This is a genomic window from Agrobacterium sp. 6Ca8, from assembly GCF_055382765.1.
In genome coordinates this window covers 1-224,517 of record NZ_AP026433.1, presented here as the reverse complement: position 1 = coordinate 224,517, position 224,517 = coordinate 1, and the positions used below count along the sequence as shown (strand labels likewise).

The following is a 224,517-nucleotide window of genomic DNA, read 5'->3' as shown; positions in this document are numbered from 1 at the left end:
CAGTTTATGCTGCCCAGGCAGAATCCTGTCGCTTCGCTGGGCTTGACGTTTAGCCTCCCACTGAAGGGCCGTGCGAACGATGGTTGTGAGATCATTGAAACGCGGCGACCATCCGAGTTCCGACTGGATACGGCTCGAATCCGCAACCATCGTGGCAATGTCGCCGGCGCGGCGGGGACAGTGGATAACCGGGAAATCGTTTCCAGATTCCCGCTGCACGGCATGCAGCACGTCCAGTACCGAATAGCCGACGCCATAACCGCAATTGAGCGTTCGTGTGCCGCCACCAGCACGAAGATGCGCCATGGCGAGCATATGCGCGTCGATCAGATCGCTGACATGGATATAGTCGCGAACGCCGGTGCCGTCAGCGGTCGGATAATCGGTTCCGTAAACCTCCACCTTGTCGCGCCGGCCGGTTGCCGCTTCGCACGCTACCTTGATGAGGTTCGCCACACCCGTGGGGGACGGCCCGGCACGGCCCTTCGGGTCGGCGCCGGCAACATTGAAATAACGCAGCGCCACATAGTTGAAATCATGTGCCTGCACGACATCGCGCAACATGATTTCTGAGGCGAGTTTCGACAGGCCGTAGGGATTTTCCGGGCTGAGAACTGCCGTTTCCGGCACCGGGCCATCAAAGGGTTGGTTCCCATAGACCGCGGCAGTTGAAGAGAAGATGAAATTGCGGATACCATGACCGACTGCCGCCGCAACAAGGGCGCGGGTCGTGCCGGTATTGTTTTCGTAATATTCCAGCGGCTGGCTGATCGATTCAGGGACGCTGACGGAGCCAGCGAAGTGGAAAATGGTCTCGATCTGGTTGTGTTCGAAAATCTGGCCGAGCAAATCGCGATCGGCGACGTCGCCGAGATAGAAACGCGCCGCTGGCGCGACCGCCCAACGTGATCCCGTCGAAAGACGGTCGACAACAACGACGTCTTCACCGGCGTCGAGCAAAGCCCACACCATGTGGCTTCCTATATAACCGGCCCCACCGGTGACCAGAACAGCCATGACATTACTTCCCTGTTTGCTTTTGTTGCGTCCATCAAAGCCAATAATTCTTCATCATTGATTACTTGCACAGCAAATACCCCACCTATCCCTTGCCCCTATGAAAAGGTGGCTTACGATTGGTTAGCGCAATGAAGTGTGTTTTATTTATTAGATGAAAATGTTCTCATAAATGGAACACAAGGCGCTTAGCACAGAAAAGCCCGCACGTCGATTGGTACGCCGTGAGGTTGTAGTTTTAGCGGCTCGCCATGATTCTTTTGGCAGAAACTGTGCCTGCCGCGGCCAAATTCGGCGCGGCAGGGCGGGCTATCGCAGGATTGCGGTTATCTGCCGAGAATATAGGACGCAAGCCGATCGGCTGCGTCTTCGATCTGCTTTGGGTTGCGCAGGAAGCAGGCACGGAGAAACAGCTCTCCGCCTTGGCCGAAGGCGGTGCCCGGCGCGAGGCCGACGCCGGTCTTGTCAACGATATCCAGAGCCGTGGCGCGGCTGTCGGTCACGCCGTCCACCTTGAGGAAGGCATAAAGAGCGCCATCCGGCTTCAATGTTTCCACGCGGTTCGTCGCGATCAGCGCATCGCAGAGAATGTCGCGGGATGTCAGAGCGCGTTCGTAGTTCTCGCGGACGAAACCGTCACCATGGTCGAGAGCCGCGACTGCGCCGCGCTGCATGAACTGCGCCACGCCGGAGGTGGAATATTGAATAAGGTTCTCGATCACCTGGCCGATGACCGGCGGCGCCACAAGCCAGCCAACACGCCAGCCCGTCATGGACCAGTTCTTCGAAAAAGAATTGGCGAAGACGATTTTGTCATCCGGTTCCATCACGTCGAGGAACGACGGCGCACGAGTGCCAGTATAGTGATAAAGTGCGTAAATCTCATCCGCCACGATCCAGAGGTCGTGTTTGCGGGCGAGTGCCAGAACATCGCGAAGATTGTCTCGCGTTGCGGTCCAGCCGGTCGGGTTGGACGGCGTGTTGATAAAGAGCGCCTTCGTCTTACCGGTGATCGCACTTTCCAGCTTGCCGATATCGAGATCCCAGCGACCATCGTGGAAATCGATGCCGGCTGCGATCGCCTTTGCGCCCGCCACGCCGATGGCGGCAACAATATTGGGCCAGGTGGGCGTGAGATAGATCATCTCGTCGCCCGGCGAGGTCAGCGCCTGCACCGCAAGCGCAATCGCCTGCATGCCGGAACCTGTTACGTAAAAATGATCTGCGGATAGAGAGGCTGAAAAGTGACGCTCGTAGTAGCTGCTGAGCGCCTGGCGCAATTCGGGAATGCCGCGTTGCCAGGTATAGAAGGTCTCGCCATTGTTGAGTCCGTCGATGGCCGCCCTGTTGATGAAGTCCGGGCTCGGCAGATCGCCTTCGCCGACCCAAAGCGGCAGAAGATTGTCCCGTCCCCGGGCATAATTCACGACCTCGACAATGCCGCTCTCGGGAGCCGCCAGAGAGCGCGCACTCAGACTGTTCAAAATGGACATTAAAGACACTCCGTTTGGTGTCTTCTTATCGCATCGAACGGGCGATATGCATGATATTCCGTGCAACAGTCATGGATTTTCTTTATGGATGGATGCCCGGCGAGAGGGAGCTGACCCATGGTCAGCAATATCGCGCCGGGACAATCTAAGCTTCAACGCGTCTTCAGCAGATCGCGGATTTCGGTGAGAAGCTTGACGTCTTCCGGCGGCGGAGCCGGTTCGGACTTTTCCTCTATCTTTTTCCGGTCGACAGAAGCGCGAAGCTTGTTGACCCCTTTGACCATCAGGAAAATGATCCAGGCGAGAATGAGGAAGTTGATGAGGACCGTGAGAAAGTTACCATAAGCGAAGACAGCGCCCTGATCGCGCGCGGCGGCAAGCGAGCTGGCGGTGACGCTGGAACTGAGTGGCAGGAAGTAGTTCGAAAAATCGAACCCGCCGAAAATCGCACCGACGATCGGCATGATAAGGTCGTTGACGACGGAATCGACGATCTTGCTGAACGCCGCCCCGATAATAACACCCACGGCCAGATCCATGACATTGCCACGGGCAATGAAGGTTTTAAATTCGTTAAGCATCAGATGGTCCCTCTCCTGCTTCGCGAGCTGAAGCTATGTGACTGTCCCTACGGGTTCAACCATATAGATTCCCTGTCCCATTTGGAATTCGTCAAGATTGCATTTATTAGGCTTTTTGCACGGTAGTCTTGAACTTTATGATCAGACCGCGCTCATTCTCAACGGCCCGGAATTCGCCTATGCTCGTTTTCAGGGATTGTTGCATGGGGAGGATGCGTGCTTCCTGGGTGGATCATATTCGGTTCGGCCTTCGCTTATGTCCTGCTGCTGTTTGCGGTTGCAAGTTATGGGGACAGGAACAGCCGGAAAAGAAACGCTCCCAAAAAGGGGCGGCCGTTCGTCTATGCGCTTAGCCTGGCGATCTATTGCACCTCCTGGACCTATTTCGGCGGCGTCGGGCTTGCGGCGGACAAGGGGCTGGAATTCCTCGGCATCTATACCGGGCCGATCCTTGCCTTCACCATCGGCATGCCGATCATTCGCCGCATCGTGGAGCTTGCCAAAACCGAAAAGCTGACGTCGGTTGCCGATTTCATTGCCGCCCGCTACGGCAAGAACTCCACCGTGGCGATGATTGTCGCCATCATCGCGCTTGTCGGCGCCATTCCCTATATCGCGCTGCAATTGAAGGCCGTTTCCAGTTCGGTGGCGACGATGGTCGATCCCGGCGATTACGGCATTGGCAGCGGCAACCTCTATTTCCTCGATCTGCCGCTGCTCGTCACCATCGTCATGGCGGGCTTCGCCGTCATGTTCGGCACCCGGCATACCGACGCGACCGAACACCAGGACGGGCTTATTCTGGCAATTTCGATGGAATCGCTCGTCAAGCTCGTCGCCATGTGCACCGTCGGCTTTTACGTTCTGTTCGTCCTATTCGACGGCCCCTCGCATTTGTGGGAACTTGCGTCGGGCAATGAACGGGCCATGCGGGCCATATCCTATCACACGCCCATCAGCCGCTGGATCGTGATGACCCTGCTTTCCGGTTTCGCGATCATCCTGTTGCCGCGCCAGTTCCATGTCACCGTGGTTGAAAATCGCACGCCGGAAGAGCTGCGCATGGCGGGGTTCCTGCTGCCGCTTTATCTGATTGCGATCAACATCTTCGTGCTGCCGATAGCGCTTGCCGGAATTTTGACGCTCGGCGCCAATGGCAACGCCGATCTTTACGTCCTGCAATTGCCGCTTGCGCATCAGATGCCGGTCGTTTCGCTGATTACCTTCATTGGCGGATTTTCAGCGGCGACCGCCATGGTGATCGTTGCCTCGGTCGCGCTGTCGATCATGATTTCCAACGACATCGTCATGCCGATCTTTTTGCGGCAGAAGCTGTTGAACCGTTCGCCGCACCGGGACAACTTTGCCAAAACGCTTCTCAACATCCGCAGAACAGCGATCTTTGCGGTGATGCTTCTGGGCTACGGCTACTACCGTGCGGCCGATAGTGCCACCGGGCTTGCCTCCATCGGCCTCCTGGCATTTGCCGCCATCGCCCAGATGGCACCTGCCCTTTTCGGCGGGTTGTTCTGGCGGCGCGCCAATGCGCGCGGTGCGATTGCCGGTTTGAGTTCAGGCTTTTTTGTCTGGGCCTACCTGCTGTTTCTGCCAAGCTTCGGCGGGCCTGATAACTCAGAGGTCGCGGCCACCGTTCTCGGCTTCCTGTTTTCCGGCAGTACGGTCTTCAACGGTCCCGAGGCCGACCCTTTTGTGAACGCGGTCATCCTCAGCCTGCTCGTCAACAGCATGGCTTTCGTGCTTGGCTCGCTTTCACGCAACCCGCGACCCGTGGAGCGCATCCAGTCCGGCATCTTCGTGAAGCGCCATTCGAAATCACAATTCGCCACGCGCGGCTGGAAAACCCGCGTCAGCGTCGGCGATCTCAAAAGCGCGATTGCCCGTTATCTCGGTGAAGAGCGCATGCTGCGCTCACTGGCGACCTATGAAAAGACGGCGGGCAGGAAGCTCAATGACGACCAGCCCGCCGACATGGCGCTGATCCATTTCTCCGAACAATTGCTGGGCAGCGCCATCGGCTCCTCCTCAGCCCGCCTCGTGCTTTCGATCATTCTCCAGAAGGCGGAGGACACCAGCGCCGACACGGCCTGGCTGCTGGATCAGGCAAGCGAGGCGCTGCAATATAATCAGGACATGCTGCAAACGGCGCTGGCGCAGATGGACCAGGGCATCGCCGTTTTCGACAGCTCGCAGCAGCTGACGATCTGGAACCGGCGCTTCCGCACCCTTCTCGATCTACCTGAGCAATTCGGGCAGGTGGGGCTGCCGCTGACGGACATCGTTTCCATGCTGCAGGAGCGCGGCGACATGCCGCCGGGCGACACGGAACAGCTGATCACCAGTTTCCTGACCATGGACCTGCCTTTCTCGCTGGTGCTTGGCGGCGGCGAGCGCATCATCGAAGTGCGCTCCAACACCATGCCGGACAAGGGTATCGTCGCCACCTTCACCGATATCACGCAGAGAGTGGCGAGCGATCAGGCACTGAAACAGGCCAATGAAACGCTGGAACAGCGGGTGGCGGAACGAACCGTCGAGCTTACCCGCGTCAACCGCGAACTTGCGGAGGCAAGGGCATCCGCCGACGAGGCGAACATCGGCAAGACACGGTTTTTTGCTGCCGCCGGCCACGATATCCTCCAGCCGCTGAATGCCGCGCGGCTTTATTCCTCCTCGCTGGTCGAGCGGCTTGGCGCCTCGGGGGAAAGCGATCTCGTCCAGAACATCGATTCGGCGCTCGAGTCGGTAGAGACCATTCTCGGCGCGGTGCTCGATATTTCCCGCCTCGACACCGGTTCGATGAAAGCGCGCATGACATCGGTGCCGCTGAACGAGCTGCTGAAACGCATCGAAACCGATTTCGCGCCTATGGCGCAGGAAAAGAACCTCGATCTCGTGGTCATGCCCACCTCGCTCACCGTCCGCTCCGACCCCAACCTGTTGCGGCGGCTGATACAAAACCTCGTCTCCAACGCCATCAAATACACGCTGAGTGGCAAGGTTATCGTTGGCGCGCGCCGCCGGGGAGGCGATGTCGTCATTCAGGTGACGGATTCCGGCATCGGCATTCCCGCATCCAAATTCCGCACGGTTTTCAAGGAATTCGCCCGGCTGGATGAGGGTGCAAAAACGGCCTCCGGCCTCGGACTTGGCCTTTCCATTGTCGACCGGCTGTCGCGCATGCTGCACCATCCGGTACAGCTGATTTCCACACCCGGAAAAGGTACGACATTCCGTATCCACCTGCCGCGCGAGGCAGACCGCCTGACGCCAGCCAAGGCCGCTGGCGGGATCACCAATCCGGTGGCGAGCGACCAGCTTGCCGGCGTCAGGGTACTCTGCATCGATAACGAGCCGAAAATCCTCGAGGGCATGACGTTATTGCTGACGGGATGGGGCTGTGAGGTCTTACCCGCAGGTTCGGTGGCCACACTCGAAGAACCGTTCCTGACAATGTCAGCGGCGCCGGATATCATCATTGCCGATTATCATCTCGACGACGGCGACGGTATCAGCGCCATCCGCCTGATAAGGACATTCTACGGCAAAACGATCACTGCCCTGCTTGTGACGGCGGACCGCAGCCCGGAAGTGCGCAGCGATGCGGAAAAATACGGGATTTCCGTCCAGCATAAGCCGGTCAAACCGGCGGCGCTGCGGGCCTATATCAACCAGATATCCAGCACGGCCCGCGCGGCGGCAGAATAAAAAATCTCCCGGACCTTGCGATCCGGGAGCTCTTCGACTTTCAAAAATTCTACTGTCAGGCCGCGCGGCTCAGTCGATCCTGGCCGGCCGCCGAGCCCTGCTCCATCTGAAAACGCTGAACCAGATCGAGCAACGCTTCCACTTCGCCCGACAGCACCCTGCTGGCTGCGCTCGACTGTTGGGCAAGCGCCGCGTTCTGCTGGGTCATCTGGTCCATCTGGTTGACGGACCCGTTGACATTGTGGAGCGCGGAGGACTGATCCTGCGTCGCCGTCGCGATGGTTTCGACATGCTGGCTGACGGCGACGATCTGATGGCTGATGGCTGAAAGGACCGTGCCCGCTTCCTGCACCAACTTCGATCCGGAGCTCACCTCATGCGTTGACTGGTTGATGAGCTGCTTGATTTCACGTGCCGCGTCCGCGGAGCGTTGTGCAAGTTCACGCACTTCCTGCGCCACGACCGCAAAACCTTTGCCCGCCTCGCCCGCACGCGCAGCCTCGATGCCGGCATTGAGGGCGAGAAGGTTGGTCTGGAACGCGATGTCATCGATGACCTCGATGATCTGCTCGATCTTGCGCGAGGCGTCTTCGATACGGCCCATGGCGTCCACGGCATTGCTGACGACCGAACCGGAACTGTCGGCGCTCTGTTTGGTGATGCGGACGGCCTCGTTGGCTTCGCGCGCCCGCTCGGCCGACGATCTGACCGTTGCGGTGATTTCCTCGACAGCGGCTGCCGTCTCTTCCAGCGAGGCCGCCTGATTCTCCGTGCGCTTCGACAGGTCGACCGACGATTGCTCGATTTCAAAACCGCTATGCTGGATGACCAAGGTGCGCTCGCGGATTTGCCCCAGCGCATCGCGCAGGTTGAGAAGGGATTCGTTGAAGTCCGTGCGCAGACGATCCAGACGGCCGTTAAAGGGTGTCTCGATCGTGCGGCTCAGATCACCGCGCGAAAGCCTGCCGAGGCCGGACGCGATCTCGCTAACTGCGAATTCGATCTGGCCGTCCAGCTCCTGCTTCTCGGCATCGTTGCGGTGACGCTCCGATTCCGCCACGGACCGTTCCTCGGCGCTTTTGCCCTCGATCGCTAGTTTCTCAAGCGCATTCTCGCGGAATATCACGAGAGCGCGGGCGATGTTGCCAAATTCATTGGTATTGGTGGCATAGGGGATCGGCGTATCGAGATTGCCGTCCGAAAGGGACTTCACCGCATCGGTAAGCTTGCCTAGAGGCTGCAGGGTGCGCCGGATGACGAAATAGGCGAGCAATCCCACGCCGACCATGGCAACTGCGCCACAGATCAGCATCAGGTCGCGCAGGCCGAAAATCTGGGCTTCGTAGACGGCCATGGGAACGCCCACGAAAAGAATACCGACGGTCGCTCCGGACTTGTTGAGAACCGGCATGTATCCGGTCATGTAATTGGTGCCGAAAAGCGTGGCGGCGCCGAAATAACCCTCACCCTTGGAAACCTTTTCGAAAGCGGGATGGTCGGTGGCGAGCTTCGTGCCCGCTGCTCTCTCGCCCTTTTCGTTCTTCAGATTGGTGGTCATGCGAATATAATCGCCGGCCTTGGCTTCAAAAACCGTCGCGATGCCGCCATTACCGGCAGCCGTGCGGTCGACGAGATCATTGTCGCGCAGTGTCCCGATGCTGGCGCGGCCGATACTCTTAAGCTCTCCATCCACCATTTCGAGCGCTACACCGCCGACCTTCATCTCGTAAAGGATCGCCATGCCGCGCATCGCGCTGTGCGTGTCACGCAGCGCAGTGGTGATGATATTGTCCTTCAGGCGAATGTATGTCGAAAAACCAACTGCCGCGACGCTGAGCGCAATTAGGCCGATCGTCAGCACGACGACCTTACCCGCAACGGACTTAAAGAGCCGGTTGTGCATGAAACAGTTCCCCAAAACCAAACTTATAAAAGTTCTAGTTGGCAACTGTTAAAAAAACGCGAAGTACCAATAGCAGCTTTTAGAGTGGATTACACGAGCCGCGCCAGCGCCTGCCGGCTTACAGGGACGGGAAAGCCCGCCCCCTCAATCAATGGATATAGCCGAGCCGGATGGCCTTTGCGATCGCCTGGATACGGTTGACGGAATCGAGCTTGATCGTCGCTGAACCCAGATAGGCGTTGACGGTGTGTACCGAAAGCCCGAGCTTCACCGCGATTTCTTCGCTGATACGGCCATCACCCGCCAGTTGCAGACAGGCGATTTCCCTTTCGCTCAACGCTTCAGACGGTGCCACCTTGCGCTCATCCAGCGCCAGCATATCGACCATGATCTCGCAGCATTTGATGTGCTGTTCGATAACGACCTCGTTGTCGAGAACGAGGTTGCTGCCACAGAAAACGATGTAGCCGTTGCCGATCGTGCCGAGCCGCACCGGCAAAGCCAGTCCCGCATAGGGCAATGTATCGTTCTCGATCCGGCGCATCAAAGCCGGCACGTCAGGAAGATCGGCAAAACCGCCGGCATTCTTGTTACGCCAGATGACCGGCAGCAGCGATGTCTCGATATGATCCAAAAGAATATCGCCGACCGCGCGGATGAACTGCGCGCTCTGTTCGGCGGCATTCATGCCCCAGTTCTCCAGCTCGCAGGTCAGCTTCTTCTTGTTGGGGAAGCCGGAGGCGGCAGCCTTCGTCACCACGAAATTTCGTGCGCCGACCAGTTTCTGCATGGCGACCAGCTTCGGAAACAGATCCGACCGACTTGTCACAACAGGGCTGCGGTAAAACATACCGCTGCTTTGACTCGTACCCTCATTATCTTTCGTCTGTACCATGGGTCCCGACCATCTATACGAGGTTGTTGCGCACGGCGTAGGCGATTGCCTCCGAGCGGGTTTTCGTCGCGGTTTTCCGCATCACGCTTGTAATGTAATTATTGATCGTATTGCGCGAAATGCCAAGTATCATCGCAATTTCGTCGCTTGTCTTGCCTTCCGCGATCCAGAACAGGCACTCAAGCTCACGTTCTGTGAGGTCGATGTCCCGCACTGCCTTTGCTTCGCTGGCAATGCCGAAGCTGACACAATAGCCGGTCAGAAGCGCGATTTCGCGCAGACGGTCCGGCGAAGGAACCGAGTGTTCTGGAAACAGCAGCAGAAGCGAAAGACGAATGCGGCCCACACAGAAGGAAAGCGCCGAATATTGCCGGTCGATGCCGAAAGGGACAGAAACGTCGTCCGGAAGAACAAGCAATCGCGGCTGCAGAAGCGAAAGGCACTTTTCCATTTCGCTCGATCTGTTCTGGCTGTTGGCGAGTTCGGCACCAAGCCTGCGCACCAGATCGAAAGGCCAGTCGGATGTGATGATGAATTTCAGTCCGGTTTCTTCGAGAAGATCCTCCCGCGCCAGCAGATAATGCGAGGCGCCGGCGTAGGTTACGAGCAAATCCAGCGCGCCTGAAACGTTGCCGGCAGCGGCCGAGGCTGCGACGTTCTTGGCAAGCTGGTCGCGTGGCAAGGGCTTACCCATGCCCTCCATAGGCTTGGCAGACAGCCTGCGGATATCAACATCGACTTTCAATCGCCTACGCCCTCTTGCTCCCAATGGGGAGATTATACCTCGGGATGGAATCATTCCATTCGAGAAGCTTACCAAAATGGGATGGTGAGCCCCCGGAGACCGAATCACTTCATTTTATGGAACGGACTGGGATTTGCCATTACCTGACACCAGCCTTTCCACGTATTTCCTTGTTCGTCTATTCCTAAAAAACATACTGAAAAGCTGACCAATCCATAAACGGCATTCTCAGCCTATTCCCAGCAAACTGTATCGTTGCTGAATTTTTTGTAAACAGTGTCCCAAAGCGGGAATGCGACGGCGCGCGGCGCCAAGATACCAAAGAACCCGGAAATGCGCAAAAGGCCGGGATAACCCCGGCCTTTTTCAAAATCATGCAGCTTTTTCCACGGCCCATTTGCGAAGTATCTTGGCTGCGCGTTCTTCGCTGATTTCCACCATGCGGGAGAGCCTGCGCTCGGGTCCTTCGCGAACCCGGCGGTTGAAGGTGCCTTCGCTGTCGCCGCCCGCCAGAAGATCGTCGGTGCTGTCGAAGCCGAAATCCGCCCCAAACCCTTCCATGAGACCACCAGCACCCGCATCCATGCCGGGAGAGAAATCCGGCAGTTCGAGGCCTGCGGTCTCCTGGCTGATCTGGCCTGCTGCCGCGCCGTTGCCGGTGACCGTACGAACCAGAGGGCGTACACCGAGCCAGACGACGAGGAAAGCAACAGCGACGAAGGCGAGCGAGTTGATGATGCCTGCCGAATTGCGGCTGAGCACTTCCATGATGCCCGGCCCGCTTGCGGCTTCGTCGAGCAGCTGCGTTTCGAGGAAGTCCATCGCCGTCAGCGTTACGATATCGCCGCGATCGGAGGAAACCCCCGCAGCCGAGGTGACGATCTTCTGCATTTCGGCAAGATAGGCGTCGATCTTGGCCTGGTCGACGGGTTCGCCGACCATCTTGGCGATGCGACCCTTGTTGACGACCACGGCGACCGAAATCTTCTCGACGGTATAGCCATTCTTGACGGTGGCGACCGTTTTGGAATTGATTTCGTAGTTGGTCTGCTCTTCCTTCTTGGCAGACTGGTCGGAAGACTGCGGGCCGCCTGCGCCGCCCTGGGGCGCTGCCTGCGGTACGTTCTGTTCCACGGTCGCGGCCGTATCGGGCTGCGTTTCCTGGGACTTCTGGTCTTCCTTAACGGTGCGAACGGAGCGCTCGACGCGCGATTCCGGATCGTAGACGGTTTCCTGAATCTGCCGGCTGTCGGTGTTGAGCTGCGCCGTCACGCTGGAGCGGAAATTGTCCATGCCGAGGAAAGGCGCCAGCGCCTTGTCGATATTGGTGGTGATTTCCTGCTGAACGTTCTGCGCCAGCGTCAACGAGCGGTTCATGGCGGCGTTGGTGACGTCGTCACCGGAAGCGAGAAGCTGGCCGGTGGAATCGAGCAGCGTCACGTCATCGACCTCGAGGCCGGGAACGGCCGAGGCGACGAGATGACGGATGGAAGCGGACGCTTTGCGCCCGGCGGTGGCATTGGCTCGAATCATGACCGATGCGGTGGGCTTCTGCTCACCGCGGCGGAAATTACCGACATCCGGCATGACGATATGGACGCGTGCGGCCGCAATTCCGTCGATCTGCTGAATGGAGCGGCTGATCTCACCCTCAAGCGCGCGAACCCGGGTCACTTCCTGCATGAAGGAAGTCAAGCCGAGAGAACCGACATTGTCGAAAAGCTCATAACCGGCATTGGCACTGTCAGGCAGGCCGCGCTCGGCCAGAAGCAGCCTTGCCTTGCTGGTGAGGCCGACCGGAACCTGGAGGCTGGCGCCATCCGTTCCAACCTGAAAGTCCAGCCCCGCTTCGGCGAGTGCAATGCTGATCTTGTTGAGGTCGCTTTTTTCAAGTCCCACATAAAGGGTCTCGTAAGCGGGACGGTTCACGTAAAGTGCTGCTGCAAGGATAATGGCCATGGACAAAATGCCCACGCCGCCCAGCATCAACAACCGTGTCTGACCCAGCGCCGCGAAATTCTTCAAGACCTGAGGGATTTGATTTAACAGATTCATTCTGTTCCGCACCGTCATTCATAGAGTCCGAGACCTTTTGGCCCCGTAATGACAATAGGGTGCGAAGCTTGCGCGAGCGTTGCCTTTATCCGCAATCCGCCAAAGGAAGGGAACGGCCAGATGAATGCTGTCTAAAACAGATCGAAGTCTCCGGCGACCTTGTCCAGCGGCTGCGAATGGCCATGGCGGATGGCTGCGCCCAGCGCCTTTTGCATTTCTGCCAGCTTGACGAGGCTGAGCGCGGTCGAGACATCCACGATCCAATCACCGGGAATGGAGCCGGTGACGGTATCGATGAACTCGGCAAGGCCGCGGGTTTTCTGGACGGCAAGGTCGATGCCCTGCAAGAGCTTGACGCCATCGCTGGACAATTCGCCGCTTGTCGCTTCCAGCAGTTGCGGCTCGATGCGCTCGATCAGATAGGCGACATCGTGCAGTTCCGATACCACGCGCATCAGAACGTCGGGCAAGGCTTCTTCGAACGGAGTGGTGCCGGTGTTGTTTGCAATCTGCATTGGAAACTCCGTGACTAGAAAAATTCGATGTCGTTGGCGACGGGCTTGGGGGCCGGCACCGGACGCGTTTCCATGGCGACCGTCTTCTGGGTTTCCGCGCCGCTCAGCGGATGCTGTCGTGCACGGCCCGAAACCGGCCAGAACTCGATCTTGCGGCCATGATCCCCGCCCGTGGAGGAGCTGATGACCGGTATGCCTTCATCCTTCAGAAACTGCATGGCAAAGATGGCGTTCTGCTCACCGACATTGGAGAAGCTGGCAATCGTTTTTGCGCCGCCGAAAACTTTCGCCTCCAGCCGGTCGCGGCGTGCGCCCTTCTTCAGAAGACCGTTGATCAGCAGTTCCATAAGATGCACGCCATAACGCGTCGCATCCCCACCGGTCACGTTGCCCGTTCCCGGCAGCAGGAAGTGGTTCATTCCTCCAATGCCGGCAACGGGGTCTCTCAGACAGGCGGCCACGCACGAACCGAGTATCGTCGTCATGACCACGTCGGGATCGCTGACAACCTTGTACTCGCCCTGAATGATATGTACGCGCTTGGCCGCAGCTTCAATCATTTCAGCGATCCGAAAACCGCTTCGATGGCTGCGCGCATCTTGTCGATGGTGAAGGGCTTGGCCAGCACGTTGTTTGCGCCGAGCTGCGCTGCCTTCTGCACCAGCGCACGGTCGCCCTGTGCGGTGAGGATGATGAAGGCCGCCTTTTTGAGGGTCGGGTTGGCCCGCACGGCGTGCAGGAAACCGAGGCCGTCCATCTTGGGCATGTTGAAGTCGGAGATAACGAGATGATGGGGCTGCTGCTCCATGATCTTCAATCCCTGCTCGCCGTCGCCAGCGGCAGTGATCTGCTTGAAGCCGAGCTGTGTCAGCGCATCGCTGAGCAGCAGCCGGCTGGTCACCTGATCGTCGACGATCAGAACTTTGATCTTTTCTGCGAGAGACATTAGTCAGCACCTTCTTTGCGGGCAGTGGTTAGTTTCAGGATTTCTTCGCCGATTGAGGCCAGCGGCAATTGCAGTTCAACGGCGCCAAGTTCAAAGGCCACTCTGGGCATGCCGTAAACGACACATGTTTTTTCGTTCTGGCCGACGGTTCGCGCACCGGCATGCCGCATTTTCAGCAGCCCGGCCGCGCCATCGCGGCCCATGCCGGTGAGAATGACGCCGACGGCGTTGCGTCCGGCAAGCTCGGCGACCGAATCGAACAGCACATCAACTGAAGGGCGATGGCCGTTGACGGGATCGCGCTCGATAAGCCGGCAGCAGGGCGCGTTACGATTGGAAATCTGCAAATGGCGTTCACCGCCCGGCGCAAGGTAGATCTTGCCGGTCTGCAGGCGCGCCCCATCCGTCGCCTCTTCCACGACGGGTGCGCAGATGCGGTTCAGCCGTTCCGCGAAACTCTTGGTGAAAGTCGGCGGCATGTGCTGGGTGATGACCGTCGGCGGACAATTGGCCGGAAACTTCTGGAGCACGGCAATCAGTGCCTCGACACCGCCGGTGGAGGAGCCGATGGCGACGACTTTGCGGCCGGCACGATAATCGCTGACCGGGGTCGGCTGGGCTGCGACAACGAGTTCCGGGCGCGCCGCGCGGTAAGCTGCGTGTTGCGACCGTGCGGCGGCCTTGACCTTGTCGGCCAAGTCGCCGAAGGGGCGCGCATCGCCTGGAGCCGGCTTGCCGACACAGTCGAAAGCACCGATTTCAAGCGCGGCGAGCGAGGCATCCGCGCCGCGGTGCGTCAGGGACGAGACCATGATGACCGGCATCGGCCGCAGTCGCATGATCTTTTCGAGAAACTCGAGGCCGTTCATTTCCGGCATCTCGATGTCGAGCGTCACGACATCGGGATTGAGCTGCTTGATGGCGGCGCGCGCTTCCATGGCATTGCCGGCCTGCCCAACCACCTCGACCTCCGGATCGGCCTTGAGGACGGCGGAAATCAGGCCACGCATGGTAGGGGAATCATCGACGACGAGGACCCGTGCGAGTGCGCTCATGCCTTCCTCCCGGACGTGTGACCAATGTAGCGGTAGGTGGTGATGCCGGTATTGTCGAACAGGTTCTTGGCGTCGCCGGACACTCTTTCGGAATGGCCGATGTAAAGATGACCGCCTTCCGGCAGCAGGCCTGCAAAACGCGTCCAGATACGCATCTGGGTCGGCTCGTCGAAATAGATGACGACGTTGCGGCAGAAGATGACGTCGAAATTGCCCTTGAAGGGCCATTGTGTCATCAGGTTCAGTTCATTGAAGGTGATGAGGCGCTTGACCTTGTCATCGATGCGGAACTTGCGGCGACCGCCGACATCAACTTCCGTGAACCATTGCTTGCGCATCGCGGGAGACACGGTTTCGAGAGCGTTGTCATCGTAAACGCCTGCACGGGCCTGCGCCAGGATCTTCGGATCGATGTCCGTCGCCAGGATCTTGAAATCGTACTCCGCCGCATTGGGAAACATGGCGAGCACGGTGAGCGCAATCGAATAGGGCTCCTGCCCGTCGGAACAGGCGGCCGACCAGATGCGGACGCGTCCGCCGGTCTTTGCCCTTGCAATGAGGCCCGGCAGGACCTCGTCGCGCAGGTGTTCGAAATGGTGGTTCTCGCGGAAGAAGCGCGTGAAATTCGTCGTCAGGTGCGACAGCATTTCGCGGCGCGCAGCCGCTCCATCGGGCGATGACACCAGTGCGCAATATTCCCGAAACCCGGCCAGTCCGAGATTGCGGATATGCTTGGACAAGCGCGAATAGACCAGCGACGCCTTGGTGTCGTTGAGATAGATGCCCGCATCCGCGTAGATCATCGCAGCGATCTCCGACAAATCGCGTCTCGTCAGCGGATATTCGCCGCTGGCAAGAACGTCATCGGGAGACTGTCGCTGATCGCTGAGATTAAGTGCTGCCATTGGATATCCGCCTTCAACCCGTCGCCGCGAGTGACATTTCCTGTTTCAGTGGCTGCCCGCGCGAAGCGCTGACGATGGCGTCGACATCCAGAATGAGCGCAACGCGTCCGTCACCCAGAATGGTGGCGGCGGCAATGCCTGGAACATGGGTATAGTTGGCTTCCAAAGACTTGATGACGACCTGGCGCTGGCCCTGGATCGCATCGACCATCAGGGCGCGCTGGCCGCCGCCTTCCGATTCCACCAGAAGCGCCACGCCTTCCACAGGATCGGCCTGGGTCGGACGGAAGTTCAGAACGCGTCCCACGTCGACCAGCGGGCAGAAAGAGTTGCGGATGGAAATCAGCCGCTGGTTGGCGCCGAAGGAGTGAATGTTCTTCGCTTCCGGCTGCAGGGTTTCCACGATTGCCGTCAACGGAACGACAAGCGTCTGGCCGGCCACGGTTACCACCATGCCGTCGAGAACGGCAAGCGTCAGCGGCAGGCTCATGGTGAAGGTCGAGCCAAGACCGGGGCGCGAGGAGATGTTGATGCGGCCGCCGAGCGCCTGAATGGAACGCTTGACCACATCCATGCCGACGCCACGGCCGGAAATGTCGGAAATCTTGTCCGCGGTAGAGAAGCCCGGCGCGAAGATCAGATTGTCGATCTCCTCATCGGTGAGGTTCGCATCGGCGGCAATGAGATCATTGTCGATCGCCTTCTGGCGAACGCGCTCGCGGTTGATGCCCGCGCCGTCGTCCTGAAGCTCGATCAGGATGCGGCCCGACCGGTGCTTGGCGGAAAGCTTGATGGTGCCTTCCGGGTTCTTGCCAGCGGCTTCGCGTTTTTCCGGCGTTTCGATCCCGTGGTCCACCGCATTGCGGATCATGTGCGTCAGGGGTTCGGCCAGCTTGTCGATGACCGTCTTGTCGACTTCCGTGTTCTCGCCTTCGGTAACGAGGCGGATCTGCTTGCCGATCATGTCGGCAACTTCGCGAACGATACGCGACATGCGCTGGAAGACAGGCTTCACCGGCTGCGCACGGATCGCCATGACGCTGTCCTGGATTTCGCGCGTCAATTGCTGGAGTTCGTCGAGACCCATGTTGACGGCAGACGTGCCGCTCGCATCGTTTTCGATGACGCTCTGCGACAGCATCGCCTGATTGATGACAAGCTCGCCGACGAGGTTGATCAGGCGGTCAACACGGTCGAGATCGACACGGATGGTCTGGCCGGCGCTTGCATTGGCCGCGGCATTGGCATTCGCCTGCGCTGCGGCCGGCGCTGCCGCAGCCTCACGCTTTTCGATGGCGGCGTTGACGCTCTGGGCGATCTGCGTCGTTGCGACGGCAGCCTCGACGACTGCGGCAACGTAGGGCTCTTCGGCCCCGGCGGTCACAACGGCCGGTTCCCCTTCCGCATCGCCGTCGAGAGCCGACAGGTCGAACGGAACCGGGATCATCGGCAGCTCTTCCGCATCCGCGGCAGTTTCCGAAAGAATCGGGATGATTTCGAGATCGCAATCCCATTCGGCGAATTCGAAGACGCTGCGGATTCCCTCTTCACCCTTGTCGGTCGAGATCAAAACCGTCCAGGAGAAATAGGACGCTTCTGGATCGAGCTTGTCGAGCGAGGGCAGTTCCGACAGGTCGCAATTGACGCTCATCTCACCGATGCGCGAGAGATCGCGCAGGAGAAGGGCTGCTTCATTGCCTTTCGAATAAAGCGATGCGTGCGGCTTGAAGGTTATCTGGAAAGACGGCGTCTCCATCAACGGCGTCGTTTCATCGGCAAAGTCCGAGAAGGAGAACGGGATCGGCTCGAAACCGCTATCGTCTGTCGGCTTGGGCGCAACGGGTTCCGGCATCTTTGCGACAACCGGCGCTGCCACCGGCGCGGATGCGTGGACGGTTTCGCCGTTGGCCAGGGCTTCCAGTTCCTTGACGAGGCCACGGGTGCGGCTTTCGTCGACGCTGCCGCCGTCTCTCGCCGCATTGGTCAGGTCCGCCAGCACGTCGGCGGAACGCAGCATGACTTTCAGGACGTCCTGTGTCGGTTCCAGCTTGTTGGAGCGAACGCAGTCGAGGGTCGTTTCAAAAACGTGGGCGAAGGCCACGAGATCATCCAGACCGAAGGCACCCGCCCCGCCCTTGATGGAATGAACGGCACGGAAAACGGCGTTGACGGTTTCCGGATCACGGTCACCGTCATTCAATTTAAGAAGCCCCGATTCCAGTTCCGCGAGTTGTTCCTCGCATTCCTGGAAAAAGATTTCCTTGATTTCGTTCATATCCATCGTGAAATGTCCCGTATCAGGCAGTTACGCGTTCAATGGCATCGATGAGCTTCGCAGGATCGAACGGCTTGACGATCCAGCCGGTCGCACCGGCCTGACGGGCGCGGTTCTTCTTCTCTGCGTCGCTTTCGGTCGTCAGAACGAGGATCGGTATGGCCCGGTACTTCTCGTTGCGACGCACACCCTCGATGAAGCCGAAACCGTCAAGACGGGGCATGTTGATATCGGTCACGATGACGTCGGGGTTGCTCTGCTCCAGCACTTCGAGACCCTCAATGCCGTCTTCGGCCTGAATTGTCTCGAAACCGGCATTGTTGAGCGTGACCAGGAGCATGTTCCTGATCGTTCTGGAATCATCCACGGTAAGAACTTTTTTCTTCACTTCTTGATCTCCTTCAGGAGCAAATGATCGATTTCGACGCCTATCAGTTTCATGGTCTTGTCGAATGCATCGGACACTCTGGCAAAACCGAACGGCTTGCCGTCCTCTTCCCAGGACTTGGCACCGGCCATCAGGACCTGGGCGCAAAGCGCACCGATACGTTCCACCTCGGACGCATCCACCGACAAAGGTGCTCCTCTCAGCGTCATCAGCTTGCCGTGCAGCGCCGATGCCTCGTTGAGATCCAGCACCGGTGACAGTTTCAGCGTCGCCTCAGCTGCTTTTCTGGCTGCCATTACATGACTCCTTGGCGTCTGAATTGTTGGTAATCCTGGCCGTAATCCGTGCGGTTATCCGCACGGGCCACAAATGATGTGTCCTGCCGAGCCGTAGCGGCAACAGCTGCCGCCTGTCCCTGACGGGCAATGCGGAATTCGCGAATGGTGCGGCCGAGTTCCAGAATGACAGTGTGAAGCGTATCGGCCTCCGAGGAGCCATTGCCCATATCGGCAAGGTTCCGGTCAGCCTGTCTTTGCTGTTCACCGATGTCGGCAGCGACTGATTCCAATTCGCCGGCGTGCTCTGCCGCGTGCCGGGAGACCTCGGTGATCATGTCGTTGATGCCGGATACCTGCCGGACGACACCGCCGATTGCCTCCTGCGTGCGGTTGACCATGTGCACGCCGCCTTCGACCTGCTTTTTCGTGGAGCCAACGAGGCTTTTGATCTCTCTTGCAGCGTCTGCGGAACGCTGGGCCAATGCCCGGACCTCCTGCGCGACAACGGCAAAACCGCGTCCGCTGTCACCGGCGCGTGCTGCCTCGATGCCGGCGTTGAGGGCGAGAAGGTTCGTCTGGAAAGCGATCTCGTCAATCGTGCCGATGATCCGTCCGATCTGCTCGGCGGATTGCTCGATATCCGACATGGCGTTTATCGCCTCACCGATTGCCTTGCCGCTTTCAACCGCCGCCTCACGGGCATGGGAAACCGCCGTCTCCGCCGCCGAAATGCGGGCGCCGTTTTCGGCCACATCCCCGATCATCGTCTGGATCGCACGGGAGGTCTCGGCAAGGGCTGCGGCCTGCTGGCGGGAGCGCTCCGCCATGGAACGGCCAATGTCGGCAAACCGCGCGCTCAGCGCCTCGGCTTCACCGATGCTGTTTTGCGCCGATGTCAGTGACGCGCCAATCGTCTCGAGTGCCGCATTGAAAGTGGCAGCAACGTCGCGGTAGGCGTCGGGCACGTCGCCGCCGATGCGGGCCTGCAAATCGCCTGCGGCAAATGCCGTCAACGCTTCGCCCAGCAACCTTGCGGCTTCAGAGCGGTCATTGTCACGCTGTTCTGCCAGTTCCCGGCCATGGCGCAGGCGCAATTCATTGAAGCGCAACGATACGGCAATCTCGGTATCGACCATCACCAGACGGACGACGTTCTTGACGGCTTCCGCCAGTTCGCGGCTCTTTTTGCGGTTGCCGGGCAGGATGGAGCGCGGCGCGTGCTCAGTCACCAGACCGCCCAGAAGATGTTCCAGAACGACGGCATGGCTGGCGATCTGCCAGCGCGGATCGAGACCCATGCGACCGGCATTGTCGGAAAGCACTTTCACCCGCTCGGCATAAAGCCCATCGAAACGCGCATCGGTCAGCACGCTCCAGTGCGAGGATTGCAAATCGTGCAGGCGGTCGAGCTGGTTTTCGCTTTCGAAAGACGGCGAACAGTCCGGCATGGACTGGAAACGGTTCATCACATCGCGCAGGCCGGCCTTAACGTAAGGCTCCAGCATGCTGCGATAATTGCGCAGGAAATCGGATTGCGTCTCGTCGAGGCCGGCAAAGCGCAACCGCCCCGCCAGGCTTGCGCCTGCCGATCTCCGCGCTTGTTCTGATGGCAAGTCCTGCCCCAACCGACGACCCCAATAATATGACGGCCGGTAAAACCCGGCCAAATGGCAAGGTTCAGAACGCCAGCACCCTTAAGGGGGATTTTTGAACGAACATACCCATCGCGGACGATGCGGCATCGACGCTTGCCTGACCTTCTTGAACCAAGAAACGAAATACCGGATCGGGCCCGGTACGGCAGTGCGGCGTCATGCCTGGAAGGGGAGATAACCCCATTCCGCCGTGGAAATACCATCAATCTTTATGGTTAATTCCTTGCTTGAAAGTTAAGAAACATCAGCACCGGCGTCAAACGGTAAAATTTGTAAAAGCTTTTAGCCATTGTCGCCCCTACTTTGCCGCAAACGGGCAAAAACGAAAAGGAATCGGACGCGACGGGCGGTTTTTCCAGCCTGTGCGCTGGACAAGCGTGTCCGCCTTCCCCTAAAACAAATCAACGGGATATTCGCTCAGCGGTGATGCTTTAGAGAGACCTTTACGATCAAGGAGACGCCAACTTGTTACGGATGGAGAAATGCCGCTGTTCAAGGCGCCATCCGCAAGTGTTGATCGGTCTTGTGGTTGCGAGCCTGCTCGTCATCATCGGCTTTCAGGCGCCATCCGGCATCAAGGCAATCTCAAAGACCAGCCGTCTGGAACGATTGCAGACGGCTGACCTAAGCCACTCCCCCTCGCCTCGCGATAAGGACTGCACCACCGGCGACGATCACGGCTGCAAGGCTCACAACGGTGCTCCGGGGCTTCGCCCCGTCGGTTTTCCCTCGACCATCCTGCGGATCGTGGCTGACGCCAAACCGGCCGTCACGCCTGTTGCCATCGCGCCACAAACTTTCCGAGACTTTGCGAACGTGATTCCAAGAGCACCTCCGCATATTATCTCTTAGTCATTCCGGCGGTCCTCATCATTCGGTTCCTTGCGAACCTTGAGGGATCGGAGTCGTCGGAAACCCGCCGTAGGCTCCAATTCCAGAGAGAAAACCGCCGCCGCATATGACACTTGCAACCGTTCTACCATTTATTATCGCATTGCCGTTCGTCGGCGCTCTCATAACGGCCTTCATGCCGCGCGAAGGCGCGGCCGCAAGCGCGGCCTACGTAGCAAGCGCCGTAGCCCTCTTCGGCCTGGTCGGCAGCATCCTTCTTTATCCAAATGTCAGTGGCGGTGGCGTGCTGAAATACGATGTGGAATGGCTGCCGCAGCTGGGGCTTAATTTTACCCTGCGGCTGGATGGCTTCGCCTGGATTTTCGCGATCCTCATTACCGGCATCGGCCTGCTCGTGGTTCTCTACGCCCGATATTACATGTCGGCTCAGGACCCTATTCCACGGTTTTTCGCCTTTCTGCTCGCCTTCATGGGCTCGATGCTCGGCATAGTGCTGTCCGGCAACGTCATTTTGCTGTCGATCTTCTGGGAAATGACCAGCATCTTCTCGTTCCTGCTGATCGGCTACTGGCACCAGAATGCCGGCGCGCGCGATGGCGCCCGCATGGCGCTGACCGTGACCGGCATCGGCGGCTTCAGCCTGCTCGCCGGGCTTCTGATACTCGGCCACATGGCGGGAAGCTACGATCTGGACAAGATCATCGCGGCCGGTGCCGATATCCGCGCCCATTCCCTTTATCTGCCCGCACTTATTCTCATCCTTGGCGGCGCGCTGACGAAAAGCGCACAGTTTCCGTTTCATTTCTGGCTGCCCAATGCGATGGCGGCGCCCACGCCCGTTTCCGCCTATCTGCACTCGGCCACCATGGTGAAGGCCGGGGTTTTCCTGCTGGCGCGGTTCTGGCCGGTGCTGGCAGGCACGCCGGAATGGTTCTGGCTGGTGGGTGCTGCAGGCGTCATCACCCTGCTGCTCGGCGCCTATTTCGCCATGTTCCAGCAGGACCTGAAAGGCTTGCTCGCCTATTCCACCATCAGCCATCTGGGGCTCATCACCACGCTTTTGAGCCTGGGCAGCCCGCTTGCGGCGGTTGCAGCGATCTTCCACATGGTCAACCACGCCACCTTCAAGGCATCGCTGTTCATGGCAGCCGGCATCATCGACCATGAAACCGGCACGCGCGACATGCGGCGACTGAGCGGGCTTTACACCTATATGCCGGCAACCGCGACGCTCGCCATGGCGGCGAGCGCTGCAATGGCCGGCGTACCCCTGTTCAACGGCTTCCTCTCCAAGGAAATGTTCTTTGCCGAGGCCGTCGAAACCCACGCAGACTCGCTGCTGGACCGGGCTTTGCCATACGTCGCGACGTTGTCAGGCGCCTTCGCCGTCGCCTACTCGCTACGCTTCATCCACACGGTCTTCTTCGGCCCCAAGCCGGTTGACCTGCCGAACCCCAATCCGCATGAGCCGCCGCGCTGGATGCGTTTCCCGATCGAGTTCCTGGTTTTCGCCTGCCTGATCGTCGGCATCGTTCCGAGCCTGTCGATCGGCCCGTTCCTGCATTCGGCCGTGCTTTCCGTTCTCGGTCCGCAAACGCCCGTCTACAGCCTGTCGATCTGGCACGGTTTCAACCTTCCGCTCATCATGAGTATTGCGGCACTCGGCGGCGGCGTTGCCATCTATGCCCTGCTCGGCGGCTATTTCTCCCGCTGCGACGACGGCCCGCCGATCTTCCGGCATCTTCGGGGACAGCGCATCTTCGAGCGCATTCTCGTCACCGTGTCCTGGAAGTGGGCGCGGTGGCTGGAAAGCACGCTCGGCACCCGGCGCCTGCAGCCGCAGCTGAGGCTTCTGATCCTCGTGGCGATTCTTGCCGGTTTCTCGCCGCTTTTCCTCTCGGAATTTTCATTGTCGCTGCCGCGCGTGACGTCCTTCGATCCGATCTTTGCCATTCTGTGGCTGATCGGCATGATCGCCGCGCTGGGTGCCGCCTGGCAGGCGAAATATCATCGTCTCGCCGCACTCATCATGCTCGGCGTCTCCGGCCTTGTCACCTGCCTCACATTCGTCTGGCTTTCTGCACCCGATCTCGCGATCACCCAGTTGCTGGTCGAAATCGTCACCACCGTTCTGATCCTGCTCGGTCTCAGATGGCTGCCGAAACGCTTCGAGAAGGTGGACAGCAGCGATGAATTGCCGGCGCAGCTTCGCCGCGCCCGTGACTTCCTGCTGGCCGCAGCAAGCGGCATTGGCATGTCCGTCATCGCCTATGCGGTCATGACCCTGCCCGTGCCGAACGCCATCGCGACCTATTTCCTCGAGCGCGCTTATTCGGAAGGCGGCGGCACCAATGTCGTCAACGTCATCCTCGTCGATTTCCGCGGCTTCGACACGTTCGGCGAAATCGCGGTGCTGGCGATCGTGGCGCTGACGGTCTTTGCGCTGCTTCGCCGTTTCCGCCCTGCGCATGAAAGCATCGGGGTGCCGGAACAGCAGCAGATGCAAAACGCCTTCGATGCGGAGCGGCCCGACCGCAGCAAGGGCGATACGGTGCGCGACTATCTCTATGTACCGTCCATCGTCATGCAATGGATGTTCCCGGTTATCGTCACCTTTTCGATCTTCCTGTTCATACGCGGCCACGATCTGCCCGGCGGCGGCTTTGCGGCCGGCATCACCATGGCAATCGCGTTCCTGCTGCAATATCTCGCCGGCGGCGCGCGCTGGGCGGAGGATCGCATCCGCATCCTGCCGCTGCGCTGGATGGGCTTCGGCCTTCTGATGGCGGCGGCAACCGGCATGGGGTCCTGGTACTTCGGCTATCCGTTCCTGACCTCTTATTTCCAGTACACGGAGATACCCTATATCGGCAAAATGCCGACGGCATCCGCCTTGCTGTTCGACCTCGGCGTCTTCTCGCTGGTCGTCGGCTCCACCGTTCTTATTCTTATAGCATTGGCACACCAATCGTTGCGTAACTACCGCGTTCGCACGCCTGAAGCCGCAAAAGCGGAGGACGTGTAATGGAACTCATTCTTTCAATCGGCATCGGCATCATGACCGGCTCCGGCGTCTGGCTGATCCTGCGCCCACGCACTTATCAGGTCATCGTCGGGCTTTCGCTGCTGTCCTATGCCGTCAACCTGTTCATCTTCGGCGTCGGCGGCATCAAGACCAATGCGCCGCCGGTGCTGGTGAACGGCGTCGACAGTTCCACGCTTGCCGACCCCGTGCCGCAGGCGCTGGTGTTGACGGCAATCGTCATCGGCTTTGCGACGACTGCGCTGTTCCTCGTCGTGCTTTTGGCCGCCCGGGGGCTTACCGGCACCGACCATGTGGACGGGAGGGAATCGAAATGATGTCGTTCCCCTTCCACATCGTCATCGCGCCCATTCTGGTGCCGCTGATCACCGCAGCCCTCCTGTTGTTCTTCGACGAGCGCCAGCGCGTGGCGAAGGCCGCCATCAGCCTTGCCTCGACCGTGATATTGCTTGTTGTCGCCATCCTGCTGTTCCGCGAGGTGAACTCGACGGTCAATACCGAGATTGCGGCGGTGGTTTCGAGCGGGGTCTATCTGCTCGGCAACTGGCCGGCGCCCTTCGGCATCGTGCTCGTTGCCGATCGCCTCTCCGGGCTGATGGTGCTTTTGACGGCCTTGCTTGCCATTCCCTCGCTGATCTATTCGCTGGCGAAATGGCATAAGGCAGGCGCGCATTTCCATTCGCTGTTCCAGATGATGCTGATGGGCGTCAACGGTGCTTTCCTGACCGGTGACCTCTTCAACCTCTTCGTTTTCTTCGAGGTTATGCTCGCGGCATCCTATGGTTTGCTGTTGCATGGCTCCGGTCAGCAGCGCGTCAAGGCCGGGCTGCATTACATCGCCATCAACCTCGTCGCCGCATTGTTCTTCCTGATTGGCGTCAGCCTCATCTATGGCGTCACCGGCACGCTGAACATGGGTGACCTTGCCCACCGCATCGACGGCCTCAACCCGGACCAGCGCATGCTGCTTGAAACCGGCGCTGCGGTTCTCGGCATCGCGTTTCTGGTCAAGGCTGGCATGTGGCCGCTGAATTTCTGGCTGCCTTCCGCCTATGGCTCGGCTTCAGCACCTGTCGGCGGGCTGTTTGCTATCATGAGCAAGGTCGGCATCTACGTCATTGCCCGCCTGTCCTTCCTGCTTTTCGGGCAGACGGCCGGGGAATCGGCCGGTTTTGGCCATGATGCCCTGCTTGTCGGCGGCATCGCCACCATCATCTTCGGCGCCATCGGCGTACTCGCCTCGCAGGCGCTTGGGCGGCTGGCCGGGTTTTCGGTTCTGGTGTCCTCGGGAACGCTTCTCGCCGCCATGGGCACCGGCAATCCCACGGTTGCAGCCGGCGCGCTCTATTATCTCGTCAGTTCCACACTCACCATCAGCGCTTTCTTCATGCTGATCGAACTGGTGGAACGCGGGCAGGATGCCGGCGCGAACGTTCTTGCCGTAACCATGGAAGCCTATGGCGAGGGCGAAGAGGAGGAAGAGGAAGAAGAAGTCGGCGTGACCATGCCCGGCACCATGGCGGTGCTCGGGGCGTGTTTTGCAGCCTGCGGCATTCTCCTCGCCGGTCTGCCGCCGCTCTCGGGTTTCATCGCCAAATTCTCCATGCTTACCGCCATTCTCAACCCTTCAGGGCTGGGGGCCAATGACACCGTCTCCACCCTTTCCTGGTGGCTGGTCTTCCTGATTGTCTTTGCAGGTTTCGCCTCGCTGATCTCGATGACCCGCGCGGGCATCCGCACCTTCTGGGCCTCCCTCGAAGGCACAGTACCGCGTGTTCTCGTCATCGAAATAGCGCCCATCATGCTGCTGCTGGGACTGACACTCGCCATGACCGTGCAGGCGGGGCCGGTGATGCGCTACATGCAGGAGACGGCGCGTATTCTCGATCTGCCGGCCAGCTACATTCAGGGCGTCATTTCCGCCCCGAGAGCGGGAACCAATCCGGAGGGGCAGCCATGATAAGCCGTGTCCTGCCCTACCCACTGCTGACGCTGTCGCTGATCATCTTCTGGATGACGATCAACAGCTTTTCAGCCGGACATCTGCTGCTAGGCACCGGTGTGGCCCTCATCGCCTCCTGGGCTATGGCGTCGCTCCGGCCGGCAAAACCGCGCATCCGCAACTGGCACAAGCTCGTCAAGCTGATCGCGATTGTGCTTTACGACATCGTCCTGTCCAATATCTCCGTCGTGAAGATCATTCTGTTCCAGCGCGAGAGAGATCGCAAATCCGGTTTCCTCGCGGTGCCGCTCGATATTCGCGATCCGATGGGATTGGCCGTTCTGGCGACAATCCTCACCTCGACACCGGGAAGCGCCTGGCTCGAATATAATTCCAGCCAGGGCACGCTTCTGCTTCATGTTCTCGACGATGAGGATGAGGCGGCCTGGATAAGCCTCATCAAGAACCGATATGAAAAACTTTTGATGGAGATATTCGAATGAGTTCGATTATCCTTTTCTGGTCCTTTTCGCTCGCGCAGCTGATGCTCGCCATTGCCATGACGATTTCCGTTTACCGCATCGCCATCGGCCCACGTGCCCAGGACCGGGTGCTCGGCGTCGACACGCTCTATGTCAACGCCATGCTGCTTCTCTTGACCTTCGGCCTGCGCACCGGCAACGACATCTATTTCGAAGCCTCGCTGCTCATCGCGATCCTCGGCTTCGTCTCCACCGTTGCCCTTTCCAAATTCATGATGCGTGGCGAGGTGATTGAATGAACAATGCCGCAGAATTTCCGCTCTGGGCCGCCATTCTGGTGGCGTTCTTCGTCCTTCTGGGCGCCTCGCTGACGCTGATCGGCACCATCGGCTTTGCCAAGCTCAACAGCTTCTACGAGCGCCTGCACGCACCGACGCTCGGCACCAGCTGGGGCACCGGCGGCATCGTCATGGCCTCGATCATCTATTTCTCCGTCTCCGGCGACCGCTTCGCCTTCCACGAGATCTTCATCGGCATCTTCGTGACGGTGACGACGCCAGTATCGCTGATGCTGCTGGGGCGTGCCGCGCTTTATCGGGACCGGGCGGAGCAGAATACGGATAACAGAGAGCATCTGTAGCACCGCGGACTCAGACAAGTTTTGTGTGAATTACCTTCCTGAAGGTCAAGGAAACTTTCCTGCGACGGGCTGTCCTTAGGCCGTTGACAACATCCGATTTTCGCGACGGAGTTTCATGGGACCAATCGTAACGGCCGGCATCTTCAAGCAAGACGACGGAGCAAGGCTGAAGTACAACGCTTCTAATGTCCGGTCCGTGCAATTCGCGAAACACCATTTCACAGGTGGATAAAAGGCTTATCGATACTATCGTGTCGTCAAAGCACGGAACACAGTCGACATGCGCGCTGATGCCCTGTCCGGGGAGATATTCGTTTGCGATGACCTGATCGGGCAAACTCCTGCAGTATCCTGTTTCAACCAGACGTTCTGCAAAGATTTCCAGCCACGCCGGCAACTTGCCCAGATAGGCATCTGCCGTAATAGCGCGCGCTTTATAATCGTACCGGTAGCCAAAATGTTGCACGCGACGCTTCAGCTCCGTGTTCCATTCACCAGCATCAAGCATCGCCATAACGGATGCCTCCTCCCTGAAGAAAGGAAGTCATCAAAATAGATTACGCCACGCGGCAGATGAGAGGCGCTTATCCGATGATCCACTTGCGGGCAGCTTTCCGATTGTTGGACAAGTAGGCAGACGTAACGCATCGAGTTACATCGTCCGCGCTAAAAAACCGATGACAACGGAAGCAATCTAATCTTGCCAGCGCGGAGGAGGCAACACGCATTCAATTCAGGAAAAAATGAAATTAAGAATAATGGTGCCCGGAGGCGGATTTGAACCACCGACACGCGGATTTTCAAGCCGCGCCTGTCGAGCCGAAAACAGCACCTTATGCCGAAATTTTTGTCAAACCCGCTATCGAAAGTCAAGCACTTAGCGGGAACTTGTCAAACACTTTGGACACCGTCCAAGCCCGCGTAAGAGAGGCTGCGCTGTGGCTTAGCCTCAACCCAATGACGTTACATCCGGTCGTAACGATCCGTCGTCGTTTTGCCTTGACGGTCATGGAGGCGGCGGACGCCGCGAAGCTTGCTCGTTCCCTTTCCAAGCCGGGGGCAGGCGAATGACGAATTATCAGCCCTCCGCCGCGCTCCTTCGCACACGCATCGTTTGCCGCTCCCCTCGCGCCAACGATGATTACTTTGCAACAGGCGCGGGAACGAAGCCCGCGTCTAAGGTCTACGAGAAACAGGCATCGGCCCGCGCGGCTGACCGCGTGGTGCAGCAGGCGCGCCGCAAGCACGTGACCAGCGAAGAACGTTCCAAAGAAATACAGCGCCGCCGGAAATGGGCGAGCGGTGGCAACATGCCACCCGAAATCCGCGCCTGCTACTCTGAGGCCGAACGCGCCGCGCTCGCTGTCATTGCAGATCGTTGCCGCAAGAAAGGCTTCTGCGACCTTTGCCTTGACGAAATCGCCCGCGTGGCTGGTGTCGGTCGGACTTCGGTACAAAACGCCATCCGCAAGGCGCGCTCGAAGGGCTTGGAGCATATCTCGGTTCGCGAGCGTCCGCAGACCTTCGGCAAGAACCTTACGAACATCATCAAGATCATTTCGAAGTCGTGGGGCAGCTGGATCATCCGGGCGATAGGGTTCAAAGGTTTGAACACTTCAGTGAGTAAGGTAAAAACCTCTCTCTTCGAGACTGCCGAAAAGGAGAAAACGGCTTTTGAGAGGGGGTATGCGGCTTCCGCTCGAAATCCCTCAAATCGGCCTGACCAACGGCAAGCGCAGCCGGGCATGAACCGCACGGGCTGGTGGCGAGCTTCCACCGCATCGCATGGCTAGAGGCTGGACCGATGGCCGACCTCGATAAGAATACAATCACGAAACTGCGGAAGCTCTTGCCCATGCTGGCCAGTGACCATGCTGGCGAGGTTGTCGCGACCGTGGCCGCGATCATGCGAACGCTGGAAAGCGGTGGCGCTTGCCTGCACGATCTGGTGGCTCTGATCGACAAGCCGCCGCGCGTTGTCGAGAGGGTAGTTTATCGGGAGCGGGAACCAGGGCCGCAGGCAGGACCGGCCCGCTCGCCTGTCTCTGCGGCCTACATCATTGAGGCCGGGCGCAAGTTGCTTGATGCCGCTTTCCTTCATGACCGTGAACGCACTTTTGTGGGGAACATGGTGGGCCGCGCCGAACTACACGGCGATCACTTCACCATGACCGTCAAGCAACTCGTCTGGTTTCGTGAACTGGAAACCCGTCATCGCGAAATGGAGGCCGCTCATGTGTGACCACCTCCCCCATTTAGGGACCGTATCCCGGAATAAATCAACATACGGGACTGGGGTACTGCGCAGTTTCACTAGTTGCACTTCGCAAAAGCGGTACACGCATACACGCACGATACACGCACGCTTGCACGGGTCGAACCAATGACAAAACCTTGCAGTGATCCCGTTGTAACTTTGCGCCTGCTGGGGCAGGTGACGCGATGCTTGGCCTCTGGTCAGAAGCTCCCATACCACCTCGAAATATTCTTGCTTCAAGGCCTCACACCGGTTGTCGAGACTGCCGGCGAAGTTTCGCTTGATCAGGCGTTCGGCACCCGCCGCCATGGTGGCATCACTCCCGCAAACGCTCAAAAAAATTCCCAGCGTGATGCCATGTTGCGGCACCTTCGCGGCATCCATCCGGAGTGGTGCGATCTTGTCCCGACTATCGCCAGTCGGCGGATGCGCAAAGCCTTCGAGCTTTACGAGGCTGGCCGGTGGAAGCGCGAAAAGGCCGCCTTCGCAGCTCCCTCGGCAGAACCCTTCACGACCTTCTGGCGCATCCTGAATGCGGGAATGCGCATGCCGCAGGAAGCCCGCCTTCGGCAAATTCTCGACAGTGAAATTCGAGAGGGTGTTTGAATTTCATGCGGCCTCGCAGATTTTCCAAATCACCAACACAGGGACTGAAGAAAATGAAAATCGATCTTAGCCGGCTGGCTGTTCTCGGAACGATCAGCGCCCGCGAGAAAGCAGCGGTGGACAGGGCGCGTGGCGCACTGGACATGGAGCTTTCCGCAGCAAAAGAAGTCCGCCGCAAACTTGCGGCGGAACAGCGCCGCGATACCGAACGGGCAAGCGGCAGACGCCACATTGAAGAGCTGCGCGCCAAAGAAGACGAAATCAACCAGCGCATTGAGGATCACCACGCCTCAATTGAAGTGCTTCAGGAGCGCGCGACTGCGGCGCACCGCCTCCGAAAAGCCTGCGAAGCATGGGTCGCCGAAAATGGACAGAACGGCGGTGCGCGATGAGCATCTTTGACCTTCGCCGTACCGTGGAAAAGTCGCTTGCTGGCGGCAAAACACTGACGACGACGCTGGAAGAAATCCGAACGCGGATTGTCCTCTCGCGGCAGGCTATTGCGGAGCTTCAGCAAGCGCCTGTGTCGATGGACGAAGCACATCAGCGGTTGGATAACTGGATTGCATCTATTTCCGCCAGCTCGGCCGCTGTGAACTTTGCAGCTCGGTTCACGAGCCCATCACCCCGGCTTCCCGTCAGCGCAGTCCCTCCAGAACTCCTGTCTGCGGCGGTATGCGGCACGTTGCGCGACCTGATCGCCGGAAAAATTGCGGAGAGCTACGGTTCCGCGAAGGGCCTTTCGTCCACTGATCGCGCCCGCCAGATCGAGAAAGCCGAACGCGAGCTGCTTGAACTGGAACTCGCCGAAGAGGCGATTATTCGCAGCGCCGAAGGCAACGGGATCGATGTTTTGCGCCGTATCGATGCCGATCCCCGCGCCGTACTCTGCCACGGGGATTTTCTGAAATGAGCACCATCGTTGACAAAAACTCCATCCACCTCGCCGGGAGTGTTCTTGCCTCCGACGAACAGGCCTTTGAAGACGGCTTCAGTTCGGTTGACGTTTTCTACGCCCTCGCCGGTTTCGATGAAAAAGCTGCAATTACTGTCTTCATCAATTCACCTGGCGGCATCGCAACTGAAGGTGCGGCGATCTACGCCATGCTGAAATCTCGGCCGGGGCGCGTTGATGTCGTCATCGAGGGCATTGCCGCTTCCGCCGCCTCGCTTATCGCAATGGCCGGTAAAAAGGTAACGATGTCGGCCGGATCGGTGATGATGATCCACGATCCGGCAGGGTTCACCTTCGGGAATAGCAAGGATCATTCGAAGACAATCGACGCTCTTGAGGTGCTGGCGACAGCCTATGCTCGCGTTTACGCGGCTAAGTCGGGAAAAACTGCCGAAGCTTGCCGCGAAATCATGGTCGAAGAAACGTGGTTCACGCCGGATCAGGCTGTTGAGGCCGGTTTCGCAGACGCGACCAGCAGCAAAAACAGCCCAGTTGTTGCCGCCTTCAACTACCGCCAATTCCGCAACGCGCCAGAAAAGCTGGTGGCGCTTGCGGCTTCGCAGAACTGGGGTTCCAGCAACCCGGCCAAGGCGCAGAAGTCGCCAAAATCCAAGGAGAAAACTATGTCGAATAACGCGGCGAATGCCGTCAAGGATCGCCTGAAGGCGATCATGAAAGCTGACGAAGCTCAGGGCCGCGAGGCGCTCGCGGAGCACCTGGCTTTCGATACCGAAATGTCGGCCGAGGATGCTATCGCGCTGATGAATGTCGCGCCCCGTGGTTCTAGCGAAGAGCGCGAGCCGGAATACCAGCCGCCAAAGCGCATGATGAATGCGCAGGATTTGAACCGCGCGTATGGGCACGAAAATCGGCCCGGTGCGGGCAAGCTCGCCGCGAACATGAAGCGCCGCAACGGCATCAAGTAGCAGCCGCTTTGGCCCAATCCACGAGGAAAGAGAATGGAAAAATTAAGCTACAGAACGGCAGGCGATATCGTGAAGGACGAGGGTAAAAATCGCTTCTCGCGCGACACGGATACGCTTGCCCAGTCCGGCAAAGTGCTTTGCGGCACGGTTCTGGGCAAAGTTACCAGCACCGGCAAGTTCAAGCCGCTGGCCTTCACGAAGGCCGATAACTCACCGGTCGATGACGGCTCCGAGATCGCAGCTGCCATCATCCTGCATAACGCCGATGCATCCGCCAGCGATGTTGAAATTGTGAACCTCAAGCGCCGTGCGCAGGTGGTTGTGCAGAACCTCATCTGGCCGGCCGGGATCACTGCCCCTCAGCAAAAAACCGCCCTTGACCAACTTGCCGCCCTTGGCATCATCGCACGCATGGGAGTGTAATCCATTGCCTACCCCTCTTGATTATCTGAATGCGCCTGAATTCGCCGACGACCAGTTGACCGAAGCGATCAATATTCCGCCATACTTGACCGGCCGTCCGGCGCAGCTCGGCATCTTTACCGATACGCCGATCCACACCACCTACGTTCGGATCGGCGTTTCCGAGCAGGAACTGACGGTCATCCCCGCCCGCGAGCGTGGCGGGGAATCCAACCTTAATATTCGGGGTGATGCCAGAAGCGGCGTTTCCTTCGACATTCCACACTTCCCCCTCGATGACGCCATTCTGCCGGCCGATATCCAAAACCTCACCGTTTGGGGCGAGGGCGACGTCATCATGGCGAGCCTTGAAGATGTCTACAACGATCGTCTCGTCGCCCTTCGTGCCAAGCATGATTTCACGCACTCCCATTTGGACTGGGGAGCGCTGAACGGCATCGTTCTGGACGGAGACGGGCGAGAGCTTCTGAACGTGTATGACAAATTCGACCTGGTGGAACACAGCGTCGAGTATGATCTGGCTTCTTCAGCTACGAGGCTGGCGGGGCTGAACCGACAGGTTAAGGCCCATGTTCGGCGCGAATTGCGCGGTACGCCGGCCACCGGCCTCCGCGTTCTCGCTGGCGCTAAATTCTTCGATATGTACGTCGATCACAGCAACGTGCGTGAGGAACTCCGTGATTATAAGGGCAGCACCGCCAATCCGGGACGTGATGACATTCAGGATGTCTTTGAATACGCCGGTCTGACCCTCGAACGGATCGATGAACAGTACCAGGTGCGACAGTCTAACGGTACACTGGTAGCGCGTGATGCGGTTCCCGAAGACGAGGCCATTGTGGTTCCGCTCGGGACGCCGTTCTTCAAGCGCTACATCGCGCCGCCGGACACGATCAGCGGCGCAAACCGCGCCCCCGAAGCGGAAACCAAGGTATTCGTTTCGACGGACGAACTGCCTCACGGCAAGGGTCGAGAAATCCATACAGAGTCGAACGTCCTGCCGATCTGCATTCGCCCGCAGCTTCTTGTCCGCCTCCGGATGAAGGCAGCTTAACCAAATAAGCCGCTGATCTGGCGGCTTTTCCCCGCTTTTGATCCAACATAGAAAGATTTCTCGATGTCCAGCGCTGTAAGCGTTTCCCTCACCACGCCCGTCACCCATGGCGAAGACACAATTTCCGCCCTCACGTTTCGTGAGCCGACTGTTGGCGATCTGATCATCGGCGACCAGTTCCCCGGCCAGCTTGCCAAGATGACCGCCATCCTTGCCTCTATCTCTGACACGCCTTTGCCAGCGTTTAAGAAGATCGGCGCGAAGGACTTTTCCAAGATCGTCACCGCCACATCTGACCTGCTGGGAAACGGCAAAGGCAACACGACTGGCGAGTGATCGCCGTCTTTGTTGCCAGTTACACCAAAACACCGCTCGATATCATCGAGCGGTGGACACCTGAAAAGCTCCTAGCTTACTGCGCGACCGTGCGCGATCTCCGAGAACACCTGAAGGAATAAAGATGTCTGTCGTACAGAGCACCTTGCGCATTTCGCTGCTGGAAGATGTTGTCGCAAAATCCGCGCCGATCTTCCGCACGCTCGACCGCCTGCAGAACCAGCAAATGAAAGCTTTCGCTCCGATGCGTGGGCTGATCGGGCAGGCCGTGGCGCTGGGTGCCGGCTATCTGGGGGCAACCGAAGGCATATCGGCTACGGCCGGCGCTGCCATCGAATTCGAAACCGCCTTCGCTGACGTGAAGAAGGTTGTCGAGGCGACCGACGAACAGTTTGAAAACATGCGCCGTAGCATTCGGCGCATGTCTGGCGAAATCCCGCTGGCCGCAACAGACATTGCCGCCTTGTTCGCGGCGGCCGGCGAGTCTGGTGTTGCGACAGAGGATCTACAAAGTTTTGCCGAAATGGCCGCGCGTGTTGGTGTTGCCTTCGACATGACGGCGGCCGACGCCGGCGAAAGCCTCGCCAAGCTGAAAACCCAGCTCGGCTTGAATGTTGCCGAAACTGGTGAGATCGCCGACGCCATCAACCACCTGTCAAACAACATGGCCTCGAAAGCCAAGGATGTCACCGAATTCATGTTGCGCGTCGGCGCCATCGGTGAAATGAGCGGCTTTGTAAAAGAAGACGTTGCGGCTATGGGCAGCGCGATGATCGCGGCCGGCTCGGACGCCAGCACGGCCGGCACTGCAATGAAGAACGTTATCCGCGCGCTGGCGAGAGGCGACTTTGCAAAGAAGTCGCAGCGTGATGCGGCTAAAGCCCTCGGCCTGCATCTGCCCTCCATTGCCAAGGATATGCAGAAGGACGCCAAGGGCACTATGCGTAAGGTGCTGACGGCGATCTCCAAGGCTCCGAAACATCAACAGACTTCACTCCTGTCTGAATTTTTCGGTGATGAAGCCAGCGCCTTCATGCCGCTGGTGGGCAATATCAAGCTGTTGGATGATGCTCTCGCATCCGTCGCCGACCGCACGAAATATTCTGGATCGGCCTTTGCCGAGTACGTTCAGCGCGCCAACACCACCCGCAACGTTCTCGATCTGCTGGGGAATAAGATTTCGAACGTGTTCTCGGAAATGGGTGACGGCATGTTGCCGGCGATCCGTGAGGGTGCGGAAGGTATCGGATATGTGATCGATACACTCGGCAACCGCGTGACGATCCTTGACCGAATTGAGGCCAACATGAAAGGCTTCATGCAGGGGCTGGGATATGAAGGCGGCGTGCGCGAGCTTACCGAAGCGTTGGGCGATCTGCTTCTAGGAGAGGTTGATCCAAACGCGGCGGATCGGATCGGCGGCATCTTCATGCGAGCCAAAGAATGGGGAGAATCCATCCGCGAGCTGAATGACGCAGTGAAGGATAACCCGATTGCGAAGTTCCTTGCGGAAATGTCGGGGCATGGCTTCAAGCTCTTTTTGTACGCCTCCGGTATTGCGATGCTCGCCGGCACGGTTCGCAAGCTGGCGGGGGCATTGATGCTGCTTTCCGGCGCGAGCACCGCCCTTTCGATCCTGAAGACGATAGGCACTCTCAGCGAATTTCCGGGGTTGGGGGGCGACGGTGCTAAACCGGGAGGTGGCAAAGCTCCCAAAAGCGGGGGCGGCAATGTGCCTGAAGTTCTGCCTTGGTACAGTCAGGCTGGCCAATGGCTGAAGGGTTTCGGTTCACAGCTCGGCTTTGGCCTGTCCGTCCAGAGCTTGGGTGACACCCCCGGCGATACGTTTCAGGACCAGGTCAACAACCAGCAAAAGTACAAGGAAGGCTTGCAGAAGCTGTTCGGCCTCAACAAGGATGCTTCTGGTGTTTCTAATTGGGACAGCTTTTGGTTCGGCGATGCGGCCAAACCGGATTTCAGCTTTCGCGAACACGCCGGAGTATCCGGCGTGGGTGGATCGGGCGGTAATGCGCCGGCGACAGGTAGTGCCTCGGGTGAACCGTTTGTGGCTCGCATAGATGCGGGATCAATTGCAGAAATGGTCAAACCTCGTGGCACGCAAGATGTCAGGGTGACAAACCAACAGCCTGTCAGCGCACCGGTTTATGCAACATTCCACATAACGGGCGTTTCCGATCCGAAAGCTGCCGCAGACGAGGCACTGAGCAGGCTCGGCGATCTGGTACGTGACAGCAAAGAAAGCTCATTCTCGGATGATTGAGGACAGGTTGGGGGCTACCCAGCACAGTGTTTGACCGCTTAGCGAAGCGTGAGCACTGTCACCCCCTAGGCAACTACTAATCCGACCAGCGGATTTTCCTTCCTCTTAAGTGAGCGGTTTCGTTGGCCCAATCGAGTTGCGCTCGCATCGCTATCGCACCTATAATAGGCCTGAGGGTGTCGCGAAGTGGCTCCATCACTTCAAGGCACAGCTTGGGAGAGGGTATTCGGAGAATATAATTGGTCGGATAGCGAAAATCGTGATCACTATTCTTGTGCTGAAATTCTCTGGCAAAGTGCTCGAGATTTGGAATATTGGGCATTCCGATGTCTACACATCGCTTATGTAGTTTATCTAAGTTATGAGCGAGATTTTTGCTTCTAAGGTCACGCTTCGATACATTATTCGCAGCGAGATAGCTCTTCAAAAACAACTCAAGTGAATGCGTCAGCAAATAGTATGTGGGATACTTTAGTCGCTCGTCTTGATGGACGATTTTAAACGCTTCCAAATACTCTGAGCCACGATGAAAGAGTTGCTTAGCGAACAGGCCAAGTGGTTCAGGCATCTCGATTACATCATCGATCAAAAACACCCTCCTGCGGCATATAATCGTGTTGTACAAAATCCCGTGAGAATGGATAGACGATGACCTACCACGCTACTGGTGAAGGCTTAACATGAAATAGTCCCATGATTACAGTGACCGAACTGGTAGCAAACAATAGTCCAGCGATGGTGCCGCAGATCGCTGATGCGTAAAGAGTTCTATCGATCCAGTCACTTGGCTTCGGATAGGCGTCATGCCGATAAAGCATTTTCGGGTTCGCCATATCTTTGTAGTAAAGCTCAGCAAGCTGGAGGTTGACCCATGCGAAAAGGCCTGCCACCAAGGTTAGAAAAATCGCAGATAGATTTTGAGCTGCTGCGTAAATCAAAAAATCGCTCTTGGCTGCGGGAACTGATGTCCGCAATGCATTGAGTGCATATATAGCGCCTCCATGGACCGCCAAGAGTGATGCAAAAAGCCATTTAGCATACCCCGTGTGGCCGTTATGAGCCCATTCTTCTTGATTTAGGTAGTAGCGATATAGCTCTTCATTATGCGTTTTAAGGCGGTCACGATATTTAGTATCAGTCAGAGAATCGTAGAAGATTGGTTCACTGGTCTCGTTGCCTTCACCTCTCTCAACGTGTGTCATTCCACCAGCCTTCAGTCTCGAATGCATTGGACGGAGGGCTCGCAGCTGTGGCGAACCCGTTTTGATCATGGATAACGTTGGATCCAACTAGCGCAACGAAGAATGAGCGCAAGCGCATATGCATCACCGACATTATCAATGATTACGCGGCTTGGATCACCATTCGCAAATGAATAGTGTGGCGACTCGCCTTCTGATCTCAGAAGGTCGTCGATATAATGGACGGTGATATTGATGCCACCGTAAAAGCCTGGAAAAAATATCAACCTGACTGAACCTTTCACGAATTCTCTCTTTCAGCTTGGCTTTCAATAAGGTGCGCTTGTCGGCACTCAGTTCTGTTTTTTGGCGGCGTTACGTATGCTCTCATCTGACACGATATCAGCAGGACTAATCAGGCCATCCGCATCGCTTGAATTTTCCTCAATTTCTTGGTCCAATCGCCGCAATTCCTCCACGCGGCGTTTCATGAACATTGCCATCTCATGCCTTTGACGAAGCGTCTCAAATTCTGCTTGGCTCAATGCTTGGAGTTCCTCTGCGGTCTCAAGCAGGTGCTTGGGAACATCACTGCCGGCCGCTATGACCGACTTGACGAATTGAGAAAGTTGCACCGTTTTCGTGTAGTATAGCAGGAAGTCAGCATCTTCCTTTTCCTTCATCTGAGATACCAAATCCGTCAATTCGGCATTTTCACTCGCCAGCGCGAGCGTTTTCTCGACGGACTGTGCGTATTCTCCTGTGCCGTCGTATGCTGCCTGCAAAATTTGTGTGGCGCGCTCCTCCATGGAAAGGTCGTTCATGGATGCGTCAACCATTAGGGAATTCCAGAGGTCACCCGATAGCGCGAGCTTCACCCGCTCATCCCGATCTTCCTTGAACGAGCGTTTAAGGCGTTGAATTATCTCGGCGTTCATCGAGCGCCCGAGCAGCTCTGCGGCAGCCTTCAGTTCGTCGCGCATCCCCTCAGGGAAGCGAAGCATGAATTTGTCTTGGAGGGTTCTATTCTGATCTTCAGCCATGAAGTCCTAATGATATCATTTTCAGCTTGACGGCAATAGTGTCCTTAGGACATAAGTCGATATGTCCTAAGGACACTGTTTGCAAGGATTGAACCAATGAGCCGTGAGAACGATAAATTTATGCTTCGCATGCCCGACGGTATGCGGGACCGCGTAAAAGAGGAAGCAGAGCGAAACTATCGGTCAATGAACGCCGAAATCGTTTTCCAATTGAGCCGCGTGTACACGCAACCCGAAACGCAAAAAGCCGACGCTATGGCCTGAGAAACCGCGTCGGCTTTTTCCTAACCCCAAGGAAAGGTCAACATCAAATGCAAAAAAATCTTACAACAAAAAACGCCGGCTGCGCAAGCGCCGCCGGAAAAATCAGTGTGATCCTCGATAAAGTCGATGACTTTCAGTACGAGCTTCATAAACTGAATTGCCTCGCGACCGTCGCGGAAAACACTGTCAACGACATCCTTTTCGGGCAAAGAGACCCAAACGAAAAGCCGGGCTTCTACTACGTGGGCGATCAAAGCCGCAAAGTTGTAGGCTTCGCTACCAACGAAGTTCTCGCCCTCTCCAACAGCACGGAAGTCGCCGTGGACGAATTGCTGGACAGCCTGAAAGAAGTTCATGACATGCTCAAACGTCATGAGCCTGCACGTCAGCCGGAACCGGCTCTTAGTGCGCCGCTGGGTGACGTTATCGAGGCATGGAAGACCGCTTACGCCATTTGGGTGGCAACCCAGAATGATAGCAATCTCCCTACCGGAACCTCGGAAGCTGACGCCGAAGAAAAGGCCCTGTTGGCCCTCGCGTCCCATCCGTGCGTGACGCTGGCCGATGTCCGGCGCAAAGCTACCTTGTTTCTCGACAACGCCTATCTTCGTGACAGTGCGTCAGATTTCACGCTGGAACTGCTCGGGGCATTTTCCCTCGCGCGAATTCAATGACAATCGAGGTACATCACATGGCCGGTACAACATTGAATATTAGGGTAGCACCTCGTCGTATGCTCACGCTCACCGAAGCGGCAAACTATTGCGGCGTGAGCGCAAAGCGCTTCCCAATCGATTGCTGCATTACGCCTGTGGAGTTTCCATCAGGCGTGAAAGTCTATGACATGCGCGATCTTGATAGCTATCTCGACGGTCTGAAATGCGGCATGGAAACCAACGACGAAGCTGTTATCGGCAAGCTCGGAAAGCGCGCATGACGAAGATGCGCGAAAAGCGGGTGAACAAATACGCCGGTTGGAAAATCCAGCGAGACAAGAAGCCTCCGTTTCGTTGGCGCGCTTATCACCGTGCGACCGGCCACAAGATCGACTGCCAGAAATTCGAGGTCTATAGCCTCGCATTCGACATGGAAGTGCACCGCGTCAATAAGCTGTACGAAGTTAAGGCAGCGAAGCCGGGAACGCTCGGCATGCTCATCAAAAAGTATCGCGCCAGCCCGAAGTTTCAGAAGCGTGCGCCTCGCACCCAGTCGGATTACCAGAAGGTTTTTGATTGGCTCCAGCCTATTGGAGACCAGCCGCTTGACTGGTTCACGCGTGGCCGTGTTGCAAAAATTCGCGATCAGGCCGAACAGCAGCATAAGTTTCGCTTCGCAAATTACGTCCGTTCTGTCCTCTCCATCATTTTCAGTTGGGGTATGGAATATGAATATGTGAAGGAAAACCCAGTTGAGCATGTCAGTCTCGCGGAGCGTCCGAAAGACTTGCCCGATGCAAACCGCCCTTGGACGGACGCGGAGCGCGAAGCAGTCTTGGCGGCGCTGCCGCCCCAAATGCTTCTCCCTTTCAGTCTCATGATGTTTTACGGCCTCGATCCGCAGGATGCGTTGGCGCTGCCTAAAACGGCGATTTCGAGCGCAGGTATCGACACCCGGCGCAACAAGACCGGCCAGCCGATCTTTCTGCCCCTGTTCGCGCCAGTCAAAGAGGCGCTGGACGCTTCGCCGCTCCACAGCGCAATCACCCTTTGCGCCAGCAGCCGGGGCCAGCCGTGGACGTACAATGGTTTCAGCACGAATTGGGACAGGATCAAGAAGAAGCTCGAAGAGACTGGCGCTATTCAGCCTGGACTAACCCTCAAAGGCCTTCGGCATACAGTTGCGACGATCCTAGCCGAAATGGAGAAGGATAGTGCGACCATCGCCCTCGTCTTGGGCCATGCAACAGAGGCAATGGCGAAGCACTATTCCCGCCGCGCCGACAGGTCGAAACAGGCACAGAGCGCGGTAGCCGATTTCGAGGCGGAACTGAACAAACGAAAAACGAAGTCTGTCAAACTTTGAGAAAAAGTTTGTCAAACTGATACAGAACAGAAAGCGGCAGATGATGGAAAAAGACAGGCATACCAAGGGATTAGAATGGTGCCCGGAGGCGGATTTGAACCACCGACACGCGGATTTTCAATCCTAATGTCTGTCTCATAGCCCATTTTCAAGTTTGTTGACAGGTGTCGAACTTACGATGCCGCATCGCCTAAAAACACAGTAAAATCATGTCATTGCCAACAATTACGCGCCTCTTGCATGTTTCACCGAGCTGGAGCAGGCTAGGTGTCACCTGCCCTTGTCAACCAATTTGGAAGCGGTATAGGAGCGGTATAGATTTTAGTGACGGTATGGAGTGAGGTTTGGCGACTGAGAAGCTGGTGATCACGGACAAGGAGATCGGGCGCGCGAAGAAGATGGCGGAGGCTGGCGAGACACCTGACGGCAAGCCCTTCATTTTCACCGACGAGAAGTTCACAGGCCTGCGCTTGATGGTTCAGGCTAAGAAGGCGTCCTGGATCGTGCGCTGGGGCGACAACTCCGTGACGGTCGGATACGTCCACCCAGTAGGTGACCGCACGATCACCGCGCCGAAGACCGTCCGCGACCTGGCTGCTACGGTCATGAGTATCCTGAAGGATGATCCGGCGAAGGCGCGGCCATTCTTGGATGCGCATTGGTCCGGTCAGAGTAAGAGCGCCGCGCTTCAGGCCGTCCACAAGACGGCAGACACATGGACGCTTCGCGAGTGCGTCGAGCAGACCATTGCCGGAAAGACGGCATCCGATGCCAAGCACAAGATCGGCGCGAATACGGTCAAGGATTACCGAGGGACTTTCGGCCGTGACTTCTTCCAGAAGGTGCTCGACAAACCTGCCGTCCTCGTGACCCGCGGCGACATCGAGAGCGTTCGAGATCACGTCAAGAAGCATGTAGGTGCCTCTCCCGCGATCAAAGTCGTGACCTATACCCGGGCTGTTCTCGACTACTGCGCTCGCAATCATGCCGGGCAGTCTGGCCTCGATAAAGTCGATGCCTGGTGGCACTTCCTCAACGCGCCCTTCGAGATCAAGCCTCGCAATCGCCGCCCCGAAGTTGAATGCATTGTGGCTACGATGTTGCTTGCCGAGGAGTACCTGACGAAGCCGCTGCCCGGCCGAGCGCAAGGCGTGAACGGAACGAATCCGGGAACGCTAGCGGGTCTGTGGTGGCTAGTCCTCACTTGCCAGCGCGCGACTGCCGGAATGTCGCTTTTGGCCCATGATGTCGTCACCGATCCGGACAGCAACGAGTTTCTTCTCGCTGCGTGGGCGGAAGATGTTATGAAGGCAGGTCAGGCCCATGTGTTGCCGATACCAGCGCGCGCCTGGGAGATGATCAATTCTTTCCGCGAGAAGGGTCGGTACGCAGGATCGCAGGAATGGGCTTTCCCTTCTGAGCGAAAGAAGGATGCCCACGCGACCGCATCCGGTGTCTACCGCATCCTGTATCGTCTCGCTGGCCGTGATGCCCTCATCCAAGAAGCCAAGGCTGAGCGGAAGGGCAAGAAGGTGCCGGAACGCACTGAGCGCCGAGATCTTCTGAAAGAAGCTAGGATCGACTGGTGGTCTCTGCACGACCTACGCCGCAGCCTCACGAAAGTCCTGGATGAGAACGGGATCCCAGGTGGCGCGACGGTCATTCTCGCGCACGATATCCATGAAAAATCAGAGCTGGCGGTGACAGCATCAGAACGCGAGCGAGAGGATTTCCAGCGTCTGCGCACCGCTCGCATCACGAAGATGGCGTACGGCGGGGCTCAATACATCGCACTGAAGAAGGAAGCGATGCGCATCTGGACGGATGCGGTCTTGGACGAATACGAACGCCAGAAGACCGCAAAATCGGCAATCCTCGACGCAGCCGAGTAATTCCCGCCCTATTCCAGTGCCCGCCAAATCGAAATCGTCGGGCACTGGATGCCAGTTTCAATGTTTCCTAGGCATCTCGTCGGCATCGTCCTCATCGGCAGCCGCCAGCTCCCGCATCATATCGACCCCCGCTCCGTAATCATCAAGGAAATGTGCCATCGCTTCCTCGGCGCTGTCGAACAACGCCCCAACCGGATTCCCCGACCACTCCATGGCATCGACGACATACTCATGACGCTCGCACCGCACACGCGCACTCTCGCCGGCATCAATGAGCTTTCCTTCACGACCGCAGCACTCGCACGTCCCGAGAGATTTCGCGCGAGCATTCTCCCGGATCCGCATCATCGAGCGCCACGGATGCGGAAGCTTGCGGTCCGGTGGCAGGTGGTCGTCGAGCGGGATGTCACCGGAGACATACGTCGCCGAGATCTTCAACGCGCCGTCGACGGTCTCGGCTGCGGTGATCTCAACGCACCACTCTTCCGGTAGCGCCTGTGCCTCTTCTACGGCCTCGGCGAGGATGTGCTGCCATCCGTCGGCGACGGAAATTTTCGACATTGTCCACCTTTTGGTCGGTTATTTTCGACATCACGCGCTCATGCGCTTACCAAGCCTGACCCAGCCATTCGTCGTCATCGCCATCTGTTTCTCTCGATGCAGGTACAGCAGCCGCGTGGTCACCCAAACGCAGTCATGATCTGGATGATAAACGGTCCCGCCAAGCCGCCAGTACGCCGGTGACGAACCGCTCTGGAAAAGAAGCAGTGACCACGGATGCAACATCGGCGCCGACCTCTGCTCCTCTTCCGTTGGCTCCGTCTCTCGGCAAAGCTGGAATTCGAACGGCGGCAGGAGCGCGCCTCCCGGCGACGAGAGTTCGAGAAGACGACGACCCACATGGAAGAGTGTCCCCGTGTGTCGGACAAGCCACCAGCCGACGCGGCGGCAAGTCTCGTCATCGGGTTCCCAGAAGATCGGCAGCGCGCGTTCGATCTCTGGATCCAGGAGAATGGCTTCGCAGACCAAGGATTCGCGATCCATTCCTTCAATGCTGATGCGGCGCGGAACGCCAAGGCTCTCACGGCGGCGTCGAAAAGAGATTGCTGTCATCGCGACCATTCCGGTGCCTCCGCTTCGATCATTACGTCGTCTTCGACATCGTAGGTCAACCACAGCCCGCGCTCGTCGCGGAAGGCGGTTGGCTCCGCTTCACACGGTTCTGCTCGGTAACCGTCGCGAACAGCATGGTCCTCACAGACTGTTGTCAGATAGCCACGCCGGCTGCTCCAAACGCCTGGTCGCCCGCAGTATTCGCAGGTGTGGTAGCTACGAGCTTCTGCGCGGCGATGGGCATCCGTGACCACACGAACTGTCGAGAGCGGCTCGAAGTAGCTCGAATCGTAAAATGCGCAGGGAGCCAAGCTTCTCTTTCACCTGGTGGATCTCGTACACGACCCCTTCCGGCAGCTCGCGGTCTAGGACTTCGAAATAGCGATCGAGGATCCCGATCCAGCCTTCGTGGCACTCGATAAAAAATCCAGGGCGGATGAGATGCGCGTATTTCGTGCGCAGTTCGTCAAACGTTTTCATCGCCTCCACCCCTCCGGAGGCTCGCTCGGCACCATAGTGTCGGTCTCTTCGTTGTAGCGGTACCAATCGCCATTGACTTGCATGTGGCCGTAGAACGGCCCGGTCTTACGGGCACCCCAAGACCTCTGGTCTTCGCTGGCGTGCTCGTCGCAGAGCGTGCGCCTCCATGCAAAGCGATTAGGCGGCGGGCGGCGCAAGAAGCCAGGGGACCCGCAAACCTCGCACGTCATCGACGACTTGAACTCTGCCTTGCCCTTCGCCAAGCGCGCGGCGAGGACGGGAGTGTCGCACCAGACGCGCATGCAGCCCCATTTTTCTTTGATTTCGTAGACGCACAAGCTTGGATCGTGCGGGAGCGCCCCGACGACGAAATCGCGGACGAGGCCGAGCCAGCCGATACCGACGTCGACGTATTTCGCCGTATCGAAAACTCCCGGGAAGTCAGCGACGAGGTCGTCTTTTTTGATCCGTGGAAAATCATCACGCATCGCAGGACTCCTTTTCGCAGGCATCGCAGGTCACCACGTTGCGAGCGCCGCGGTCACGACCGTATCCAGATCCACACGACATGCATGTCGACAAGGACTGGGTGACATAACGCTGCACGAGACGGTCGAGGCGAACGCGGTTGTCAGGATCGAGTTCGCGGTCGGAGCAGCGCACGTGCAGCCAGCCTCGGTCGGAGGTCACTGAGGTGAGAGCGACGGCGGGGAACTCGCGCTGCAACACAAGGCGGAGGTCGTGAACGAGGTCAAACCAGCCGATCGGAATGCGGCTATCAGTCATTCAGGCGCTCCTGCTGCTGTTCGAGGATCTCGTTGATCGCCTTCTTCTCGGCGGCGGTGGCTCCATCCAGGAAGCGAGCGTCGATGACGACGAGGCCATCGGTACGCTCGACGATGCCGAAAACGCGGCAGGCATGGTGCAAGTCGGTCAGCTCGGCGAAGAGGTCGTCGACGATTGGCTGGAGGTCGGCGCGGAGCTGGAGGTGTTCGGCTGCGGGAACGACGGATCCGAAGCGCTCGACGAGGCGGCGGTACCAGGCGGGGTCAGGCATTGAGCATTCCTTTGGTGAGTTCGCGGAACGTGCGTGGCGTGAAGGCGACATCGGGCAAGTCCACTCCGACATCACGAGATCGCCCTTCGGCCGGCAGCCGACCATGTGCATGTCCATAGAAGTGCCACGCTCCCTTGCTGCGCCCCTGCCAGCACCGCTGCGCGTAGTGCGACAGAACGATATGCTGACCTTCGTCCTTGATGAACATCATGGCTTCGGGACGCGCAGCCCATTCGAGGCCGGCGATGGTGGAGTGCAGATCGCCGTCGCGGCGAACGTCGTGGTTGCCGTAGACGAGGTATTTGCGGCCGTTGAGACGGCTGAAGATCCAGCGGATGCGGTCGGGATTGTTCAAGCCGAGGGCGAAGTCGCCGAGATGGTAGACGACATCGGTGGGAGCGACGGCCGCGTTCCATCGCGTGATGATCGCTTCGTCGTGCTGCTCGATCGTCGAGAACGGACGTGGCTGCATCGAGAGGATGCAGCTATGGCTGAAGTGGGTGTCGGAGAGATAGAACTTGCGAACGAAGGACATGCTGGAATCCTGGAAGATGGCAAACGAAAGCGGCACCGCGCGCGGCGGCATCAGGCTATTCGGGCTATCTTCAGTCCAGTCATCGAGTGGTCCTCTTATCCGGGAATCCGTATAGCATGGACCCGGTAGGGTTGTGAGCCCCTGCCGGAAAGAAAGGCGCCAGCAGGGTTAAAGGAGTGCGATCGGCATCATGGATTTGTCCAGGATCACGCGGCGGAGAGTAGTTCAGCGACGGTGTCGTCGGGGTGAATACCTCGGCGGATGCCACGCGCCATGTGCTTGATGTAGTCGCGGCGCTTTGCGTGAGGAGTCCTGCGCCACAGCTCGATATCGAGAGATGGCGGCTTGCGGATCGGTGCGGGGCGGGCAGCCTCCGCCGCGTCGTCTTGGAATGGATTCGTCGGCAGATCCTTCAGACCGTCCGTGAACATGCCGACCGAGTATAGATCGAGATCGCCGCCCGTCAGGATCGACCGGGCAAGATCCATCATCTCGGGTCTTGCAAGGGCGGCCGCCAGTGACGTCATCATGACCGTCGGTTCGAGACGGATCGTGACGCCCGCATCGATCGGAGTCTTGCCGTGCTTCCTCGAGCGAACGAGGGCAACACCACCGTCCCTCCCCGGAACGAGAGAGAGCCATGTGTCGCACTCCTCGGCGAGCTAGCAATTCTCCAGGATGCGCATCGTGTCATCTTCCGCCGCATCGGCCTCAAGATTCGCAATGAAGGTTCTGTAGCGCATGTATTCGGTCATTCGCCTCACTCCCGTCCAGTCTTTAGTTTGCCGTTCCGTTTCGCGTCTCGTCTACCTTCTTCTTCGCGGATCTGATCAAGAACAGTCGTCTTCCTCGGCTGCCAGATTGCCCTCGGTTTCTCATCCAATTCCGCGCCGTGTCTGCAATCGTCGGAAATGGGATCTACCGTGCGTTCGTGGGTATTTGCCGCATCGACACACTCGTGATCGTTTCGGGTGCACTCCACAGGCTCCACTCCGCGTTTCTTCTGTTCCGGAGCGGTGGAGATGGAATGTGCCGTGTCTGCGGACGGCCTAGCCTTGGTCTTGATCCTGCTGAACCTGGTCGCTCTAATAACCGCCTTATCTTCCGCAGTGACGGGCTTACGATTCTGATTCTGAATCTTCTTACGATTCCGATTGGATTCTGAATCGGTGGAACCGTCTCGGCAGGAGGCAGGCAGGACGAAGGGGGAGGTAGACCCCTTATGTAGCGGAGTTAGACGACAATCGTTTGTTTTTACGATGGAATCTAGGATGCGAGACACTCCTTCGACATGCTTGTTGTAGTGACGCTCCATAGCATCGAGAACGGCGTCCCTTTGGCTACTCTGGACGATGTACGAGTCGTGAACAGAAAGAACTGTCATGCCCTTCTTGACGGTCAGCTCGTTTAGGATGTCCGTGCAGATGGAGCTGTCGATGCGCTGGAGGCGGATGCCAGCGTCGGAATGGAAAAAGCGTGCGATGGGCGCGTGCTTCTCGCGGATCGCTTCGATCATGTCGACAGCTTCGTGGTATCCACCCTCAACATGTTCCAACAGTGCATGCACTGCTTCTTCATAGCCCTCCGCGTTGATCAAAATGTTCACGCCGCGCTTGCACGCATCACGCTGATCTCGATAGCCGGGGATGTCATATGCGTCGGCCTCAAGGGGCAGCCCGGCTGCGTGATAGAGCATCCTCGGATGCAGCGTCGCGAAGTCCGCTTCGAAAACCTCCTCGCCATTGATGACGATCTGCTTGCGCGCGTCCTTGTCCATCGCTTGCCAGGCGGCTCCGTAGTAGCGGCCTCCCAGTGTCCAGATATCGTTGAACACTCGGTGGCAGGCGCGGGTCGACAGATCGACGCCGTATTCGTTTCCCTTTCTGGAAATGAAGAACGCCACATCGCCATCGCGACGGCCGCCGTGGAACGCGATGTCGGCCTCAGCGTAGTGCGCGTTGAGCTTCGTGAGCGTGGCGCGCATCCGGTGGATGCTTTCAGTCTCCTTGTATGGCACCAACCTTTTGTCCTCGCGACGGCGCAGGCGGATCGATTGCGCGAGTTCTTTGTCCATTTCCGGAAGGACGACTTTTGATGCGCTAACTGCGGGAAGGATGCGCGACTGAAGCGTCAGCCCGGTCGACGTCTTCCTCAGATGATCACCCGGCCGCGCCTTGATGTGGGCTTCAATCAACGGGCCGTCGGTCAGGCGCTCCATTGCGCTTACGACTGTGCTGTAGCCGAATGCATCGCCGTAATACATTTCCTGCCCGGGATACCACGACTCCGAACGACTGTAGGACATCCACTGCCCTGGCTTCGTTCGTGCGCTCGAGATGATGCCGGAGGCGATCGAGGCAATGGCTTGACGGTCCCGCTTGGTTCGACCGTCAGGGAGCGGAACCCCCGCTTCAACCATACGGTCGTAGTCGGCATGCATGTGCCATTGGAGGGCGCGGTCTCGTGTGAATTCTGCGTTGCTTGCGTTGCGCATTCTTGTTGTCCCCGGGTCGTCTGAAGTCATCGATCGGGGTCTCTTTGCGGACCCTCAGACTCGATGGTTTGAGACGGCCGAGCGCAGGGCAAGCAGTCGCCGGCGGTTGGGACGAGCAAGAAAGTTGACGCGGCAATCGCGCAATTTTCGGCGTCAACAAACTTTTATTTTCAATGCTTTGTGAGATGCACCGCCGACGCGAATCCTTGGTCTATTACTCACGTAGTGAGGACAGAAGACGTTCACGTAGTGAGGAAAGGAGGAGACGATGCCGAGACCGAGGAACCCCGCGAACGAGGCGCATAGGGCTGAGCAGGGGCGGTATCGCGATCGACTTAGGGCTGCACGCAAGCCGGAAGCGCCGCCAGTGGATTGGGCTGTAGCGGCGGCATTCGCTCTGGCGCTCGCTCGTCTCCGGGAGACAGGACAGTCTAATGCTGTCCTGGAGTCGGTTGTCGCCGATTCGAAGACTATCCTTCTCGGAGACGGCTATTCGCCGAACGAAGCTGTTCGGAAGCTCATGGCAAGGCTTCTATTTCGGGACGATCTGGAGTCGCTCAGGAAAATCACTTCGAAGCCGACCAAGGGTGGCTCCTCCCCCCATTACTCCAGCTTTAAGAAACGGATTCCTACAAATTCACATAGTGAGGACGGTGGCCCAGCATGAGACGGTTTTCGCCCCCACCGAAACCAGCACCTGATCCGCGCGGGCCGAAGGTCAAAGAAGCTTTGGCGGTGCTGGCTACCGTTGCCGCCGAAGACGCGGACTACGCTCAGGCACTGAATGGGTTCGGCTTCTCGCGGCCGGATTCCGCGAAGGGCCATGTGTTGGCGCAGCTCAGCGTCCGGGCCGTACTTCAAAATGAAGGCACGTGCGCTGAGGTACTCAAGTTGGCCGCCCGATATCGTCGGCAGGCATCACGTATCAGTCAAGGCAATTTGCTCTAAGTCGAAACAAATTGCGGTAATCCGATTCAGGATTTCTCGCCGGCGATTGCGGCCGACATCAATGGCATCGGAAGATATCGAATCGGAGGACAGCTATGATTGAATTGCACGACACACAAAGCCCTGCGGAACTGGCCGACAAAGCATGCTATGTTTACATGGGCACTGTCACGCAATGGGGATTGGCGCTCCGGGGATTTGCCATCCTCCGCCAAATCGAGATGTTGGATCATGCCGATGTACTTTTTGACATCGATGAAGCCCTTAGAGACTATAGTCCCGGAACTGCCATCAACACTGCTTACATCCGGTGCGCCCATGGTAGTGCCTTGCTGCACAACGGCCTGGTCCCTAGGCTTCTTGTCAATCTCGAAGAGCTCAGGATGATGGCGGAAAGCGACCGACTTGGTATCTTGATTGGGCAAGCACGCGCGCCCCGAGTATTCCGATCCCCCTGCCTCCACCGAGATGTGTTTCAAGCGATCATCGCGCTAACGGAACACTGTCGAGCTTGTGCGCTCTCGTCGAGCGATTTTCCGGATCCAGGAAGAGGTAACAGCGTTGCAGCTTCGAAATCAGGCCCCTGATGCGCTTCAAGACCCTGGGTGAGGCGAGATCCAAGGCAGACTGAAAGCGATCTACCGGGTCCGTCTCCAGGCAATTCTTGATTTGGGGCTGCCACATCGGGCCCGCTTGCGGCAAGGCAAGCTCGGCATCTTCTTCGGCAAGATCGGAGCGCAAAAAGGCTACTGGCAGCGTGCCGCGAAGCGTGACGGCGACTACAAGCTCAAGCTCCTGGCCCGCATGAGCGACAAAGCGACGTATAAATGGGATGAGGTGATCTCGGCGAGCGTCCGGAGTTCGGACCTGGCGAAGATCTACAGCGGCGAGATCACGCGCGCTCCGCAAGCTGAACGGCGACTGAACCATGCCGGAGGCGTTTACCTGAGCTCAACGGTCCCGCACTATTCATCTCACGGACATGTATGTGAAGGGATGATGCGTTGAGATTTGCCGAACTTTTTGCTGGCGCTGGTGGTCTGGGACGTGGCCTTGAGGCCGCCGGAATGAAGCACAGCGTATCATTCGAGATCGGCGATGCCGCGCATGACGTTCTCGTCAACACAGGAAAACAGGTTCACAAGACCGATCTCAACGACATTGCCAATACCGCTTTTTTGATAACTGGCCGTCCAGACCTCATCGTCGGAGGCCCGCCATGCCAAGATTTCTCGAAGGCCGGAAACCGGGAGGAAAAGACGAACGCTCGGCTGACACCGATCTACGCGATGACCATCGCAGTGCTGCGGCCGCAGTGGTTCGTTTTCGAAAACGTTGATCGCGCACCTTATTATCGTAGCTATCAGCAAGCGCGCTCGAATTGGAAGCGCGCCGGCTACGGCCTCACTGAAGTTTACATCGACTGCAGTCATTATGGTGTCCCACAGAAGCGGATCCGCTTTCTATGCATCGGCCGCCTCGGCGAGCGCGATGGCTTCCTTGAGTCGGCCATAAGAGCAGCCGCATCGCCGCGCCCAATGGTCGTCCGCGATATGCTCAACCCCCGTAGGCACCCCGAAGACAAGGAATTGCTGGAGACCGGCTACTTTTGGGCGCGCCCGTGGAGCGGAAAATCAGGCCAAGTCGGTGGCCGCGGCGTGAGATCGATTGATGAACCATGCCCTACGATAATCAGGACGACCCATGAAGCGCCTGGGCCGTCGTATGTCGCCCATCCCGAGGATGCGATCAAGGCGAAAGACGCTCATCAACTGTCGCTCGATCAGGTCGCAAGGGTCCAGGGGTTTCCCGTCGATTTCGACTTCCGGGGGAAAAAGGTCAAACGCTCACGGGACGGATGGACCGGTCGCGATGTTGCACAGATGATCGCCAACGCCGTGCCGAGTCCTACCGCGGCGATCATCGGCAAGGTCATCATCGCGCGAAATGATAGCGACGGCGACGATATCCCGGCGATGCGTGATGGTTTCGCAGAATTCCTCAAGAAGCCGAATCCTAAGACTGGAAGAAAGGGGCTGACATCGAAGGCGTCTATCGCCAACGTCATGAGCAGCGTAAATCGTGCCCGGAGGATGCTAGGCGGCCGAACATTTTCGTCGGCGGCCGAGGAGATCGCCGCGCTAGAACGCACAGTGCCATTCTCGTTCCTTCCCATCGAAGCTCGTCGCAAGGGCGCGAACGTCAAGGATTTCAAAAAAGGCACTCTCAGCGTCAAATCGAAATCAGACCTGCGCGCCGCACTCCGCCTCTATCGCGAGTTCGAGGACGGCCTTCCGCCTGGCAAATTCGCCGAACTCGCGGCTCGATTTGACGTTCGAGGCCTACGAGGAGTGACCCTGTTTCCTCGACAGCGGCCAAAAACGACCAAGAACAAGAAGGCTACTGCGTTGACAGGACGTCCTCTGCCGAAGATCAGCGGTCGCGAGCCGGATGATCTGGACCTCTCAACGCCGATGTTGCCAGACGATATTGATCGGTATTTCGAACACGATCGCGACCGTCCTGATCTGCATCCGGAAGACTACAACGACTCCTTCCACCGCTCCGACGATCATCGGGACTGACTTGCTTCACGCGCCGCCGGCACGCACGATTCTTCTGAGACATCGAGGAGGATTGTCATGCACGCAGCCGTCAACATCGAGCGCTTTCCCGAGTGGCACTCCCGCCCGCAGCGCGTCCAGCGCCCTGTCGTTGACTGGGTAGCCCTCGGATCTGAATACGACATCGGCCATATTGTCCGTCTCTGGCAGCGTGTCATGCGATTCCTCATCGACCAGCTCCCTGACGACGAATCCATCATGTGGCAGCTCGCTGACAAGCTGCAGGGCCGCCGCTCCGATATCGTCAATATCCGTGAGGCCATCGTTTCCATCGAGCGTGGCCACATGGCAGCGTTCCGTGAGCAGATCGATTGGCTTTGGGAATTCCTCGCTGATGAGCATGGAGATCATCGTTATCGCTGGTGCCGTGATGTCGGCGAGTGGCTTCGTATCGAGACCGAGCTGCCCCGATTACAGCGTTGGAGGACGCCAGGAGAGCGCTCGATATCATCGATGCGCTGATGGATGTAGCCGCCAACAATGTCGTTTTTCTGGGGGAGGACGCTTAATGGCTCCACGTAAGACGAAACCCCTGCAGCCGCCGTCAGTGAACCTGTCCTGAAGCGCCTTCCTGACGGCATCCTCTACATTCCAAATCCGATCATGGTCGCCGGACAGACACCTCGCACGCGTGACAAGATTGCACTGCGTGACGCCGTCAGGAAGGCGCTAAGCGAAGTCGAGGCGATTGTAATGGACTTCGTCACCGAGAAGAGATCGGAGCGCCTCTCTGATGCCGATATCGACGAGTTGTTCGTGGTTCAGCTGCCGATCCAGTTGCGATACCGGAATGATGGCGGCCGGATCCGGGTGTCCTATGGACCCGCTATCGTCGATCGTCAGGCGTAGCCTCGATCAGTCGAGGCGCTTGCACTCGTACTTCCACGGATCACTGATGACGGTATCAAAATCCGTAAGGCCGCCTGCTGTCGTATATGCCGACCGCACATTGGCAAAATCGACGTCGAGCATCATGACTGGAGATTCGAATGGATTGTCGGAATAGTCAGTTGCAAGTCCGACGACGCGAAGCGAATCCTTCGATCGCCAGACGATCTTCCAATCGGATCCCGTTGGAATAGGAAAATTTCCGGTCTTGTTCTCTTCCGGCTGCTTGAGGTCAATCCTCAAGCTGCCAACATCCAGGTCAGCCGTGATCGTGTAGACGAAGCGCTCCGCCTTGTAGCCGTCGGATCCGATCTGGTATCGCTCGCATTCCATGGCCTTCGTGGCGGCGAAGGAAGGAGTCGCGCAAACAAGAGCGCTCAAGGTGACGAGATATCTGCGCATGGATTTCCTGTATTTCACCCGACGGGCCGATCCTTGCTGATGCCGTACCTATTGCCGATGATGCCGCCGACGAGTGCCAGGATGACGGCCGCAGGTACGCCCGCAGCGCCTCCCATTGCTGCGATGCCCACGCCGCCCACGAGCAATCCGAGCACGGCACCAGCCGCAGCCCCGATCAACGACCACCGCGTCTCCGCGGGACGCGCCTTTGCGGCTGCGGCAACTTTGCGCGCGTTCGACTCCAATCTTTGCTTCATGTCCCCTCCGACCCTATCTCAGGGCATCGACAATATCCTTTTGCAACCTTTTCGCTAGCCATGACCGACACACTCGATCCGAAATCCCGCTCAGAACGCATGTCCCGGATCCGAAGCAAGGATTCGAAGCCGGAGCTTGAAGTTCGTCGGCTCGTCCACGGTATGGGGTTTCGGTACCGCCTTCATCGAAAAGATGTGCCTGGTAAGCCGGACATCGTTTTTGGTAGTCGAAAAAAAGTAATTTTTGTTCATGGTTGTTTCTGGCATCGCCACAACGATTCGGCCTGCAAGTTGTCTCGTTTACCGAAGTCGCGGCTTGACTTCTGGCTCCCGAAGCTTGAACGAAACGCCGTGCGTGATGCCGAAAACAGTGCCCGACTAGAGGCACTGGGGTGGGATGAAATGATCGTCTGGGAATGCCAGGTTACGAAAGCGAACCTGCCAGTCCTGAGCGAGAACATACGAAAGTTTCTTTGCGATGAAGTCGATTGAGCTTTTCGCTGGTGCAGGTGGACTTGGCTTGGGCTTGCATTCGGCCGGATTCCGGCCCGCCAGCGTTGTCGAGTGGGACAACTACTGCGTCGACACTCTCCGCGAGAACCAGCGGCTTGGAATGCGCGCTGTCAAGGGCTGGAAGGTGAAGCACGGTGACGTGCGTGACGTCGATTTCACCGCATTCAAGGACAAGATCGGTCTCGTATCCGGGGGGCCGCCATGCCAGCCGTTCTCCATGGGCGGCAAGCATGCAGCCTACGATGATGCACGAGACATGTTCCCACAGGCCATCCGCGCAGTGCGTCAGGCGCAGCCACAGGCTTTTATCTTTGAGAATGTCAAAGGGCTCACGCGCGCCAGCTTCCGGAATTATTTCGAATACATTCGTCTGCAGTTGTCCCACCCAGACATCATCAAGGGCAAAGACGAATCCTGGCAGGACCACCTGTCACGGCTTGAGCAGCACCACACTAGCGGCAGCCGTGAAGGACTCAACTACCGCGTCGTCACGCAGCTACTCAACGCCGCGAACTATGGCATCCCCCAGAAGCGCGAACGCGTCTTCTTCGTTGGCATTCGTGAGGATCTAGGCAAGGCCTTTCATTTCCCGCAAGAGACGCATTCCCGCGAATCCTTGATCTGGGATCAGGTCATGGGCGAATACTGGGATCGACATCGAGTGGCTAAAAAGGATCGGCCGGAGATCCTCGGTGCCGACCGCATCAGCAGGATGTCGATGCCAGACGAGCTGCCGTGGCGCACCGTCGCCGACGCTCTCGTAGGCCTCCCGGATCCTACCAAGAAAATTCCGTCTGACATCGTTGTATACAATCACCGCTTCCAGGCGGGCGCACGCTCGTATCCCGGTCACACCGGCAGCCCGCTGCACGAGCCTGCGAAGACACTCAAGGCTGGCGTTCATGGCGTGCCGGGTGGGGAGAACATGCTCCGTCGTCCTGATGGCAGCGTCCGCTATTTCACGGTTCGCGAGAGCGCGCGCCTGCAGACCTTCCCGGATGATTACGTGTTCCACGGGAGCTGGACCGAGACCATGCGACAGCTCGGGAACGCTGTTCCGGTGGAACTTGCGGCCGTGGTCGGACGCAGCGTCGCTCAGCAGATAGGCGTGTGATGGCGGACGGCTACGTCGAGTTCGAATTCGATCTCCCGTCAGCTCTGCTCGCCAGCCTGGTGAGCGAATTTGCCAAGATGGATTCGGCCTCGCTGACACACGAGCACACGATGCAGGTGCCGGACCAACAGGGCGTATATCAGCTCCTTGTCGGCGGACAAGTCGTCTACGTGGGCAAGACAGATGCCGACTCTGGTCTGCGCGGACGTCTGTCGAAGCATGCATGGACAATTCAGCATAGACAGAACTTGAAGCCCTCTGACGTCCAGTTCAAGGCAGCTCGCGTATTCGTCTTTACGGCCATGGACTTGGAAAAACTGCTGATCCGACACTACGCCCAAAACGCGGACGTTTGGTGGAACTTCAGTGGCTTCGGCAGCAATGACCCCGGCCGCAATCGAGACACGACAGAACTCAAGGCCACCGGATTCGACGCCGTCTATCCCATCGATCTCGATCACTGCGTCAACATCCAGTCCGATGGCGGAGTCTCGGCTGCGAAAGTTCTCGATGCCCTGCGTCGTGAGCTCCCATTCACGCTTCGTGCCGAAGGAGATGGCGGTCGTGGTCGCAAACCTCATCGGGATCTCGTGACGAGCATCGTGCCGCCGTTCACGGCGAAGCCCTCGACCACACGCGAGGTGCTGAACTCCGTCCTCGTAGCACTCCCGCCAGGCTGGCAAGCGACCGCGCTTCCAGGGCGCATAATCATGTACAGAGAGAACCGGGAATATAGCGCGGGGGTCGTTATTGGACGGAGCGTCAGGATCTGAACCATCCTACTGCGTTGCGATGTCCGACACGAGATCGATTTCATCGATCCAAGTCCTCCACAGGTAGTCGTTGGTCGCCGGATCTGTCCATTTCATCGTGTCTGATGGATGTCGGAAATGGGTGTCGCGATATCGAACCCTCGTCGCGGTGACCATCGCCAGGGTATCGCTGCAAATGTGAGCGCTGGCGTTACGATAAGTCTGTAGGTCCTTGATCGCCGTGGCACTGCCGAACGCAGTGAGCATGGTGGCCACGTTGGAAGGCGCGAGGCCCGACACTATCAGAACCAATTTGGTCACATCCCCCCAAGTGGGCTCCTGATGACGCCCTGCGACCGACCTGATTGTTCCCACGGACTGGGCTGATGCGAGACGCTTCGCTACGAATGCGATTTCTAACTCGGTTCTCGCTGAATAGGTGGGCGAGCTCACCAGGGTTCCGACGGTTGTGTTTGCCCCCTTTACGGCCCCAATTACAACCTCTCGGCAGAACTCGCCCCATGCCTGCCATAGGGAGGAAATTAGGCCCTCCTGAAGCGCGTACTTATCAATATTTTTGGTAACCGAAGGCGCGATCACGTGGCGCTCGAATGCCTTTTCGAGCGTGTTCAACCTCATGATGAGTTTGTTTCGGACCTGACTAAAAGAGGTTGGCATATTCCGGGTCCGGCACCTGTGCACCGATAGCTTTAAATATAGACATTGTTCGAGCGTAGCGGCGTGGTGCGCGGTTTACAGCAGCTTCGCATCCCCAGACATATCGGTGAAGAGGTCCGTCGATTTCCTTAGCCTCGTGCGCTTGAGCTAGAGCCAATAGGTTGTTCACTGCCTGTGCTCGGTTCGGAACGAACTGCGCCGGACGCTGCACGCCGTCTTCTTGCTCGATCTGCTCGATACCAAACTGTGCATGAATCAGCGCAGTCACCAAGGAATGGAGTGCGTATGGCTTCATCATATGGGTGTTTCGCAGATCGCCAAATTCGGCGATGATGAAGTCGAAAGTCGACCGAAGGATCGAGTAGTAATCGGGAGCGTTTTGAAACGTCTCGTCGTAGTTCTTATAGAGTTTCGTTAAGTCAGACGCACTCGTGCTAACAATGCCGCGCTCTATGGATAGGACGCATTCCGAGATCAATTCCGCGTCAGCCATCCTGACGATTTGCCGTTGCGTAAAGACGCCGAACTCAATAAAAAATTCATTTAGGGCGTCCGCCATGTCGTTCACGAACCACTTGAATTTGCCTTGGTACGATGAGTGTCTCTTTTCGGGTTCGTTGAGAGGCAATGTATAGGCGTTCATTCGCCGGAACATTTGTAAAATCTCAGCTCGCGTTGCGTTGCGGATAACGTCCACACTCACGGTGTAAGACGAAAACCGGAGCTGATCTTCGTCCGCCAGATCTTGAAATCGCATACCCGCGTATTTGGATTCGCCCTTGATCGCGAACTCATTGTTGAAAAAGCGGCGGATCGTCGTAATCCGCTGCTGTCCATCAACGATCTCTTTGCGCATGCGACGATCGCCCCGATTTATGTACTCATACATGTAGATCTTCGGGAATGGATATCCTTCAAGGATCGTGTCGATGAAGTAGCTGGCGGGACCATCGGGCCATAGACCGGTGCCCCGCTGATATTCGCGATTTACGGTCAATTCCTTGCGTTCGAGCATCTCGACGACTTCGATTACGCTATAGTTGCTTGTGGTGATCTGCATGCGGAGTTCTTTCTTGGAAGTTGCGGACACAATATCAGCAAAACCCCTGATGAAAAGTATCTGACCTCAATCCTGCCGGCGTTTGCGCCGTGCCGTCCCACCGCACGCCATTTTCTCAGGCACCAAGCGAGGGAGATTGAGATGCCGGTACTGGATATCAATGAAGACGAGAAGTCGATCTTAGTCACCGCGCTTACTCATGAGCGTGTGCGCCTCATGGCGGAATGGAAGAAGTCTGCGGATGATTACGACAGCTCGCCGTATTGGCGGACAGGGGATTGCGCTGAAATCGACGAAGATGCCGATGCTGTCACGGATCTCCGCAAGAAGATTGAGTCGGCCGAGAATGCGCCGAAGGCTGCTTGGCAGTCGACGCAAGTTGGGGAATCCCTCGTCGGCGCCCTGCGGCCGCGTTCGGCACCAATCACATCGTCGAGGATCTCGATGGCGGCAAAGACCAGATCGCGCCCGGCACCTGGACAACGATGCCCGAGGATTTCGAGGGCGACGGCTGGATGTTCGACGTCACGGATCCGGAAGACAAGATCGTCATCGCCTCCGCTGACACGCAGACTGATGGCAAGACGGTCGGGTTTTACAGATACTCGCTCACTCCACCCAAGAAGCGGCTTGATGTCGTTATCACCATCGGTAGCAAAACAGAGATGCTCAGCGGCAGTCGACTGAAATTGAGAAGTCATCAAGGAGCTTACGTCTGCAGCCGTCTCCTAACTCACAGAAACTTCCGTATCCGTCTCATCTGACCGCCGCCCGGGTCACCTGCTCGGCGGCGGTTTGCATTCCTTCAAGCTGCCAGCTACCGTCCGCAAGATTCGAGGAGGGCGCACGCAGTGGTTTCAATGACGCAGGAGGAAGTGGACGCGTTGTTCGCTCGCGCCAGCACCCTTATATCTGGATTGCCGTCCTATCGAGATCCAGAAACCTTTTACGATATCGCCGATACTAGATCTTCACGCGCGAAATCCGCATGGTCATCTGCAGCGGATATCCTGCTGAAGATCGCCGCTAACGCGCCGGACGAAAAGAAGTTCTATTTCAGATACTGGGCGGGAGACGCTTACATTGGCTTGGGCGAGCTTTAGACGGCTCTGCAGACGAAACCTCAGCCGCCACTCGGTAGCAGGAACTCAATGCAGACCGACACCATTCTCAGCCTTAAGCTCGCGTCTGGGCAGCGTGTGACGGGAACCGATATCGCTACGCTATTCGGCCCGAAGATCACCAAATTCGGCAAGGAACACATCGTCCCTGTCGCAGAATTCCTGGATGCAAAGGTGTCGCAACTGCAGGAGCACGATGGCCGCAACCTTCTTCAAGAATGGAGCCTCGATGCGCATCGCTATCCGCAAGGCATGCCGATATTCAGTGGGCATCCGAGCTATTTCCTCGTCAAACAGCCACCGCAATACCACTTCAGCCTCTCGCCGATAGCGGAGGCCATGTGCAAGGGACTGATGCGTGAGGCGGAGAACACATTCCGTGAGGAGCGCGATATTCCTCGCGTTGGTGAAGGCTGGGTCGCAGAGACGGCCCTGTTCTACGCTATCAAGGATTCATTCCCGGGCGAGACTGTCGTCCAGCATGGTCGGCCACAGTGGCTCGGAAGGCAGCATCTCGACATCTATCTCCCTGACCGCAGCATCGCCCTCGAATACCAAGGCGAGCAGCACGATAGGTCCATAGCCTTCTTCGGCGGCGAGGAAGCTTACATAAAGAATGTCGAACGAGACCGCACCAAGCTGGCGAAATGCAAGAAAAACGGCGTGCGCGTCATCTACGTCCGTGAAGGATATCTGCTCAGCGACCTACTGGCGGATATTGCGAGAGCGATCTAGGCACCGCTGTCGATGCGCCGGATTACGATGCCGGCCAGCACAATCGCGGCGGCGCCCATCATGTATGCAAAAGAAAACCCCGGATCTCTCCAGGGTTCTTCCGGCCGCAAGGGCGAACCAGGGTGGTGCGATCATTCGGGGAGCGGCCACAGTCCTTGACCTGCCAAGGTTTCAATAATGTCTTCTCTCCCCCAGCCTTTCAGAATCTCTTCCGTGGGCTTTGTCCTAGACATAGGAAGCACCCAAAGCGGCATCCATCGCTTAGCGTCCGCAGTTTTGTCGTCGGGATTCTTGTAGAGAGTCACAACGGCATCCCGGAGCAATCGGCATCGCCTCTGTTGCTCAACCGCATAATACGCAGCAGGCATCTTCGCATTTTCCAGGAAGAGGCGACTGTAATCAGGTCCCGATTGGGACAGATCTTCTACAGCTTGGTCATCGAGCCAGATCTGGAGTTGCATCCACTTTGCCCACATCGCTTCGCGTTTCTTCGACGCCTCCGCGAGCCAGGCATCTACCTGCTCGGATGTTCGTGGTTCGATCTTCTCTTCGTAAAGCTCCCGGATTTCGAACAACTCAGTTCGAGGCGGATCATAGTTCTCCTGGTTTGCGTGGAACGTCCACATGTCGTCCTGATCCTGAGGGATCAGGCTAACCTCGCAGACTGCGGTAAATGCAGCCAGATACTCTGAGAATGCTTGATTTCTTGACGTGATATTGACGGCCTCGATAGCCACTCCCGTCTGCTTCCACGAGAACCACGCTGAGACAGCCGCTCCACCTGATGCGACTACGTTTAGAAAAACCCCGCCTGCGACCAACCACGGCTGAAAACGAACCAATACCCCACGCTTTCCGGTGCGCTTTCGTCGTCGTACTATCGCCATTGATGTCCCCAGTCCCTAACCCTCGGGCAACCTATAGCGCCTTGAGATGCCGCTCAATCGCCTCTTTGCAATTTCCGCCGGCGTTTGCGTCAGGCGGATCGGGGGCGCACGATTGTCGTATCGAATGCGAGGGAGATGCGCGATGAGAGAGGTGGCTACGAAGACATCCTGAAGGAGCCGGATGCGACCGTGTTCGCCGCCATATCGCCCGAAGGCGAAGAAGGACATCTGCGGATCAAGATGCCAGACGCGGACTATTGGGACGACGAATACGCCACCTGGACCTTCAAGGTTTATGACTAGCAGGATCGCCGCGATCTGGCGGAATTGCTTAACCCGGCCAGGGGCCACATACATCCGGTCCAGGAAATTGCGGCATTCGCGGAGGCTGTCCTCAACGGCTTCACCAGCCGCAAGCGCGTGGCCGCTTCGTTTGGCGAGGACATCGAGGAAATCGACGCCGAGAACACCAGGGATCAGGACCGCGCGAAGATGCTCGGCCTGCAGTACAGCGCGTATCCTGCTCTCGAGGCCATGGACTTCGGCACGGTGCTCACGAACAGCCAGATCGACGATGCGCGATCACCCGGAGGGAATGTCGCCGGACAGACGGCTCCGGCCTTAGACAGCGCCTGATTGCGCCGCGCCAAACCAGTTTACGTTCCCCGAAATTATCAAGGAAATGTCCGTGATGTCATTTATATCACATTGATTATAAACGATTATTATTGAAGAATTTCGCGATTGACGGCAACATATCGTCCGGTACTCCTGGCTGCGTACCAACGTCGCAGAAAGGACTCGTACAGTGTACTTCGCAGACTTTCTCACCTTCGAGGGTGAGCGCTACTACGTCACCGCTGATCTCCGCACGGGCAAGACGCGCTTCGAGCGCGTCAGCAATGAGGCGTTTGAACGCTTCGTCCGCAACGTCCTGGCGATGCCGGACCCGCTTGAGGATACCTCTAACAAGGAGGTGTCCGCATGAGCATGAGCTTGGCAACCATGAACGCCATCGCCGAGGCGTTCGAAGAAGGCGTGCAGATCATGATCGTCGGCATTCAGGACATCATGACAGATCTCGTTAGCGAGTTGATGTCGAAACACCGCGAGGATGCTGAGCGCCTAGATCAGCCGACGATCTCGGCATATGCAGATATCGGCGATGACGGCGGTGTTGGAATTCGCATCTTCTTCGGAGAGCGAGTGTTGATTGAAGCAAATGCACTGCCGGGCGCGATGGGCTTCCGCTTTGATGCCGATTCTGAGTATGCAGATCTAGCAGGCGATGTCCGCGCTCTGATCCCCATCATGTCAGATCGCGACTATGTTGTGGGTCTGTTGCACCGTGCGCGCCCGCGTCTCCAAAACCAGGCCAAAACGGAGCGGGCAGCATGATCAGCGTCCCCGACTACAAGGAAATCTGCGCCGCCAGTGATGCCTTCCTCGACTATCTGGTCGAGCACTATCGTGATCGCATGAATGAACCGCTGCCATTCGACCGCCGCCCGCTTCTTGCGTTGGCTGCTTGCCAGGACAGCAGTGGTGACTGGTCGATCTGCCTCCCGCTTAATCTCGGCGATGACGCGGTCGTCGAGTCGGTCAGTCTCGCCGACGAAGGCGTCAAGACGCGCGGCGATCTCATCGCGTATATGCGTTCCGACACATGGAAGGAGTTCTTGCGTTGGATTGCTGGGGTCGACGTGCAAGGTAATCCGCTCCCCGAAATCGAAGAGTAGCTGAATAAAGCCCTCGGAAACGGGGGCTTCATTTTTCCATCTCGCTCGTCTCGAATCTTGCAGAAGCCCTGGACACCCCTGCTCTCAGAGTTATCTGAGACGACAGCGAAGGTCGGCAAACCTTCGACATCTCCGACAAACGACCAGCGCGCGCCACGTCCTAGTTCTGTAAGCAGGCTACGCGATCTTTCGACGTCGTCGTCACCACCTCATAACCGAGCACCCGGTCAGGCGCTTCTCGCCGGATCCCCGCCAGCGCCATCCGATCTCCGATGGTATGGGCAGCTGTTGCGCAAGCGGTGTTTTCCTCGCACATTGCCAAAGCTCGATTGGGCTTTCCGAAAAATGCCGCTATGACATTGATGGCAAGAATGCACCATGGGGAGACATGAGCTGCGCCGGAGGTGACGGCCATAATGGGGCCGATAGCCGACCGGCAGGTTTCGGCCGCCGACCCGACTAAGCAGGCATTAGCAAGACTGCGCGAACATTCACGAGTGGCATGCTGCTGGCAAAGGTTGACCAATGCGCGCCGCAGCATGCCGGGAAACAGTTCAAAAAGTGGCGTGGCGAAACGCGAGCGAGATTGGTCGCGCGATATTTGTGCGATTGGTCGCGCACCCACAAATTGGTGCGGACACGGACGGCCACCGTTCACTCAAATTTCCTGCATCTAATCAACTTTTCCTGGCTATGGTCAAGCGGCATCGGATTTCCAGATTTGATAGATGGCCTTGCGCCGCTCGAAGGCCTCCGGGCCGCCTTCCATAATGGAGATAACGCTCGCTTGGCAGGCCTTTTCATCAATGTTTCCGACCGATAAGACGATTTCATCGTCGGTTGCACTGCAAGTGACGATAGTCTCTGCGTCGCCCAAAACTGGAAAATTCGCATTATGGGTTGCGAAGATGAATTGCTGCTTCGGCTTGAGTCTGCGAAGGAGCTTCACCACCTCCTCGTACACGGTCTGGCTATCGAGATCGTCTTCTGGCTGGTCAATGAGCAAAAGATCATTCCCTTCTTGGCTCAGAAGGAAGAGCATCATGGCCGAGGCTCGCTGGCCGAGAGAATGTGAGGATAGCGCCTTGCCATGATACGTCACTGCGTACTTGTTCGGCACCTGATAGCCAGTAAGCTGATAAAGGTTCTCCATGAAGAGCTTTTTGAACTCTTCTGACTTTCCTTTCGCGTGAGCAGATGCTTTGTCGAGGTCTCTGAAAATTTCACCAAAATCGGTATAGGTATTGCCGAGCGCCTCATAGTACTCCTTGCGCAGGTTATTGCCACGAAGCAGCGTATCAATGTGACTCGTGAAGGCGCTGCGATCCCCTTTGAACTCGGCCTCCACCCTGAGCGAGCCTTGTGATGTATTAATGATCTTCAACGCTGCCGCGATGAGCTTATATTCTTCATGCCAAGCATCGTTTAGCGAGGTCAACGCCGTCACGACCGCATCGCGTTTAGATTTCTCCCTGCCCGTTCGCTTCGCAAGTTCCGTAATTAGCGCCTCAAGCTCTTGCTTACGCTGAGTGAGCTTGATGTAAGCATCCGGCTGGATTGACGTCACACCTTGCTCTTCGAGCGCCTTGACCAATTCGCGCTCCGTCTCGGCGAATTCCTCCTTCAATCCGTCCCTAACTCCTTCAAGCTCTTGGCGCAGCGCATCCAGATCGCCGGATTTGGATTTGATCGTGGCAGCCAGAGTTTTCGCCGAAGTAACGGTTACCTTGAGTTCCTGCACCTTTGCTTCATAGCGCGCGAAAAAATCGGCGTTGTGCTCGGAGAAATGGGGCTCGACCGACTTGAAATCGTCCTCGGCCTTGGTCGCGATATCATCAACGGCCTTTTGCCAAGCCTGAGTGGCCTCGTCGACGCCTTGGCAGTAGGTCAAGTCTCCGCTATAGGCCAGTTCCTTTTCGAGTTTGTCCTTGATGCCATGCTTGTCGAAATGCTCTAGGTTGAACTCTACGTCTTTGAGTTCATCCTCCAGCGTCTGCTTGTCCTCGGCATCGCTGCGGACTGATTTGAAGCTTTCTATCGCAGTTTTGAGCTCGCCTGACCGTTCCGCGATTTTTTGCCGGACTGACTTCAGGCTATCCCCCACAAGTTTTTCGATGAGGTCGTGTCCAAAGCCCTTTCCGGCGGCAGAAAGGTCTTTCTGTCCAAAATAGAGAGGCTTGGCGATGATCGTTTCTTTAATGGAGACGCCCGGCCGCAGCGTACCATCAACATACACATCGGGCGAATGCCCCCAGATACGGCTTACCTCAAAACGCCCGCCGTGCCGGTCAGTCGCCTCAACAACGACTTTGCCACCGCTTTTAAGGACATGCGGCAGCAGCCCATTCTTGTAGTCCTTATCCTGCGCCTTGTCTCCGAAGGGGATATCGAGTGCGTACCGCACGCTCTCAAGAATCGAGGATTTGCCGCTACCCTGGATGCCAATCAAGCAATTCAAATGCGGGGAGAAGGTGACGCGCCTGCCGTCCAAGAGCCCCCCTTCAAAGCGGATGGCGCTGACATGGGAATGAAGCACCGCCGGGACCTCTGGCGAGACGCGAAAGCCGTGATCGGCGAGGGCGAACTTGACGGCATCGAAGCCAAGATCGCCGAGCTTGAGATAGACCTTCTTTCCCTTGCCGATTTCTTCAATCGCTTTTGCATCCGAGCCTTCGACTTCGGCTGGGTAGTGATCGCCCCACCAGCCCTTAACCTTCGTACGACATACTGCATCAAGTTTGTCATGCGTTCGCACCTTCTGGAAACCAAGGGCGTATTTCTGAATGAGCGGCTCGGCGGCAAGCTCTTTCATCCGTCCGCCGCCGATCTCCTTCCACAGGCCGCTATTTGCCTCAACATGAGCAAAGATAATGAAGAAGTCGCGGTTATAGGATTCCAAATTCTTCAGCGTTGCAATGAGGTCATCGTTGCTCCGTCCGTTTTCCTGCTCGTAGTGCGCGGGAACTTTGCCAGAAAAGGTAACGCCCAAGAACTGATTGATATAATCTTGGCCATCGGCCAGCCAAGCGTCGGAAAATACAACGAGAGTGTGGACCCCGTTCGCGCCATCTTTGACTGATAGCTCCACGCCCGGCAGTACACCGATCTCTGCCTTGCGCGCCCGTTTCCGCAGCGCTTTGAATTCATTTGCGTCAAATTTGTTATGGTTTGTGATGACGGCGAGCCGAATTCCAGCCGCCTCCAACGCGTCGATGTAGGCTGCAATGAATCGATCGCCGTCACCATCGTAGCGATACTCTTTATCCGCCCTTGTGTGCAGATGGAAGTCTGCCCGCACCCATTGCGCGCCATGCTCGAATAGTTTTTGAATTGCGTCGCCCAAACTCTATATCCTTATACGAGACATCTCTCCCCGAGGACGAAGCCACTGTGGGTAGAGGCCAGAATCCGAGACCGTTCCGCTCTCGGCCGAGACTGAAAGATTCAGGGCGGATTCAACCTGTCGATATTTACACTTAGGGCGTGGTCAAAGGTACCGGAAATTGCTGTTCCAGTATCGCGGTAATCTCGGCGAAATATTCATTGAAAGCTATCCTCGTCGACCGTTGGCTCTTGGTCACTGCTGGATGGAGCGTGAAGCGAACATCGAAAAGGAACTCGTCCTCGCCGGTATTCAAGCCTGTCTCTGGTAGGAAGATGTAGACTCGGGAAGCTCGGAAGTGACGCATAACGTCATTGGGTAATTTCTCAAGGAGACTGAAAAACGCATTTACGTCCTCAACATCAAGAGTGAGGGTCGCCGTGAAAACGTTGTCGAACTGGAAATCGAGCTCGTCAGCGAGGTCGCTCCAATCGAACCGTCTTTCCAATTTCACAACGGATTCGCAGGAAGCGTTTATGCTCCGTACTACAGCTAAAAAGGGCACGCGTTTGAAAGCATCGGCCATCGCATTGAAGGCGGAATGCCGAAGATCAATTTCCTCTTTTTCGAAATATCTTGCCTCTTGAGCAGACTGCCAATACTCTTCCACTTCCGCTTCACGACGAGTTCCACTGATAAAGTTCGGTAGGTACCGGGTGTAATAGTCGTAGTGATCACTGTCGTAATGATCGCTGTGTGCGGAATACTTTACGAGCTTAATATCCCAGCTATACATTTGGCCATCCTCCAGGGCCCAGCCGTCATGCAACATATCTGCTAACATCGCCTTTGTGTAAGCAGCTTTTTCATCATGAGGGCGCATGTAGTCGACATACCAAACGTATTCGCCACTTTTATCATTATACCAAACTGACCGCGGCCTGATGAAGTGGTCTTTTGGAAAAGAAATCTTCTCAATTTCTTCGATTCGTCGGCTAATGCTGGGGAGGTGATAGTCCACGCTTGATCCAATTCGATTGGACAAATGGAACACATACCCCTTGTGATGTGCAACGAAATCATTGGGAGCCTCAGTGGCATAAATCTGCCACTCGCCACAGGACTTCGGCATGAAGCGTTGTGCGATCGCCCATAAACGCGGTGCCGACAACATACGCTGCAGCATAACACCGTCCCAATAGGTGGCCGTAACTGAATTCGCTGGATTGTTGGTCACACTCTCGAGTCGATTCACGACTGCAGACGACGGCTGCGTCGAGCAGACAAGGATGTAGCCCGTCGCGTGATGATGCGTACATGAGTCTACGATGTTGTCGAGCTCTGCGATTCCCACGCTGTCCCCGCTGTGAGCTTTGTGCTTGCATTGCACCAGCCAAGTTCTTGTCGACTTCACGAAGTGACTATCTATTGTTTCGGTGCATATCAAATCGCGCCCACCATCGGGCCCTTTACCACTCCACGCGACGTGAAGACCGTTACTGAACAGAAGTTCACGAACAAGTTGTTCAAACGCCTGCCCGTCTTGCGGTAGTTCCTTGAAGTCCACGATTTCCCTCCCCGACATGCATGTGCGCGACATGAATAGGCTCTTCTCTAATGAATCCACCCGTAATGGTTTTATGCAGTCCTCTAACGCAGATGAATAGTTAGATTTCCTTGAGCGAAAAATACTTTAATTGATCTCATGCCGCTTCTTGTCTGGCATGCGTATTTTTCTAGCGGCCTTCCGCTGCGTGGAGTACGGCTAGACGATGTCTGCTTCCGGGCATGCGCGATAATGGCCTCTATGGCCGACATGAGGGCGCATAGCGGAAATCATTTCCGCAGCGCGGCCGTATGGCCGACTGTCCTCTGATAGGACATCCTCCAGAAAAACGGTCATCAGTATCCTTGGTCTGCAGTGAACGCGCCACTGCATCACCATAACGCGAGTCCTTTGTTAAAACTGCCGGTGAGCGGGCGTCTCACCACCTTCTGATTGAAATTAAACTCGGCTTCTCGTATCTATGCGAGTGAGTCTCAATTGCCTTACACACTGGAACGCGCCGCATGTCTTTCAAACAAAAAACAGCCACTGCTCCAGCGCCCGCCACTCCCGTAGGACTGCTTCCGCTTCTGACCCGCCGTTCGATCCCCGATGCCCTTTCCCATCAGAAGGACATGCTGAACTCCTACGCAACGAAAGCTGAGATTGGTGATGTTGCGATGCAACTCCCCACTGGAAGCGGAAAGACCCTTGTCGGTTTGGTGATCGCTGAGTGGAGGCGACGCAAGCTCAACGAGCGCGTTGTCTATCTATGCCCGACCCGGCAGCTAGTCCACCAGACAGTCAAGCAGGCGGAAACAATGTACGGCATCGATGCCGTTGCGTTCGCAGGCCCGAAGAGAGAATACGCCGCTGCGAGCCGCGCCGATTACACGACCCGTACAAAGATCGCAGTGGCTACATATTCAGCACTCTTCAATTCCCATACATTCTTCGAGGATCCTGATACGATAATCCTCGACGATGCTCACTCCGCTGAGAACTACATTGCGAAAATGTGGTCTCTGGAAATTCGGCGAGACAACATCGACCTCGTGGCGCTGCATGCGGCGCTCTCAGGACTTTTCAAGGATCATATCACCGCACAATCGTATCGGAGATTGACCGGATCCTGGGAGGACCGACTGGACGCCACTTGGGTAGACAAACTTCCGACAGAAACAGTTTCTCATCTCAGCACTAGCCTAGTCGATGTGTTTGACGCGCACTTTGAGTCTAGCAATAATGAGGTGCGCTTTACGTGGCCACTCCTTCGAGATCATATTCACGCTTGCCACATTTACCTTGGCTCACATGAAATCCTCATTCGTCCGCTCATACCTCCGACATGGACCCATGACCCGTTTCACAATGCGAAACAGCGAATCTATATGTCCGCCACGCTTGGTAACGGTGGCGATCTTGAGCGCCTAACAGGACGGAGGAAGATCGAACGCATCGAAGCTCCGGAGGATTTCCGAAAGGCTGGAGTCGGGAGACGATTCTTCGTTTTCCCAGATCTTTCGCTCGAGGAGAACGAGAGCGAGGGCCTTCGAAAAGAGATGCAAATTACCGCAGGCCGGTCATTAGTGCTTACACCCAATAAGGCCGCCGCAGACAATGTCGCGAAGCAGCTACAGAACGTCCCAGGATTCCAGATTTTCAAGTCCGAAAGCCTAGAGGCTTCGAAAGCCGCTTTCGTAGGGTCGTCACAGGCCGCAGCGATCATGGCAGGCCGCTTCGACGGTGTCGATTTTCCCAACGACGAATGCCGCCTTCTCTGCCTAGACGGGCTTCCGAAAGCCACCAATGCCCAGGAACGATTCTTTATGAGCAAGATGGGCGCCAGCGCATTGCTCAACGATCGCATGCAGACTCGAATCCTGCAGGCAGCAGGGCGGTGCACGAGAGCTCTCCAGGATCGGTCGACTGTTTTCGTCACGGGCCGTGAACTCGTTGATTATCTGACCAACGAACGCAACTGGCGGCATTTCCATCCGGAACTACAGTCCGAGCTCTCTTTCGGCCTTTTGCAGTCGAAGGACGTGACCAGCGCGGACATGATGGCCAATTTCAAGAGTTTTCTTGCAAACGACACCAACTGGGACCAGGCGAACGGCGCGATCGTTTCCGACGCCGCGAACTATTCGATGGAACCTTATCCTGCGATGGCGGAGCTTGAGGCGGCGGTAACGCATGAAATTTCGTTTCAGATGGCACTATGGACCGGCGATTATGACGATGCTCTTGAACAAGCTCGTTCAGTTGTCGCAAAGCTCAATGCTGCGGCCCTGGGGGGATACCGAGCTCTGTGGCACTATCTGGCCGGATGCGCTGCGCAACGATTGTCAACGTTCCCGGGAGATCACTATGCGAAAACTGCTCGGGAGCAGTTTGTCGCCGCCAAGAAATCAGCGCCTAGTGTTCCCTGGCTTGCGTCTCTTGCAAAGGGCAGCACCGATCAAGGCCAAGCCCTTCAAGATGGACCGTCTACTGAAGTTTTGACCCAAGTCGAGCGTCTCGAAGCCTTTCTTCTGTCGATGGGGACCTCGAATGACAAAAAATTCGAAAAACGCGCGAAGGAAATCATCGAGGGCCTCTCGAGTTCTAATCTTTTCGAAGAAGCTCAGCGGCAGCTGGGCGAGATGCTCGGATTTGACGCGGGTAACGGCAACGGCGACGCTGATCCTGATCCTTGGTGGTTCGGGTCCCAGAAGGGGATCGTTTTTGAAGACCACGCGAACGGGCAGGCTACCACCGTGTTCGGCGCGACGAAGGCAAAGCAGGCTGCCGGCCATCCCGACTGGCTCTACGAATTCAAGGCCGAAGCCAAGGATTTGGCTCTTACTGCGATACTGGTAACGCCTTGCACGAAAGCAAATATAGGCGCCAAACCTGCGCTCCATAAGGTTCGGTATTGGGAGTTGGAAAATTTTCGTCAATGGGCTTTAGAAGCCATCAACACAATACGTTCCCTGAAATCAACGCTCCCGCAGGAGGGGGATCTATACTGGCGAAAGGACACTGCCGACCGGTTGACAAAGGATCGGCTTACCCTTGAATCTCTACTTTCCGGCTTGCCTGTCGCCTCTGAAGCAATGGAGATTGATGGATAGTATGCTGCTGGGAAATCAGCGTTTCCGAGGCGGCATAATGCGAAACGCGAAATTTGTGTGCAATTATTCAATCTCCGTCTCGGCCACATCTTCATAATCGATCCGAGCCTACGTTGTTTGCAGGGGAGACCGCCTCCAGATGAACATTGATGACTGTGAGCTTTTGTCGCCGGTGAGACGTCTGCTTTCATGCGCGCAAGAAGAGTACTTCTCAGACTGAAATGAAGGCGAGTGGCGGAGATCATTTACGTATCGCTACTGTTGATATTTGGGGCGCCTCAAGGGGCACGCTCACGCCACGGGCAGTTCTCCAGCTCCGCCCGAAGCAGACTCCTTTCGTCGCGTCTTGGAAACCTGATATCGTCGCCTCAGAGGCGAGGGACCAGACTTCATGATAATTGCTCATATCAATCTGGTAGTCAGAAACGCGGAGACGCTTGCGGCATTCTATGTGAACGTCATGGTATGCGTTGTCTTTCGCGAACTCAAGACGTTGTCCGGTGAATACGTCTCAAGAGGAACTGGCTTTCAAAATCCAAGATATGCCCAACCTGGTTGAAATTTCCGCAGTTAGAACGACTTTTTCTCGAAATTCATGAGCACAAAGTTACGCATCATCGTAACGAACCAAAGGTCAATGAACCCGGTTTCGGGCACCTTGCATTCCAGATGGAAGACGTCGGCCCTACTAAAAATCATCGAAGCTGGAAGGGCGCAGATCGGTCAAACCACAGATTTCGGCACGTCAGCGAACCCATATCTGACTGCATATGCGCGTGATCCAGAAGGTAATATTCTTGAGCTTGAACAAGCAATCAAATGACCGCTTCTGACGCATCCTGCCATCAATGTCGCAGCGGCATTTTTCGGAAAGCCCAATCGAGCTTGGCCAATATGCGAAGGAAACGCCGCTCACTCAAGGCCGATGCTGATCGACAGCGTATCGTTGCCCAGCTTGAAGTCGCTCATGCCGAGATCGCAGCTGCGCCTGCGCGGGATCTGGAGACCGTGAAGGAGATCCTGCAGGCACCTGATGACGAAGATGACCCGGTGTCCCCGTTGATTGAGAAGCTACGTGCGACACGTTTGGGAGGTCGGACATGAAGCTCTTGTGGCCAATCGGCTTGTGGATACCCTTCGCGACCCGCGATTCTGACGGGGTGTCAGTCTGCGCCGAAATAGATGGTGGTCGAGAAGGTAGTAGAGCGGAAGATCGAGATCCCAAACTCTCTGCTGATGTGTACGGCAGAGCCTGTCGCTGGATCTACCTGGATTCGTGAGCGCGATGTCGCTCAGTTCTCGTCAAGCGTTCGGCTGCAAACGAGGACTGTCGGACGAAGCTGGCGGCGGTCAGAAGGCTAACTAGGCACAGTAGCTTCTAGTTGTATTTCTCCGGTCGAGCGTCCTATTAATAGGAAATCATCCGACGGAGAGGGAGCCATGCCAGCAGAGATAAAAGCCTACGCGCGCCCGCGCCAGCTCTACCGATATCGCTCTCTTGGAGTAAACGACCCTAAGAAGTTTAAGCAGGAGCTGGACGCCATCGAGTCTGGTTACGTCTACTGTCCTTGCTACAGTGACATGAACGATCCGATGGAGGGGTCACACCGGGAATCTGCGCTGCTGAAGGAAAGCAAGTACTATGCGCTCCGGCGAAGCCGAGTCGAGGAAGCCCTTGCGACATTCGGCATCGCTTCTTTTTCTGAGACCCGCGAGCATGAGCTCATGTGGGCGCACTATGCTGGAAACTACTCCGGGATCTGTATCGAATACAGTGTATCTGCCCTGTTGGAGAACCTCCCAGACGACCATGAAATGGTTCGCATGACATACAACGAGCAGGCACCAATGCTCTACCGTGACAAGGAAACTGCTGAGAACAAGGCTAAGCTCATCTTGTCCTGTAAGTCGCTTCGGTGGTCAGGAGAGCGAGAATGGCGACTCATCCGACCCGAAATCGGAAAGGCGGAATATGGGTCAGCGAAAGCCGTTTCAGCGGTCTACTTAGGCTCAAGGATTCACGAAAAGCACGAGACTGCCATTCGCAAGGCCATGCTTCCGATGAGGATAAAGGTCGGCAAGATGAAGCTCGATACGTACGCACTCGCCTTCGAAATGCCAAAACGACTTGTCCTCAAGAAGAAAAAGTGAGGCCGGAATTATATTCCGGCCTCACTGGCCCCAGTGCTTCTTTCGAGCATCAGAACAGCTCCCGCTGCCCCGCATTCTCCCTAGCCTCGATCTCGTCAATTGATCTCTGCCGATGCCAACCCGGCTCATCCGGCTGCCGGCCGACTGAGGCTTCTGTGGCGAGGCGGTCGTGCTACCGGTCCCAGGAATGCCGCAGCCAGGCTGCAGGATGCGGCTTGCGCGCCTTCTTCGCCTTTTCGGCGATCTCGACAGCCTGCATAAGCCGCCAGCCCACGAATTCCATGACGGGAACCGACATCGAGTTGCCGATCGCGCGGTATCGCTCGATGTCGAGCGCCTTCCGACCTCCGACGTTAATATCTGTCACGTGATCCGGGAATCCCTGCGCGCGCTCGCATTCGAGCGGTGTCGGCCGCCGCACGGTGCCGTCGCTGAAGATCAGGACGAAATCTAGTTCATTGGCCTGACCCGCCGGGCGTGACATCCCGGCTCCGCTGGCGTTGAGCGTGCCAAGGACTGGCGGCGAGATCAGGTCTCCAGCGCCTTCCTGACGGCTGGCGGTATCAGCTTGTTGCGCTCGGCGGCGCGACGCAGGATTCCGGTTTTCGCGGTCTTGCTCAGCGAATACGCTTCCTGCGTCGACGGCCCCATCGAAGCTCGCAATGAGGAAGATTCTTTCCCGCCGTTGTGGGACTTCGAAAAATTGAGAGTCCAGTGTTCTCCAGCAGATTGAGACATCGGGATTTCCATCGTCGTCTCTGGAAAGCACATGACCAGCATTCGTCCAGCCGCCCCTTGGCGGGACCAGAGGATCTCCGTTCCTTCCGCCCGCGAGAACGCCCAAAAGACATCCGAATCCGTTTGTTTTGTCACTGAGGACTCCCTTCACATTTTCCCAGACTACGAACCGCAGTCCATTGATTTTGCGCATCCGCGCAGCCAGTTGCGCGAACGCGAGCGTCAGATTCCCGCGGTCGTCCCCGAGACCTTTGCGAAGCCCGGAGATTGAGAATGCTTGGCATGGTGACCCTCCCTCGAGCACATCGATTTGGCCGAGTGCACGAAGGTCCTCATCGGTGATCGCGGTGACGTCGCCGAAATTCACGACGGATCCGCCTGTGATGGACGCATATTTTTTCGGCTCAAAACCCTTGTGCTTCGGCAGGTACTTTGGAGCCGTCGCATCACAGCGTTCGGCAAGCACATGGCACTGGAAGGCTGCCGGTTCGCAGTAGCCCGCGAAATGGAAACCGAGCGGCTTCCAGGCGACCGAGGCCGCCGAGATGCCGGAGAATGTCGACAGCACTCGCATCAGAAATCCTCCAGATCAGCCATGGCTCTCTGAACCGCGCTTTCCCAAGTCTGAATATGGCCACCGCGCTCGAGATCCGCGACGGCAGCCTCAAGGCGTTCTACCTGGAATGTCGTCACCTGGTGCTGCCAGTGACGATACTCCGTGCCGAAATTCCACAGCGAATAGCGGTCGCAATCGGCAATTTCGCAGAGCAACGCGTTGCTGTCCTCCGCATCATCGAATGCGGTACTGATCTGCCATGCGCCCGTTCGCCAACGGCTCCGGAGAGCTGGGGCCGCGTCGAGCGTAGGCACGATAACACTGGGGAAGATGGCCCAAGTCACGCGAACGCTGCCGCCCAGCTTATCCGCGACCTCTCGTATGCGCAGCGGATGTGGGTGCCGATCACGCACCAGTCCGGTGTCGTCATGAGCGGTGTAGATCGGCGTCAGATGAGAGCGCTCCCCGCCGCCGACCTCGATGCGATACGGATGCGCTGCGGCGCGCCAGTATGCGTCGACGGCCAGATCGCGGATCCGGTCAAGAACGGCGGGCGGAATCCTGCGATGCGAGACCGTCGCGACGCCGCGCGAGTAGGCCTTCAGCGTGATCGGCGAGATGCCGAGAGCGGCGGCTGTCGCATCCCTGCCAATGCCGTACTGTGCGAGCATCGCTTCGGCTTCGCGGCATGCGTTACCGATCTCGTGGTCGGTGAGGTGGTAGAGCGCGCGCGGTCGCGTGACGAAGTCGTCTTCGGTTTCGATGTCAAGTTCCATTTAGGATTCTCCTTGTTTTGGTGTTCCCGGGCGCTGGCATCATCTGTCGTGATTTTGGCTACCGCGACCTCCGAGGAGGTTTCGGCTCCGGCCAAGGAGCCAGGGGAGCCGTAGCTCCCCGTTCATCAGGCGGCTTGGTTGAGATCTTCGATGGCGACGACCTGATAGTGATCTCTGACATCCATGTCGCCGAAGATTGGACGGAATTTCTCAAGAGCCTCTTCGAAGCTTTTGAAGCCCTGCTCGTTGATGTGAGCCAGCAGGGCTGCGTCGGCGTCGGCAGCGTTATAAACGCCGACTTCGCGCCCGATCGAAGTGATCGAGAAAGTCTTGAGTGCGGTCATTGTTTTGCTCCTCTGTGTCGGCGGCGGGATGCCGTGTGCCGATGACTAATGATGTGTCTAGCGGCGGACACAACGCAACAGCGAAAATCGAAAAAGTTATTGTCAACAATTGGTTAGGTTAACGACCGTCGATTTCATCGTGTTTCGTCCACGGATTTCTCCATGATATTTTTTCAACCGTTGTCGCTTTCAGCCGCCAGCGGAATCCTGGTCTCGGCAAGACAAGGAGGTCGAAATGAAAAAGAAGAAATCGGCGTGGGCATTGTTGAATCCACTAGAATGGATCCAGGCCGCGTTCGCCTTGCTGGCAGCGGTTTTCGTGCCGCTGCTCCGCTGGCTTGGGATGCTAACGCCGCCGTCGACGGACGGATTCGAGAACATCCGGAAAGAGGATGTCGAAGACGCAGCGAAGCTCGCTGTCGAGCAGGAAGCTGCCGTCGACACACTCGTTCGTGAGATGTCGCAAGCGGAAGTCGTCCGTGCATACGCCAAGGCCGACGCCGCCGGCCGCGCAGAGATGAACCTGCAGGCGCTTGACGATGCACAGCAGGACTGGCTCATGAGGCTGTCGGAGGACGACCTCGCAACGTTGGGGATGTCGACAACAGGCGCCTGCGCAAGGAGCTTGGAAGCGCGAGATGTCAGGCCATCGTACGCGAAGCAGAAGCCGGAAATGGAAACGGCCGAGATCTACCAGATCCCGACCGAAGACGACGTAGAAGAAGCGAAGCGCCAGCAGATCGCAGCGCTCTACAGGCAAGTTCAGCGCGAGCTTTGGCTAGCGCCCGGGGTTCCCAACTTGAACCCGAAGCACACCCCCGTCGCCACGCTCCACTGACCCTCGGCCAGCTCGCATCTTGAAGCCGCCCGGCGCTAGTGTTAGGCGGTTTTGCATTTCAAAGCGACGCATGGCTTCGAAAAGCTCCGGAAGCTCGTGCATGAGATCGCCGAACTGGCGAACAAGGCCTTCATCAGACATGTCGGCCACGATGCTCATGCTGCACCCCGCGCGCGGTCGATGAATGCCTGGCGCTGCTGGAGAGCGACCCGGAGACGGCGGACTTCGGCCTCAAGCGAAGCCACATGGCGGACGGCACGCATTGCCACTCGTCCGAGATCGTCGGCGCGGCCGCGTGCCTCCGCCAATTCACAAGCGTAGACATAAGCAGCACGACGTTCCGCTCGCTCCTCGGCTGCTTGCTTCCCCGCAGCGTGCGCGTCAGCCATAGATCCAACGATGCCGGCGGTGATAAGTCCGAGTTCGAGGGCGGCTGTTCCTGCCGGATTGCGAGAGGTGAAAATCGACATATGCAGCTCCTTGCTGATCGGAGGCCGACGCTACACGGACCCGGAATCCTTGGGAGCCCACAAAATTGGAATTCTACCGGCAGCGTTAAGGGAGTGCGATCGTCATCACAGAGTTTTCCATGATGTCACCGTCGCAGCTTCTTGGCTGTCAGCTTGTTGCCGCGTCTCTCATGACAGACGGTGCACAGCAAGTGTGGCTGGATGTCGGCAAGGCGTGCGGCTGCGCCGAGGACGCGACGGACATCCCGGCGCTCGATGTGACCGTAGCGACGGCAGCGCGGACACCAGCCCAGGAGCGCATACCATTCCGGGAGTTGGTCAAGCGTAGGGAAGAGGCCGTAGTCGGCAGAGCGTTTGCTAGCCTCGCTGACGGTATAGTCGCTGCCGAAATTGGCGGTCAGGTCGATGCTACGCCGATGCTTCACCGGCAACGCGCTCATACGAAGGCTTCCAGCCGCGCGCGATCCCCTTCGACATAAGACTGCTCGCGATCCAGAGCTGATCGCGCAGGAAATCGGCGTCGGCGAGCAGAGAGCGGATCGCGGCGAGTGCATCGCCATCGTGGGCGCTGAGTACGGACTCGGCGAGATAAACTTCCGGAGGCGACTGGGTGCCAGTTTCTTCTGCCGGGATATCGAGAGCGAGCTGTTGGGACATGAGGCCTCCTTGGGAATGACTTCCGATGTCAACGGAATTTGTTCCTATTTTGTTCTCATTGATCCGGGGGTCAAGCGGAGTCTTGATTCTGGCTCCGCCGGCGACAATCATGAGGGTGCAGTCGGCGTAGTTTAGCTGGACAAAACACGAGAGCTACTCTGGCATCTGCGAGCGGTGCTGGAATTCCCGAGAAGCCGGGTTCGAGTCCCGGGGTCGAGTGCAGACGCTATGCTGCGTAGCTCAGAGGCAGAGCACTCGCCAGAGCGGAAGGTCGCTGGTTCGAAACCAGCCGAGCATAGTTGAAGGCGGCATGGAGAGATCATGCCGCCTTTTCTGATTTATTCCTCTACCGGAGTGCCCAGGGATCGAGCATGGTTTCTCACGGTCGGAAAGGTCGCGTCTCGCAGTGCATCCAAGAGTTCAAACAGACCATGAAGGAAGTTCAGTTTTCGTTTGCCTATATCCGGGTATCGGAAGATGTACGGTGGCTCACCGTAGTCAGAGGAGAGAGATGCGAGTGCGTCGACATACTCCTCGTCAAGCACCAGTCCTTCCTGCTCTGATGCACTATACAGGTTCAGAAGGTTATGTCCGAGACCCTTGTTTTTCAGCTCTTTAGACGTTCGGCCTTTGGCCAGCAGAAACGCCTTCAGGTAAAGCTCGGCAGCATGACCAATCAGATTGCAAACCGGATCGTGTAGGATGCCCCACTGCTCAGCTTCATTAAACGCGACAATGGGGTCTCGAAACTTCCCGGCACACTCGATTGCGGCGAGGCGATAGTGATTTCCCGATCTGAAGAACAAGAAGCCCGAGTCGCGTTGCTGCTCGGGTTTTATCTTTACCGTCTTCCCAGGAAACGGTCTTTCAACAGTGGTCATTGCTTCCCCCTCTATACCCCAATGCCGACTTCCCCCTCGATCCTCGAATCTTGCAGGAACCCAAGGCAAGATCGCGTGGATGACCCCAGAAGTCGAGCACTGTCCGGAATCGGAAGTACCCGCTGCATGTCGGCGGTTGACGCTCCTGCCGCAGCGAGACTTCGAGAGGGCTACGGCAGCTCTCACCAGCTACGGGGGTGCGGATCCATCCGGAGTTTGACTTCTTTCAAAGGGCAGAATCGCTGTAGAGAATCCGGGCATTCGACAGGACGATGTGGAGTGTCCCTTCCTCCGCGCTCATATTCCGAACCAGCTAGGTCTGCTCGTCGACAGGCAGCACAAGGAAGCGGTAATGGTCATCAGCGCGCGTCGTATCGAAACCCTCATCGTAAGGAAGCCACTTCAGGCGCAGGCGCTTTTTCAGCAGATTCTCTTCTTCGTCGGTCATCTCGTCACCCCAGACTGAAATCTGAGGTCGGTAGTAGCTTGCCATGTCGCGGCGTCGATCTCGAATCTTGCAGGGTAGCGAGCGAGAACATCGGACGATTAGTTCTCGGGTATCGGCAAGTCAGCGACATTTGGTACCCCCGCCACGAACAAGAGATCTGCGACCGGGTGCAGACGAGGCCTCTGCATCGACCGAGTTCTCACAAACAGAAGGCTCCGGTATAGGAAACGGTATGGACTCAAGCGTCAAGTTTGTGGAAAAACACTGGGACCGCCACATGAAACCAAAAACGGTATGGAAACGGTATAAGTCGTCATAGGCACTTGAAGTTACGGCATCTTATCTACCGTACCGCACCATAACCGATCGAATTTATTATATAAAAATGGTGCCCGGAGGCGGATTTGAACCACCGACACGCGGATTTTCAATCCGCTGCTCTACCAACTGAGCTATCCGGGCACTTCAGGTCCTTGAAGAACCTCCGCTTTTGACGGGCGGGGCTGTTTGGTGCCCCGAAAGTGAGCGGGGTTATAACATCTTGTTCGGACATGGCAAGCGCCATAGCGAAGTTTTTTGACAGTTTTTTCACGGCGCCTGTGGATGGCTTGAATACGTGCGCTGTGAAGGCCTTATCGTGGCTGAAAACGCACTATCGGCAATCCGCCAGACCTGATCAACATCAGTCAGGTGGCGGGTTCAGGCGCGGCTGATCCGGGCGAGCGGCGGTTGGGCGGCTTGGGGCAATTATGCCCCTTCCCCGCGCCGTGCGGCAAGTCCAAGCGCAAAAGGCACCACAGCCACCAGAGCCGCCATGACGGGTGAGGACGCGAAGATGCGGCTGGCAAGCGAGGTAACGGCAACGGAGCGCACAACCATCATCAGGCGCGAATTCTCGTGGTCTTTCTCGTGCCTGATATCTGTGGGTTTGTGGCGGGTTGGATGGGACGCCGATTCCAGCTTTTTCACATCGCGGCGCAGCTTTTCCAACTGTTTGCGGAGTTCGTCCAGTTCCGCGCGTATCGACTGGTCCACCGTAGCGGAAGCACGCGCCTCTCGGACAGCGGGCTTTTCTGCCTCTTTCTCCGCAGCTTCTTCATCAAGTTCAGCCAAGTGGTCGTCAAGGTCCGATGGTTTGTCGAAACCATGGGATCGCAGCGATGTCTTCATTGCAGTCTCCTGAAGTGTCCTGAATTGCGGCACCGGGCGCGCATCGCCCGTTCACGCCTTCTCAACGCCCCAGCCGGGCAAAGGATGCACATAAAGCGACGGTATCGGCACGATAGGCCGATAAAAAAACAGGCCCCGAAGGGCCTGTTCATTTGTGTGTCTTGAAGGCTTATGCCGCTTTCGCGGTGCTGCCATAGGGATCGAAGCGACCGTAGAAGGTCTCTCCCTTGGCGGCCATGTCCTTCAAAAGCGGCGTCGGCTTGAAGCGTGGGCCATAGGTCTCGCTCAGCTTCTCGGCCAGCGCCACGAAGGTCTTCACGCCCATGCCGTCGATATAGGAGAGGGCGCCGCCGGTGTAGGGCGCAAAGCCGAAACCGAGGATGGAGCCGACATCGGCCTCACGCGGGTCGGTGACGATGCCTTCTTCCACGGTGCGGGCGGCTTCCAGCGCCACGGTGACCAGAAAGCGCTGTTTCAGCACTTCCATATCCACGTCCTCCGGCTTCTGCTGAGGATAGAGATCCTTCAGGCCGGGCCAGAGGGACTTCTTGGCGGGCTTTGGCGGGTAGTCGTAAAAGCCCTTGGCGTTCTTGCGGCCAAAACGGCCCTCGCCTTCCACCAGCTTCTTCACCAGTTCCATATGGCGCGGATCGACAGCCTTTTCACCGAGATCGGCGACGGTTGCTTTCAGGATCTTGTAGGAAAGATCGATTGCCACTTCGTCGTTCAGCGCCAGCGGGCCGACCGGCATGCCGGCGAATTTCGCGGCATTCTCGATCATGGCGGGCGGCACACCCTCGATCAGCATGTCGTAGCTTTCCGCCATGTAACGCAGCACGCAGCGATTGACGAAGAAGCCGCGCGTATCGTTGACGACAATCGGCGTCTTCCTGATCTTGGCCACATAATCCAGCGCGACGGCCAGCGCCTTATCGCCCGTTTCCTTGCCGAGGATGACTTCCGTCAGCATCATCTTCTCGACCGGCGAGAAGAAGTGGATGCCGATAAAATCCACCGGGCGCTTGGAGTTCTTCGCAAGCCCGGTGATCGGCAAGGTGGAGGTGTTGGAGGCGAAAATTGCGCCTTGCGGCAACACGGCTTCCACGGCCTCGATGACGGCCTTTTTCACGTCGCGGTCTTCGAAGACGGCCTCGATGACGAGATCGGCGTCGGAGAGCGCCGCGTAATCCGCTGTCGGGGTAACGAGGTCAAGCAAGGCCTTGCCTTCATCCTGCGTCAGCCTGCCCTTGCCGATGGCGGCCTTGACGCTTTCCTCGCAATGGCCCTTGCCCTTGTCGGCGGCTTCCTGATCGCGGTCCACCAGCGTGACGGGGATACCGGCTGCGGCAGTGACATAAGCAACGGCGGCGCCCATGAAGCCCGCGCCGACGACGCCGACCTTTCTGAACTCCGTCTTCGGCTGACCGGCCGGGCGGCGCGCGCCCTTGCCCAGTTCCTGCATGGAAACAAACAGCGAGCGGATCATGCCGAAGGCTTCCTTCGAACGAAGGATTTCGGTGAAATAACGCTGCTCCACCTTCAACGCCGTATCGAACGGCAATTGCAGACCCTCATAGACGCATTTCAGGATAGCAAGTGCGGCCGGATAGTTGCCGGCGCTTTCACGGCGCAGGATCGCCGGAGCGGCCGGCCAGAGCTGGGCAGCGGCCGGCGTCCAGATGCCGCCGCCGGGGGCCTTGAAGCCTTTTTCATCCCAAGGGGCAACCGGCTTCAGGCCGTCCTTGATCATTTGCTTGGCAGCGGAAATGAGCTGATCCGGATCCACCACCTGATGAACCAGCCCCATGGCCTTGGCGCGCGCACCGGTCAGCGACTGACCGGTGGTCATCATCTGCAAGGCAGATTGCGCATCGGTCAGGCGCGGCACGCGCTGGGTGCCGCCGGCACCAGGGAAAATGCCGACCTTGACTTCAGGAAGGGCTATCTTGAGGCTTTTGGCATTCGACGCGACGCGACCGTGGCAGGCAAGCGACAGCTCGAAAGCGCCGCCCATGCAGGTGCCGTTGATGGCTGAGACCCAGGGCTTACCGTTGGTCTCCAGCTTGCGGAACAAGCCGGTCATGCGGCCGACCAGTTCGAACAGCTTGGCGGCTGCCTGATCCGGGTCCTTCGCCTTCTCGTCATTGTAGAAGGAGAACATCGACTTGATCATCGAAAGATCGGCACCGCCTGAAAACGTGCTCTTGCCGGAGGTGAAGACAACACCCTTGACGCCAGCGTCGGCGACAGTTGCGTCAACGATGGCGTTAAGTTCGTCCATCACCTTGGAAGTGAAGACATTCATGGACTTTTCCGGCATGTCCCAGGTGACAAGGGCAATGCCGTCTGCGTCCGTCTCGATGGTGAAATTGGTATAAGTGCTCATTTTGGGATTCCTCTTCCCTGAATTTCCCTGAGGTTATGACAGGCCGATGGCGAGGCCGAGAGAACCGACCACGAGAACGAGAAACACAATCAAACCCCAACGTTCGGCTCGGAGGCGGCGGACATGTGCAGAAGAAACGGGGCTGACGAACGCCCTATGATCCTGCGCCATGTCCTTTTCCAGATTGTGCCTAGCCAGTTGCTGTTCGATCTCGTTCTTGGGTCGCTCGTAAACCTCGCGCCTCATGACCAGCCTCTCAAACCCGCTCGATAACCGTCGCCGTGCCCATGCCCGCGCCGATGCAGAGCGTGACGAGCGCGGTGTTCAGATCGCGCCGCTCCAACTCGTCAAGCACCGTGCCGAGGATCATCGCTCCTGTCGCACCCAGCGGATGGCCCATGGCGATTGCGCCGCCATTGACGTTCATCCTGTCGTGGCTGATGTCGAAAGCCTGCATGTAACGCAGCACGACGGCGGCGAAGGCCTCGTTGAGTTCGAAAAGATCGATATCGGCAAGCGACATCCCGGTCTTTTTCAGAAGCTTCTCGGTCACATCCACCGGGCCGGTCAGCATCAGCGCCGGATCGGAACCGATATTGGCGAAAGCCCTGATGCGGGCACGCGGCTTCACGCCCATCGCCTCGCCGCCCGCCTTGGAACCAACCAGAACGGCGGCCGCGCCATCGACGATACCGGACGAATTGCCCGCATGGTGCACGTAGTTGATACGCTCCACTTCCGGGTGCGCCATGATGCCAACGGCTTCGAAGCCGCCCATTTCACCCGGCATTTGGAAAGAGGGGTTGAGTGAGGCAAGCGCCTGCATGTCCGTACCGGGGCGCATATGTTCGTCGCGGTCGAGGATCGTCAGGCCGTTGCGGTCCTTCACGGGGATAACGGACTTACTGAAATAACCCTTTTCCCAGGCATGTGCGGCGCGCTTCTGGCTTTCGACAGCATAGGCGTCGACATCGTCCCTGGAGAAACCGTATTTCGTGGCGATGAGATCTGCCGACACGCCCTGCGGCATGAAGAAGGCGGGGAAGTTGACCGAAGGGTCCATGTACCAGGCGCCACCAGACATGCCCATGCCGACGCGCGACATGCTTTCCACGCCGCCGGCGATGACGATATCGTCGGAGCCTGCCTTGACCTTGCCGGCCGCGAAGTTGATGGCATCGAGACCTGAAGCGCAGAAGCGCGAGATCTGCATTCCCGGTGCCTTGTTGGAATAACCGGCCTCGAAGGCGGCGGCTTTCGGGATAACTGCACCGGCATCCATGACGGGATCGACACAGCCCATGATGATGTCATCGACAGCAGACGTATCGAGCCCGTTGCGGTCGCGGATGGCTTCCAGCGTCTTGGCGGCAAGGCGAACGGAGGGCACCTCATGCAGGCTGCCATCCTTCTTGCCGCGTCCGCGCGGGGTGCGGACATGGTCATAAATGTAAACGTCGGTCATTAACTCTCTCCCTCGGCGCGTGACACGCCCTGTCAGAATGCTTCCGCAGCCAGTTCCATAATGGTGTCCGCGCCGGTTTCGATGCGGGCCTTGCGTAGCGCCGTTTCCGGCATGATGCGCTCCATATAAAACTTCGCCGTGACAAGCTTGGTCTTGAGGAAATCCTCGTCCGAAGTGCTACCTGCCGCAAGGGCTTCGCTCGCCGCCTTCGCCATGCGGGCCTGCATGTAACCCAGCACCACGATACCGAAGAGGTGCATGTAATCGGTCGAACCGGCACCGGCATTGTCTGGCTTGGCCATGGCGTTCTGCATGAACCACATGGTTGCGGCCTGTAGATCGTTCAAGCCCTTCTTCAGGCCCTTTGTGTAAAGGCTGAGCTTTTCGTCGGCGCGGTTTTCCTCGCAGAAATCGCCGATTTCCTTGAACAGCGCCATGACGGCACGGCCGCCATTCATGCCGAGCTTGCGGCCGACCAGATCGAGCGCCTGAATGCCGTTCGCACCCTCATAGATCATGGTGATGCGGGCATCGCGGACATATTGGCTCATGCCATGTTCCTCGATATAGCCGTGACCGCCGAAGACCTGTTGCGCCATTACGGCATGGTCGAAGCCCTTGTCGGTCAGCACGCCTTTGAGGATCGGCGTGACGAGACCGAGCAGGTCATCTGCCGTCTGACGCTCTTTCTCATCGGTCGACCGGTGGGCGATATCGGATTGCAGCGCGGTCCACAGAAGGAAGGCGCGACCAGCCTCGTTATAGGCCTTGATAGTCATCAGCGTACGGCGGATATCCGGGTGCACGATGATCGGATCGGCCTTTTTATCGGGGAATTTTGCCCCGGAAAGTGAACGGCCCTGAATGCGCTCGCGGGCATATTCGACCGCATTCTGATAGGCGATCTCACCCACGGACAGGCCCTGAAGGCCGACGCCGAGGCGGGCTTCGTTCATCATCACGAACATGGCGGAGAGACCCTTGTTCTCCGCACCCAAGAGATACCCCGTCGCATCGTCATAGTTCATGACGCAGGTGGCGTTGCCGTGGATGCCCATCTTGTGTTCGATCGCGCCGCAGGTGACGCCGTTGCGCTCGCCGAGCGAACCGTCCTCCTTCACGAGGAATTTCGGCACGATGAACAGTGAAATACCCTTGGTGCCTTCCGGCGCGCCCTCGATGCGGGCAATCACCAGATGGACGATATTATCAGTCATGGAATGTTCGCCGGCCGAAATGAAGATCTTCTGGCCGGAAATCTTGTAGCTGCCGTCGCCCTGCGGAACTGCTTTTGTGCGCAGCAGGCCGAGATCGGTGCCGCAATGGGGTTCCGTCAGGTTCATGGTGCCGGACCATGTTCCCTCGACCATCTTCGGCAAATAGGTTTCTTTCTGCTCCTGCGTGCCATGGGCGAGGACGGCAGCGATGGCGCCCTGCGTCAGGCCGGGATACATCATCAGCGACAGGTTGGCGGACGACATGTATTCGCCAATCGCCGCATGCAGCGTATAGGGCAGGCCCTGCCCGCCGAATTCCGGCGGTACGGCGAGGCCGATCCAGCCGCCTTCACAATAGGCGTCGTAAGCCTCCTTGAAACCATCAGGAACGGAAACCGAACCATCATCTGCACGCTTGCAGCCCTGTTGATCGCCAGACAGGTTCAGCGGGAAAAGCCGCTCCTCGGCAAGTTTCGCCGCCTCGCCGGTAATAGCCTCGATCATGTCGGGGGTTGCATCCTCGAAGCCGGGCAGGTTGTTATACCGCTCGAGGCCAAGAACGTCGTTCAGAATAAAAAGCGTGTCTTTAACTGGGGCCTTGTAAACAGGCATTACCGATGTTCCTCCGCATCGTGAAAGCCGGAGCCGATCCGGCCGATATGGGATGACAATATTTGACGTGCGCGTAAACGTCAAATAAATTCCGGTCGAATGTCATTGCCCTTTTTCCGCGCAATGCTTGGCCAGCCCCACGCGAAAGCGTCACGCGCCGCAAAAGTTAAAAAATTCCAACCATAGTTAACCACTTCTTTACCACGTTTCGTGAATTCTCCGACACGAGGTAACTGCTTCGTCAATCGAAGCATTTTCCTTCATGGGGGCAAATACCGGCTCTAGAATTGCTGCATGTTGTGCGACGGCATTATCAGGCGGGTAGCCGTTGCAACAAACACCGGGCACGCCGGACGGAAGCGAAGCGAGCGAGAAGATGAACGGATTGCGATCGAAAAACCAAAGCCCGAGCGACAGGTCGTCTCTTGATGCTCTCAATCGCACCATTGAAGGCCTTGAAGCCCGCATCGAAGGGCTGATGAGCCAGAAATTTCCGCGCGACCCCCGCGCCACGACAGCTGAGCCGAAAAACGAGGCCCATGCCGCGCCGCGCGAGCCACGCGCCACCGTCACCCCGCCGCAACTCGACCCGGTCAACGAAATCCGCCAGCGCCAGCGCCTGCTTGAGGCAAGCTTCCAGCGCCCGCAGGAGCCCGTTGCGCGCCCGGAACGAACCATTACCAGACCGCTTGCGCCTGAATACCGGCCGAACGACGTGCAGAACGCGGCGGCCAACCCCGCACCGCGCGCGCGCTCCATCCCGCCCTATCAGGAGCAGCAGCGAAACGACGCGGCCTTGCAGGAGATCGCGCAGGCGCTCGTCAACCTGCGGCATGAGCTGAAGCACGATATTTCAGAAGGCGTGGCGCGCGAAGCGCAAGGGCTGCGAGCCGAAATCCGAAACATTCGCGCGATCGCGGAAGACCAGCAGTTCATCGGCGACCTGCGCGACGATATTGCAAGGCTTGCCGGCAGCATCGACCAGCTCGGCAATCTGGCCTCTCCCGATGCCTACGGGCTGCGCAATGAATTCGATGACCTGCGCCTCACCATCGACCAGCTTGCGCGTGAAGACAGCGTACATCGGATCGAAAGCCGCTGGAACACCGTGGAAGACACGTTGCGCGGTTTCGACACGGCCTCGCTGCAGGACGAAATCGTCTCGCTCGCCTATCGTCTCGACGACATCAAGACCCAGCTCGGCGGCATGAGCAACAATCCCGCCGTGCGCGTGCTTGAGGAAAAGCTGATCACCATCGCAAGCGCGGTGGAGCAGCTCGGCAAGCATATGCAGCCGAACGAGGCTGCCTTTACCGAACAGTTTTCCGGTCTGGACCAACGACTGGATGAAATCAGCCGCGCCATTGCCGCTACTGGCGCCCGCTCCAACAATGCACAGGCCACCGACCACGCACTGGCACAGCGGCTGGAAACCCGCCTGAACGGCCTTGCCGAACAGCTCGGTGATATCAATCGTATTGCCGCCGCAAAGCCGGATCCTGCTGTGGATCTCACCGCCCGTCTTGAAACGCTGGCCGCCAAGATCGACGAATTGAGCACGGCGCGCGACGCGGCACAGCTGCACGAGCGGCTGGACCAGCTTTCCCTGCTTCTGGAGCGTTCGCAGCGCCCCTCACAGCAGGCGGAACTGACATCGTTCCTCAGCGACATTTCCCGCAAGATCGACGCGCTGGATCACGGCACCATCAATGACGGCCTGGCGGAACGGCTCGACACGCTTTCTCGGCGCATCGAAGACCTTGACTATCGCTACAGCCAGCCGCAGCCCGTTGCTGGTTTCAACGAAGGCACTTTCTCGCGCCTGGAAGAACGGCTTGGCGATATCGCGGCGCGTCTGGACGAGACCGCCCATGCCGCACCCGCCGACAGCGGCGCTTTGCTCAGCCTAGAAAATCAGATCGCCCATCTCTCCTCGCTAATCAGCCAGCCGGGTCATCACCAGCCGGCGGGCATGTCGCCGGAACTCGATGCCCGCATGTCGGCGATCGAGGACTACATGGCGTCCAACGATGAGTATATCATCGAAGCGGCTCGACAGGCGGCCGAGGCTGTTCTGGACGCCTTTACGCGCAACAATGTCTCCTCCGGCGCAAACCTCGCCGATATGACGATGCTGACCGATCTTGCCACCGATCTTCGCAGCCTCGAGGCGCTGAGCCGCAACACGGAAGAACGCACGCACCGCACCTTCGAGGCGCTGCACGAAACGCTGGTGCAGATTGCCGGTCGACTGGACAGCCTTGATAATCGCGCTCCCGCTCCCGCCTATCGCGAAGAGGCAGCGCCACGCAACGTCGCGCAGCATATGATTACGCCCGCCCGCGAAGACGTGGCCATGCCGGCCGCCATCTTCCCGCAAGAGGGCTACATCACCGAAGAACAGCTTATTCTCGAAGACACGCGCGATGTCGGCGAAAACGGCGCGGATGCGATGGCAATCGTGCCGCCCGCCGCTGCAAAACCCGCAAAAGCAGAGAAAAAGAGCCTGCTTGCCGGCCTGACCAAGCGTTTCAAAACCGGCACGGCGAAGACCGCCAAATCGGCAGAAGAACCCGTATCGGCAACCACCACCCGCACGCAGGTGGAACCCGCCCCTTCGCTCGATCCGATCGACGTGCTGCCCGCGGGCCAGGAGAACGAACTTCTGGAGCCCGGCTCGGGCGCGCCTGACATCAAGAAAATACTGGAACGGGTGCGCGCCAGCCAGGTCGCTTCCAGCGGCAAGGCGGCGGACGCAGAAGGCCGCACGGATTTCATCGCCGCCGCCCGTCGCGCAGCGCAGGCTGCCGCCATGGAAACCTCCCCGGAGAAGCTTGAAACCGGCAAGAAAAATCGCAAGCCCGACGCTTCGGCGCTTTCACGTTATCGTCGCCCGCTGCTGCTCGGCATCGGCGCCATTCTTCTTGCGATGATGGCCATGCCGCTCGTCAAGACGATGATGGGCGGCGCGGAAGCCCCGGCACCGGTCATCGAAGAGAAGATGGGCGATGCCCCGGTCTCCGCACTTCCCGAGACCGGCGACAAGGCCGTGACCATTCCGTCCGAACTGGCTATCGATCCGCAGGAGGCGGCATCCGCCGACAGCATCGAAAACGCAGCACCATCGGAAAACACCATCGATCCGCGTACCATTGGCGGCGCGCCGCTTGCCAATGAACCGCCTGTTGCCGATGCGCCCGCTGTGGATGCGGCGACATCAGGCACTGTCGCACAGAGTGAGCCGCAGGCACCGGTGCAGGCCGCCACCACGGCTGCCGCCGCCCAGGGCGCGATCGCGGTTCCCGCCGGTATCGAGCCAGCATCGCTGGCGGAAGCCGCAGCGAAAGGCGACACACAGGCGCTGTACGAGATTGCAGCACGCTACACCGAAGGTCGCGGCCTTGCCGCCGATCGCACGGAAGCCGCCAAATGGTACAAGCTGGCTGCGGATCGCGGCCTTGCTCCCGCACAATATCGTCTCGCCAACCTTTACGAGAAGGCGAATGGCGTCGAGCGCAACCTTTCCGAAGCGAAGCGCTATTACACGCTGGCAGCAGAACAGGGCAATGCAGGCGCCATGCACAATCTCGCTGTCCTGCTCGCCTCCGATGCGGCCGGCCAGCCGGATTTCACCACCGCCGCGCAATGGTTCATCAAGGCTTCCGAACTCGGCGTCCGCGACAGCCAGTTCAACCTTGCCATTCTCTACGCGCGCGGAAGCGGCGTGAAGCAGGATATCGAGGAATCCTACAAGTGGTTCTCCATTGCAGCCAAGGATGGCGACACGGACGCTGCCCAGAAGCGTGACGAGGTTGCGGGAGCGATGAACCCGCAGCAACTTCAGAGCGCACGTGCGAAAGCCGACGCGTGGAAGGTCAAGCCGCTTTCGGAAGACGCCAACAGTGTCAACCCGCCCGAGGAATGGGCTGGCAAGGACGGCGTGAAGACTGCCTCCGTGGACATGGAAAAGGCGATCCGCAACATTCAGGCGATCCTGAACAAGAACGGTTTCGATGCCGGCCAGCCCGACGGCAAGCTTGGCAAGAACACGGTTACCGCCATCAAGGATTTCCAGAAATCCGTTGGCCAGACACCCGACGGGCGCATCACCAACGAGCTGGTGACAGCGCTGCTCGCCCGAAACAAATAACCGTTTCGCAACGGACGAGGCGGCCTCCCCGGCCGCTTCCCCGCAGTTTGGCGCCGGAATGTGGCGCTGCTCCCACGCCTGATCGCTATCTTTCCAAATTATCAACGTATTTACCGTTGAATGTTGACACGTCGGACCCTCGCGGGCATGACGGATGAAGGCTGGGCATGCCCGGTCTTTTCAGACAGAAAATGTAAATCGCGGCGCGGCCCCACACCCGGACAAGCCCTGCCGCCCGGAACCATTTGCCCGAGGTCCGAGCCGTGACTGTCTATCTGCCGATTGCAGAACTGTCGGTGAACATTTTCATCATTCTCGGCATGGGCGCGGCCGTCGGTTTTCTTTCCGGCATGTTCGGCGTGGGCGGCGGTTTTCTCATCACCCCCTTGTTGATTTTTTACAATATTCCGCCCGTAGTGGCTGTGGCGACGGGCGCAAACCAGGTGGTGGCCTCTTCCGTCTCCGGCTCGATCACGCATTTCCGGCGCGGAACGCTGGATGTGAAGCTTGGGAGCGTCCTGCTGGTCGGCGGTCTTGTAGGCGCTACGGTGGGCGTGTGGATATTCTCCTTCCTGCGCAGCATCGGCCAGCTCGATCTCATCGTTTCGCTGCTTTACGTCATCCTGCTCGGCACTGTCGGCACCTTGATGCTGAAGGAGAGCATTTCCGCCCTGCGCCGCGCTGCCCGTAATGAGACGGTGACGCTGCGCCGCCCCGGCCATCACAACTGGGTTCACCGCCTGCCGCTGAAAATGCGGTTCAAGAAGTCGAAGATATATCTCAGCATCATTCCCGTCGTCACGCTGGGTTTCGGTATCGGCATCCTTACCTCGATCATGGGTGTCGGCGGCGGCTTCATCATGGTGCCGGCCATGATTTATCTTCTGCGTATTCCGACCAACGTCGTTGTCGGGACCTCACTGTTCCAGATCATTTTCGTTACCGCCTATACGACCATCGTTCAGGCCGCGACGAACTATTCCGTCGATGTGGTGCTGGCCTTCATCCTAATGGTCGCGGGCGTCATCGGCGCGCAATATGGCGTGCGCGTCGGGCAGAAACTGCGCGGCGAACAGCTGCGCGCGCTTTTGGCGCTTCTGGTGCTTGCAGTCGCCCTTCGCCTTGCCGTGGCACTGGTTGTTCGCCCTGAGGACCTGTTTTCGGTCGCCGTCGGAGGGTTAGGTTATTGACCCACCGCCTGCTGCTTTGCGCCTTTCTGCTTATCGGTTCCTGCCTTGCCTTTACCGCTTCGGCACAGACACCACCGCTTGCCCTGCCTCCCGGCACACAGCAGAGGTCCTTGCAGGAAAATATCGAAATCGGCGCATCGACGACGGAGATTCCGATCACCTCCGATTTCCGCGGGGCGGATTTCACGCTTTTCGGCGCCCTTAACAACACCGACCAGTTGCTGCTCGCAATCGGCCAATATGATATCGTCGTCACCCTCGAAGGCCCCAGCGACTACATGACGGTGCGCAAGAAGGAGCGCGTGGCCGGTATCTGGATCAATACCAGCGCCATCACCTTCACGCCGCTGCCGGAATCCTATTCCATGGCCAGCACGCGCGATATCAGCGCCGTCGCTTCGCCTGGCACCTTGCGGGCCATGGGGCTTGGTGTCGAACATCTGTCGCTCAAAAGTGCGGTGTTTTCCGGCGTGCCCGACAATGTCTTCGATTTTCAGGAGGCCTATCGGCGCCTGCGGCTTTCAAGCGGCATCTATCGCAACGACACGACCGGCGTGCGGCTTGAACGCACCGGTCTGTTCTGGGCAACCTTGCGCCTGCCCGCCAACGTCCCGAACGGCGTGCATACGGCCCGTGCCTATCTCTTCAAGAGCGGAAATTTCATCGCCCAGCGCGAGCTGAAACTGCGCGTCGTCAAGACCGGCATGGAACAGGCAATCACCGATGCCGCGCATCAGACACCGCTTGCCTATGGCGCGCTGTGCGTTCTCCTCGCCGTCGTCACGGGCTGGAGTGCCAGTATTATTTTCCGCAAGGACTGAGTGTTTTTCATTCCCGTAAAAGAGCGCGTCTTTCGCCTTCGGCGTAAAAGATAGCGTTCGCTTCCTTCAATGGTTTGCGGTAAAATTCAAGACGTTACAACCACGTACGCAGCTTATGGCGGCAAGTGCGGTTGTGACCGGGATGAAAAGGAGAAATGTCATGTTCAAGCACATTCTCATTCCCACCGATGGCTCGCCGCTGGCGCAGATCGCAATCGACCAAGGGTTCGCTCTCGCCAGAGAGGCAGGCGCAAAGGTGACCGTCGTGACGGTGTCCGAACCCTTTCACGTGATTGCCAGCGATGTCGAGGACATTGCCGCCATTGCCGAAGAGGAATTCCACCGTTGCGAGGAGGCGGAGCATTTTCTGAGAGATACGCAGGCGCACGCCGCATCGATGGGGCTGGATTGCGAAGCCCTGCTGGCGCGGGCGGGACGGCCGGATGAGGCGATTGTCGAAATCGCCAACAGGACCGGCTGCGACCTCATCGCCATGGCTTCGCACCGGCGCAGAAGCTTCGTCGAGATGCTTGTCGGCAGCGTTACGGCCAAGGTGCTGAAAAACTCGAAGATACCGGTGCTGGTATACCGCCAATAGACGGGCGGAGCGATGCGCTCAGCCGAGCAGATTTGAAAACCGTACCGAATAGATGCGGTCCCGCCCCATCAGATGCGCGACGAGTGCAGCGTGGTCAAAGAGACCGCGCATGGCCTTGTGCCGCAAATCCAGTCCGCCGCTCATCACCCCGAAGGCCGGCATCAACAGGCGGGAACCATCGGTGGCGAAACAGGGACGCCGCACCGTTTTTTCGCGACGGCGAACAGTGGCGGAGGGATGCAGATGGCCTGCGATTTCACCCGCAGCATCTCCTACCTTAGGCTCGTGGCGGAAAACGAGATTGCCATAAAACATCTCATCTACCGAAGAACCCGGCAGATCGACCGTGCCATCCGGATCGTGGTTGCCGTTGATCCATATCCAGTCACGGCCACGGGCCATCTCGCGGATCAGTTCGCGCAGCATAAGCGGCAGATGCTCGGACCCGACCCGATCGTGGAAATTGTCGCCGAGGCTGACGACGATCTTCGGATCGTAACGGCTGACAAGGGAAGACAGGATTTTGAGGGTAGCGATCGTGTCGTAAGGCGGCAGCATGCGCCCGCGCCGGGCAAAGGCCGCACCTTTTTCCAGATGCAGGTCCGAGACAACCAGCAGCGACTGATCGGGCAGGTAAAGCCCACCCAACGGGTCACACCAGGCGGCGACGCCGTTGATGGCAGTTTCGCTGCCAAGGCATTCGAAGCCATTGGAAAACCTGTCGCTCAATGTCAGTCGGCTTAGCACTTTTGTGGTCGTTCCTTCATTCCAGTTTGATGCTTCAGGACATGGCTTCGGCGATAAGCTCGTCTGCGGCCTCGGCCAGCACCTGATCCATCGCCTCGCCCGCCACCGTCTCGCGGCCGATTTCCAGCATGACGGGAACGGCAAGCGGCGAGACGTGCTCCAGTGCACGATGGGTGGTGTGACCCTTGATTCGCTTCAGCATATCGCCAAGACGGCCAATGTCCAAAAGTCCCGCCGCCGCATCACGTCTGGTTGCCTCCAGCAGAATATGATCCGGCTCATGGCTGCGAAGAACGTCATAAATAAGATCGGCGGAGACCGTGACCTGACGGCCCGTCTTTTCCTTGCCGGGATGGCGGCGTTCGATGAGGCCGGAAATGACGGCACAGTTGCGGAAGGTCCGCTTCAGCATGAAGGATTCGTCCAGCCACGCCTCCAGATCGTCGCCCAGCATGTCCTCGTCGAGAAGTTCCGCCAACGACAGGCGGCGGGATTTCAGCCGCCTGCCAATATCCTCCATGGCCCAGATGGCGAGCGAATAATCGGTGGCAACGAAGCCCATGGGCTTTGCGCCTGCCCGTTCCAGCCGCCGTGTCAGAAGCATGCCGAGGGTCTGGTGAGCCAGCCGCCCTTCAAAAGGATACATGACCATGAAGAAGCGTTTGCGGAAGGGAAATGTCTCGACCAGCAGCTCGTCGCGCTTGGGAATGATCGATTTTTCCTTCTGGATTGCCAGCCAGTCGCGCACCTGATCCGGCAGCGACTGCCAGCGGGCGGGATCGGACAGCATGGAGCGCACCTGGTCCGCAAGGTAGGTGGAAAGCGGAAACTTGCCGCCGGCATAGGAGGGTATCTTCGGGTCCATCGAAAAGGCCTGCGACACCAGGCATTCATTCTCCCGGATGCCTTCGAAGCGCAGAACCTTGCCGGCAAACAGGAAGGTATCGCCCTGCACCAGCTGCTCGAGGAAATATTCCTCGACCTTGCCGAGCGACATGCCGCCGCGTCCGACCGAGCCCTTGGCATTGCGCTTGACCATGCGGACATTGAGTTCCGCAGCCTCGACGATGGTGCCGAGGTTGAGGCGATATTGCTGCGCGACCGCCGGATTGGAGACACGCCAGCGGCTGTCCTTCATCTGGCGGATGCGGGCGTAACGTTCATAGGTGCGCAGTGCGTATCCACCGGTAGCGGTAAAATCCACGACGCGGTCGAAGGTAGAACGCGGTAGATTGGCATAGGGTGAAGCGCTGGTCACTTCACGATAGAGATCATCCGCATCGAAAGGTTCGGCGCAGGCCATACCGAGCACATGCTGGGCAAGAACATCCAGTGCGCCTTGCGCGATGGGGGGCGTATCCTGCGCGCCGATATAGTTCGCATCGAGTGCGGCCCGGCACTCCATCACCTCGAAACGGTTGGCGGGAACGAGGATTGCCTTTGACGGCTCATCCATGCGGTGATTGGCGCGGCCGATGCGTTGGGCAAGGCGGCTCGCCCCCTTTGGCGCGCCGACATGCACGACGAGATCGACATCGCCCCAGTCTATGCCGAGATCGAGCGTGGAGGTGGCGACGACCGCGCGCAATTTGTTTTCAGCCATCGCGGCCTCCACCCGGCGGCGCTGTCCGGCATCCAGCGAACCGTGATGCAAGGCGATCGGAAGATTATCGTCGTTTACATTCCAGAGTTCCTGAAAAATCCGTTCCGCCTGCGAACGGGTGTTAACGAAGATGAGCGTCGTCTGGTGCGCCTTCAGAGCGGGATACAAATCCTTCATGGCGTAGCGCGCGGAATGGCCGGACCACGGAATACGCTCCTCCGTCTGCAGAATGGCGATGTTTGGCTTGGCTCCGCCTTCCACTGTTATAAGACCTGCGGGCGGTTCTCCCTGCCCCTGCGGTGCCAGGTAACGTCGCAAATCCATCGGCTCCGCCACCGTGGCGGAAAGGCCAATGAAGCGGACATGCGGCGCGTGCCTGCGCACCCGCGCGAGCGCGAGCGACAGCAGATGGCCACGCTTGGAGGTGACGAGCGAGTGCAGCTCATCCAGCACCACATATTTCAGGTCGCGGAAAAAGCGCTCGGCTTCCTTGTTGGCAAGCAGCAGCGACACCTGTTCCGGCGTCGTCAGGAGAATATCGGGCGGTTTGACCTTCTGGCGCTGGCGTTTTGCCTGCGGCGTATCGCCGGTGCGGGTTTCGATTGAGATCGGCAGGCCCATTTCCGTGACAGGCTTGGTGAGATTGCGTTCGATATCCACCGCAAGTGCCTTGAGCGGCGAGATGTAAAGCGTGTGCACGCCGACAAAGGCGGAGCCCGGCGGCACCTTGCCGCGTTCAGCAAGATCGGTGAGCGACGCCATGAAGCCGCCCAGCGTCTTGCCGGCACCCGTCGGTGCAATCAGCAGCATGTTTTCGCCGCCACGCGCCCGAGCCATCAGCTCCAATTGATGCGCGCGCGGGGACCACCCTTTTTCGGCAAACCATTTCTGGAATGAAGGGGGCAAGGTGCCGACATGCGTGCCGGAAATGGGAGACTCAGCGTGTTTCACGCCTTCAAGGTAGTGAGAAACCTTGAAAAAAGAAGAGCGGAACAGAGCTGCTTGACAGGAATGCATAATCATGGATAAATAATATCCATGATACTAAAGCAAACCAAACGTGAGCAAATCGGATGAAACTCGGCGACGGCGTTGAACAGGCCATTCACAGCGTAGGCATGTTAGCGGGACTTTCCGAAGGCGGCGTGCTTTCGGCGGCGGCGCTGGCAGAATTCCATGGCGTTTCCACGAGTTATCTCTTGAAGCACCTGCAATTGCTTTCCGGTGCCGGAATAGTTTCCACTGTACCGGGGCCGAAGGGCGGTTATCGTCTGGCCCGGACAACCGACAAGATTACCCTGCTTGATATTGTTCTGGCCGTGGAGGGACCACAGCCTGCCTTTCGCTGCGCAGAAATTCGCCAGCGCGGGCCGAACCCCTTGCCGGGACGTTATTTCACCAAGCCCTGCGGCATCAACGCCGCGATGCTGAAGGCGGAGAAAGCCTATCGGGCGGAACTCGCTAAAACCAGTATTGCCGACATTCTGGGCGACCTTGCCGCCACTGACGACGGCGGCATTGCGGCACGCGGCTGCGCCTTTCTGGAGCTGAACGAGCGCAGGACGGCGACGCGCTAGAACCTAAAAAGACCCAACCATCTGAAATACCGGAGAGCTTCGCAGCTTCCCGGAACGATGACACATGCCCCTCAAACTGAACCACGAATGGAGAGAGACACATGAAAACCCGTTTGAACTATGCCAAGGCATCCCCCGAAGCCTTCAAAGCCGTGATGGCGCTCGAAACCTACGTCCAGAGCAGCGGCCTCGAGCGCCGCTTCGTTCATCTCATCAAGCTGCGCGCATCAATCATCAATGGCTGCGCGTTCTGTGTGGACATGCATGTGAAGGAAAGCCGTCACGACGGTCTTTCCGAACAGTGGATCAACCTGATGAGCGTTTGGCGGGAATCCCCGGTATATACCGAACAGGAACGGGCGTTGCTCGGCTGGGTGGATGCGGTAACGAAGATTGCCGAAACCGGCGCTCCGGATGACGCCTTCGAGGCCCTGAAGGCGCATTTCTCCGATGAGGACATCGTGAAGATTACCGTTGCCATCGGTGCCATCAACACCTGGAACCGCATCGCCGTCGGCTTCCGTTCGCAGCACCCGGTCGAAACGGCAGCAAAAGCAGCCTGATCCGCTTTACCTGCACCGGACGACCGTTACATGGCGATGTAGCGGTCGTTTCTATGATTGATGGCGAGCGCGAGGTTCATGACCAGCGCGCCGAGGATGGAGCAGAGGATGACGAAGGGTGTCGCCACGAAGAATGAGCAGGCCAGCACCATGCCATCGAAGGCGAGCTGGACGAGACCGGCGCGCCAGCCGAAGCGGTCCTGGAGATAAAGCGCCAATATGCCGAAGCCGCCGAGGCTGGTGCGATGGCGGAACAGTGCCAGCATGCCTGCCGCGACCGTCAACCCGCCGAAAAGGGCGGCCGCGACGGGATTGATGCTTTCGAACGCGAAGAAGCCCGGCATATATTCCGAAAGCAGCGCCGTTATGGCAATGGCGCAAAAGGTCTTGACCGTGAAGGCAAGGCCGAGACGGCGGAAGGCGAGATAATAAAACGGCAGATTGACGAGGAAGAACACCGCGCCGAAGCTGAAGCCGATCGAATAGTGCACCAGAAAGGCAATACCCACCACACCCCCGGTGAGGAGGCCCGCAGCGGAAAGCAGCGTCACGCCGAGCGAGACCAGCATGCTGCCCGCCAGAACGCCCTGGGCATCTTCCAGCAGCGAATGGCGATCGGGCGCGGAAGCCCAGATATTCACGCGCTTTCGCGTAGTCGTATCGCCCATGCCTGTTCCCCTGATTTTCCCGCCTTGATCGAGCTATTGCGCCCAAGCGCGAGAGATTTCAAGCGTACTTTCTTCAGCGTACAACGATGTATCTGTCCGAGCGGTGGTTGATGGCGAGAAACATGTTCAGCACGAAGGCGCCGACAATCGAATAGACGACGGTGGCCGGATCGATGACGAGGAAGGCACAGAGCATCACGAATGCATCGAAGGCAAGCTGGATCAGGCCGGCGCGGATGCCGAAGCGGTCCTGAATATAGATGGCCAGAATGCCGATGCCGCCGAGGCTGGCGCGATGGCGATAAAGCGCCAGCAACCCGTAACCGAGGAGCAGGCCACCGAGCAGCGCCGCCCAGAGCGGGTTGATGCTGTCAATGACCATCCAGCGCGCTTCCACTTCCGTCAGCACCGAAACAAGACCGATGGCAATGAAGGTCTTGATGGAAAAGGCAAGACCGAGGCGGCGGAACGAGAGGTAATAGAAGGGCAGATTGACGAGGAAGAACAGGAGGCCGAAGCTGATGCCGAAGGCATAGTGAATGAGGAAGGCGACGCCGGCGGTGCCACCGGTCAAAAGGCCGACCTTGTTCAGCAGATAAAAACCGAGCGCCGATACGATAGCTCCGGTAACGATGCCCTGCACGTCTTCCACCGGCGCATGTTTGGCCGGATCCGAACTCCACATGCTGTAAACGCTTCTCGTTCTGCTCACGCTTTTTCCCTCAGGTTTCCGCGCATTTTGCACTGCAACAAACACGCGATCAAGATGGATACGTAAGGACGACTGACCTATCGTGAAAAAGGCAAGAAACGAAATGTTCAGGCTTTGGCGCGGGCAAGAAAAAGAATGCCGGAAAGGGGTTTTCCGGCATCCTTGCGAATGGTGGTTTTGCGGATTTCGATAAGAGAATAGCCCGCCCGCTCAAGAAGGCCGCTCACATAGCTTTTCGAATGTGCGTAACGCAGCGATTCCCGCAGCACAAAACCATCTTCATCCCCTGCGTCCTCCACCGAAAAGGCGAAGAAACCGGAGGGCACAAGCAGGGCCGAAACGAGGGGCATGACGGTTTCGAGACTGCCGAGATACATCATCACGTCGGCGGCGGCGACGAGGTCCGCGCGGTGATGCGGCATTGCCGGCGCGAACAGTCCCGAGGCGTCAGCTTCCAGCGATAGATCGGCCTGGCCGAGATGGTCGTAAAGTCCCTTTTCTTCCGCCTTGGCGAGCATGTTCTGGGAAATATCGAAACCTTCCAGCCGCTTTGCCAGGAGGCGGATTTCAACACCAAGAAGGCCGGTGCCGCAGCCAATATCGACAATGGTGTCGAAGACGCCGCCTCCCGCCGCCTTGCCGATCAGCTCCGCCAGCTTTTGCGGTACGCTGTAATCCAGTTTCTCGACGAGCGACGTTTCGAAACGGTCTGCATAATCGTCGAACAGCCCTTCTACATAACGGCTCGGCGGCTGCTCCGGTGTGTCCGCGGCGCCGAGAACCGCGAGTTTCAGTTCGGCTGCAAACAGCCCTTCCGTATCCAGTTCGGCGACTTTTTCGTAAGCCGCCACGGCTTTGTCCGTTTCCCCCGCCTTTTCATGATATTCCCCGAAGCGAAACCAGCCCGCCGTCCACCGTGGCGCAAGTTCAAGCGCCTGCTCCATGAGTTCGGCGGCGGCGGGATAATCACCGCTCTCCGCCAACATGCGGGCATAGTCCGCCCGGCGGTCGGCAATGACGTCACCGGAAGAAAACTGGTTTGGGGCCATTCAAGATTTCCTGGAGAAGATGTCGGCTGTCATTTATCAAGCCATAAAAAAACTCAAGTCCTATTTCATGGCGCACTCATGGAATTGCGAATATGACGCGATATAGTGCACCGAAACTTGCATCGAAGCAGCGTGCTTCATATGTCAGGACAAAACAGGAGACTTGCTGATGGCCGGTGAGGTCAACAAAATGCTGGGTGATACGGTGGCCCGCACCGTGGTGAAGCTGCTGGTGGTTTCATTGCTTGTCGGCTTTCTGATGGCGATCTTCGGATTGACGCCATGGAATATCATCTATGGCGCACGCGACTTCGTGGTCGATCTGTGGCGCAGCGGTTTCCACGCGCTTGGCGCAATCGGCGACTATCTGATCCTTGGCGCGACGATCGTCATACCCATTTTCATCATCCTGCGCCTCCTGAGCTATCGCCGCTGAGATGACCGACACATCTTTCCAGACGCTTACGCGGCGCGGCTTCGTGCTGATTTCCGCCGGTTCTGTTCTTTCCGCCTGTGTTTCCGTGCCTACAAACAAGGGCATGCCGTCAGGCACCCGCGATGAGACCGCGGCAGCGCTTCCAATGGTCAACGAGTTGCGCCGCTCGAAAGGGCTTTCGCCACTCTCCTTCAGTAGTGCGGCAAGTGGTGCGGCCGCTTATCAGGCCGGACGCATGGTCAAGGCGCAGAAGATGGCGCATCTGATCGGCCTGACCGACAGTTTCCTCATCCGCATGAAGGACGGCAATGTGCCGCTACCGGCAGCGGAAAACGTGGCGGCCGGGCAGGACAGCGTGGAGCGTGTCGTCAAGGCCTGGATCGGCTCGAAACATCATCTGGAAAACATGCTCGGACCATATAATGGCCTTGGCGTCGCGGTTGCCTATGATGCCGCAAGCCGCAACCGGCCCTATTGGGCGATGGTGCTCTGCGCGTGAGATAACGGGGGGCGCCCCCTCCACCCTCATTCCTGTCCCTGTCACAGGGATGAGGCAGGAGAGCACACCACCACGATAAGCACTTATCTTAACCGACGCAGCGTCTCGACCGTTCAGGTCATCGTCATCCTAGCTTGCGGTCGGCCCAGCGGTCGACCGTGCTGTCGCGTAGGTCACGAATGGACTGCACACCTTCGCGAGAGACCAGCTTCGACAGGCCTTTGACGATGGACGACGGCAGGCCGGGGCCTTCATAGACCATGCAGGAATAGAGCTGAACCAGATCGGCCCCTGCCCTTACCTTTTCCAATGCCGTTTCCGGCGAAGAAAGGCCACCCACGCCGATGATGGGCAGATTGCTGCCGACGCGCCGGCGCATCTTGGCGAGAACAGTGGTCGAAAGCTCGAATAGCGGCTTGCCGGACAATCCACCCGCCTCACCCTTATGCGGACCGGGCCGCAGGCCTTCACGCGAGAGCGTGGTGTTGGAGACGATCAGGCCATCGAGATCATGGGCCAGCGCCTCTTCCGCCACGTCATCCAGCCCTTCCTCGGTCAGATCGGGCGCGATCTTCAGGAAGATCGGAATGCGTTTGCCAAAGCGTTCGGCTTCTGCCCTGCGGCGCTCCAGCACGGCGCCAAGAAGTGCCGCGAGGCTTTCGCGCGCCTGCAAGTCACGCAGACCCGGCGTATTGGGCGAAGAGATGTTGACGGTGAAATAGGATGCGACCGAATAAAAGGCCTCGATGCCCTGCACATAATCGGCGATGCGGTCTTCGCTGTCCTTGTTGGCACCGATATTGACGCCGACGATGCCACGTAGCTGCGCCTGCTTTAGGCGCTCCAGCGCTGCGGCATGGCCTTCATTGTTGAAACCGAGGCGGTTGATGACGCCTTCATCCTCAACCAGACGGAAGATGCGCGGTTTGGGATTGCCGGATTGCCCACGCGGCGTGACGGTGCCGATTTCAGTAAAGCCGAAACCGAGCCTCAGAAGCGGTCCCGGGACTTCCGCATTCTTGTCGTAACCCGCCGCCATGCCGAGCGGATTGGGGAAAACGAGGCCTGCAACGGTCTGCTGCAGACGCGGATCGTGCGGCACCATGCAGGTGGGCAGAAAGCCGCTTTTCAGCGCCGCCACGGACAGGCCATGTGCCTTTTCCGGATCGACAAGAAACAGGCCCTTGCGGCCGATTGAGGAAAATAATCCGCTCATCACAAAATCTCCGGAAACTGGTGCTGGCCATCGTGGCCAAGTGAAAGCGGCGTTTCCCAAAGCACGGCGGTCAAGGGAAGAGACGCATAGAGATGGGGGAAAAGATCGCCGCCTCTCGAGGGTTCATAAACCAGCTTGTCGCCAAGTGCTGCACCATCAACAGCGATCAGAAGCAGGTCGGTCTGGCCGGAAAAATGCCGGGCGGCAGTCTCGGCCGCCTGCTTTGCCGTTGAAAAATGAATGAACCCATCCGTCAGATCGATGGCGGCGCCTTTGAAGACGCCTTGTGCCCTGGCTGCATTCCACAACGTCTCCGGCACGATTTTATAAATGATCGCGGGCGTTTCCTGCATGGGGCTCTCCGAAGGCTTTCCAAGGCTTTTCAGTCTGGGCGGTTTGCCGCAAAGCGGGTCGATTGTCCACAGTTTCCACGGCATTTTTATTGCCGCGACGGCTGTTCCCAAGCTTTTTCTTGTAATACGCAACCGATTAGAGCAACCTTTCAGCAGAGGAGCCGGAAGCAGTCTAGACTGCCGGCAAACGGGAGTGCGCCATACCTTTCAAAGAACCGCATAACGCCCTTGGGAGGGGGCCAGAATGTCGGAACTTGTCATTATCATCGCAGACGACCACCCGCTTTTTCGCGGTGCCCTCAAACAGGCCGTATCCGGTCTCGACGGGCAGCAGACAATCATGGAAGCCGGGGATTTCGAGGCTGCCAGAAGTGCCGCGACGGCGTGCAACGACGCCGATCTGATGCTTCTGGACCTCGCCATGCCGGGTGTCAGCGGATTTTCAGGCCTGATGGCGCTGCGGGCGGAATTTTCCAGCCTGCCCATCGTCATCGTTTCGGCAACGGACGACGCGACCACTGTTCGCCGGTCCATCGAACTCGGCGCTTCCGGTTTTATTTCCAAATCCTCGGGCATCGACGATATCAGGGATGGCATTCGCGCGGTTCTTGAAGGCGATGTGTGGATACCGGCAAGCTGTCAGGGCGAAAAGGAGCATGATCCTGACGTGGCTGATCTCATCGGCCGGCTCAGAACGCTGACGCCGCAACAGAGCCGGGTTCTGGGCATGCTGGCCGAAGGCCTGCTGAACAAGCAGATCGCCTATGCGCTGAATGTTTCGGAAGCCACCATCAAGGCACATGTCTCCGCTATTCTGTTGAAGCTTAAGGTCGATAGCCGCACACAGGCGGTGATACAGCTCAGCAAGATAAACACATCGGCCATGGTGGCATAATCGAGGATTTTATTCCTTTCTTTTCTTTACTCCTGACGGGATGTGGTCTAGATTCCGCAGAGTAAACGACAGGAGCTTTTCCGCCACGGGCTCCACCTGCGGGCTTTCATCATGCTTTCACACGAGACGATCTGGAGCGCCATCGATACGCTTGCCAAACGTCACCAGCTGACGCCTTCGGCCTTGGCGAAGCGTGCCGGTCTCGATCCCACCTCGTTCAACAAATCGAAGCGTTTCGGCCCGGATGGCCGAAAACGCTGGCCTTCGACGGAATCGGTATCCAAGGTGCTGGAGGCGACGGGGGCAAGCGTCGACCAGTTTTTTGGTTATGCTTTCGGCAGGACGCAGACAATGCAGCCTTCAGGTGCGGACAATGCCATCCCCCTGCTCGGTTTTGCGCAGGCGGGCTCCGGCGGCTTTTTCGACGATGGCGGTTTTCCGGCCGGTCAAGGCTGGGATGTGGTGGAGTTCCCCTCTTCTCCCGAACGCAAGCAGGGCGTCTACGCGCTGGAAGTACAGGGCGAAAGCATGATGCCGCTTTACCGCGACGGCGATATCCTGATCGTGGAGCCGGGCGCGCAGGTGCGGCGCGGCGACCGCGTTGTGCTGAAAAGCCGTGACGGCGAAGTGATGGCCAAGGTGCTGGCGCGGCAAAGCCCCAAGAATATCGAGCTTCTTTCGCTCAATCCCGAACATCCGAACCGCAGCTTCGACATGGCCGATGTGGAATGGATCGCCCGCATCATCTGGGCCAGCCAATAGACACCCGCCATTGCGAAGACAGGCGTCCTACTTGCCCGGGCACAACTCAGAGAGCAGGCGTCGACACTATCCCTTTACAGACCGAGTGATGTTGCCGCGGCATCAACCGTCATGATCTTCGCACCGCCGGAGGCTGCCCTGCGGACAAGGCTCTGAAGTTTGTCTTCCGGGCAACCGTAAAAGCTCGGTGTCTGCGAAACATCGTGGGTGAAAATGATGAGCCAGCCGCCATTTTGCAAAACATCCTCGAGCCAACGATCGGCGGCATCGAGATAGTTCGGGTCCGCGCGCAACTCTACCCCGGCAAGATTGTACGGATCGATGCTGCCCCGGTTGATGCCAGGCATGATGCCGCGAGCGGTCTTGAACCTTCGTCGTAACAGGGGCTGCATGACGGGCGAGGCCATGCCGAAAGGAACGGAGAAATTCCGCCTGCCTCGGTTTTTGGCGAACGATCCCAGCACGGTTTCGTTGTGATCAAGATCCTCTTCAAGCCCGCGCCGTGAAAAGCTCGAGAGTTTGCGATGGGAAAAAGTATGGCAGGCAAGCTCGTGGCCAGCCGCTGCAAGTTCCGAACAGCCTTCGGTTGAAATCATGTCCTGCTGTTCATAGTGCTTGTCGATAAAAGTACCTGCGAGATAAAATGTCCCGCGAACACCCTCGCTTTCCAGAATGCGCGCGCCCTTTGTCCAGGCGGTCGCCGGCACATCATCGAATGTGAAGGAGACGATTGGTTCGGACGTTTTGATCAGCGCCGCCGGTCCTGGAAAGTACTGCACCAGCCGGTTATTGATCCTGTCTGCAAATGTCCCGATTTTTTGTGTCATGCATAAGCCCCCCGGCCTGTCTGCAAATTACTGCCCCTGCTCAAGTATGTCGTACGCCTGATGCTTCAAACAATAGATTGCAATCAGTAGAGAAGACCAGATAGGCCCGGTTCCGGTAAAGAAATTACTCTCAAGACACGAAGAAAGCAGTGCATACACCCAAATTCGTGCAAAAAGCCGCGTTAATGCCGGATCGGTACCCTTGTTCACAGCTATACGAAAATCGTTTGCGGGTATGATGACGAGCCATATGACGATGAGAACAAAGGCCGGCAGGCCGCCATTCAGCAGGCTTTCGACAAAGCCGTTATGGGCATGGAAGGCGGTGACCGCCCAGGTGCCGGCAGTATCGGCCTGCGCCAGAAGCCGGTCACTCGTCCAGAATGCCTGAAAACCCTGCCCGAAGATCGGCGATTGCGCAAACGTGTCGAAGGACAGGCGCCATATATCCGTTCGGCCGGTAAAGGTGGAATCGATCCCCAGACTATCGACCACATGCCGTATGCTCGGAAAATAGGTGGAGCCGACCGCGAGGATGTTGAGGAAAGCCAGAAGACCTCCGATCATCAGCAATGTCCGACCGGCATGTCTTTCCATGACCCAGACCAGCGCAACAGTGACGGGCAACAGCATTGCTGCGGTTTTCCCGTTGGTTTTCCAGAGGAAGAACCCTGCCAGAAGCGTGATGACAATGCCGCCAACCGTCGACCAGCTATTGCGCAGGTAAAGCCCGATCATGACGAGAATGATCATGGCCGGAGCGGCGGCATTCTTGTGATTGAAGATACCGCGCCAATCGCCGGCGAGCGCCGTTTCATCGAGATCGTAGGGCTGGTGGATCGAGCGCGAGCGCAGGAAGATCACCCCGAAGTAGCAGAGCGCCAGCAGGATGACGGCGAAGATGGCCATCATCCGGTCGAACTGCCGCCTGTCGCGCGGCATGACGACGAGGACACTGGTGATGAAGCACAGAAGGCCCGTAAAGAGCAAACGTTGCAGCGAAGTGCCAGGCTGGGAGCCAAGCACCGAACAAATCACCAGCCAGGAAAACAACAGCAGAATGGGCAGACGCGGCCGCAACAAAAGCCCCGTCAGCCGATGACGCAGGGCAAAAACACCCAGCATCAGCGCAATCACCAGCCCGGTCAGCTGGTTTGCGGCGGCGTGCGGCACGGGTGCAGCCGCAAGATTTTCGAAAGGCGCAACGGAAATCCAGATATAAAGCATCGTGACGACGAAAAAAATCGCGTCGCGACGGCCGCCCGCAAGCGACATGCTGTTGCTTTGTACAGGAATGGACTGCGTATCAGTAAAAGGCGGCATCGTCGGCCACATCGAAAAAGGATAATCGGATCATTGGCCTGCCTTGTGACGAACAACGAAACCCTTTTTGAAACCGGGCCATGTCCAAATAACCATAACAGTCATTATCATCATTATTATACAATTGCTTTAACCCTCTCTTACCTCAAGAAGGCTAAGACTGGGCAACTGCCATTCATAGAGGTCGACGGCCTTCGAATTATTGCCCCCTTGCCGGGTTTTTCAGTTCATCAATTTTAAGAACACGGCAGTTATCTTGAATTCGCCCGGCGACGCCGGAAAGCACGGAGAATAAGGTGTCGTTGAATACGCCGCGGTTCAGCCATCTAGTCAGACTGGGATTGACCTATATGGCATCCGGCGGGGCGCTTTTGATGTCCAGCGCCGCCCAGCTTTTGACCTTCGCCCTGCTTGCCCGCCATCTCGGCGTGGAACAATTCGCGCTCTATGCCTCGATCACGGCCGTGACCAATCTCGGCGTACAGATTTGTGGTTTCGGTTCGCAGGAATCGCTGATCCGCCGCGTGGCGCAGGATCGCAGCATGTTTCCCGTGATGCTCGGCCACAGCTATCTCTTGAGCGCCGCTACCGGCATTGTGCTGACCATCATCGGCATGGTCACGATCCCGGTGTTTTTCCCGACGTCGGAAACATTGCTGCATACCCTCATCACCACTTTCGTGATCCTGGTGACGAACCTCATCCTTCTGAAAGTCATTTCGCTTTCCACCCAAAGCTTCATCGCCCATTCCGACTTCGCCTCCGCCAACAAGCTGGAAGTGATGTTCGCCGTTGCCCGCACAATTGCCGCCGTGGTCGCCTGTCTCATCTTCAAGGTGGAGACGGTGGAGGCCTGGGCCCTGTGGAACCTGGCTGCCCATACGATTGCGGCAGTGATTTCGCTGAAGGCGATCGGCAGGCTCGGTCGGCCGGTCTTCCGGATCGTTCGCGATGAAATCCGCATCGGCATCCTGTTTTCCACCCAGTTCCTGTTCAAGGCCGTGCGTGGCAATGCCGATATTCTCGTTCTCGGTGCCGTTGCCAGCGCCGAGGTTCTGGGCAGCTACTCCATTGCCCGGCGAATTCTCGACAGCTCATACCTCTCCGTCGAGGCTCTCAACCGGCTGATCTATCCGGGGTCGGCCTCAGCCGCCCTGCAGGGTATCGGAAAGACCATAGAGCGCGCTTATAATGTGCTGAAGGCAGCGCTTGTCATCGCAGTCGGCAGCGCGCTGGCCATCTTCATAATCGCACCCTTCCTGCCGCTACTGTTCGGCGACGAATACGTCTCGCTGCCGATCATCACCCGTATCCTTTGCTGGGTCGTGCTGCCGATGGCCGTTGCGGCGACCGCGCTTGAGGCGCTTGGTGCATCCGGACGGCAGGATATCCGCGCCAAGATATGGAACAGCGGTAATCTCATCGGCTCCGTTATCGTCGCCTTCCTCACTTGGTCGTTCAGCATTTCGGGAACGATCGGCAGCTATTTCTTCGTGGAAGCCGCCATCGCCGCCGCCGTTTGGATCGCTCTTTTGCGATTGCGGCGCAACGAAGAAGCCTTTGTGCCCGCCAAATAGAACGTTATCCGGGCGCAGATCCGAATGAAACCGGATTTCTCTAATAAAGCCCGTAGGGGAAATAACGCCGGTAGATTTCTTCCAGCCGGCCATTGCGCGAAAGTGCGGCAAGCGCCTGATCAAAGGCCGGTACAAGCACATCGTCCGGATCAACTGCCATGATGGAAAGGCCTTCGCCAAGAAATCTGTCGGATAAATAAGGTCCGCCGAAAAGCGCACAGCAAGCACCGGACGTGCTTCCCGAAACCCAGAAAGGCAGGCGCAGACCATCCGCAAAAACCGCGTCCACCTTGCCCGTCTTCAACGCCTCATACATGGGTTCGTAACCATTAAAGCCTTCGGCCGAGGCTTTGGGAAAAAATGCCTTGAGCATCTGTTCGTGCCGCGAGCCCGTGACCACACCCACCTTCTTTCCCGACAGGGCATCAGCGCCGGAGCCAGTGAATTTCGCTGCCTTGTTGACGGCAAGACGCGCGGGCAACAGCAGATAGGGTCGCGAGAAGGTGAAACTCTTTCGCAGATCGGCGGTGGTGGCAATGCCGGAAATCACCGCTTCGCCCTCTCCCATTTCCAGCGCTGCCTCCAGCTCATCAAACGGCAGTGCCTGCACCTGGCATTTGCTCTCAACCTTCAGCTGGGCGCAGATTTCGCGCACCAGATCGACATGAAAACCGGCAAGCCGGCCTTCCTGATCGGTAAAATTGAAGGGTGGGAAATCGACCGACATCAAAAACCTGATCCGGGGCACGGAGGACAGATCGCCACCCGGAAACCGCTCCTGCGCATCAAACAGCACCGGCATGCGGTTTCTGTCCGAGAGACCTTCCGCGTGAAGTTTTCCCAAATTACCACCGAATTGTAAAGCGATAGCTAAAGTAAAGACAATAACTATATTTCGCGTTACATTCATCATTCTCATCTATACTGTCCGTAGCAAGAAGCAGGGCGTTACCATGGCGGCGGCGGCGATGCATGGATTATTTTAGGCACTATACACGAGAATCGTTCCGCACGACGTCAGCGGGGCGAAAAATTGCGTTTTCGCTCATCGGCGACAATCCGTTTTGGACAGCGCCCGAACCGGACGAGCATGGGCCAACACGCTTTCTCTCTTCGCTGGGGTTCGGCAAGCCTTACATCGCTGCATTCGAAGAGCAGGCCCTCAAAAACGGCTCAACCGTGGAAGACGAGTTGCTGGCGAGCGGCCTGGTCGATGCGGATGCGTATTACGGTGCTTTTGCCAGATTGTTGCGATTGCCGTTTCGACCGGAAATCGATCCGGGTCGTGTGGCAGACCTCAATCACCTGGACGCGCAACTAGCCGAACCACGGCTCCTGCGGTTGACACCGCTGAATGGCAAGCCAGTGCTGCTGATCGTGCCGGAACTGGCAAGGATGGAATTGCTGAAAGGCATCCTCGATCAGCGTCCGTATCTTCTCGAAGAACTTGCCGTGACCACGCCACAGGCCATGCGCAGCGCAATCTGGAAGGCCGGCGAAGCACGCCGCTGCCGAGACACGCGACATCAGCTTTTCAACGCGGCGCCACAGCATTCCGCAAGGATCACGCTGCATGGCGAGCAGGGTTTTGTCAGCGGCATTTTCGTTACCCTGCTCGTTCTGTCGCTACTGTTTTATACGCAGGCGGCCCTGGCCTATATTCACGTCACCCTCACGATGCTTTATCTCTCCACCTTGCTTTTCAGGTTGTTTGCACTCGTCCATACGCCAAAAGGAAACGATGCGAAAACCGTCATACCACTCCAGCAGGACGGGGAGCTGCCGGTCTACACTATTCTTATGCCGCTTTATCGCGAAGAGGCGGTCGTTGAGCAGCTAATTCATGCGCTGGAGCGGCTGGACTGGCCCAAATCCCGGCTCGATATCAAGCTCGTATGCGAGGCAGACGACGTAGCGACGATCGAGGCCATCCAGCGGATAAATCCCGGTCCGCATATCGAGATCGTCAGGGTGCCGCCATCCATGCCACGCACGAAGCCCAAGGCCCTGACCTATGCGCTTTCCGGCGCGCGTGGCACTTTCGTTGCCGTTTACGACGCCGAGGACCGGCCGCATCCGCTGCAATTGCGCGAGGCCTATGCCGCCTTCCGCGACCAGCCGGACGAGGTGGCCTGTGTGCAGGCGCCGCTTATTATCAGCAATGCCAGCTCCTCCTGGCTCAGCGCCTGTTTCGCACTGGAATATTCCGGCCTTTTCCGCTGCATGTTGCCCGTTCTTGCAGCGTGCAAGCTGCCGCTGCCGCTTGGCGGCACCTCCAACCATTTTCGCACCGCCGTGTTACGCCGGGTGGGAGGATGGGACCCGTATAATGTGACGGAAGATGCCGATATGGGCCTCCGGCTGCACAGGCTGGGTTATCGCTGCGGTGTCATCCGGCGGCAGACACTGGAGGATGCTCCGACCTCCCTTTCCGTCTGGCTGAACCAGCGCGCGCGTTGGTACAAGGGCTGGCTGCAAAGCTGGCTGGTCATGACCCGCTCGCCCTTCACGACCGCGCGCCGCATGGGATGGATCGCCTATATCGTCTTTCAGCTGCTGATCGGCGGCATGCTTCTGTCGTCGCTGGCCCATCCCTTGCTGTTTGTTTCCTTCGCCTTCATGGCCATAGCAATCCGGGAAAACGGCGCGGATATGCTGCTTTCCTGGCAGGGCATTCTGTTTTTCATCGATACGCTGAATATTTTCGGAAGCTACGCGATCTTCGTACTGATGGGCAGAAACAGGATGATAGCTCATGAGAAACAACAGGTCGGACGGCGCTGGTTGGCGATCCCGCTTTACTGGCTGATGCTGTCACTCGCCGCATGGCGCGCCGTGGTGGAATTGAAAACCAAGCCGTTCGTCTGGAACAAGACGCCGCATATGCCGGTCATCAGGAACAAGGCCTGAGAGAAAATTCTACAAACGAATTCCAGCTCCGTCAGCGCCGCCACAGCGGATATGGCACAAACCAAAATGCCTTGCCGAACGAGGCTTCTCCACCGGCAAGGTTTATCGCTTCGCAACAAGATCGGCCGAGCGGCTCTATTTGGTAACGAGCTTGTTCTTGATAAGGCCCACAATGATCTGGACAATCAGGCCGCCGACGCCGCCGCCAACAAGCTGGCCGGCAAGAGCGCCTATATCCATGCCGCCGGCGGCAGCAGTTCCCGCCGTCCCGAGCAGCGATCCGAGCACGGTTCCTCCGCCGATGCCGCCAATAGCGCCGGCAATCAGGTTGCCGAGCGCACCGAGATCAGAATCCTTGAGTATTTTTCCGCCGGCCGAACCGCCAACCGCACCGCCGACAATTTGGGCCAATATCGAAGTAAGATCCATGTCATCCTCCTCACAGGTTTCCCCGACCATTCGGGGAAACAATGCTTCCCATTCATGTCTGTTCGGGCCGGAGAAAGCGGGCCTTGAGCCTTAGTCTTTCTCGCCGAAAAGTTTCCAGACCACGGCGCCGATTGCGCCGCCGAGGATCGGAGCGAGCCAGAACAGCCAGAGCTGTTGCAGCGCCCATCCACCAACAAACAACGCCTGTCCCGTCGAGCGGGCCGGATTGACGGATGTGTTGGTGACCGGAATGGAGATCAGATGAATAAGTGTGAGAGCAAGGCCGATTGCGATCGGCGCAAAACCAGTGGGAACCCTGCCATGCGTCGATCCCAGAATGACGATCAGGAAAAATGCCGTCAAAATGACTTCGATCAGCAGCGCCGACACGAGCGAATATCCACCCGGCGAATATTCCCCGTAACCATTTGCGGCAAAACCGCCAATATCGGCACCGGCTTTGCCGGTAAGGATGACATAAAGCGCCCCCGCCGCGACGATCGCACCCAGAACCTGCGCCACTATGTAAGGAACGAGGTTCGATGCCGGAAATTTGCCAGCAACGGACAGACCGACGGAAACGGCCGGATTAAAATGACCGCCCGAAATACCCCCGACCGTATAGGCCATGGTCAAAACCGTCAGACCGAAAGCGAAAGCGACACCAAGAAAGCCAATGCCGAGTTCAGGGAAAGCAGCGGCAAAAACCGCACTGCCGCAACCTCCGAACACGAGCCAGAAAGTGCCAAGAAATTCCGAAAGAAGCTTGCGACTCATAACACTCCCCCAATAATGTTACGACCGCATCAACTATTACGTGCAATTTAATTGTAGTCAAGCTAAATCGCATAGTCGCACGTTTGCCGCAGCGATGGCGGTGACATGCGCGCTTTTGGCTGGCCAAGAAGTTGTTTGGATTGCCTTGAAAATATGGAGCGGGTGAAGGGAATCGAACCCTCGTATTCAGCTTGGGAAGCTGCTGCTCTACCATTGAGCTACACCCGCGCCGCGCACAAGACATCGGACAGTTCTTATCGGGTGTCAAGCACCCGACAGGATCATTACTCCGTGCGGAAATGCTTGGAGAGCTTCAGGCCCTGTGCCTGATAGTTGGAGCCAAGGCCGCTGCCGTAGAGGCCATCAGGTTTTTGCAACATGTGCTCGTAAACCAGCCGGCCGACGATCTGGCCGTGTTCGAGGATGAAGGGCACCTCGTGGCTGCGCACCTCGAGAACGGCGCGGCTGCCCGTGCCGCCCGCCTGCGCATGGCCGAAGCCTGGATCGAAGAAGCCCGCATAATGCACGCGGAACTCGCCCACCAAGGGATCGAAGGGTGTCATTTCGGCCGCATAAAGTGGCGGTACATGCACGGCTTCACGCGAAACGAGAATATAGAACTCATCCGGATCGAGGATCAGTTCGGCACGGCCGCGGGCGTATAGAGGTTCCCAGAAATCGAGAACATCGTGCTGAGCCTTCTTGTCGACATCTACCACCGCTGTGTGATGCTTGCCGCGATAGCCGATCAGCCCTTTTTCGCCAAAACCCTTTAGGTCGATGGAAAGCGCGATGCCGCCGCCGGTCACATTAGGGGTTTCGCTGGCGACCAGCATCTCCGTCTCGTGCAATTTCAGAAGCTCGGCTTCGTTAAGCAACGAGTGGCCGATGCGGAAACGGATTTGCGAGAGGCGCGAGCCACGGCGCACGACGACCGGGAAGGTGCGCGGGCTGATTTCCAGATAGAGCGGGCCGGCATAGCCCGCAGGTATCTTGTCGAATTCCTGCGCATTGTCGGTCATGACGCGGGTGAAGATATCAAGACGCCCCGTCGAGCTTTTCGGATTCGCCGAAGCCGACATATCCGCCGGCAGCTCCAGGCTCTCCATCAAGGGCACGATGTAGACGCAACCGGTTTCCAGCACCGCCCCCTCGCTCAGATCAACCTCGTGCAGGCTGAAGCGGTTGAGCTTGTCGATGACTCGGGTTCCGGGGCCGGGCATGAAACTGGCGCGCACGCGATAGGCTTTGGAACCCAGTCGCAGATCGAGGCTGGCGGGTTGCACCTGATCGACATCGAGATCAGCCTCGCTTTTCAGCTTGCCGCCCGCAAACAGCGCCCTGATCGCGCCATCCGCCAAAATGCCCGTGGTTCTGGTCATGATCATCATTCCTTTTTACGGCGACAAAACCAAAAGGAAAGCATTGACGCAAGCCGGTAACGGCAGTATGGCAAGCTTATCCCGTGGTGATTTGGCCGGTCGGCTTGCAGCCACGTTAAACAAGTGGCTAAAAAGACCGGGTGCTAGGAACCGGTCTGCTTTTGCGACCGGTTTTTTTGTTTTGAGGTGATCACATGAGCAATAAATGGCGCCCGGCAACCCAGCTCGTTCACGGTGGTACGCTACGCTCGCCCTATGGTGAAACGTCGGAAGCGATCTATCTGACCCAGGGTTTCGTTTACGAAAACTCCGAAGCCGCCGAAGCGCGCTTCAAGGGCGAAACGGATGGCTTCATCTATGCCCGCTATGCAAGCCCGACCAATGACATGTTCGAAAAGCGCATGTGCCTGCTGGAAGGTGCGGAAGACGCCCGTGCGCTTGCCTCCGGCATGGCCGCCGTTACCGCCGCCATCATGTGCCAGCTGCGTGCAGGCGACCATATCGTTGCTGCCCGCGCGCTTTTTGGCTCCTGCCGTTGGGTGGTAGAAACGCTTGCACCCAAATACGGTATCGAGTGCACGCTGATCGACGGACGCGATCTCAACAATTGGGAAAAGGCGATCCAGCCGAACACCAAGCTGTTTTTCCTCGAAAGCCCGACCAACCCGACGCTCGAAGTGGTGGATATTGCCGGCGTGGCGAAGCTCGCCAACCAGATCGGCGCGAAAGTGGTTGTCGACAATGTTTTCGCCACACCGCTTTTCCAGAAGCCACTCGAACTCGGCGCCCATATCGTCGTTTATTCGGCGACGAAGCACATTGACGGTCAGGGCCGCTGCCTTGGCGGCGTGATCCTTTCCGACAAGAAGTGGATTGAGGAAGAGCTGCAGGACTATTTCCGCCACACCGGCCCAGCCATGTCGCCGTTCAATGCCTGGACGCTGCTGAAGGGCATCGAAACCCTGCCGCTGCGTGTCAAGCAGCAGACGGCCAATGCCTCGAAGATCGCCGATTTCCTCGCCGACAGCGGCAAGGTTGCCAAAGTGATCTATCCGGGCCGCGCCGACCATCCGCAGGCAGACATCATCGCGCGGCAGATGTCGGGCGGCTCGACGCTCGTGGCTTTCGAACTGAAGGGTGGCAAGGAAGCGGCATTCGCACTGCAGAACGCGCTTGATATCGTGAAGATTTCCAACAATCTTGGCGATGCCAAGAGCCTCATTACCCACCCTGGCACCACGACGCACAAGAACCTGACCGACGAGGCGCGTGCCGAACTCGGTATTTCCGGCGGGACCTTGCGTCTTTCCTGCGGTATCGAAGATACGGACGATCTGCTGGAAGATCTGGCGAAGGGTCTTGCGGCCGTTTCAGTTTAAGGATTCGATCGACATATCGCCATGGCCCGACTTCCCCGTCGGGCCATGGCACGCATCCCGCCTGGGCGAAAGCCCGCGCGGGCAACCAATATTTACCTTTACCGTTATCCCTAACGGTGAAAAAACGGCGCAACAGAAGATGCGCGTGGTCGTCAAGTCATTCATTTTCTTGACGATAGCCAGAACCTGTAGTGTAGGATGATGGCAGCAGGGAAAATATCGAGGTGTGGCGCGTATGTATCGTGCTCTGACAAGGGATATCGAGGTAACGGTCGATCCGTATTATCTCGAGGAGCAGTCCGACCCGGATGACGATCGTTATGTCTGGGGCTATAAAGTCGTGATCTCGAACAATTCTGATGTTCCGATAACACTCGTCAACCGCTACTGGCACATCACCGACCAGAACGGACAGGTGGATGAGGTCTACGGGCCGGGTGTCGTCGGCGAAAAACCGCATCTGAACCCCGGCGACAGTTACGAATATTCATCCGGCTGCCCGCTGGATACGCCGTCAGGCCTTATGTTTGGCCATTATGAAATGGAAACGGACAAAGGCGAGGTGTTCAACGTCACCATCCCCGCCTTTTCACTGGATTCACCCGGCCTGTTGCGGGTGCTGAACTGACAAAAAAGCCGCGCCATTCACAAGCGCGGCTCTCCTCGTCAGACGTTTTCAAACTCGCTGACATCGTAGCGATAGGTCGTGGAGCAGAACTCGCACGTCACGGCAATCGCACCGTCTTCCTCACTCGCCTTGATCTCTTCGGCGGTGAAACCGGACAGCACACCCTTGATCTTGTCCCGTGAACAGCTGCAACGGTCGAAAATGACCTGCGGATCGTAGATGCGCACGCCGCTCTCGTGGAAAAGCCTGTAAAGCAGACGCTCCACTGGCACCTGCGGATCGGTCAGCTCGTCGGTATCCACCGTATTCAGCAGCGACACTGCCTCTGTCCAGGCATCGTCCTCCGCCACTTCATAATCGCCCTCGTCGCCGTCACCGCCATGGAGATCGCGCATGCGCAAACGCTCGGGCGCCTGCGGCAGGAACTGGGCAATCACGCCGCCTGCACGCCAGCTATGGCGCGGCTTGCCTTCGCCGTCACGGTCGAAGAACTGGGCAACGCCGAGGCGCACGCGGGTGGGAAGCTGTTCCGACTGACGGAAATAAACCCCGGCGATTTCTTCCAGCGAAGAACCGTCCAGCGGCACGATGCCCTGATAAGGCTGCATGCCGACGCCCTGATCGATGGTGAAGGCCAGAATGCCGGTTCCGAGCAGTTGTTCGGGCGAGGTTTGCCCCGCAGCAACAGCTTCCGCCAGCCGCTCCTCATCGAAACGGGCATAAGCGCGCATGCTCTCGGGCGCGGTGAAATCCGCCACCAGAAGGTCAACCGGGCCGTCGCCCTTCGTCTGCACAGTCAGCTTGCCGGAAAATTTCAGGGATGTGCCGATCAGCGCCGTCAGAACCGTTGCTTCCGCGAGCAGGCGGGCGACAATCTCGGGATATTCGTGACGTTCGAGGATGGCATTCAACAGCGGCCCGACCTGTACGGCGCGACCGCGCACGTCCAGACCTTCGACCTGAAAGGGCACAACCTTGTCGTCGCCAGCTAAATCGAGATTGTCCAGTTCAACCGTTACATCTGCCATGTCATAACTCCTTGGCGCAGCCGTTGCGCCGCTACCGTCCAAAAGTCCGGCTTTTAAAATGTACTTTTTCAGCTTGTCGCACAGAGATCCGGGAAGCGAAACCGCCTCCGGGGAAAATCGTGCAAATCGTGAGGTGGCCCGCCAGCGAAAAGCCGACGAGCGTCTTCGAAGCCCCACAGATGGGAATGTGCATCGCCGAGTTCAAGCACCCGGCCGATAGCGGTCAGATGACGCCCATGCACCATGCGATAATGGACTTCTGCGCATGGAGCCGGTTTTCCGCCTCGTCGAAGACCACCGATTGCGGCCCGTCGATTACTGCATCCGTTACTTCCTCGCCGCGATGCGCCGGCAGGCAGTGCATGAACAGCGCTTCCTTGTTGGCCTTCGCCATCAGCGCTTCATTGACCTGATAAGGCTGGAAGATATTGTGGCCGCGCGCCTTGTGTTCCTGGTTCATGGACACCCAGGTATCGGTGACGACGCAATCAGCGCCCGCCACTGCCTTGTCGGCATCGTGGTACAGCGAGATTTCGCCACCATTGTTGCGTGCCCAGTTCAGGAACTTGTCGTGCGGTTCCGAACCCATCGGGACTGCCATCGCCATGCGGTAACCGAAACGGGCGGAGCCTTCCACGAACGAATGCAGCACGTTATTGCCGTCACCCGTCCAGGCAATGGTCTTGCCCTTGACCGGGCCGCGATGTTCTTCGAACGTCAATATATCCGCCATGATCTGGCAGGGATGCGTGTCGTCCGTCAGGCCATTGATAACAGGCACGGTGGCGTGTTCGGCAAGCTCGAGCAGACGCGAGTGATCCGTGGTGCGGATCATGATGGCATCGACATAGCGCGACAAAACCTTGGCCGTATCGCCAATCGTTTCCGCGCGGCCCAGCTGCATTTCCGTGCCCGACAGGAACAGGGTCTCACCGCCGAGCTGGCGCATGCCGACATCGAAGGAGACGCGGGTGCGTGTGGACGGTTTTTCGAAAATCATTGCCAGCATCTTGCCAGCAAGCGGCTTTTCCGCCGTGCCGGTTTTGGTGGCAATCTTGCGCGTGCGCGCATCATCAAGAATTGTCCGCAGATCCTCCGACCCGACGGCCGAGAGGTCCAGAAAATGTTTTGGTGAACCCATTCTAATCTGTCCCATGCTTGCGAGCCCCTGAAGAGAGGCCCGCTCTTGATTTTTTCAGGCGCTTTTTGCCTGTTTCGCAACCGTCAGGGAGGCGGCAGCCGCGTCGATACGTGCAAGACCCTCACGGGCCTCTTCCGCCGTGGTGACGAGCGGCGGCAGAAGACGGATGACATTGTCGCCCGCAGGCACGCCAAGCAGATGCTCTGCGCGCATGGCCTGCAGCAATTCGCCCGAAGGAATCTTCGCCTTGATGCCCAGAAGCAGACCTTCGCCGCGAATTTCGTCGATCACGTCAGGATAACGGTCCTTGAGCGAGGCCAGACCCTGCCGGAAGACCAGCGCGACGTCACGGACCTTCTCGAGAAAACCTTCGGAAAGAACGACGTCAAGCACGGCATTGCCGACTGCCATGGCCAGCGGGTTGCCGCCATAGGTGGTGCCATGTACGCCCGCCGTCATGCCGGAAGCGGCATCTGCCGTGGCAAGGCATGCGCCGAGCGGGAAACCGCCACCGATACCCTTGGCGACCGCCATAATATCGGGCGCAACACCGGTATGTTCATAAGCAAACAGCTTGCCTGTGCGGCCGACACCCGTCTGGACCTCATCGAAAATCAGCAGCAGGCCGTGCTCGTCGCACAATCCGCGCAGGATTTGCAGGAATTCCTTGCTGGGCGAGCGAATGCCGCCCTCGCCTTGGATGGGCTCGATCAGAAGTGCTGCAGTCTCAGCCGTGATGACGGCCTTGAGGGCATCGACATCACCGAACGGAACCTGATCGAAACCTTCGACCTTGGGACCGAAACCTTCGAGGTATTTCTGCTGGCCACCCGCGGCGATCGTCGCCAGTGTACGGCCATGGAAAGCGCCTTCGAAGGACACGATGCGGAACTTCTCCGGATGGCCCTTGGTATAGTGATAACGGCGGGCGGTCTTGATGGCGCATTCCAGGGCTTCCGCGCCTGAATTTGTGAAGAATACCTTGTCCGCGAAAGTCGCTTCCGTCAGGCGCCTGGCGAGTTTTTCCTGTCCCGGTACTTCATAAAGGTTCGAGACGTGCCAGACCTTCTCGGCCTGCGTCTTGATCGCATCAACGAGGTGAGGATGGGCGTGGCCCAGCGAGTTGACAGCGACACCGGCCGCAAAATCCAGATATCGCTCGCCGCTTTCCGTGAACAGCCATACACCCTCGCCGCGCTCGAAGCGCAGGGGGGCTCTTGAAAACGTATCAAACAATGGCGCGCCGGCTTCGGCCATGGCTGTATCACTCCTTGCGCAGATGCGCTGTCAAACTGTTGTCAATAGGCTTGCGGGGTTATCCCTCGCCTGAAAATCAAAATGCCGCCTTGCGGCGGCAGGGGCACTATTGTCACTTCGTTTGCCGATGTCAACAAAAGTCAGCGTTTCCCGGGCTTCTCAAGCACTAGTATGCGGCGGCGGGCCAGCCCCAAGGTGTTGCCTTTCAGACTCAATACGCCAGCAAGTTGGGGAAAACCGGAAAATCGATTCCAGATGATTCCCGCGACTCTTGCCACGGAGTCGGGCTGGCACTAGGTTAATCGCTAATTACTAGACTGCATTGCGGCGGAACTAGTCACCGAAAATCAGGCGGAAACCACGCTTGCGGCATGCGCGCGAGACGGAGAGGGATTCTGCCGAAAATACACGCGACAAGCGGAGAAGCGGCATGAACTGGACAGACGAACGAGTCGAAAAGCTCAAGAAATTGTGGTCCGAGGGCCTTAGCGCCAGCCAGATTGCAGCGCAGCTGGGCGGCGTCAGCCGTAATGCCGTGATCGGCAAGGTCCATCGTCTCAATCTGCCGGGACGCGTCAAGGCTGGCGGTCCAGTGACTTCGGCACGCTCCGCGCCGAAGCGTACCGCTGCCCCTGCACCGCGTGCGACGACTTTCGCAGGTCGCGTCAACGCGGCTCCGGCGCGCATCCTCACCCGTTCGAACGCGGCAACGGCGCTGCACGAGGAGATCGATATCGAGACCGCGCAGGTTCTCGATTACGTTCCTTCCAAGAACGTTGTCACGCCGATTTCCCGTCGCCTGACGCTGACGGAACTGACCGAGCGCACCTGCAAATGGCCGGTTGGCGATCCGCTGAAGGACGACTTCCATTTCTGCGGTTGTGAAGCGCTGGAATCTTCGCCCTATTGCAAGTTCCATGCGAAACTCGCCTACCAGCCGGTGAGCGAACGCCGCAAGGCTTGAGTGTTGCGGCACGCATTCAGCACTCAAAAATTACGGGCCTTCGGGCCCGTTTTTTTTGACAAAAATAAAGCCGCTTTCTGGGCGGCTTGATGGCAGGCCTCACACTTTCCCCTTACCATTGGGCGTGACCCTTCAATCCGGATTTCAACGCGCCGCCGATCTCCTACGGTCAAAACGGACAATGGCATCGAGTTTGGCGGATATTCATATTGAAAAAGCCCGAAACCGTTTCAGATTTCGGGCTTCCTGATTTTTTGGTGCATTACTTCGCCAGCGAAACTATCTGGTTTCGCTTCGCTCAGGCTTCCATCGAATATCCCGCACCACGCACCGTGCGGATGACATCCTGCATGTGCGAGAAATTCAGGGCCTTGCGCAGACGTCCGACATGCACATCGACAGTGCGCTCGTCGACATAGATATCATGACCCCAGACGCCATCCAGCAATTGCGAGCGGGAAAACACCCGACCCGGCGACGTCATCAGGAATTCCAGCAAGCGGAATTCCGTCGGGCCGAGGCGCACTTCGCGGCTTTTGCGGTGAACGCGATGGGTCTCGCGGTCCAGTTCGATATCGCCGCATTTGAGCACCGACGACAGAACTTCCGGACGGGCCCGGCGCAACATGGCCTTGACCCGGGCCATGAGTTCCGGCGTCGAGAACGGCTTGACGACATAATCGTCAGCGCCGGTAGCGAGACCGCGAACCCGTTCGCTCTCTTCGCCACGCGCCGTCAGCATGATGATGGGCAGGCGTTCCGTTTCCGGCCGCATTCTCAAGCGCCGGCACAGTTCGATACCGGAGACACCGGGCAACATCCAGTCCAGGATAAGAAGATCCGGAATGCGCTCCTGCAGCCTGATTTCCGCCTCATCGCCACGGGGTATCGTGTCGACGTCGTATCCCTCAGCCTCGAGATTGTAACGAAGCAGGACGCTCAACGCTTCCTCGTCTTCCACAACTGCAATCTTGGGCACCATATGCTGAACTCCGCAAGCTTCTGCTTGTCTGTTACTCGGTCACCGAACCAAGCGTGTTGGAACTGTCGTCCTTCGGACGCTCGCCCTCCGGCTGGCTGCCGGTGGTCATGTAATAGATCGTCTCTGCGATATTCGTCGCATGATCGCCGATACGCTCGATGTTCTTGGCGCAGAACAGAAGATGCGTGCAGGTGGTGATGTTGCGCGGGTCTTCCATCATGTAGGTCAGAAGCTCCCGGAAGAGCGACGTGTACATGGCATCGATTTCCTCGTCGCGTTCACGGATCGCATTGGCCTTTTCGGCGGAACGCGTGGAATAGACGTCGAGGACTTCCTTGAGCTGCACCAGCGCCAGGTCGGACAGATGCTCGATGCCGCGGGCGAGCTTGCGCGGAACGCCGGTGCCGGCGACAGCGATAACGCGCTTGGCCGTGTTCTTGCCAAGATCGCCGACGCGTTCGAGATCGGCGGCGATACGCAGGGTGCCGATGATCTCGCGAAGGTCTGCCGCCATCGGCTGACGCTTGGCGATGGTTACGATCGCCTTGTCGCCGATTTCGCGCTCAGCGTGGTCGAGAATGGTATCGTCCGAAATGACTTTCTGCGCAAGCGCAGCATCGGAATTGACGAGTGCGCGCACGGCGTCACCGCACATCTGCTCGGCAAGACCGCCCATTTCGGCGATGCGGCGCGTCAGAAACTTCAGTTCGTCGTCATAGGCAGACAGGATATGCGAATGGGTCGTTGTCTGTGTCATGGTCTATTCCTCCGGCTTGGCCTGCATGCGCGTGCCCAACAGCGGGGCACGGCAGAGGCACCAGTCTTGTACGGTTACGATAAAGCACCGGCCGGGGATCAGCCGAAGCGGCCCATGATGTAGTCCTGCGTGCGCTGGTCGTCCGGATTGGTGAACATCTTGTCGGTTTCGTTTTCTTCGACAAGATGACCAAGATGGAACATGGCCGTACGCTGGGAAACGCGCGCCGCCTGCTGCATGGAGTGCGTGACGATGACGATGGTGTAGTTGGTGCGCAGTTCGTGGATCAGTTCCTCGACCTTCGCAGTCGCGATCGGATCCAGCGCCGAGCACGGCTCGTCCATCAGGATCACTTCCGGGCTGACGGCAACCGCGCGTGCGATGCACAGACGCTGCTGCTGGCCACCGGAGAGGCCCGTGCCGGATTCCAGCAAACGATCCTTCACCTCGTTCCAGAGACCCGCTTTCTGCAGGCTATGCTCGACGATCTGGTCCATATCCGCCTTGTTGCGGGCGAGACCGTGGATACGCGGGCCGTAGGCGATGTTCTCATAAATCGTCTTCGGAAACGGGTTCGGCTTCTGGAACACCATGCCGACGCGGGCACGCAGTTCCACGACGTCGATCTGCTGATCGTAGATATCGTCGGTATCGAGCGTGATCTTGCCGGTGACCCGGCAACCGTCGATCGTGTCGTTCATGCGGTTCAAGGTGCGCAGGAAAGTGGATTTACCGCAACCGGACGGGCCGATAAGTGCAGTCACCGTGTTTTCGCGGACATTGAGGTTCACGTCGTAAAGCGCGCGCTTTTCGCCGTAATAAACCGAAACATCCTTGCCGATCATCTTGTATGAGACTTCATTCATTTTCTTGTCCAGCGCCTTTTCAACTGCTGCTTCCGACAACATGTTCATTGCTCTAGCTCCCTCTACCAGCGCCGCTCAAAGCGGCGACGCAACAGGATTGCGCCAACATTCATGAGAATGAGGAACAGAAGCAGGATGATGATAGCGCCAGATGTCCGTTCGACAAAGGCACGCTCAGCTTCGTTCGCCCACATGTAAATCTGCACCGGCAGGGCCGTGGACGGATCCATAGGCGTTGTCGGATAGTTCGCGACGAATGCCACCATGCCGATCAGAAGCAGCGGCGCCGTTTCGCCCAGTGCGTGGGCGAGACCGATGATGGTGCCGGTCAGAATGCCAGGCATTGCCAGCGGCAGGACGTGATGGAAAATCGTCTGCATCTTGGAAGCGCCAAGACCGAGTGCGGCGGCGCGGATCGACGGCGGCACGGCCTTCAATGCAGCGCGGGTGGCGATGATGATCGTCGGCAGGGTCATCAGCGTCAGGACGAGGCCGCCGACCAGCGAGGCCGAGCGTGGAAAGCCCATGAAGTTGATGAAGACGGAGAGACCGAGCAGACCGTAAACAATGGAGGGAACAGCCGCCAGATTGTTGATGTTGACCTCGATAAGGTCCGTCAAACGGTTCTTGGGGGCAAATTCCTCCAGATAGATGGAGGCCGCAACACCGATCGGCAGCGACAGCACCAGCACGATCAGCATCATGTAGAACGAGCCGATCAGCGCAACGCCAACACCCGCGGCTTCCGGACGGCTCGAAGCGCCGTTGACGAAGATGCCGGTATTGAAATGCTTGCCAAGCTGTCCGCTTTCCACGAGCTGGTTCATCCAGCCGAGCTGCTGGTTCGAGATACGGCGGTTTGCTTCATCCCCCGACATGTCGACCTGGCCCTTGAAGGCGCTGTCGACATCACCCGACGCCAGAAGCGTGACGCTGCGCGTGGTGCCGATGACGGACGGATCGGCGACGACGATATCACGCAGCTGGGTGCGTACGCTGTCGGAGATCATGACGTTGACGGCGCGAAGACCGGCCTTATCCGTCGGCGCGACGCCGAGAACCTTTGCCACCGCATCACGGGCGAGGACGGGATAGTTGGCCGTCATCAGCTTTGCCGGATTGGTTGCGCGCTCGTTCTTTGGATCGATGATCAGTTCGGAAAACTCGACCGGAACGGTGATCATCGTCTGCTGGAAGGCGGTGTGACCCTTGGATACGACCGACCAGAGCAGCAGAAAGAGGAAGATGAGGCCGAACGAGATTGCTGCCAATCCATAGGCGCGGAAGCGGCGTTCAGCTGCATAGCGACGCTTGATGCCGATATCACGGCGCGTGGCCTTGTTCACGGCGGCAGCACCGGCCGCCGGAGAAACGATGTCGGTCATTCATATTGCTCCCGGTATTTGCGCACGATGTAAAGCGCGTAGATATTCAGGCAAAGCGTGATTGCAAAAAGAGTTATGCCCAGCGCGAAGGCCACCAGCGTTTGCGGCGAGGTAAACTCAAGGTCACCCGTCAGCTGGCTGACAATCTTGACCGTCACTGTTGTCATGGGTTCGAAGGGGTTGAGCTGCAGGCGGGCAGCGACACCAGCCGCAAGAACCACGATCATGGTCTCGCCGATCGCACGCGACGCCGTCATCAGCACGGCGCCGACGATGCCGGGAAGAGCGGCGGGAAGGATGACCTTCTTGATGGTTTCAGAGCGCGTGGCGCCGAGACCGAGAGAGCCATCGCGCAGCGAACGCGGCACGGCGGTGATGATGTCGTCAGACAGCGACGAAACATAAGGGATCAGCATGATGCCCATGACGAAGCCGGCGGTGATGACGCTCTGCGCCTGGATGAAGTTGGCGTAGTTGCCTGTCGCAAGACCGCTGATCTGCGTGGAAATGTCTCGCAGGAAAGGACCAACGGTCGTCAGCGCGAAGAAGCCGTAGACGATTGTCGGGATGCCCGCGAGCACCTCGAGCAGCGGCTTTACAATCGAGCGAAGGCGCGGCGTCGCATATTCCGACATATAGATCGCCGAAAACAGCCCGACCGGAACGGCGACCAGCATGGCGACGAAACCAATATAGAGCGTGCCGGCGAGCAGCGGGATCAGGCCGAACTGGCCGGAAGAGTCGGTCGCACCGGCAGCGGCAAAACGCGGATCCCATACCGTTCCGAAGAAGAACTGGTGCGCCGGAACCATGGTGAAGAACTGAATCGCTTCTGAAAGCATCGAAAGGACGATGCCGATGGTCGTCAGGATGGCGATGGACGACGCGACGACCAGAGCCGCGAGAATGACCCGCTCCACCCTGTTGCGTGCCCGAAAACGCGGCGCGATTGAACGCAGTGCATAAGCGGCACCCGCGAATGCGGCCAGCAGCACGGTGGCGATCATGCCCAGGCGGCTGGTGGAGGTCATCGCATTCAGCGTCTGGGCGGCATCGACCATGAAACGCTGGGGTTCGCCGGCAATTGCCACGCCCTTCGATGCCAGAAGCGATCTTACCGCAGCCGTATCCGCATCAACCTTTGCGGTTTCTTCCGGCGTCAGACGCTGAAGACCGCGGGCGATGGACGTTACCATGCCGTAGGTCAGGCTCTGCTGCGCTTCGGATTGGGAGCGCACATCTTCGGGAAATTCGCCACGCACCGCAGAGGTAACGATCAGCGGGCTGATAACAAGCCAGATACAGAGAATGAGCGCTGCGGGCAGCACCGCCCAGACGACAGCGTAGGAACCGTGATAACCGGCACGGGAATGCATGCTGGAGGGACGCCCACCAGACAAAGCAACGGCGCGGCGGCTGCCGAGCAGATAACTGCCGATGCCGATCAACACCAGTATCAGCAAAAGGATCGATGTGTTCATTAGAGTTCCCTCGTCGTGCCTCAAGAGCACGGTGCGATATCGGGCAAATCAAAAAGTCATCAAAACGAGACCGCTGGACCATCCAGAGATGCTTGCCGCCTGACTGTAACAAAGTCTGGCAAGCGTCAAGGTTGATACATCCTATCCATCTGTAATCCATCAACAATTATGTGGACGGCGATGGATGGGAACTGTCAACCGTAGACAGCCGCCTTAAGCACAACGGTACCGGAGCGGAGAGAGGGGTGCGGCAGGCCGCACCCCTCCTTGTTTATTACATCGAAGCGCCGGCAGCGAACTTGGAGCGAATTTCTTCGCGTTCTTTTTCCGGAGCGGCAACAAGGCCGTAGTTTGCGAGCGGGGAGTCGGGGCCGATCATTTCGTCAGAAACGAAGAACTCGACATATTCCTTGAGGCCCGGGATAACGCCCAGGTGAGCCTTCTTCACGTAGAAGAACAGCGGGCGCGAAACCGGGTACTTGCCGCTGGCAACGGTTTCCGTGGACGGAACAACGCCGCTGACGGTCGCAACCTTCAGGCGGTCAGCGTTGTTCTCATAAAATGCCAGGCCGAAAACGCCGAGGCCGGTCTTGTTGGCGTCGATGCGGGCAAGCGTCTCGGTGTAGTCGCCGTCGATGTCGACTGCAGCGCCGTCCTTGCGAACTGCAACGCACTTGGCAGCAGCCTGCTTGGCGTCGGTGATCAGCGCCTTGATGGCGTCGGTCGCCTTGGCTTCCTTGCAGCCGTCAGCCATGATCTTCTCTTCGAAGACTTCGCGTGTGCCGTGCTTGGAACCCGGAATGTAAGCGGCGATCGCTACATCAGGCAGTTCCTTGTTGATTTCCGACCACTTCTTGTAAGGGTTGGCGACGAGCTTGCCGTCCTTGACGATTTCAGCGGCGAGCGCGAGGTACAGATCCTTCGGCTCGAGCTTGATGTCCTTGTTGGAAGAGTCCATTGCGAAGACGATGCCGTCGTAGCCGATCTTCACTTCCTGAACGTCGGCAACGCCAGCGGCCTTACAAGCGGCAAGTTCGTCGCTCTTGATCGGGCGCGAAGCGTTTGCAATGTCGATGGTGCCTTCGCCGACGCCGGAGCAGAACGCCTTCAGACCGCCGCCCGTGCCGCCAGACTCAACAACCGGAGCCTTGAAGTTCGGGAAAGTCTCAGCAAAAGTTTCGGCAACGATCTTGGCATAGGGCAGAACCGTGGAGGAACCAGCAACCTGGATCTGGTCGCGAGCAGCGGCGGCGCCAGCGAAGGCGACAGAAGCCACCAGAGCTGCTGCGGAAAATTTAACGAAGTTCATTTGTCTCTCCCGTCGTGGGCTTGTTTGTGGACGCAGCCGATAGCGGCAGACGCTCTTAGCATGCGCTCGGCGGTCTCTTCTTAACCACCGTAACCACTTCCTTTTATGTCACTTCGGTGAAAGATTTGTGACAGCCTAAATTATTGATTTTATTTATAAAATTTTTCGAAGCTGAAGACTGTAACGTACTCTATGTCAGAATCTGACGGTAAAGTCCGTGCCATTGCCCAGTTCCGATTTAATGATGAGGCGGGCGCGGTGGCGGGTGAGGATGTGCTTGACGATGGCAAGCCCGAGGCCGGTCCCTTTTTTGGAGCGACTGTCAGCGACACTGACGCGGTAAAACCGTTCCGTCAGACGCGGCACATGTTCAGCAGGAATGCCCGGCCCCTTGTCAATGACGCTCACCTCCACCGGCTTACCGGGTTCGGCACGCAGCCAGACATCCACGACCTTGCCTTCCTGGCCATATTTACAAGCATTTTCAACGAGGTTCTGAAACACTTGCACCAGCTCGTCGCGGTCGCCCTGCACTTCTGCCGGCCGGTCGGGCAGATGCAGCGTAATAACCACATCCAGCTCGTTGGCGAGCGGCAGCAGCGCATCCCGGACATGGCCGATGACTGGGACGAGATCGACCTTCTGGTCCGGCGCAATATTCGCCCGCAATTCCAGCCTTGAAAGCGACATGAGGTCATCCACCAGCCTGCTCATGCGTGTGGCCTGATCCAGCATGATGGCGAGGAAACGTTCCTGCGCTTTGGGGTCGTTGCGGGCCGGCCCCTGCATGGTTTCGATGAAACCGCGCAGCGAGGCGAGCGGGGTGCGCAATTCATGGCTTGCATTGGCGACGAAGTCGCTGCGCATGCGGTCGATGCGGCGAAGCTCCGAAACATCGCGGAACGACAGGATGTAGAACGGTGGACCCGCCGCCTCTCCCGCATCCGCCCGGGCAATGCGGACGATGAAGACCCGCTCTGAGGGAAAACGCTCGGAATGCTCGACCTGGTTGGGCTGGCCGGTGGTGATGGTTTCGCGAATGACATCCAGCAAGCCCGGCGAACGCAGCCGAGCGGAAATATGCGCGCCGGCCGGAAGCTGGCCAAAGGCGCGTTCCGCCGCGCCGTTCTGATAAAGAACGCCTGCGTTTTTATCGAGGATGAAGACCGGCGTATCCAGAACGGCCAGACCCGCCCTCACCCCGGAAATGACGTTTTCGCCGGGCACATCAGGTTCTTCCGCCTCAGCAGCTGCGGTTTCATCCTTAGCCGGCTCCTCCGGCTTTTGCCGAGCGGTCAAAATAGCGATGACGGCACAGAGCCACAGGACGGCGGGCATATAGGGCGTTTGCAACTCAGAAACGGCAGCGACGGCAAGCATGCTGACGACGAGAACAGGCAACCAGTTTCGGCCAAGCTTTTTCGCAAAAAGCTTCAATCCACTCTCGCCTTTCATGACTGCCATTTCAGCACACTTTCCACTTTCACCTGACAGCGCATCGGAGTCTCATAGGCCAGCTTCATGACAGAGATTCATCATCGCGTATTTTCCACAGCGTATATGCGCAAAATCTGCGCCGCAATCGTCACTGCGATAGCACTCCGGCTAACCAATCCTCTTTCACTTGAATTATGCGGGTGGATATGAACTCATTGGCAGCGAGTTGCCTTTACACAACAACATCAGGAGGAAAGCATGGGCGAAGAAACGAAGAAGCGATCGGTGGAGATCACCATTGGCGGCAAGCTGCGCAGCTTCGACATCGACGATCCGGTTCTTCCCGACTGGGTGGAGGAGAAAAAGCTTTCCGCCGGAGATTTTCCTTACGACAAAAAGATGAAGCGGGAGGAATACGACGCCACCCTCGAGGCGCTGCAGGTGGAGCTGGTCAAGGTGCAGTTCTGGCTGCAGGCCACCGGCAAACGGGTGATGGCAGTCTTCGAAGGACGCGATGCTGCCGGAAAGGGCGGCGCGATCTTTGCGGCCCACGCTTACCTCAACCCCCGCTATGCCCGTGTCGTGGCGCTGACCAAACCAACCGAGACCGAGCGTGGCCAATGGTATTTCCAGCGCTATATCTCGCATTTCCCGACGGCTGGAGAATTCGTCCTCTTCGACCGTTCCTGGTATAACCGCGCCGGGGTGGAGCCTGTCATGGGCTTCTGCACCCCGGAAGAGCACAAGCGCTTTCTCAAGGAAACACCACGCCTCGAAAAGATGCTGGTCCATGAGGGTGTTCATCTGTTCAAGTTCTGGCTTGATATCGGCCGCGAAACGCAGATCGAGCGCTTCCATGACCGTCGCCACAGCCCGCTGAAATGCTGGAAGCTTTCCGACATGGATATCGCCGCGCTGACGAAGTGGGACGACTACACACAAAAGCGCGACGAGATGCTGGAAAAGACCCACACCGATGTCGCCCCGTGGACGGTGGTGCGCGCCAACGACAAACGCCGTGCGAGGGTGAACCTCATTCGCCACATCCTCAATACGCTTGACTACGACGGCAAGGACAAAAAGGCGATTGGCGAAATCGACGACAAGATCCTTGGATCAGGACCGGGTTTTCTGAAATAAGACTGGGAGACGTCAACAAGCGCCCCGGCTGCGGCGCTTGTTCCCTCTTCTTGCTGGATTCTTACTGACCCGGCAAAATGCGCACGGAGTACAGGTTCACCGGGCGGGCATTGCCATCGATATCGCTGTTGATGAAGATCTTGCCGGGCGCATTCGGGGCAAGCGAACGCTCGAACGTCGTGTTCAGCAGCATATCCGCACGCTCGGCCGTGGCCGTGAAACGGTGACGGGAGCAATCGCCCAACGTGGCGAAATCGCATGCTACGGAAACCTGCGTTTGCCGATCGCTGGAGGATTGCAGCGTGATCGAGATGGTCGAGGATTTACCCGCCATGTCGCGCATCACTTCCACCGGAACCTCGACGCTGATTGCGCCGTCCTGAGAGACGCTTCTCGAGGTCACCCGTATCGCCTTGCCGGCGGGTGTGGCGATGTTCTCGACATTGGCGCGGGGGCCTGCCGAAACTCCGGAACTGCCGCGCTCCGCATTAAATACTTCCACCCAGTCGTCGGAAAAACCGCGGCCGGCGGAAAGGCTCGGCGCGGGCTCAGTACCGTTGAAGTCCTCCGCCTGGACTTGTGCCGGCGGATTGGGCACGCTGGTATCGCGCTGCTCCGGCGTGAGCAGCAGGCCGGAGGAATAGACCCACCAGGCGCCGAAACCAACAAAGGCAAGCAGTGTCACGAGCATGAAAAGGCGGGCGAAAAGTCCGCGACGCTTGCGGCGGCCAACGGCACCTTCCGGACGAAACGCGAGCGAGGCGTCACCTGCGCTGGAGCCTCTTCTTGGCGGTTTTCCATTACGACGTCCAGCACTCAGAGGTTCCGGAGCCGCAGCGGCGCCCGGCCGCACATCGCGCGTTTCGCCACGCAATTCCGGCTCGACGGCCATATCGCCGTGATGCTGCGATTGTGAGACGGGATCGACCGAGGGGCCGTCATGCGCCGCACTTTCCGGCACAGGCGGCCGCAACTGCTGCTCCACCCTGTCCAGAAGACGATTCCGCTCTTCATTCTCTATAACATGGATCAGGCTTTCGAGCCGCTGGCGCTGCTGGCCCACAATCTGCGGGTCGTCTATGCCCTGCTTGCGCAGGCCCGCTTCCAGTGCCTGACGGGACGATTGGTAAATTCGTGCACGAACTTCGGCGTTCGATCTGTCCGATTTTTCCAGAGCATTTCTGATTGCCGTTTCCAGTCCGCTCACGACCGATCCTTATTCTACTGCTCTTCGCAAAAAATATGTGGCAGTGCGCCATTGGTTTACGATTCGGTAACGGCTATGCCGCGCCTCCGCAAGCATCGTTTGCGATAAAGACCGGATTGCCTTGGGGAAAATCGATCCATTGTGGCGCTGCGAGCGCAGGTCTGGCGGGCCAGTGCGACGCTGTTTTCGCTTTCAATCCGCTGCCGAACACGATATTGACTTACGTGCGCGTAAACGTAATCTGTGGGAGGAGACATGCTGCCGTCCGTGCTGAAAGACAATCTGCGTCTTCCGGTCATAGCGTCACCGCTATTCATTATTTCGCATCCGCAATTGACGCTGGCGCAATGCAAGGCGGGTGTCATCGGCGCTTTCCCGGCGCTGAATGCGCGGCCCGAAAGCCAGCTGGACGAATGGCTGGCAATGATCACCGAGGAGCTGGCCGCCCACAACAAGGCTAACCCCGAGCGCCCGGCCGCTCCTTTCGCCGTCAACCAGATCGTACATATGTCCAACCGGCGGCTGGAACACGATCTCGGCCTCTGCGTCAAATACAAGGTGCCGGTGGTGATTTCCTCGCTCGGTGCAGTACCGGAAGTCAATGCGGCCGTGCATTCCTATGGCGGTATCGTGCTGCATGATGTCATCAACGATCGCCACGCCCGCTCCGCCATCCGCAAGGGCGCGGACGGGCTGATTGCAGTGGCAACGGGTGCCGGCGGACATGCGGGCACGCTTTCACCCTTCGCCCTGGTTCAGGAAATCCGCGAATGGTTTGATGGCCCCCTGCTGCTGGCTGGCGCCATCGCCAATGGCGGCTCCATCCTTGCGGCGCAGGCCATGGGCGCGGATATGGCCTATATAGGCTCCCCCTTCATCGCGACGCAGGAAGCCCGGGCCTCCGACGCTTACAAGCAGGCGATCGTGGAGGCACAGGCCAAGGACATCGTTTATTCGAACTATTTCACGGGCGTACACGGCAACTACCTGAAAAGCTCGATCGTCGCCTCAGGCATGGACCCCGACAACCTGCCCGAAGCGGACCCTTCCAAGATGGACTTCGAAACCGCCACCGGCGGAGCAAAGGCCTGGAAGGATATCTGGGGCGCCGGACAAGGCATCGGCGCGGTCAAGGTGGTGGAGCCGGTGGCTGACCTCGTCGATCGGCTGGTACGCGAGTATGAGGCAGCCAGACAGCGCATCTGCGCGAGAGGCTGAGGCCACCTATAAACAACGGGCAGGCAAAGCTTTTTTTCGGATTTTTCGAAACCCGCGCATTCAAGGCTTGAAATCCGTCAGCATTGCCTGTATCAGCCCGCCATGAAGCTGATCCGTAACAAACGGGTCACAATCGGGCCGCTTTAGCTCAGTTGGTAGAGCACGTCATTCGTAATGACGGGGTCACGTGTTCGAGTCACGTAAGCGGCACCATTTCTTCTTAAAAAATTCATTTCCGACATTGAGTTGCCTTTGGCGCGGCGTTGTCCACTGGCGGAAATCGTCATTTGGCGCTGCTGCTGCAATCATAAAACCTTTGAAACCAAACAGGCCTCCGCACGTTGAGCAGCAAGTCGCAATCAAATGGAAAGCCTGCCATCGTGGATGTCCTTCGTATTCTCATCGCCATCATTCTTCCGCCGGTTGGCGTGTTTCTCCAGGTCGGACTTGGCCTGCATTTCTGGTTGAATATCCTGCTCACACTTTGCGGTTACATTCCCGGCATCATTCACGCGATCTGGGTGATCCTGCGCAAATGAGATTTGCGCAGGATATGACGGGACAACCATCAGATGCGCACAATATTTTAGTACGTGATTAAATTCGTAATACCGACTGGAACCTCATCTTCTCCCTCACGTTATGGTGATGACACCAGCTAAGGAGAAAATCATGAACCAGATCATCTACATCGTGGGCCTCGTCGTCATCGTTCTGGCGATTCTTTCGTTTTTCGGCTTTCGTTGATCACCGTTGTCAATTCGATCGCTTGCGCTTATTCTAATCAGCGGTAACACACGGCTGCGTTCATGGGTTGCTTTGCTGTCGGGTGTATTTCGGGATCGCGTTGCTCTGGGAGGTGCACGATGAAGAACGAGAGATGGACAGAGCCTGTCGAGGTCAATCTCGAGGCGAAGGGCAAAAGCGTTATCGCCGGCCCGTTCGAGGCACTGATGTTATTGACGGAAGGCTGGCCCAAAATTCGCGGATTGAGTTTCGTGAGAGCCAGAAGCGCCTGCCGCGCTGCGCTTGATGGACGCAAATCGCCGGAGGAAGCGCGAAAGTGTTTTACCGATGCGGTTTCCGAGATGCAGAAAAATCCGCACTGACCATATTCAGACGACAAATGGCCCCTCGAAAGGGGCCATTTTCATGCTTGCTATATTTCGTTCGATCTACATCCAGTAAGGTGCGACGCCGTAGTAGTCGTAAACCTTGCGGTCTCGCGCATGCAGCAGGTCATCATCGTCCAGGTTGGCGAAGTGAGGCGCATTTTCGATCTGCTCTTTGGTAAGATCGATGCGATAGCCATCAAGCTCTTCGTCGTAATGGAGCTTTTCCCACGGCAGCGGATAATAGTCGTCGCCGATTCCGAAAAAGCCACCAAAGCTCAAAACCGCATAGGCAACACGGCCGCCGCGTTTTTCCAGAATGATCCGCTGGATCGAGCCGATATGCTTACCATCGGCGCCATAGACGCGCGTGCCTTCAACCTTGTCGCTGGCGATCAGGCTCGGTGTATCCTTGACGTAAGGGTCCTGCCCGGCACGGGGTTCTTGATGCAACATAACGTCTTTCCTCCTTGGTTTTTTCCTCGTGAGTATTACGCCTGGTAAACCCCTCCACCAGAAATTCGTTCCGAAGCTTTTCGCGCGCTGCGGACTGAAGACGCGGATCAGGAGGCGCGGAAAAAGCCCTATTGGCGGATTTTTTGCCAGACGGAAGGAGAAACACCGACCATTTTACGGAAGACGCGGGAAAAATGCGCCTGATCCGAAAACCCGGCTGCGATAGCGATGTCGGTCAGCGCCATGTCGGTTCGCATCATCAGGTCCTTGACCCGATCGATACGCGCCTGCATCTGCCATTGATGCGGCGGTACGCCTGTCGACGCCTTGAAGGCGTGGCTGAAATGGGATTGCGACAGGTTGGTGAGTTCTGCCAGTTCCTCCAGCCTTATCGACCGCAGGCAATGTTCGCGAATGTAATCGGTCGCCGCCCTCAACTGCCAGGAGGCCAGCTTGCTGCGTTTTTTGACCGGCTCCCGCTTCACCTTGAGGAAATCCGTCAATAGCGCCAGCACGAGGCTTTCGCCGTATAGATCGTGCAAAGGGTCTGGATTATCACATTCGGCGGCGATCAGCCGCGCAAGCACCAGCAGGCGCTCATCCTCGAACATCAGGTGCGGATCGAGCAACCCGTGCGGATCGAACCCCTGCACCAGCCGCGCCCCCAGCAATCCCGCATCGAAGTGCAGATCGAGATGGCGCACGAAGGAAACATTGCTGAGTTCCGCATGTATATCCAGGTCGGCCGGTACGAAGGAAATGCGGTTCGCTTCGGATGACGCGTAATTGTCGCGGCGGCTACGGTTCATCATGAACCGGCCATCATTCGTCCCATCCATATCGAGCAGGAAAACGAAACGCGGGTCCTTGCCGACATAGCGGCCACCCGCCTTCGATGCGCAACGCACGTCCCAGAGATCGGCGACGATGCCGTTCCACACCCGCGAGCGTGGGCCGCCGATGACGGCAAAGCCCTCGATCTCATTTTCCATCCGAACGCGGAAAGCCATGGCCTCTCGATCCCGCAAGGCGCAAAGGCGCCCCTATAAACATGATAAGATTATTCATGTTTATAGGGGCAAACTATTTTTCCCGCAACTGCCAGCTACCCGTTACCACTTCTTGGAAAGCTTGAAGGTGATGGTGCGGCTGTCACCCCAGCCGCAAACCGAGACGCCGGCGCAACTCTTGACGTATTCCTTGTCGAAGACATTCGCGACGTTGACGGATGCCGTCCAGTCGTTCTTCTCGTAGCGGATCGCGGCATCGAAGACCGCAGCATCCGGAACACGCAGCGTGTTTGCCGCATCTGCCCAGGACTTGCCCTGATAACGCACGCCGCCGCCAATACTGAGGCCTTCAAACGTATCATCGGTGAAGGCGTAATCCACCCAAAGCGACGCGGTGTGAGCAGGCACGATCCACGGAGATTTGCCGATCAGGTTAGGATTGGCGTCCTTGGTGATATCGAGATCGGTATAGGAATAGGAGGCGATGGTTTTCCAGTTGTCGGTGAGATTGGCCTTCGCCTCCAGCTCAAAGCCGGTAGACTCCACCTGTCCGAACTGGCCGCTCGTCGTTACGCCGCCGGCGGTATAGGAAACGATGGCGTTGTCCTTCACAAGCTTGAAGACAGAGGCGGTGATGCTGCCATCGAAGAAGGTCGGCTCGTATTTGATACCGGCCTCGAACTGATGTCCTTCCTCGGGTACGGCGGAGCTGCCATCCGCAAGTGTATCGATGAGCGGATTGAAGAAGGTGGCCGCCGAGACATAGGGCGTCAGGCCATTGTCGAATTCATAGGCAAGACCGGCGCGACCGCTTAGCGCATCGTCATTTGAGCGGCGAGACACACCCGCTGGCAGCCTGTTGTTCAGTTCGGTATCGACGTAATCGTAGCGCCCGTTCAGCGTTACCAGCCAGCCATCGCCGAAACGCAGCTGGTCCTGTGCATAGATGCCGATCTGCTGCTGCGTCACCACGTTATTGGCGTAGACGAAATTCGTTCCCTGCGTCGAACCATAGACCGGGTTGAGCGCACCGATCGCATTCGATCCGCAGCACGCCTGCACCTGATCCAGCTTGTAGTATTTATAATCGAGACCGAAGAGCAACGAATGGCTGACAGCACCGGTATCGAACTGGCCTTCGACGCGGTTGTCGACGCCGAAACTGTCGACCTTCGACAGGCCGTCATAACCAAAGCGGGTCAGCATATAGTCATTGGTGGTGGCATCGAGGATTGGCTGGCCATTGGCGTCGGTATTGGCCCAGCCGCCCGCATAGGGTCCGGTTTCGTGCTTGTAGAGGTGGCCGTAGCGGGCGTTTTGGCTGATCTTCCAGCCATTGTCGAATTCGTGGCTGACTTCGTAACCCACCATGGACTGGTAGACGCGACCATTGTCGATATCAGGCTCGCCATAAAAGGCCTTGCGGTCGAGCTTGCCAAAAGGTGCGTCAACCACAGTCCCGACATAGGGCAGGAAGCCATTGCCGACATGGACCTGATCCAGCGCCGAGAAATAGCCGTAGAGCGTGGCACTGGTCTGAGCATCCGACTCGAAGGTGATCTGCGGCATGATGAAGCCACGCAGATCCTCGGAGTAGTCGGTGTAATTATCGCCGCCCGAGACCTTGCCAGTGACGCGGTATTTCCACACGCCCTCACCATCGATCTTGTCGCCGAGATCAAAACCGAAGAAAGCATTGCCGAAATTGTTGATGCCGATTTCCGTTTCGCGGACTGGCTCATCCTGCGGGCGCTTGCGAACCATCTGCACGATGCCGCCGGGATTGGCGCCGCCGTAGAGCACCGAAGCCGGTCCCTTCAGCACCTCCACCCGCTCCAAACCATAGGCATCCATCTGGAAACCGCCGAAACCGTAGCTGAACAGGTTCAGCCCATCCAGAAACACGCCGGTCTGGGTTGCCTGGAAACCGCGAATGTAAAACCAGTCCGTATCCGGGTCGGTGCCGAAAGGTTCCGCCGTTACGCCGGGCGTGTAGCGCAGTACCTCGTCGATCTTGGTCACGACGCCACGGTCATCCATTTCCTTTCGGCCGACGACCGATACGGACTGGGGAATGTCCTTCGTTTCCGTCTCAGTTTTCGAACCCGTCGCGCTTTTCTTCGCAACGTACCCCCGGACCGGACCAGTGGCGTTTTCCGCGCCCTGCCCCTCGACGGTGATCTCACGCAGGACGGTCGTCTGCTGTGCGTGACCTACCAATGGCGCCATCAAAACAATGGCAGCCGTTCCCAAAGCCAGGCGGCCCAAAAACATCTCATGCAAATTTTTCAAGATATGCCCCGAAACAGATCACGGCCGACGTTTATACACGGCAGGCCGCAGCACCTCAATTAAGCTGAGTATTTACATCAGGATTAAGGCCGGATGCTTGTCATTTTCTGGGGAGATTTGAAGCTTATTGGCTTCTCGCAAAGTTTTGCGCCTGTCATTTATGGTGCAGGCGTCAGCCCTTGCGCCGCCCGATCCTTGCAAGCTGCATGACTGGCAGGATGCCGATGACGACGATCGCCAGTGCCGCAATCGACGCTTCCTCGTAGGTGCCACGCGCCGCCTCACCGTAAAGATGGGTTGCGAAAGTCTCGAAATTCAGCGGCCGTAACAGGAGTGTGGCGGGAAGTTCCTTGACGCAATCGACGAAGATCAGCAAGGCGGCGGCGGCCAGCGATGCCTTTGAAAGCGGCAGATGGATCTGTCTGAATGTCTGTGTTGCGGATCGTCCCAGCGTTCGCGAGGCGTGATCGAAGGATTGCGGGATACGACTCAGGCCGGCATCAACGCCGCCAGCCGCAATGGTGAGGAACCGCGCCGAATAGGCGTAAATCAGGGCCGCACCGCTGCCGATGAAAATGAGACCGGTGGATATGCCGAACCAGTCGCGCATGGTCTGGTCGACAAACCGGTCGAAGCCGCCAAGCGCAATCAGCACACCTATGGCGATGACCGTGCCGGGGGCCGCGTAACCTACCGTGGAAAGCCGGTAGGACCAGAGCGAGAGGCGTCCCGGAGCAAGGCGCATCGCGTAAGCGACCGCAAGGCCGAGGACGAGGGTGATCGCCGTCGCCAGTCCGGCAAAGAGGATGGTATTCAGAGCCTCATCGGCAAAACGGGACGACAGTCCGCTGAACCGGAAACGCTTCCATGCCTCGGTGACGAGATAGCTTGCCGGCGCCACGAAGCCGATCAGAACCGGCAGGCTGCCGAGCGCAAAGGCACCGCAAGCTTTAAGACCAGTGAGACGCACAGGCTCCAGTTCCCTGCTTTTCTGCGCCGACACGGTATAACGCTGCTTGCGCCGCGCCCATCGTTCAAATGCCACGAGGGCAACCACGATGAATAACATGGAAAGCGCGATCTGCGCCGCACCGGGCAGGTCGGATTTCGTGACCCATGTGGTATAGACCGAAACGGTGAGTGTTCGGACACCAAGAAATTCTGATGCGCCGATATCGTTCAGCGCTTCCATCAGGGCAAGGCTGATGCCGACCGCGACGGCCGGGCGCGCCAAAGGCACCGCAACCTTGAAGAAAGCCGCGCGTCTGGAAACGCCAAGCGTGCGTGCCGCTTCAAGCAGGTTGCCCGCCTGCGTGAGGAACATGGCGCGCACGGGAATATAGACATAGGGAAACAGCACGAAACCGAGCAGGATGATGCAGCCCGTCATGGACCTTATATCCGGCAGGCGGAATTCACGCGGGCTGGAATAGCCGAGCAGCCAGCGGATCGCCCCCTGCACCGGCCCGATCGGATGCAGGATATCGAGATAGGCGTAAGCGACGATATAGGTGGGCATGGCGAGCGGCAGCAGCAGCGCCCATTCCAGTATTTTGCGGCCGGGAAAATCATAGGCCGTAACCAGCCAGGCGGCAAATGTGCCGATAACACCGGCCAGCAACCCGACGCCGAGCATCAGAACTGCGGTATCCGGCAAAGCCGTCAAAATCACGCTCGAACCAAGATGGGACCACAGGCCATCAGACCCCTGCACCGCCTGCGAGACGAGTGCCAGAACCGGCAGCATGGCGCCGCAGACCGCTGCCAGAGACAGGCTCAGCCACCAGAAGGAGGATGAAAACCTTGGTCTTGCGCGGGGCATCAATGGCTGGACGGCGTCTGGATTCATGAGCTTCTTGAAAATACAGGGAAGGCGCCCGCGGATGCGAACGCCTTCCAACTTGTTGTCGCCAATTGGCCTTTACTGGTCGAAACCGACCTTGTCGACCAGCTCGCTCGCCTGTTTGCGATGAGAGACGATCTCCGTCAGCGACTTGTTGTCAACCTTCAGGGTGCCGAAGGAGGCAACGATGTCGTTGAGTGCTGCGCCCTGCCTGACCGGATATTCGAAGTTGGCTTCGGCATAGATCTTCTGGGCTTCGTCCGAAACAAGGTATTCCAGAAGCTTGACGGCTTCGGCCTTGTTCGGAGCGTTCTTGGCAACAGCCGCACCGCTGATGTTGACCTGCGTGCCACCATTCTTGAACGTCGGCAGAACGACCTTGATCGCGTCGCCCCACTTCACCTGCTCCTCGCCGCCCTTGCCCGAGCGCATCAGGCCGACATAATAGGAGTTGGCGATGCCGATATCGCAAATGCCACCGAGGATATCCTTGGCAACGTCACGGTCGCCGCCGCCTGCCTTGCGGGCCAGGTTTTCCTTGACGCCGGCAAGCCACTTTTCGGTGTCCGCTGCGCCATAGTGAGCGATGTAGTCGGCAAAGAGAGCCGTATTATAGGGATGCTGGCCGGCGCGAATGCAGATCTTGCCCTTCCACTTCGCATCTGCCAGGTCTTCATAGTTGAAGGAGGCAAGGTCGAGATCCTTCGCCGCATAGAGAACGCGGGCACGCATGGAAAGTGCGAACCAGTGGCCCTTGGCGTCGCGAAGTTCCGCCGGAATAGCCTTGTTCAGCGTTTCGGATTCAACCGGCTGGGTAACACCCTTTTCCGCGAGATCGACGAGATTGCCGGCATCCACCGTCATCAGCACGTCGGCAGGTGAGCTTGCGCCCTCGCTCAGAACGCGCTCTGCAAGGCCATCCTTGAGGAACACGGTGTTGACCTTGACACCGCTGGAGGCCGTGAAGGATTCCAGCAAGGGCTGGATCAGGGCCGGCTCTCTCGTGGTGTAGATATTCAGTTCAGCAGCGCTGACTGATCCCGCTGCAAAGGCGACCGTGCTGGCAAGCAGGGCAAGTTTGGCAAATTTCGTCATGGTGTGTCTCCCTCTTCGATGCGCAATATAGGGGGAGCAAACATCATACATGACGTATCAAATCAAGTTTTATTTGGCCGTTTTCAGACGGGTTTCGATCACCAACAGTTGAAAATGGAGCGAAAATAAACATGCAAATCCGCTCATTCAACTTCAGGTAAATATCAGGACACCCTTCGGATCGATGCCGAAGCGGACGGCCTTGGTCTTGGCGGGTGTGCGCTGCATCGTCCTGACGCGCAGGTCGGCTGGAAGGCCGGGAACGGCTATGCCGAGTTGTTCGATCTCGCCGAGGAACACACGACTTGATATTTCGCCGGCAATCCCGTCTTTCGCAGCGCTGTCCTCGATGATCGAAATCGCATTGGGGCGAACATAGGCGGTGGCGGCAAGACCTTCCGCCAGACCGGACGCATCGCCCAGAGGCCCGAGCGGCGTTTCCACGCGCCCCTCCCTCACCCTGCCCTCGATCTTGTTGAAGGCGCAGAAAAAATCGGCGGCGTAGCGGCTTTTGGGGTGATCGTGGATTTCGTAGCCCGTGCCGCTCTGGACGATACGACCGCGCTGCATCAGCACCACACGATCGCCGGCGGAAAGCGCTTCTTCCGGATCATGGGTGACCATGATCGCCGTCGTGCCCAGTTGCCGCAGGACGCCCAGCGTTTCCTCGCGCACAGTGTCGCGCAATCCCCGGTCCAGATTGGAAAAGGGCTCATCCATCAACAGCAGGCCGGGTTGCGGGGCAAGGGCGCGGGCGAGGGCTACGCGCTGCTGCTCACCGCCCGAAAGCGTGTGCGGATAGCGCTTGGCCAACTCCTGCAGATGAACGTGCTCGATCATCTCCGCAGCCCGGCGGCGGGCCTCGGCCTTTGGCAATGACCTGAGACCAAACATCACATTCTGTTCGACAGTGAGATGCGGGAAGAGCGCATAATCCTGAAAGACGAAACCGATATTGCGCTTTTCCGGTTCCACGAAACCAGCCGGACCAGCAACGACTGCGCCATTCACACAAACGCTGCCATGATCCGGCGTTTCCACACCCGCTATAATGCGCAGCAGGGTCGATTTTCCACAGCCGGAACGTCCCACCAGACAAATGATTTCGCCGCGTTCGACGGTCAGATCGATATCGGACAATACATCCGTATCGCCGAATCTTTTTCCGACCGATTTCAGTTCAAGCGCTGCGTTGCCTGCCATTTCCAATCCTGCCCTGCTTTGCGAATTATGTTGATCGCTCAAATCAGGATTAAAGTCAAAAGGCGGGGAAAATAGGTTTCCATTCACGAGGTTGCGAGATGTTCGGCAGGAATATTGACGTTTACGTTAGAGTTAAATAGGCTTTGCCGATACGATGGACGTCAGGTGATTAGACGTCTATCATTCGTCATCGGGGAGCGGAGGAGCAGTCGATCCGGTGACGCCACATGCGGTTCCCTCAATCCGGCCATTACGCCGGTTGATTAGGGGGACTTCATGATGATCAGGCAGCTTATAGCGCCTTTCATGCGTTCCATCGAACGCACGGCGCGACAGAGACTCTGGGAGGAGAAGCATGAGTGAATTGTCCCTGGGACATCCGGAAAATGTCAGCGCAGAGAAGCGCTGGCTGGCATCCTACCCGCCGGGCGTACCTTCCGAAATCCCCGCATCCGCCAATACCTCCCTTGTCGAACTTCTCGAAAAGAGCTGCGCGAAATTTGCCGACAGGAAGGCCTTTTCCAGCATGGGAAAGTCCCTGACCTACCGGGATCTGGATATTGAAACCCGCGCGGTGGCCGCCTGGCTGCAATCCAGAGGACTGGAAAAAGGCGACCGGGTTGCGGTGATGATGCCGAATATCCTGCAGAACCCCGTCGCCGTATACGGAATTTTGCGGGCAGGCATGATCGTGGTCAACGTCAATCCGCTCTATACGCCGCGCGAGCTGGAACACCAGCTGAAGGATTCCGGCTCAAAAGCGCTTTTCGTACTGGAGAATTTCGCCCATGTGGCGCAGCAGGCGGTGCCGAAAACCGCCGTCAGACATGTGGTCGTTGCGGCCATGGGTGATCTCCTCGGCCTCAAGGGACATATCGTCAATCTTGTGGTTCGCAAGGTGAAGAAACTGGTGCCGGCCTACGCTATTCCCGGCTCCATCAGCTTCAAGGCCGTGTTGAAGGAAGGTCAGGGTTTTTCCCTGAAGGCGGTCCGCCTCCTGCCGCAGGATATCGCATTCCTGCAATATACCGGCGGAACGACGGGCATTTCCAAAGGTGCGATCCTCACCCACGCCAATCTTCTGGCCAACAAGGCCCAGATAAGCCTGTGGCTGGATGCCGCTTTCACCCAACGCAAGGACCGTCCAGAAGTCCTCAACTTCATCTGCGCGCTGCCCCTGTGCCACATCTTTGCGCTGACAGTGAATTCGCTGATGGGCATTGCGCTTGGCGGCCATAACCTACTGATCGCCAATCCACGCGATATTCCCGGCTTCGTGAAAGAGTTGTCGCATTATCGACCGCATATTTTTCCGGGTATCAATACGCTGTTCAACGCGCTGATGAACAATGAGGATTTCCGCAAGCTCGATCTGTCCTCGCTCATTCTCGTTCTCGGCGGCGGCATGGCGGTGCAGCGGCCGGTGGCCGAGCGTTGGCTTTCCATGGTCGGTTGCCCGATCGCCGAAGGTTACGGGCTATCGGAAACATCGCCCGTTGCCACCGTTAACAGACTCGATGCCACGGAATTCAGCGGCACCATCGGCCTGCCAATTTCCTCTACGGAAATCGACATTCGCGACGAGGAAGGCAAAAGCCTGCCGACCGGCGAGGTCGGCGAGATCTGCATTCGCGGGCCGCAGGTCATGGCCGGTTACTGGCAGAGGCCGGATGAAACCGCGAAAGCAATGACCGAAGACGGCTTCTTCCGTTCAGGCGACATGGGCTTCATGGACGAGCGCGGCTACACCAAGATCGTCGACCGCAAGAAGGACATGATCCTCGTTTCCGGTTTCAACGTCTATCCGAACGAGATCGAGGAAGTGGCCGCCAGCCATCCCGGCGTGCTGGAATGCGCGGCTATCGGGGTTCCCGACGAACATTCCGGCGAGACCGTCAAGCTTTTCGTCGTCAAGAAGGATCAGTCGCTGACGGAAGCGGAACTTAAGGCCTTCTGCGCCAAAAGCCTGACAAACTACAAACGGCCGAAAATCATCGAGTTCCGAACGGAGCTGCCGAAATCGAACGTCGGCAAGATCTTGCGGCGTGAGTTGCGCAATCTGAACTAAAGGACGAGAGCCGGGTGACCGGCTCTTTTCTTTTCTCCCAGTCCATTTCTTTTACCGAAGTCGCCTTGATTTGGTCGCCTGAAAAAGAATAGTTTCCTCATCCTTCCAGGAAGCCGAGGAGCACGAGATGCAGGCCACCATCGAAAAACTGAAAGCAACGGCAAGCAGCACAGCCGCAACCGATCTGCGCGCTGCTTTTGCGGCCGACGACAAACGATTCAGCCGTTTCAGCGCCAAATTCGATGACCTGCTGATGGACTATTCCAAATGCGCTGTTAATGACGAAATCGTCACGCTTCTCGAACAGCTGGCGCGCGACGGTGGCGTCGAGGCAAAGCGCGAGGAGATGTTCTCCGGCAAGGCGATCAATTTCACCGAAGATCGTGCCGTGTTGCACACCGCACTGCGCAATCGCTCCAACACGCCGGTTCTCGTTGACGGCAAGGATGTGATGCCGGATGTGAACGCCGTTCTTACCGCCATGGGCAAGTTTGCCGACGCCATTCGCTCCGGTTCCCTGAAAGGTGCGACCGGCAAGAAGATCACCGACATCATCAATATCGGTATCGGCGGCTCCGATCTCGGCCCCGTCATGGCGACGCTGGCGCTTGCGCCTTTCCATGATGGTCCGCGTGCGCATTTCGTCTCCAATATTGATGGCGCGCATATTGCCGACACGCTGAAGCTCGTTGATCCCGAGACCTCGCTCTTCATCGTCGCCTCCAAAACCTTCACCACAATCGAAACGATGACGAATGCCGCGACCGCACGCCGTTTCATTGCCGACAAGCTGGGTGAAGAGGCTGTGAAGCACCATTTCGCCGCCGTTTCGACAGCATTGGAAAAGGTTGCCGCCTTCGGCATCGAGAGCGATCGCATCTTCGGTTTCTGGGACTGGGTTGGCGGACGTTATTCGATCTGGTCGGCTATCGGCCTGCCGCTGATGATCGCCATCGGGCCGGAGAATTTCGGAAAGTTTCTGGATGGCGCGCATGCCATGGACAAGCATTTCCGCGAGGCGCCGATCCGTGAAAACCTGCCGATGCTGCTCGGTCTCATCGGATTTTATCACCGCAACGTGCTGAACTATTCCACGCGGGCGATCCTGCCCTATGACCAGCGCCTGTCGCGTTTTCCTGCCTATCTGCAGCAACTCGACATGGAATCGAACGGCAAGGGCGTGACGATCGACGGGACACCTGTCGAAGGCCAGTCCGGCCCGGTCGTCTGGGGCGAACCCGGCACCAACGGCCAGCACGCCTTCTACCAGCTCATCCACCAGGGCACGAGCGTCATTCCGGCGGAATTCATGATCGCCGCCAACGGTTTCGAACCAGAACTGCGCCATCAGCACCAGCTTCTCATCGCCAATTGCCTGGCGCAGTCGGAAGCCCTGATGAAGGGCCGCACGCTGGCTGAGGCGAAAGCCCAGCTCACCTCCAAGGGCATGGAAGACAGCCAAGCCGATTTCATCGCGCCGCACCGCGTTTTCACCGGCAACCGCCCGTCCATTACCTTCGTCTACGACAAGCTGACGCCATTTGCGCTTGGCCGTCTGATCGCGCTCTACGAACACCGCGTCTTCGTGGAAGGCGTGCTGTTCCGCATCAACTCCTTCGACCAGTGGGGTGTGGAGCTTGGCAAGGAACTGGCAACCGGCCTGCTTCCCGTCGTTGAAGGCAAGGAAAGTGCAGCCGGCCATGACAGCTCGACACAGGGTCTGGTGAAGGCGCTGTCGGGACTGGCGGGGTAAAATTCTTGCTCCCTTGATAATTACGAAAGCCGGAAGGAAACTTCCGGCTTTTTCAATTCAGCATCGATGGAACGCCGATTGGAGGCACATATGGCACTGCGGCAAGGCAAGGATTTTCTGGCGTTTCATGACCTGCCTGAAGATGCGGTGCTGTCGATCATAGACCGTGCAGGCAGTCTGGCGCAGGACTGGTCAAAGGGCACGATGCCGCAGCTGCTCAAGGGAAAACGCATCGGGCTGATCGTCGACGATACCGGTTGGCGCAACACCGCTGCCTTCGATCTCGGCATTCAGGCCATGGGCGGTGTTTGTGTCACCGTCCCGATCAGCTTTAATGGCCGCGAAGAAATTGCCGACCTGGCGGGCTATCTCGACAACTGGTTCGATCTAGTCATTATCCGCACGAAAGAACTCTCGACCCTCCGGGCGCTTGCGGGCGAAATGCGCGCACCCGTCATCAACGCGCGGACCAAGTCCAATCATCCCTGCGAGACGCTTGGCGATCTTGCCCACATCAAAAGCTTGAGAAGCCGGGTCGACGGTCTCAAGATCGTCGGCGTCGCGCCGGATGCCAATATTTTGCGCTCGTGGGTCGAGGCCTCGATGTCCCTGCCAATTCAGGTCACACAAGTTTACCCCGAACAATGGCACGTCACGGATGCTGCGCTCATCAACCCGAATTTCCGGGCCAGCTCTGATATGGCGGAGTTGCTAGACGCGGATGTGGTCATTACCGATTCCTGGCCCGCCGGTTCGGATCATATCCTGATCAACTACCGTATATCCGCATCCCTTCTCGACAGGATGCAGCCCGAGGTGATCTTTTTACCCTGCCCGCCGGTCGCCCGTGGTCAGGAAGTGACGGCAGATGCAATGTCGCATCCGGCCTGTCAAAGCCGGCCCGCAAAGGCATTTCTTCTGCACGCGCAGAATGCTCTGATGGAATTTCTCCTCGCCTGAGGCGGCGCCGGGCGCCTCAGATATACAGCGCCGCCATCTTGCGCCAGGCGCCTGCCCGATGAGCACGTCCCTCCCAGACATGCAACTGATGCCCTATCTGCTTGTCGTTAAGAACCCGGCTCAGGTGATGATTGTTGTCCAAAAACGGATCGGCATCGCCGATGGTGAAAACCATGTCGATGCGGCGGAGGTTTTCAAGCCGCCAGCCGCAGGCGAGGTCCGGCAGAAAGTGGCTCGGCATGTGGAAATAGACATCGTCATCGTAGTAACCGTCGAACAGATCGCCGAAGGATTCCACCTTCATCGTCAGATCGTAGCGGCCGGAAAAGGCGACGAGCTTGCGGAAAAGATGTGGGTGACGAAAGACGAGGCTGGCGGCCTGAAACGCGCCGAGACTGCAGCCCTGCACGATGGTATCGCCATGCGGGTTTTTCTTAGCCATCAGCGGCAGCACTTCATTGAGAATATAATCTTCGAAGGCGGCATGGCGGCGAATGCGCTCGGACGGGTGATTATGGGCCGCATAAAAGGTCTCTTTGGCCAGCCCCTCGATACAATAGAGCTGAAGATGACCGGCCTCCACTTTATCGGCCAGACTGTCGACAAGGCCAAGTTCCTCATATTCAAAGAAGCGCCCGTCGCGTGTGGGAAACATCAGCACCTTGGCGCCAGAATGACCGAATATCAACAGCTCCATATCACGATGAAGCCTTTGACTATACCAGCGGAGATATTCGCGTTTCATGGCACCTTGAAAAACTGTCTGACCTTGTCCCTGTGGACCGCATCTTGGGATGCACTGTCAGCGTATTCGAAATGTCCCGCGTCTAGGATGAAGATTTCATTAAATTTTGAGAGCGGCAGGGCATTGGCAACCGCAAACTGGCACGGCGGCGCCACCGCCGGATCGAACAGGGCGGGCGCGACCAGCATCGGCACTTTTATGCGGGAAGCCGCAGAAGCGGCATCGAACAGACGCAGCATTTCCAGCACATTGGCATGGGTCTTCTGATAGGTCTGGACCGCATCCGCGCTGCCGACGGTCGGCAGCGTCAGCCAGAACGGCCGGTGTCCGAATGTCGGTACGACCAGATGGCCCCGGTCAATGCGCGCATCATATGGTATCGCCAAAGCCCCAATCCCGCCCCCGAAGCTGATGCCGCTGTAGCCCACCTGCCCCTCCAGCCATGGATAGAGCGTGACGAGCGTGGAGACGGCGATCCACAGATCATCGACACAGCCACCGATGATGTAGTCGTCTTTTCTGTCGATGTTGTAGAGGACATGAAGGGCCGGGTCAGACGAAATCGGCGGACAGGCGCTTAGCGAAAGCCCGCGAAAACAGGGAAACAGCACGGCCGTTTCTTCAACCGGCACATCGAAATCGGGCTCTCCCCGCCCGCCATAACCATGGCCGACAACAAGTCCGCGCCGCACCTGTCCTTTGCGCGGCAGAAGCATCCATCCACCGATGCGGAAGCCGCCGGTGGATGTGTATGAGATATCGAGAACATGCCAGCGGGGATGGCTGAGTTTGCTCTTGCGCAGCACCGGTCGCGGATCCGTGGCCAGCGCGTGGCGACAACGCTTCTTCCAGAAATCATCAAAGCCCGGCGGCGCCTCAGGCGGGATAATGGCCAGCAACTGCTCGCGCCGCATGCCATAGGTCGGGTCGAAATCGAAAGGATGGGTTGTTGGAACGCTCATGCGATGCTTGTTTCGTGAAAGACCGGCCGACACAAGCTTCTTGATATCCAAATATCGATTTTTTACGACCCCGGCCCAGGCAGGAGTGATGAACCGCCTTTTCAAAACGGTTCAACCATATCCTTTACAATCCGATTTCATGCGCGAAGGGCGGATTTGCGCCAGCTCGCGAGACGGTCACCGCAGCAGCCTTTGCGCCGAGCGCCAAAGCCTTTCTGATCTGCTCTTCCGTCAGCGAAGCGACCTGCGCCTTCGTCAGAAGCCCCTGCATTTTCAGCGAGGCGAGAATGCCGGCGTCGAAGGTGTCGCCCGCGCCGACGGTATCGACGACCTCCACCCGCTCGGAAGCCACTTCCACCTTGAAATTGGCGGTGTAACCGACCGCACCCTTGGCGCCACGGGTGACGACGACCAATTTCGCGCCATGGTGCAGCCAGTGGCGAGCGAGCGTGTCCTCATCACCTTCCAGACCGAACCATTCGAGGTCTTCGTCGGAGAATTTAACGATATCCGACATGGCAGCCATACGGCGGATGCGGGCCATATGCGACTGCTTGTCCTTGATGAAACCGGGGCGGATATTCGGATCGAGGGAGATGACTCGGCTTTGATGCTCGCGCATCATCAGCGCCTCATAGGTGCTGCCGCAGGGTTCCGGAATGAGGCTGATCGCGCCGAAATGCAGCGCCTCGCAATCGGCGCCCAAGGCCGGAAGCTCTGCCTCGGTGATCATCCGGCCGGCGGTGTTTTCGTCATAAAAGGCGTAGGTGGCATGGCCATCGACGAGCTTGACAAAGGCGATGGTGGTCGGCCGCGAAAGCGTTGCGCAATAGCTGAAATCCACGTTGCTCGCCCGCAGGGTTGTCCGCAGGATATCGCCCATCATGTCATCGGAAAGACCCGTGAAGAACGCGGACGGGACGCCGAGACGCCCGAGCGCAATGGCCGTGTTGAAGACTGCTCCGCCTGCATAGGGGGCAAAACCCGCCTCACCCAGCGTCGTCTGCCGGGGCAGCATGTCGATCAGGGCTTCACCACAACACAGGATCATTACGGTCCTCCTCAAACAGCAAATCAAATGGACTTAAATCGATTTAGACGAAGATCGATCGGAAGGCCAGCCACAAGCTGGCTGGCCGCATCCGAAATTAAGATTGCGGCAATTCGCTGACGCCGCCGCGCTTTGCGGACCAAGGCAGCGGGTTATCGAGGAAGGCCTCGACCTCCGACAGGGTCTTTTCGTCGAACAGCTTTTCAGCCCGGGCAACAGCGAGAACATCGCGCCAGGTCGTGAGATAATGCAGCTTGACATTGCCATTGGCGAAGCGCGCTTCGGCCTGTTCGAAAATGCCGTAATAGAAGAGCGCAATACCGTGATCGACAATGCCGCCTGCCGCGCGGATGGCGTCGATGAAGGTGAACATCGAGCCGCCAGCCGTCGTCAGGTCCTCAATGACGAGCACGCGGGCGCCTTCCGGCATATGGCCTTCGATCTGGGCGTTGCGGCCATGGCCCTTTGGCTTCTTGCGGCAATAGATCATCGGCAGGCCAAGACGCTCAGCAAGGAAAGCCGCGAAGGGAATGCCCGCCGTTTCACCGCCCGCGACACAGTCGAATTTCTCGAAACCGGCCTCGCGCATCACCGCCGCTGCCGCAAAATCCATCGCCGCAGAGCGAATACGCGGGAAGGAAATGAGCTTGCGCATGTCGATATAAACAGGGCTCTTCATGCCCGAAGCGAAGGTGTACGGGCTTTCCGAATTGAAGTGGACCGCCTTGATTTCCCACAACATCTTCGCAACCAGTTCTGCAACGACAGTGCGGTCAGTGAATGTGAAATGGTTCATAGGCGTTCTCCTTTTTCGGCCTTCATAACAAAACCGCCGGCAGTGCCGGCGGTCATTAAAAAAATCAGCTCACGTCCCAATGAAGCGGGAACATCGGATCAAATACGGTCACCGGCCCGGCGCCCGTCTCGATCTTGGCGGGAAACGACACCGGCTCCTCGCGCTTCACTAGCGTGATGGTCTCCTCATTTGGCGCCAACCCGTACCAGGCTGGGCCGTTGAGGGAAGCGAAGGCTTCCAGCTTGTCGAGAGCGTTTTCCTGCTCGAAGACATGCGCAAGACAGCTCATGGTGTTGATCGAGGTATATATGCCGGCGCAGCCGCAGGCGCATTCCTTCAGCGGATCGACATGCGGGGCGGAATCGGTGCCGAGGAAGAAGCGGGCATCACCCGAAATCGCGGCCGCACGGAGTGCCAACCGGTGCTCCTCGCGCTTTGCGACGGGCAGGCAGTAATAATGCGGCTTGATACCACCGACCAGAATGGCGTTGCGGTTGATGATGAGATGGTGAGTGGTGATGGAACCGGCGAGATTGGCCTTGGACGACTTTATGTAGTCCACGCCATCGCGGGTGGTAATGTGCTCCATCGTCACCTTGAGCTCAGGCAGGCGCTGGCGCAGCGGCTCCAGAACCGTGTCGATGAAGGCTTTCTCGCGGTCGAAAATATCGACCTCCGGCGTCGTCACCTCGCCATGCACGCAAAGCGGCAGGCCGATTTTCGCCATGCGTTCCAGAACCGGCATCGCCTTGTTGAAATCGCGCACGCCGCCGTGGGAATTGGTGGTCGCGCCGGCCGGATAGAGCTTCACGGCGGTGATAAGACCGCTTTTCTTGCCCTCTTCCACGTCGTCGGCCTGCGTGTCCTCGGTGAGATAAAGCGTCATCAGCGGCTCAAAACGGTCGCCCGCAGGAATGGCCTTGACGATGCGTTCGCGATAGGCGCGGGCATCGGCGCAGGTGACCACCGGTGGCACCAGGTTCGGCATGATGATTGCGCGGGCGAAATGGCGGCTCGTATCCCCGATCACGCCTTCCAGCATGGCGCCATCGCGCAGATGCAGATGCCAGTCATCAGGGCGGCGAAGGGTGAGCGACTTCATCGGGATACCTCGGAGCATGACGGAATTGGCGCCCGCTTAGCATCTTTCGTCACAGGAAAACAGCCGCCGAGAGGCATCGGGCGGCTGTAAATGTCATTTTTTTGAAGCGAGCCTCAGATGCCGCCCGCTTCGGGACCCCACACATCCGTCATGGCAAAGCCGTCCGCAAAGGGATCGAAGGGGTCAAGGCCGACCTGGTGCAGCCCGAAGGTGAAACCGCGGCCGGCAATGGTGGGAATGACCGCCGGACGACCTGCCACTTCGGTGACGGCGGAAAGGCCGACATCGAATTCCGAACCGATGATCGAACGGGATTTGTATTCGTCTCCCACCTTCACCTTGCCGCGCGCATAAAGCGTGGCGAGATTGGCGGAATTGCCGGTACCGCAGGGCGAGCGATCCGCCCGGCCCGGCCACATGGTGGTGCAGGTGCGGATGGAACCATCGGCATCCACATCGCGGAACATCACATAGGCCACGCCTGATATGGCGGGGATTTCGGGATGCACGACCGTCATTTCACTGTTGACGAGGTCCTTGAGGATCATGCCCGCAGCAACCAGTTTCGCTGCATTGGCCTTTTCGATGGTCAGGCCGATCTGGCGCACATCGACCAGCGCGTAAAAGATGCCGCCATAGGAAATATCCATCGTCACCTTACCCCATTCGGGCGTGTCGATGGTCACATCCAGCTCATGCACGAAGGACGGTACCATGGTCAGCTTGACCTTTTCGCAGCGCCCGTCGCGGCAGGTGGCGGTGGCCTTGACCAGACCGGCGGCCGTTTCCAGAATGACGACCGTTTCCGGCTCCTGCATCTCCACCATGCCGCTTTCCAGAAGTGCTGTCGTCGCGCAGATGGAATTGGAGCCGGAACTGGCATGCGCCTGATCCGGCTGGAGAATGACGAAGGCTGTATGGGCATCCGGGTGTTTCGGCGGCAGCAGAAGATTGACTGACCCCATGGGCGTGCCACGCGGCTCCAGCGTCAGAAAGCGGCGCAGGGCTTCCCCTTTTGGATCGGTATTCATCCAGTCAAGCTGCTCGGCCACGGTGTTGCCGGGAATTTTCGGCGCGCCGCCGGTGACGACACGGCCGATTTCGCCTTCGCAATGAACATCGAGAAGCTGCAGGGTGCGTTTCCAACGCATGGGATCTTACTCCGGAAGTTGAGCTGTTGACCCGACCATATAGGTAAAAATACAAGCTGTATACAAATCTGCGCGAGCTGGATGGCGAAAATCGCTTATGGTTTTCGCCATCCAGTTCTCATCATGATCTAGCGATTTCGGCACTCCGCCCGGTTACGATTGGCGGCGGCGTCGCAATTCACTCGCGAAGACTGAACTGCCTGATCGTCCACCACGGAGCCGGCCGTATCACCAACCGATCCGACGGTGTTTTCAACAGAGCGACCGAGCCTCTCCACCTGCCTGCCGTAATTTTCACGCGTGCGCGGATCGAACACCGCAATGGGCGCGCTGACCACGACGCTTGCCGCCGTTCCAACCGTTTGCGCGGCACCGATGCTGACCGCGCCCAGCGCCTCCCCCAGACCGACATCGGAATCCGTCACAGTCTGGCCGGCAATGAGGCGGTCGCCGATCAAGCGCACGACTTCAGGGCTTTCTGCAAATTTGCCGTGGTTCAACCGGTCACCGGATTGCAGCTTGGTCAGATCAAGAACAGTGATACCGGCCTTTTCCAGCTGGCTGCGATAGGGTTCGACGGAAGGGTCGATCTGGCCCAGGCGGTCGACATTGCCGGAAATGCGGCGCGACAGGCTGAGCGCACGATCATCCTGCGAGACGAACAGGGTGAATTTCGGCGGCGCCTTGCCGAAGCTGGCGAACTGCCGGCTGAACACGTCCACATCGAGATCTGGTGCTGCCAGAATGACATTGCTGATCTTCGGATCGACGCGGCCGTTGCGGATGGCCATCTGGCGCAGCGCCTCCACGGCAAGCCATGTGCCCATGGAATGCGCCATGACCGTGACCTCGCCGATCGATTTGTCCTTTGCCAGACGGGTCAGCATTTCCTCAAGCGCATCTCGCGAGTAATTGGTGCTTTCCTTGTCGTAATTATAGTCGAAAATACTCGCCCGTGACGGCCATGTGAAAACCACAGGCACGACATCCGAGCCGGAATCATAGACGATCTGCGCAAAGCGATAGACCGATTCCTCGTAACGATTGTTGAAACCGTGCACGAAGACCAGAACGCGGCGGTCCTTATGGATATGTTTGCTGATCCAGCTTTTCGTCTCCGCTTCGGAACGAACAGGCTCAACCGCCACCGTGGTGAAATCCTTCAGAGGGTTAGGCGGCAGCTTCTTCGGCCACTGCACCTGCCCGACCTTGCGGTTGGCCTTAGGCGGAATGGAGATGGTGACGGCATCGACCTTCAAGCCGGTTCCGCGTTCGCCGCCGAAAAGCACGGCGGCATTGTCCGAGGGCGCTCGCGTGGTGGCAACCAGGAGATTGACGGGCGTGGTTCCCGCCACGGTCTGCCCTGTTGGCGTCATGACCCCGATGGGACGCCCCCCGCAGCCAGCGAGCAGGGCAACAATCGCGATTATGGCTACGAAGCGGATGGGCATCACATCATTCTCCTGCAACCCAAAGGCAGCCGGATAGCGGCCAGAGGACAGGAATTTCTACCGGAGGCGGAACTGCCGCGCCAGCAACCATCGCGCAAGCGCGGAGATTTCCGCGCCGGTGTGTCCAAACAGACCCAATTTTCCCGCCTTGCGGAGCCGGGAGACGTGATTGTGACGTGCAGGCGAGTTCTATCGCTGCGGCAGCATCGTGCCCCTTTCGCGAAGGGCATTGTGCCAGGACAGCGCCTCTTCAATGAGGTGCGGCGTATGTCCGCCGCGTGCCACCGCTCGCTGGAAATAGTCCGTCAGGGCATCGCGATAGTGGGGATGCACGCAATTTGCGATAATGACAGCAGCGCGCTCACGCGGAGCAAGGCCGCGCAGATCGGCCAACCCGATTTCCGTGACCAGAATATCCACATCATGTTCGGTATGGTCGACATGGCTGACCATCGGCACGACGCTGGAGATGGCGCCGCCCTTGGCAATCGACTTGGTGACGAAGATGGACATGTAGGCGTTGCGGGCAAAATCCCCCGAGCCGCCAATGCCGTTCATCATGTGAGTGCCACCGACATGAGTGGAATTGACGTTCCCGTAAATATCGAACTCCAGCGCGGTGTTGATGCCGATGATGCCGAGGCGGCGGATGACCTCCGGGTGATTGCTGACCTCCTGCGGACGCAGGATCAGCCTGCTCTTGTAATCGGCCAGTCGCGGCATGACCCGTTCGTTCATGGCAGAGGAGAGCGTGATCGATGAACCGGAAGCGAAAGTCAGCTTGCCCGCGTCGAAAAGCTCGAAGGTCGAATCCTGCAGAACTTCCGAATACATTTTGAGATCGTGAAACGGCGTATCGATGAAACCGTGCATGACGGCATTGGCGATGGTGCCGATACCGGCCTGCAACGGCTGGAGTTCGTGGGTCATGCGGCCATGACGGACCTCATTCAGCAGGAATTCGGTGAGATGGCCAGCAATCGCCTTGGTCTCGTCATCAGGTGGCAGCACCGTCGAAAAACTGTCGCTCTTGTCGCTCAGGACGATTGCGGCGATTTTTTCCGGCGGCACCGGAATGAACGGCAGCCCGACGCGACTGTCCGTTGCCACCACGGGAATGGGCATGCGGGTCGGGCGTTTTGCGGGGATGAAAATATCATGCAACCCCTCGAGAACGTCGGGTTGCGACAGATTGATCTCAACGATGACCTTTTCAGCCAGAATGGCAAAGCTCGCCGAATTACCAACGGATGTGGTGGGCACGATACCGCCGTCCGCCGTAATCGCAACCGCCTCGATGATGGCCACATCCACACCGTGGATCTGGCCGCCGCGCAATTGCTCGACCGTTTCAGAAAGGTGCTGGTCGATGAACATCACCTTGCCGTCATTGATCGCCTTGCGCAAAGCGGGGTCGGACTGAAACGGCATACGGCGCGCCAGCATGCCCGCCTCCACCATGGTCTTGTCGAGATCATTGCCAAGCGATGCACCGGTCATCAGGGTGATCTTCATCGGGTGCGTCTTCGCACGCTCGGCCAGCGCCAGCGGTACCGCCTTTGCTTCGCCGGCCCGCGTAAAGCCGCTCATGCCCACCGTCATGCCATCCTGAATAAGGCCGGCAGCCTCTTCGGCGCTGACGATCCTGTTCAAGAGGGACGCGTTGCGGATACGCTTTTCAAGCATGCACTTCTCCATGATCTGCATTCCAGATGGCGCGTCACGTGGCTGGCCACCTCACCAGTGACTATGGCGCGGAGTTTCAACGATGAAACTGACATAGATCAAGGGTGTGAACGGGACCATGGCTTTGATCCATCAAATCTGATCGACAGACCGCAAGTGGCGCATCGGCGCGACAGGCTGCAGGGCCATCGCAGCATCGCAGCCGACCTCAACCGCTGATGAGGCGTATGGATCGCCTCATTACATACCGGAGGGTTGCCTCAGCTATTGCCCGCAATCAGGGGCCTTCGCATGCGGAGGCCTGACCCAGCACGACCTGCCCTACTTCGACATCATAGGCACGCATGCCGAATGTACCGAGGCTGATCACCCGGTAACAGGGGTTGCCGCCGGTCCACAGGGGATCGACAACCTCGATATCGGTGATGAAGCGATGCGCGCAGGCCTGGCCGGAACTATAGGCGATGCCTTCAGCGCTGGTGCCCGCCATCGGAACGTGAATATGGCCAAAAACAATATGGCGCACGCCGGCCGGATGTCTGCCTAGACGCTGCATAACCGCGCCGTCATCATGCATGCCGATGTTTTCGAAATGCCGGATACCGCAATCCATTGGCGGGTGGTGAAGGAAAACTGTCACGGGAAGGTTGCCAGCGCCTTCAAGCGCCTTGTCCAGCCATGTCAGGCGATCCGCACCGTACATGCCGCCGATGACATCGGCCTCGTGGCTGTCGAGAAACAGCAGCCGGCCGAATTCGGTATCGATAAAGGACTGGATATAGCCGTTTTCATCCCTTGGCTGTTCGGGAAAGGCCGCCACGAATTCCGGACGGCGGTCGTGATTGCCGAGCATCAACCGCACGGGCAAGGACACGGACGCCAAAATGTCGCGAAGGAGTTCATAGGCCTCCGGCTCGCCGTAATTGCAAAGATCGCCCGTCATCACCAGAAGGTCGGCGTCTGCGTGTTTTTCGACAATATCTGATATCGCCGCGCGCAACTGCTTCTCGGGATCCACGCCGTTTATCGCGATGCCTGGCGGCAAAAGATGGGTGTCTGTAATCTGGATGATCTTCATTGTCGGTCTTTCTGCATAAAAATGGCTGCGGGAATGTGGTTCCCGCAGCCTTTTCCATGGTGTCGCTTACTTCAGCAGGGCGTTGGTCTGCTCGACGATCTGCTTGAGGCCAGCTTCCGGCGACACTTCACCGCGCATGACGGTGCCGATGATATCGCGCTGGGTGCGCCAGATGCGGACGGAATCGCCACCGGGATAACCGGCCCACGGCAGAGAACGATCAGCCTGCAGCGAAGCTGTCTTCACATTCGGGTTCTCGGCGTAATAGGGAGCCAGGAAGTCGGCGCCGGTTGCCAGCTTGTTGGTCGGCAGGTAGCCGGTGATGCGCACGATGGTGTTCTGCGCCTCGGGGCCGGTGATCCACTTCAGGTACTTCCAGGCAGCATCCTGCTTGGCTTTTTCCTGCGTCAGTATAACGGCAGAGTTGCCGCCGGTCGGCACGCCGCCCTTTTCCTTGTTGTCGAGCGGGAAGGTTGCCGTCTTCAATTTGAAGCGGTCACCAACCAGGCCGGTGATGGTCTGAACGTGGGCCGGGGTTGAGAAGATGAAGCCGGTAAGGCCTGCACCGAACTGCTGGCGCGACTGGTCCCAGTCGAGCAGGTTCTGGCCACCTTCGGTGACGAACTGGCGGGTCATCTTCAGGGCGTTGAGGCCGATCTCGTTGTCGAACGCAACGGTCTTGGTCTTTTCGTCAACGAGCTTGCCGCCCTGTTCGAAAACAAGCGCCTGCCACAACCAGTCATCCGGCCAGCCATTGATGTCGTAGCTCATGCCCGCAAACTTCGGGTCGAGTGCCTTGATCTTCTTGGCGAGAGCGATCAGCTCCGGGAAGGTCGTCGGCATCTTGTCCGGGTCGCCGCCAGCCTTGGTGACGAGGTCGGAGTTGATGTAGATGATCGGCGAGGAAGCGTTGACCGGCAGGCCGTACTGCTTGCCGTCGATCTGGCCGAGAGCTGCCATCTTCGGGCTGTAGTTCTTGTCGAGGAAGGCCTGACCGCCTTCAGCCTGGATGAATGGGCTAAGATCGGTGATCTGGTTGCGCGGTGCGAGCGTGTGCACCAGTTCCGCCGTCAGGTTGTAACCCGAGAAATAAACATCGGGCAGATTGCCGGTGACGGCCGAGCGCAAGACCTGCTGCTGGCCTTCATTGTAGCCTGCGGCCGGAGCGAGGAAGTTGATCTTCACATCCGGGTTCTTCTTCATGAATTCATCGGCCAGCGGCTGATGGAATTTCGTGAAACCCGGCAGGTTGTAGAGAACGTTCAGCGTGATTTCGTTGGCAAGAACCGGCGTTGCGAGGCCTGCAAACGCCACGCCGAGTGCCAGACCGCCCATCAGAGCGCGTCGGTTGATTTTCATGTCATTCTCCAAAATGGGTTGGGAGGAGGAGTTCGAACGACGTCACTTGACGCCGGTCATGGTAATACCGGCGATGAAATGCCGCCGTGCGAGGAGGAAGCACAGCACCATTGGCGCGGTAATCAGTGTTGCGCCCGCCATCAGGGCACCGTAATTGGCGCCGGATTCGACATCCGCAAAAAGCATCATGCCGAGCGGGGGCGGGGCGAGATTGGTGTCGGAGACCACGATCATCGGCCAATAAAGGTCGTTCCAGTGGGCGACGAGCGAGAAGATCGAGAAAGCCGCGAGCGAAGGCAGCGAGCCGCGCAGCACCAGTCCCCAGCAAATCTCCATTTCCGAAAAACCATCCATGCGGGCCGCTTCGATGATTTCATCCGGGTAGCTGCGGAAGGACTGGTTGAACAGGAAGATGGCGAAGACCGACAGGAAGAACGGCATCATCATCGCGAAATAGGTGTTCAGCAGTTCCGTCTTCGCCAGACCGACGAAAAGCGGCAGGGCAAGTGCCTGAATTGGCACGCAGAGTGCCGCGATGATGAGACCCAGCAGCAGCTTGCGGCCCGGAAACCTGAGCTTCGCCAGCGCATAGGCCGCCGGCACCGATGTCAGGACCTGTACGACGAGGATACCGACGCAGACGATGACGCCGTTCAGCATGAAACGTGCCATCGGCACCTGGCTCGCTGCGCGGGTATAGTTTTCGACGGCATCGAATTTCGCCGGGATCGGCCAGAGCGAGACGTCGAATATTTCCGCAGGCGAGCGGATCGACGTCAACATCATCCAGTAGAACGGCAGCAGCATCACGAAAGCGCCGAGTGCCAGCACGAGATGCGGGAAGTATTTGCGAAGCGCGGCCATCAATAGTGCACCTTCCGGTCCATATGCAGCGTCTGGCCGATCGAGAGGATCAACACGATCGCGAGGAAGATCACCGTCAGCGCAGCGGCATAACCGGTGTTGGAATATTCGAACCCTTCAAGATAGAGATCGAAAAGCAGGGTTTCGGAACCGAAGCGGCCCTTGGTCAGCACGGCAACCGTCTCGAACACCTTGAAGGCCGAGATCGAGGTGGTGACCACCACGAACATCGTCGTCGGCCCCAGCATCGGCCAAGTCACCGTTAGGAACCGGTCGATCGGGTTTTTCGCGCCGTCCAGTCTCGATGCCTCGTGCAGATCCTTCGAAATGGCGGTGAGGCCGGCGAGGAACAGCACCATGTTGAAGCCCAGAACCTGCCAGACACCCATCAGCGCCATGGTGGGAATGAGCAGGACCGGGTTGGAGAGGAACGCGACGGGCTCGAAGCCGAACCACTTGATCGCCGCATTCACCGGGCCAAGCGAAGGATGCAGCAGAAATTGCCACACGGTCGCCATGGCGACGAGCGTTGCGGTGACGGGCAGGAAATAAGCGACTTCCCAGAAGGCACGGCTGCGCTTGCGATTATAAACGAGCAAAGCCACGCCGAGCGCCAGGAACACGCCGAAGGGAATGACGATGACCGCATAAATGGCGGTATTCGCCAGCGCGCGCAGGAAGACCGGGTCGTGGAAAGCCTTCACGAAATTGTCGAGACCCACAAAGCGGGTGGAGAGTGCGCCGAGCTTGTAATCTGTGACGGAAAAACCGGCCAGAACGAATATGGGAACTATATAGATTGCCAAAAGCAGCAGACTTGCCGGTGCCGCGAACATCAGGCCACGCCAGATCATCCGCCGGTCCGCCTTCGAGAGGCGCGGGCGAGACTTTGCGCGCGTGGCCGAGGAAAAATCAACCGCCGTCATGCCGGCACCATTTCACGCACCGTCGTCTTGCGACGCAGGCCGTCTGCGGCAAAAAGATGCACGCGCTCCGGCGCAAAGCCGAGGTTCATCACGCCGTTCTCATCGGCGCCCAACACCTCGCCCGCGGCCTGACGCAGGGTAATGGCGACTGTCTCGTCGCTCAGAAGACGGCAGTTCACGAAACGGTCCGCGCCATGGGTTTCGCTGCGGGTCAACCGCACCGCGAAGCCTTCGGCACCCGGGCGCAGATCCTCGGCGCGAAGACCAAGCGTCGCCGGGCCGGCATCACGACCAGAAGCCTCGACGCCAAGATCGCGGCCGAAAGCCGTGACCTTACCTCCAGCATGGATTTCCACCGGCAGCAGGTTGATCGACGGCGTGCCAATGAAGCGCGCAACCGTCAGTGTCGCCGGTTTCCGGTAAAGCTCGTCCGGCGTGCCCAGTTGCTCGATACGACCTTCCGACATCAGCGCTATGCGGTCCGACATTGTCATCGCTTCGATCTGGTCATGGGTGACGTAGATAAACGTCGCGCCCAACCGCCGGTGCAGCCCGGCAAGCTCCTCGCGCATGTGGGCGCGAAGCTTTGCATCTAGGTTGGAGAGTGGTTCGTCCATGAGGAATGCGGCAGGCGAGCGCACCAGTGCCCGGGCTAGCGCCACGCGCTGGCGTTGGCCGCCTGAAAGCTGGGCCGGCTTGCGGTCCAGCAGATGCGCGATCTGCAGGGTCTCGGCCGCCTGTTCGACGGCAGCATCGATCTGGCGCAAAGTTTCGGCAGGCGCCGCAAATCTTCCGATCAGCGGCAAGCGTGCAGCAAGCGGCAGACGTCGCATCCGAAGCGGCGTTGCGATGTTCTGGCGCACGCTCATATGCGGATAAAGCGCGTAGGATTGAAACACCATCGCCAGATTGCGGTCACTCGGATCGATCTCCGTCACATCCTGACCGCCGATCGTCACCGAACCGCGATCCGGCGTTTCCAGCCCCGCAATGATGCGCAGCAGCGTTGACTTGCCGCAGCCGGACATGCCGACGAGGGACAAAAATTCTCCGGGACGGATCGAGAGATCGATCTCTTTCAGAACATCGTCAGCTCCAAAGCCTTTTCCGATACCCGAAAGTTCAAGTGATTGTGGCGTCATTCTGCGCTCCTTTTCTGGAGCGCGTATGCTTATATTGTATGACAATATGACGAAGGTTTGCAGAAAGTTCCGTGACACTGAAAAGCCCGGCAATCCCGGCTCATCGCCACGCCTTGCGATGCCGACCTTCATAAAAAGCCGCTAATATCAGGGGGCAGTTCGACTATCCGAGCTCGACGCTTGTTCACTGGCTCCGCGAGCCTCGCGGGCCCGGTTTCTAAACGGCTGCAAGAATCACATGAGCCTGAATTTTGGTGACGACTTCGTCGCTGCCATAGCGCGCTTCAATGGCGGATGCGGCGCAGTCCGTCGCGGCTTCAAGTTTTCCCGGCGCTCTGGCTTCGATTTCGGTCCGGAGAACGGTTCCCTGACAATAGGCGATGGCAGGAATGCGCGGTGACGATGCACGGCTTTGCGCCGCTATCGTCTCGATCACCACCCGAGAGAAGCCGGCACTTTCCAGCTCACCACGAATCAATGTCGTATCGTGGTAGCCGTGCGGGGTGCGGACCATGAAGCGCGGCGGATCGTCGGGAAACAGGCTTGCAAGGGCGTTCGTCACCTCATTCGCGAGATGATTCTCCTCGATGCGGTCCCATACGTTGAATAAATAATGGCCGCCGGGCTTCAGCACCCTCTTCGCTTCGCGATAGGCAGACGGGCGGTCGGGAAAAAACATCGCACCGAACTGGCAGATAACGAGATCGAAAGCAGCATTTTCGAACGGCAGCGCCTGAGCGTCGGCTTGGCGCCACCGGATGCGATTGTCGGGCACCTGGCGCGACGCCGCAAAGTCAAGCATCGGCTGGTTGAGGTCTGTCACGACATAGTTTGCCGCGGGCGGTAATCCTGGTGCCAGTTCACGCGTGACAACCCCGGTACCTGCGGCGATTTCCAGAACATTGATCGGTGTCAACGCCGCCGCCCGCCGTGCCAGATCGCGGGCGAATGGCTCGAAAATCAACGGCACCATATAGCGGTCGTAGTTTTCCGGAATAGAGCCGGCAAAAACCTTGTCCGTTTCCAACATGGCTTCCACCCTGCGGTCAGCTGATGACCCCGGAACTTTAGCACATATACGGGAAATTCGGAATCTGTTCGGCCACGTGGGTTTTACGGATATGCCAACGGTGCCGATATTCTATCGACACGACAAACAGCTTTAGGCAAAGGCAGTATCATAGTATTTTTGTGGGAAGAGAAATGGCGCACCCGAAGAGATTCGAACTCCTGACCCCCAGATTCGTAGTCTGGTGCTCTATCCAGCTGAGCTACGGGTGCGTGCCGTTCCGGTCATTTCCGGTGGCGTGGCGATCCTCTAAAACGTCCTCATTCCGATTGCAAGCGATTTCGTTTCGAAATTGTCATTTTTCCGCAGCAATTCATGTATCTTATTGATTATACTACAAATTCCATCAAGGGCATTTTTGAGTGGCCATATGGGGCGCATATTCCGGGAGGTGCGGCGATTGTGCAGGACCTTCTTCAGGCGAAGTGATCAGGCGGTCCGAGCGGCGTGTACGGAGGCGGCGCGGTCGGCGATCTCGATGCGAAACTGCGTGCCGGGACCGGGTTTTTCGACAAGCGCTATCGTGCCGCCATGGGCAAGCACAAGTTCCCGCGCAATGACGAGGCCGAGACCGGTGCCGCCGGAGCGGGCCGATCCCCTGAAGGCGGAAAACAGGTTCTCTTTCGCCTTGCGCGGCATTCCCGGCCCGTTGTCGTCTATCACGATGCTGACGACGTTGCCGGCCCTCTGGGCTGCAATCGACAGATGCCGAGGCGCCGCGTTCGCCGTGTCGGATTGCAGTGCCTGAACGGCGTTGCGACAGAGATTGTGGATCACCCGGAAAAGCTGCTCGCCATCCGCATCGACGGTGAGATCGGGCGGCACGCTATCGTGAAACTCGATGCCGCTTTCCGGATCGAGCGCCAGAATGTCACGCACATCCCGCACCAGAAGACTTAACTGCACCGTCTTGCGTTTCGGCGCGCCCTCCGTCGCCTGCCCGTAGGCCAGAACCTCGGTTGTATAGGCCACGGCGCGGTCGATCGTGCGCAGCAGTTTCGGCGCAAAGCTCCTGACCATCGGATCCTTGGCGTCCACCAGCCGGTCCGACATAAGCTGTGCGGATGACAGGATATTGCGCATGTCGTGGTTGATCTTCGAAACCGCCAGACCGAGATCCACGAGGTTTTTCTGTTGCCGCAGGGTTTTCTGCAACTCCGTCTGCATATCGGCCAGGTGACGGCCCGCGACGGACAGCTCGTCGCTTCCCTCCTCCGGCACGAAAATCCGCTCGGGATTGCCCGGTTCCTCGGAAAAACGCTGCATGCCGAGCGTCAGGCGACGTATGGGCCGGATCATGATGCGGTTGATGGAAACGAAGATGAGACCGGCGGTGACAAGCGACAGGACAATGGAGATCAGGAAAACATTGCGGGCATAAGCCAGCATCGCCGCCCGTAGTTTGTTTTCACCCAGCACGAGTTCAATGATGGTGTCGCTGTCTCCGACCACATCGAAAACGCGGATGACGCGATTGCCACCAAACAGCAATGTGGAGAAGGCATCCCGCACCGCTGCCAGTTGCGAGACATCGGAAAGATCATATTGCTCATCGACCCCAGGTGGCGTTTCTGCCACGGCAAGCAGGCGCGATGTGCCATCCTTGCGCAGCGCAATCAGCTTCGCCCCGGTGGCCATCAGCGTGTCGTTCTGCACGCTCCGCGGCAATTCGGCCTGCAAGCCATCGATCACCGCGCCGGCTGCTGCCGCCGTGTTCAGACGGTCCCGCAGCCATGAAAGACGCATATTGGCGACCGAAGGCACGAAGATCAGCACTTCGGCAATCATCACGAAAATAACGGTGAGCAACAGCAGGCGCCCGGAAAGCCCCCCGGTCAATCCCGGCATGCAGTGCACCGGATTGTCTTCCGTGCCGTCCAAGCTGTCTACGCCTTTAGAAAACACCGGGCCCTGATCCTGTATGCGCGCCGCCGCTTCGGTGGAACGGCTCGGTTTATATTCAAGCACGATAATAGGACCTAACAGATATTTTTCAAATGCGTTGCAAAACAAACGTTTCCATCGCCTGAAAAACAAAACGCCGCCCGAGAGGGCGGCGTTTGACTTAGAACCGGTCTCAAGCGAAACCGCAGGCGGAATGGCTTAGAACTCCTGCCAGTCCCCGTTCGCCACAGCAGCGGCTGGTTGGGCGTTGAGAGCGCGGCTGACGCTGCTCATCAATTTACGTGCCGGAGAGGCCACGGCCGCTGCCCTTCCGGACACCGCCACTGGCCGCATCGGCTGTTCTGCGCGAGAGCGGATCTGACCATCCTCTACGCCGACCTTGAAGCGCGACACCAGCGTGACGAGATGGCCCGCTTCACCGCTCAGCTTGTGGGTTGCGGCCGAGGTTTCCTCCACCATTGCGGCATTGCGCTGCGTCACCTGATCCATCTGGTTGATGGCGGTATTCACCTCATGCAGGCCGGTCGACTGTTCCCGCGCCGCCGTGGCGATCGAATGGATATGTTCGTTGATAGCCAGAACGCGGGTCTCGATCTCGCCCAGCGCGCTGCCGGTTCTCTGCACCAGCGACACACCGCGCCCGACCTCTTCGCCGGACTTGGTGATCAGCGCCTTGATGTCCTTCGCAGCCGTCGCAGAGCGTTGCGCCAGTTCACGCACTTCCTGTGCGACGACAGCGAAGCCCTTGCCCGCCTCACCCGCACGCGCGGCCTCAACGCCGGCGTTCAGCGCCAGGAGGTTGGTCTGAAAGGCGATCTCGTCAATGACATTGATGATCTGGCTGATTTCCCGCGAGGCATGCTCGATCCGATCCATGGCGGAGACGGCATCGCGCACGACATTGGCGGATTCTGCCGTCTTCTGCTTGGTCTCTGCGACCATGGTGCTGGCTTCCTGAGCCCGATCCGTGGAATTGCGAACGACGGCGGTGATTTCGTCGAGGGCGGCGGAGGTTTCCTCCAGTGCCGCAGCCTGCTGTTCCGTCCGCTTCGAAAGATCGTCGGCCGCCGAACGCAATTCGTTCGCATTGCCGCTGATGCCTTCCGTGCTGCTGCGCACTTCCCGCATCGTCTCCCGCAGCTTGGCCAGCGTCTCGTTGACATTGGTCTGGAGCTCGGCGAACACGCCGCGGAACTCGCCATCCATCTTTTCCGTCAGATCGCCCCGCGCCAGACCTTCGATGACGCGGCTGGTCTCGGAAACACCATTGTCCACGCCGGTGAGCAGGGCATTGATCGTCGCAGCGAAACGATTGAGGTTTTCGTCGCCATAATCCTTGTTGATGCGGCGGCTGAAATCGCCCTGGGCCGCAGCGTCGACGACAACGGCCATACCGGCCTGCAGATCATCGCTCTTGGCACGCATGGCGGCTTCCTGCGCATTCATGCGGCGCACTTCACGACCGTTCTTCTTGAAGACTTCGACTGCCGCTGCCATTTCGCCGATTTCGTCGGTCCGGCCGAGATAGGGAACGTCCGCATCCAGATTTCCGTCCGCAACGGCATTCATCACTTCCGAAACCTTGCGGATGGGCGCGCTCAGCTGCCGCGCTCCGATGTAGAGGCCGAACGCCGCGCCGGCCAATATGCCGCTGCCGGTGACGATGATGACCAGCCAGAAGGTCGTCGTTACAAACCCGTCGATGCCCGCCTTGACGGCTTCAAGCCCGGCGATGTCATTCTTCACGACAGCATCGATTTCCGCCTGATAGGCTTTGCGGTTGGCCCGGTTCGCGTCGTTGTTACCCTGCTGGTTGGCGGCCTGCGGGCCGGCCTCGCGGGCAAGCCGCGCCGTTTCCAGACGGAAGGCCTTGAATTCCTTGAAGCGACTGGAGAGATTGTCGAAGGCCGCCTTCTGTTCTGCCGGAACGAGAGGGGTCCAGGTTGCGATCAGCTTCTCCATGGCGTCGAGGTTCTTGACGATGCCGTCAGCAAAAGGTGCCGCCTTTTCGATATCGGGCGCAGCGTAGACCCCGCGCGCCTCCATGACGACCGCAGTCACAAGCCGGTTCAGCGCTTCACCCTTATAGGCGCGCTCCGCTGCCTTTTCGTATCCGACCGTGCGCACCTGAAACTCGCTGACCGCATATATGGACAGGCCGCCGATGGTGCAGGCCACAAGGCTCATAAGCCCGACAAGAAGATTGATACGACCGCGAATTCTCAATTTCGTTCCCCCAAAAGCCAGCCGCACGATGGAAAATGGGAAGCTGGCATAACTTTTCCCATCACAACATTTATCAATGCCGCCTTAAGAAAGAATTTCAGAATTTACCGATCGTGCGATCGGAATGCGCGCGCAGCGCCCGTGAGCGAAGCCGATTTCATGGCGCTTCCGCAAAAGGTGAAGCGCGAAAACCCCTTCGGCAATTGACTTTGCTCGGCCTATGCCCTTATAAGCCGCGCACGCTCGGCCATTAAAAGCTCGCCCAGGCGGGGTTAGCCGTGCAAAAAACGAAACGCTCTTGCAAATAGTGCAAATTCAAGAAGGGCCGCACACCGCGGTATTAAATAAATGTCGAAGCGTACATTCCAGCCATCCAAGCTTGTTCGCAAGCGTCGTCATGGTTTCCGTGCCCGTATGGCTACTGCCGGCGGTCGCAAAGTTCTCGCAGCCCGCCGTGCGCGCGGCCGCGCAAGTCTGTCGGCTTAATTGCCGTCTCTGTGGCCCGATGAAAGTCGCGGGCACATGAGCAAGATAAAAAAACTGCCCGGCCGGCTTAAAAACCGGTCGGATTTTCTTGCCGTGCAGACGGGGGAAAAGCGTCGGGGAGGCACCTTTCTTCTGGAGGTCCTCGACAGGAAAACCCCGGAAACCGAACCTCGGGTCGGTTTCACCGTAACGAAAAGACAAGGCAACGCGGTCGAGCGAAATCGCATGCGCCGCCGTCTCAAGGAAGCCGTCAGGCTTTCTGCCGGATTCGCAATGAAGCCCGGCCATGACTATGTGATTGTCGCCCGCAGGGACGTGCTCGAGACGGCCTTCCCGAAACTTCAGTCTCTCCTTACCGAGCGAATTGAAGGAACGGCGAAACCGAAACGGTCCCAGGACACCCGCTCCAGGAAAGAATGATGGAAAAGAACCGCAATTACTTCATCGCGATAGCCCTTTCGGTTGTCATCGTCCTCGCCTGGCAATTCCTTTACATGAATCCGCGCATCGAGCAGCAGCGCCGCGCCGAAGAGGCCCGCCAGGCGCAGCAGCAGACGACGCAGCAACAACCGGCACCGGGTGCCGCACCCGGCGTGACCGTCGACGGCGCACCGCCTGCCTCCTCCACGCAGGCCGCCGCCACTGCGACGCGTGAAGAGGCGATTGCAAAAAGCCAGCGTGTGACCATCGACACCAACGCCATCGCCGGCTCGATCAATCTGACCGGCGCCCGCTTCGATGACATCCGGCTCAAGGGCTACCATGAGACCGTCGATGACTCGAGCCCGATCATCACGCTGTTTTCGCCTTCCGACACCAAGGACGGCTACTTCACCGAACTCGGTTACGTTGGCGGTGCCGATGCCGGCAGCGTTCCCGGTCCTGCGACCGTGTGGACACTCGCAAGCGGCGACAAGCTGACGGAGACCACACCGGTTACACTGAAGTATACCAACCAGAATGGCGTCGTTTTCTCCCGTACCGTTTCGATCGACCAGCATTACATGATCACGGTCAACGACAAGGTCGAGAACCCCGGGCAGGCGCCCGTCTCCTTTGCCACCTACGGCCGCGTGACGCGCAACAACAAGCCGGCAATACCGCCCGTTTTCGTCATCCATGAAGGCTTCCTCGGCGTCTCGGGCAAAGACGGCAGCCTGACGGAAGAAAAATACAAGGATGTCGAAGAAACCCCGGTAACGATTGCCAAGGCGACCGGCGGCTGGCTCGGCATCACCGACAAATATTGGGCCGCTGCCATTGTGCCGCCGCAGATGACGCCGTTCGAAACGCGTTACTCGCACATCAAGGGCAATCAGCCGAGCTACCAGGCCGATTTCAAGAGCGACACGATGACGGTCGAACCCGGCCAGTCCATCGAACTGAAGAGCCTTGTCTTCGCCGGTGCCAAGGAAGTGCCGCTGGTTGACCGCTATGAAACCGAATATTCCATTCCGAAGTTCGACCTGTTGATCGACTGGGGCTGGTTCTACTTCATCACCAAGCCGATGTTCAAAATGATGGATTTCTTCTTCCGTTATTTTGGCAACTTCGGTGTGGCCATCCTGCTGACCACCATCGTCGTCAAGGCTCTCTTCTTCCCGCTCGCCAGCAAGCAATATGCATCCATGGCGAACATGAAGCGCATGCAGCCGAAGATGGAAGAGCTGAAGGCCAAGCATGGCGATGACCGCATGGCCATGCAGCAGGCGATGATGCAGCTCTACAAGGAAGAGAAGATCAATCCGGTTGCCGGCTGCTGGCCGATGCTGCTGCAGATTCCGGTCTTCTTCGCGCTCTACAAGGTCATCTACGTCACCATCGAAATGCGGCATGCACCGTTCTTCGGCTGGATTCACGACCTTTCCGCGCCAGATCCGACCTCGCTTTTCAACCTGTTCGGCCTTCTGCCCTACGACGTGCCGCACTTCCTGATGATCGGCGTCTGGCCGCTCGTCATGGGCATCACGATGTTCCTGCAGATGCGCATGAACCCGACCCCACCCGATCCGACACAGGCGATGATCTTCACCTGGATGCCGCTGATCTTCACCTTCATGCTGGCTTCGTTCCCCGCCGGTCTGGTTATCTACTGGGCATGGAACAACACGCTGTCGATCTCGCAGCAGGCCCTCATCATGAAGCGTCACGGTGCCAAGATCGAACTGTTCGATAATCTCAAAGGGCTATTCAAGCGAAAGCCGGTGCAATCGAAATGAGTGAAACCGGCCCGGCAACCGAAAAGCCCCTCTTCGGGCGACCCTGGATATTCATTCGCGGCGTTCCCGCGATGAAATTCCTGCCGCCCGAAGGCCCGCCGGAGATTGCCTTCGCCGGACGTTCGAATGTCGGCAAGTCTTCGCTCATCAATGCGCTGGTGGGCCACAAAGGCCTTGCCCGCACCTCCAACACACCCGGACGCACGCAGGAACTGAACTACTTCGTTCCTGAGGGTTATTCCGGTGAGCCGGGCGACCTGCCGCCGATGGCGCTGGTCGATATGCCGGGTTACGGCTATGCGCAGGCGCCGAAGGACCATGTCGATGCCTGGACGAAGCTCGTCTTCGATTACCTGCGTGGACGTGCGACGCTGAAGCGCGTGTACGTGCTGATCGATTCCCGCCACGGAATAAAAAAGAACGACGAGGAGGTTCTTGGCCTGCTCGACAAGGCGGCCGTGTCCTATCAGGTCGTGCTGACGAAGACGGACAAGATCAAGGACGTTGGCGTTCCCCGGCTGATAAGTGAAACGCTGGAGAAAATCCGCAAGCGTCCCGCCGCCTATCCGGAAGTTCTCGCTACCTCGTCGGAAAAATCCTTCGGGCTGGATAGCCTGCGCGCCGAGATCGTACGAACGGTCTCGCTCTAAAAGACCATCGCCTTCAGGCGATGGTGAAAAGCAAGACGGCGGTCCACAGCATCGCCGTCAATGCCAGAAGCCGCCAGAAACGCACGGAATTCCACACCTCCAGAAGCATTGCGGCGAATATGCTGCCATTGCGAAGCGGCTGGCCCTTGAATGGCAGACCGGAGCGAAGCGGATCCCTGTCAAGCAGGGCTGCAACGCCCGCTCTTTCGCGATATTCGGTTTCCGCCAGATTGTCCCGCCAGCGCCTGACCATGGCCGCAAACTGGCGGTCGCGTTTGACGCGTTTTGCAAGCTCCGCCATGCTTTCCGGTGGCAAGGCACCCAGCACATATTCGCCAGCGAGTACTTCGTCCCGCAAACCGCTTTGCTTGTCTCGATCCGGTACGGTCATATGTTTTCAAACTCCTCGGTCGTTCAGGCCAGCATCGTTTTTTGCGATGCGCAACGATCCTCCGTCGCCCTGCTGAATAACCCCTCCCCTGCTCGCCACAAGGCTGGTCCGATTGGTGCTTTATGTCAATCTTATTACGCGCCGCAGGCCGCCCGAAAGCGGAATTTTACTATGCGCCGACACAATATGGCCCGGAGGTTACTTCATTCGTTCACCCCGCGTATTCACCTGTCCTTGCAAACGCATCGACATGCCGAATCCGCGCATCCTGCACCGCAAAAATCGATTCCGATTTTTGCGCCGATGCTGTAGAGCGATGAAAGGCTCTCAAGGGCCGCAACCACAGACCGAGGTTTTTCCATGACTGCTTCCGAAAGCGAGACTCAGGCGCGGCTGCTCGCACAGGCTCTGCCCTTTATGCAGAAATATGAGAACAAGACCATCGTGGTGAAATATGGCGGTCATGCCATGGGCGACTCCACACTTGGAAAGGCTTTTGCGGAAGATATCGCCCTGTTGAAGCAGTCCGGTATAAACCCCATCGTCGTGCACGGCGGCGGCCCGCAGATCGGCGCGATGCTGACGAAGATGGGCATTGAATCGAAGTTCGAAAGCGGCTTGCGCGTTACCGATGCTAAGACAGTCGAGATCGTCGAAATGGTTCTGGCCGGCTCGATCAACAAGGAGATCGTCGCGCTCATCAACCAGACGGGCGAATGGGCCATTGGCCTGTGCGGCAAGGACGGCAACATGGTCTTCGCCGAAAAGGCGAAAAAGACCGTCGTCGATCCCGACAGCAATATCGAGCGCGTTCTCGATCTTGGTTTTGTCGGTGAAGTCGTCGAGGTCGACCGCACCCTGCTCGACCTGCTTGCCAAGTCGGAGATGATCCCGGTCATCGCTCCCGTCGCTCCCGGTCGCGATGGCGCCACCTACAACATCAATGCCGACACCTTTGCCGGCGCAATCGCCGGTGCGCTCAACGCCACCCGCCTCCTGTTCCTCACGGACGTGCCTGGTGTTCTCGACAAGAACAAGGAACTCATCAAGGAACTGACGGTCTCCCAGGCGCGTGCGCTGATCAAGGACGGCACGATTTCCGGTGGGATGATCCCGAAGGTCGAGACCTGCATCGAGGCCATCAAGGCCGGCGTTCAGGGCGTGGTGATCCTCAACGGCAAGACCGCCCATTCCGTTCTTCTGGAAATCTTCACGGAAGGCGCGGGCACGCTCATCGTGCCCTGATACGGTTCATGTGGCGGACGGGAATGCCTGTCCGCCACGACAACACTTTCAGCCGAATATCAGAAGCGACAGCACGCCCAGCACGATCAGCAGGCAGCCCGAGAGTTCCAGCCGGTTGATCTTTTCCTTGAAGAAGAGCACGGTCGAGGCGAAGGCGAAGAGCATCTCCACCTGCGCCAGCGCCTTGACCACAGCCGCCTGCTGCAACGTCATCGCCGTGAACCAGCCGAATGACGCCGTGGCCCCCACGAAACCGACCGCAAGCGACGGTTTCCATGCCTTCGCGATCCGCCGCAATTCGTCCCTCTCCCGCCATACGATCCACAAGAACATCGCCAAGGTCTGAGTCACGATGACAACGACGAGGGTAAAGCCGGCCTGCATCACCGCATCCGGTGCTGGCAGGCTGGGTGCTAGCGCCAGCGAGGCCGAACGGTAAGCGACAGACGACAGGCCGAAAAAAGCCCCCGAGGCGAGGCCGATGCCCGCCGTCCGGCTGAAGATGGAGGTGAGAATGGAGGCAGGGGTCACTTCCGTGCGCGCGACCGAAATCAGCATGACGCCGGCCACCGAAATAGCGATGGCCGCAAGAGTGCCGCCATTGACGCTTTCGCCAACGAAAATCAGTGCAAACAATGCCGCCTGCGCCGGCTCAGTTCGGGAATAGGCCGTGCCAACCGCGAAGTTGCGGAAGGAAAAGAGGTGCACCAACAGGAAAGTGGCGGCGATCTGCGCCATGGCCCCGACCATCGCCCAGACGGCGAATGACATGTTCGGCACCGGCAGCGGTCGGCCAAGTACACCATGCAGAAAACCGAGATAGGCAAGAGCGAAGGGCATTCCAAAAACGAAGCGCACGAAAGTTGCGCCCGTGGTGCCCATCATGCCCTTCAGGTGTTTTTGCAGGGTCGAGCGCAGGTTCTGCAAGAACGCGCTTGCGAAGGTTATGCCTATCCAGAGTTCCATGATCTTGGCGGTATCATGCGCTGGAGGCCGCAGCCAAGCCCGATTTTCCCGTCTGTCGTCGTCTTTTCGATTTTCTTCGGCATACGAAACGGGCATAAAGCTGCCCATGGACACAAAGCCGAAAAACCTGCCCGATGCCGCCGATTTCGCCCACGTCAGCGAATGGGTCTTCGACCTCGACAACACGCTCTATCCGCATCACGTCAATCTGTTTTCCCAGATCGATCGTAACATGACGGCCTATGTTGCGGAGCTTTTAAAGCTCGAGCCCGACGAGGCTCGCGCACTTCAGAAGCGCTATTACCACGAACATGGCACCACGCTTCAGGGCCTGATGATCCACTACGGCATCAGCCCGGACGAGTTTCTGGAGCGCGCGCATGCCATCGACTATTCCGCGCTGAGCCCGCATCCGGAGCTCGGCGAGGCAATCAAGGCGTTGCCGGGCCGCAAGTTCATCCTCACCAATGGCAGCGTCAAGCATGCACAGGCAGCGGCGGGCGCGCTCGGCATTCTCGACCATTTCGAGGATATTTTCGATATCGTCGCCGCGGACTATCTGCCAAAACCGGCCAGTGCGACCTATGAGAAGTTTGCCGCACTTGCGAAGCTCGACACCAGAAAAGCCGCCATGTTCGAGGACCTGCCGCGCAATCTCGCGGCACCCAAGGCACTTGGCATGAAGACCGTGCTGCTCGTTCCTTCGAACCTCGAAGGCGTGATCATGGAGCGCTGGGAGATCCCCGCCGCGACGGATGAGCATATCGACTACATCACTGACGATCTGACCGGTTTCCTGACCAAAACGATCACCCGCTGACCGGCAACATCGAAATCGAGCGCAGACGACATTACCGAAGCTTCATGCACCTTACGGATGTTTAAGTAGTGAACTGCCACCTGCGCCACTATCTTCCTCCTCAGGGACACCAACGGAAGGTAATGACGATGTCTACACGAAAGATCGCACTCTCTGCTCTTGGCGCAGCCCTCTTGCTCGGCTCGGCCGCTACAGCCAGCTTTGCGGCCCCGCCAGCGCACGGCAAAGGCCACGGCGAGCGCATGCCGTTCCGCCCGGAACTGGCGTTTGTTCAGCTGCTGAAGGTGGCCGACACCAACAAGGACGGCAAGATTACCAAGGAAGAGTTCGCCGCACGTCAGGACGCACTTTTTGCCGAGATCGACAAGGACAAGGACGGTTCGATCACGCCAAAGGAAATGCGTGAATACCGCCAGGCCAAAATGGAGGCGTTCCGTGCGGCTCATCCGCGCCCAGAGGCTGCTAACGCCAAAGCGGGCGAAGGCAAGGGACCTGAGGGCAAGCGCGCCGAACGCGAACATGGCGGTCGTCAGGGCTGGGGCAAGCATGGCGGCAAGGGTGGGGCGTTCGCGATGATGCGCATGGCCGACACCGATGAAAACGGCCAGGTCAGCAAGGCCGAATTCACCGCAGCCGGCGAAAAAATGTTCGAACGGCTGGACAGGAACAAGGACGGCGTCATCTCTATCGATGATATGCCAGACCGCCCGTTCCTTTAATCACATAAGAAAAAGCCCGCTCAATCGGCGGGCTTTTTTCCTTTCAATGCAGGCTGACGGTTTTCAGATCGTCTTCGGCAGCCTTGAAAAACGTGCTGGAACGATTGTCTGTCAGGAGGATCGGCGTGCCATCCGCGCCAAACAGGGCCCAGAGATCGAGTTGCGGATCGAGATCAGGCGCTTCCGGGAAACAGCGGCTTACGTCTTCCGCGCGGATTTTACGGATATAGCCCACTTCTCCCTCGCCGATATGAGCGAGCTGGGACCGGGTGAGACGCGCATGCGCTTCTTTTAAAAGCATATTTCAGCCTCCTTCTTCACGCCGAGCGATTCGTGTCGGATTCCGGCGTTCACGTTCTACTCTGAGACGGAAATATTAATTTTCTTTACCACGTTTGAAATTTCGGGCTTCACCAGATCGATGGCAAGAAGGCCGTTGCGCAGGCGCGCGTCCCTCACCTGCATGCCGTCTGCAAGCACGAAGACCCGCTGGAATTGCCGGGCAGCGATACCCCGGTAGAGAAAATCTCGCTTTTCCTGCTCCTGCTGGCGACCGCGAATGACGAGCTGATTGTCGGCCGTCGTCACATCCAGATCGTCCTGCGAAAAACCGGCGACTGCAATCGTGATACGCAGGCGTTCCGGCACGTCTTCACCGCCGGGCAGGCGCTCGATGTTGTATGGAGGGTAGCCATCATTGGCCTTCGCCATACGCTCCAGCGTTTTTTCCATGGCATCAAAACCCAGCAAAAGCGGGTGGGTGAATGGCGTCATGCGGCTCATATCGTCTCTGTCCTTGCAACCAAGCGACGTTTCGCGGTCCCGCTTCCGGCAACCCTGCCGGTCAATCTTACCGGCTCTACGCAATATGGGAAGCAAAACCACGATGCGCAAGGCGGGGCCACAAGGCAAAGGCGGGCACGCCGAGGAATGAGACTTGACAAGTGAGCGTCCGCCGCTCGAAAAAAGCGCCTTATCTCAACGGCGGGCAAGACATGGCAGAACGCAGAAAAATCATCATAGACACGGATCCAGGTCAGGACGACGCGGCAGCGATCATGCTGGCTTTCGCAAGCCCGGAAGAAATTGAAATTCTCGGTCTGTGCGCCGTCGCCGGCAATGTTCCGCTGAAACTGACCAGCCGCAACATCCGCATCATCTGCGAATTGTGCGACCGCACCGATATTCCCGTCTATGAGGGTGCCGAGCGGCCACTGGTGCGAAAGCCCATCACTGCCGAGCATGTTCACGGCAGCACCGGCCTTGATGGCCCGGTTCTCGACGAGCCGACGATGGAGGCACAAAAGCAGCACGCCGTCGATTTCATGATCGAAACGCTGCTGCGGGAGCCTGCGGGCACCGTGACGCTCTGCACGCTCGGCGCGCTGACCAATGTGGCGCTGGCTTTGCAGAAGGCCCCCGAGATTGCAGGCCGCGTCAAGGAACTTGTGATGATGGGTGGCGGCTTCTTTGAAGGCGGCAACATCACACCGGCTGCGGAATTCAACATCTATGTCGATCCGCAGGCTGCCGATATCGTCTTCCGTTCCGGCGTGCCCATCGTCGTAATGCCGCTTGACGTAACCCACCAGTTGCTGACCACCAAGGCGCGTGTCAGCCGCATTCGCGATATAGGCACACGCCCGGCAATCGCCATGGCGGAAATGCTGGAATTCTTCGAGCGTTTCGACATCGAGAAATACGGTTCGGACGGCGGCCCCCTGCACGATCCAAGCGTCATCGCCTATCTCCTCAAGCCCGAGCTGTTTCAGGGCCGCGATTGCAATGTCGAAATCGAGGTCAATTCCGAACTGACCATGGGCATGACGGTGGTGGATTGGTGGCGGGTGACCGAGCGCCCGGTCAACGCCCGCGTGATGCGAAATGTGGATGCGGACGGCTTTTTCGAATTGCTGACGGAACGTTTCGCCCGCCTCTGATGGGAACGCAGACATGAAAAGGGCCGCTGGCATGACCAGCGGCCCTTTCATTTGGAACCACGGGATATTCTCAGAACTCGGTCCAGTCGTCCTGTGCCAGCGCGTTTGCGCCGCTGGTTCTTGGGCGCGAACGTTGGGTCGCAGCCGAGCGGCCCGATGCCTGTGACGGGGCGACAGGCGCACGCATTGCCGCCGCGGTGGCGCGCAATTGCTGGCTCGACTGGCTGGAATGACCGCCGGATACGGAGAAGCCGGCAACGAGCGATTTCAACGTTTCCGCCTCGCTGTTCAGCGTCACGCTTGCCGCCGTTGTTTCTTCCACCATGGCCGCATTCTGCTGGGTGACCTGATCCATCTGGGTGACGGCGGAATTGATTTCCTTGAGACCGACCGCCTGCTCGCTGGCGGAGGCCGAAATCTGCCGTATCAGCTGGTTGATCTGCAGAACCTGATCGGCAATCTTTCTCATCGTCTCGCCGGCCTTGCCGACCAGCTGGACGCCCTCGCCCACCTGCCTTGCGGAGGTGTTGATCAGACCTTTGATCTCCTTCGCAGCCGTCGCGGAACGTTGCGCCAGTTCACGTACTTCCTGCGCGACGACGGCAAAACCCTTGCCAGCCTCGCCCGCACGGGCAGCTTCCACACCGGCATTCAGCGCCAGAAGGTTGGTCTGGAAAGCGATTTCGTCGATTACCCCGATGATGCGGGAGATTTCCGCCGAGGATTGAGCGATGCCTTCCATGGAACTGACGGCCTGCTGCACGACCTCGCCCGACTTGCCGGCGTCGTCGCAGGCATTGCTGACAGCTGTCGCCGCCTGCGCTGCGTTTTCCGCACTGGAATTGACCTGCGCAGTCAGCTGGTTGAGGGCGGCAGCGGTTTCTTCCAGGCTTGCAGCCTGCTGTTCCGTGCGGTGGGAGAGATCGCTCGCAGCGCGGGTGATCTCGCCGGTGCCGTTGCCGATGCTGGCAACGGTTCCGTTGACGGTGGAAACGGTTTCCTCGAGGCTGGCGAGCGCCGAGTTGAAGTCGTTGCGCAGCTTTGCATATTCACCGGGGAACTGGTCCTCGATGCGATAGGTCAGATTGCCCTGCGAGAGCGCATTGAGACCCGCGCCGAGTACGCTCACGATATGTTGCTGCATCCGGCTGTTCTCATTGCGCTCGGATTCGGACCTTTGGCGCTCCGTTTCCGCATTGCCACGCTGCACGGCGGCATCCGCTTCCATTTCGCGGATACCGGCAAGCTTCGCACGGAAGCCTTCCAGAGCCGTTGCCACCGCGCCCGTCTCATCCCTGCGGTCCTGTCCGGAAACCGGCACATCGTAACGACCGTCGCTCAGTGTTTTCACATCGGAGACCAGCGAGGCGAGCGGATTGCGGACGAAATAGCGGACGGAGAAATAAAGCGCGGCAATAACCGCCGCAAGAATGACGATCGCCCCGAGGATCATCAGATAAGTCTGCTCCTGCACCGGCGCGTTCAACGCCTGATGCGGGATATCCACCAGAACCACCCAGGTGGCATTGAGGCCCGGAACCGCAAACGGATAGACAAGGCGGTTATAGGGCGCGTCGGTATCAAGGCCGAGATTTTCGATCAGGCCCTGCTTGCCGGATGTGATCGCCGCCTGAACGGTGCTTGCACCCTCTCCGTCATAGGCCTTCATGTTCTGCTCGGGCGTCGGCGGTACCAGCCATTGGCCGCCCTGCGAAATGAGTGTCACACGGCCGGTTTCGAAAGGATGCAGCGCCTGCAGCTTCTGCGACAGAGCTGCCAGCGAGATATCGACCCCCGCCACACCAATCATCTTACCATCAGACATGACGGGATAGGCAAGCGAGGTCATTGTGGTGGGCACTTCCGTGCCTTCGGCCAGATAGGGCTGGGTAATGGCGCCCTTGCCGGATTTGGCAGCGAGCGAATACCACTCCGCCGCATAGTCGTTCTTGAAGGTCGAAAACTGGATGTCGCCTTTCTGGGTCTTCGACCAGTAGGGGGCAAATGCACCCGTTGCATTGGTGCCGAGATCGAGCCTGTTGGCGATCTCGGTGGTCTGTCCGTCGAAAAGGCCCAGCTGCTCACAGAACCAACTTCCGAAAGCGAAAGCATTCTGCTCGACATTGGCCTTGAGGATGTTGACGATGCCGGGGCGGTCCATCGATTTCGCCTGGTGCGCACGGCCGATGATACCGGCCATGGAGCGGGCAGCGCTACCGAGTTCACCGACATCGGCGGCGATGACGTTGGCGATGGCGCGTGCCTCGGTGTTCGCCTGATCCATGGTCAGCGAATGGACACGGTCGCTGGTCTGGGAAATGAGGAAGGAATTCGATGCGACAAGGACCGTGGTGATTGCACAGCCGGTTACAAGGATCAGCTTGGTCGCAAGCGACTTCACTTTGAAATTGAACATTTTGGCCTCGATCAAATCGCCGGCCGAAAAGGCTGGCGTCAACGGATGAGAAATCTCCGTCATGGAGGCCCGCCCGCTGGGGGCAGTGCGCTGCAACGCGACGAGGGGAAATTAGAATATCTTTGCTAATTAACCCCTAAAATTCCCCCGTCGCATCGAGCCGAAATCAGTGCTCGTAATAGGCGGATACGATGTTCCATGCATCGTCGGCGGTTTCGGCGAAATGTAGCAGCTCCATATCTTCGGGTGCAATTGTTCCGAAGTCCGCGAGGAATTCGAAATTGACGACGGAGCGCCAGAATTTCTCCCCGAAGAGAATGAGCGGGATGGGCGCCATGCGCTTCGTCTGGATCAGCGTCAGCGTCTCGAACAGTTCATCGAGCGTGCCGAAACCGCCGGGGAAGATCACCACGGCCTTGGCCCGCATCAGGAAATGCATCTTGCGGATGGCGAAATAGTGGAAGTTGAAGCTCAGCTCCGGCGTGACATAGGGGTTGGGCGCCTGCTCATGCGGCAGAACGATGTTGAGGCCGATGGACGGGCCTCCGACATCGGCTGCGCCGCGATTGCCTGCTTCCATGACGCCGGGACCACCGCCGGTGACCACGACATATTCCAGATGGTCCGATTTCGCGCCGTAGTCGGTGCAGAGCCGGGCGAACTTGCGCGCCTCCTCGTAATAAACCGAGGATTGCTCCAGATTGCGTTTCTGCGTCTCGTTGCGGGCCGCCCAAGCCTCGCCGCCGGGCTCGGGAATGCGCGCGCCGCCGAACATGACGACGGTGGACTTGATGCCCCGCTCGGTCAGCGCCATTTCCGTCTTCAGAAGTTCGAGTTGAAGCCTGACGGGGCGCAACTCCTCGCGGCAGAGAAAATCCATATCCGCGTAGGCAAGCCGGTAGGATGGGGAATCCGACTGCGGTGTTTTGGGAATGACATCGGCCTGCTGCTTGTCCGCAGAGCTACGCTTCAACGGGTCCCACACCCCATCCTTGCGCCGCAATTTGCCGTTTTTCAGTCGTGTCATTTCCAAGCCTTTCGTCTGGTGCGCCAAATCACCCAAATCACATTGACGCCTTTCCAACACTCCCTTAGATCAAATGACCAGAGCCTTCCAGCGGCGCGGGACCATCCGTGGCCACGAACACACGCGACATTCAAGGAATTTTCCATGAGCCTTCCGGATCTCACCTCCCTCGAAACCACCATCGAAACAGCCTTCGACAACCGTGACGGTGTGAACGTATCGACAAAGGGCGAGGTTCGCGACGCGGTGAACACATCTCTTCAACTTCTCGACAGCGGCAAGGTCCGCGTCGCCGAAAAGCAGGCGGACGGGAACTGGAAAGTGAACCAATGGCTGAAAAAGGCCGTGCTCCTCTCCTTCCGTCTGAACGACATGGAAATCGTCACCGGCGGCCCCGGTGAATCCACCTGGTGGGACAAGGTGCCGTCGAAGTTCGAGAACTGGGGTGAAAACCAGTTCCGCGCTGCGGGCTTCCGCGCAGTGCCTAACGCCGTCGTGCGCCGCTCGGCCTATGTGGCCAAGAACGTGGTGCTGATGCCCTCCTTCGTCAATCTCGGCGCCTATGTCGATGAAGGCACGATGGTCGACACCTGGGCGACGGTCGGCTCCTGCGCACAGATCGGCAAGAACGTGCATCTGTCCGGCGGCGTTGGCATCGGCGGCGTTCTGGAGCCGCTTCAGGCCGGCCCGACCATCATCGAGGACAATTGCTTCATCGGTGCCCGTTCGGAAGTCGTAGAAGGCTGCATCGTGCGCGAAGGCGCCGTTCTCGGCATGGGCGTCTTCATCGGCAAGTCGACCAAGATCGTCGATCGCGCCACCGGCGAGATCACCTATGGCGAAGTGCCACCCTATTCCGTCGTCGTTGCCGGCACCATGCCGGGCAAGCCGTTCCCGAACGGCGAGCCGGGCCCGAGCCTTTATTGCGCCGTCATCGTCAAGCGCGTCGATGAAAAGACCCGCTCCAAGACAGGCATCAACGAGCTTCTGCGCGACTGATAAAAGCTGATACCATGACCACGACCGATCCCGTTGCAAATCTCGCCGCCCTCATCCGTTGCCCTTCGGTGACGCCCGCCGAAGGTGGCGCGCTATCGCTGCTAGACACCCTGCTTTCACCGCTTGGCTTTGCGGTGGAAAAGATGGTGGCGACGGAAGCGGGAACGCCTGACGTGGAAAACCTCTACGCCCGGCTTGGTACGGAAGGTCCGCACCTGATGTTTGCGGGCCATACCGATGTCGTTCCGGTGGGCGACGAGGCGGCATGGAGCCATCCGCCCTTTGCCGCTGAAATTGCCGGCGGCGAAATGTTCGGCCGTGGTGCGGTGGACATGAAGGGCGGCATTGCCTGTTTCGTTGCTGCCATCGCCCGCTACATCGAGAAACACGGAAAACCGAAAGGTTCCGTTTCTTTCCTGATCACCGGTGACGAGGAGGGCCCCTCGATCAACGGCACCTCCAAGTTGCTGGAATGGGCCGCCGCCAAAGGCGAGACATGGGATGCCTGCGTGGTGGGTGAACCGACCAACCCCGACCAGCTGGGCGACATGATCAAGATCGGCCGCCGGGGATCGATTTCGGGCCGCATCACCGTGCATGGCGTGCAGGGTCATGCCGCATATCCGCATCTGGCCGACAACCCCATTCGCGGGCTGCTGCAACTGACCCACGCGCTGATGCATCCGCCCTTCGATCACGGTACGGACGACTTCCAGCCGTCCAATCTGGAAGTGACGACCATCGACACCGGCAACGCCGCCACAAATGTCATTCCGGCGCGGGCGACGGCGTCGTTCAACATCCGTTTCAATGACAGCTGGACGGTGGAGAGCCTGCGGGCGGAAATCATCCGCCGCCTCGATGCCGCCGCTGCCGAGGGAGAACTTCGTCCCGACCGCAGCCCGGTCAAATATGAGATCGTCTGGGCGGACCGTCCGGCCCATGTTTTCCTGACCCGGAACAATGCGCTCATCTCATCGCTTTCCGGCGCCGTGGAAGCCGTGACAGGCAAGGAGCCCAAGCTTTCGACCACCGGCGGCACGTCGGATGCGCGTTTCATCAAGGATTATTGCCCCGTCGTGGAATTCGGCCTCGTCGGGCAGACCATGCATATGGTCGATGAGCGCGTGGAAGTCGCCGATCTGGAGACGCTGACACGCATCTACGAGACCTTCATCGAACGCTGGTTCTCCCATGCCGACGGCAAGTGAAGTAAGGCTCTATCTGAAAGGCCTCTGGCTGCTGCTGCTCGGCGACCATACCGGCGCGCGTTATCTGGATCTGTCCGAACGCGGCATGTGGCGATCCTTCTATTCCGCTCTCTGGTGCCTGCCCGCCATGCTGGTGTCCTGGCTGTGGCTACGTAACGCCTTCCTTGCCAGTTGTCCGCCTGGAACCAAAACGGGACTAATCTACTTTTTCCGCTTGGCCATGGTCGAAGCCATCTGCTGGATCGTGCCGCTGCTGTTGATCGGCATGCTGCTGTTCGCTTTCGGCGCGCGGGAAAAATTCGCCCCCCTCGTCACCACCATGAACTGGCTGTCGCTGCCATTTTCCTATGCCTATGCGGTTCTGATCCTGATCGCGTTTTTTCTGCCGCCCTTGCAGGGGCTGATCGCCATCCTCTGGCTGGCACTGCTGCTGTCGCTGGTCTTCGCCTTTTCGCGGATCGTGCGCTTCTTCATCCGCGACCAGTCGTTGCTTGTCTCGGCGATCGTCATGACCCTGCTGGTGCCGGGCATGCTTCTGTCCGAGGCGCTGCAGCGTTTTCTCGGCGTTTATCCGGCCTGAGAAACGAGACGGACTTCAGTCCGTGTCTTCGACCGTCTCGACCTTTGAATAGACCCGCGGCGGAATGACATCGGGATAATCGACTTGCATGAAATAGAGACCATCCGGCGGCGCGACTGGGCCGCAGGCTTTGCGATCCCGTGCTTCCAGTGCCGCGCGCACGTCTTCCGGTGTCATGCTGCCTTCACCGGCCATTTTCAGCGTTCCGGCAAAAGAGCGTATCTGGTTGTGGAGAAAGCTCTGCGCGGTGGCGCGTATCTCGATAAGATCGCCATTGCGCGTCACATCCAGCCGGTCGAGCGTTCTGACCGGGCTGCTCGCCTGACAATGAACCGAGCGGAAAGTGGTAAAATCGTGCCGGCCGACGAGCATCTGTGCAGCTTCATGCATGTGTTCGTGGTCCAGATCTTTCGATACCCACCATGCGCGCTTGTGCTCGAGTGCCAGCCGCGCTTTCCGGCAAATGATGCGGTACAGATAATGGCGGCGAAGCGCGGAGAAGCGCGCGTCGAAATCCTCGGTCACCGCCGTTACGTCGACAACCGAGACGGCCTCTTTCGCCATGGCCAGATGGGCGTTGAGAGCATTGCGAAGCTTATACGGAGCCCAATCGCGGGAAAGATCGACATGGGCTACCTGTCCCACGGCATGCACGCCGGAATCGGTGCGGCCAGCGCCGCGAATAGAAACGGTTTCGCCGGTCAGCGACCGGACGGCAGCTTCAAGCGCGCCCTGAACCGAAGGGCCGTTATCCTGTCTCTGCCAGCCGAAGTAAGGCGTACCGTCATATTCGACGGTCATGCGGAAACGCGGCATCAGCCGAGCCTCGTTCTGGCGGGAACGGGTGTGCCACGAACGAAATCGGCAGCCGACAGCGGCTTGCCACCCGCCTTCTGCAAACGGGTAAGCCGCACCGCGCCACTGCCGCAGGCGATGGTCAGGGCGTCATCGAGCACAGCGCCCGCTTCGCCCATACCGCTCGCCAGTTCTGACGCCAGAACCTTCACGCGCTCGGCCTTACCGCCGATTTCCATTTCCAGCCAGGCGCCGGGGAAAGGCGAAAGGCCGCGGATATGGTTATGGACGTCCTGTGCCGGCCGGGAAAAATTAATCCGGGTCTCGCCCTTGTCGATTTTCGAGGCATAAACGACGCCTTCTTCCGGCTGCGCAACGAGAGGAAGATCGTCTGCTTCCAGCTTGTCCATCGCCTGCCGCATCAGCCGCGCGCCTGTCAGCATCAGGCTGTCGTGCAATTCACCTGCCGTGGTATTCTCACCGATCGTGACCTTGGCGGTCAGCGCCACCGGGCCGGTATCGAGCCCCTTTTCCATTTTCATGACCATCATGCCCGTCTCGGCATCGCCAGCCATGATCGCCCGCTGAATGGGAGCAGCGCCGCGCCAGCGCGGCAGCAACGAGGCGTGGCCGTTATAGCAGCCAAGACGCGTACCGCTCAGGATTGCCTCGGGCAATAGCAGCCCATAGGCAACGACAACAGCGACATCGGCGTTGAATTCCCTGAAATGCTGCCGGTCCTCCTCGGCCTTGAAATTCACCGGCGTCAGCACGGGCAGACCCAGCAGTTCGGCGGCCTGATGCACCGGCGATTTCTGCAGATCGAGGCCACGGCGACCGCCTGGACGCGGCGGCTGCGTATAAACGGCAACGAGCTCGTGACCAGCGTCCACCAATGCACGCAGCGTGGGAACGGAAAAATCCGGCGTGCCCATGAAAATGATGCGAAGAGCCATATCGCCCCCTGCCCTCTATGCCGGTCCGTCTACATATTTAAGACGAATCAGACCTTAGCGCGGGCTGCTTTGGTGAATTTCTTGATGACCATTTCTCGCTTCAGCCGCGAAATATGGTCGATGAACAGAATGCCGTTCAGGTGGTCGATCTCATGCTGCAGACACGTCGCCAGAAGTCCGTCCGCATCGACCGTCTGCTGCTTGCCGTCACGATCGACATATCGCACTGTCAGGGATGCGGGACGCTCTACCTCGGCATAATAATCGGGAATGGAGAGACACCCTTCCTCATAGGCCGAGACGTCGTCCGACACTCTGAGGATTTCCGGATTGATGAAGACGACCGGCTTTTTCTCCTCATCCTCGCGCGAAACGTCGATCACCAGCATGCGGCGCGGCACGCCCACCTGAATGGCGGCAAGGCCGATACCCGGCGCATCATACATGGTTTCGAGCATGTCGTCGGCAAGGCGCAACACTTCGGCATCCACCTGTTCGATGGGCCTTGATTGCTGGCGCAGCACGGGATCGGGCAAAATGATAAGCGGTTTGATAGTCATGGCTTCCCATAACGTATCTCTTGCGCGGAGGAAATAAAAAATACGCGGTCGAAATGAGACCTTCGTCCGGTTTTGCCCGACTCAATTCCGCCGCATGAATGTTCTTGTTTTGATCTTACGAATCACTGGAAATCTGGTAGATTTAGCCATGAGTATCGATTTCTCTTTTCTCCTCGATCCCGCCATGCGGGCCGGCTCCGTCGACATCAGCTTCGGCGGGCTTCTTGCGGCTCTCGTTTTCGGCCTTTCCGCTTTCTGGATGGTCACGAAAAGTCGTGGGAAAAAAGCGGAAGCCGATGGTGAAATTTCCGATCTGTTGAAAACCCAGTCGGAACTGCACGGCCGGATCGCGGCGATGGCCGAGACGCTCGGCACACGCCAGAGCGAGATGGGCCAGACGATCAACCAGCGCCTCGACGGCATGTCGCAGCGGCTGGGCGAGACGCTGACCGAGCAGACCCGGTCGACGCACGAGAATCTAAGCCGCCTGCAGGAGCGGCTTGCGGTTATCGATGCCGCGCAGGGCAATATTCAGGATCTGGCAAAGGACGTGGTCGGGCTTCAGGCGATCCTCTCCAACAAGCAGACGCGCGGCGCTTTCGGGCAGGCGCGCATGGAAGCGCTGATCGCCGATGCGCTTCCCGCCGGGGCCTTTCAGCTTCAGCCCACGCTTTCGAATGGCTACCGACCGGACTGCATCATCAGGATGCCGAACAACGCCCCGTCTCTCGTCATCGACGCCAAGTTTCCGCTGGAGGCGTGGAATGCGCTGAAGGCGGATGAAACGCCCGAGGGCAAACGGGCTGCGACCCAGCAGTTCCGCCGCGATATGGAAGTGCATATTCGCGACGTGGCGGAGAAATATCTGATACGCGGCGAAACGCAGGATACGGCCTTCATCTTCGTGCCGTCGGAATCGATCTTCGCCGATATTCACCAGCATTTCGAATATCTCGTGCAGCGTGCCCATCGCGCCCGTGTCGTCATTGTCTCGCCATCGCTTTTGATGCTGTCGGTGCAGGTTATCCAGTCGGTGCTGAAGGACCAGCGCATGCGCGAGCAGGCGCACCTCATTCAGGGTGAAGTCGCGCTTCTCATGGATGACGTGCGGCGGCTGGACGACCGGACGCGCAAGCTGCAGGCCCATTTCGGGCTGGCGCAGAAAGATGTCGACATGATGCTAATTTCCTCCGACAAGGTGCTGGCGCGTGGCCAGAAGATCGAGGGCCTCGATTTTTCGCCGACGGAAAAGGAGACCTCCCATAGCGAAATCGAGCAGGCGCGACGCTTTGCAGAGAACAGGGCAGGAACGGCCAAGTTGCGGGTGGTTGACGACGAGTGATCCCCTCGGGCAAAGTCACCGCCTTGCTTTGAATTTCATACGGACATGCCCTGATGATTACTGTTTTCGGCTCCATCCACATGGATCTCGTCGCCACCGCCAAACGCCTGCCCAAACCCGGTGAAACCGTGACGGGAGAGACCTTTTCCACGGCGGCCGGCGGAAAGGGAGCCAATCAGGCGCTTGCCGCACGGCGCGCAGGTGCAACGGTCAAAATGGCGGGCGCTACGGGTGATGACACCTTTGCCGCGCCAGCGCTGACATTGCTGCGCGATGCCGGCACCGATCTGTCGCTCGTCAAGACCGCGCCCGGCCCCACGGGAACCGCCGTAATCCTGATCGGTGAAGGCGGGGAGAACATGATCTCGGTCATTCCCGCCGCCAATGGCGAAGTTTCCGCATCCGACGCCGCAAGAGCCGTGGCGGAGATGGCAGCGGGCGATATTCTGATGCTTCAGTTCGAGGTGCCCGCACCCTCAATCGAAGCAGCACTGACGGCCGCGAAGGCTAAACGCATCACCACTATCATCAACACCGCGCCGCTGACCGCGGACGGACCGCGCCTTGCCAGCCTTGCCGATATCGTCATCGCCAATGAAACCGAGTTCGAACTGCTGATCGGCAAAAACGGACTTTCAGCCTCCGAACGGGAAAATGAACTCAAATCCCTGCATGAGCAGACCGGCCAGACATTGATCGTGACGCTTGGTGCTGATGGCGTGATCGCCATTCGCAACGGCAAGGTCTTCAAGGCGTCCGGTCTCAAGATCGAGCCGGTCGATACTGTTGGCGCTGGCGATACATTCTGCGGTTATCTCGCCGCCAGCCTCGATCAGGGTATGGATTTCGAAAAGGCGCTGAAGCGCGCCGCAGTCGCAGGCTCGCTCGCCTGCACCCGCGCCGGCGCCCAGCCTTCCATTCCGGTTGCTGCCGAAGTGGACGCGAATATCTGACGGTTCGAGCTGTTAAATGCGAATGAAAGTGAGATAGGCCGAGCTGCGGCCTTCTCTTTTCGCCTTGTTCTCATAACGCGTGCCCGGCCAGTTGGCATAGGGGGTGTGCCAGTCCTCGGCACTTGCCGCCGTCCACTCGAAACCGCCGTGGCGAGCGCAATGCTGTAGCGTCCAGTTGACGTAGGTATCGATATCGGAAGCAAAGCAGAACTTGCCACCGGGTTTCAGGACGCGATGGAAACGGGCAAGATTGACGTCGGAAACGAAACGGCGCTTCCAGTGCTTCTTCTTCGGCCAGGGATCGGGATAGAGAAGATCGATGTGATCGATCGACCCATCCGGCAGCCAATCCAGCAATTGCGTCGCGTCATCATCGTAAAGGCGGATATTCATCAACTCGCCTTCACGCACGCTTGCCAGCAGCTTGGCCATGGAATTGACGAAGGGCTCGACGCCGATAAAGCCGGTCTCAGGATTTTCAACCGCGCGGTGGGCAAGGTGCTCGCCGCCGCCGAAACCGATTTCCAGGCGGACCGATTTCACATCCGCCGGAAAGAGAGCGACGAGATTTTTCGGAGGCGCGCTTTCCAGATCGATTTTCAGCAAAGGCAGCAGGTTTTCGATCGTATCGATCTGCTGATTGCGCAGTGGCTTGCCCTTGCGTCTGCCAAAAAACGCTTCCGTTGCGCGCGAACGCCGCTCTTCCGTCATGTCATACTCTCAAGAACAAATAGACTAAACCCGCACAGGGCCACTTGAATGGCACTATGCGGGTTACAAATGGTGCAACCGGTATCTCTCAATCCCCATCGAATGACAAGGCTTAGAACAAGTCCCCGCATTTTCCGAACGTAAAATCGCTACGCAATTTTACTGGAAATGCTTCAAGCGCTCAAAGCTTCCTTGAGCGGCTTCACCAGATCGAGCTTCTCCCAGGAGAAGGAACCGTCACGGCCCGCCTTGCGACCGAAATGGCCGTAGGAGGACGTCTTGGCATAGATCGGCTTGTTGAGATCGAGATGACGGCGAATGCCCGACGGCGACAGATCCATGACCTTACGGATGGCGCCTTCGACCTGATCTTCGCTGACCTTGCCGGTACCGTGCAGATCGACATAAATCGACAGAGGCTGGGCGATGCCGATCGCGTAGGAAATCTGAATGGTGCAGCGCTCGGCCAGACCGGCAGCCACCACGTTCTTGGCCAGATAGCGGGCAGCATAGGCCGCGGAACGGTCGACCTTGGTCGTGTCCTTGCCGGAGAATGCACCGCCGCCATGGGGGGCAGCACCGCCATAGGTGTCCACGATGATTTTGCGGCCGGTCAGACCCGCATCGCCATCGGGACCACCGATGACGAATTTGCCCGTCGGGTTAATATACCACTGGCAATCATCGGCGATCTTCAGGTCACCCAGCGCTTCGCGGATATAAGGTTCGACAACTTCGCGAACCTTCTTCGAATCCCAGCTGGCATCGAGATGCTGCGTGGACAAAACGATGGACACGGCTTCCGAAGCCTTGCCGTCGACGTAACGAACCGTCACCTGGCTCTTGGCGTCGGGACCGAGTTTCGCAGCTTCGCCTTCGCCGCTTTTACGGGCGGTCGCGAGCAGCTGCAGAATACGGTGGGAATAATAGATCGGAGCTGGCATCAGGTCCGGCGTTTCCTTGCAGGCGTAACCGAACATGATGCCCTGGTCGCCGGCACCCTCGTCGCCCTGCTTGTCGGAGGCGTTGTCCACGCCCTGCGCGATATCCGCCGACTGCGGATGCAGGAGAACGTCGATCTTCGCCGTCTTCCAGTGGAAACCATCCTGCTCGTAGCCGATATCGCGGATCGCCTTGCGGGCAGCCGACTTGAACTTCGAGGGATTGATGACCGGGTGGCCGGCAGCATCCTTGAGAACCTTGCCGTCCTTGTCCTTTTTCAGCAGGGTATCGGGAACCCGAACCTCACCGGCGATAATGACGCGGTTCGTCGTCGCAAGCGTTTCGCATGCGATGCGCACGGTCCAGGGGTCGACACCCGTCTTGGATGCCTCACGATAGATGAGATCCACGATTTCATCGGAAATACGATCACAAACCTTGTCCGGATGACCTTCGGCCACGGACTCGCTGGTGAACAGGTAATTGGCACGCATGCGGGATTCCCCTCAAAGAACGGTCTTCGAGTTTGTTAGTCATTTCGGCCATGAAAGACAAGGACACAACCACATAAATATATCTTTATGTGAGAATTCCTTTCTAATTGGGCACAAAAAAACGGCCCTTGCGGACCGTTGAGTGTCCAGCGCCGTACGCTGGAAAATAAAGCAGTCGCCTGCGAGTGCTACTCGGCATCCCCTTCGGCGGCGAGCGACTTGACGAGATCAACGAGGCGGCGGCGAACCTTCGGGTCGGCGATCTTCACGAAAGCGCGGTTCAGTTGCAAGCCTTCGGCAGACGACAGGAAATCCACCACGTAATTGGAACTCGATGCTTCTGCCATGCCCGTCGTGCCGACGGCCTGATCACCCGGCGCGTCCTCGAAGAAGAAGGAAACCGGCACATTCAGGATCGCGGAAATATTCTGCAGGCGGCTGGCGCCCACGCGGTTCGTGCCCTTTTCATACTTCTGAATTTGCTGAAAGGTAATTCCGAGGCTTTCACCCAGCTTTTCCTGGCTCATGCCCAGCATGGTTCTGCGAAGACGAATTCGGCTTCCGACATGAATGTCGATGGGGTTAGGCTTTTTCTTATTTTCGGTCATCATGCGGTCCTGACACTCGGAAAGGGTTGATATCTCGTTTCATTGCTTATTCGAAGAAATGAGCTGGTATTTCGACAGCGTCTAAACTTGTTTTACGACTGACGTATTCACTATGCAATTGTAGGGGTTCCCGGTCAATTCTGGCGCCGGGCAAAACGCCAGGCAGAAAATACCGAAACGGTCAGCATGATAGAAAAAATCAACCAGAAATACGTCCGATGTATGTCGTAAGTAACAGCGTCATTTGACCCACCACTCAAGGTGGCGTCAACAATTCCGACCCGGCCGTAATCCAACCCGGCAATAATACGACCATAGGGATCTATAACGGCGGAAATCCCGGTATTAGCGCCGCGAATCACCGGCACTCCCGTTTCAACGGCCCGTACTCTTGCCTGTAGAAAATGCTGATAAGGGCCGGGTGTATCGCCGAACCAGCCATCATTCGTGACGTTCAGGATCGCTGCGGCGCCCGCCAGACCAAGGGTCATCTCTTCGGGAAAAATGATCTCGTAGCAGATCAGGGGATAGAGGGTTTTACCGGAAGGAAGAGTCAAAGGCGTGCGCGAAGACGCGGCTGAAAAGCCGCCCGGCAGGCTGATGACATTATTGATGCCGAATCCCCGTAGAATATCTTCGAAAGGGACATATTCTCCAAAGGGTGTAAGATGGACCTTGTCGGTCGCGCCGATGATCTCGCCCTGACTGTCAATCGCATAGACCGAATTGTAGTAACGCGGAGGCCGGCCGGCACCGGCATCTTCCATTCTGACCGCACCGGTAAACAGGACCTGCCCGTCCTCAAGCGTCTTGGCGATTTCCGCCAGAGCGTCCGGATTTTGCGTCAGGATGAAAGGCACGGAGGTCTCCGGCCAAACAATGATATCTGGGCGTTTTTTTCCTTCGCCAGGCGGCAGGCCCGTCAAGCGCAGATGCTCGCTGAAAATCTCGGCCCTGTCTGCATTCAGCATCTTGCGGGACTGATCGATCGACGGCTGCACGATCCTCACGGTCAGCGCATCCGCAGGTGTCTCCAACGGTGTCTGAAGGCGGTAAAAGCCATAACCAAAATGGCCAGCCAGCAGCAGGCTCGCCACAATGAGACCCGGCCACATGCCTTTTTTCGTGCCGATCAAGGCAGGCGAGGCGAAGATGAAGACGGCAAGCGTGGTGACACCAAAAAGACCAAGCAGATGCGCCGACTGCATCATGATCGGCACAGGCATGATGCCATAACCGATAGCGTTCCAGGGAAAGCCAGTTGCTATGAAGCTGCGGAGCCATTCCAAAAGGCCGAATGCGGCCGCAAGTGCGGCGATACGGCCGAGACCGTCCGACCAGACGATATTGGCGGCTGCGACCGCAAAACCGTAAAACACGGCGAGAACAGCCGGAAGGCCGAGGATGGCGAGCGGTAGCGCCCAGGCGAACTCGTCAGCTTCCAGCAGGAGCGCATTGCCCAGCCACCACAGGCCCGCCACGAAATAACCAAGGCCGAAACACCAACCGATGCCGAAAGCGGGCATGATGCGGCTGAAGATGCCGCCGCCCGGCTTGCCGGTGCAGCCATCGACCAACCAGACAAGCAGGGTGAAAGACAAAAAAAGCGCTGCGAAAAAGCCAACCGGAGGCAAGGCCAGCGCTCCAACCGCGCCTGCGGCAATCGCCATCACTGCGCGGCTTTTGCCGCCGGCCAGCATTACCCTGCCTGCAAGACGCTCCATGCCATCTCCGTTTAATGCCCACCCGGAAAAGCCCAACCCCGGCATGGCCGCGCAAAGGAATTTCCCTTTAGACTCGACGTAAAGGAAAAAAGATTCGCAGTCCACAGAAGGGATGGTCGCCGGAGCACCGTGCGTCCTTTTGGACTCTTGATGACGCGTTCAAGGAGCGGAGGCGACGGGGAGCCCCCCGTCGCCCACCTCAGTCAGCGTTTTGCTGGTGGGTGATGAGGCGAACATCCGGCGCGGGCAGCGGAATAACCTCATCGGCATCGGCATCGCCCGGCGCGCGGTCATCCTGCCCTTCTGAGCCATGATCGCGGACGATACGAACACCCTTGATACGCCTTGTATCCGCATCGAGGATCTGGAATTCGAAACCAGGTACGGCCCTGACCACTTCACCCTTGGCCGGAATGCGGCCGAGTGCGAAGAATATCAGGCCGCCGAGCGTATCGATTTCTTCAAGATGTTCGCGGACATCGAATTCCGGTCCGATTGCCTCGGCAAGTTCTGTAAGCTCTGCGCGGGCATCCGCCACCAGCACGTTGGCGGATAGACGCGAAAACATCGTCTCGTCCTTGTCGTGCTCGTCATCAATGTCACCCACGACCATCTCGACGATGTCCTCATGGCTGACGAGACCGTCCGTGCCACCATATTCGTCGATCACCAGGGCAAGCTGTGTTCTCTGTGCCTGCATGGTCTTCAAAAGATCGGAGGCCAGCATGGAGGGGGGTGCAAAAAGAATTTTACGCACCAGCCCGGCATCGGCGACCGTCTGTTCCAAATCCACCCGTGCCAGGTCAAAATTCGGTCGCGGCGAGCGCGGAGCCTTCGCCTCGCCATAGGCAACGCCACGCGATCCCACCCGGCGTTTGTTGCGCGCCTGCTTGGCGACATAGGCCAGCAGATCGCGAATGTGGATCATGCCCTTCGGATTATCCAGCGTCTCATCGTAGACCGGCATGCGGGAGCGCCCGGTTTCCTCAAAGAGGATCAAAGCTTCGCCGATGGTCATATTCTGGTCGAGACCGTCGATATCCACGCGTGGGATCATGATATCTTCGACCCGAACCTCCCGGAAACGCAGGATATTGTTCAGCATCGCCCGCTCTTCGGGCGAAAAGGCGGCACCGATTTCGGTGTCGTCCATCAGCGCGTCGGTCAAATCCTCGCGCAGGCGCTCGCCCTGTGACGGTTTCAGCAACCGTCCAATGCGCGACCAGATCGTCGATCTCGGCTTTGCATTGGAGTCGTTCCGTAAATGACTACTGCCCTCCTCCGAGGAGGACTGCTCGCCGTTTTCTCTGCCCTCATTGGCAGGTCGTGCAGAATGTTCGTTCATGGCTCCAGACAATATTCAAAGCGGTTCCTGTCCCGCGTAAGGATCAGATAGGCCAAGCACCGCCAAAATGCGAGTCTCAAGCGACTCCATTTCTTCCGCCTCCTCCTCATCCATGTGGTCATAACCGAACAGGTGCAGGAACCCATGAACAAGAAGATGGGTCAGATGATCCTCGAAACTCTTCTCAAGTTCAAGAGCCTCGCGTTCAACCGTCTCGCGCGCGATGACGATATCGCCCAGCATCGGGCCAGGCATGCCGCCCGGTTCCAGCGGAAAAGCGGGGAAAGACAAGACATTGGTTGCCTTGTCCTTGTCGCGCCATTCGGCATTGATTTCCCGGATATTTTCATCGTCGGTAAAGACCAGCGACAGTTCCACCGGCATTTTCGGGAAGGGTTGGTTCTCTTCCCGCTTCAAAAAATCAACCGCTGCATCCAGCGCCTTGGTGGCGAAGGCAAGAAGGTCCTCTTCCGAGGACCAGCCTTCGGCCTCGACGCTGATTTGAATATCCAGAGCTGTCATTGTCTTGCGTCAGTTGCCCTTCACGAGGCTTTCATCCGGCACCGCCGTGTGGGATTCGTACGCCCGCACGATGCGCGCCACCATCGGATGGCGCACGACGTCCACATCCTTGAAGCGCACGACGGATACACCTTCCACATCGGTGAGGATTTGCAGGGCCTCGACAAGGCCCGACTTCACGCCGCGCGGAAGGTCCACCTGGCTTGGGTCGCCGGTCACGATCATGCGGCCTTTCTCACCAAGACGGGTAAGGAACATTTTCATCTGCATGGTCGTGGTGTTCTGGGCTTCGTCCAGAATGACGGCGGCGTTGGCGAGCGTGCGTCCGCGCATGAAGGCCAGCGGCGCAATTTCGATGACGCCCGCCTGAATGGCGCGCTCCACCTTGTCACCCGGCATCATGTCGTAAAGCGCGTCGTAAAGCGGGCGCAGATAAGGATCGACCTTCTCCTTCATGTCGCCCGGCAGGAAGCCAAGGCGTTCGCCCGCTTCTACTGCGGGACGCGAGAGGATGATGCGGTCGACCGCACCACGCTCCAGAAGTTGCGCTGCATGCGCCACGGCAAGATAGGTCTTGCCCGTGCCGGCGGGGCCGACGCCGAAAACCAGTTCGGACTGCTCCAGCGCCCGCATGTAGACATCCTGGGTGGGCGTTCGGGCAGCGACGGTCTTCTTGCGCGTGGAAATCTGCGCCATGGAGATCTTCGCCTTGCGCTCCATCGTCGGCAAGGTCAGCTGGTCATCTGCCGCCATGGCCATGCGGATCGCGCCTTCCACGTCGGAAACCTCGGCGGTTCCGCCCTTGAGCAGACGCTCGTAAAGGAAATCCAGCGCCCGGCGAGCCTGATTGGTGGCAACGACATCGCCGGTGATGGCAACGGAATTGCCGCGCGGGCGCGCATCGATGTTGAGGCGTTGTTCCAGCAATTTGAGGTTCTGATCGAACTGACCGAATAGCTCTCCCGCTATCCTGTTATTCTCGAACGTGAGGACGAAGTGATTGGCGTCGGTCGCGGCTTGGCGTGGCTGGCGCGATGAAGGTGATACCAATTCATGTGCGTTCAAGCGGTCAGGCTCCTGTCCCAATCAGTGTCGGCTCCTCACTCTAACTCTCTGCCACCTCGGCAAACAAGCTGTTTGGACCCGTTGCGGTGATTCGTACATTAACAATGTCACCGATTTTCAAAGTCTTTGCATCAAGATTCACAGATTGCAGCCAGGGAGAGCGACCTATCAACTGTTCAGGCATGCGGCCGGGCTTTTCCAGCAACACATCCATCGTCTTTCCGACCAGCGATTCCGCAAATTCCTTCTGCTGCCGCAAGAGCAGCGCCTGCAATCGTTCCAGCCGCTCGGCCTTCACCTCTTCCGCAACCTGATCCGTCAGATCGGCACCCGGCGTTCCTGGGCGTGTGGAATATTTGAATGAAAAGGCCTGCGCATATTTCACCTGTTCGATGATCGCCATCGTGTCTTCGAAATCACGATCCGTCTCGCCGGGGAAGCCAACAATAAAATCCCCGGACATGGCGATATCAGGGCGGGCGGCCCGGATTTTTTCAATGAGCTGGATATATTCCTCACCTGTGTGGCGACGATTCATCGCCTTCAGAATGCGATCCGACCCGGACTGAACAGGCAAATGCAGATAGGGCATCAGAATGCGCAGGTCGCGATGTGCGCCAATCAAGCGGTCATCCATGTCGCGCGGATGGCTGGTGGTATAGCGAAGGCGTGCAAGACCGGGAATTTCCGCCAGCCGGTAAAGAAGCTCGGCAAGTCCCCATTTTTCGCCCTTCGGGCCTTCGCCCTGCCAGGCATTGACGTTCTGGCCGAGCAGCGTGATTTCGCGCACACCGGCATCCACCAGTTTCATCGCCTCATCGACGATCTGGCGCACGGGACGCGAAACTTCCGAACCACGCGTATAGGGCACAACACAAAAGGTGCAGAACTTGTCGCAGCCTTCCTGCACCGTCAAAAATGCCGTGACGCCGCGCGTACGCAGTGTTGCCTTTTCGGCCACCGGCAGATGTTCGAACTTGTCCTCAACGGCATATTCGGTCTCGATGACGCGCTCGCCGCCGCGCACCCGCTTCAGGGCGTCCGGCAGGCGATGATAGGTCTGTGGGCCGATGACGACGTCGACGGCTGGCGCACGGCGAAGGATTTCCTCGCCTTCCGCCTGTGCCACACATCCGGCAACGCCGATCACGAATTCGCGGCCCTGTTCTTCGCGCGATTTTTTCATGTCGCGCAAGCGGCCGAGCGCCGAATAGACCTTTTCAGCGGCCTTTTCGCGGATGTGACAGGTGTTCAGAAGCACCAGATCCGCCTCGCCCATATCCTCCGTCTGAACGTAACCGTCCTTCGCCAGCGCATCGCTCATGCGGACGGAATCGTAGACGTTCATCTGACAGCCATAGGTCTTGATGAAGACCTTCCTGCTGTTAGAGCCCTCGCGGGCAATCATTTCGGGGGCATCGAGGCCGAGCGTTTCCTGGGTCATGGCGGTTATCTAGTGTTTTTCACGCCCGGATTAAACAGAAAAATACCGGAAAAGCTGGAATGCTCTATTTCCGCCAGCCACCACGCAGGCTGAAAGCCAACATGGAACGGATAGAAGCGGCGATATCGGTCGCCAGACGCTTGCGGTTATCCGTGCTGTGAAACGGAACGCTGTCGCCGAATGTAACGTCGACGTCGATAGCACCTGCCCTGATGATACCGAGCAGATGCGGCACCAGAGTTATGCTGCCCGGCCAGGCCGCAATGACCCGGTGGTAACGTCCCATGGCCATGCCCTGCACCCGCGTATAGGCGATTGCGACCGGCTGCACATAGACGAGCTTTCCCGGAACCTGCTCGGCAGCCGTGGAGGCTGCGCCAAACAGCGAGGATTTGACGGCAAGCATGCGGTTGCCGTCAGAGGTGGTGCCTTCCGGGAACAACACGACGATCTCGCCATCGGCCATGCGGGCGGCGATCTCGCCGACCTGCGCACCGGTGCTGCGCTTCTGCTCGCGCTGGACGAAGATGCTTTTCTGCAGACGGGCGAGCCAGCCAAAGACGGGCCAGTCACGCACTTCCGTCTTGGCGATGAACACCACGTCGGCAATACTGCCGAGAACGAGAATGTCCTTCCACGAGGCATGGTTGACCGCCAGCATCAGCGGCTTTGCCCGCTCCACATCCCCATGGACATGCACGCGGATGCCGAGGACATGGCAGGCGATGCGGTGCCAGATGCGGGGAATGCGGCGACGAAGCTGCCAGTCGAAGGCAAGGCCCAACAGTTGCAGCGGCAGCAATATAAGCGTGACGATCAGGAGAACGACCGCAATATAGGCTGTCCGAAGCCACATCATGATTGAACCGTGCGCTTGCTCACCAGCGTCTCAATGTTCGCCGGGCTTCAACGGTACACCGTAGAGTTCGAGCCGGTGATCAACGAGCTTGAAGCCGTGTTCCCTGGCGATCTTTTCCTGAAGCGCCTCGATCTCGGGTGAATGAAACTCGATGACCACACTGTTCTTCAGATCGATCAGATGATCGTGATGTTCCTCAGGCACGGTCTCGTAACGCGAGCGGCCATCGCGAAAATCATGACGCTCGATGATGCCGGCGTCCTCGAACAGCTTCACCGTTCTGTAAACGGTTGAAATCGAGATGCGCGGATCCACGGCGGAGGAACGGCGGTAAAGCTCCTCGACATCCGGATGGTCTGCCGATTCCTGCAGCACACGGGCGATGACACGGCGCTGGTCCGTCATCCGCATGCCGCGTTCGGCACAAAGTTCCTCCAGCGTTTTCGAAAGGTCTATCACGTCTTCTGGCCTTTTGAGTATTCCGGTTGAATTTCGGGGCTGTCGCCGAAAAATGCCTGTCGCAGGGAACTAGCGAAGATCGCGGCGCATGACAAGCGCCGTCGACTTCGCGCCATCCTTGGCGGTGTAATAGGCCTTCCGCTCAGCGACCGTTTTGAAGCCGAGCTTTTTATAAAGTCCCAGGGCGGAGGCATTGTTGCTGTCCACTTCCAGGAACATCGTTTCGGCACCGCGCATCATCGCCTCACGGACGGCCGATTGCATCAGGCGCCAGCCGAGGCCGGTGCGCGCGAACTTTTCGGCCACCGCAACGGTCAGGATTTCCGCCTCGCCGGCCACTTCGCGCGCAAGCACGAAACCACCGAGCGGTTTGCTGAAAAATGCGTTCGTCTGCCGCGCGACGGCACCGAAAACCGAGCCTTGCGTCAACAGCCCGGAAAACTCCCCGTCATTCCAGGGGCGCGGAAAGCGCAGCGCATGCAATTCCGCCACTCCGGCGCAATCCTCATGCTGCATCGGCACGATCTCGAAATAGGGCTTCCAGCTTAGATATTCGTCAAACATAACAAGGAATCATCCGCACGCATTTACGGGTGCCACCTATCAGGCAACGCTCTGGCGTGCCAGCGCAAAACCCGTCTGCGGCCGGGCATCCGGGCCGCGAAGGTAAAGCGGTGCGGGTTTCGGCATGCCTTTCGGCTTGCGTCCACCCGCCCGCGCGACAGTGGAAATCGGAAAATGATCGGGACCCGACCCCGTGTCGAAACCCTGAAAAAGGGGTGCGGCGGAACCGATAATGGCGCCATCGAAACCGGAGAGAGCCGTTTTGGCATCCTCCAGAGACCAAAGCGCGGCCTCGAGGAGCGGCAATCCATCCTCTGCAAATGTCTGGAGGTAGGCTTCGCCCCGTTTGGCGTCGAGCCCGACAGCCACTGGCCGGCCGGGATTTTCCAGCAGATGATGCAAGGCGATCGTCTCAAGCGTGGTTACGCCGACTGCCTCTATGCCGAGCGACAGGGCAAAACCACGCGCGGCGGCAACGCCGACGCGAATGCCGGTAAAGGAACCCGGTCCGATCGTTACCGCGATGCGCCCGACTTTCTGAAGCGGCAGGTGTGCCTGCTGCAGAGCGCCATCAATCACAGCCATCAGCCGCTCGGCATGACCTTTTCCGATGGTTTCGCACACCTCGCCAAGCACCGTGTCGGAGGCGCTGTCATAGACGCAGGCGGAACAGTCCACACCTGAGGTATCGAGTGCGAGAACAATCATGGCGCGGCCTGGCTTACAACGTCATACAGCTTCGACTTCGCGCACTTCCGGCACGAAATGACGAAGCAGGTTCTGGACGCCGTGCTTCAGCGTGGCGGTGGAGGATGGGCAACCGGAGCAGGCGCCCTTCATGTTCAGGAACACGGTGCCGTCGCGGAAACCACGGAAAGTGATATCGCCACCATCCTGCGCCACGGCGGGGCGGACGCGGGTATCCAGCAGTTCCTTGATGGTGGCGACGATGGTTTCGTCACCCGCTTCAAAGAACTCGCCTTCCTCATCCGACACTTCAGCCGCAATGGCAGTGCCCATGATGGGGCGGCCAGACATGAAATGCTCCATGATCGAACCGAGAATGGCGGGCTTCAGATGCTGCCATTCGGCATCATCCTTGGTGACGGTGATGAAATCGAAGCCGAAATAAACGCCGGTGACACCCGGAATGGTGAAGAGGCGCTCTGCCAGCGGCGAGGCCTGCGCCTGCGCAGGGTTGAGAAACTCAGCCGTGCCGCTTTCCAGCACCACCTTGCCCGGCAGGAACTTGAGGGTCGCGGGGTTCGGCGTGGCTTCCGTCTGAATGAACATTATCTGTCTCCTTCGAGGTCGCCGTTCACGCCCCGCAATTTAGAATTCTTCCAAAAAATACGCCTGGCGAAGCCTTACTTCAAGCCCTGACATGATAATTACATTCAAGAAATCGTCAGCCCCAAATTCTTGCCCGAATCCGTTCCTGCCTTTCGGGGTCGAACAAAGTTCAGCAAAGGGCGTCGATTTCCTCATCCGTCAGCGTATCCGGCAGCACGGTGACGGGGATGGGGAAGGCCGCACCGCGTCCTGAGATGGAGGAGACGAGCGGTCCCGGCCCCTCCTTCGTCGATCCTGCCGCCAAAACCAGAATGGCAATATCGCGATCTTCCTCGATGAGCCCGTGGATCTGTTCCGTTGCGCCGCCTTCACGGATCACCGCTTCCGGCTCGATGCCGATGGTCTCACGGACCTTCTGGGCGATCTTGGCAAGCGTTGCTTCCGCCTCCTCGCGCGCCTCGGCCCGCATGATCTGCTCGACGCCCAGCCACTGCTGGAAATCGCCTTCCGGTATCATGTAAAGCAGAACCAGTCCGCCATTGGAGTTCTTGGCGCGACGACCGGCATAATGCACGGCCCTTTCGCATTCCGGTGTGTCATCGATAACAGCGAGAAATTTGCGACGATGCCCTTCCAGACGCGACAGCCGTTTTGAAACCATTCCGCACTCCCTGTGTCCGCCGCGATCCGAAAAACCGCCCGACGGTTCGGGCGGAGATTATATCAAATCACGGCAGGCGCAAACCGCCCGCCGTGATCCGCAAGGCGATGCGTGGTCAGCGCAGGAACCCGATGATGTCGCGCACCTCGTTCATCGTGTTTTCGGCGATCGCGCGCGCGCGCTCACCACCCTGTTTGAGGATGGCATCGATGTGGGTGGGATCGTCGAGAAGGCGGCGCATCTCGTTGTTGACCGGAGCCAGCACATTGACGGCAAGCTCGACGAGAGCCGGCTTGAAGGCCGAGAACTGCTGTCCGCCGAATTCTAAAAGAACCTCCGCTTTCGTCTTGTCAGACAGTGCCGCATAGATACCAACGAGGTTTTCGGCCTCCGGGCGGCCCTTCAGGCCTTCCACTTCGCTCGGCAGTGCATCCGGGTCCGTCTTCGCCTTCTTGATCTTTCTCGAAATGGCGTCGACATCGTCCATGAGGTTGATGCGCGACAGATCCGACGGATCGGACTTCGACATCTTCTTGGTGCCGTCCTTCAACGACATCACCCGCGGTGCCGGACCGCCGATCAGCGGCTCCACCATCGGGAAATAGGCATGCACCGGCTCATTGCCCACGGTGATGTCGAGCCCGAGACCGGCGTTGCGGATATGGTCGCCGAAATCGATGTTGAATTTCTGGGCGATGTCTCGGGCCAGTTCCAGATGCTGCTTCTGGTCGTCGCCGACAGGAACGTGGGTCGCGCGGTAGACGAGAATGTCCGCAGCCATCAGGCTCGGATAAGCAAGCAGCCCAAGCGATACCTGCTCGGCATTCTTGCCGGACTTGTCCTTGAACTGCGTCATGCGCTCCATCCAGCCGATACGCGCCACGCAATTGAAGATCCAGGCGAGTTCGGCGTGCTGCGGCACAGCCGACTGGTTGAAGACGATATGCTTCACCGGATCGATGCCTGCGGCAATGAAGGCGGCAGCGATCGAGCGGGTTTGCGCCTTCAGGTCCGAATGAACGAGCTGGGCGGTGATGGCATGCATGTCGACGACGCAATAGATGCAGTCGTTATCTTCCTGCAACGCCACGAATTTGCGGATGGCCCCGAGATAATTGCCGAGATGCAGATTGCCGGTCGGCTGGACGCCCGAGAAAACCAGCGGCTTGAATGCGTTCATTGTCGTCCTCGAAAAGGCTTGTGGAGGGCCCCGCCCCGTGGTTGGAATTGCACGCGCGCTTATGCACCTACAGCCCCTCGCAATCAAGCGGTTTCAGGGCGCGTCAGCCGCGCGGCTGAAGAAGATCCCAGTGATTTCCATAAGGGTCCGCAAAGACCGCGACGGAGCCATAAACCTCATGGCGCGGTTCCTCCAGAAAGCGCACGCCGCGCGCAAGCATCGTCTCGTAGTCACGACCGAAATCGTCGGTATGCAGGAAAAACCCGACACGGCCGCCGGTCTGGTTGCCGATGGCAAGACGCTGCGCTTCACCATCCGCCTCGGCAAGCAAGAGGGCACAGCCATCGGTCCCTTGAGGCTTCACCACCAGCCAGCGTTTGCCGTCCTCGAGCGGCTGATCGGACAGGCAGTCAAACCCCAGAACCTCGCAATAAAACGTCTTTGCCCGGTCATAATCGTCCACCACGAGTGTGATGAGGGCGATGCGACGGTTTTCTGCGAAGGACATCAGCTTGTCTCCGTCTGGGCATTCTTGTTGCGGCGCTTTTTGATGGCTCTCTTGACCATGCCGAGATCGGCACCACCCGAAACGAAAGCCAGCACGAAATAAACGAGCATGGCGGAGAGCACGAGGCCCATGATGGTTCCGGCCCGGACGAAGATAGACGAGGCCGACGACAGCTCGAAGCTGAGATAGGTCAGCGCATAGTGAACGAAGCCCGCCATAAGGGCGGCGGCCAGCAGCAAGCGCGGAATGCGGGTGAGGAGCGGAATGTCCACATGCCAGTGACCCCGCCACAACAGCATGCCGAACAGCAGGGCGGCATTGACCCAGCCGGCGGTGATCTCGGCAATGGCGATGCCCGGACCTCCGAGACGCGGAAACAATGTCAGCGCCAGAGAGACGTTCACAACCACGGAAATCGCCGCGAAGATCATCGGGGTGCGGGTGTCCTCGCGGGCAAAGAAGCCGGGAATGAACGCCTTTATCAGCACGAAAGCCGGCAGGCCGAGGCCATAAATACCGAGGATCTGCGCGACGGTGACGGTGGCCGAAGGCGCGAAATTGCCGCGCTCGTACAGAAAGCGCACGATGGGTTCCGCCATGACGAGAAGGGCAGCGGCAGCGGGCAATGTCAAAAACAGCACGAATTCGACCGAGCGGTTTTGCAGGCTTCCCGCCTCGACCATATGTCCGCCACGCAAAGCCCGCGCCAGCTCCGGCAAAAGCACGGTGGCAACGGCGATGCCGACGACACCGAGCGGCAGCTGGTAAATCCGGTCGGCATAGGCAAGCGAGGAGATCACACCCTCACCGGCAGACGCGATATTGGTGTTGATCAGGAGATTGATCTGGGTGATGCCGCCGGTGATAGCGGCCGGCAAAGCAAGGACCAGCAGGCGCTGGACATTCTTCGTCAGCCGGGGTCTGCGGAAACCGATCCGCATGCCGGCATTGCGCACGGCGATCCAGACGATGCCAAGCTGCACCACACCCGCCGCCATCACACCCCAGGACAGGGCATAACCCACCTGAAGCGGGTCGTAATGCTTCCACCAGGCCAGCATCAGAACACCAATCAGAATGATGTTCAGGAAGACCGGCGCAATCGCGGCAGCGAAATAGCGGTGCAGCGAATTCAGCATGCCGCCCATCATCGCCGCCAGCGACATGCAGGCGAGATAGGGGAACATGATGGTTGCGAGACGGACGGTGTTGTCGAATTTCACCGGGTCTTCCAGAAAGCCCGGCGCAATAACGGTGCGCACGATGAACGGCATCGACAGTTCCATCAGGATCGTCAAAGCCAGAAGCACGGTGAACAGAACGCCGAAAACTTCTTCGGAAAAGCGCCTTGCGCCCTCCATGCCGTTCGCCTCGATCTCCTTGGCGAAAAGCGGCACGAAGGCCGAGTTGAACGCGCCTTCGGCAAAAAGGCGCCGGAAGGTGTTCGGGAACCGGAAGGCAGCATTGAAGGCATCGGCGACCGGGCCGGTACCGACGGCTGCGGCCATCAGCGTCTCGCGGAGGAAACCGAAGATACGGCTTCCGAGCGTGGCCGTGCCGACCGTGGCGAACTTTCCGATCAAGCTCATGGGAATTTCAAGCCTTTGCCGTGCGCGTGGCCGGCAGCGCCGCCACATCGGGATGGGCGATGATGCCGTTTGGCATGCGATCGCGCAATTCGTCTTCCTGCTCGCTCATCACGGCCTTCAGACGCGTGGCAATACTGGCCTGCCGGTTGTCGTTGGTGACCTTCTGACCGAAGAGATCCGTCACGTAGAATGTGTCGATGACCTTCTCGCCAAAGGTGGTGATGCGTGCGGAATGAATATCCAGCGACAGATCGGCAATGACAGCCGTCATATCCGCCAGAAGCCCCGGCCGGTCGAGGCACTCGACCTCGATAACGGTGAACTTGTTCGAAAGCCCGTTGGAAATGATGACGGAGGGCGGAATGGTGAAGGCGCTTTTCTTCCTCCGGCTCTTGGTGCGGGTGGCAATCATTTCCGGCAGGCGCTGACGACCGGACAGAACCTCTTCGATCAGCTTGCCGACATTGTTGCCGCGCCGCGTCTCGTCTTCGTCGATCGGAAATTCGCGGTTGATCAGGATCGTATCGAGCGCCCGCCCATCGGATGTGGTGAAGATTTGCGCGTCGGCAATGTTGGCGCCGGCCGCAGCGCAGGCGCCGGTAATGATCGACAGCAGGCGCGGATGGTCGGGCGCCAGCACGGTGATTTCGGTGATGGCGTGGAAGGAATGTGTGCGCACCATGGTCGACAGCGCTTTTTCCTGCTTGTCGGCCTCGCGGATAAAGCGGGTGTGACGCACCTGATCTTCCAGCGCCACCGTCAGCAGATAGGGCTCATAGTGCAGCTTGGTGTATTTGCGCCGTGCCTTCTGGCCCCAGTCTTCCAGCGCGTCGTAAAGCGCCTGACGGGCAATATGCGCCCTTTCCTTGCGTGAGACTTCCGAAAACCCACCGGAGAGAAGCAGCTCGGTCTCGTAATAAAGCGAGCGGAGCAACTGACCCTTCCAGCCGTTCCAGACACCCGGACCGACCGCGCGGATATCGCAGACCGTCAGGATAAGCAGCATCTTCAGCCGCTCCATGGATTGCACCTTGTCGGCGAAATCGGTGATGGTCTTGCGGTCGTGCAGGTCGCGCGTCTGGGCGACCATGGACATCAGAAGATGCTGCTCGATCAGCCAGACGACCATTTCGGTCTGCTTGCCGGTCAGCCGGAAACGCTGGCAAAGCTTGCGGGCCACGCGCGCGCCGGCAATCGAGTGATCCTCCTGCCGGCCCTTGGCCACATCGTGCAGCAGAACGGCCACATAAAGTGCCTCACGCTCCTCGACACCCGGCATCAGCTGGTTGGCAAGCGGATGGGCATCCACAGCCGTCCCCTTGTCCACCTCCGACAGTACGCCGACCGAGCGGATCAGATGTTCGTCCACCGTATAGTGATGATACATGTTGAACTGCATCATCGCGACGATCTTGCCGAATTCGGGAATGAACTTGCCTAGGACGCCAGCCTCGTTCATGCGCCGCAAGGTGAGCGCCGGATCACGCCTCGAGGTGAGGATCGCCAGAAACAGCCGGTTCGCCTCCTCGTTCTCGCGAAGCCCGTCATTGATCAGCGACAGCGACCGGGTAACGACACGCAGCGCATCCGGGTGAAGTTCGAGATTGTTGATATCGGCGATATGAAAGAGCCGGATCAGATTGACCGGATCGTTTTTGAACACGTCCGGCTTGGCCAGCGCGATGCGTCCGCGATCCTCGACGAATTCAACAGAACCGGGAATTTTGCGGACGCGGTGGGCAAAGCGGCTGAGAACACCCGACAGGCCCGGCACGTCCTTTGCCTGCCTGTCCTCCAGTGCGGCGCAGACGATGCGGGTCAGGTCACCCACATCCTTCGCCACCAGGAAATAATGCTTCATGAAACGTTCGACGGCGGAAAGCCCGGGGCGTGGCTGGTAGCCCAGCGCATCGGCGATCTCGCGCTGAATGTCGAAGGACAGGCGCTCTTCCGCCTTGTTGGTGATGAAATGCATCTGGCAACGGACGGCCCAGAGAAAATCATCGGCCTTTTCGAACAGCCTGAGTTCGCGCTTAGACAGGACGCCAAGCTTGACGAGATCGGCTGTATCGCGGACATGGTAATAATATTTGGCGATCCAGAACAGCGTGTGCAGGTCGCGCAGGCCGCCCTTGCCTTCCTTGACGTTCGGCTCCACCAGATAGCGCGTATCGCCCGCCTTGCGGTGACGCTGGTCACGCTCTGCCAGCTTGGCGGCGATGAATTCCGGCCCGGTGCCGGTGACAACTTCCGACTCGAAACGTTTTTCGAGATCATCGGTCAGCGATTTTTTGCCGCAGATTGCCCGCACTTCCAGAATGGCGGTGCGGATGGTCATATCGGATTTCGACAGGCGGACGCACTCATCCACCGTGCGCGTGGCGTGGCCGACCTTGAAGCCGAGATCCCAGAGCAGATAAAGCACGAACTCCACGGCCTTGTGCATATCCGGCGTGTTCTTGGCCGGCAGCAGGAACAGAAGGTCGATATCCGATCCCGGCGCCAGCGTGCCGCGACCGTACCCCCCCACCGCTGCAACGGCGATTTGCGGCGCGTCTTTCGGATAGACATATTGGCAGGCGAGATCATAGAGGATTTCGATCAGCCGGTCCTGGAGCCAGGAGATACGTCGGGCGCAATCGATGCCGCTGCCGTCGGATTTCAGCAGTTCGCGAGCCTTTTCCCGGCCTTCCGTGCTGGCCTTGCGAAAGATCGGCAGCAGGTCTGACCTGACATCGGCGATGCGCTTGCCGTCGTTCTTGAAGATGATGTCGCATTCGCGCTTCAGCGCCGAAACATCGAGAATTTCGGAAAAATCCAGGTCCTTGATGGCCATTTATGCCGTTATCCATGTCCTGTGGGAAAGCCACCGCTTGCGATGGGATTGTCCTATAGCGAGTTTCAAAGGCGATGGACAGGCAGTCTATCCTCTTAAGCCTTGCCAAGTTCTTTCTTTAACGCATAGAGCGCGTCCAATGCCTCACGCGGCGTCATTTCGTCCGGGTTGAACCCCTTCAAAGCTTCTTCCACCTTCGATGGTCCAGCCTTGCGGGTTTCCTCACGGCGAACCGCGATCTGGAATAGTGGCAGATCGTCGATCAGCTGACTGGCCGGGTTCTTTCGATCGGCATCTTCGAGCTTCGTCAGCACCTCACGGGCGCGCTCCACCACCGATGCCGGAAGTCCGGCGAGCCTTGCCACCTGAATACCGTAGGAACGATCTGCAGCACCCGGTCCGACCTCGTGCAGGAAGATGACGTCACCCTCCCATTCCTTCACCCGCATCGTGGCATTGGAAAGGCGACCAAGTTTTTCCGACAGCACCGTCAGTTCGTGGAAATGCGTGGCGAAGAGGCCACGGCAACGATTGACCTCGTGCAGATGCTCGACCGCCGCCCAGGCGATCGAAAGGCCGTCGAAGGTTGCCGTGCCACGGCCGATCTCATCCAGAATGACAAGCGAGCGATCCGTCGCCTGATTGAGGATGGCGGCCGTTTCCACCATTTCCACCATGAAGGTCGAGCGGCCACGCGCCAGATCGTCGGACGCGCCGACGCGGGAAAACAACCGGTCTACGATGCCGATATGGGCGGCTTCTGCCGGAACGAAGGAGCCGATCTGCGCGAGGATGGCGATGAGCGCATTCTGACGCAGGAAAGTCGATTTACCGCCCATGTTCGGGCCGGTGAGCAGCCAGATCGCACCATTTTTGCCGCCCTCAGCAGCCGACAGATCGCAATTATTGGCGATGAACGGCCCGGCGGACTGGCGCCGCAGCGCCTGTTCCACAACCGGGTGGCGCCCGCCTGTGATCGCAAAGGTCATGGAGGCATCGACGATCGGGCGGCAATAAGCCTGTTCGGTAGCGAGATAAGCAAGGCTTGAGGCGACATCGATCACCGCAAGCGCCAGCGCACCCGCCTTGATCGCCTCCGCCTGCCGCACCACGGCCTCGACCATGCGCTCGAAGGCTTCCAGCTCCATGGTCAGGGCTTCTGCCGCGGCATTGGCGATGCGGCTTTCGAGATCGGCAAGTTCGGTGGTGGTGAAGCGCATGGCGCCGGCCATGGTCTGGCGGTGAATGAAGCGCGCCTTCGCCTCATCCGTGGCCATCATGACATCGGCGTTGCCCGCCGTTACCTCGATGAAGTAACCAAGCACGTTGTTATGCTTGATCTTGAGCGACTTGATGCCGGTTTCCTCGGCATATTGCAGCTGCAGCCCGGCGATTACCCGGCGCGACTGGTCACGCAATGCGCGCACGTCGTCGAGTTCTGGATTGGCGCCCTCACGCAGAAAACCGCCATCACGCTTCAAAAGCGGCAGATCGTCGGCGAGCATCGAGCCAAGCATGGCTTCCAGCCCGCCCGGCAAAGCCTTCAGATCCGCAAGTGCAGCAGCAAGCTCCTGCGGCAATAGTCCCTGATCGAGAATGGCGGCAATTCTCTCGGCCGACGCCAGGCCCTGCCTGATCGCCCCGAGATCGCGCGGGCCACCGCGCTCCAGCGCAAGACGGGAGAGCGCGCGCGGCATATCGGCAACCTGTTTCAAGGCATCGCGCAGGCCATCGCAAAGGGAGACGTCATCAATAAGATAGGCGACTGCATCGAGACGGGCATTAACCCTTTCCGGGTCGGTCAAGGGAGACATCAACCGCTCGGCCAAAAGCCGCGCACCGCCGCCCGTGACCGTGCGGTTGAGGGCATGCAGGAGCGATCCGTCCCTTTCGCCTGAGAGCGTCTTCACCAACTCCAGATTGGCGCGGGTCGCGGGATCGATGAACAGCGTGGAGGCAGCGCTTTCGCGTTCCGGCGCACCAAGCGGCGGGCGCTCGGCAATCTGGGTCTTTTCAACATAGGCAACCGCGGCAGCGGCAGCGGCCATTTCCACACGCGAAAATGTGCCGAAACCATCTAGGGTCGAGACGTTGAAGTAACGCGCGATCCGCCCTTCCGCCGTAGCGCTGTCGAACAGAATGGCCGGCTGCGGCACGGCGACACGGCCAAGCATATCGAAAACCGGTCGCAGCTCTTCGTCATGGAACAGACTGTCGGCAACGATCAACTCGCGCGGATCGATGCGCCAGATATCAGCGAGGAGACGCGTCAGCGTGGTTTCCGCCAAGCGGAAGACGCCGGTGGAAATATCAATCCAGGCAAGCGCAAACTGTGCCTCCGCACTGCCGCGAATACGAGCGAGCGCCATAAGATAGTTGGATTCCGTCGGCGACAGCAGCTTTTCTTCCGTGAGCGTGCCAGGCGTGACAAGCCGCACCACATCGCGTTTTACCACGGATTTCGATCCGCGCTTCTTCGCCTCGGCCGGGTCCTCCACCTGCTCGCAGACGGCGACGCGATAACCGCGCAGGATGAGCTTCTGGAGATAATCATCGGCGGCGTGTACGGGAACGCCGCACATGGGAATATCCTGCCCCATATGCTGGCCGCGTTTCGTCAGCGTGATGCCGAGCGACCGAGAGGCTTCCACCGCATCGTCAAAGAACAATTCGTAAAAATCGCCCATGCGGTAAAACAGCAGCGAACCGGGGTTGTTCGCCTTGATCTCGATATATTGCTCCATCATGGGAGTGGCCGTGGCGCGGCTCTCTTCCGAGATCAGGGAAGCGGTGGTCAAAACGTCCGTCAATGGCTTGCCGATGTCATATCGTGTTGCGGAAAGGGAGCGCCGACACTAGCGGCAATGGCCGCACCAAGACAACACACACGGCACCGCTGCCCACAGGAACATCCCGCTTGATCCGAGTTAAAACCGGTCAGCCGTTGATGCGCTCGGTCTCGCCGCCGTAATAGCTGATGTAGCGGCCGGCGATAGAGGAAACCGGCAGGACCACGAGAACATCTGTCGTGTTGAAGGCGTGGTCCACCACGGCGCCGGAGCCGAACATAGCGCCGAGACGCATATAGCCCTTGATCAGCGGCGGCATGGCGTTCAGCGCCTTGCGGGCGTTCAGCGCCTCAGCCGGTACCAGGTCCATCTCGTGATAAAGCTCGGGAAGAGCGGAAGCCGCCCACTCGCCCTTTGCAACGCAATTGTGATGCAGGAAGGACAGAGCAAGCGCGTGGGCTTCCGGCTGCACGCCGGGGAACGAAGCGCAACCGATCATGGCATCCATGCGGTGTTTCACGGCATAGGCCCAGTTGCCCTGCCACAAAAGCTCAACCGTGCGCTTGGTGCGATATTCCGGCAGCACGCAGGAGCGGCCAAGCTCCATGAAGCGCTTGCCCGGATGGCGCGCTACCAGCCCGGCGATGTCGAATTCGCTTGCGGAATAAAAACCGTTATTCGCGAGTGCAGTTTCCTGACGTAACAGACGGTAGGTACCGACGATCTGGTCCTCGCTGTCGCCTTCAATCGCCTTGTCGAGCACGAGCAGATGGTCGCAGACACTGTCCCAGGCGTCGATGTCGCGCTTGCGGCGCATGGCGTCTGCGGGAAGGCGCGCCTTCATTTCATCAACGAAAACCCGGTAACGAACGGACTGCGCCGCGTCGATCTCCCGCTCGTTTCTTGCGAGCCGCGTTTCCAGCGAGCCGATACGGCCGAAAAGCCCCTCATTGTCCTGAGCGGTGTCTGGACGAGGATGAATAACAACTTTGTTTTCACAAATGTCGTGACTGTAGATTTCGGCAACCATGGGGAATCGCTCCGCCACCAAAAGATTTTTCCTGTCATAAATCACTAATTGACGACAGAATAGTGACAAAATGCAGCCATTGCGAGTCTCTCAAGTCATGATGGCAACAGGCGTTTCGCCTCCAGCAAGCGGCGGATTTCCTCGACCAGTCGTCTCGGGTCGGCAGGCTTGGTCAAAACCTTGGCCGCACCGGCATTCAGCAGGATTTCAGCGGTTTCAACGCTCGCATCGCCGCTGAGCACGATGAGCGGAATATTTCTTCCGCCCTTCAGCGTGCCGAGAAGCTCCGGCAGCACCTCAAGCCCCTCGCCGCCCGGCATATTGAGATCGGATATGATGAGGTGCGGCAGGCGGGTTGTGCCCGGCGCCACGGCTTGCTGCAGGGCCTGAAAATCGTCGACACCGCGCACGATGTAACCGCTTTTTTCCAGAACGGCCCGGATGATGCGCGCATTGACGGCGTCGTCCTCGGCCACGAGGATATCGATACCGCTTACCCCCTCCGTTACCCGTGACGAAAACCCCACATCCGGATGGTTGTCGTTGATGGCATCGCGCCGTTCTATGCCGCGCAGACGGCCGCAGAGGACGTCAATCAGGGACTTTTCGCGCAGCGGCCGGATCAACCAGGCGTCGAAGGACGCATGCATGGTCGACGCCCGCTCTTCGGGACTGACCAGCAACGTGCGGCGGACATTCTGTTGCGGCCAATCCCTTAGCGCGTCTCTGAACAGAGGCGAAATACGCCTGTCGACAATGATATCGGTGAGATCGGCAGCTGTACCGTGCAGCTTTTCCAAGTCCTCCGGTTCGTGGATAAGAGCGCATTTACCGCCGAAAGCCTCGATCGCCTCCATCGTCACCGTTGCTGCCACGCCCCTCGGCGCGACCAGCAGGACATTGGTATGCTGCAGGCAATGGTGCCGGTCCGGGTCCGGCGTGCCGGTGGACGAACTGCCCGGACGGAATGCCAGCTTGAAGGTGCTGCCCTCACCCTTGCGGCTGAAGACCGTGAGGCTGCCGCCGAATTCCCGCACGATGCGGGCGGAAATCGCGAGCCCAAGCCCTGTTCCCCCACTTTGTTGCGACATCGGGCCTGCCTGTTCGAATTCGCCAAAGATACGGGCTTGTTCCGCTTGGCTCATGCCGGGGCCGGTGTCCTCGACGGTGATATGCAATTCGCCTTCAACCATGCGCGCTCGGATGACGACCCCGCCCACCTGCGTGAATTTGACGGCATTGCCGAGGAGGTTGAACAGAACCTGACGCAGCCTTGCCGGATCGAAATCCAGATAATCAGGCACATCCGGCGTGACGAAGGAGGTGATTTCGATGCCCTTTTCGTGGGCGCGATGCGCCAGCATCTCGACAATGCTCTCGATCAGCCGGCGCAGGTTTTCCGCACGCGGATTGAGTTTGAAACGGCCCGCCTCCATGGTCGAATAATCCAGCAGGTCCTCGACCAACTGTACCAGCGACTGACCGGACTGCTTCATGCCGTCGAGATAATTACGTTGCTCTTCATTGAGCTTCGTCTGCGATAGAAGATGGTTCATGCCGAGCATGCCGGAAAGCGGCAGACGGATCTCGTGGCTAACAGTTGCCAGCAGCCTTGCCTTTTCGGCATCGGCCTTTTCCGCGCGTAACCGGGCGTTTTCCCGCTCGCCGAGTGCCAGCCGCTCCTCGGTGACATCTCTCGCGATGCTGCTGATGAGAAGACGACTGCTTGCCAGATCGCGGGTGACGACATCGTGCCAGGAGAAAATGCGCTGACCGAACGGGGTCGCGATTTCCACATCATAAGCGTGGGCCTTGTCGCCTGGCCGGAAAGCGATGCCGATTTCCTCACAGCTCAGCCCTTCGGGTGCCGAGCAGCCCGTCACTTCACGAAAAACCGCATTCGCCTCGACGATGCGCCGATCCATATTGCGGATGACGATGATATCGCCCATGGCCTCCTGGATCTCGGCAATCAGCGATCGGTTTTGAGTTTGGCGTAGCCGTACATCCAAATCATCTGCAGATAGTTTGCCGGGATACTGGAAGGATTTGCCGAACATGGCGTAGGACAGGAGACCGACCAGCACCGCACCGAAGAAGGATGCCAAGGCGACGGTGACCGAATAAGGCACCGCAAGCGCGATCAAGGCCGCGGAGAAGGCACCCACCGACAATGACGCGGCAACGTACAGCGTGATCGATCTGGCATCTATCCCGCGCTCCGCACCGCCATGGTGAGATGTCGTGTCGACACGATCCGCAGGCTGCGCCGGGGTGGCGGCGAGGCCATCTGAAACTTTTTCCCGCAGTCGTGCCAGTTCGCTCATGCACAACCGCTACCACGGCAGCGGTTTTGATATGCTTGGCTCAAACGCTAAAATTTTACTTTTTAGCCGCCCGGGCGTGCAGAAACTCATCGAGAATGACGCAACCGGCACCGATTGTTATGAAAGTGTCGGCCAGATTGAAGACCGCGAACGACCATGTATCGGTGTGAAACAGGATGTAGTCGATGACGTGACCGTAGAAAAAGCGGTCGAGAAGATTGCCGGCTGCTCCAGCGATGATGAAGGCGAAGCCAAGATGGGCAAAAGTCCGATCCGCCGCCGTCTTGCGCCAGAGCCACAGAACGAAGACCACGATGACGAGCCGCATGCTGACGATGAACCAGCCGTGCATGTCCGCCAGCATCGAAAACGCCACACCTAGATTATAGGTGCGGTAAAGCGCCAGGAACGGAATGACCGGCACCATCTCCTGCAACGGCAGATAGGTCTCGACCAGTTGCTTGACGACCTGGTCCAACACAAGGGCAGCAACGATAAGCGCGAAAGCCGGGCCAAATTTCGAAAACAACGCCGCTTTGGCCATTACTTCACCGGTGCCAGTTCGAGGAGATGTCGCCGCGCCTCGAAAAGCATGACAGCGGTTGCGATGGCGAGATTGAGACTATCGGCACGGCCCTGTTGGGGAATGCGCGCCAGTTGGTCTGCCTTGCCGGCCAGTTCAGGCGGCAGGCCGGATTGTTCGTTACCCATCAAAAGCACGACGGGCTTTCCGGCGTAATCGATTTTTCGATAGTCCACCGACCCGGCAAGATGGGTGGCAACGACACTGACATTGGCTGATTTTTTCCATGAGAGGAATTCCTCAACCGAGGCGCGGGCAACGGGCGTAGCGAAGACCGAACCCATGGTCGCACGCACGGTTTCCAGCGAAAACGGATCGGTGCAATCGCCGACCAGAATGACACCTGAGGCACCCGCCGCATCCGCCGTGCGGATGATGGTGCCGAGATTGCCGGGATCACGCACCCGATCGAGCGCGATATAGGTCTCGCCTTTTTCCGGACGGATATCCTTCAATGGCTTCCATCTCTGGTCAAAGATGCCAACGACCATCTGCGGATTGTCGCGGCGGGTGATCGAGGCGATGACTTTTTCGCTGACTTCTAGCACCAGCCCGCCGGAAGCGACCGTCTTTACGGCCGCCTGCTCCACCAGCGGCTTGCCCTTGGCCGCCTTGGCGTAAACCAGGGTGCGGATGGTCCAGCCCAGTTCGAGCGCGTCGATAACCAGCTTCAAGCCTTCCGCCATGAAGGTGCCGGTCTCTTCCCTGCCCTTTTTCTGGGTAAGCGCCTTGATATCCTTGATGATGGGATTGGCAAGGCTGGTGACTTCCTTGACCTGGCCAACCCGGCGCGTCGTGTTTTCGCGCATGTCGTTCGTCATTTCGGCTCCCAGCGGCTGAACAGCGATGTGGAAAGCACCCGGCCCGGCGTCTTCCCATCAAGCCCGGCCTCGCGAATGACGAGCTCGCCGGACGCAACGACGCCACCGGCGCCGCGCATGATTTCGCGCATCAATTCATGCATCGAATAGAAGCTGGCCCTGATAGAATAGGCCGTCAGCACCAGACCGAGCGCTTTGGGCGACAGGATTTCCCGGCAGATATCGAGCATCAACGGAAGATGGTCGAACAATTGCCAGATTTCACCATGGGTGCCGCGGCCGAATTTCGGCGGGTCGGTGAGAATGATGTCGTAGGTGCTGCCGCGACGCTCCTCGCGCTGAATGAACTTCATCGCGTCTTCGCAAATCCAGCGGATCGGCGCCTGTTCGAGCCCGGCAAGCGCCTGGTTCTCCTTTGCCCAGCCGATCGCTTTCTTGGAGGCGTCGACATGGGTCACTTCAGCGCCTGCAGCAGCGGCGACCAAAGAAGCGACGCCGGTGTAACCAAACAGGTTCAGGACTTTCAGCGGCCGGTCAGCCGTTTCAACGGCATTTTTCAGCCATTCCCAGTGGACAATCTGCTCCGGGAAGACGCCGACATGCCGGAAGGCCGTGAAGCGGCCGAGAAATTCGACGCCGAGCAGCGACAGGGGCCAGGTTTCGCCAAGTGCTGCCTTTGGAAAACGCCAACGGCCCATGCCGTCTTCATCCGTGTCGCCGGTAAAAATGGCGTCGGCATTCTGCCATACGCGGTCTGGAACCGACGGTTGCCAGAGAGCCTGCGCCTCGGGACGGACGACGCGATATTCGCCGTATTGTTCAAGCTTCAGGCCATTGCCGCTGTCGATGAGATGAAAATCACCCGCGCCACTCGATTCCAGAATAACCGGAACCTGTTCTGCGGGACGTTCGCCGGTGCGATGCTTGAGGGGCCGCGCAGGCACCTGCTCAACGGCCGGTACTGGGGCTATTTTTTCCCTCGGCGCAGGTTTCGGCGCGCTGCGCACCGCGTCCGGCTCGCGCTTTTTCGGTGCCGCGTCCATTCGCCGTGCCGGCTTTGCGGCATGAACCTGTTTTTTCTCGCTCCCGGCACGCACGCGATTGCCCGGCCGGCTGTCTTTTTTCTTCAATGGAAATCTTTCCGCTTCTGCCCGCGTCTTATCGCGCCAGCAAATAGCATTCCAAGCGTCGCTCGACTAGAGCCGCAACGAATGTCGGCACCATCACTTTGCCGGGAGTTGGCCCGCATTCGGAAGCTGCGCGGCTGTTGCCGCTTTGTGCCGGTTCGCCTCGTCATGCCAGCGAACGGCTTCCTTCGCCTCGATACGGGCGCGCTTGCGATGCTTGCCCTGTGCAAACCATGTGGCGGAAGATCCCAGAAGCACACCGAAGATGACGGCCAGAAACAGGAACACGAAAAACGGCGCGGTGAAGGAAAGTACACCATCCTCCGGCCGGAACGGATTGAGCGCGAGCGTCACGGACTGACGATTGGCCACGCACAGGATGACGAGGATAATCGCCAGCGGAAGCAGGATGATGAGGTTGATGATTTTTTTCGACATCCGACATTACTCCATCGCGGCGTGCATTCCCTCGGCTCCGTTTCCGGGGCGGCGGGTGAGAACGATCAATCGTCCTCTTCGTCACCCATACCGGGGTTCAGGCGCTCACGCAGTTCCTTGCCCGTCTTGAAGAAAGGCACCCATTTTTCCTCAACGAAAACCGATTCACCCGTGCGCGGGTTCCGACCGGATCGCGAAGGACGGTTCTTCACCGAAAATGCGCCGAAACCACGAAGCTCGACACGATTTCCCGCTGCCAAGGCATCGGTGATTTCATCCAGCACCGCATTGACGATATTTTCCACGTCACGGTGATAAAGGTGCGGGTTACGCGCAGCAACGATCTGCACCAGTTCAGACTTGATCACGGTTGCCCCCTGAAAGAATTGGATTTTTAATGCGGCTCAACCTGCCAAACGGAAACAAGACCGTCAAGAAACAACTTGTCCGCACCGAGCTGACCGGAGCCCGCAAATGGGATTAAATCGTCATATCCCAGAAGCTTCGCTATTTGCGCAACACTGAAAAGCGAAAAAGGCGAACTGGAAGACGGTGCGCGCCATTCCACGATCGGCAGATCCTTGGCAACACCGCGCGTTTCGAAATAGCCGCGAATTTCCTTTTCGCCGCCAAGCGTGTCGACCAGCTTGTTGGCGAGCGCCTGTCTGCCCGTGAAAATCGATCCGTCCGCCAGTTTCAACACATCCTCGCGCGGCAATTTGCGGCGATCGGCCACAAGATCGACGAACCAGCCGTAGCTGTCCATCACCATGGAACGGATCATCGTCTTCGCCTCTTCGGGCGCCTCATGGAACGGCGAAGGCTCCGCCTTCATCGGAGAGGACTTTATTTCCTGCAGCGAGACGCCGAGCTTATCCATCAGCTGGCCGATCTGGGGATATTGAAAGATCACGCCGATAGAGCCGGTGATCGAGGTTTCGCCAGCGACGATGACGTCACCTGCAGATGCGATCATATATCCAGCGGAGGCGGCAAGCGTGCGGACATCGGAGACCACCGGCTTCTTTTCCGCAACGCCGCGAATGGCCTTGAAGATGCGCTCGCCGCCATAGGTGGTGCCACCGGGCGATGAAATCGAAACGATCAGCCCTTTGACATTGTCACTCTTGGCAATCTTGTCCAGCCGCTCCAGAAGTTCGGTATTGTCCTGGATCAGCCCGGAGATCTGGACACGGGCAATATGGGGTCTCTCGCTTTGCTGCGGGGTGGCCCATAAAAACCGGTAGAGGCCGAAAATGCCGGCGACAAACAGAAAAACAGCGGCAATCCGCCAGAAAGTCAGCTTGCGGCGCAATCGTCTGCGATCCGCTATCGCCATATTATCCATCGAAAACCCCTGCCTTCCGGCATTTGAAGCGTAATGTAAGCGTCATGGCCATATGGTTCTTCTAGCGCGAAGCCGCAAGGAAACAATAAGGAAACCAGAATTACGATTAAATTCGCATTTCCCTTGCACCTTTCCAGACAAAAACCATATTGGCAGGACACAGCACTCATGCCAAAGACATCAAGATAAACATATAAGCTTCAGTTGCGCGCCAAAGTGGCGCCCAGGAAGTTTTCCGGACCCACTCTTATGCTCGAAAGACTCCGCCAGCCCGCGCCAGCGTTTCCGCTGCCCAATGACCAGAACGGCGCTTACGAGCGCGCGCTGAGGCATTCCGCGCGCGTGAAGCGGCTGAAAATCATTCTGCCGCTCGGTGCGGCGATCATCTCGTTTGCCTTCGTCGCCGTTTCGCTCATTCGCACCTGGGCGCCCGAAGAGGTTTCGCTTGAAAGCGCAAGGATCGAAGACGGCAAGATCGTGATGGAAAAGCCGGCCGTTGCGGGCCGCAACGAGAAGGGGATCGACTACTCGATGAACGCAGACCGTGCGTTGCAGGATATCGCCAACCCCAACCTCATGACGCTCGAAAGGGTTCTGGCCGCGGTGCCTGTGAACGACAGCGTCGCCCAGGTGATCGCCAAGGAAGGCATTTTCGACCGGGCCACCAACACGCTGAAGATGACCGCCCCTTTTGACATCAATCTCAGCAATGGCATACAAGCGAAGTTCCAATCTGCGGATGTCGATCTGAAGGCTGGAAAAATGAGCAGCAAAGAGCCAGTTTCGATCAAAACAAACGACGGCGCCATTGTTGCGCAATCGATTGATATCGCGGATAATGGCAAGACTATTACATTTTCGGGGCAGGTACGCGCACGTATCGCTGCATCCAATATCAAGAATGAAGGCAAGTGAGAGCCCGGTCCAGATGATGCAAATTTCCCGTCCCGTTTCCCTTGGCAAATCCGCAGGCGTTACAGCCGCAGCTTTTGCTTTTTCCTGTCTTGCAACCGTGGCTTTCGCTCAGAACACCACCAGCAACATGACAGGCGTCAAGCTCTCCGGCGACCAGCCGATCGCTATCGAAAGCGATCAGCTCGAAATTCGGGACCAAGAGCGCAAGGCCTATTTCACCGGTAACGTGAAAGTTGTGCAGGGCACCACCACCCTTCAGGCCGGCAAGATGACGGTCAATTACAAGGGTGAAGGTTCCTCGCTCACCAGCGGTGACGCCAACATCGAAAAAATCTTCGTCGACAATAACGTCTACCTGACGTCCGAGACGCAGAAGGCCACGGCCGATCACGGCGAATTCGACATGGCGGCGCAGACCTTCATTCTGACCGGCAAGCAGGTTGTGCTGTCCGAGGGCGCGAATGTGTTCACCGGCTGCAAGCTCACTGTTCTGATGAATTCGGGGCAGGCAAAGCTTGAAAGCTGCGGCGGCCCTGTCCGGATCATGCTCGATCCGAAATCGCAGCAGAAGAAACAGTAGTCTCACCTCGTGAAGATAGCCTCGATCTCAAAAATATTTGGCGGTGGGCGCGACCGACCTGTGGACGCTGCGTCGCAGGCCGACAAGGCTCGCTATGACGGCACCCTGATCGCGCATGGTCTGACGAAGACCTATAATACACGGCGCGTCGTCAACGGCGTCTCGCTGGTCGTGCGCCGTGGTGAAGCCGTGGGGCTGCTTGGCCCGAACGGCGCGGGCAAAACCACCTGTTTCTACATGATCACGGGCCTCGTACCCGTCGATAGCGGCAAGATCGCCATCAACGGCAACGACGTCACCACCATGCCGATGTACAGGCGTGCCCGCCTCGGTGTCGGCTACCTGCCGCAGGAAGCCTCCATTTTCCGTGGACTGACAGTCGAGGAAAACATCCGCGCCGTGCTGGAAGTGCACGAACCTGACAGCGCCAAGCGCAGCCGCAAGCTCGATGAGTTGCTGGAAGAGTTCCACATTGCGCAGCTGCGCAAATCGCCCGCTGTCGCCCTGTCGGGCGGCGAACGTCGCCGTCTGGAAATCGCCCGTGCTCTGGCGACCGATCCGACCTTCATGCTTCTGGACGAACCTTTTGCCGGCGTCGATCCGATCTCCGTCAGCGACATTCAGAACCTTGTCAGACATTTGACCGCGCGCGGGATCGGCGTTCTCATCACCGACCACAATGTCCGCGAAACGCTCGGCCTCATTGACCGCGCTTATATCATCCATGCCGGTGAGGTTCTGACCCATGGCCGTGCGGACGATATCGTCAACAATCCGGATGTGCGCCGGCTCTATCTCGGCAATAATTTTAGCCTTTAAGCTCCCGGGCGCGAAAGATTCTTCATCGCGCCCCGCAGTGACGCTTGACCAAACATAATAAAAAAGCAATTTTTGGGCCAAGTTTCGTTGCCTGCGCAAAATTTATGAAATTTGTGGCGACGAAGAAGCTGTAAGGGGAGTTTCGCGTCCGCCATGGCATTATCTGCCAGCCTTTTGCTGCGTCAAAACCAGTCTCTCGTGATGACACCGCAACTGATGCAGTCCATCCAGCTGCTTCAGATGACGCATTTCGAACTGACGCAGTTCATCGCGCAGGAGGTGGAGCGCAATCCTTTGCTTGAAATTGCGGCAAACGACGGCGATTTGAGCAACGATACCCCTGCTGATGCGGAGAATTTCGGCGATGCCGACAGCGAAGGGTCCGACAAGTCCGCGCCGGTAACGGCCGACAGCGACGACTGGTACGGCGATCGCGCGGCGAATCTCGGCGAACAGCTCGACACCAGCTTCGAAAATGTCTTTCCCGACGATACCGAACCCAGAAAGCCCGACGCACCCGAACTTGCGGGGCAGTGGAAATCCATGCCCGGGCAGGAGTCAGGCGAGAGTTACGATCTCGACGACTTCGTTGCCGCGAAACAGACCCTCAGCGACCACCTCAATCAGCAATTGCCTCTCGCCATATCCTCTGTGGAAGACAGGATGATCGCTGATGCGCTGATCGGCCAGCTCGACGAGACCGGATATATCGCCGTAGATGCTGTCGAAGACGTCGCTGAACGGCTGGGGGCGGCGCCTTCGGCAGTGGAGCGAATTCTGGAGACGCTTCAGGGCTTTGATCCTCCCGGCGTGTTTTCCCGCTCGCTGAGCGAATGTCTGGCGATCCAGCTTGCCCAGAAGGACAGGCTTGATCCGGCAATGCGGGCTTTTATCGACAATCTGGAGCTTCTGGCGAAACGGGATTTCGCTTCTCTAAAAAAACTCTGCGGCGTGGACGAGGAAGACCTTCTCGACATGCTGGCGGAAATCCGCACGCTCAATCCGCGTCCGGGCGCTGGTTACGATTCGACCGTTTCCGAGACAATCGTTCCTGATATCATCATTCGCCCCTCCTCTGCCGGCGGCTGGCTTGTGGAAATCAACCCCGAGACCCTGCCGCGCGTGCTCATCAACCAGACCTATTTCGCAGAGGTTTCAAGGCACAAGTCGCGGGAGGGAGAGGATCAGGATTTCCTTTCCGAATGCATGCAGACGGCCCATTGGCTGACCCGCAGCCTCGACCAGCGCGCCAGAACGATCATGAAGGTGGCGACCGAAATCGTGCGCCAGCAGGACGCCTTTCTCGTCAATGGCGTGGACCACCTTCGCCCGCTGAACCTCAAGACGGTGGCCGACGCCATCAAGATGCACGAATCCACCGTCAGCCGGGTGACGTCGAAAAAATACATGCTGACGCCGCGCGGCCTGTTTGAGCTGAAATATTTCTTCAGTGTTTCCATCAGCTCGGTGGAAGGCGGTGACAGCCATTCGGCAGAAGCCGTGCGTCATCGCATCAAGGCGATGATCGCGCAGGAGGCCGCTGACGCAGTGCTTTCCGATGACGATATCGTCGATAATCTGAAAAAGAGTGGTATCGATCTTGCCCGCCGCACCGTGGCCAAATATCGCGAGGCGATGAACATCCCATCCTCCGTTCAGAGACGGCGCGAGAAGAAGGCCCTGGCCAGACTGTCGGCGTTCTGAGCGGTGGCGCTGGTCACGTTTTCAGGGCTTTCCAGCCGCACCATTGACTCTTGCTACGGCAAGGGCTAGAAGCCCGCCGCACACGTAAGCAAGGTCATTTGTAACGGATTCATCTCCACCGTCCATGGGCGTAAAATTCGAATGGGGGCTTTTAAAGGCCTTCGAAACGCTTGGATGCGCGCGCGGCTTGACGTAAGCTGGTACTCGCAAATCACTACAAAAAGGAAATTTTCCATGAGTGTGCGTGTATCTGGTAAACATATGGAGATCGGCGAATCTTTCCGGCAGCGGATTGAGGACAATATAGGTCTGGCAGTTACCAAATACTTCGATGGGGGGTATTCAGGCCAAGTGACCGTAGAGAAGTCCGGATCGCGTTTTGCAGCCGATTGCAAACTGCATCTCGATACGGGCGTTGTATTGCATGCGGCGGGTCAGGCAAATGATCCGCAAGCGAGTTTCGATGCCGCCGCCGAGCGTATCGAGAAGCGCCTGCGTCGCTACAAACGGAAGCTGAAGGACCATCACCACAATGGTTCCGCGGCGAACGGCGCGATGTCGGAAATCGCCTATACGGTAATGGATGCTGTCCCCGATGAGGACCACGAGGTTCCGGAAGACTACGCACCCACGATCGTTGCGGAAAGTTCGAAACAGATAAAGACGATGTCCGTCGCCAGCGCCGTGATGGCGCTCGACATGACGGACGAACCGGTTCTGCTGTTCCGCAGCCCCGGCAAGGAATATCTCAACATCGTCTACCGACGACATGACGGCAATATTGGCTGGATCGACGCGGAAACGATCAAGAGCTGAACAGTCTGACAAGACATGGGAGGCAGAGCGCGAAAGCGTATCTGCCTCCTGCATCGTCTCGATGGCATGAAGGAAAAAGAGAATGGCGTTGGCAGATTTGCTGCAACAAGATGCGATTATTCCCGCCCTCAAGGTGAATTCCAAAAAGCAATTGCTTCAGGAGCTGGCCGCGAAGGCAGCCAGAATTACCGGAGTCTCGGAACGGGAAGTTTTCGACGTCATCCTCCAGCGTGAGAAACTCGGCTCCACCGGTGTGGGGCACGGCATTGCCATTCCGCATGGCAAGCTGAGCAGCATCCATCAGATCACCGGCGTCTTCGCACGTCTTGAAACACCTGTTGATTTCGAGGCGCTGGATGACCAGCCGGTCGATCTGGTTTTCCTGCTGCTTGCACCCGAAGGCGCCGGCGCGGATCATCTGAAGGCGCTGTCGAGAATTGCCCGAGCTTTGCGCGACCCCGAGCTGGTGGCCAAGCTGCGTGCCACCGATTCCGACACGGCAATTTACGCCTTCCTCAATCAGGAGCAGGCGACCGCTGCCTGATCAAAGGCTGCCGACGGTCCTTTCCATGGACAAAAAAACGCGCCCTTGAGGCGCGTTTTTTATTGGAGCATTTCAAACAAAAGCGCGCCCCGGTTTTACATCCGAACGCGCTTTAGATGAGGGAATGCCTCACGCATCCTTCTCGTTGACGGAGGCGGTGCCCGGCTCGGGCGCTGCGGCGGTCTCCACCTTCGGGCCACCCTTTGAGACGCCAACCATGGCGGGGCGCAGCACCCGGTCACCGATGGTGAAACCGGCCTGAACCACCTGCAGTACCGTGTTGTTCGGAACTGCCGTGTTCGGAATTTCGAACATCGCCTGGTGGAAATTCGGATCGAATTTCTGGCCTTCCGCATCGATCTTTTTGACGCCATGTCGCTCCAGCGTCGAGAGCATCGAGCGCTCCGTCATCTCGACACCTTCGATCAGGCCGTTGAGACCGGCTTCGCCATTGGTCTTGAGTTCGTCCGGAATGGCTTCAAGAGCGCGGCGAAGATTGTCGGAAACGGCAAGCATGTCGCGCGCGAAAGCGGCGAGAGAATAGGCCTTCGCATCCTTGACTTCGCGCTCGGTGCGGCGACGAAGATTGTCCATTTCTGCTGCAAGACGCAGGAACTTGTCGCGCAGATCGGCATTTTCGGCCCTGAGCAGTTCGATCGGATCGGGCTCGGCAGCTTCCGCCGTCTCTTCCCCTGTAAATGCGGGTTCGACAAACTCTTCGGCGACGTCCGCGTCAGGTCCGGGCTTTTTCGTATCGTCGGTCATGACGTTCTCCAGATTTGAATATTGTTGGTTGCGCCCGATATCGAGGTTTGAAGGGCAAAAATCAAGGCTTGCGGCGAAAAGCTTGCCGCATTCTCTAACCTTGCGGGCTTGTCCTATCTCTGCTTTCGGGAAAGGCGGGCCATAATTTGTGCGGTGTAGTCCACCATAGGCACGATACGGGCGTAATTGAGCCTCGTGGGACCGATGACGCCGACGGCACCCACAACGCGATTTTCCTCGTCCCGATAAGGTGCCACGATCAGTGACGAGCCTGACAGCGAGAAGAGCTTGTTTTCCGAGCCGATGAAAATCCTGACGCCTGAGCCACTTTCTGCAAGGTTGAGGATCTCGATGAGATTTTCCTTGCGCTCCAGATCGTCGAACAGCAGGCGCACACGATCGATATCTTCCTCACCGGCCAGACCTTCCAGCAGGTTGGAGCGTCCGCGGACGATGAGGCGACCGAGCTTGCCCTCTTCATTGTCGCCCGCCCATATGGCGAGACCACGTTCGATGAGGTCCTGCGCGAGCGTGCCGAGTTCCGACTGCAATTCGGCACGCTGCGTCTGAAACTGGCCCCGCAGTTCCTGCAGCGTCTGCCCGGAAAGATGGGCATTGATGAAATTTGCCGCCTCTGTCAATTGCGATGACGAAATGCCGACCGGCAATTCGATGATACGGTTTTCGACCTGATTGTGGTCCCCTACCAGCACGGCAAGCGCCTTGGTGGGCTCCAGCCGGATGAATTCAACGTGCTTGAGAATGACGTCGCTCTTGGCCGTCAGCACCAGGCCGGCACCGCGCGACATGCCTGAAAGCATGCGGCTTGCCTCTGTCAGCAACCCTTCCAGCGATTGCTCGTGGCCGGCGACTGGACCGATCTGGCGGTCGATACTGGCTCTCTCATCGGCGGGCAGATCGCCCACCTGCATGAATGCGTCCACGAAGAAGCGCAGCCCCGTCTGGGTGGGCAGGCGACCGGCGCTGATATGCGGCGAATAGATGAGACCCAGTTCCTCGAGGTCGCTCATGACGTTGCGAACGGAGGCCGGTGAAAGCGACATCGGCAACAGCCGCGACAGGCTGCGCGACCCCAAGGGTTCGCCGGTGTCGAGATAGCCTTCGACGATGCGCCGGAAAATCTCCCGCGACCGTTCATCCAGCAACGATGCCTGATCTTTTGAAAGCGGTGCGGAAAAGCCCATATCATCCGTTCTTTATCGTCAAAACTCTGTCCGTACCAATATAATGCGTTGCACCGCTGCGGCAAAATGGAAATTGGCTTTGCAAAACCCCGGGGCGCGCCTTAGAAGGCAGGAACCAACATGGAGAGTGGATCATATGCGGCCTTCAGGCAGAAAAACCGATCAGATGCGCAAGGTTTCCTTCGAGCGCAATTTCTCGAAACATGCCGAAGGTTCCTGTCTGGTCAAATTCGGTGATACGCATGTGCTCGTCACCGCAAGCCTTGAGGAAAAGACGCCGCCGTGGCTGCGCAACAGCGGCAAGGGCTGGGTCACCGCCGAATACGGCATGCTGCCGCGTTCCACCCATGAGCGGATGAAGCGCGAGGCCTCGGCCGGCAAGCAGGGCGGACGCACGCAGGAAATCCAGCGCCTTATCGGCCGCTCGCTGCGCGCAGTGGTCGACCTGCAGGCGCTCGGCGAGCGCCAGATCAGCATTGACTGCGACGTCATTCAGGCCGATGGCGGCACGCGCACGGCTTCCATCACCGGCGCATGGATCGCCCTGCATGATTGCCTGAAGTGGATGGAAACTCGCAACATGATCAAGGTCGAGAAGGTCCTGAAGGACCATATCGCCGCGATCTCCTGCGGCATCTTTGCAAAACAGCCGGTCATCGATCTCGATTATCTCGAGGATTCCTCCGCCGAGACCGATGCGAATTTCGTCATCACCGGCTCCGGCGGCATCGTCGAAGTGCAGGGAACCGCGGAAGGTGCCCCCTTCTCCGAAGAGGAATTCCTGACGCTGCTTGGTCTTGCAAAGGCCGGATGCAGCGAACTGGTCGCCCTTCAGAAGCAGGCAATTGCCTGAGCCGACAGGAAAACGTCATGCGCAAGCTCGATACCAGAACGATCGTTGTCGCCAGCCACAACAAGGGCAAGATCGCCGAAATCGCCGACCTGATCGGGCCTTTCGGCTTTTCAGCCAAATCGGCTGCGGAGCTGAACTTCGTGGAGCCGGACGAGACAGGCACCACCTTTGAGGAAAATGCTGCCATCAAGGCGCTTGCGTCTGCGAAGGCGTCCGGCCTGCCGGCTCTGTCTGACGATTCCGGTCTGGTCATCGATGCGCTGGATGGCGCGCCGGGCGTTTATACCGCCAATTGGGCGGAAACGGCTGACGGTACGCGCGACTTCGCCATGGCCATGCAGAAGGTCGAGGATGCGCTTGCCGAACGCGGTGCAACGAAGCCGGAAGACCGCACGGGCCGCTTCGTCAGCGTGCTGTGCCTTGCCTGGCCGGACGGGCATGTCGAATATTTTCGCGGCGAGGTGGAAGGCACGGTGGCGTGGCCCCCGCGCGGAACGAGCGGTTTCGGCTATGACCCGATCTTCAAACCAGAAGGTTACGACACCACATTCGGTGAAATGACCGCAGACGAAAAACACGGCTGGAAGCACGGCGATGCGTTTGCGCTCTCCCACCGTGCCCGCGCGTTCAAAAAATTCGTCGAAACCTGTCTGGAGGCATGAACCCGATGACCGGGGAGCACCAACTTTCTGCCCCCGGCGCGTCGCTTCTGCCGGATACGGGCGATCCCGGTTTCGGGATCTATCTGCACTGGCCCTTCTGTGCGGCCAAATGCCCCTATTGCGATTTCAACAGCCATGTCCGCCACCGCCCGGTGGATCAGGAACGGTTCACTGCGGCGTTCCTCAGCGAAATGGCAAAGATGCGGGCGCTCAGCGGTCCGCGTGTCGTTACCAGCATTTTCATGGGCGGCGGTACACCTTCGCTGATGGACCCGCAGACCGTAGGCGCGCTTCTTGATGGCGTTTCGCGCTTCTGGCATGTGCCTGATGGTATCGAGATCACCATGGAGGCCAATCCTTCAAGCGTCGAGGCGGAGCGGTTTCGCGGTTACCGGGCAGCCGGCGTCAACCGCGTCTCGCTCGGCGTCCAGGCGCTGAACGACCGGGACCTGAAGTTCCTTGGCCGGCTGCATGATGTTGCCGATGCGCTTAAAGCCATCCGTCTGGCGCGGGAAATTTTTCCGCGCATGTCCTTCGATCTGATTTACGCCCGCCCGAACCAGACGGTGGCCGAATGGGACGCTGAGCTGAAGGAAGCCGTCTCCTACGCCGTCGACCATCTGTCGCTCTATCAGCTCACTATCGAGGAAGGCACGCCGTTCTACGGGCTGCACAAGGCTGGCAAGCTGATCGTACCGGATGGCGAGCATTCGGCGGTGCTTTATGAAGCGACGCAGGAAATCACCGAGCGTTACGGCATGCCGGCGTACGAGGTTTCCAATCACGCCCGCCCCGGTGCGGAAAGCCGCCATAACCTGACCTATTGGCGTTATGGCGATTATGCCGGTATTGGACCCGGTGCGCATGGACGCCTGACCAATGGCGCCTCCAAGCTCGCCACCGTCACCGAGCGCCATCCCGAAACCTGGCTCGAGACCGTAGAGCGTGAAGGCCACGGCATGGTCGATCAGGAGCTTCTCGGCGTCGACGAACAGGCAGACGAATTGCTGCTGATGGGCCTTCGCCTGCGCGAAGGCATTGATCTTGCTCGCTGGAGCGATCTCTCCGGCCGCGAACTCGACCCGGAGAAAGAGGAATTCCTCCTGCAACACGGCTTCGTGGAACGGATCGGCAATTCCCGCCTGCGCTGCACCCCTTCCGGCATGCTTATTCTGGATGCCGTGGTCGCCGATCTCGCCTGCTGACCGGCAGCCTGCCTGGTCCTGAGCCAATCAACAACCGAGAAACCAATAAAAAAGCGGCCCGAAGGCCGCTTTTTTCATGCGTTGTTTTCGTTGATAAGGCGCTTCAGCAGCTCAACCTCGTGGCCGAGCTTGGTGTCGCCGGAAATCAGATCCTCGATCTTGCGCACCGCGTGAAGAACCGTGGTGTGGTCGCGACCGCCGAAACGGCGACCGATCTCGGGAAATGAGCGCGGTGTCAGCATCTTGGCCAGATACATGGCGATCTGGCGCGGCTTGACGATGACGCGGGTGCGACGGTTGGAAACCAGCTCCTGCCGCGACACATTATAATGTCTGGCGACAATGCGCTGAATATCCTCGATACGGACGCGCTTGGCCTCCCCACTGCCGACGAGGTGCGACAGCAGCTCATCGACACGGTCAACCGAGAGGTTCGGCTCGAAAGAGCGCCGGAACATCAGCTGGTTGAAGGCGCCTTCAAGCTCGCGTCCGCTCGCCGTCACGCTTTTGGCCACGTGGGTCAGGATTTCGTCCGAAATCTCGAAAGACGGATCGTCCTGACGCGCCGAGCCCATGCGACGGTTGAGCATTTCGTAGCGCATGTCGTAATCGGGACCTTCGATCTCGATGGCCATGCCACCCTGAAGGCGCGAACGGACACGCGGATCAAGCGATTCCAGCTCCCACGGCGCGCGGTCAGCGGCCACGACTACCTGCTTGGCGCTGTCGAGCAGCATGTTCAACAGGTGGCAGAATTCGTGCTGGATCATCTTGCCCTGCAGGAACTGCATGTCGTCGATGACGAGAAGGTCGATATTGCGCAGGGTGTCCTTCAGCGTCAGCGCATCATTGTCGCGGATCGCGGTCGCAAAACGCCACATGAAATATTCGGCCGTCAGATAGACCACACGCGGGTTGCGCGGACTGTCGATGGCGGCATTGGCAATCGCCTGCAGAAGGTGTGTCTTGCCAAGCCCGACACCCGCATGAATGAACAGCGGATTGAAGCGCACAGCACCGGCACCCGCTTCAGCGATCGTCTTTGCCGCCGCAAGCGCGACGCGGTTGGACGAGCCCTCGACAAAAGTGTCAAAGGTGAAACGTGTATCGAGCGGCGAACCGAACAGCGGCCCGGAGCTACCCTGCCGCAGCGTCGCCTGCGCCGCCGCAGGCTGTGCAGAAGGTGCTGTCGCGGGCTGCGACGGAATGAAGGACTTGTTGCGCGCAACAGCGCCCATGTCCTGAACGGGCTGCACCCGTTCCTCGACCTGCGCGGGGCGGGCCGGGCGGCTGGCGGAGCGGACAAGAATTTCCACCTTCAGCACGTCCGGATCCTCGCTTTGGACGAGACTGGTGATCAGATCCATATAACGGTTGTTGATCCAGGACTTCAGAAAGGTCGTCGGAACGGTAAAACGGACGACGCTTTTCGAAACGGTGTGGAGTTTGAGCCGTGCAAACCAGCTTGCATAGACCTCGGGACCAACCTGTGCCTTCAGCCGCGCGCTAAAACGTTCAAACAGCGCATCGTGCTTCATTGCCGATTTATCCCCTGCCGCTTCTGAGCAAGCTGCATCACGAGCCTGTGGTGCGCGGTCCCCATCGGCCACCGCACCCATCGCCAAATTCAATTGCATA

The 224,517-nt window shown here is 58.4% G+C and carries 224 protein-coding genes, 6 tRNA genes and 1 riboswitch (1 of these 231 only partly in view); of the genes, 90 read left to right on the top strand and 140 right to left on the bottom strand.

Going from position 1 to position 224,517, the window contains the following annotated elements:
• From galE to mscL, 3 genes are all read right to left on the bottom strand, one after another.
• Window positions 1-1,017 carry the 5' portion of a UDP-glucose 4-epimerase GalE gene (gene galE / locus ACZ5A6_RS01150; RefSeq protein WP_174060705.1) on the bottom strand. 15 nt of this gene lie to the left of the window's left edge, so 1,017 of the gene's 1,032 nt are visible here — the first part of the coding sequence; its start codon is at window positions 1,015-1,017; its stop codon lies off the left edge, out of view.
• Between the two features lie 326 nt (window positions 1,018-1,343).
• Window positions 1,344-2,510, bottom strand: coding sequence for a pyridoxal phosphate-dependent aminotransferase (locus ACZ5A6_RS01145; protein WP_174060704.1), 1,167 nt, complete (start codon window positions 2,508-2,510; stop codon window positions 1,344-1,346).
• Between the two features lie 152 nt (window positions 2,511-2,662).
• A complete protein-coding gene (mscL, locus tag ACZ5A6_RS01140; RefSeq protein WP_003515034.1) occupies window positions 2,663-3,091 on the bottom strand; it encodes a large conductance mechanosensitive channel protein MscL in 429 nt (142 codons plus the stop codon).
• A 216-nt stretch (window positions 3,092-3,307) separates the two neighbouring features.
• On the opposite strand from mscL, the gene ACZ5A6_RS01135 reads away from it, so the two are divergent.
• A complete protein-coding gene (locus ACZ5A6_RS01135) occupies window positions 3,308-6,817 on the top strand; it encodes a PAS domain-containing hybrid sensor histidine kinase/response regulator (RefSeq protein WP_464111024.1) in 3,510 nt (1,169 codons plus the stop codon).
• 55 nt (window positions 6,818-6,872) lie between these two features.
• Here the strand turns inward: ACZ5A6_RS01135 and ACZ5A6_RS01130 are convergent, their stop codons facing one another.
• The 13 genes from ACZ5A6_RS01130 to ACZ5A6_RS01070 form a co-directional block, all read right to left on the bottom strand.
• Complete coding sequence (locus ACZ5A6_RS01130; RefSeq protein ID WP_111804385.1) at window positions 6,873-8,720, bottom strand: methyl-accepting chemotaxis protein; 1,848 nt, start codon at window positions 8,718-8,720, stop codon at window positions 6,873-6,875.
• 148 nt (window positions 8,721-8,868) lie between these two features.
• The gene (gene visR, locus ACZ5A6_RS01125; protein ID WP_003515015.1) at window positions 8,869-9,570 is read right to left on the bottom strand and encodes a transcriptional regulator VisR; all 702 of its coding nucleotides are present in this window, start codon (window positions 9,568-9,570) and stop codon (window positions 8,869-8,871) included.
• Window positions 9,571-9,628: 58 nt separating this feature from the next.
• Window positions 9,629-10,360 carry a transcriptional regulator VisN gene (gene visN / locus ACZ5A6_RS01120; protein ID WP_003515014.1) on the bottom strand — a complete coding sequence of 244 codons (732 nt, stop codon included), beginning with the start codon at window positions 10,358-10,360 and terminating at the stop codon, window positions 9,629-9,631.
• A gap of 372 nt (window positions 10,361-10,732) precedes the next feature.
• Entirely contained in the window at window positions 10,733-12,415 is a 1,683-nt protein-coding gene (gene fliF / locus ACZ5A6_RS01115) for a flagellar basal-body MS-ring/collar protein FliF (protein WP_003515013.1), read from the bottom strand.
• Between the two features lie 131 nt (window positions 12,416-12,546).
• Window positions 12,547-12,930, bottom strand: a complete 384-nt coding sequence (cheT, locus tag ACZ5A6_RS01110) for a chemotaxis protein CheT (protein WP_003515012.1) — start codon at window positions 12,928-12,930, stop codon at window positions 12,547-12,549.
• Between the two features lie 14 nt (window positions 12,931-12,944).
• Window positions 12,945-13,490, bottom strand: a complete 546-nt coding sequence (cheD, locus tag ACZ5A6_RS01105) for a chemoreceptor glutamine deamidase CheD (RefSeq protein WP_003515010.1) — start codon at window positions 13,488-13,490, stop codon at window positions 12,945-12,947.
• Window positions 13,487-13,876 (bottom strand): chemotaxis response regulator CheY2, encoded by a 390-nt coding sequence (cheY2, locus tag ACZ5A6_RS01100; protein ID WP_003515008.1) that lies wholly within the window; start codon window positions 13,874-13,876, stop codon window positions 13,487-13,489. The genes cheD and cheY2 overlap by 4 nt, the downstream gene beginning before the upstream one ends.
• Window positions 13,876-14,931 (bottom strand): protein-glutamate O-methylesterase CheB, encoded by a 1,056-nt coding sequence (gene cheB / locus ACZ5A6_RS01095; protein ID WP_003515006.1) that lies wholly within the window; start codon window positions 14,929-14,931, stop codon window positions 13,876-13,878. Before cheB ends, cheY2 begins: the two co-directional genes overlap by 1 nt.
• A complete protein-coding gene (gene cheR / locus ACZ5A6_RS01090) occupies window positions 14,928-15,836 on the bottom strand; it encodes a protein-glutamate O-methyltransferase CheR (RefSeq protein ID WP_464111023.1) in 909 nt (302 codons plus the stop codon). The genes cheB and cheR overlap by 4 nt, the downstream gene beginning before the upstream one ends.
• A 13-nt stretch (window positions 15,837-15,849) precedes the next feature.
• Entirely contained in the window at window positions 15,850-18,117 is a 2,268-nt protein-coding gene (locus tag ACZ5A6_RS01085) for a chemotaxis protein CheA (protein WP_003514998.1), read from the bottom strand.
• 16 nt (window positions 18,118-18,133) lie between these two features.
• The gene (gene cheY1 / locus ACZ5A6_RS01080; RefSeq protein WP_003493773.1) at window positions 18,134-18,499 is read right to left on the bottom strand and encodes a chemotaxis response regulator CheY1; all 366 of its coding nucleotides are present in this window, start codon (window positions 18,497-18,499) and stop codon (window positions 18,134-18,136) included.
• Window positions 18,496-18,795, bottom strand: coding sequence for an STAS domain-containing protein (locus ACZ5A6_RS01075; RefSeq protein ID WP_013635450.1), 300 nt, complete (start codon window positions 18,793-18,795; stop codon window positions 18,496-18,498). The genes cheY1 and ACZ5A6_RS01075 overlap by 4 nt, the downstream gene beginning before the upstream one ends.
• Entirely contained in the window at window positions 18,795-20,402 is a 1,608-nt protein-coding gene (locus ACZ5A6_RS01070; protein WP_081308557.1) for a globin-coupled sensor protein, read from the bottom strand. Before ACZ5A6_RS01070 ends, ACZ5A6_RS01075 begins: the two co-directional genes overlap by 1 nt.
• A 504-nt stretch (window positions 20,403-20,906) precedes the next feature.
• Between ACZ5A6_RS01070 and ACZ5A6_RS01065 the strand changes: the two genes are divergently transcribed.
• The 7 genes from ACZ5A6_RS01065 to mnhG all read left to right on the top strand — a co-directional run bounded on the left by ACZ5A6_RS01065 (window position 20,907) and on the right by mnhG (window position 27,391).
• Complete coding sequence (locus ACZ5A6_RS01065; protein ID WP_026330635.1) at window positions 20,907-21,284, top strand: hypothetical protein; 378 nt, start codon at window positions 20,907-20,909, stop codon at window positions 21,282-21,284.
• Between the two features lie 106 nt (window positions 21,285-21,390).
• The gene (locus ACZ5A6_RS01060) at window positions 21,391-24,309 is read left to right on the top strand and encodes a monovalent cation/H+ antiporter subunit A (protein WP_065658358.1); all 2,919 of its coding nucleotides are present in this window, start codon (window positions 21,391-21,393) and stop codon (window positions 24,307-24,309) included.
• Window positions 24,309-24,644: a Na+/H+ antiporter subunit C gene (locus ACZ5A6_RS01055; protein WP_003514993.1), complete on the top strand. Its 336-nt coding sequence runs from the start codon at window positions 24,309-24,311 to the stop codon at window positions 24,642-24,644. The genes ACZ5A6_RS01060 and ACZ5A6_RS01055 overlap by 1 nt, the downstream gene beginning before the upstream one ends.
• Window positions 24,641-26,287, top strand: coding sequence for a monovalent cation/H+ antiporter subunit D (locus ACZ5A6_RS01050; RefSeq protein WP_162731096.1), 1,647 nt, complete (start codon window positions 24,641-24,643; stop codon window positions 26,285-26,287). Before ACZ5A6_RS01055 ends, ACZ5A6_RS01050 begins: the two co-directional genes overlap by 4 nt.
• Window positions 26,284-26,772, top strand: coding sequence for a Na+/H+ antiporter subunit E (locus ACZ5A6_RS01045; RefSeq protein WP_162995157.1), 489 nt, complete (start codon window positions 26,284-26,286; stop codon window positions 26,770-26,772). Before ACZ5A6_RS01050 ends, ACZ5A6_RS01045 begins: the two co-directional genes overlap by 4 nt.
• A complete protein-coding gene (locus ACZ5A6_RS01040) occupies window positions 26,769-27,050 on the top strand; it encodes a K+/H+ antiporter subunit F (RefSeq protein WP_003514989.1) in 282 nt (93 codons plus the stop codon). The genes ACZ5A6_RS01045 and ACZ5A6_RS01040 overlap by 4 nt, the downstream gene beginning before the upstream one ends.
• Window positions 27,047-27,391 carry a monovalent cation/H(+) antiporter subunit G gene (gene mnhG, locus ACZ5A6_RS01035; RefSeq protein ID WP_003514988.1) on the top strand — a complete coding sequence of 115 codons (345 nt, stop codon included), beginning with the start codon at window positions 27,047-27,049 and terminating at the stop codon, window positions 27,389-27,391. Before ACZ5A6_RS01040 ends, mnhG begins: the two co-directional genes overlap by 4 nt.
• A gap of 10 nt (window positions 27,392-27,401) precedes the next feature.
• On the opposite strand, the gene ACZ5A6_RS01030 is transcribed toward mnhG, so the two are convergent.
• Complete coding sequence (locus tag ACZ5A6_RS01030) at window positions 27,402-27,905, bottom strand: alpha-ketoglutarate-dependent dioxygenase AlkB (RefSeq protein ID WP_236776006.1); 504 nt, start codon at window positions 27,903-27,905, stop codon at window positions 27,402-27,404.
• A 263-nt stretch (window positions 27,906-28,168) separates the two neighbouring features.
• Between ACZ5A6_RS01030 and ACZ5A6_RS01025 the strand changes: the two genes are divergently transcribed.
• The 11 genes from ACZ5A6_RS01025 (at window position 28,169) to ACZ5A6_RS00975 (ending at window position 36,229) form a co-directional block, all read left to right on the top strand.
• Window positions 28,169-28,462, top strand: coding sequence for a hypothetical protein (locus ACZ5A6_RS01025; RefSeq protein WP_337322171.1), 294 nt, complete (start codon window positions 28,169-28,171; stop codon window positions 28,460-28,462).
• Entirely contained in the window at window positions 28,459-29,184 is a 726-nt protein-coding gene (locus tag ACZ5A6_RS01020) for a hypothetical protein (RefSeq protein ID WP_464111022.1), read from the top strand. The genes ACZ5A6_RS01025 and ACZ5A6_RS01020 overlap by 4 nt, the downstream gene beginning before the upstream one ends.
• 11 nt (window positions 29,185-29,195) lie before the next feature.
• The gene (locus ACZ5A6_RS01015; RefSeq protein ID WP_464111021.1) at window positions 29,196-29,633 is read left to right on the top strand and encodes a hypothetical protein; all 438 of its coding nucleotides are present in this window, start codon (window positions 29,196-29,198) and stop codon (window positions 29,631-29,633) included.
• Between the two features lie 246 nt (window positions 29,634-29,879).
• The gene (locus ACZ5A6_RS01010) at window positions 29,880-30,254 is read left to right on the top strand and encodes a hypothetical protein (protein WP_217004350.1); all 375 of its coding nucleotides are present in this window, start codon (window positions 29,880-29,882) and stop codon (window positions 30,252-30,254) included.
• 53 nt (window positions 30,255-30,307) lie between these two features.
• On the top strand, window positions 30,308-30,646 hold the full coding sequence (locus ACZ5A6_RS01005; protein ID WP_464111020.1) for a hypothetical protein: 339 nt from the start codon (window positions 30,308-30,310) through the stop codon (window positions 30,644-30,646).
• Window positions 30,643-31,167: a hypothetical protein gene (locus tag ACZ5A6_RS01000; protein WP_464111019.1), complete on the top strand. Its 525-nt coding sequence runs from the start codon at window positions 30,643-30,645 to the stop codon at window positions 31,165-31,167. The genes ACZ5A6_RS01005 and ACZ5A6_RS01000 overlap by 4 nt, the downstream gene beginning before the upstream one ends.
• Window positions 31,164-32,135 carry a head maturation protease, ClpP-related gene (locus ACZ5A6_RS00995; protein ID WP_217004347.1) on the top strand — a complete coding sequence of 324 codons (972 nt, stop codon included), beginning with the start codon at window positions 31,164-31,166 and terminating at the stop codon, window positions 32,133-32,135. The genes ACZ5A6_RS01000 and ACZ5A6_RS00995 overlap by 4 nt, the downstream gene beginning before the upstream one ends.
• A 33-nt stretch (window positions 32,136-32,168) precedes the next feature.
• Window positions 32,169-32,558, top strand: a complete 390-nt coding sequence (locus ACZ5A6_RS00990) for a head decoration protein (RefSeq protein WP_464111018.1) — start codon at window positions 32,169-32,171, stop codon at window positions 32,556-32,558.
• 4 nt (window positions 32,559-32,562) lie between these two features.
• A complete protein-coding gene (locus tag ACZ5A6_RS00985; protein ID WP_107327254.1) occupies window positions 32,563-33,612 on the top strand; it encodes a major capsid protein in 1,050 nt (349 codons plus the stop codon).
• Window positions 33,613-33,675: 63 nt separating this feature from the next.
• Entirely contained in the window at window positions 33,676-33,948 is a 273-nt protein-coding gene (locus ACZ5A6_RS00980) for a phage tail assembly protein (RefSeq protein ID WP_217004345.1), read from the top strand.
• Between the two features lie 124 nt (window positions 33,949-34,072).
• Window positions 34,073-36,229: a phage tail tape measure protein gene (locus ACZ5A6_RS00975; RefSeq protein ID WP_464111017.1), complete on the top strand. Its 2,157-nt coding sequence runs from the start codon at window positions 34,073-34,075 to the stop codon at window positions 36,227-36,229.
• A gap of 76 nt (window positions 36,230-36,305) precedes the next feature.
• Here ACZ5A6_RS00975 and ACZ5A6_RS00970 read toward each other — a convergent pair whose 3' ends face one another.
• The 3 genes from ACZ5A6_RS00970 to ACZ5A6_RS00960 form a co-directional block, all read right to left on the bottom strand.
• Window positions 36,306-36,818 (bottom strand): hypothetical protein, encoded by a 513-nt coding sequence (locus ACZ5A6_RS00970; RefSeq protein WP_464111016.1) that lies wholly within the window; start codon window positions 36,816-36,818, stop codon window positions 36,306-36,308.
• A gap of 64 nt (window positions 36,819-36,882) precedes the next feature.
• Entirely contained in the window at window positions 36,883-37,431 is a 549-nt protein-coding gene (locus ACZ5A6_RS00965; RefSeq protein WP_217004342.1) for a hypothetical protein, read from the bottom strand.
• A 332-nt stretch (window positions 37,432-37,763) separates the two neighbouring features.
• Entirely contained in the window at window positions 37,764-38,453 is a 690-nt protein-coding gene (locus ACZ5A6_RS00960; protein WP_464111015.1) for an Arc family DNA-binding protein, read from the bottom strand.
• Between the two features lie 96 nt (window positions 38,454-38,549).
• On the opposite strand from ACZ5A6_RS00960, the gene ACZ5A6_RS00955 reads away from it, so the two are divergent.
• From ACZ5A6_RS00955 to ACZ5A6_RS00935, 5 genes are all read left to right on the top strand, one after another.
• The gene (locus ACZ5A6_RS00955; RefSeq protein WP_217004340.1) at window positions 38,550-38,717 is read left to right on the top strand and encodes an Arc family DNA-binding protein; all 168 of its coding nucleotides are present in this window, start codon (window positions 38,550-38,552) and stop codon (window positions 38,715-38,717) included.
• A gap of 47 nt (window positions 38,718-38,764) precedes the next feature.
• On the top strand, window positions 38,765-39,391 hold the full coding sequence (locus ACZ5A6_RS00950; RefSeq protein WP_464111014.1) for a hypothetical protein: 627 nt from the start codon (window positions 38,765-38,767) through the stop codon (window positions 39,389-39,391).
• 17 nt (window positions 39,392-39,408) lie between these two features.
• Window positions 39,409-39,654, top strand: coding sequence for a hypothetical protein (locus ACZ5A6_RS00945; protein WP_464111013.1), 246 nt, complete (start codon window positions 39,409-39,411; stop codon window positions 39,652-39,654).
• On the top strand, window positions 39,651-40,739 hold the full coding sequence (locus ACZ5A6_RS00940) for a tyrosine-type recombinase/integrase (protein ID WP_217004338.1): 1,089 nt from the start codon (window positions 39,651-39,653) through the stop codon (window positions 40,737-40,739). The genes ACZ5A6_RS00945 and ACZ5A6_RS00940 overlap by 4 nt, the downstream gene beginning before the upstream one ends.
• A gap of 344 nt (window positions 40,740-41,083) precedes the next feature.
• A complete protein-coding gene (locus tag ACZ5A6_RS00935) occupies window positions 41,084-42,631 on the top strand; it encodes a site-specific integrase (protein ID WP_464111012.1) in 1,548 nt (515 codons plus the stop codon).
• Between the two features lie 57 nt (window positions 42,632-42,688).
• Here the strand turns inward: ACZ5A6_RS00935 and ACZ5A6_RS00930 are convergent, their stop codons facing one another.
• The 10 genes from ACZ5A6_RS00930 to ACZ5A6_RS00885 all read right to left on the bottom strand — a co-directional run bounded on the left by ACZ5A6_RS00930 (window position 42,689) and on the right by ACZ5A6_RS00885 (window position 49,737).
• Window positions 42,689-43,192 carry a hypothetical protein gene (locus ACZ5A6_RS00930; protein WP_464111011.1) on the bottom strand — a complete coding sequence of 168 codons (504 nt, stop codon included), beginning with the start codon at window positions 43,190-43,192 and terminating at the stop codon, window positions 42,689-42,691.
• A gap of 30 nt (window positions 43,193-43,222) precedes the next feature.
• Window positions 43,223-43,753, bottom strand: a complete 531-nt coding sequence (locus ACZ5A6_RS00925) for a hypothetical protein (RefSeq protein WP_464111010.1) — start codon at window positions 43,751-43,753, stop codon at window positions 43,223-43,225.
• Window positions 43,754-43,960: 207 nt separating this feature from the next.
• Window positions 43,961-44,224, bottom strand: a complete 264-nt coding sequence (locus tag ACZ5A6_RS00920) for a hypothetical protein (protein WP_464111009.1) — start codon at window positions 44,222-44,224, stop codon at window positions 43,961-43,963.
• A complete protein-coding gene (locus tag ACZ5A6_RS00915; protein ID WP_464111008.1) occupies window positions 44,221-44,712 on the bottom strand; it encodes a hypothetical protein in 492 nt (163 codons plus the stop codon). The genes ACZ5A6_RS00920 and ACZ5A6_RS00915 overlap by 4 nt, the downstream gene beginning before the upstream one ends.
• Window positions 44,705-45,010 carry a hypothetical protein gene (locus tag ACZ5A6_RS00910; protein ID WP_464111007.1) on the bottom strand — a complete coding sequence of 102 codons (306 nt, stop codon included), beginning with the start codon at window positions 45,008-45,010 and terminating at the stop codon, window positions 44,705-44,707. Before ACZ5A6_RS00910 ends, ACZ5A6_RS00915 begins: the two co-directional genes overlap by 8 nt.
• Window positions 45,003-45,281: a hypothetical protein gene (locus ACZ5A6_RS00905; protein ID WP_464111006.1), complete on the bottom strand. Its 279-nt coding sequence runs from the start codon at window positions 45,279-45,281 to the stop codon at window positions 45,003-45,005. Before ACZ5A6_RS00905 ends, ACZ5A6_RS00910 begins: the two co-directional genes overlap by 8 nt.
• Window positions 45,274-45,867: a metallophosphoesterase gene (locus ACZ5A6_RS00900; protein WP_464111005.1), complete on the bottom strand. Its 594-nt coding sequence runs from the start codon at window positions 45,865-45,867 to the stop codon at window positions 45,274-45,276. Before ACZ5A6_RS00900 ends, ACZ5A6_RS00905 begins: the two co-directional genes overlap by 8 nt.
• Window positions 45,868-46,022: 155 nt before the next feature.
• Complete coding sequence (locus ACZ5A6_RS00895) at window positions 46,023-46,346, bottom strand: hypothetical protein (protein WP_464111004.1); 324 nt, start codon at window positions 46,344-46,346, stop codon at window positions 46,023-46,025.
• Between the two features lie 230 nt (window positions 46,347-46,576).
• A complete protein-coding gene (locus ACZ5A6_RS00890; protein ID WP_464111003.1) occupies window positions 46,577-48,310 on the bottom strand; it encodes a hypothetical protein in 1,734 nt (577 codons plus the stop codon).
• Between the two features lie 974 nt (window positions 48,311-49,284).
• The gene (locus tag ACZ5A6_RS00885; protein ID WP_464111002.1) at window positions 49,285-49,737 is read right to left on the bottom strand and encodes a hypothetical protein; all 453 of its coding nucleotides are present in this window, start codon (window positions 49,735-49,737) and stop codon (window positions 49,285-49,287) included.
• Between the two features lie 190 nt (window positions 49,738-49,927).
• On the opposite strand from ACZ5A6_RS00885, the gene ACZ5A6_RS00880 reads away from it, so the two are divergent.
• From ACZ5A6_RS00880 to ACZ5A6_RS00865, 4 genes are all read left to right on the top strand, one after another.
• A complete protein-coding gene (locus ACZ5A6_RS00880) occupies window positions 49,928-50,266 on the top strand; it encodes a hypothetical protein (protein WP_464111001.1) in 339 nt (112 codons plus the stop codon).
• A complete protein-coding gene (locus ACZ5A6_RS00875; RefSeq protein WP_464111000.1) occupies window positions 50,263-51,843 on the top strand; it encodes a DNA cytosine methyltransferase in 1,581 nt (526 codons plus the stop codon). Before ACZ5A6_RS00880 ends, ACZ5A6_RS00875 begins: the two co-directional genes overlap by 4 nt.
• A 57-nt stretch (window positions 51,844-51,900) precedes the next feature.
• On the top strand, window positions 51,901-52,344 hold the full coding sequence (locus tag ACZ5A6_RS00870; RefSeq protein ID WP_464110999.1) for a hypothetical protein: 444 nt from the start codon (window positions 51,901-51,903) through the stop codon (window positions 52,342-52,344).
• Between the two features lie 141 nt (window positions 52,345-52,485).
• Window positions 52,486-52,731 carry a hypothetical protein gene (locus ACZ5A6_RS00865; protein WP_464110998.1) on the top strand — a complete coding sequence of 82 codons (246 nt, stop codon included), beginning with the start codon at window positions 52,486-52,488 and terminating at the stop codon, window positions 52,729-52,731.
• 6 nt (window positions 52,732-52,737) lie between these two features.
• Here the strand turns inward: ACZ5A6_RS00865 and ACZ5A6_RS00860 are convergent, their stop codons facing one another.
• Both ACZ5A6_RS00860 and ACZ5A6_RS00855 read right to left on the bottom strand, forming a co-directional pair.
• Window positions 52,738-53,172, bottom strand: a complete 435-nt coding sequence (locus ACZ5A6_RS00860) for a hypothetical protein (protein WP_464110997.1) — start codon at window positions 53,170-53,172, stop codon at window positions 52,738-52,740.
• A gap of 14 nt (window positions 53,173-53,186) precedes the next feature.
• Window positions 53,187-53,429 (bottom strand): hypothetical protein, encoded by a 243-nt coding sequence (locus tag ACZ5A6_RS00855; RefSeq protein ID WP_464110996.1) that lies wholly within the window; start codon window positions 53,427-53,429, stop codon window positions 53,187-53,189.
• A gap of 60 nt (window positions 53,430-53,489) precedes the next feature.
• On the opposite strand from ACZ5A6_RS00855, the gene ACZ5A6_RS00850 reads away from it, so the two are divergent.
• From ACZ5A6_RS00850 to ACZ5A6_RS00840, 3 genes are read left to right on the top strand one after another with little or no spacing between them, the layout of a single operon-like run.
• Window positions 53,490-53,921 (top strand): very short patch repair endonuclease, encoded by a 432-nt coding sequence (locus tag ACZ5A6_RS00850; RefSeq protein WP_464110995.1) that lies wholly within the window; start codon window positions 53,490-53,492, stop codon window positions 53,919-53,921.
• Window positions 53,908-55,056: a DNA cytosine methyltransferase gene (locus tag ACZ5A6_RS00845; RefSeq protein ID WP_464110994.1), complete on the top strand. Its 1,149-nt coding sequence runs from the start codon at window positions 53,908-53,910 to the stop codon at window positions 55,054-55,056. The genes ACZ5A6_RS00850 and ACZ5A6_RS00845 overlap by 14 nt, the downstream gene beginning before the upstream one ends.
• Window positions 55,056-55,829: a GIY-YIG nuclease family protein gene (locus ACZ5A6_RS00840; RefSeq protein ID WP_464110993.1), complete on the top strand. Its 774-nt coding sequence runs from the start codon at window positions 55,056-55,058 to the stop codon at window positions 55,827-55,829. Before ACZ5A6_RS00845 ends, ACZ5A6_RS00840 begins: the two co-directional genes overlap by 1 nt.
• Window positions 55,830-55,835: 6 nt before the next feature.
• On the opposite strand, the gene ACZ5A6_RS00835 is transcribed toward ACZ5A6_RS00840, so the two are convergent.
• Entirely contained in the window at window positions 55,836-56,486 is a 651-nt protein-coding gene (locus ACZ5A6_RS00835; protein WP_464110992.1) for a hypothetical protein, read from the bottom strand.
• Window positions 56,470-57,546, bottom strand: coding sequence for a DUF262 domain-containing protein (locus ACZ5A6_RS00830; protein ID WP_464110991.1), 1,077 nt, complete (start codon window positions 57,544-57,546; stop codon window positions 56,470-56,472). The genes ACZ5A6_RS00835 and ACZ5A6_RS00830 overlap by 17 nt, the downstream gene beginning before the upstream one ends.
• 362 nt (window positions 57,547-57,908) lie before the next feature.
• Here ACZ5A6_RS00830 and ACZ5A6_RS00825 point away from each other — a divergent pair, with 362 nt between their 5' ends.
• The 3 genes from ACZ5A6_RS00825 (at window position 57,909) to ACZ5A6_RS00815 (ending at window position 59,402) form a co-directional block, all read left to right on the top strand.
• Window positions 57,909-58,310: a hypothetical protein gene (locus ACZ5A6_RS00825; RefSeq protein WP_464110990.1), complete on the top strand. Its 402-nt coding sequence runs from the start codon at window positions 57,909-57,911 to the stop codon at window positions 58,308-58,310.
• A 96-nt stretch (window positions 58,311-58,406) separates the two neighbouring features.
• On the top strand, window positions 58,407-58,649 hold the full coding sequence (locus ACZ5A6_RS00820) for a hypothetical protein (protein ID WP_464110989.1): 243 nt from the start codon (window positions 58,407-58,409) through the stop codon (window positions 58,647-58,649).
• Between the two features lie 48 nt (window positions 58,650-58,697).
• Window positions 58,698-59,402, top strand: a complete 705-nt coding sequence (locus tag ACZ5A6_RS00815; protein WP_464110988.1) for a PDDEXK family nuclease — start codon at window positions 58,698-58,700, stop codon at window positions 59,400-59,402.
• Window positions 59,403-59,533: 131 nt separating this feature from the next.
• On the opposite strand, the gene ACZ5A6_RS00810 is transcribed toward ACZ5A6_RS00815, so the two are convergent.
• Window positions 59,534-60,139: a hypothetical protein gene (locus tag ACZ5A6_RS00810; protein WP_464110987.1), complete on the bottom strand. Its 606-nt coding sequence runs from the start codon at window positions 60,137-60,139 to the stop codon at window positions 59,534-59,536.
• A gap of 285 nt (window positions 60,140-60,424) precedes the next feature.
• Here ACZ5A6_RS00810 and ACZ5A6_RS00805 point away from each other — a divergent pair, with 285 nt between their 5' ends.
• The 5 genes from ACZ5A6_RS00805 (at window position 60,425) to ACZ5A6_RS00785 (ending at window position 62,028) form a co-directional block, all read left to right on the top strand.
• Entirely contained in the window at window positions 60,425-60,592 is a 168-nt protein-coding gene (locus tag ACZ5A6_RS00805; protein ID WP_464110986.1) for a hypothetical protein, read from the top strand.
• Window positions 60,593-60,616: 24 nt separating this feature from the next.
• On the top strand, window positions 60,617-60,925 hold the full coding sequence (locus ACZ5A6_RS00800; RefSeq protein WP_464110985.1) for a hypothetical protein: 309 nt from the start codon (window positions 60,617-60,619) through the stop codon (window positions 60,923-60,925).
• A gap of 172 nt (window positions 60,926-61,097) precedes the next feature.
• Window positions 61,098-61,277, top strand: coding sequence for a hypothetical protein (locus ACZ5A6_RS00795; protein ID WP_464110984.1), 180 nt, complete (start codon window positions 61,098-61,100; stop codon window positions 61,275-61,277).
• Window positions 61,274-61,687 (top strand): hypothetical protein, encoded by a 414-nt coding sequence (locus tag ACZ5A6_RS00790; protein ID WP_464110983.1) that lies wholly within the window; start codon window positions 61,274-61,276, stop codon window positions 61,685-61,687. The genes ACZ5A6_RS00795 and ACZ5A6_RS00790 overlap by 4 nt, the downstream gene beginning before the upstream one ends.
• Complete coding sequence (locus tag ACZ5A6_RS00785; RefSeq protein WP_464110982.1) at window positions 61,684-62,028, top strand: hypothetical protein; 345 nt, start codon at window positions 61,684-61,686, stop codon at window positions 62,026-62,028. The genes ACZ5A6_RS00790 and ACZ5A6_RS00785 overlap by 4 nt, the downstream gene beginning before the upstream one ends.
• Window positions 62,029-62,188: 160 nt before the next feature.
• Here the strand turns inward: ACZ5A6_RS00785 and ACZ5A6_RS00780 are convergent, their stop codons facing one another.
• From ACZ5A6_RS00780 to ACZ5A6_RS00770, 3 genes are all read right to left on the bottom strand, one after another.
• Window positions 62,189-62,686 (bottom strand): hypothetical protein, encoded by a 498-nt coding sequence (locus ACZ5A6_RS00780; protein ID WP_464110981.1) that lies wholly within the window; start codon window positions 62,684-62,686, stop codon window positions 62,189-62,191.
• A gap of 39 nt (window positions 62,687-62,725) precedes the next feature.
• Window positions 62,726-65,371, bottom strand: coding sequence for a TrlF family AAA-like ATPase (locus ACZ5A6_RS00775; protein WP_464110980.1), 2,646 nt, complete (start codon window positions 65,369-65,371; stop codon window positions 62,726-62,728).
• 133 nt (window positions 65,372-65,504) lie between these two features.
• Window positions 65,505-66,917 carry a restriction endonuclease gene (locus ACZ5A6_RS00770; RefSeq protein WP_464110979.1) on the bottom strand — a complete coding sequence of 471 codons (1,413 nt, stop codon included), beginning with the start codon at window positions 66,915-66,917 and terminating at the stop codon, window positions 65,505-65,507.
• Window positions 66,918-67,420: 503 nt separating this feature from the next.
• Here ACZ5A6_RS00770 and ACZ5A6_RS00765 point away from each other — a divergent pair.
• The 3 genes from ACZ5A6_RS00765 (at window position 67,421) to ACZ5A6_RS00755 (ending at window position 72,163) form a co-directional block, all read left to right on the top strand.
• On the top strand, window positions 67,421-70,012 hold the full coding sequence (locus ACZ5A6_RS00765) for a DEAD/DEAH box helicase (RefSeq protein WP_464110978.1): 2,592 nt from the start codon (window positions 67,421-67,423) through the stop codon (window positions 70,010-70,012).
• A gap of 819 nt (window positions 70,013-70,831) precedes the next feature.
• Window positions 70,832-71,116, top strand: a complete 285-nt coding sequence (locus ACZ5A6_RS00760; RefSeq protein WP_464110977.1) for a hypothetical protein — start codon at window positions 70,832-70,834, stop codon at window positions 71,114-71,116.
• Window positions 71,117-71,452: 336 nt separating this feature from the next.
• Window positions 71,453-72,163 (top strand): DUF2971 domain-containing protein, encoded by a 711-nt coding sequence (locus ACZ5A6_RS00755; RefSeq protein WP_464110976.1) that lies wholly within the window; start codon window positions 71,453-71,455, stop codon window positions 72,161-72,163.
• Window positions 72,164-72,335: 172 nt separating this feature from the next.
• Here the strand turns inward: ACZ5A6_RS00755 and ACZ5A6_RS00750 are convergent, their stop codons facing one another.
• The 3 genes from ACZ5A6_RS00750 to ACZ5A6_RS00740 form a co-directional block, all read right to left on the bottom strand.
• The gene (locus ACZ5A6_RS00750) at window positions 72,336-73,475 is read right to left on the bottom strand and encodes a DNA cytosine methyltransferase (RefSeq protein WP_464110975.1); all 1,140 of its coding nucleotides are present in this window, start codon (window positions 73,473-73,475) and stop codon (window positions 72,336-72,338) included.
• Window positions 73,475-74,233, bottom strand: a complete 759-nt coding sequence (locus ACZ5A6_RS00745) for a hypothetical protein (protein WP_464110974.1) — start codon at window positions 74,231-74,233, stop codon at window positions 73,475-73,477. Before ACZ5A6_RS00745 ends, ACZ5A6_RS00750 begins: the two co-directional genes overlap by 1 nt.
• Window positions 74,234-74,358: 125 nt before the next feature.
• On the bottom strand, window positions 74,359-74,577 hold the full coding sequence (locus tag ACZ5A6_RS00740) for a hypothetical protein (RefSeq protein ID WP_464110973.1): 219 nt from the start codon (window positions 74,575-74,577) through the stop codon (window positions 74,359-74,361).
• A 235-nt stretch (window positions 74,578-74,812) separates the two neighbouring features.
• On the opposite strand from ACZ5A6_RS00740, the gene ACZ5A6_RS00735 reads away from it, so the two are divergent.
• Window positions 74,813-75,415, top strand: coding sequence for a hypothetical protein (locus ACZ5A6_RS00735; protein WP_464110972.1), 603 nt, complete (start codon window positions 74,813-74,815; stop codon window positions 75,413-75,415).
• A 155-nt stretch (window positions 75,416-75,570) separates the two neighbouring features.
• Here the strand turns inward: ACZ5A6_RS00735 and ACZ5A6_RS00730 are convergent, their stop codons facing one another.
• The 3 genes from ACZ5A6_RS00730 to ACZ5A6_RS00720 form a co-directional block, all read right to left on the bottom strand.
• Window positions 75,571-75,885, bottom strand: a complete 315-nt coding sequence (locus ACZ5A6_RS00730; protein ID WP_464110971.1) for a hypothetical protein — start codon at window positions 75,883-75,885, stop codon at window positions 75,571-75,573.
• Between the two features lie 125 nt (window positions 75,886-76,010).
• Window positions 76,011-76,310 (bottom strand): hypothetical protein, encoded by a 300-nt coding sequence (locus ACZ5A6_RS00725; protein ID WP_464110970.1) that lies wholly within the window; start codon window positions 76,308-76,310, stop codon window positions 76,011-76,013.
• On the bottom strand, window positions 76,294-76,542 hold the full coding sequence (locus tag ACZ5A6_RS00720; protein WP_464110969.1) for a hypothetical protein: 249 nt from the start codon (window positions 76,540-76,542) through the stop codon (window positions 76,294-76,296). The genes ACZ5A6_RS00725 and ACZ5A6_RS00720 overlap by 17 nt, the downstream gene beginning before the upstream one ends.
• 117 nt (window positions 76,543-76,659) lie before the next feature.
• Here ACZ5A6_RS00720 and ACZ5A6_RS00715 point away from each other — a divergent pair.
• Both ACZ5A6_RS00715 and ACZ5A6_RS00710 read left to right on the top strand, forming a co-directional pair.
• Window positions 76,660-76,764 (top strand) — tRNA-OTHER (locus ACZ5A6_RS00715).
• 5 nt (window positions 76,765-76,769) lie between these two features.
• Window positions 76,770-76,841 (top strand) — tRNA-OTHER (locus ACZ5A6_RS00710).
• Window positions 76,842-76,880: 39 nt separating this feature from the next.
• On the opposite strand, the gene ACZ5A6_RS00705 is transcribed toward ACZ5A6_RS00710, so the two are convergent.
• The 9 genes from ACZ5A6_RS00705 to ACZ5A6_RS00665 form a co-directional block, all read right to left on the bottom strand.
• A complete protein-coding gene (locus ACZ5A6_RS00705) occupies window positions 76,881-77,423 on the bottom strand; it encodes a HEPN domain-containing protein (RefSeq protein ID WP_464110968.1) in 543 nt (180 codons plus the stop codon).
• 313 nt (window positions 77,424-77,736) lie between these two features.
• Entirely contained in the window at window positions 77,737-77,871 is a 135-nt protein-coding gene (locus ACZ5A6_RS00700) for a hypothetical protein (RefSeq protein WP_464110967.1), read from the bottom strand.
• A 386-nt stretch (window positions 77,872-78,257) separates the two neighbouring features.
• Window positions 78,258-78,333 (bottom strand) — tRNA-Phe (locus ACZ5A6_RS00695).
• Window positions 78,334-78,618: 285 nt separating this feature from the next.
• Window positions 78,619-79,041 (bottom strand): hypothetical protein, encoded by a 423-nt coding sequence (locus tag ACZ5A6_RS00690; protein ID WP_174060702.1) that lies wholly within the window; start codon window positions 79,039-79,041, stop codon window positions 78,619-78,621.
• Window positions 79,042-79,210: 169 nt separating this feature from the next.
• Window positions 79,211-81,427, bottom strand: coding sequence for a 3-hydroxyacyl-CoA dehydrogenase NAD-binding domain-containing protein (locus tag ACZ5A6_RS00685; RefSeq protein WP_174060700.1), 2,217 nt, complete (start codon window positions 81,425-81,427; stop codon window positions 79,211-79,213).
• A gap of 33 nt (window positions 81,428-81,460) precedes the next feature.
• Window positions 81,461-81,673: a hypothetical protein gene (locus ACZ5A6_RS00680; RefSeq protein WP_003514982.1), complete on the bottom strand. Its 213-nt coding sequence runs from the start codon at window positions 81,671-81,673 to the stop codon at window positions 81,461-81,463.
• 10 nt (window positions 81,674-81,683) lie between these two features.
• Entirely contained in the window at window positions 81,684-82,892 is a 1,209-nt protein-coding gene (locus ACZ5A6_RS00675; RefSeq protein ID WP_065688356.1) for an acetyl-CoA C-acetyltransferase, read from the bottom strand.
• A 32-nt stretch (window positions 82,893-82,924) separates the two neighbouring features.
• Entirely contained in the window at window positions 82,925-84,721 is a 1,797-nt protein-coding gene (locus tag ACZ5A6_RS00670) for an acyl-CoA dehydrogenase C-terminal domain-containing protein (protein ID WP_174060699.1), read from the bottom strand.
• Between the two features lie 80 nt (window positions 84,722-84,801).
• The gene (locus ACZ5A6_RS00665) at window positions 84,802-84,966 is read right to left on the bottom strand and encodes a hypothetical protein (RefSeq protein ID WP_162633644.1); all 165 of its coding nucleotides are present in this window, start codon (window positions 84,964-84,966) and stop codon (window positions 84,802-84,804) included.
• A gap of 131 nt (window positions 84,967-85,097) precedes the next feature.
• On the opposite strand from ACZ5A6_RS00665, the gene podJ reads away from it, so the two are divergent.
• The 4 genes from podJ to ACZ5A6_RS00645 all read left to right on the top strand — a co-directional run bounded on the left by podJ (window position 85,098) and on the right by ACZ5A6_RS00645 (window position 91,480).
• Complete coding sequence (podJ, locus tag ACZ5A6_RS00660; RefSeq protein ID WP_464111080.1) at window positions 85,098-88,871, top strand: cell division protein PodJ; 3,774 nt, start codon at window positions 85,098-85,100, stop codon at window positions 88,869-88,871.
• Between the two features lie 263 nt (window positions 88,872-89,134).
• Window positions 89,135-90,061 (top strand): sulfite exporter TauE/SafE family protein, encoded by a 927-nt coding sequence (locus ACZ5A6_RS00655; protein WP_003514964.1) that lies wholly within the window; start codon window positions 89,135-89,137, stop codon window positions 90,059-90,061.
• The gene (locus ACZ5A6_RS00650) at window positions 90,058-90,882 is read left to right on the top strand and encodes a TIGR02186 family protein (RefSeq protein ID WP_013635439.1); all 825 of its coding nucleotides are present in this window, start codon (window positions 90,058-90,060) and stop codon (window positions 90,880-90,882) included. Before ACZ5A6_RS00655 ends, ACZ5A6_RS00650 begins: the two co-directional genes overlap by 4 nt.
• A gap of 160 nt (window positions 90,883-91,042) precedes the next feature.
• Complete coding sequence (locus tag ACZ5A6_RS00645; RefSeq protein WP_003514961.1) at window positions 91,043-91,480, top strand: universal stress protein; 438 nt, start codon at window positions 91,043-91,045, stop codon at window positions 91,478-91,480.
• Window positions 91,481-91,498: 18 nt separating this feature from the next.
• On the opposite strand, the gene pdeM is transcribed toward ACZ5A6_RS00645, so the two are convergent.
• Entirely contained in the window at window positions 91,499-92,227 is a 729-nt protein-coding gene (gene pdeM, locus ACZ5A6_RS00640) for a ligase-associated DNA damage response endonuclease PdeM (RefSeq protein ID WP_003514959.1), read from the bottom strand.
• Between the two features lie 34 nt (window positions 92,228-92,261).
• Window positions 92,262-94,853: a ligase-associated DNA damage response DEXH box helicase gene (locus tag ACZ5A6_RS00635; RefSeq protein WP_236776005.1), complete on the bottom strand. Its 2,592-nt coding sequence runs from the start codon at window positions 94,851-94,853 to the stop codon at window positions 92,262-92,264.
• 50 nt (window positions 94,854-94,903) lie between these two features.
• Between ACZ5A6_RS00635 and ACZ5A6_RS00630 the strand changes: the two genes are divergently transcribed.
• Both ACZ5A6_RS00630 and ACZ5A6_RS00625 read left to right on the top strand, forming a co-directional pair.
• Window positions 94,904-95,407 (top strand): RrF2 family transcriptional regulator, encoded by a 504-nt coding sequence (locus tag ACZ5A6_RS00630; protein ID WP_013635435.1) that lies wholly within the window; start codon window positions 94,904-94,906, stop codon window positions 95,405-95,407.
• A gap of 101 nt (window positions 95,408-95,508) precedes the next feature.
• Window positions 95,509-95,970 carry a carboxymuconolactone decarboxylase family protein gene (locus ACZ5A6_RS00625; protein ID WP_003514954.1) on the top strand — a complete coding sequence of 154 codons (462 nt, stop codon included), beginning with the start codon at window positions 95,509-95,511 and terminating at the stop codon, window positions 95,968-95,970.
• 26 nt (window positions 95,971-95,996) lie between these two features.
• Here the strand turns inward: ACZ5A6_RS00625 and ACZ5A6_RS00620 are convergent, their stop codons facing one another.
• The 3 genes from ACZ5A6_RS00620 to ACZ5A6_RS00610 form a co-directional block, all read right to left on the bottom strand.
• On the bottom strand, window positions 95,997-96,638 hold the full coding sequence (locus ACZ5A6_RS00620) for a YitT family protein (RefSeq protein ID WP_174060698.1): 642 nt from the start codon (window positions 96,636-96,638) through the stop codon (window positions 95,997-95,999).
• 73 nt (window positions 96,639-96,711) lie between these two features.
• The gene (locus ACZ5A6_RS00615) at window positions 96,712-97,323 is read right to left on the bottom strand and encodes a YitT family protein (protein WP_003514951.1); all 612 of its coding nucleotides are present in this window, start codon (window positions 97,321-97,323) and stop codon (window positions 96,712-96,714) included.
• 134 nt (window positions 97,324-97,457) lie between these two features.
• The gene (locus ACZ5A6_RS00610) at window positions 97,458-98,399 is read right to left on the bottom strand and encodes a methyltransferase domain-containing protein (RefSeq protein WP_174060697.1); all 942 of its coding nucleotides are present in this window, start codon (window positions 98,397-98,399) and stop codon (window positions 97,458-97,460) included.
• A 169-nt stretch (window positions 98,400-98,568) separates the two neighbouring features.
• Here ACZ5A6_RS00610 and ACZ5A6_RS00605 point away from each other — a divergent pair, with 169 nt between their 5' ends.
• Together ACZ5A6_RS00605 and ACZ5A6_RS00600 are read left to right on the top strand one after the other, a co-directional pair.
• Window positions 98,569-98,835 (top strand): DUF6460 domain-containing protein, encoded by a 267-nt coding sequence (locus tag ACZ5A6_RS00605; protein WP_003514949.1) that lies wholly within the window; start codon window positions 98,569-98,571, stop codon window positions 98,833-98,835.
• A 1-nt stretch (window position 98,836) separates the two neighbouring features.
• Entirely contained in the window at window positions 98,837-99,334 is a 498-nt protein-coding gene (locus tag ACZ5A6_RS00600) for a CAP domain-containing protein (RefSeq protein ID WP_013635432.1), read from the top strand.
• Window positions 99,335-99,458: 124 nt separating this feature from the next.
• Here ACZ5A6_RS00600 and ACZ5A6_RS00595 read toward each other — a convergent pair whose 3' ends face one another.
• Both ACZ5A6_RS00595 and ACZ5A6_RS00590 read right to left on the bottom strand, forming a co-directional pair.
• Complete coding sequence (locus ACZ5A6_RS00595; protein ID WP_174060696.1) at window positions 99,459-100,550, bottom strand: quinone-dependent dihydroorotate dehydrogenase; 1,092 nt, start codon at window positions 100,548-100,550, stop codon at window positions 99,459-99,461.
• Complete coding sequence (locus ACZ5A6_RS00590; protein ID WP_174060695.1) at window positions 100,550-100,903, bottom strand: DUF952 domain-containing protein; 354 nt, start codon at window positions 100,901-100,903, stop codon at window positions 100,550-100,552. Before ACZ5A6_RS00590 ends, ACZ5A6_RS00595 begins: the two co-directional genes overlap by 1 nt.
• 244 nt (window positions 100,904-101,147) lie before the next feature.
• On the opposite strand from ACZ5A6_RS00590, the gene ACZ5A6_RS00585 reads away from it, so the two are divergent.
• Both ACZ5A6_RS00585 and ACZ5A6_RS00580 read left to right on the top strand, forming a co-directional pair.
• Window positions 101,148-101,798 carry a response regulator gene (locus tag ACZ5A6_RS00585; RefSeq protein WP_003514945.1) on the top strand — a complete coding sequence of 217 codons (651 nt, stop codon included), beginning with the start codon at window positions 101,148-101,150 and terminating at the stop codon, window positions 101,796-101,798.
• A gap of 111 nt (window positions 101,799-101,909) precedes the next feature.
• Window positions 101,910-102,560 (top strand): S24 family peptidase, encoded by a 651-nt coding sequence (locus ACZ5A6_RS00580; protein ID WP_003514944.1) that lies wholly within the window; start codon window positions 101,910-101,912, stop codon window positions 102,558-102,560.
• Between the two features lie 74 nt (window positions 102,561-102,634).
• On the opposite strand, the gene ACZ5A6_RS00575 is transcribed toward ACZ5A6_RS00580, so the two are convergent.
• Together ACZ5A6_RS00575 and uppY are read right to left on the bottom strand one after the other, a co-directional pair.
• The gene (locus ACZ5A6_RS00575; RefSeq protein ID WP_174060694.1) at window positions 102,635-103,387 is read right to left on the bottom strand and encodes a polysaccharide deacetylase family protein; all 753 of its coding nucleotides are present in this window, start codon (window positions 103,385-103,387) and stop codon (window positions 102,635-102,637) included.
• Between the two features lie 27 nt (window positions 103,388-103,414).
• On the bottom strand, window positions 103,415-104,710 hold the full coding sequence (gene uppY / locus ACZ5A6_RS00570) for a Wzy-type polysaccharide biosynthesis protein UppY (RefSeq protein ID WP_236776004.1): 1,296 nt from the start codon (window positions 104,708-104,710) through the stop codon (window positions 103,415-103,417).
• Between the two features lie 350 nt (window positions 104,711-105,060).
• On the opposite strand from uppY, the gene uppX reads away from it, so the two are divergent.
• Entirely contained in the window at window positions 105,061-106,287 is a 1,227-nt protein-coding gene (gene uppX / locus ACZ5A6_RS00565) for a Wzx-type polysaccharide biosynthesis protein UppX (protein ID WP_236776011.1), read from the top strand.
• 40 nt (window positions 106,288-106,327) lie between these two features.
• Here the strand turns inward: uppX and ACZ5A6_RS00560 are convergent, their stop codons facing one another.
• Window positions 106,328-107,089: a transporter substrate-binding domain-containing protein gene (locus ACZ5A6_RS00560; RefSeq protein WP_003514940.1), complete on the bottom strand. Its 762-nt coding sequence runs from the start codon at window positions 107,087-107,089 to the stop codon at window positions 106,328-106,330.
• Window positions 107,090-107,259: 170 nt separating this feature from the next.
• Here ACZ5A6_RS00560 and ACZ5A6_RS00555 point away from each other — a divergent pair, with 170 nt between their 5' ends.
• On the top strand, window positions 107,260-109,197 hold the full coding sequence (locus tag ACZ5A6_RS00555) for a glycosyltransferase family 2 protein (protein WP_174060692.1): 1,938 nt from the start codon (window positions 107,260-107,262) through the stop codon (window positions 109,195-109,197).
• Window positions 109,198-109,332: 135 nt separating this feature from the next.
• On the opposite strand, the gene ACZ5A6_RS00550 is transcribed toward ACZ5A6_RS00555, so the two are convergent.
• The 4 genes from ACZ5A6_RS00550 to ACZ5A6_RS00535 form a co-directional block, all read right to left on the bottom strand.
• Window positions 109,333-109,626, bottom strand: a complete 294-nt coding sequence (locus ACZ5A6_RS00550; RefSeq protein ID WP_019564341.1) for a hypothetical protein — start codon at window positions 109,624-109,626, stop codon at window positions 109,333-109,335.
• A 90-nt stretch (window positions 109,627-109,716) separates the two neighbouring features.
• On the bottom strand, window positions 109,717-110,403 hold the full coding sequence (aqpZ, locus tag ACZ5A6_RS00545) for an aquaporin Z (protein WP_065688362.1): 687 nt from the start codon (window positions 110,401-110,403) through the stop codon (window positions 109,717-109,719).
• Between the two features lie 154 nt (window positions 110,404-110,557).
• A tRNA-Gly gene (locus tag ACZ5A6_RS00540) sits at window positions 110,558-110,631 on the bottom strand.
• A 56-nt stretch (window positions 110,632-110,687) separates the two neighbouring features.
• Window positions 110,688-111,785, bottom strand: a complete 1,098-nt coding sequence (locus ACZ5A6_RS00535) for a 2'-deoxycytidine 5'-triphosphate deaminase (protein WP_111804437.1) — start codon at window positions 111,783-111,785, stop codon at window positions 110,688-110,690.
• Window positions 111,786-111,858: 73 nt separating this feature from the next.
• Window positions 111,859-111,937: riboswitch (SAM riboswitch) on the top strand.
• Between the two features lie 42 nt (window positions 111,938-111,979).
• Between ACZ5A6_RS00535 and ACZ5A6_RS00530 the strand changes: the two genes are divergently transcribed.
• Both ACZ5A6_RS00530 and apaG read left to right on the top strand, forming a co-directional pair.
• Window positions 111,980-113,164: an O-succinylhomoserine sulfhydrylase gene (locus ACZ5A6_RS00530; RefSeq protein ID WP_003514934.1), complete on the top strand. Its 1,185-nt coding sequence runs from the start codon at window positions 111,980-111,982 to the stop codon at window positions 113,162-113,164.
• 235 nt (window positions 113,165-113,399) lie between these two features.
• Window positions 113,400-113,792 (top strand): Co2+/Mg2+ efflux protein ApaG, encoded by a 393-nt coding sequence (gene apaG / locus ACZ5A6_RS00525; RefSeq protein WP_003514932.1) that lies wholly within the window; start codon window positions 113,400-113,402, stop codon window positions 113,790-113,792.
• 38 nt (window positions 113,793-113,830) lie between these two features.
• On the opposite strand, the gene ACZ5A6_RS00520 is transcribed toward apaG, so the two are convergent.
• From ACZ5A6_RS00520 to ACZ5A6_RS00510, 3 genes are all read right to left on the bottom strand, one after another.
• Window positions 113,831-114,820: an Hsp33 family molecular chaperone gene (locus ACZ5A6_RS00520; protein ID WP_003514930.1), complete on the bottom strand. Its 990-nt coding sequence runs from the start codon at window positions 114,818-114,820 to the stop codon at window positions 113,831-113,833.
• Between the two features lie 223 nt (window positions 114,821-115,043).
• Window positions 115,044-115,961, bottom strand: a complete 918-nt coding sequence (gene argF, locus ACZ5A6_RS00515) for an ornithine carbamoyltransferase (protein ID WP_003514928.1) — start codon at window positions 115,959-115,961, stop codon at window positions 115,044-115,046.
• A 54-nt stretch (window positions 115,962-116,015) separates the two neighbouring features.
• A complete protein-coding gene (locus ACZ5A6_RS00510) occupies window positions 116,016-117,218 on the bottom strand; it encodes an aspartate aminotransferase family protein (protein WP_003514925.1) in 1,203 nt (400 codons plus the stop codon).
• 430 nt (window positions 117,219-117,648) lie between these two features.
• Between ACZ5A6_RS00510 and ACZ5A6_RS00505 the strand changes: the two genes are divergently transcribed.
• Window positions 117,649-118,182: a GcrA family cell cycle regulator gene (locus ACZ5A6_RS00505; protein WP_003514924.1), complete on the top strand. Its 534-nt coding sequence runs from the start codon at window positions 117,649-117,651 to the stop codon at window positions 118,180-118,182.
• Between the two features lie 298 nt (window positions 118,183-118,480).
• Here ACZ5A6_RS00505 and phoB read toward each other — a convergent pair whose 3' ends face one another.
• The 7 genes from phoB to phoR form a co-directional block, all read right to left on the bottom strand.
• Entirely contained in the window at window positions 118,481-119,164 is a 684-nt protein-coding gene (phoB, locus tag ACZ5A6_RS00500; RefSeq protein WP_003493692.1) for a phosphate regulon transcriptional regulator PhoB, read from the bottom strand.
• Between the two features lie 31 nt (window positions 119,165-119,195).
• On the bottom strand, window positions 119,196-119,921 hold the full coding sequence (phoU, locus tag ACZ5A6_RS00495; RefSeq protein ID WP_003514921.1) for a phosphate signaling complex protein PhoU: 726 nt from the start codon (window positions 119,919-119,921) through the stop codon (window positions 119,196-119,198).
• Between the two features lie 98 nt (window positions 119,922-120,019).
• Complete coding sequence (pstB, locus tag ACZ5A6_RS00490; RefSeq protein WP_003514913.1) at window positions 120,020-120,835, bottom strand: phosphate ABC transporter ATP-binding protein PstB; 816 nt, start codon at window positions 120,833-120,835, stop codon at window positions 120,020-120,022.
• Between the two features lie 14 nt (window positions 120,836-120,849).
• Entirely contained in the window at window positions 120,850-122,172 is a 1,323-nt protein-coding gene (pstA, locus tag ACZ5A6_RS00485) for a phosphate ABC transporter permease PstA (RefSeq protein WP_003514911.1), read from the bottom strand.
• Window positions 122,169-123,653 carry a phosphate ABC transporter permease subunit PstC gene (gene pstC / locus ACZ5A6_RS00480; RefSeq protein ID WP_003514909.1) on the bottom strand — a complete coding sequence of 495 codons (1,485 nt, stop codon included), beginning with the start codon at window positions 123,651-123,653 and terminating at the stop codon, window positions 122,169-122,171. The genes pstA and pstC overlap by 4 nt, the downstream gene beginning before the upstream one ends.
• Before the next feature lie 274 nt (window positions 123,654-123,927).
• Window positions 123,928-124,962, bottom strand: a complete 1,035-nt coding sequence (locus ACZ5A6_RS00475) for a substrate-binding domain-containing protein (protein WP_003514907.1) — start codon at window positions 124,960-124,962, stop codon at window positions 123,928-123,930.
• A gap of 195 nt (window positions 124,963-125,157) precedes the next feature.
• Entirely contained in the window at window positions 125,158-126,417 is a 1,260-nt protein-coding gene (gene phoR / locus ACZ5A6_RS00470; protein ID WP_046205579.1) for a phosphate regulon sensor histidine kinase PhoR, read from the bottom strand.
• A 240-nt stretch (window positions 126,418-126,657) separates the two neighbouring features.
• Between phoR and ppk2 the strand changes: the two genes are divergently transcribed.
• A complete protein-coding gene (gene ppk2 / locus ACZ5A6_RS00465) occupies window positions 126,658-127,539 on the top strand; it encodes a polyphosphate kinase 2 (RefSeq protein WP_003514903.1) in 882 nt (293 codons plus the stop codon).
• Window positions 127,540-127,600: 61 nt separating this feature from the next.
• Here the strand turns inward: ppk2 and ACZ5A6_RS00460 are convergent, their stop codons facing one another.
• Complete coding sequence (locus tag ACZ5A6_RS00460; RefSeq protein WP_003514901.1) at window positions 127,601-128,746, bottom strand: hypothetical protein; 1,146 nt, start codon at window positions 128,744-128,746, stop codon at window positions 127,601-127,603.
• Window positions 128,747-129,001: 255 nt separating this feature from the next.
• Here ACZ5A6_RS00460 and ACZ5A6_RS00455 point away from each other — a divergent pair, with 255 nt between their 5' ends.
• From ACZ5A6_RS00455 to ACZ5A6_RS00440, 4 genes are all read left to right on the top strand, one after another.
• Window positions 129,002-129,964, top strand: coding sequence for an NAD(P)H-dependent flavin oxidoreductase (locus tag ACZ5A6_RS00455; protein WP_003514899.1), 963 nt, complete (start codon window positions 129,002-129,004; stop codon window positions 129,962-129,964).
• Between the two features lie 137 nt (window positions 129,965-130,101).
• Window positions 130,102-130,177, top strand: a tRNA-Thr gene (locus ACZ5A6_RS00450).
• A 167-nt stretch (window positions 130,178-130,344) separates the two neighbouring features.
• Complete coding sequence (locus tag ACZ5A6_RS00445) at window positions 130,345-130,503, top strand: YqaE/Pmp3 family membrane protein (protein ID WP_003514897.1); 159 nt, start codon at window positions 130,345-130,347, stop codon at window positions 130,501-130,503.
• Between the two features lie 327 nt (window positions 130,504-130,830).
• Window positions 130,831-131,073, top strand: a complete 243-nt coding sequence (locus tag ACZ5A6_RS00440) for a DUF982 domain-containing protein (RefSeq protein WP_003514896.1) — start codon at window positions 130,831-130,833, stop codon at window positions 131,071-131,073.
• Window positions 131,074-131,139: 66 nt separating this feature from the next.
• Here ACZ5A6_RS00440 and ACZ5A6_RS00435 read toward each other — a convergent pair whose 3' ends face one another.
• From ACZ5A6_RS00435 to ACZ5A6_RS00410, 6 genes are all read right to left on the bottom strand, one after another.
• Window positions 131,140-131,532 (bottom strand): PRC-barrel domain-containing protein, encoded by a 393-nt coding sequence (locus ACZ5A6_RS00435; protein WP_003514894.1) that lies wholly within the window; start codon window positions 131,530-131,532, stop codon window positions 131,140-131,142.
• 128 nt (window positions 131,533-131,660) lie between these two features.
• Entirely contained in the window at window positions 131,661-132,542 is an 882-nt protein-coding gene (locus ACZ5A6_RS00430) for a helix-turn-helix transcriptional regulator (protein ID WP_013635414.1), read from the bottom strand.
• Window positions 132,543-132,644: 102 nt separating this feature from the next.
• On the bottom strand, window positions 132,645-134,816 hold the full coding sequence (locus tag ACZ5A6_RS00425; protein WP_236776010.1) for a TonB-dependent siderophore receptor: 2,172 nt from the start codon (window positions 134,814-134,816) through the stop codon (window positions 132,645-132,647).
• A gap of 190 nt (window positions 134,817-135,006) precedes the next feature.
• Window positions 135,007-136,683: an ABC transporter permease gene (locus ACZ5A6_RS00420; RefSeq protein ID WP_065659891.1), complete on the bottom strand. Its 1,677-nt coding sequence runs from the start codon at window positions 136,681-136,683 to the stop codon at window positions 135,007-135,009.
• Window positions 136,684-136,755: 72 nt separating this feature from the next.
• Window positions 136,756-137,772 (bottom strand): extracellular solute-binding protein, encoded by a 1,017-nt coding sequence (locus ACZ5A6_RS00415; protein ID WP_003514886.1) that lies wholly within the window; start codon window positions 137,770-137,772, stop codon window positions 136,756-136,758.
• A 153-nt stretch (window positions 137,773-137,925) separates the two neighbouring features.
• Entirely contained in the window at window positions 137,926-138,975 is a 1,050-nt protein-coding gene (locus tag ACZ5A6_RS00410; protein WP_013635410.1) for an ABC transporter ATP-binding protein, read from the bottom strand.
• Between the two features lie 355 nt (window positions 138,976-139,330).
• Between ACZ5A6_RS00410 and ACZ5A6_RS00405 the strand changes: the two genes are divergently transcribed.
• The 3 genes from ACZ5A6_RS00405 (at window position 139,331) to ACZ5A6_RS00395 (ending at window position 143,756) form a co-directional block, all read left to right on the top strand.
• Window positions 139,331-141,043, top strand: coding sequence for a long-chain fatty acid--CoA ligase (locus tag ACZ5A6_RS00405; RefSeq protein WP_003514883.1), 1,713 nt, complete (start codon window positions 139,331-139,333; stop codon window positions 141,041-141,043).
• 127 nt (window positions 141,044-141,170) lie between these two features.
• Entirely contained in the window at window positions 141,171-142,796 is a 1,626-nt protein-coding gene (gene pgi / locus ACZ5A6_RS00400) for a glucose-6-phosphate isomerase (protein ID WP_111795021.1), read from the top strand.
• Window positions 142,797-142,886: 90 nt separating this feature from the next.
• A complete protein-coding gene (locus ACZ5A6_RS00395; RefSeq protein WP_174060689.1) occupies window positions 142,887-143,756 on the top strand; it encodes an ornithine carbamoyltransferase in 870 nt (289 codons plus the stop codon).
• A gap of 16 nt (window positions 143,757-143,772) precedes the next feature.
• Here the strand turns inward: ACZ5A6_RS00395 and ACZ5A6_RS00390 are convergent, their stop codons facing one another.
• The 17 genes from ACZ5A6_RS00390 to ACZ5A6_RS00310 form a co-directional block, all read right to left on the bottom strand.
• A complete protein-coding gene (locus ACZ5A6_RS00390) occupies window positions 143,773-144,501 on the bottom strand; it encodes an esterase family protein (protein WP_025592302.1) in 729 nt (242 codons plus the stop codon).
• Window positions 144,498-145,463, bottom strand: coding sequence for an acetylxylan esterase (locus ACZ5A6_RS00385; RefSeq protein ID WP_174060688.1), 966 nt, complete (start codon window positions 145,461-145,463; stop codon window positions 144,498-144,500). The genes ACZ5A6_RS00390 and ACZ5A6_RS00385 overlap by 4 nt, the downstream gene beginning before the upstream one ends.
• A gap of 124 nt (window positions 145,464-145,587) precedes the next feature.
• Complete coding sequence (locus ACZ5A6_RS00380) at window positions 145,588-146,514, bottom strand: carbohydrate kinase family protein (RefSeq protein ID WP_174060687.1); 927 nt, start codon at window positions 146,512-146,514, stop codon at window positions 145,588-145,590.
• Between the two features lie 97 nt (window positions 146,515-146,611).
• Window positions 146,612-147,310 carry an orotate phosphoribosyltransferase gene (locus ACZ5A6_RS00375; protein WP_003514873.1) on the bottom strand — a complete coding sequence of 233 codons (699 nt, stop codon included), beginning with the start codon at window positions 147,308-147,310 and terminating at the stop codon, window positions 146,612-146,614.
• A 64-nt stretch (window positions 147,311-147,374) separates the two neighbouring features.
• Window positions 147,375-148,412 carry a dihydroorotase gene (gene pyrC / locus ACZ5A6_RS00370; RefSeq protein ID WP_003514871.1) on the bottom strand — a complete coding sequence of 346 codons (1,038 nt, stop codon included), beginning with the start codon at window positions 148,410-148,412 and terminating at the stop codon, window positions 147,375-147,377.
• A 113-nt stretch (window positions 148,413-148,525) separates the two neighbouring features.
• On the bottom strand, window positions 148,526-149,563 hold the full coding sequence (locus tag ACZ5A6_RS00365; RefSeq protein WP_065661431.1) for a 4-hydroxyproline epimerase: 1,038 nt from the start codon (window positions 149,561-149,563) through the stop codon (window positions 148,526-148,528).
• Between the two features lie 128 nt (window positions 149,564-149,691).
• Entirely contained in the window at window positions 149,692-151,014 is a 1,323-nt protein-coding gene (locus tag ACZ5A6_RS00360; RefSeq protein WP_013635402.1) for an alpha/beta hydrolase, read from the bottom strand.
• 189 nt (window positions 151,015-151,203) lie between these two features.
• Entirely contained in the window at window positions 151,204-152,700 is a 1,497-nt protein-coding gene (locus ACZ5A6_RS00355; RefSeq protein ID WP_003514866.1) for an acetyl-CoA hydrolase/transferase family protein, read from the bottom strand.
• Between the two features lie 277 nt (window positions 152,701-152,977).
• The gene (locus ACZ5A6_RS00350; RefSeq protein ID WP_174060684.1) at window positions 152,978-153,778 is read right to left on the bottom strand and encodes a phosphodiesterase; all 801 of its coding nucleotides are present in this window, start codon (window positions 153,776-153,778) and stop codon (window positions 152,978-152,980) included.
• A 66-nt stretch (window positions 153,779-153,844) separates the two neighbouring features.
• Window positions 153,845-155,137 (bottom strand): ABC transporter substrate-binding protein, encoded by a 1,293-nt coding sequence (locus ACZ5A6_RS00345; protein ID WP_013635399.1) that lies wholly within the window; start codon window positions 155,135-155,137, stop codon window positions 153,845-153,847.
• A 42-nt stretch (window positions 155,138-155,179) separates the two neighbouring features.
• On the bottom strand, window positions 155,180-156,001 hold the full coding sequence (locus ACZ5A6_RS00340; protein ID WP_003514860.1) for a carbohydrate ABC transporter permease: 822 nt from the start codon (window positions 155,999-156,001) through the stop codon (window positions 155,180-155,182).
• Window positions 156,001-156,927 carry a carbohydrate ABC transporter permease gene (locus ACZ5A6_RS00335; RefSeq protein WP_003514858.1) on the bottom strand — a complete coding sequence of 309 codons (927 nt, stop codon included), beginning with the start codon at window positions 156,925-156,927 and terminating at the stop codon, window positions 156,001-156,003. The genes ACZ5A6_RS00340 and ACZ5A6_RS00335 overlap by 1 nt, the downstream gene beginning before the upstream one ends.
• Window positions 156,924-158,069 carry an ABC transporter ATP-binding protein gene (locus ACZ5A6_RS00330; protein ID WP_174060683.1) on the bottom strand — a complete coding sequence of 382 codons (1,146 nt, stop codon included), beginning with the start codon at window positions 158,067-158,069 and terminating at the stop codon, window positions 156,924-156,926. Before ACZ5A6_RS00330 ends, ACZ5A6_RS00335 begins: the two co-directional genes overlap by 4 nt.
• A 217-nt stretch (window positions 158,070-158,286) precedes the next feature.
• Window positions 158,287-159,099: a class I SAM-dependent methyltransferase gene (locus ACZ5A6_RS00325; RefSeq protein WP_112675046.1), complete on the bottom strand. Its 813-nt coding sequence runs from the start codon at window positions 159,097-159,099 to the stop codon at window positions 158,287-158,289.
• 174 nt (window positions 159,100-159,273) lie between these two features.
• Window positions 159,274-159,350: transfer RNA gene (locus tag ACZ5A6_RS00320), tRNA-Arg, on the bottom strand.
• Window positions 159,351-159,567: 217 nt separating this feature from the next.
• Window positions 159,568-160,986, bottom strand: coding sequence for a sensor histidine kinase (locus tag ACZ5A6_RS00315; protein WP_174060716.1), 1,419 nt, complete (start codon window positions 160,984-160,986; stop codon window positions 159,568-159,570).
• Between the two features lie 255 nt (window positions 160,987-161,241).
• Entirely contained in the window at window positions 161,242-163,269 is a 2,028-nt protein-coding gene (locus ACZ5A6_RS00310) for a methyl-accepting chemotaxis protein (protein ID WP_174060682.1), read from the bottom strand.
• 348 nt (window positions 163,270-163,617) lie between these two features.
• Here ACZ5A6_RS00310 and rpmH point away from each other — a divergent pair, with 348 nt between their 5' ends.
• The 4 genes from rpmH to yihA are packed head-to-tail and all read left to right on the top strand — an operon-like array spanning window position 163,618 to window position 166,624.
• Entirely contained in the window at window positions 163,618-163,755 is a 138-nt protein-coding gene (rpmH, locus tag ACZ5A6_RS00305) for a 50S ribosomal protein L34 (RefSeq protein WP_013635393.1), read from the top strand.
• A 36-nt stretch (window positions 163,756-163,791) separates the two neighbouring features.
• The gene (gene rnpA / locus ACZ5A6_RS00300; protein WP_174060681.1) at window positions 163,792-164,175 is read left to right on the top strand and encodes a ribonuclease P protein component; all 384 of its coding nucleotides are present in this window, start codon (window positions 163,792-163,794) and stop codon (window positions 164,173-164,175) included.
• On the top strand, window positions 164,175-165,974 hold the full coding sequence (yidC, locus tag ACZ5A6_RS00295; RefSeq protein ID WP_174060680.1) for a membrane protein insertase YidC: 1,800 nt from the start codon (window positions 164,175-164,177) through the stop codon (window positions 165,972-165,974). The genes rnpA and yidC overlap by 1 nt, the downstream gene beginning before the upstream one ends.
• Window positions 165,971-166,624, top strand: a complete 654-nt coding sequence (gene yihA / locus ACZ5A6_RS00290; protein WP_003514838.1) for a ribosome biogenesis GTP-binding protein YihA/YsxC — start codon at window positions 165,971-165,973, stop codon at window positions 166,622-166,624. Before yidC ends, yihA begins: the two co-directional genes overlap by 4 nt.
• A 13-nt stretch (window positions 166,625-166,637) precedes the next feature.
• On the opposite strand, the gene ACZ5A6_RS00285 is transcribed toward yihA, so the two are convergent.
• Window positions 166,638-167,015 carry a hypothetical protein gene (locus tag ACZ5A6_RS00285; protein ID WP_003514836.1) on the bottom strand — a complete coding sequence of 126 codons (378 nt, stop codon included), beginning with the start codon at window positions 167,013-167,015 and terminating at the stop codon, window positions 166,638-166,640.
• A gap of 360 nt (window positions 167,016-167,375) precedes the next feature.
• Between ACZ5A6_RS00285 and argB the strand changes: the two genes are divergently transcribed.
• Entirely contained in the window at window positions 167,376-168,260 is an 885-nt protein-coding gene (argB, locus tag ACZ5A6_RS00280; protein ID WP_003514834.1) for an acetylglutamate kinase, read from the top strand.
• 48 nt (window positions 168,261-168,308) lie between these two features.
• Here the strand turns inward: argB and ACZ5A6_RS00275 are convergent, their stop codons facing one another.
• The gene (locus ACZ5A6_RS00275) at window positions 168,309-169,226 is read right to left on the bottom strand and encodes a DMT family transporter (RefSeq protein ID WP_035252051.1); all 918 of its coding nucleotides are present in this window, start codon (window positions 169,224-169,226) and stop codon (window positions 168,309-168,311) included.
• A gap of 106 nt (window positions 169,227-169,332) precedes the next feature.
• On the opposite strand from ACZ5A6_RS00275, the gene ACZ5A6_RS00270 reads away from it, so the two are divergent.
• The gene (locus ACZ5A6_RS00270; protein WP_174060679.1) at window positions 169,333-170,046 is read left to right on the top strand and encodes a pyrimidine 5'-nucleotidase; all 714 of its coding nucleotides are present in this window, start codon (window positions 169,333-169,335) and stop codon (window positions 170,044-170,046) included.
• A 122-nt stretch (window positions 170,047-170,168) separates the two neighbouring features.
• Window positions 170,169-170,765, top strand: a complete 597-nt coding sequence (locus ACZ5A6_RS00265) for an EF-hand domain-containing protein (protein WP_113291250.1) — start codon at window positions 170,169-170,171, stop codon at window positions 170,763-170,765.
• 43 nt (window positions 170,766-170,808) lie between these two features.
• Here ACZ5A6_RS00265 and ACZ5A6_RS00260 read toward each other — a convergent pair whose 3' ends face one another.
• Together ACZ5A6_RS00260 and ACZ5A6_RS00255 are read right to left on the bottom strand one after the other, a co-directional pair.
• Window positions 170,809-171,066 (bottom strand): BQ00720 family protein, encoded by a 258-nt coding sequence (locus ACZ5A6_RS00260; protein WP_003493591.1) that lies wholly within the window; start codon window positions 171,064-171,066, stop codon window positions 170,809-170,811.
• Window positions 171,067-171,122: 56 nt separating this feature from the next.
• Window positions 171,123-171,548: an Hsp20 family protein gene (locus tag ACZ5A6_RS00255; RefSeq protein ID WP_013635387.1), complete on the bottom strand. Its 426-nt coding sequence runs from the start codon at window positions 171,546-171,548 to the stop codon at window positions 171,123-171,125.
• A gap of 212 nt (window positions 171,549-171,760) precedes the next feature.
• Here ACZ5A6_RS00255 and ACZ5A6_RS00250 point away from each other — a divergent pair, with 212 nt between their 5' ends.
• Entirely contained in the window at window positions 171,761-172,705 is a 945-nt protein-coding gene (locus tag ACZ5A6_RS00250; RefSeq protein ID WP_174060678.1) for a nucleoside hydrolase, read from the top strand.
• Window positions 172,706-172,775: 70 nt separating this feature from the next.
• On the opposite strand, the gene ACZ5A6_RS00245 is transcribed toward ACZ5A6_RS00250, so the two are convergent.
• Window positions 172,776-175,121 carry a methyl-accepting chemotaxis protein gene (locus ACZ5A6_RS00245; RefSeq protein ID WP_026330650.1) on the bottom strand — a complete coding sequence of 782 codons (2,346 nt, stop codon included), beginning with the start codon at window positions 175,119-175,121 and terminating at the stop codon, window positions 172,776-172,778.
• 166 nt (window positions 175,122-175,287) lie between these two features.
• Window positions 175,288-176,148, bottom strand: coding sequence for an LOG family protein (locus ACZ5A6_RS00240; RefSeq protein WP_034501844.1), 861 nt, complete (start codon window positions 176,146-176,148; stop codon window positions 175,288-175,290).
• 144 nt (window positions 176,149-176,292) lie between these two features.
• On the opposite strand from ACZ5A6_RS00240, the gene dapD reads away from it, so the two are divergent.
• The 3 genes from dapD to ACZ5A6_RS00225 are packed head-to-tail and all read left to right on the top strand — an operon-like array spanning window position 176,293 to window position 178,938.
• A complete protein-coding gene (gene dapD / locus ACZ5A6_RS00235; RefSeq protein ID WP_003514821.1) occupies window positions 176,293-177,147 on the top strand; it encodes a 2,3,4,5-tetrahydropyridine-2,6-dicarboxylate N-succinyltransferase in 855 nt (284 codons plus the stop codon).
• Window positions 177,148-177,161: 14 nt separating this feature from the next.
• Complete coding sequence (gene dapE, locus ACZ5A6_RS00230; protein ID WP_113555574.1) at window positions 177,162-178,358, top strand: succinyl-diaminopimelate desuccinylase; 1,197 nt, start codon at window positions 177,162-177,164, stop codon at window positions 178,356-178,358.
• Window positions 178,342-178,938: a hypothetical protein gene (locus ACZ5A6_RS00225; RefSeq protein ID WP_065661437.1), complete on the top strand. Its 597-nt coding sequence runs from the start codon at window positions 178,342-178,344 to the stop codon at window positions 178,936-178,938. Before dapE ends, ACZ5A6_RS00225 begins: the two co-directional genes overlap by 17 nt.
• Before the next feature lie 15 nt (window positions 178,939-178,953).
• Here the strand turns inward: ACZ5A6_RS00225 and truA are convergent, their stop codons facing one another.
• Genes truA through def form a run of 3 tightly spaced genes read right to left on the bottom strand, consistent with a single transcriptional unit; the run spans window position 178,954 to window position 181,249 of the window.
• On the bottom strand, window positions 178,954-179,754 hold the full coding sequence (gene truA, locus ACZ5A6_RS00220; RefSeq protein ID WP_003514816.1) for a tRNA pseudouridine(38-40) synthase TruA: 801 nt from the start codon (window positions 179,752-179,754) through the stop codon (window positions 178,954-178,956).
• Window positions 179,754-180,689 carry a methionyl-tRNA formyltransferase gene (gene fmt / locus ACZ5A6_RS00215; RefSeq protein ID WP_111782847.1) on the bottom strand — a complete coding sequence of 312 codons (936 nt, stop codon included), beginning with the start codon at window positions 180,687-180,689 and terminating at the stop codon, window positions 179,754-179,756. The genes truA and fmt overlap by 1 nt, the downstream gene beginning before the upstream one ends.
• Before the next feature lie 47 nt (window positions 180,690-180,736).
• Window positions 180,737-181,249 (bottom strand): peptide deformylase, encoded by a 513-nt coding sequence (gene def / locus ACZ5A6_RS00210; protein ID WP_065703749.1) that lies wholly within the window; start codon window positions 181,247-181,249, stop codon window positions 180,737-180,739.
• 148 nt (window positions 181,250-181,397) lie between these two features.
• On the opposite strand from def, the gene ACZ5A6_RS00205 reads away from it, so the two are divergent.
• Together ACZ5A6_RS00205 and ACZ5A6_RS00200 are read left to right on the top strand one after the other, a co-directional pair.
• The gene (locus ACZ5A6_RS00205; RefSeq protein WP_041694298.1) at window positions 181,398-182,591 is read left to right on the top strand and encodes a DNA recombination protein RmuC; all 1,194 of its coding nucleotides are present in this window, start codon (window positions 181,398-181,400) and stop codon (window positions 182,589-182,591) included.
• A 53-nt stretch (window positions 182,592-182,644) separates the two neighbouring features.
• Window positions 182,645-183,544 carry a ribokinase gene (locus ACZ5A6_RS00200; protein WP_464110966.1) on the top strand — a complete coding sequence of 300 codons (900 nt, stop codon included), beginning with the start codon at window positions 182,645-182,647 and terminating at the stop codon, window positions 183,542-183,544.
• A 12-nt stretch (window positions 183,545-183,556) separates the two neighbouring features.
• Here the strand turns inward: ACZ5A6_RS00200 and trmB are convergent, their stop codons facing one another.
• From trmB to sppA, 27 genes are all read right to left on the bottom strand, one after another.
• On the bottom strand, window positions 183,557-184,255 hold the full coding sequence (trmB, locus tag ACZ5A6_RS00195; protein WP_003514809.1) for a tRNA (guanosine(46)-N7)-methyltransferase TrmB: 699 nt from the start codon (window positions 184,253-184,255) through the stop codon (window positions 183,557-183,559).
• A 173-nt stretch (window positions 184,256-184,428) separates the two neighbouring features.
• Complete coding sequence (gene metK / locus ACZ5A6_RS00190; RefSeq protein ID WP_003514808.1) at window positions 184,429-185,691, bottom strand: methionine adenosyltransferase; 1,263 nt, start codon at window positions 185,689-185,691, stop codon at window positions 184,429-184,431.
• 188 nt (window positions 185,692-185,879) lie between these two features.
• Window positions 185,880-186,299, bottom strand: a complete 420-nt coding sequence (locus ACZ5A6_RS00185) for a helix-turn-helix domain-containing protein (protein WP_003514807.1) — start codon at window positions 186,297-186,299, stop codon at window positions 185,880-185,882.
• Between the two features lie 134 nt (window positions 186,300-186,433).
• Complete coding sequence (gene lnt, locus ACZ5A6_RS00180) at window positions 186,434-188,023, bottom strand: apolipoprotein N-acyltransferase (protein WP_149909582.1); 1,590 nt, start codon at window positions 188,021-188,023, stop codon at window positions 186,434-186,436.
• 199 nt (window positions 188,024-188,222) lie between these two features.
• Window positions 188,223-189,368, bottom strand: coding sequence for a hemolysin family protein (locus tag ACZ5A6_RS00175; protein WP_464110965.1), 1,146 nt, complete (start codon window positions 189,366-189,368; stop codon window positions 188,223-188,225).
• Window positions 189,369-189,383: 15 nt separating this feature from the next.
• Entirely contained in the window at window positions 189,384-189,890 is a 507-nt protein-coding gene (gene ybeY / locus ACZ5A6_RS00170) for an rRNA maturation RNase YbeY (protein WP_003514801.1), read from the bottom strand.
• A gap of 9 nt (window positions 189,891-189,899) precedes the next feature.
• The gene (locus tag ACZ5A6_RS00165) at window positions 189,900-190,955 is read right to left on the bottom strand and encodes a PhoH family protein (RefSeq protein ID WP_003514799.1); all 1,056 of its coding nucleotides are present in this window, start codon (window positions 190,953-190,955) and stop codon (window positions 189,900-189,902) included.
• Window positions 190,956-190,995: 40 nt separating this feature from the next.
• Window positions 190,996-192,399, bottom strand: coding sequence for a tRNA (N6-isopentenyl adenosine(37)-C2)-methylthiotransferase MiaB (gene miaB / locus ACZ5A6_RS00160; RefSeq protein ID WP_019564423.1), 1,404 nt, complete (start codon window positions 192,397-192,399; stop codon window positions 190,996-190,998).
• A 64-nt stretch (window positions 192,400-192,463) separates the two neighbouring features.
• On the bottom strand, window positions 192,464-193,258 hold the full coding sequence (olsA, locus tag ACZ5A6_RS00155; RefSeq protein ID WP_003514789.1) for a lyso-ornithine lipid O-acyltransferase: 795 nt from the start codon (window positions 193,256-193,258) through the stop codon (window positions 192,464-192,466).
• Between the two features lie 30 nt (window positions 193,259-193,288).
• Window positions 193,289-193,717, bottom strand: coding sequence for a Fur family transcriptional regulator (locus ACZ5A6_RS00150; RefSeq protein ID WP_003514787.1), 429 nt, complete (start codon window positions 193,715-193,717; stop codon window positions 193,289-193,291).
• Window positions 193,718-193,786: 69 nt separating this feature from the next.
• The gene (locus tag ACZ5A6_RS00145) at window positions 193,787-194,281 is read right to left on the bottom strand and encodes a GNAT family N-acetyltransferase (RefSeq protein ID WP_065659826.1); all 495 of its coding nucleotides are present in this window, start codon (window positions 194,279-194,281) and stop codon (window positions 193,787-193,789) included.
• A gap of 39 nt (window positions 194,282-194,320) precedes the next feature.
• Complete coding sequence (gene tsaB / locus ACZ5A6_RS00140) at window positions 194,321-194,989, bottom strand: tRNA (adenosine(37)-N6)-threonylcarbamoyltransferase complex dimerization subunit type 1 TsaB (RefSeq protein ID WP_065659825.1); 669 nt, start codon at window positions 194,987-194,989, stop codon at window positions 194,321-194,323.
• Between the two features lie 21 nt (window positions 194,990-195,010).
• A complete protein-coding gene (locus tag ACZ5A6_RS00135; protein WP_003514783.1) occupies window positions 195,011-195,574 on the bottom strand; it encodes a NifU family protein in 564 nt (187 codons plus the stop codon).
• Between the two features lie 169 nt (window positions 195,575-195,743).
• Window positions 195,744-196,235, bottom strand: coding sequence for a universal stress protein (locus ACZ5A6_RS00130; protein ID WP_003514782.1), 492 nt, complete (start codon window positions 196,233-196,235; stop codon window positions 195,744-195,746).
• 115 nt (window positions 196,236-196,350) lie between these two features.
• Window positions 196,351-197,415, bottom strand: coding sequence for a tryptophan--tRNA ligase (gene trpS, locus ACZ5A6_RS00125; RefSeq protein WP_003514781.1), 1,065 nt, complete (start codon window positions 197,413-197,415; stop codon window positions 196,351-196,353).
• A 103-nt stretch (window positions 197,416-197,518) separates the two neighbouring features.
• Complete coding sequence (locus tag ACZ5A6_RS00120) at window positions 197,519-197,923, bottom strand: VOC family protein (RefSeq protein WP_065659824.1); 405 nt, start codon at window positions 197,921-197,923, stop codon at window positions 197,519-197,521.
• Window positions 197,923-199,512 carry a murein biosynthesis integral membrane protein MurJ gene (gene murJ / locus ACZ5A6_RS00115; protein WP_003514779.1) on the bottom strand — a complete coding sequence of 530 codons (1,590 nt, stop codon included), beginning with the start codon at window positions 199,510-199,512 and terminating at the stop codon, window positions 197,923-197,925. Before murJ ends, ACZ5A6_RS00120 begins: the two co-directional genes overlap by 1 nt.
• Before the next feature lie 7 nt (window positions 199,513-199,519).
• Window positions 199,520-202,348, bottom strand: coding sequence for a [protein-PII] uridylyltransferase (locus tag ACZ5A6_RS00110; protein ID WP_003514778.1), 2,829 nt, complete (start codon window positions 202,346-202,348; stop codon window positions 199,520-199,522).
• A 95-nt stretch (window positions 202,349-202,443) separates the two neighbouring features.
• On the bottom strand, window positions 202,444-205,095 hold the full coding sequence (gene mutS, locus ACZ5A6_RS00105; RefSeq protein WP_080799660.1) for a DNA mismatch repair protein MutS: 2,652 nt from the start codon (window positions 205,093-205,095) through the stop codon (window positions 202,444-202,446).
• Between the two features lie 190 nt (window positions 205,096-205,285).
• Window positions 205,286-206,167 (bottom strand): l-ornithine N(alpha)-acyltransferase, encoded by an 882-nt coding sequence (gene olsB / locus ACZ5A6_RS00100; protein ID WP_003514771.1) that lies wholly within the window; start codon window positions 206,165-206,167, stop codon window positions 205,286-205,288.
• Window positions 206,168-206,262: 95 nt separating this feature from the next.
• Complete coding sequence (locus ACZ5A6_RS00095; protein WP_112290929.1) at window positions 206,263-208,494, bottom strand: hybrid sensor histidine kinase/response regulator; 2,232 nt, start codon at window positions 208,492-208,494, stop codon at window positions 206,263-206,265.
• Window positions 208,495-208,549: 55 nt separating this feature from the next.
• Window positions 208,550-209,038 (bottom strand): signal peptidase II, encoded by a 489-nt coding sequence (gene lspA / locus ACZ5A6_RS00090; protein WP_003514769.1) that lies wholly within the window; start codon window positions 209,036-209,038, stop codon window positions 208,550-208,552.
• Window positions 209,038-209,898 (bottom strand): TrmH family RNA methyltransferase, encoded by an 861-nt coding sequence (locus tag ACZ5A6_RS00085; protein WP_003514768.1) that lies wholly within the window; start codon window positions 209,896-209,898, stop codon window positions 209,038-209,040. Before ACZ5A6_RS00085 ends, lspA begins: the two co-directional genes overlap by 1 nt.
• On the bottom strand, window positions 209,895-211,028 hold the full coding sequence (locus ACZ5A6_RS00080) for a class I SAM-dependent methyltransferase (RefSeq protein WP_065661445.1): 1,134 nt from the start codon (window positions 211,026-211,028) through the stop codon (window positions 209,895-209,897). Before ACZ5A6_RS00080 ends, ACZ5A6_RS00085 begins: the two co-directional genes overlap by 4 nt.
• Window positions 211,029-211,121: 93 nt before the next feature.
• Window positions 211,122-211,463: a LapA family protein gene (locus ACZ5A6_RS00075; RefSeq protein WP_003514766.1), complete on the bottom strand. Its 342-nt coding sequence runs from the start codon at window positions 211,461-211,463 to the stop codon at window positions 211,122-211,124.
• Between the two features lie 65 nt (window positions 211,464-211,528).
• The gene (locus ACZ5A6_RS00070; protein WP_003493505.1) at window positions 211,529-211,831 is read right to left on the bottom strand and encodes an integration host factor subunit beta; all 303 of its coding nucleotides are present in this window, start codon (window positions 211,829-211,831) and stop codon (window positions 211,529-211,531) included.
• A 26-nt stretch (window positions 211,832-211,857) separates the two neighbouring features.
• Window positions 211,858-212,811, bottom strand: coding sequence for a signal peptide peptidase SppA (gene sppA / locus ACZ5A6_RS00065; protein WP_013635364.1), 954 nt, complete (start codon window positions 212,809-212,811; stop codon window positions 211,858-211,860).
• Between the two features lie 249 nt (window positions 212,812-213,060).
• On the opposite strand from sppA, the gene lptC reads away from it, so the two are divergent.
• The 6 genes from lptC (at window position 213,061) to ptsN (ending at window position 218,189) form a co-directional block, all read left to right on the top strand.
• Window positions 213,061-213,726 carry an LPS export ABC transporter periplasmic protein LptC gene (gene lptC, locus ACZ5A6_RS00060; protein WP_003514764.1) on the top strand — a complete coding sequence of 222 codons (666 nt, stop codon included), beginning with the start codon at window positions 213,061-213,063 and terminating at the stop codon, window positions 213,724-213,726.
• 13 nt (window positions 213,727-213,739) lie between these two features.
• Complete coding sequence (locus tag ACZ5A6_RS00055; RefSeq protein ID WP_003514763.1) at window positions 213,740-214,306, top strand: LptA/OstA family protein; 567 nt, start codon at window positions 213,740-213,742, stop codon at window positions 214,304-214,306.
• A gap of 9 nt (window positions 214,307-214,315) precedes the next feature.
• Window positions 214,316-215,125 carry an LPS export ABC transporter ATP-binding protein gene (gene lptB, locus ACZ5A6_RS00050; protein WP_003514762.1) on the top strand — a complete coding sequence of 270 codons (810 nt, stop codon included), beginning with the start codon at window positions 214,316-214,318 and terminating at the stop codon, window positions 215,123-215,125.
• A 153-nt stretch (window positions 215,126-215,278) separates the two neighbouring features.
• Window positions 215,279-216,829, top strand: coding sequence for an RNA polymerase factor sigma-54 (gene rpoN, locus ACZ5A6_RS00045; RefSeq protein WP_025592254.1), 1,551 nt, complete (start codon window positions 215,279-215,281; stop codon window positions 216,827-216,829).
• A gap of 234 nt (window positions 216,830-217,063) precedes the next feature.
• On the top strand, window positions 217,064-217,645 hold the full coding sequence (gene hpf / locus ACZ5A6_RS00040) for a ribosome hibernation-promoting factor, HPF/YfiA family (RefSeq protein ID WP_003514759.1): 582 nt from the start codon (window positions 217,064-217,066) through the stop codon (window positions 217,643-217,645).
• Window positions 217,646-217,727: 82 nt separating this feature from the next.
• A complete protein-coding gene (gene ptsN, locus ACZ5A6_RS00035; protein ID WP_003493488.1) occupies window positions 217,728-218,189 on the top strand; it encodes a PTS IIA-like nitrogen regulatory protein PtsN in 462 nt (153 codons plus the stop codon).
• Window positions 218,190-218,318: 129 nt separating this feature from the next.
• Here the strand turns inward: ptsN and grpE are convergent, their stop codons facing one another.
• Together grpE and hrcA are read right to left on the bottom strand one after the other, a co-directional pair.
• Window positions 218,319-218,954 carry a nucleotide exchange factor GrpE gene (grpE, locus tag ACZ5A6_RS00030; protein ID WP_003514756.1) on the bottom strand — a complete coding sequence of 212 codons (636 nt, stop codon included), beginning with the start codon at window positions 218,952-218,954 and terminating at the stop codon, window positions 218,319-218,321.
• Window positions 218,955-219,067: 113 nt separating this feature from the next.
• Window positions 219,068-220,159 (bottom strand): heat-inducible transcriptional repressor HrcA, encoded by a 1,092-nt coding sequence (gene hrcA / locus ACZ5A6_RS00025; RefSeq protein ID WP_003514754.1) that lies wholly within the window; start codon window positions 220,157-220,159, stop codon window positions 219,068-219,070.
• A gap of 136 nt (window positions 220,160-220,295) precedes the next feature.
• On the opposite strand from hrcA, the gene rph reads away from it, so the two are divergent.
• From rph to hemW, 3 genes are read left to right on the top strand one after another with little or no spacing between them, the layout of a single operon-like run.
• On the top strand, window positions 220,296-221,012 hold the full coding sequence (gene rph / locus ACZ5A6_RS00020; protein WP_003514752.1) for a ribonuclease PH: 717 nt from the start codon (window positions 220,296-220,298) through the stop codon (window positions 221,010-221,012).
• Between the two features lie 17 nt (window positions 221,013-221,029).
• Window positions 221,030-221,674 carry an RdgB/HAM1 family non-canonical purine NTP pyrophosphatase gene (gene rdgB, locus ACZ5A6_RS00015; RefSeq protein ID WP_003514751.1) on the top strand — a complete coding sequence of 215 codons (645 nt, stop codon included), beginning with the start codon at window positions 221,030-221,032 and terminating at the stop codon, window positions 221,672-221,674.
• Between the two features lie 5 nt (window positions 221,675-221,679).
• Entirely contained in the window at window positions 221,680-222,879 is a 1,200-nt protein-coding gene (gene hemW, locus ACZ5A6_RS00010; RefSeq protein WP_003514749.1) for a radical SAM family heme chaperone HemW, read from the top strand.
• Window positions 222,880-222,953: 74 nt separating this feature from the next.
• Here the strand turns inward: hemW and dnaA are convergent, their stop codons facing one another.
• Complete coding sequence (dnaA, locus tag ACZ5A6_RS00005; RefSeq protein ID WP_003514748.1) at window positions 222,954-224,417, bottom strand: chromosomal replication initiator protein DnaA; 1,464 nt, start codon at window positions 224,415-224,417, stop codon at window positions 222,954-222,956.
• Window positions 224,418-224,517: the final 100 nt, after the last annotated feature.

What these genes read in the sequence shown, in the direction of transcription:
- ACZ5A6_RS00900 (WP_464111005.1), bottom strand. Translation starts at nt 45,867, where the DNA reads ATGCCGCCGCGCGCGGTGCCGCTTTCGTTTGCCATCTTCCAGGATTCC.
- ACZ5A6_RS00430 (WP_013635414.1), bottom strand. Translation starts at nt 132,542, where the DNA reads ATGGCTTTCCGCGTTCGGATGGAAAATGAGATCGAGGGCTTTGCCGTC.
- ACZ5A6_RS00830 (WP_464110991.1), bottom strand. Translation starts at nt 57,546, where the DNA reads ATGCAGATCACCACAAGCAACTATAGCGTAATCGAAGTCGTCGAGATG.
- ACZ5A6_RS00520 (WP_003514930.1), bottom strand. Translation starts at nt 114,820, where the DNA reads ATGGCAGATGTAACGGTTGAACTGGACAATCTCGATTTAGCTGGCGAC.
- lspA (WP_003514769.1), bottom strand. Translation starts at nt 209,038, where the DNA reads ATGGCCAAAGCGGCGTTGTTTTCGAAATTTGGCCCGGCTTTCGCGCTT.
- ACZ5A6_RS00055 (WP_003514763.1), top strand. Translation starts at nt 213,740, where the DNA reads ATGATGCAAATTTCCCGTCCCGTTTCCCTTGGCAAATCCGCAGGCGTT.
- ACZ5A6_RS01065 (WP_026330635.1), top strand. Translation starts at nt 20,907, where the DNA reads ATGGAGAAATGCCGCTGTTCAAGGCGCCATCCGCAAGTGTTGATCGGT.
- visR (WP_003515015.1), bottom strand. Translation starts at nt 9,570, where the DNA reads ATGTTTTACCGCAGCCCTGTTGTGACAAGTCGGTCGGATCTGTTTCCG.
- ACZ5A6_RS00670 (WP_174060699.1), bottom strand. Translation starts at nt 84,721, where the DNA reads ATGCCTGTTTACAAGGCCCCAGTTAAAGACACGCTTTTTATTCTGAAC.
- cheB (WP_003515006.1), bottom strand. Translation starts at nt 14,931, where the DNA reads ATGAGCGCACTCGCACGGGTCCTCGTCGTCGATGATTCCCCTACCATG.
- ACZ5A6_RS00840 (WP_464110993.1), top strand. Translation starts at nt 55,056, where the DNA reads ATGGCGGACGGCTACGTCGAGTTCGAATTCGATCTCCCGTCAGCTCTG.
- sppA (WP_013635364.1), bottom strand. Translation starts at nt 212,811, where the DNA reads ATGGATAATATGGCGATAGCGGATCGCAGACGATTGCGCCGCAAGCTG.
- aqpZ (WP_065688362.1), bottom strand. Translation starts at nt 110,403, where the DNA reads ATGAGTCGCAAGCTTCTTTCGGAATTTCTTGGCACTTTCTGGCTCGTG.
- ACZ5A6_RS00820 (WP_464110989.1), top strand. Translation starts at nt 58,407, where the DNA reads ATGACGCAGGAGGAAGTGGACGCGTTGTTCGCTCGCGCCAGCACCCTT.
- ACZ5A6_RS01045 (WP_162995157.1), top strand. Translation starts at nt 26,284, where the DNA reads ATGATAAGCCGTGTCCTGCCCTACCCACTGCTGACGCTGTCGCTGATC.
- ACZ5A6_RS00330 (WP_174060683.1), bottom strand. Translation starts at nt 158,069, where the DNA reads ATGACGCCACAATCACTTGAACTTTCGGGTATCGGAAAAGGCTTTGGA.
- ACZ5A6_RS00915 (WP_464111008.1), bottom strand. Translation starts at nt 44,712, where the DNA reads ATGCGTGATGATTTTCCACGGATCAAAAAAGACGACCTCGTCGCTGAC.
- ACZ5A6_RS00585 (WP_003514945.1), top strand. Translation starts at nt 101,148, where the DNA reads ATGTCGGAACTTGTCATTATCATCGCAGACGACCACCCGCTTTTTCGC.
- ACZ5A6_RS00700 (WP_464110967.1), bottom strand. Translation starts at nt 77,871, where the DNA reads ATGACCGACGAAGAAGAGAATCTGCTGAAAAAGCGCCTGCGCCTGAAG.
- ACZ5A6_RS00205 (WP_041694298.1), top strand. Translation starts at nt 181,398, where the DNA reads ATGAGTATCGATTTCTCTTTTCTCCTCGATCCCGCCATGCGGGCCGGC.
- ACZ5A6_RS00405 (WP_003514883.1), top strand. Translation starts at nt 139,331, where the DNA reads ATGAGTGAATTGTCCCTGGGACATCCGGAAAATGTCAGCGCAGAGAAG.
- ACZ5A6_RS00135 (WP_003514783.1), bottom strand. Translation starts at nt 195,574, where the DNA reads ATGTTCATTCAGACGGAAGCCACGCCGAACCCCGCGACCCTCAAGTTC.
- ppk2 (WP_003514903.1), top strand. Translation starts at nt 126,658, where the DNA reads ATGGGCGAAGAAACGAAGAAGCGATCGGTGGAGATCACCATTGGCGGC.
- trmB (WP_003514809.1), bottom strand. Translation starts at nt 184,255, where the DNA reads ATGACGGAAGAGCGGCGTTCGCGCGCAACGGAAGCGTTTTTTGGCAGA.
- ACZ5A6_RS00930 (WP_464111011.1), bottom strand. Translation starts at nt 43,192, where the DNA reads ATGTCGAAAATTTCCGTCGCCGACGGATGGCAGCACATCCTCGCCGAG.
- ACZ5A6_RS00595 (WP_174060696.1), bottom strand. Translation starts at nt 100,550, where the DNA reads ATGAGCGGATTATTTTCCTCAATCGGCCGCAAGGGCCTGTTTCTTGTC.
- ACZ5A6_RS00855 (WP_464110996.1), bottom strand. Translation starts at nt 53,429, where the DNA reads ATGAAGCAAAGATTGGAGTCGAACGCGCGCAAAGTTGCCGCAGCCGCA.
- yihA (WP_003514838.1), top strand. Translation starts at nt 165,971, where the DNA reads ATGAGTGAAACCGGCCCGGCAACCGAAAAGCCCCTCTTCGGGCGACCC.
- dapE (WP_113555574.1), top strand. Translation starts at nt 177,162, where the DNA reads ATGACCACGACCGATCCCGTTGCAAATCTCGCCGCCCTCATCCGTTGC.
- ACZ5A6_RS00865 (WP_464110998.1), top strand. Translation starts at nt 52,486, where the DNA reads ATGGTCGCCGGACAGACACCTCGCACGCGTGACAAGATTGCACTGCGT.
- ACZ5A6_RS01040 (WP_003514989.1), top strand. Translation starts at nt 26,769, where the DNA reads ATGAGTTCGATTATCCTTTTCTGGTCCTTTTCGCTCGCGCAGCTGATG.
- ACZ5A6_RS00340 (WP_003514860.1), bottom strand. Translation starts at nt 156,001, where the DNA reads ATGGCCGCGCTTCGCAAATACTTCCCGCATCTCGTGCTGGCACTCGGC.
- ACZ5A6_RS00410 (WP_013635410.1), bottom strand. Translation starts at nt 138,975, where the DNA reads ATGGCAGGCAACGCAGCGCTTGAACTGAAATCGGTCGGAAAAAGATTC.
- ACZ5A6_RS01145 (WP_174060704.1), bottom strand. Translation starts at nt 2,510, where the DNA reads ATGTCCATTTTGAACAGTCTGAGTGCGCGCTCTCTGGCGGCTCCCGAG.
- ACZ5A6_RS00455 (WP_003514899.1), top strand. Translation starts at nt 129,002, where the DNA reads ATGCTGCCGTCCGTGCTGAAAGACAATCTGCGTCTTCCGGTCATAGCG.
- ACZ5A6_RS00735 (WP_464110972.1), top strand. Translation starts at nt 74,813, where the DNA reads ATGAAAAAGAAGAAATCGGCGTGGGCATTGTTGAATCCACTAGAATGG.
- hrcA (WP_003514754.1), bottom strand. Translation starts at nt 220,159, where the DNA reads ATGGGCTTTTCCGCACCGCTTTCAAAAGATCAGGCATCGTTGCTGGAT.
- ACZ5A6_RS00975 (WP_464111017.1), top strand. Translation starts at nt 34,073, where the DNA reads ATGTCTGTCGTACAGAGCACCTTGCGCATTTCGCTGCTGGAAGATGTT.
- ACZ5A6_RS00960 (WP_464111015.1), bottom strand. Translation starts at nt 38,453, where the DNA reads ATGGCTGAAGATCAGAATAGAACCCTCCAAGACAAATTCATGCTTCGC.
- ACZ5A6_RS00380 (WP_174060687.1), bottom strand. Translation starts at nt 146,514, where the DNA reads ATGATCCTGTGTTGTGGTGAAGCCCTGATCGACATGCTGCCCCGGCAG.
- ACZ5A6_RS00925 (WP_464111010.1), bottom strand. Translation starts at nt 43,753, where the DNA reads ATGGTCGCGATGACAGCAATCTCTTTTCGACGCCGCCGTGAGAGCCTT.
- ACZ5A6_RS00605 (WP_003514949.1), top strand. Translation starts at nt 98,569, where the DNA reads ATGGCCGGTGAGGTCAACAAAATGCTGGGTGATACGGTGGCCCGCACC.
- ACZ5A6_RS00675 (WP_065688356.1), bottom strand. Translation starts at nt 82,892, where the DNA reads ATGACCGACGTTTACATTTATGACCATGTCCGCACCCCGCGCGGACGC.
- ACZ5A6_RS00955 (WP_217004340.1), top strand. Translation starts at nt 38,550, where the DNA reads ATGAGCCGTGAGAACGATAAATTTATGCTTCGCATGCCCGACGGTATG.
- ACZ5A6_RS00325 (WP_112675046.1), bottom strand. Translation starts at nt 159,099, where the DNA reads ATGTTGGAAACGGACAAGGTTTTTGCCGGCTCTATTCCGGAAAACTAC.
- ACZ5A6_RS01030 (WP_236776006.1), bottom strand. Translation starts at nt 27,905, where the DNA reads ATGGCGATGCTTGATGCTGGTGAATGGAACACGGAGCTGAAGCGTCGC.
- ACZ5A6_RS00245 (WP_026330650.1), bottom strand. Translation starts at nt 175,121, where the DNA reads ATGTTCAATTTCAAAGTGAAGTCGCTTGCGACCAAGCTGATCCTTGTA.
- ACZ5A6_RS00095 (WP_112290929.1), bottom strand. Translation starts at nt 208,494, where the DNA reads ATGAGCGAACTGGCACGACTGCGGGAAAAAGTTTCAGATGGCCTCGCC.
- ACZ5A6_RS00240 (WP_034501844.1), bottom strand. Translation starts at nt 176,148, where the DNA reads ATGACACGACTGAAAAACGGCAAATTGCGGCGCAAGGATGGGGTGTGG.
- ACZ5A6_RS00355 (WP_003514866.1), bottom strand. Translation starts at nt 152,700, where the DNA reads ATGCTTGAAAAGCGTATCCGCAACGCGTCCCTCTTGAACAGGATCGTC.
- ACZ5A6_RS00250 (WP_174060678.1), top strand. Translation starts at nt 171,761, where the DNA reads ATGGCAGAACGCAGAAAAATCATCATAGACACGGATCCAGGTCAGGAC.
- ACZ5A6_RS00345 (WP_013635399.1), bottom strand. Translation starts at nt 155,137, where the DNA reads ATGAAAATCAACCGACGCGCTCTGATGGGCGGTCTGGCACTCGGCGTG.
- ACZ5A6_RS00385 (WP_174060688.1), bottom strand. Translation starts at nt 145,463, where the DNA reads ATGAGCGTTCCAACAACCCATCCTTTCGATTTCGACCCGACCTATGGC.
- ACZ5A6_RS00390 (WP_025592302.1), bottom strand. Translation starts at nt 144,501, where the DNA reads ATGAAACGCGAATATCTCCGCTGGTATAGTCAAAGGCTTCATCGTGAT.
- ACZ5A6_RS00415 (WP_003514886.1), bottom strand. Translation starts at nt 137,772, where the DNA reads ATGACGAAATTTGCCAAACTTGCCCTGCTTGCCAGCACGGTCGCCTTT.
- ACZ5A6_RS00965 (WP_217004342.1), bottom strand. Translation starts at nt 37,431, where the DNA reads ATGACACACGTTGAGAGAGGTGAAGGCAACGAGACCAGTGAACCAATC.
- ACZ5A6_RS00680 (WP_003514982.1), bottom strand. Translation starts at nt 81,673, where the DNA reads ATGAGGCGCGAGGTTTACGAGCGACCCAAGAACGAGATCGAACAGCAA.
- ACZ5A6_RS00845 (WP_464110994.1), top strand. Translation starts at nt 53,908, where the DNA reads ATGAAGTCGATTGAGCTTTTCGCTGGTGCAGGTGGACTTGGCTTGGGC.
- ACZ5A6_RS00395 (WP_174060689.1), top strand. Translation starts at nt 142,887, where the DNA reads ATGGCACTGCGGCAAGGCAAGGATTTTCTGGCGTTTCATGACCTGCCT.
- ACZ5A6_RS00950 (WP_464111014.1), top strand. Translation starts at nt 38,765, where the DNA reads ATGCAAAAAAATCTTACAACAAAAAACGCCGGCTGCGCAAGCGCCGCC.
- rph (WP_003514752.1), top strand. Translation starts at nt 220,296, where the DNA reads ATGCGGCCTTCAGGCAGAAAAACCGATCAGATGCGCAAGGTTTCCTTC.
- ACZ5A6_RS00145 (WP_065659826.1), bottom strand. Translation starts at nt 194,281, where the DNA reads ATGTTTGACGAATATCTAAGCTGGAAGCCCTATTTCGAGATCGTGCCG.
- ACZ5A6_RS00905 (WP_464111006.1), bottom strand. Translation starts at nt 45,281, where the DNA reads ATGCCTGACCCCGCCTGGTACCGCCGCCTCGTCGAGCGCTTCGGATCC.
- ACZ5A6_RS00530 (WP_003514934.1), top strand. Translation starts at nt 111,980, where the DNA reads ATGAGCAATAAATGGCGCCCGGCAACCCAGCTCGTTCACGGTGGTACG.
- ACZ5A6_RS01000 (WP_464111019.1), top strand. Translation starts at nt 30,643, where the DNA reads ATGAGCATCTTTGACCTTCGCCGTACCGTGGAAAAGTCGCTTGCTGGC.
- pstA (WP_003514911.1), bottom strand. Translation starts at nt 122,172, where the DNA reads ATGACCGACATCGTTTCTCCGGCGGCCGGTGCTGCCGCCGTGAACAAG.
- ACZ5A6_RS00895 (WP_464111004.1), bottom strand. Translation starts at nt 46,346, where the DNA reads ATGATGACGTCACTGGCGGCCGCCCTTGCAAGACCCGAGATGATGGAT.
- ACZ5A6_RS00685 (WP_174060700.1), bottom strand. Translation starts at nt 81,427, where the DNA reads ATGAGCACTTATACCAATTTCACCATCGAGACGGACGCAGACGGCATT.
- ACZ5A6_RS00990 (WP_464111018.1), top strand. Translation starts at nt 32,169, where the DNA reads ATGGAAAAATTAAGCTACAGAACGGCAGGCGATATCGTGAAGGACGAG.
- mutS (WP_080799660.1), bottom strand. Translation starts at nt 205,095, where the DNA reads ATGATGGAGCAATATATCGAGATCAAGGCGAACAACCCCGGTTCGCTG.
- ACZ5A6_RS00690 (WP_174060702.1), bottom strand. Translation starts at nt 79,041, where the DNA reads ATGAAGACATCGCTGCGATCCCATGGTTTCGACAAACCATCGGACCTT.
- olsA (WP_003514789.1), bottom strand. Translation starts at nt 193,258, where the DNA reads ATGATGTGGCTTCGGACAGCCTATATTGCGGTCGTTCTCCTGATCGTC.
- ACZ5A6_RS00920 (WP_464111009.1), bottom strand. Translation starts at nt 44,224, where the DNA reads ATGAAAACGTTTGACGAACTGCGCACGAAATACGCGCATCTCATCCGC.
- ACZ5A6_RS00850 (WP_464110995.1), top strand. Translation starts at nt 53,490, where the DNA reads ATGACCGACACACTCGATCCGAAATCCCGCTCAGAACGCATGTCCCGG.
- hpf (WP_003514759.1), top strand. Translation starts at nt 217,064, where the DNA reads ATGAGTGTGCGTGTATCTGGTAAACATATGGAGATCGGCGAATCTTTC.
- ACZ5A6_RS00420 (WP_065659891.1), bottom strand. Translation starts at nt 136,683, where the DNA reads ATGAATCCAGACGCCGTCCAGCCATTGATGCCCCGCGCAAGACCAAGG.
- ACZ5A6_RS00860 (WP_464110997.1), bottom strand. Translation starts at nt 53,172, where the DNA reads ATGCGCAGATATCTCGTCACCTTGAGCGCTCTTGTTTGCGCGACTCCT.
- ACZ5A6_RS00510 (WP_003514925.1), bottom strand. Translation starts at nt 117,218, where the DNA reads ATGGCCGAAGCCGGCGCGCCATTGTTTGATACGTTTTCAAGAGCCCCC.
- fliF (WP_003515013.1), bottom strand. Translation starts at nt 12,415, where the DNA reads ATGAATCTGTTAAATCAAATCCCTCAGGTCTTGAAGAATTTCGCGGCG.
- lptC (WP_003514764.1), top strand. Translation starts at nt 213,061, where the DNA reads ATGCTCGAAAGACTCCGCCAGCCCGCGCCAGCGTTTCCGCTGCCCAAT.
- pstB (WP_003514913.1), bottom strand. Translation starts at nt 120,835, where the DNA reads ATGAACATGTTGTCGGAAGCAGCAGTTGAAAAGGCGCTGGACAAGAAA.
- ACZ5A6_RS01075 (WP_013635450.1), bottom strand. Translation starts at nt 18,795, where the DNA reads ATGGCAGCCAGAAAAGCAGCTGAGGCGACGCTGAAACTGTCACCGGTG.
- ACZ5A6_RS00890 (WP_464111003.1), bottom strand. Translation starts at nt 48,310, where the DNA reads ATGCGCAACGCAAGCAACGCAGAATTCACACGAGACCGCGCCCTCCAA.
- ACZ5A6_RS00635 (WP_236776005.1), bottom strand. Translation starts at nt 94,853, where the DNA reads ATGATTATGCATTCCTGTCAAGCAGCTCTGTTCCGCTCTTCTTTTTTC.
- ACZ5A6_RS01060 (WP_065658358.1), top strand. Translation starts at nt 21,391, where the DNA reads ATGACACTTGCAACCGTTCTACCATTTATTATCGCATTGCCGTTCGTC.
- ACZ5A6_RS00620 (WP_174060698.1), bottom strand. Translation starts at nt 96,638, where the DNA reads ATGGGCGATACGACTACGCGAAAGCGCGTGAATATCTGGGCTTCCGCG.
- dapD (WP_003514821.1), top strand. Translation starts at nt 176,293, where the DNA reads ATGAGCCTTCCGGATCTCACCTCCCTCGAAACCACCATCGAAACAGCC.
- ACZ5A6_RS00785 (WP_464110982.1), top strand. Translation starts at nt 61,684, where the DNA reads ATGATCAGCGTCCCCGACTACAAGGAAATCTGCGCCGCCAGTGATGCC.
- ACZ5A6_RS00275 (WP_035252051.1), bottom strand. Translation starts at nt 169,226, where the DNA reads ATGGAACTCTGGATAGGCATAACCTTCGCAAGCGCGTTCTTGCAGAAC.
- argF (WP_003514928.1), bottom strand. Translation starts at nt 115,961, where the DNA reads ATGGGTTCACCAAAACATTTTCTGGACCTCTCGGCCGTCGGGTCGGAG.
- ACZ5A6_RS00365 (WP_065661431.1), bottom strand. Translation starts at nt 149,563, where the DNA reads ATGCGTTGGAAACGCACCCTGCAGCTTCTCGATGTTCATTGCGAAGGC.
- ACZ5A6_RS00870 (WP_464110999.1), top strand. Translation starts at nt 51,901, where the DNA reads ATGCACGCAGCCGTCAACATCGAGCGCTTTCCCGAGTGGCACTCCCGC.
- ACZ5A6_RS00765 (WP_464110978.1), top strand. Translation starts at nt 67,421, where the DNA reads ATGTCTTTCAAACAAAAAACAGCCACTGCTCCAGCGCCCGCCACTCCC.
- olsB (WP_003514771.1), bottom strand. Translation starts at nt 206,167, where the DNA reads ATGGTTGCCGAAATCTACAGTCACGACATTTGTGAAAACAAAGTTGTT.
- dnaA (WP_003514748.1), bottom strand. Translation starts at nt 224,417, where the DNA reads ATGAAGCACGATGCGCTGTTTGAACGTTTTAGCGCGCGGCTGAAGGCA.
- ACZ5A6_RS00835 (WP_464110992.1), bottom strand. Translation starts at nt 56,486, where the DNA reads ATGCCAACCTCTTTTAGTCAGGTCCGAAACAAACTCATCATGAGGTTG.
- phoU (WP_003514921.1), bottom strand. Translation starts at nt 119,921, where the DNA reads ATGACACAGACAACGACCCATTCGCATATCCTGTCTGCCTATGACGAC.
- pstC (WP_003514909.1), bottom strand. Translation starts at nt 123,653, where the DNA reads ATGAACACATCGATCCTTTTGCTGATACTGGTGTTGATCGGCATCGGC.
- ACZ5A6_RS00730 (WP_464110971.1), bottom strand. Translation starts at nt 75,885, where the DNA reads ATGTCGATTTTCACCTCTCGCAATCCGGCAGGAACAGCCGCCCTCGAA.
- ACZ5A6_RS00805 (WP_464110986.1), top strand. Translation starts at nt 60,425, where the DNA reads ATGCGCGATGAGAGAGGTGGCTACGAAGACATCCTGAAGGAGCCGGAT.
- ACZ5A6_RS00590 (WP_174060695.1), bottom strand. Translation starts at nt 100,903, where the DNA reads ATGCAGGAAACGCCCGCGATCATTTATAAAATCGTGCCGGAGACGTTG.
- ACZ5A6_RS00475 (WP_003514907.1), bottom strand. Translation starts at nt 124,962, where the DNA reads ATGAACTTCGTTAAATTTTCCGCAGCAGCTCTGGTGGCTTCTGTCGCC.
- metK (WP_003514808.1), bottom strand. Translation starts at nt 185,691, where the DNA reads ATGCGTGCCAATTACCTGTTCACCAGCGAGTCCGTGGCCGAAGGTCAT.
- phoR (WP_046205579.1), bottom strand. Translation starts at nt 126,417, where the DNA reads ATGAAAGGCGAGAGTGGATTGAAGCTTTTTGCGAAAAAGCTTGGCCGA.
- ACZ5A6_RS01050 (WP_162731096.1), top strand. Translation starts at nt 24,641, where the DNA reads ATGATGTCGTTCCCCTTCCACATCGTCATCGCGCCCATTCTGGTGCCG.
- ptsN (WP_003493488.1), top strand. Translation starts at nt 217,728, where the DNA reads ATGGCGTTGGCAGATTTGCTGCAACAAGATGCGATTATTCCCGCCCTC.
- ACZ5A6_RS01055 (WP_003514993.1), top strand. Translation starts at nt 24,309, where the DNA reads ATGGAACTCATTCTTTCAATCGGCATCGGCATCATGACCGGCTCCGGC.
- rnpA (WP_174060681.1), top strand. Translation starts at nt 163,792, where the DNA reads ATGAGCAAGATAAAAAAACTGCCCGGCCGGCTTAAAAACCGGTCGGAT.
- ACZ5A6_RS01085 (WP_003514998.1), bottom strand. Translation starts at nt 18,117, where the DNA reads ATGGATATGAACGAAATCAAGGAAATCTTTTTCCAGGAATGCGAGGAA.
- ACZ5A6_RS00575 (WP_174060694.1), bottom strand. Translation starts at nt 103,387, where the DNA reads ATGACACAAAAAATCGGGACATTTGCAGACAGGATCAATAACCGGCTG.
- rdgB (WP_003514751.1), top strand. Translation starts at nt 221,030, where the DNA reads ATGCGCAAGCTCGATACCAGAACGATCGTTGTCGCCAGCCACAACAAG.
- ACZ5A6_RS00425 (WP_236776010.1), bottom strand. Translation starts at nt 134,816, where the DNA reads ATGTTTTTGGGCCGCCTGGCTTTGGGAACGGCTGCCATTGTTTTGATG.
- cheD (WP_003515010.1), bottom strand. Translation starts at nt 13,490, where the DNA reads ATGATTGAAGCTGCGGCCAAGCGCGTACATATCATTCAGGGCGAGTAC.
- ACZ5A6_RS00185 (WP_003514807.1), bottom strand. Translation starts at nt 186,299, where the DNA reads ATGACCGAAAATAAGAAAAAGCCTAACCCCATCGACATTCATGTCGGA.
- fmt (WP_111782847.1), bottom strand. Translation starts at nt 180,689, where the DNA reads ATGGCTCTTCGCATCATTTTCATGGGCACGCCGGATTTTTCCGTTCCC.
- ACZ5A6_RS00630 (WP_013635435.1), top strand. Translation starts at nt 94,904, where the DNA reads ATGAAACTCGGCGACGGCGTTGAACAGGCCATTCACAGCGTAGGCATG.
- ACZ5A6_RS00560 (WP_003514940.1), bottom strand. Translation starts at nt 107,089, where the DNA reads ATGCCGGTGCTGTTTGATGCGCAGGAGCGGTTTCCGGGTGGCGATCTG.
- trpS (WP_003514781.1), bottom strand. Translation starts at nt 197,415, where the DNA reads ATGAACGCATTCAAGCCGCTGGTTTTCTCGGGCGTCCAGCCGACCGGC.
- ACZ5A6_RS00815 (WP_464110988.1), top strand. Translation starts at nt 58,698, where the DNA reads ATGCAGACCGACACCATTCTCAGCCTTAAGCTCGCGTCTGGGCAGCGT.
- ACZ5A6_RS01015 (WP_464111021.1), top strand. Translation starts at nt 29,196, where the DNA reads ATGGCCGACCTCGATAAGAATACAATCACGAAACTGCGGAAGCTCTTG.
- rpmH (WP_013635393.1), top strand. Translation starts at nt 163,618, where the DNA reads ATGTCGAAGCGTACATTCCAGCCATCCAAGCTTGTTCGCAAGCGTCGT.
- murJ (WP_003514779.1), bottom strand. Translation starts at nt 199,512, where the DNA reads ATGAGCTTGATCGGAAAGTTCGCCACGGTCGGCACGGCCACGCTCGGA.
- ACZ5A6_RS01020 (WP_464111022.1), top strand. Translation starts at nt 28,459, where the DNA reads ATGACGAATTATCAGCCCTCCGCCGCGCTCCTTCGCACACGCATCGTT.
- ACZ5A6_RS00175 (WP_464110965.1), bottom strand. Translation starts at nt 189,368, where the DNA reads ATGAACGAACATTCTGCACGACCTGCCAATGAGGGCAGAGAAAACGGC.
- ACZ5A6_RS00790 (WP_464110983.1), top strand. Translation starts at nt 61,274, where the DNA reads ATGAGCATGAGCTTGGCAACCATGAACGCCATCGCCGAGGCGTTCGAA.
- def (WP_065703749.1), bottom strand. Translation starts at nt 181,249, where the DNA reads ATGACTATCAAACCGCTTATCATTTTGCCCGATCCCGTGCTGCGCCAG.
- ACZ5A6_RS00705 (WP_464110968.1), bottom strand. Translation starts at nt 77,423, where the DNA reads ATGACCACTGTTGAAAGACCGTTTCCTGGGAAGACGGTAAAGATAAAA.
- ACZ5A6_RS00130 (WP_003514782.1), bottom strand. Translation starts at nt 196,235, where the DNA reads ATGGTTTCAAAACGGCTGTCGCGTCTGGAAGGGCATCGTCGCAAATTT.
- uppX (WP_236776011.1), top strand. Translation starts at nt 105,061, where the DNA reads ATGGCATCCGGCGGGGCGCTTTTGATGTCCAGCGCCGCCCAGCTTTTG.
- ACZ5A6_RS00315 (WP_174060716.1), bottom strand. Translation starts at nt 160,986, where the DNA reads ATGCCGGGATTGACCGGGGGGCTTTCCGGGCGCCTGCTGTTGCTCACC.
- cheY2 (WP_003515008.1), bottom strand. Translation starts at nt 13,876, where the DNA reads ATGTCTCTCGCAGAAAAGATCAAAGTTCTGATCGTCGACGATCAGGTG.
- ACZ5A6_RS00940 (WP_217004338.1), top strand. Translation starts at nt 39,651, where the DNA reads ATGACGAAGATGCGCGAAAAGCGGGTGAACAAATACGCCGGTTGGAAA.
- mscL (WP_003515034.1), bottom strand. Translation starts at nt 3,091, where the DNA reads ATGCTTAACGAATTTAAAACCTTCATTGCCCGTGGCAATGTCATGGAT.
- ACZ5A6_RS00945 (WP_464111013.1), top strand. Translation starts at nt 39,409, where the DNA reads ATGGCCGGTACAACATTGAATATTAGGGTAGCACCTCGTCGTATGCTC.
- rpoN (WP_025592254.1), top strand. Translation starts at nt 215,279, where the DNA reads ATGGCATTATCTGCCAGCCTTTTGCTGCGTCAAAACCAGTCTCTCGTG.
- ACZ5A6_RS00360 (WP_013635402.1), bottom strand. Translation starts at nt 151,014, where the DNA reads ATGCCCATCCGCTTCGTAGCCATAATCGCGATTGTTGCCCTGCTCGCT.
- ACZ5A6_RS00760 (WP_464110977.1), top strand. Translation starts at nt 70,832, where the DNA reads ATGACCGCTTCTGACGCATCCTGCCATCAATGTCGCAGCGGCATTTTT.
- pgi (WP_111795021.1), top strand. Translation starts at nt 141,171, where the DNA reads ATGCAGGCCACCATCGAAAAACTGAAAGCAACGGCAAGCAGCACAGCC.
- ACZ5A6_RS00440 (WP_003514896.1), top strand. Translation starts at nt 130,831, where the DNA reads ATGAAGAACGAGAGATGGACAGAGCCTGTCGAGGTCAATCTCGAGGCG.
- ACZ5A6_RS00555 (WP_174060692.1), top strand. Translation starts at nt 107,260, where the DNA reads ATGGATTATTTTAGGCACTATACACGAGAATCGTTCCGCACGACGTCA.
- ACZ5A6_RS00745 (WP_464110974.1), bottom strand. Translation starts at nt 74,233, where the DNA reads ATGGAACTTGACATCGAAACCGAAGACGACTTCGTCACGCGACCGCGC.
- ACZ5A6_RS00615 (WP_003514951.1), bottom strand. Translation starts at nt 97,323, where the DNA reads ATGTGGAGTTCGGATCCGGCCAAACATGCGCCGGTGGAAGACGTGCAG.
- ACZ5A6_RS00110 (WP_003514778.1), bottom strand. Translation starts at nt 202,348, where the DNA reads ATGGCCATCAAGGACCTGGATTTTTCCGAAATTCTCGATGTTTCGGCG.
- phoB (WP_003493692.1), bottom strand. Translation starts at nt 119,164, where the DNA reads ATGGTGCCCAAGATTGCAGTTGTGGAAGACGAGGAAGCGTTGAGCGTC.
- ACZ5A6_RS00260 (WP_003493591.1), bottom strand. Translation starts at nt 171,066, where the DNA reads ATGCTTTTAAAAGAAGCGCATGCGCGTCTCACCCGGTCCCAGCTCGCT.
- grpE (WP_003514756.1), bottom strand. Translation starts at nt 218,954, where the DNA reads ATGACCGACGATACGAAAAAGCCCGGACCTGACGCGGACGTCGCCGAA.
- ACZ5A6_RS00980 (WP_217004345.1), top strand. Translation starts at nt 33,676, where the DNA reads ATGTCCAGCGCTGTAAGCGTTTCCCTCACCACGCCCGTCACCCATGGC.
- apaG (WP_003514932.1), top strand. Translation starts at nt 113,400, where the DNA reads ATGTATCGTGCTCTGACAAGGGATATCGAGGTAACGGTCGATCCGTAT.
- ACZ5A6_RS00435 (WP_003514894.1), bottom strand. Translation starts at nt 131,532, where the DNA reads ATGTTGCATCAAGAACCCCGTGCCGGGCAGGACCCTTACGTCAAGGAT.
- ACZ5A6_RS00085 (WP_003514768.1), bottom strand. Translation starts at nt 209,898, where the DNA reads ATGACGAACGACATGCGCGAAAACACGACGCGCCGGGTTGGCCAGGTC.
- ACZ5A6_RS00750 (WP_464110975.1), bottom strand. Translation starts at nt 73,475, where the DNA reads ATGCGAGTGCTGTCGACATTCTCCGGCATCTCGGCGGCCTCGGTCGCC.
- ACZ5A6_RS00270 (WP_174060679.1), top strand. Translation starts at nt 169,333, where the DNA reads ATGGACACAAAGCCGAAAAACCTGCCCGATGCCGCCGATTTCGCCCAC.
- ACZ5A6_RS00225 (WP_065661437.1), top strand. Translation starts at nt 178,342, where the DNA reads ATGCCGACGGCAAGTGAAGTAAGGCTCTATCTGAAAGGCCTCTGGCTG.
- hemW (WP_003514749.1), top strand. Translation starts at nt 221,680, where the DNA reads ATGACCGGGGAGCACCAACTTTCTGCCCCCGGCGCGTCGCTTCTGCCG.
- ACZ5A6_RS00505 (WP_003514924.1), top strand. Translation starts at nt 117,649, where the DNA reads ATGAACTGGACAGACGAACGAGTCGAAAAGCTCAAGAAATTGTGGTCC.
- mnhG (WP_003514988.1), top strand. Translation starts at nt 27,047, where the DNA reads ATGAACAATGCCGCAGAATTTCCGCTCTGGGCCGCCATTCTGGTGGCG.
- ACZ5A6_RS00075 (WP_003514766.1), bottom strand. Translation starts at nt 211,463, where the DNA reads ATGTCGAAAAAAATCATCAACCTCATCATCCTGCTTCCGCTGGCGATT.
- cheT (WP_003515012.1), bottom strand. Translation starts at nt 12,930, where the DNA reads ATGCAGATTGCAAACAACACCGGCACCACTCCGTTCGAAGAAGCCTTG.
- ACZ5A6_RS00645 (WP_003514961.1), top strand. Translation starts at nt 91,043, where the DNA reads ATGTTCAAGCACATTCTCATTCCCACCGATGGCTCGCCGCTGGCGCAG.
- ACZ5A6_RS00255 (WP_013635387.1), bottom strand. Translation starts at nt 171,548, where the DNA reads ATGAGCCGCATGACGCCATTCACCCACCCGCTTTTGCTGGGTTTTGAT.
- ACZ5A6_RS00720 (WP_464110969.1), bottom strand. Translation starts at nt 76,542, where the DNA reads ATGTCCCAACAGCTCGCTCTCGATATCCCGGCAGAAGAAACTGGCACC.
- ybeY (WP_003514801.1), bottom strand. Translation starts at nt 189,890, where the DNA reads ATGACAGCTCTGGATATTCAAATCAGCGTCGAGGCCGAAGGCTGGTCC.
- ACZ5A6_RS00120 (WP_065659824.1), bottom strand. Translation starts at nt 197,923, where the DNA reads ATGTCCTTCGCAGAAAACCGTCGCATCGCCCTCATCACACTCGTGGTG.
- ACZ5A6_RS00580 (WP_003514944.1), top strand. Translation starts at nt 101,910, where the DNA reads ATGCTTTCACACGAGACGATCTGGAGCGCCATCGATACGCTTGCCAAA.
- ACZ5A6_RS01005 (WP_464111020.1), top strand. Translation starts at nt 30,308, where the DNA reads ATGAAAATCGATCTTAGCCGGCTGGCTGTTCTCGGAACGATCAGCGCC.
- ACZ5A6_RS00335 (WP_003514858.1), bottom strand. Translation starts at nt 156,927, where the DNA reads ATGACGGCGGTTGATTTTTCCTCGGCCACGCGCGCAAAGTCTCGCCCG.
- miaB (WP_019564423.1), bottom strand. Translation starts at nt 192,399, where the DNA reads ATGACCCAGGAAACGCTCGGCCTCGATGCCCCCGAAATGATTGCCCGC.
- ACZ5A6_RS00285 (WP_003514836.1), bottom strand. Translation starts at nt 167,015, where the DNA reads ATGACCGTACCGGATCGAGACAAGCAAAGCGGTTTGCGGGACGAAGTA.
- ACZ5A6_RS01130 (WP_111804385.1), bottom strand. Translation starts at nt 8,720, where the DNA reads ATGCACAACCGGCTCTTTAAGTCCGTTGCGGGTAAGGTCGTCGTGCTG.
- pyrC (WP_003514871.1), bottom strand. Translation starts at nt 148,412, where the DNA reads ATGAAGTCGCTCACCCTTCGCCGCCCTGATGACTGGCATCTGCATCTG.
- ACZ5A6_RS00200 (WP_464110966.1), top strand. Translation starts at nt 182,645, where the DNA reads ATGATTACTGTTTTCGGCTCCATCCACATGGATCTCGTCGCCACCGCC.
- ACZ5A6_RS00610 (WP_174060697.1), bottom strand. Translation starts at nt 98,399, where the DNA reads ATGGCCCCAAACCAGTTTTCTTCCGGTGACGTCATTGCCGACCGCCGG.
- ACZ5A6_RS00910 (WP_464111007.1), bottom strand. Translation starts at nt 45,010, where the DNA reads ATGACTGATAGCCGCATTCCGATCGGCTGGTTTGACCTCGTTCACGAC.
- ACZ5A6_RS00995 (WP_217004347.1), top strand. Translation starts at nt 31,164, where the DNA reads ATGAGCACCATCGTTGACAAAAACTCCATCCACCTCGCCGGGAGTGTT.
- cheR (WP_464111023.1), bottom strand. Translation starts at nt 15,836, where the DNA reads ATGGCAGCACTTAATCTCAGCGATCAGCGACAGTCTCCCGATGACGTT.
- ACZ5A6_RS00625 (WP_003514954.1), top strand. Translation starts at nt 95,509, where the DNA reads ATGAAAACCCGTTTGAACTATGCCAAGGCATCCCCCGAAGCCTTCAAA.
- lnt (WP_149909582.1), bottom strand. Translation starts at nt 188,023, where the DNA reads ATGGAGCGTCTTGCAGGCAGGGTAATGCTGGCCGGCGGCAAAAGCCGC.
- tsaB (WP_065659825.1), bottom strand. Translation starts at nt 194,989, where the DNA reads ATGATTGTTCTCGCACTCGATACCTCAGGTGTGGACTGTTCCGCCTGC.
- ACZ5A6_RS00755 (WP_464110976.1), top strand. Translation starts at nt 71,453, where the DNA reads ATGCCAGCAGAGATAAAAGCCTACGCGCGCCCGCGCCAGCTCTACCGA.
- ACZ5A6_RS00740 (WP_464110973.1), bottom strand. Translation starts at nt 74,577, where the DNA reads ATGACCGCACTCAAGACTTTCTCGATCACTTCGATCGGGCGCGAAGTC.
- ACZ5A6_RS00350 (WP_174060684.1), bottom strand. Translation starts at nt 153,778, where the DNA reads ATGAAGATCATCCAGATTACAGACACCCATCTTTTGCCGCCAGGCATC.
- yidC (WP_174060680.1), top strand. Translation starts at nt 164,175, where the DNA reads ATGGAAAAGAACCGCAATTACTTCATCGCGATAGCCCTTTCGGTTGTC.
- truA (WP_003514816.1), bottom strand. Translation starts at nt 179,754, where the DNA reads ATGCCGCGTTTCCGCATGACCGTCGAATATGACGGTACGCCTTACTTC.
- podJ (WP_464111080.1), top strand. Translation starts at nt 85,098, where the DNA reads ATGAACGGATTGCGATCGAAAAACCAAAGCCCGAGCGACAGGTCGTCT.
- ACZ5A6_RS00550 (WP_019564341.1), bottom strand. Translation starts at nt 109,626, where the DNA reads ATGGATCTTACTTCGATATTGGCCCAAATTGTCGGCGGTGCGGTTGGC.
- argB (WP_003514834.1), top strand. Translation starts at nt 167,376, where the DNA reads ATGACTGCTTCCGAAAGCGAGACTCAGGCGCGGCTGCTCGCACAGGCT.
- ACZ5A6_RS00265 (WP_113291250.1), top strand. Translation starts at nt 170,169, where the DNA reads ATGACGATGTCTACACGAAAGATCGCACTCTCTGCTCTTGGCGCAGCC.
- ACZ5A6_RS00375 (WP_003514873.1), bottom strand. Translation starts at nt 147,310, where the DNA reads ATGAACCATTTCACATTCACTGACCGCACTGTCGTTGCAGAACTGGTT.
- ACZ5A6_RS00600 (WP_013635432.1), top strand. Translation starts at nt 98,837, where the DNA reads ATGACCGACACATCTTTCCAGACGCTTACGCGGCGCGGCTTCGTGCTG.
- uppY (WP_236776004.1), bottom strand. Translation starts at nt 104,710, where the DNA reads ATGCCGCCTTTTACTGATACGCAGTCCATTCCTGTACAAAGCAACAGC.
- ACZ5A6_RS00535 (WP_111804437.1), bottom strand. Translation starts at nt 111,785, where the DNA reads ATGACCAGAACCACGGGCATTTTGGCGGATGGCGCGATCAGGGCGCTG.